Source organism: Marisediminicola sp. LYQ134 (assembly GCF_046599635.1).
In the GTDB taxonomy this organism is placed as follows: Bacteria; Actinomycetota; Actinomycetes; order Actinomycetales; family Microbacteriaceae; genus Marisediminicola.
This window is the reverse complement of sequence record NZ_JBKIWP010000001.1, coordinates 225,108-451,725: the sequence shown is the minus strand read 5'-3', so window position 1 is coordinate 451,725 and position 226,618 is coordinate 225,108. Positions and strand designations below refer to the sequence as shown.

The following is a 226,618-nucleotide window of genomic DNA, read 5'->3' as shown; positions in this document are numbered from 1 at the left end:
ACGGTGAGGATCGAGGGATGCGCGCTCAATTGCGCCATGACGTTGGCTTCGGCCTTGAACATGTCCCGCACGTGGTCGTCGACCACTTCGCTCAGCATGACCTTCACCGCGACCTGACGCCTCGGCATGTTCTGCTCGTAGAGGAACACGTCGGCGAACCCTCCCGAACCGAGGAGGTGCACGTGTGTGAAGCCCGGGAGGACCGGGGGCGTCGACGGCAGACGTCTGGCCATTACGCCCCTCCGCCTCGTGTTGCGTCGGCGCACCACGACGATCGTCGCGAGCACATCGACAGGTCCCTCATTCTACCGACGGTGCGGTTGTGCGACCCCGGTGGAGGGCCGGCGCGACCCGCGCGCCGACCCCCAGAACGGGGGTCGCGACATCCGCGTCCGCTCAGTCCGACGGAGTCTGCTTCGGTAGCGTGTTCTCGAGTTCGAACTCCCCCGTCGAGACGCTCGACACGATGTCGACGACGACGCTCGTGATGTTGTCGCGGCCACCCGACTCGAGGGCGGCGGCCACGAGGGCCTCGGCGGCGTCTTGCGGATCGGGGCCCTCGGCGAGGAGGTCGGCGATCTCGTCGTCATCGACCTCGCGCGTGAGTCCGTCCGAGCACACGAGCAAACGGAGGCCGGCGCGCACGGGGATCATCCACAGGTCGGCGACGGGGAGCGCGTTGAATCCCACGGCGCGCGTGATGACGTTGCTGTCGGGGTGGAACTCGGCATCCTCTTTCGAGATGAGGCCCGCATCGACGAGCTCCTGCACGACCGAGTGGTCGACGGTCACTTGTTTGAGCTCGCCGTTCTCGAACTGGTAGACCCGGGAGTCGCCGATGTTGAAGACGGCCCAGTAGGCCTCTCCCCCGTGCACCGTGAGCACGGCGCCCGTCGCCGTCGTGCCGACGCCCCGATCGTCGTCGTCCGCGGCGAGCGCGATGTCTTCGGTCGCGAGCTTGAGGGCCGTGAAGATCTCCTCAGGTTCGGCGAAGTCCTTCGAATCGACCTGCGAGAGGCGCGTCACGACCGCGCGGCTCGCGACGTCGCCGGACGAGTGCCCGCCCATGCCGTCGGCGACGACGAAGAACGGCGACTGCGCGAGGTAGCTGTCTTCGTTGAGCTGACGTTTGCGACCGATATCGGTGGCGGATCCCCAGGAGAGCGACAACGAGTCGTCGGCCGTTCCCGGGATGGTCAGGGTGTGTCGCCCTGAGCGGCCGATTTGCGTCAAGGAAAGAGCCTTTCGAGCGGGGGGTCTGAGGGTCGAACTCTCTCCATCGGGAGGATCTCGATGACGTTCTCGTCACCGATGTCGATGAGAGTCCCGGGGACGGCGACGATCGAGTCCCCCGGGCCGAGAGCCACTCGCACAGCTCCCGGAGAGGTCACCAGCGTACCGTTCGTCGACCTCAGGTCGGTGACGACGACGGACGCCCCCTGTCGTTCGAGCCTCACGTGGGTCGACGAGACCAGTTTTCCCGGCGACGTGACGGTCTCGAGCACGGGGACCACGTCGTCGACCACGCGGGGCAGACGCGGTGCCCGTCCCACGAGAACAGGGCGATCGAGTGATCGCGCGGGGCCATCGTTGAGACTCCACCGGTACGCGGCGATCGGGGCTCGCGAGTCGTCGATCCCGCCCCGCGGCACGCGGGTCGCAGACCGCGGAACCGGCACCACGGGCGGGAGCGGAAGCGGGGACGGAACCGGAACCGCGGTGGAAACCGGCGCGACGGCAGGTCGGGTGACGGTGTCCTCGTCGAACTCGGCGGGGGCACCGGTGCCGCGCTCGGTGCCCGGCGCTCGCGGCACGAGAACGGTGTCGTCGTCGAAATCGGCTGGCCGCATCCGATCAGCCTACGGTCGGCCTACTCACCGATGTACGACATCACGTGCTTGACGCGCGTGTAGTCCTCGAATCCGTAGGACGAGAGGTCTTTTCCATACCCCGAGTGCTTGAAGCCACCGTGGGGCATCTCGGCCACGAGGGGGATATGGGTGTTGATCCACACGCACCCGAAATCGAGGCGTTTGGCGAACCGCATCGCGCGACCGTGATCGCGTGTCCAGACCGACGACGCCAACCCGTAGTGCACGTCGTTGGCCCACCGGAGCGCTTGCGCCTCGTCGGTGAATCTCTGCACCGTGATGACCGGGCCGAAGATCTCGTTCTGGATCGCGGCGTCGCTCTGCTCGAGTCCGGTGACGACGGTCGCTTCGAAGAAGTAGCCCCTCTCACCCTGCCTCCGGCCGCCGACGGTCACTTCGGCGTGCGCGGGCAGGTCGTCGATGACCGATCGCACGCGACCGAACTGGTCGGCGTTGTTGAGCGCTCCGAAGAACGCCCGCTCGTCGTCGGGGGCGCCCGTGCGCGCGTTCTCGCCGACCCACGCCGTGAGGGCGTCGACGAAGCGATCGTGCACGCTCTCGTGCACGAGCACTCGCGTCGCCGCCGTGCAGTCCTGGCCGGCGTTGAAGTATCCGGCGATCCCGATCCCCTCGACGGCCCTCTCGATATCCGCGTCGTCGAAGACCACGACGGGCGCCTTGCCTCCGAGTTCGAGGTGAACCCTCTTCAGATCGGATGCCGCGCTCTTCGCGACCTCCATCCCCGCGCGCACCGATCCGGTGATCGAGACCATCTGCGGAGTCGGGTGCTCGATCATCGCCGCCCCCGTCGTGCGATCGCCCGTGACGACGTTGAGCACTCCCGGGGGAAGGAACTCGGCGGCGACCTCGGCCAGGAGGAGCGTGGACTGGGGGGTCGTATCGCTCGGTTTGAGCACCGTCGTGTTTCCGGCCGCGATGGCGGGGGCGAACTTCCAGACGGCCATGTTGAGCGGGTAGTTCCACGGCGTCACTTGACCCACGACGCCGACGGGTTCCCTCCTGATGAAGGAGGTGTGGTCTGCCATGTACTCCGCCGCGGCGCGGCCCTCGAGGTTGCGCGCCGCCCCCGCGAAGAAGCGGATCTGGTCGACCGAGAGCATGATCTCGTCGGCGACGAGGGTGGCTCGCGGCTTGCCGGTGTCGAGCGATTCGAGGTCGGCGAAGTCGTCGGCACGGGCTTCGACGGCATCGGCGATCCGGAAGAGGGCGAGCTGGCGCTCCGCTGGTGTCGACTCGCTCCATCCGTCGAACGCCGAACTCGCCGCCTCGTAGGCCGCGGCGATGTCGTCTCCGCTCGACACGGGCGACACCGCGTATGCGTCTTCGGTCGCCGGGTCGATCACCTCGAAGGACGACGTCGCCCGCGCCTCGACGTACTGCCCACCGACGAAGTTCTTCAGCTCTCGAGTCATGCGATCAACGATAGCCACGCGCCGCACACGACGCCAAGGTGGAACACCACTGATTTCGTCGTCGAATGGTCTGTGTAGTGCGGATCCGCTTGATGAGCGCCCCTTGCACTGACACAATCGGACCATGCCATCATCAAGCCGCCCGCCGGGACCCAAGCCCGCGCAACTCGACGACGTGTCGAAGGGGATCATCGAGCAACTGCAGACCGACGGTCGCCGGTCGTACGCCGAGATCGGCAAGGCCGTCGGGCTCAGCGAGGCGGCCGTGCGGCAACGGGTTCAGAAACTCACCGACTCGGGGGTCATGCAAGTCGTCGCCGTGACCGATCCCATGCAGCTCGGATTCTTCCGCCAGGCGATGATCGGGGTCCGCGTCGCGGGCGATACGACGAAGGTCGCCGAGAAGCTCAGCGAGATCGACGCCGTCGACTACGTCGTCTTGACGGCGGGCAGCTTCGACATCCTCGCCGAGATCGTGTGCGAGAACGACGACGAGCTCATCGAACTCCTCAACAAGCGCATCCGCAGCATCGAGGGCGTGCGCTCGACCGAGACCTTCGTCTATCTGAAACTGCAGAAGCAGTTCTACAACTGGGGAACGCGATAACCATGACGACGACGGAGACTCCCGCACTGCCCGCAGACGGCACGCCGTCGGACGCGGAAGCAACGCTTCAGCAGAAGGCCAAAGACCACCTGTGGATGCACTTCACCCGGCAGTCCGTGATGGAGGATGGCCACGGGGTCCCCGTCATCGTCAAGGGTGAGGGAAATCACATCTGGGACAGCCGGGGCAAGCGATATCTCGACGGCCTCAGTGGACTCTTCGTCGTCAACGCGGGCCACGGTCGCAAGAGACTCGCCGAGGTCGCGGCCAAGCAGGCGGAGGAGCTCGCGTTCTTCCCGCTGTGGTCCTACGCGCACCCGTCGGCGATCGAACTCGCTGATCGTCTCGCGGGCTACGCCCCGGGCGACCTCAATCGCGTGTTCTTCTCGACGGGGGGCGGTGAAGCAGTCGAGACGGCGTTCAAGCTCGCGAAGTACTACTGGAAGCTCCAGGGTCGCCCGACGAAGCACAAGGTCATCTCCCGTGCGGTCGCCTACCACGGCACACCCCAGGGCGCCCTCGCCATCACCGGCATCCCCGCGATGAAGGAGATGTTCGAGCCCGTCACCCCCGGAGGCTTCCGCGTTCCCAACACCAACTTCTACCGCGCGCCCGAGCACGCCGACGACCTCGACGCCTTCGGCCAGTGGGCGGCGAATCGCATCGAGGAGATGATCCTGTTCGAGGGGCCCGAGACGGTGGCCGCGGTCTTCCTCGAACCCGTTCAGAACAGCGGCGGATGTTTTCCGCCCCCGCCCGGATACTTCCAGCGGGTTCGCGAGATCTGCGACACCTACGACGTTCTGCTCGTGAGCGACGAGGTGATCTGCGCTTTCGGTCGCATCGGCGAGTTCTTCGCGTGCGACGCCTACGGCTTCGTCCCCGACATGATCACGTGCGCGAAGGGGATGACGAGCGGTTACTCCCCGATCGGCGCGACGATCGTGAGCGACAGGATCTACGAGCCGTTCAAGCACGGAGACACCGCGTTCTACCACGGCTATACGTTCGGCGGTCATCCGGTGTCGGCGGCCGTGGCCCTCGCCAACCTCGACATCTTCGAGGAGGAGAAACTCAACGAGCGGGTTCGAAAGAACTCGCCGGTCTTCCGATCGACCCTCGAGAAACTCCTCGACCTCCCGATCGTCGGCGACGTGCGCGGAGACGGGTACTTCTTCGGCATCGAGCTCGTGAAAGACAAGGCGACGAAAGAGACTTTCGACGCCGACGAGTCGGAGCGACTCCTGCGGGGCTTCATGTCGAAAGCGCTCTTCGACGCGGGGCTCTACTGCCGTGCCGACGATCGCGGCGACCCTGTCGTGCAACTCGCACCGCCGCTCACGACGGGGCCGGAGCAATTCGACGAGATCGAACAGATCCTGCGGTCGGTGCTCACGGAGGCGTGGGCCAGGCTCTAGCGCAGAGGCACCCCGTGAGGTGATGCGCGCGGCATCCGGGTCACGCGAAGATGCGGGAGATCTCGGCGACGTCGTCCACGGAGGGCGACCACGCCGTCGACGCGGTCGCATTGGCGACGATCTGCTCGGGGCTCGTCGCTCCCGCGATCACGCTCGTGAGGCCCGGCTGGGCGAGCAACCACGCGAATGTCGCCTCGAGCATCGTCACGCCGCGATCCGCGCAGAACACCGCGTAGGCGTCGAGGACATCCCACGGCGCGTTCTCGAGGATGTGCGGCCGGGTGTGCATGATCCGGCTGTCGGCCGGCCCGCCCGAGCGTGAGAACTTACCCGTGAAGAGGCCGTTGTAGAGCGGGAAGTACGGGAGGAAGCCGAGGCCGTATGCCCGGACCGCGGGGAGCACGTCGCGCTCCACCGATCGCTCGAGCAGGCTGTATTCGTTCTGAGCCGAGACGAACGGTGTCGCCCCGCTCTGTCTGGCCACGAATTCGGCTTCCGCGATCTGCCAGCCCGCGAGGTTCGAGTGGCCGAGATAGCGGATCTTGCCCTCGCGCACGAGATCGTCGAGGACCGAGAGGGTCTCGTCGATCGGGGTGATCGGATCGGGCGTGTGCAGCTGGTAGAGGTCGATCCACTCGGTCTGCAGGCGGCGCAGCGATGCCTCGACGGCGATGCGCACGTAGCGACGCGACGCCCGCGCACCCCAGTCCGGCCCGTTCGCCCCCTGCATGTCGAGGCCGAACTTGCTCGCGAGCACGATGTCATCGCGGCGACCCGCGAGGGCCTTGCCCATGAGTGTCTCGCTCAGGCCGCGCTCCCCGCCGTAGATGTCCGCGGTGTCGAAGAGGGTGACCCCCGCGTCGATCGCCGCGTGCACGACCGCGTTCGTGCCCTCCTGGGTCTCGGTGCGCGTCTTCGGGCGTCCGAAGTTGTTGCATCCGATCCCGATCGTCGACACGACGAGGCCGGAGCGACCGAGCGGGCGGTAGTCGATTTCTGGCATGGCTCCAGCGTAGATCGCGCGGGGTCGGTGGGGCAGTGCCGGTGGGGACGTGCCGGTGGAGACGTGCTTCTTCTCCTCCCCGGTCGCCCTCCGCGGTGCACGACTCGCGATGTCCGATTCCCGCGATCCGCTGGTGTCGGGCGCGGCTACAGTCGTGCACATGACGACCACGATCTCCGCTCCCGAAAGCGGCTCCGCTCCCACCACAGGTTCTCCCGGCGAGTTCTTCGTCGCCCGCATGTCGAGCCCCCTCGGCCGCATCGAGGTCACGAGCGATGGTGAGGCTGTGACGGCTCTCGCGATCGAGAGCGGCGGCGCACTCCCCCACGACGGTGTCGACGACATCCCATGCGCGGTGCTCGATTCCGCGATCGCGCAAATCACCGAGTACTTCGCGGGCGAACGCACCACCTTCGATGTGCCCGTGGCGCTCGAGGGCACCCCGTTCCGTCGGGCCGTGTGGGAGCGACTGCAGGCCATCCCCTTCGGGGAGGTCGAGTCCTACGGGAGCATCGGCCGCGCGACGGGCCGTCCGACGGCGGGGAGAGCGGTCGGCGGCGCCATCGGAGCCAACCCGGTGCCGATCATCGTCGGGTGCCATCGCGTTCTCGCGACGAACAAGAAGATCACGGGGTACAGCGCCGGCGACGGCGTGCCCACCAAGGTCTGGCTCCTCGACCACGAGGGCATCGCCCACCGTTAGCGGCGCGCGGTCACCGAGCCGACCCTGCCACCGTGTTCGCGACCGCGAGATTCAGTTCACCCGGGCGGTCACCGAACTCGAGGTCGATTTCCGAGGCTGCCGCCCACGCGAGCAGCGAGTCCGTGTTCGCGTGGTCGATGCCGGCCTCGAGGATGCGCCGCACGAACTGGCCCTTCCCTTTCTTGTTGAAGTGGTTGAGGGCCCGGCCGACCCCGTCCTCCCCGCGAGCGACGACCCTCACGAACCACCGATCGGCGCCGCTTGCGAGCGGACCCATCGAGGAATACGACTCCGACCTCAGGTCGAGCACGAGCCCCGACGTCTGATCGAGGATGTGGGCGAGAGGCTCCCGCCACACCGACGCGAGAGACGAACCGGGCAAGCGCGAGTCGTGCGATAGACGATAGGCCGGAATGGGGTCGAGAGCACCGACGAATCCGAAGAGCGCCGAGTGGATGACGACGGCCTCTCCCGCGAGAGAACGCGCCTCGCTCGAGAGGGATGCCGAGTCGAGCGCGTCGTAGAGAACACCCGTGTAGCGGTCCACTGCGGCCATCGTGGCGCTCGACCCGAGGGCACGATTGCGATCGACCTCGACACGCTGCCCCGCGCTGAGCTTGAGAGCGGTGAGACCGCCCGAAATCGTGCGCGACACCGCGCGCAGACGCGCGATGGTCGCGCGCCGCACCGGCGTCAACTCGCGGTAGCTCAAGGCGTCGAGCGCGAGCCGCCGGTCGACATCGCCACCGTCGCGCTTCGTCTCCGACGGAGGCAACAGAATGAGCATCGTCGTGCGGCGGATATTCGAGAAAGCGACGGCTCAGTCGGTGAGGAAGGCGAGAGCCGCCTCGGCGTTCGCCTGCACCGGCGCAGAGGTGTCGAGCGTGATGCGCTTGACCGCGGCGCTCGCACCCGTCCACTCGTCGTACTCGTCGAGGCTCTGCTCGACCGCGTGCCAATTGGGCTCGCCGGCGTGCGGCAGATTGCGATTGCGCGCGAGCAGTCGCGTGCGATGGAGTTCGCTGTCGGAACACGTCACCTCGACGAAGCGGAGCTCCGTGCCGTGCTTGCGGGCGAGGTCGACCCACTGCTCCCGAGCGGGCGCGACGGCGTTGACCGCGTCGACGACGATGCTCTGACCCGCGCCGAGCACAGACTCGGCGATCGTCTCGGCGACGAGATAGGCGGCGAGACCGGTCGGTTGGTCCTGCGCGATGCCCGCCTCGAGGATCGCGGCTTCGATCGGATCGACCGACACGACGGCGGCGCGCAATTGCGAGCCGATGAGCCCCGCCATCGTGCTCTTCCCCGTGCCGGGGAGTCCCGCCATCGCGATGAGCATGGACTATGCCCGAACGAGTGCCGCGTTGCGCGCGACGATCGTGACGACATCCTGGGCCACCGAGAGGAAGCCGTCTTCCGCATTAGCGGTGATCGTGCTCCCGCCGACATCCGACACCCGCACCTCACCGGCCGCGAGGATCGCGAGGAGCGGCTCGTGACCCGGAAGGATCCCGATCTCACCCTCGGTCGTGCGTGCGACGACCATCGTCGCGCGGCCGGTCCAGATCTCCTGGTCGGCCGCGACGACGCTGACAGTCAGTCCGCCGCGAGCGGAGACGTCTGCCATGACTAGTCGTTCTCTTTCTGGATCTGAGCCCACTTCTCTTCGACGTCGGAGATCGATCCGACGTTGAAGAACGCCTGCTCGGCGACGCTGTCGAAGTCGCCCTTGACGATCGCGTCGAACGACTCGATCGTGTCTTTGAGCGGAACGGTCGATCCCTCGACACCGGTGAACTTCTTCGCCATGTAGGTGTTCTGCGAGAGGAACTGCTGGATGCGGCGTGCGCGCGAGACGGTGATCTTGTCTTCTTCGCTGAGCTCGTCGACACCGAGGATCGCGATGATCTCCTGCAGTTCCTTGTTCTTCTGGAGGATCTGCTTGACGCTCACGGCGACGCGGTAGTGGTCCTCACCCAGGTAGCGGGGGTCGAGGATGCGGCTCGTCGAGGTGAGCGGGTCGACGGCCGGGTAGAGGCCCTTCGACGCGATCTCGCGGCTGAGCTCGGTCGTCGCGTCGAGGTGGGCGAACGTCGTGGCCGGCGCGGGGTCGGTGTAGTCGTCCGCGGGAACGTAGATCGCCTGGAGCGACGTGATCGAGTGACCACGCGTCGAGGTGATGCGCTCCTGCAGGATGCCCATCTCGTCGGCGAGGTTCGGCTGGTATCCCACGGCCGACGGCATACGACCGAGCAGAGTCGACACCTCGGAACCGGCCTGCGTGAAGCGGAAGATGTTGTCGATGAAGAGCAACACGTCTTGCTTCTGCACGTCGCGGAAGTACTCCGCCATCGTCAGCGCCGAGAGGGCCACGCGAAGACGGGTTCCCGGCGGCTCGTCCATCTGGCCGAACACGAGCGCGGTCTTGTCGAAGACGCCCGCCTCTTCCATCTCCATGATGAGGTCGTTGCCCTCACGGGTGCGCTCACCGACACCGGCGAACACCGACACACCACCGTGGTCTTGCGCGACGCGCTGGATCATCTCCTGGATGAGCACGGTCTTGCCGACACCGGCACCACCGAAGAGGCCGATCTTTCCACCCTGAACGTAGGGGGTCAGGAGGTCGATGACCTTGATACCGGTCTCGAAGAGCTCGGTCTTCGACTCGAGCTGGTCGAAGGCCGGGGGCTTGCGGTGGATCGGCCAGCGCTCGGTGATCTCGATCTTCTCACCGTTCATGGTGCCGTCGGCGTCGGCGTTGAGCACCTCGCCGATGACGTTGAAGACCTTGCCCTTGGTGACGTCTCCGACGGGCACCGAGATGGCGGATCCGGTGTCGCGCACCTCCTGGCCACGCACGAGACCGTCGGTCGGCTTGAGCGCGATGGCGCGCACCAGGTCGTCGCCGAGGTGCTGCGCGACCTCGAGCGTGATCTCGGTGGCGTCACCGTCGATCGTGATGGTCGTCTTGAGCGCGTTGTAGATCTCGGGGATCGAGTCGTGGGGGAACTCGATGTCGACGACCGGTCCGGTGACGCGAGCGATGCGTCCGACCCCGGCCGGGGTCTCGGTCGAAACCGGCGCGATTGCGGTGTCAGTCATTGCTACTCATCTCTTCTTCTTAGGTCTCTGTCTACTACTTGGACGAGCTCAGGGCGTCGGCGCCGCCCACGATCTCGGCGATCTGCTGGGTGATCTCGGACTGGCGGGCGTTGTTGCGCAACCGCGTGTAGTCCCGGATCAGGGTGTCGGCGTTGTCCGACGCCGACTTCATGGCCTTCTGACGAGCCGCGTGCTCCGATGCCGCCGATTGCAGCATCGCGTTGAAGATGCGGCTCTCGATGTAGACGGGCAGGAGCGCATCGAGCACGTCTGTCGCGTCGGGTTCGAAGTCGTAGAGCGGAAGCAGCTCGGTGTCGTCGGGTTGCTCGACACCCTCGACGACCTCGAGCGGAAGCAGTCGGACGACCTCGGGAACCTGCGTGACCATGCTCACGAAGCGGTTGTAGACGATGTGGATCTCGTCGACTCCGCCCTCGGACGCCGGCTGGATGAAGCGCGCCACGAGGGCGTCGCCGATCTCCTTGGCGGTCTCGAACTGCGGCTGATCGGTGCTCCCGATCCACTGCTGCTCGGACTCGCGACGACGGAAAGCGAAGTACGCGACCGACTTGCGACCGACGAGGTAGTACACGACCTCTTTGCCCTGGCTGCGCAGGAGAGCCGTGAGCTCTTCGGCTGCCTTGATCGCGTTGGAGCTGAAGGCACCCGCGAGTCCCCGGTCCGACGCGAAGATGACGACCGCGGCGCGCTCGACCTTCTCCGGCTCCGTCGTGAGGATGTGATCGGTGTTGGAGTAGGTCGCGACCGCCGAGACCGCTCGCGTGACGGCACGCGAGTATGGTCCCGACGCGGCGACACGCTGCTGCGCTTTCTGGATGCGCGAGGCGGAGATCAACTCCATCGCCCTCGTGATCTTCTTGGTCGTCTGCGCAGATTTGATCTTCTGCGTGTAGACCCGGAGTTGTGCTCCCATATCAGCGGCGACCCTTGACGATTTTCTCCTGGTTCACGTCTTCTTCGTCGGCAGACTCGAACTCTTCCTTGCCGACCGAGGCGAGGGACTTGCCTTCGCCGGTCTGGAACTCGAGCTTGAACTTGTCGACGCCGTCGCCGAGGGCGGCGACCGTCTCGTCACTCAACACGTTGGTCTCACGGAGCGTCGAGAGCACGTCGGTGTTGCGACCGAGGTAGTCGATGAGCTCGCGTTCGAAGCGCAGGACGTCGGGAACGGGGACCTCGTCGAGCTTGCCGTTGGTTCCGGCCCAGATCGAGACGACCTGTTCCTCGACGGGGTACGGCGAGTACTGCGGCTGGCGCAAGAGTTCGGTGAGTCGAGCACCGCGAGCGAGCTGGCGGCGGCTCGTGGCGTCGAGGTCGGACGCGAACATCGCGAAGGCCTCGAGCGAGCGGTACTGGGCGAGCTCGAGCTTGAGCGTTCCCGAGACCTTTTTGATCGACTTGACCTGAGCGTCACCACCGACTCGCGACACCGAGATCCCGACGTCGACCGCGGGGCGCTGGTTGGCGTTGAAGAGGTCGGACTGCAGGAAGATCTGGCCGTCGGTGATCGAGATCACGTTGGTCGGGATGTAGGCCGAGACGTCGTTGGCCTTGGTCTCGATGATCGGGAGTCCCGTCATCGATCCCGCGCCGAGCTCGTCGGAGAGCTTCGCGCAACGCTCGAGCAGACGCGAGTGCAGGTAGAAGACGTCTCCGGGGTACGCCTCGCGTCCCGGCGGACGACGCAGGAGGAGCGACACGGCGCGGTATGCCTCAGCTTGCTTCGAAAGGTCGTCGAAGATGATGAGAACGTGCTTGCCGTCGTACATCCAGTGCTGGCCGATGGCCGAACCGGTGTAGGGCGCGAGGTATTTGAAGCCCGCGGGGTCCGAAGCGGGGCTCGCGACGATCGTCGTGTACTCCATGGCTCCGGCGTCTTCGAGCGCGCCCTTGATGCCCGCGATCGTCGACCCCTTCTGCCCGATGGCGACGTAGATGCAGCGCACCTGCTTCGAGGGGTCTCCCGACTCCCAGTTGGCCTTCTGGTTGATGATCGTGTCGAGCGCGATGGCCGTCTTACCGGTCTGGCGGTCGCCGATGATGAGCTGACGCTGTCCGCGGCCGATCGGGATCATGGCGTCGATCGCCTTGATGCCCGTCTGCATAGGCTCGTGCACGCTCTTGCGCTGCATGACGCCGGGCGCCTGGAGCTCGAGAGCGCGGCGGCCGGTGGAGGCGACGTCGCCGAGTCCGTCCATGGGGTTTCCGAGAGGATCGACGACGCGACCGAGGTAACCGTCACCGACGGGCACGGAGAGGACCTCGCCCGTGCGGGTGACCTCCATGCCCTCTTCGATCCCGGTGAACTCGCCGAGCACGACGACACCGATCTCGTTCTCGTCGAGGTTCTGGGCGAGGCCCAGGGTGCCGTCGGCGAACTTGATGAGCTCGTTCGCCATGACGCCGGGGAGTCCCTCGACGTGGGCGATGCCGTCCGAGGCATCCGTGACGTAGCCGACCTCGGTCGTCGACGCCTTGCTCGGGTCGTAGGCCTTGACGAAGCCCTTGAGGGCGTCGCGGATCTCGTCTGGGCTGATCGTTACTTCTGCCATCGTTCTTCCTGTCTTATTCACGAGACCTTCGCGGTCTCGAATCCTGTGGGTGTGGACGCCGCAGCGTCCGCGTCAACCTGCGAGCTGGAGCCTGAGGTCGTTGAGTTTCGAGCTCACGCTTCCGTCGATCACGTCGTCGCCGACCTGAACGCGGATCCCGCCGATGACGGCGGGGTCGACTACGGGGTTGAGGCGCAATTGCATCCCGTAGGTCTTCGAGAGTCCCTGCTGCAGTCGCACGAGCTGCTGCTCGCCGATGGGCCTCGCGCTCGTGACCGTCGCGACAGCGAGGCCAGCCTGGTCGGCGACGACGGATGCCGCGTAGCGCACCGCCGCACCGATGCGGCGACCGCGAGGTTGCTGCACGAGCTGGCTGATGATGGCGAGAGTCTGCGGGGAGACTTTGCTCTGCAGGAGCGTCGTCACGAGCTGGACCTTCGATGCCGTGTCGCCGAGCTTGCTTCCGACAGCGAGTTCGAGCTCGGAGTCCGACCGCACCGCCGCGGCGAATGCGAAGAGCTCCGCCTCGATGTGCACCGCGGGGTCTGCCGACACGGCGGCCGCGCGGATGCCGATCTCCTCGATGCCCGCGAGCAGGTCGTCGTCGCTCGACCACCGCTTGCTCGCGGCCGAAGCCAGGAGTCCGAGGGCGGTCGGCACGAGAGACGAGGAGAACACGCGCTCGGCGATCGTGCGCTTGTCAGCGGCCTCGGTCGCCGCATCCGCGAGCAGCGCCCGCAGTTGGAGCGAACCACCGATAGCCCGAGTCGCTGCGAAGAGCTGCTCGGCAGTGGCCAGATCGACGCCGTCGCTGAGCGCGGAGAGTTCCGCTCTCGACGATTCGAGCGCTTGCCTGGTCGCTGACCCCATGACTACCTGCCTGTGTTCTCTGACGCCGTAGCGCTGTCGGATGCTTCGAGTTCGGCGAGGAACCGGTCGACCATCGCCGTCGACTTGGCGTCGTCGGAGAGGTTCTCCCCGATGACACCGGAGGCGAGGTCGATGGCGAGCGAACCGATCTCCGCACGGAGCGAAACGAGGGCGGCTTGACGCTCGGCCTGGATCTGCACGTGCGCGTTCGCCGTGATGCGAGCCGCTTCGTTCGCCGCTTGCTCTTTGAGCTCGGCGAGGATCTGCTGACCCTCGACGCGAGCCTGCTCGCGGATCTTCGCGGCCTCGGCGCGCCCCTCGGCGAGCTGAGTGTTGTACTCATCGAGTGCGGCAGCCGCTTCGGCCTGAACCGACTCGGCTTTCGCGATGCCGCCTTCGATCACGGCGGCACGGTCGTCGAGGATCGTGTTGACGCGCGGGATCACGAACTTCCAGAAGAAGACCATGATGAGCGCGAACGGCACGAGCGACCAGATGATGTCGTAGACCGCGGGGAAGAAGATCGCGATGCCCTCGGGCACCTCGCCTTCTGCGTGACTGGAGATGATCATGGGTCGGATCAGCCGATGAAGAAGAGGGCGACACCGATGAGGCCGAGGAGCTCGGCGAACGCGATACCCAGGAACATCGTGACACGGAGCTGGCCGGCCATCTCGGGCTGGCGCGCCATGGCCTCGACGGTCTTACCTGCGACGATACCGACACCGATTCCGGGGCCGATCGCGGCGAGGCCGTAGCCGATGGTGTTGATGTTTCCGGTGAGCTGGGCGAGGGTGACTGGATCCACTGTGGATTTCCTTTCATAGGGCGAGAAGACCGGTCGGTCTTCTCGTCGGTTCAGTGCTCTTCGGCGACGGACTGCTGGATGTAGACGGCCGTGAGCAGAGTGAAGACGTAGGCCTGCAGGATGGCGATGACGAATTCGAACAGGGTCATGACGACGCCTGCTGCGAGGGTGACGACACCGAACACGCTCAGGATGCCGAGGTCTTCGCCGGTGACGAAGAAGAAGTGGGTGGCGGAGAAGCACAGCACCATGAGGAGGTGACCGACGAGCATGTTGAGCATGAGTCGGAGCGACAGCGACAGCGGCCTAACGATGAACACGTTGATGAGCTCGACCGGGGCGAGGATGAAGTGCATAGGCCACGGCACACCGGGCAGGAAGAGCTGGTTGCGGAAGAACGAGAATCCGCCGTGCTTCTTGATGCCCGCGTAGATGAACGCCACGTAGACAGCGAGGGCGAACGTCAGCGGCATGATGAAGATCGACGTGCTCGCGATGTTGAGCGCCGGGATGATCCCGGTGAGGTTCATCGCGAGGATGCCGAAGAAGGTTCCCGTGAGCAGCGGCATGTAGCGGCGACCCACGTGTTCGCCCAACACGTCGTCGGCGAAGTTCGTCTTGACGAACCCGACGGCGAGCTCGACGAGCCCCTGACGCCGTGTCGGCACGCGACGCGCCTTGCGCAACCCGATGTAGAACAGGAGCAGCAGTACGGCGACGGCGAGGATGCGGACGAGAACGATCCGGTTCATCTCGAAGGGGGTACCGACGAAGAAGATCCCGGCCGGGAAGAACTCTTCGAGCCCCGGAGGATAGAAACCGTCGCCGCCAGCAGCAGAAGCCGCCAGCGCAGTTGATGTCGCGGTCATGAACAGAACCAACGGCAATGTCTCCTGTTGTGGCGGGCGCGGGCCTCGGGAGGCTTCGCGGAAGCTGACGGGGGAATGTAGGCCACCTCGTGAGAGGAATTTTGCGGCCGTGTAGAGCCTATCAATACTTGGGGTTGGTCATCGACCCGCGGGGTCTCCGGAACCCGCCGACTGGTCGACGTAGGGCATGCGCGATTTGAGCACGACGATGACATCCACGGCAAGGGTTCCCGTGACCGCCGCGACGATCGAGAAGAACAGCACGGGGCCGTTGACGAAGGGCTGGTCGCGCAAGAGCGCGAGGATGGCGATGAAGACGATCGCTTTGACGATCCACGCCCCGAGCACGGTCGCGAAGAACATGTTGACGCTCCCGTTCGAGGCGATCGCGATGCTTCCGATCGTGATGGCCGAGAGTGCCACCGTGATGCCGACACCGATCCCGGCGCTGATGAGCCCCGGCATCCCCGCGACGAGGTAGCCGACCCCTCCCCCGACGACGAGGATGGCCGCCGCGATGATGAGCGTGTAGGTCAGGATGCGACGGAATACTGTCGACGAGTTCATGGTGTCTCCGGGGTCGTGGTCGTCATGGTCGGTTCTTGCGCCGCAGGGCGTCGAGCACCGTCGAGGCCTCGGGGTTGTCGCGCACGACGTCGTCGAGCTCCCCCGTGGCATTCGCGGCTTCGTCGAGCGGGTCGAACTGTTCGGCGTGCGCTGCCGCGGTCTCCTCGGCCCCCGACCGCTGCACGGCTGCCTCGATCGCCTTGCGGCGCGTGAGCGGGGCGAGAGTGATGAGGGTGCACACGATGAACCCGACGACGATGAACGTGATCGACAGCCACGGCGGCAGGAACAGGAACGACAGGAAGCCTATGGAGACGACCGTCGTCCACGCGTAGAAGATGAGCACGGCGTGGAAGTGGCTGTGCCCCATGTCGAGCAACCGGTGGTGCAAGTGTTTGCGGTCGGCACTGAACGGTGATTTGCCCGCGCTCACGCGCCTCGAGACGGCGAGGGCGAAGTCGAGGAGCGGCACGACGAGCACGGCGAGGGGCAGCAGGATCGGCAGGAAGGCCGGGAGCAGTTGACGGCCCGACGTGATGATGCCCGTGTCGATCTGCCCCGTGACCGCGACCGCGGAGGCCGCCATCAGGAGCCCTACGAGGAGCGCGCCGGCATCCCCCATGAACATCTTGGCGGGGTGCCAATTGAGCGGCAGGAATCCGACGCATGCGCCGATGAGCACGGCACTGATGAGCGAGGCGAGGTTGAAGTACTCGGATTGCGTCTGGAGCGACGTGTTGAGGATGTAGCTGTAGACGAAGAACACGGCGTTGGCGATGAGCACGACGCCCGCGACGAGACCGTCGAGACCGTCGATGAAGTTGACCGCGTTCATCACGAGCACGACCGCGATGACGGTGAGCCCGAGCCCCAGGAGCGGCGGCACGATGAGCACGCCCTCGATGGGGAGGGTGACGAGCTGCACCCCCTGCGAGACCAGGATGCCCGCGGCCACGAGTTGTCCCGCGAGCTTCGTGAGCCAGTCGAGGTCCCAGACGTCGTCGGCGACGCCGATGAGCACGATCATGAACGCCGCGATGAGGATTGCGATGACGGGGCCGGGGTCGGAGAAGATGAGGTCGAACTGTCTGAGCTGCGACGCGACCCAGAACGCCGTGACGATGCCGAGGAACATCGCGACTCCGCCGAGCCTGGGGGTGGGGCGCGTGTGCACGTCGCGCTCGCGGATCTTCGGGTAGAGCCGGTAGTGCTGGCTCAGCTTGAGGATCGCGATGGCGAGAGTGAAGGTGATGACGGCGGAGATCCCCGCCGCGAGCACGTAGTAGGTGATGCTCACGAGGGCGATTCCGTCGACGGAGCCGAGCGCGCGAGGACCTCGAAGATCTTCTCGTCGGGGATCGCCCCGTGGCGCACGATCGTGACGGTGCCCCCCGGCTCCCCGAGACGCGTCGCGTCGACGATCGTCGACCCCGTCGCCGCGGTGCTCGCGGAGGCATCGCCTCCGTCGCGCGCGGCGGCGCCCGAGACACCGCTTGCGCCGCGCTCGAGGTAGACCGCGACGGAGTCGCCGAGCATCCGCTCGGCTTCGACGGCGGACATCGCCGCGGGCTCACCCGAGATGTTCGCCGACGAGACCGCGAGTGGTCCGGTCTCGGCGAGGAGTTCGAGGGCGAGCGCATCGTCGGGCATGCGCAGCCCCACGGTCCCCCCGGTCTCGCCGAGGTCCCACGCGAGGGAGGAGCGGGCGGGCACGATGACGGTGAGCCCGCCGGGCCAGAAAGCATCGACGAGAGCGCGGACGTCGTCGTGCACTTCCTCTGCGAGAGCATCGAGAGTCGCGACGCTCGGCACGAGCACGGCCACGGGGGCGGCGCGCGTGCGTCCCTTCGCGTCGAGGAGCCGTTGCACGGCCGCGGGCGAGAAGGCGTCGGCAGCGATGCCGTAGACGGTGTCGGTGGGGAACACGACGAGCTCCCCGCGCCCGAGCGCGACTCGTGCGAGGCGCATGCCGGTGAGGAGCTCGGAGTTGTCCGAGCAGTCGAAGATCGTCGCCATGTCGAGTACATCGTAGCCGCCGAGGGACGGACGACCGCGGAGCGCCGCCCCCGCGACCGGTCGACGGCGTGCGCGCGGGTGCCCGGATACACTCGGATCGCGCCGGACATCCCCGATTCGCGCTCGACTGCGAGGTCTCCGTGCTCCTGTTCATCTTCGACATGGACGAAGTGCTCTACCGCTACGACTGGCGCACTCGGATGGCGGCGCTCAGCCGGGAGGTCGGCCTGAGTGTCGACGAGCTCAAGGCCCGGTGGTGGCACGACACCGGGGAGCGCGCGGCCGAAGCGGGAGCCTGGACGACCTCGAGCGACTATCTCGCCGCGTTCGAGGCGGCGATCGGGCGTCAAGTCGACGAGCAGGCGTGGGTCGCCGCGCGCGCGAGCGCCATGGAGCCCATTCCGGCGTCGCTCGACGCCGTGCGTCTCGCCGCGAGGCTCGGACGCGTGACACTTCTGACCAACAACGGTGCTCTCACGGCACACCACCTGCCGACCATCGCTCCGCACCTCGTCGAGCTCTTCGGCGACCACTTGCACACGACGAGCGACTATCGGGCCCGCAAGCCCGATCCCGTCGTCTTCGAGAGGGTGCTCGAGGCGTACGGGGTCGACGCGACCGACGCGTTCTTCGCGGACGACCTCGTTGAGAATGTCGCGGCGGCCGAGTCGGTCGGCATCACGGGGCACGTCTTCACGACCGGCGAGGAGATGTCCACCGCGATCACGGAGTTCGCCCGGGCGAGACCGGGCGACGAACGCGCCTAGCGGATGGCCGTGGTCGCGCGGTCGCGGCCGAGCAGGTCGGTGTGGGTCGCCGCCGCATTCCAGCCGTCGACGGTGAGGAGCTCTCGGATGTCCGCTCCCTGCACTTCGCCGTGCTCGAGCACGAGGGTGCCGCCGGCGCGCAGGAGGCGCCTCGCCGTCGCCGAGACGCTGCGCACGACGTCGAGCCCGTCGGCGCCGCCGTAGAGAGCGTGCTCGGGGTCGAAGAGCCTCACCTCGGGATCGCGGGGAACGGCTCCGAGGGGGATGTACGGCGGATTCGAGACGACGACGTCGACGGCGCCGTCGAGCTCGGGCAGCGCCTGCGCGAGGTCGACGAAGACAGGGGTCGCGTTGTCGGGTGCGATGCGCCGGAAGTTCTGTTTGGTCCACACGAACGCGCGCGCCGAGTTCTCGACCCCGTAGACGCGGGAGTGGCCGACCTCCGTCGCCATGGCGAGAGCGATGGCCCCCGACCCGGTTCCGAGGTCGACCCCGACAGGGTCGGTCGTGGCCGCTGCCGTGAGGGCATCGATCGCGTATTGCGCGACGGTCTCGGTTTCGGGGCGGGGCACGAAGACTCCCGGCCCCACGCGCAGCTCGATGGATCTGAACGGAGCGAGGCCCGTGATGTGCTGGAGGGGTTCGCGCGCGGCGCGCCGCTCGACGGCACTGCGGATGCGCGCACCCTCGGCCTCGGTCACGGCGGCACCCGCGAGTGCCGCCGCTTGCACTCGGCCGCGGCTCGCGTCGAGCACGTGGCCGATGAGCAGCTCGGCGTCGACATCGGGCGTCGCGATGCCCGCGCGCGTGAGGAGGGAGATCGCCGCCGAACGCACCGCAGCGAGCTCGTCGCCGCTCACGCCGGGGAGTCTCCGAGTTCGGCGAGTCGCGATTCCTCGTCGGCGAGGATGCACGACTCGACGACGGGTTCGAGAGCCCCGTTCATGACGGCGTCGAGGTTGTAGGCCTTGTATCCCGTGCGGTGGTCGGCGATCCGGTTCTCCGGGAAGTTGTAGGTGCGGATGCGCTCCGAACGATCCATCGTGCGGATCTGGCTCTTGCGCACAGCGCTCGCCTCGGCATCCAACTCCTCCTGCTGGCGCGCGAGCACGCGGGCTCGAAGCACGCGCATTCCGGCCTCGCGGTTCTGCAGCTGGCTCTTCTCGTTCTGCATCGCGACGACGATGCCCGTCGGAAGGTGGGTGATGCGCACGGCGGAGTCGGTCGTGTTGACGGATTGACCGCCGGGGCCGCTCGAGCGGTAGACGTCGATCTTGAGGTCGTTGGCGCTGATGTCGACCTCTTCGGGCTCATCGACCTCGGGGAAGACGAGAACGCCTGCCGCCGACGTGTGGATGCGGCCCTGCGACTCGGTCGCGGGCACGCGCTGCACGCGATGCACGCCGCCCTCGTACTTCAGGTGCGCCCAGACTCCCTCGGCGGGGTCCGACGACGACCCTTTGATCGCGAGCTGCACGTCTTTGATGCCGCCGAGGTCGCTCGAGGTCTGCTCGATGATCTCGGTCTTCCAACGCTTCGACTCGGCATAGTGCAGGTACATGCGCAAGAGGTCGCCCGCGAAGAGGGCGGATTCGGCTCCCCCCTCCCCCATCTTGATCTCCATGATGACGTCGCGTCCGTCGTTGGGGTCACGCGGGATCAGGAGACGCCTGAGCGTCTCGGACGCGCGCTCGTGCTCGGTCGTGAGCGCGGGGATCTCCTCGGCGAACGAGGCGTCCTCCGCAGCCATCTCCGTCGCGGCGGCGAGATCGTCGCCGAGCTGCTGCCACTGGTGGTAGACCGCGACGATGCGCGCGAGTTCCGCGTATCGCCGATTGACCTTCTTCGACCGAACCGGATCCGAGTGGAGAGCAGGATCAGCGAGCTGCTCCTGGAGCTCGTCGTGCTCGGTCAGCAGGGTCTGCACCGACTCGAACACGACTCAGTCCTTGTCTGTTCCCGGTGCCGCGGGCATCGACTTCTGAACCTGCATGAGGAACTCGACGTTGCTCGCGGTGTCCTTGAGCCTCGTGAGGACGAGCTCGAGGGCCTGCTGGGTCTCGAGTCCGGCAAGCGCGCGGCGCAACTTCCAGTTGATCTTGGTCTCGTCGGCGCCCATGAGCATCTCTTCGCGACGGGTACCTGAGGCGTTGACGTCGACCGCGGGGAAGATGCGCTTGTCGGCGAGCTGGCGCGAGAGGCGCAACTCCATGTTGCCCGTGCCCTTGAACTCCTCGAAGATCACCTCGTCCATCTTGGAGCCCGTCTCGACGAGAGCGGTCGCGAGGATCGTGAGCGAGCCACCGTCTTCGATGTTGCGGGCCGCGCCGAAGAAGCGCTTGGGCGGGTAGAGCGCCGACGAGTCGACACCGCCCGAGAGGATGCGCCCCGACGCGGGAGCCGCGAGGTTGTATGCGCGACCGAGCCGCGTGATCGAGTCGAGCAGCACGACGACATCGTGGCCGAGCTCCACGAGTCGCTTCGCGCGCTCGATCGCGAGCTCGGCGACCGTCGTGTGATCTTCGGCCGGGCGGTCGAAGGTCGAGGCGATGACCTCGCCCTTGACGGTGCGCTGCATGTCGGTGACCTCTTCGGGTCGCTCGTCGACGAGAACGACCATGAGGTGCACCTCGGGGTTGTTCTTGGCGATCGCGTTCGCGATGGCCTGGAGCACGAGGGTCTTGCCCGCCTTGGGCGGCGAGACGATGAGGCCGCGCTGACCCTTGCCGATGGGCGAGACGAGATCGATGATGCGCGTCGTGAGCTTGCCCGACTCGGTCTCGAGGCGCAGTCGCTCCTGCGGGTAGAGCGGGGTCAGGTTGCCGAATTCGACACGCTCAGCCGCTTCGTCGACGGGGAGACCGTTGATCGAGTCGATCTTGACGATCGCGTTGTACTTCTGGCGACCGTTGTTGTCGTTCTCGCGGGGCTGGCGGATCGCGCCGACGACGGCGTCGCCCTTGCGCAAGTGGTACTTCTTCACCTGTCCGAGGGAGACGTAGACGTCGTTGTTGCCCGGCAGGTATCCGCTCGTGCGAACGAACGCGTAGTTGTCGAGCACGTCGAGGATGCCCGCGACGGGGATGAGCACGTCGTCGTCGCTGATCTCGGGCTCGAAATCGTCTCCCGAACCGGGGCCGCGGCGCTTGCGGTCGCGATAGCGTCCGCGGCCTCCACGCTCGTTGTCACCCTCGCCCTGCTGACGGTCACGGTCACGGTCGTTCTGGTTCTGCTGGCGGTCACCGCGATCATTCTGCTGGCGGTCGTCGCGGTTGGAGTCGCGGTCGCCGCGACCGCGGCCACGGCGACGTCCGCCGTCTTCCGGCTGCTCGTCGGTCGCGTCGTTCACGGCGGCATCGTTCTGCTGGCCGTTCTTCTGCTGGCCGGCCTGCTGACCGTTCTTCTGCTGGCCGTTGTTCTGCTGGCCGTCGTTCTGCTGGCGGTCGCCGTTCTGCTGGCGGTCGCCGCGTCCACGGCCACGACCACGACCGTTTCGCTGCGGCTGCTGGTCGTCGGAGTCACCGTTCGACGAGTCCGACGAGGTCGGCCCCTCGGGGAGCTCGACGGGCACCTCGACGTTCGTGGCGCGGCGGCCGCCCTGGCGCGAGCGACGCGGAGGCAGTTCCACCTCGGGGATGGTCGAGCCCGACGCCGAACCCGCGCCCGTCGAGGCGTCCGATCCGGACGTTGCAGCGGAGTCGGACGTCGCCGTCGAGTCGGAGGATGCAGCGGAGACATCCGAGTCGGAGAGGCCGTCGAGGATCGCGGATGCGGCGCCCGCGTCGGCCGAACGGCCGGCATCGGTGCGGTTCACGTGGCCGAGTGCCGGGAGGCGCTCGTCGGACTGGGCGGGAGCGGCACTCGTCGCGGGGGCGACGTCGGCCAACGGCTGCTCGGCGGTCACGATGACTCCCGCCGCGGCACTCGCGCGGCGCGGGGCGCGCTTGCGGGCGGCCGGCGCGGAGACCGCTGCGGCGTCTGCCGCGTCGGTCGTGGCGGGCACGCTGTCGACGCTCACGGGGATCTCGGTGGGCGCCGGGGCGCCCGACCCGGCCTCGGTCGACGACGTGGTCGACGGAGCTGAGCCCGGGTTCTGGTTCTGGATCTCGGTGATCGCGGCGACGAGGTCACCCTTACGGAGTTTGGAGGTTCCGGCGATGCCGAGGCTCGACGCGAGGGCTTGCAGTTCGGGGAGGCGCATGGCGCTCAGAGGGGCACGGTCGTTGACGTCAGACACGGAGTATGGTCCTTTTCTCCCGCACGAGAAGGTGACGGGGGGAAGCTCATCGCGAGCAGCGACTGGGCGTGGTGCACAGTTCTGACTGCGCCGGCGGGATCCGCCGAAAGCGATTGCTGATGGAAAGTGCTCCGGGCGAGGCGGTTGGTCTGATGGACCGACATGGCCGAGCTGCGGGTTAGGGCAGTGCTGTTGGCTAGGCCAACGCCCCCGCCGGGTGCGCATTTACTGTAGCACCTTTGAAGTCGACGGCCAGCATGAGGGACTCCCAGCGAGTCGCCGGATGCGCCGCGACGACCGCCGCCGCCTTGAGCCTCTGGGCGGGGTCGCTGCACAGCACGAGGATCGACGGCCCGGCCCCCGACACGACGGCGGCGAGGCCGTGCGAGCGCAGTTCGGTGATGAGCGAATCGGTGCCGGGCATCGCCGCGGCGCGGTAGCTCTGATGCAATCGGTCCTCCGTCGCCGCGAGCAGCAGTTCCGGACTCTGGATGAGCGCGGCGATGAGGAGCGCGGAGCGGGAGACGTTGAAGATCGCGTCTTCGTGTGGCACCGACGCCGGTCGGAGGCTGCGGGCGAGAGCGGTCGACATCGTGCTCTCCGGCACACAGATGAGCGGCGAGACACCGCGGTGCACCATGAGCTTCTTGTACTGCGGGCCGTCGACACCGGTCCACGCGATCGTCAAACCGCCGAAGAGGGCGGGGGCGACGTTGTCGGGGTGCCCCTCGAGATCGGTCGCGAGGGCGAGCAGGGCGCGGGAGTCGATGTCGACGATCGACTCGAGGAGGCCCTTGGCCGCCATGATGCCCGAAACGATCGCCGCGCCGGACGACCCGAGTCCCCTCCCGTGCGGGATCGCGTTGCGCGCGACGAGATCGAGCCCCGGCGACGGAACCCCGTAGGCGTCGAAGACATGGCGGATGGCCCGAACGACGAGATTGTCGTCATCCGTCGGCACCTCTCCGGCACCGACACCGACGACCGTCACGGTCGACCCCGGCTCGTCACGCACGGTCACCGTGAGCTCGTCGTAGAGGGAGAGCGCGAGGCCGAGGGTGTCGAACCCCGGTCCGAGGTTCGCCGTCGTCGCGGGGACCTTGACGGTCACCGCGAGGCCGCGCGCGAGCGGCGAATCGGTCATGTCAGGCTGACACCTTCTGGAGGCCGAGGAGCCCGGCGATCGCCGCGGTGTCGACGGGGACGCTCGTGGGCGTGACGTCCGACCCGTCGGGCTGGCGCAGTGCCCACTGGGGGTCCTTGAGTCCGTGGCCGGTCACAGTCAGCACGACGCGGGAGCCCTTCGGGATCTCGCCGGCCTCGGATCGCTCGAGGAGACCCGCGACGCTGATCGCCGACGCGGGCTCGACGAAGATGCCGACCTCGGCCGAGAGGATGCGGTGCGCCTCGAGGATGCGCTCGTCGGTGATCGCGCCGAAGTAGCCGTCACTCGTGGCGTGGGCGTCGAGGGCGAGCTCCCACGACGCGGGGTTGCCGATGCGGATGGCCGTGGCGATCGTGTCGGGGTTCTTGACGACCTTGCCGAGCACGAGGGGTGCGCTGCCCGCGGCTTGGAAGCCGAACATGCGCGGGAGCTTGGTCGAGGCGCCGCGAGCGAGGTCTTCGCTGTAGCCGCGGTAGTAGGCCGTGTAGTTGCCGGCGTTGCCGACGGGGACGATGTGGAAGTCGGGTGCGTCACCGAGAACCTCGACGACCTCGAACGCCGCGGTCTTCTGGCCGGCGATGCGGTCGGGGTTGACCGAGTTGACGAGGTGCACGGGGTAGTTGAGGGCGAGGTCGCGGGCGATCTCGAGGCAGTCGTCGAAGTTGCCCTGCACCTGCAGGATCTCGGCGTTGTGCGCGACGGCCTGGCTGAGCTTGCCCATCGCGATGTTGCCCTCGGGAACGAGCACGACGGACGTGATCCCCGCGTGCGTCGCGTAGGCGGCGGCCGACGCGGAGGTGTTGCCCGTCGACGCGCAGATCACGGCTTTCGCCCCGTGCTCGACGGCCTTGGAGATCGCCATCGTCATACCGCGGTCTTTGAACGACCCCGTGGGGTTCATCCCCTCGAACTTGACCCAGACATCCGCTCCCGTGCGCGCCGAGAGTGCCGCCGCGGGAATCAGGGGGGTTCCGCCCTCACCGAGCGTCACGATGGGCGTCGCGTCGGTGATGTCGAGGCGGTCGGCGTACTCGCGGAGCACACCCTTCCACTGGCGGCTGTGCGGTGCGCCCTCGGGCGGCGTGGAGTGCATCACTCGGATCCCTCGACTCGTAGAACGGATGTGACGGAACTGACGACCCCGCTCGCGTCGATCGCGAGCACGGTCGCCGAGAGATCGGCTTCTGACGCCTCGTGGGTTCCGATCACCAGGGTAGCGCCGGGCGCCCCCTCGGTTTCTCCCGTGACGGGGTCGGGGCCGACGACGCTCTGCTCGACGGTCTCGATCGAGACGCTGTGCTCGCTGAAGAGAGTCGCGATCGCCGCGAGCACCCCCGGCTGATCGACGACCCTGAGGCTGATCTGGTAGCGCGTCGTGACGCTCGAGATGGGGAACACCGGGAGGTCGGCGTGGGTCGACTCGGCGACGCCGGGGCCGCCGATGACGTGGCGCCTGGCGGCCGAGACGAGGTCGCCGAGCACGGCCGAGGCCGTCTCGATTCCGCCTGCGCCGGCACCGTAGAACATGAGATCCCCCGCGGCCTCGGCCTCGATGAAGACGGCGTTCTTCGCACCGTGCACGGCGGCGAGAGGGTGCGAGCGGGGCACGAGAGCCGGGTAGACGCGAGCGCTCACGCCCTCCGTGCCACTCTCGCGGTCGGTGACCCTCTCGGCGATCGCGAGGAGTTTGACGACGTAGCCGGCCGCGCGGGCGGCATCGACCTGGGCGGCGGTGACCTTCGTGATGCCCTCGCGGTAGACCCGGTCGATGGGCACGGTCGTGTGGAACGCGAGGCTCGCGAGGATCGCGGCCTTCTGCGCGGCGTCGTAACCCTCGATGTCCGCCGTGGGGTCCGCTTCGGCGTAGCCGAGTTCGGTCGCGGTCGCGAGCGCCGACTCGAGACTGTCGCCCGAGGTGTCCATGCGGTCGAGGATGAAGTTGGTCGTGCCGTTGACGATGCCCATGATGCGTTTGATGCGGTCGCCCGCGAGGCTGTCGCGCAGCGGACGGATGATGGGGATGGCCGCGGCGACCGCAGCCTCGTAGTAGAGCTGAGCTCCGACCTGTTCGGCCGCCTCGAAGAGTTCGGGGCCGTGCGTCGCGAGCAGCGCCTTGTTGGCGGTGATGACGTCGGCTCCCGAACTGAGCGCCTTGAGGATGTAGCTCCGTGCGGGTTCGAGGCCGCCCATGAGCTCGATGACGATGTCGGCTCCGACGATGAGGCCCTCGGCGTCGGTCGTGAGCAGGTCGCGGGGGATGTCGGCGGTGCGGGGGGCGTCGACGTCACGCACGGCGACCCCGACGAGTTCGAGTCCCGCGCCGGAGCGCTGAGCGAGCTCGTCACCGTGCTTCTGCAGGAGCGACGCCACTTGGGCGCCGACCGAACCGGCACCGAGCAGGGCGACGCGGAGGTTGCGGTATTCGATCATTCGGTTCCATTCTTCGCGGCGGTCTCGGTGGCGCGCTCCCCCGACGGGGGCGGCGCGTCGAGACCGGCATCTCGGGAGAGCACATCGGCTTCGGTCTCCCCGCGCACGATCACGCGGGCGGCACCGTCGCGCACGGCGACGACGGCGGGGCGACCGACGAAGTTGTAGTTGCTCGCGAGCGACCAGCAGTAGGCGCCGGTCGCGGGCACGGCGAGGAGGTCACCGGGCGCGACATCGCCCGGGAGGTAGTCGGCGAGCACGACGACGTCACCGCTCTCGCAGTGTTTGCCGACGACGCGCACGAGAGCCGGGTCGGCCGCCGATTCACGGTCCGCGACGCGCACGGAGTAGTCGGCGCCGTAGAGCGCGGTGCGCGCGTTGTCGCTCATACCCCCGTCGACGCTCACATATCGACGCGCCGTCGGAACCGCCTCGGTCTCGGGCGCTGCGGCGGCGCCGGCATCCTCGGATTCGACGGTGACCCCGACGTCTTTGATCGTGCCGACGCTGTAGAGCGTGAACGTCGACGGCCCCACGATCGCGCGACCTGGCTCGATCGCGATGGCCGGAACAGGGATGCCGCGCGCGCGACACTCGGCTCCGACGATGTCGGCGAGTCCCGAGGCGAGCACGTCGAACCCCGGTGCCTCATCGGCGCTCGTGTAGGCGATGCCGAACCCGCCCCCGAGGTTGAGTTCGGGAACGGGGCCGTCGGCGAGCAGCCCCGCGTGGACGTCGAGGAGGCGGCGTGCCGCCTCGGCGAAACCGTCTACCCCGAAGATCTGCGACCCGATGTGGGAGTGCAGCCCGAGGAAGTCGAGCTGGGGGTGCGAGCGGATGCGTGCGACGACCGCGGGGGCATCGGCGAGGGTGATCCCGAACTTCTGGTCTTCGCGCGCCGTCGCGAGGTAGTCGTGGGTCGCCGCGTGCACTCCGCTGTTGACACGAACGCGCACCGATTGAACCCGGCCGGCTCGAGCGGCGGCCGACGCGACGCGCTCGATCTCGAGCAGGCTGTCGATGACGATGACGCCCATGCCCGCATCGACCGCCCGCTCGATCTCGGCGATCGACTTGTTGTTGCCGTGGAACCCGAGGCGCTCGGCGGGGACCCCCGCGGCGAGGGCCACGGCGAGCTCCCCTCCCGTGCACACGTCGATGTTGAGTCCCGCCTCGACGACCCATCTCGCGACCTCGACCGAGAGGAAGGCCTTGGCGGCGTAGTAGACCTTGACGTCGGCACCCCACCGTGCGAACTCCCGCTCGAAGGTCGTGCGCACGCTCGAGGCGCGGTCGCGCACATCCGCCTCGTCGCACACGAAGAGGGGGGTGCCGTAGGTCTCGGCGAGCTCGCGCGCACCGACCCCCGCGACGGTGATCTCGCCGCCGCGGCGCTCGACGTTCGACGACCACACGGCGGGGTCGAGGGCGTTGGCATCGGAGGGGTGGGCGAGCCACGGCGGGGCGAGCGGACTAGCGGCCACGGAGCACCTCACGATGGATCGACGGCGGAACGGAGCCGGCCGCGGTGTCGCGGTCGAGCCCTGGGAAGTGTATCCGCACCCTCATCACTACTCCGGGCATGTGCCGGTCGTCGCGAGGGCGTCTTCGGTGAGAACGACACCGTCGGCGGTGAGCGCGAGGTCGACGACACCGTCGCCCACGGTCACGTCATCGAGCACGACGCTCTCGGGCAGCGACGCCGCGATGCAGAACGAGCGGGTCTCGGTGAGCCCGTCGGCCGCCGCCCCGAACAACTGGCCGACCTCGGCGAGCCCCACGACACCACCGTTGACCGACACGGTCGTGGGGGTGAAGTCGATCGCGCCATCACTCGCCCCCGGAACGAGGCCGAGGCCGAGCGGGATCTCGAGTCCGAAGACGTCGATGGTCGCCGAGACGAGAATCTCGCCGTCACCGATCTCGACCGAATCCACGGGAAGAGTGGTGAGGGTCGCGGTCAGTGCGGCGACGGCCGCCTCATCGGTCGTGATGACCGCGTCGACCGTGTCGACGGGCTGCGACGTGTCGATCGGCACTCCCTCGGCCACGATCCTCGCCGAACCGACGAGACCGCCGAGGTCGACGCGATCGGTCGTCACGACGACGCGCTCGAGGTCGCCGACCGCCAACTGCTGCAGCGCCGAGAAACCCTCGACGTCGGCGTCGATCGCGACCGACTCGTCGACCTCGAGACTCGACCGCACCGACGACTCGATCTGCGACGCGATGAGCGACCTCGCGACGACATCCGCCGCGATGACCGCCGCGACGAGCACGACGACCACCACGAGGAGCGCGATGAGGCCGCGACGACGACGACGACGTCTCGGCGGTGCGGATGCGGCGGGACTCGCGTCGAACTCCCCCACGACTACATCCGCTCCGGGGCGCTGACGCCCAGGAGCGCGAGGCCGTTGCGGAGCACGACTCCCGTCGCGTCGCTGAGCCACAGGCGCGTGCGGTGCACGTCGCCCACGGCCTCGTCGCCGAGCGGGGTCACGCGGCACGCGTCGTACCAGCGGTGGTACGACCCCGCGAGCTCCTCGAGATAACGAGCGACCCGGTGCGGCTCGCGCAGCTCTGCGGACTGCGCGACGATGCGCGGGAACTCGGCGAGCAGGCCGAGCAGCGCGCTCTCGGTCGGGTGCACGAGGAGCGAGGCCTCGAACGCCGACCGGTCGACTCCCGAGGCCGCGGCGTTGCGCGCGACCGAGAAGGTGCGCGCGTGGGCGTACTGCACGTAGAAGACGGGGTTGTCGTTGGTCTTCTTGCGCAGCAGTTCGGGGTCGAGGGTGAGCGGCGAGTCGGCCGGATACCGCCCGAGGGAGTAGCGCAGAGCATCCGTTCCGAGCCAGGCCTGGAGGTCGTCGAGCTCGATGATGTTGCCCGCGCGCTTCGAGAGCCGCGCACCGTTGATGCTCACGAGCTGCCCGATGAGCACCTCGATGTCGCGATCCGGATCGTCACCCGCGGCGCCCGCGAGCGCTTTGAGCCTGTGGACGTAGCCGTGGTGGTCGGCGCCGAGGAGGTAGATCTTGTGCGCGAAGCCGCGATCGCCCTTGTCGAGGTAGTAGGCCGCGTCGGCGGCGAAATAGGTGAAGACGCCGTTTCCGCGGCGGATGACGCGGTCTTTGTCGTCACCGAAATCGGTCGTGCGCACCCACACCGCGTCGCCCTCGTCGAACACGTGCCCCTGGGCACGGAGGCGGTCTATGGCCCGGTCGATCGCGCTGAGGCCCTCGGCGTCGGGCGAGTGCAACTCGCGTTCGCTGAACCACACGTCGAAGTGCACGTTGAACCGCTCGAGGGACTGCTTGATCTCGCCCAGTTGCAATTGATAGCCGAGCTCGCGCGCGTCGGCGAGAGCCTCGGCGTCGTCGAGGTCGAGGAGGTCGGGCTGCACCTCGAGCACGCGCTCGGCGAGAGCGGCGATGTACGGCCCGGGGTAGCCGTCTTCGGGAGTCGGGAGACCGCGTGCCGCCGCGAGGATCGACGCCCCGAAGTTGTCCATCTGGTTGCCCGCGTCGTTGATGTAGAACTCGGTGGCCACCGTGGCTCCGGACGCCGCGAGAACTCGCGCGAGCGAGTCGCCGAGTGCCGCCCACCGCGTGTGGCCGATGTGCAGGGGTCCCGTGGGGTTCGCCGAGACGAACTCGAGGTTGATGCTCTGACCCGCGAGGGACTCGTTGCGGCCGTACTCGGTCGCGGCCTCGACGATCGTCTGGGCGAGCAGCCCGGCGGCGGCCGCGTCGAGCGTGAAGTTGATGAACCCCGGACCGGCGACATCGACGCCCGCGACCCCGTCGATCGCGCGCAGCTCCACCGCGAACTCCTCCGCGAGATCCCGAGGCGATACTCCGAGGGGCCTCGCCAGTTTCATCGCGATGTTCGACGACCAGTCTCCGTGGTCACGATTCTTCGGGCGCTCGAGAGTGACATCGGCGAGGGTCACATCGGGGGTCGTGTCGCTGCGCCTCGCGAGCACCGTCCCGATCGCGGCGAGAACATGGGTCGACAATTCGGCTGGGGTCACGATCGACCATTCTATCGTCGCCCGCCCGCGCGCCCTGCCGAGGGTCGGGGCGCCCCATGGGCGAAGATGAGGCTTCGGCCAACCACCGGAGGACACCATGGATCTCGCTCCCGCTCGCCTCGCGAAGGCGGCCGTCGTCTCGGCCGTCACGCTCGCTCTCGCGTCGTCCCTGAGCGGGTGCGCCTCACCCATCACGATCGTCGGACCCGTCGCGAGTCCGTCCCCGTCACCCTCGGCCTCGGCCTCCCCGACCCCGAGTCCGACCCCCTCGGAGCCGCCCGTCGAGGCGAGCCCCTCACCGACGCCCTCGCCCTCGGCCTCGGCGAGCGCGCCATGGGCTCCCGTCGCGGTCGGATGTCTCGATCTCGTGTCTCTCGACACCATGTACCAGTTCGACCCCAACTTCGCCCTGCAACCCGACGCCTCACCCGCCGGCGGGTCGCCGCAGGCCACCGCTGCCTCGAACGGCGGAGTGTATTGCGGTTGGGTGCAGTCGACGAGTGGCGCCCTCATCGAGATCTCTGCGGCGTCGCCCGATGCGGCAGCCGTTGCCGAGCTCGAGTCGCGCGCCGGCGATCCCGTCGGCGAGGGCACCTACTTCTCGGTCGTCGACGGCGCGGGTGTCGTGCAGGTCTTCACAGGCGGCTCGTGGGCCGTGCTCTCGTCAAGCTACTTCGGCTCGGTCGCCGACGCGCAACCGCTCACCGATTCGGTCGTCGCCGGGCTCGGGTAGAAGCGCCCCGACTCGAAGCGACCCGATCCCGCCGTCGCGTCAGCCGAGCTGCACGAGGGATCGCACGTCGTCGACCGGTAGCTCGTCGGCGACGGCGAGCACCGTCATCTCGGTGAGATAGAGATCGGCCCAGTGGTTGGTGAGGAACGCCGTGTCTGCCGCATCGCGGCCGGTCGAGATGCGCACGAGACTCTGCCTGGGCGCGAGAGCGGTTGCGTCGACGATGTTCCAGCGACCGTCGACGTAGGCCTCGCACACCGCGTGGAAGTCCATCGGGTCGAGACCCGGGGCGTACACCGCGACCATGCGGGCGGGGATGTCGAGCGCGCGCAAGAGGGCGATCACGAGATGGGCGTAGTCGCGGCACACCCCGCGGCGGGCGAGCAGCGTCTGCTCGGCGCCATCCGTCGGGAGGCTCGATCCGGGAACGTAGCGGAGGCGGCTGCCCACCCACGACCCGACGGCGTCGAGCAGCGCGAGCCCCGAGAGGCCGGCGAACTCCGACCTCGCGGTCGGGGTGAGGCTGTCCGACTCGCAATAGCGACTCGGGCGCAAGTAGACGATCTGGTCGAGCTCGCTCTCGTCACTCAGCCCCGACGTTGTCGGATCCGGCGCTCCCGTCGTCTCGGCGCGATAGTCGACCGTCATGGTGCCGGCGTCGGCGACGAGTCGGTGCAGCCTCGTGCCGTGGCGGTCGACGATCTCGGTCGGCTCGACACGGCGACCGTCGAGAACGATGTCGAGGCTCTCGCTCGACAGGGTGTTGGTCTGCGCTACGGCGAGACTGAACACCATGTTGGTGCGCCCGCGGATGTCGAGCTGGAGGTGGGCGGAGACAGAGCGCAACATGGTCCGATAGTGCCACGAGATCGTGTCGGCCTCGTTACGTCGGCGGGAGCCGGACACTCTGTCCGGGCGCGCCGTTACGAGCACCATCGCGCGGGCGGTCGGGCCGCGCGCGGGCTGGTAACCTGTATCTCGCTCCGGGCCCCCATAGCTCAGGGGATAGAGCACTGCCCTCCGGAGGCAGGGGCGGAGGTTCGAATCCTCCTGGGGGCACACTATGCGCACTCGCGCCACGTCAGCCGAGCTGCGGTGAGCACTCCCATCGGCCCTGGTCTGACGCCCGTCAGGCCGTGGACGGTCGGCGCGGGTCGCCGTAACGCGAGCGCCAGGCATCCCGGTGTGCGGTGACAGTCTCGACGACGCGCGTCGGCGGGCCTGCGAACAGCATGGGTGAGAATGTGAGGTCGAAGCCCCCCGACTGTTCTCGCGCCCACGCGAGCTGCGCGGCCATCCCCTCGCTCGCATCGGGAAGCGACCCGAGCGCGCCGGAACCGCGACCGCGCGCGAACGACCGTGACGCGACTCCGAAGAGGCGCGCGCCCGAGGAGAAACGCAGCGCCCGCGTGACCTCGGCCTCGCTGAGCGAATCGATGTAGGCGTCGGGAGAGCTGAGGCGGATGCCGATGACCGTCGTGCCCGCGGTCGAGCCGAGCCCGACGTCGTCGACATCAGACCACGGCACGAATCCTCCCGACACGGGGCGCAGCCCGTCGGGTGTGAGCGTCAGAACGGTTCTCCGCCGCACAGACTGCACGCCGAGTGCGAGCCCGCCGAGCCCGAAGAACACAATCGCGGCGGCTGCGGCGACGATCTCGACGATCCCCGGGTCGGCTCGCAGGATCGCGAATCCGATCAGCACGAACACCCCGCACACGACGAGCATGAGTGCTGTCTTCAGCCACGACCCCCCGAGGGTCACCGTGGGAAGCTCGGCGGAATCACGATCGTCGCGGGCGAAACTCATGATGGAGGTCTCTCACTCTGCCCCTCACGCTGGTCTGCGGGCGGATCATGGGCGTCGGTGACCCACTATGGCATCCCCGCGTGCACCGCTCGGGTCAGCGCGCTTCGATCACGCGAGCCGAGACCACGATGACGACCTCGTCGCGATTCGTGTGCACGAGGGACGCGAGCCGGCCGAGCTCGGCGGCGACCGCCGCGAGCACGGCCGGGGCCGGCGTGAGGATGTCGGTCGCCACGTGCGCGGTGAGGGTGACGGACCCGGGCGCGCGCGCGACGTCGATGAGCCCGGGTGGGCCGGGCGCATCCGTCGTCACCGCATCCACGACGACCGCGAGGGGCGTGCGCGCCGCGAAGACGTCGACGACGCCGGGAACCTCGCGGACGGCCGCCGTCAGTCGCCTCGAGAGGTCGTCGCTCACGATGCCCCTCCCGCGTAGATGTCGTCGATGACGACGTCGATCGACTCGACCGTCAACTCGGTGTGCTCGGCGAGTGCCGCCCCGACGAGACCGCGCAATCGCTCGGCGACCGCGTCGAGATTCGATCCGAACCTCGCCGCCGCCGTCACCGTGACCGCGACCGGGGCCCCGGGTGTCGTGACGTCACCGTCGAACCTCGTCGAACCGAGGATGACACCGTCGGTCGAATCACCCACACGACGGATGAGTCCCTGCACCGCGGCTTCCGTCACCGTCAACCGAACCGTCGCGTCCGGGTGACCGACAGGGATCTCCCGACCACCCGAGACCTCCCCCCTGATCGAGTCGAGCAGCCCCGAGATCCACGTGTCGTCACGATGCGGATCGGCGACGGCATCCCGCTCGAGCGATGCCCACGCCGCCGCGTGGACGCTCTCGAGGGCGTTGAGGGCGAGTCGGCACTCCGGCGAGGCCTCGATCGCCGCATCGCGCGGAGTGCGGCCCCGGAGCAGATAGTCGCTCAGGTCGTCGAGGCTGTAGCCGTCGATCGACTCGTCGGGCTCGGGAGAGACATCGCTCGCGGTCTCGTCGTTCGAGGCCTGGTCGTTCGTGATTCGGTCGTCGGAGGGTGTCATCGCCATGCCTCCATCTCGTGAAGCAGAAACTTGCGCGCTCGAGCGATAGATCCCCGCACCGTCGAGACCGAGAGACCGAGCGCCTCCGCGATCTCGGCGTACGAGTGTCCGCCGGTCTCGCGGAGCAGCCAACACTGTCGCTGCTCGGTGGGGAGCTTGTCCAGTGCGAGCCAGACGGCGTCGAGCTGCAACCTAGCCTCGACCACGCGCTCGGGACCGTGCGCGTGCGACGTCGTCGGAGTCCACGCCCCGATCGAGTCGTGGTCGCGACGGGAGCGCAACCGATCCATGCTCTTGTTGCTCACGATCGTCATGAGCCAGCCGCGCACCTGACCAGGCGACTCCAGATCGCCGAGCCGCCTCCAGGCGGTCAGGAAGGCGTCCTGCACGATGTCGTCTGCTTCGGGATCCCCCGCGAGAAGTCGGGCGGCGTAGGCCCTCATGAGGGGTCCGTGGCGCCGAGCGAGCACCTCGAAGGCGTCGATGTCCCCGTCTCGGGCCCGAGCAACGAGGGTCGCATCGCCCGCGTCGACGAGAGGGTCGGAATGGCTCACGACGACCTCCTCTCGAGACATCGAGGCGGGTCACCTCGGTCTCCCCTGGGTACCACGAGCCGTCGCGGGGGGACGCGGCGCTGGCCGATTGTCGAAGACGCCTCGAGAGGGCGACGGATGCCTCTGGCCCTCGTTTTGGGGGTCGGCCGCGGCCTTCTCCGGCCCAACCCTTCTCACGACGGCGACGAAACAGATACGACGACTGAGGGATTTTGTGACATCCGTGGGGCTCGACTCGTCCTACTAGTGGCGCCCTCGTGTTCTCACCCGAGCGGACAGGGGCGCTGGGAAAGAAGGAAAGCAATGTCACAGCACACACCACAGCCGTCACGAGCGGCCCGATGACCGCCCTGGCCGGACCGAACAGGTCTGCAGACGAGGTCGGCACCGTCGAATCGAACGACGTCGCGTCGGAGATCGCCCGAGCCCGCTACCACCGGTTCGAGTCGACGTCGACCGACTTCGACGAAGCCTGCGCGAGCTACGAGTCGATCTTCACCGGTCGGCACTTCCGAGGGTCACCCGTCGACGGCGCGTTCGCCTTCCGCTACGCCTCGATGGGCGACGCGAACATGACGCTCCGCACGTCGACCTTCCCGGGGCAGCTCCGAGGAGAGATCCCGCACCTCGCCGACTACGTCGTGACGTGGTTCCGCGAGGGACTCAGTCACGTGTCCCACCGGCACGGCGACCACGCGAGCTCGAGATCCGACCCGTTCCTGCTCCCGACGGAGCGGCCGTTCGACTTCGAGTTCTCGCCCCACCGGGTGAATCTCATCCACGTGACGCCGTCGTTCCTCGAAGACACCGCGACCGAGCGCCACGGTGGTCCGTCGCAAGCGATCGTCTTCGATCACACGGTGCATCCGACGGAATCGGCGGTGCAGTCCTGGCGACGAGACCTCGGAGGGGCGATGTCGTCGCTCGCGAGCGCCGCGTCCTCACCGCTCCTGAGACTGTCGGCACAGCTCGCGCTCGTGCGATCGATACTGACCCTCTTCCCCTGGCGCGCGATGGAGATCCCTCAGGCCATCAGAACGTGGCGCACCGCACGCGTGCGTGACGCCGTCGAGTTCATCCACGAGCACGCGCACGAACCGATCAGTCCCGCGGACATCGCCCGCGCGGCTCACGTTCACACGCGCACTCTGCAGATGGCCATGTCGACCCATCTGGGGGTGTCTCCCGCGGCATACGTGAGGCAGGTCCGCCTCGACCGCGTGCGCACCGAACTCGCGGAATCCGCCCCTCGGGACACCTTCGTCTCCGATGTCGCCGCCCGTTGGGGCTTCGGCAACCTCGGCCGTTTCTCGGCGGCATACGTGACGCGATTCGGGGAGTACCCCCGCACGACCCTGGCCCGATGAGGCGCCTGCTGGCTGCTGTCCGTTTAGTGAGCAGACAGATCAGAACAACTGGCAGAAACCTGAATGGCCGTGACAGTTTGACTTCCCGCAGCGTCTCACCTGTGTGACCCGATGCGGGCACCCGGGCCTCTCGGCCCCCCAACCACAAACAAGGAGAATCACATGAGCAACATCGCCAGCACCACCCCCTCGGCCAAGGCCTCGTCCTCCGCGTCGAGCCACGCGACCGGCAAGAACACGATCGCCGACGGCGTCGTCTCGAAGGTCGCCGGCATCGCGGCCCGCGAGGTTCGCGGAGTGCACGACCTCGGAAACGGCGCCGCCCGCGCCATCGGAGCGATCCGCAACGCCATCAACCAGCAGGACCGTGGCCAGGGCGTCTCTGTCGAGGTCGGCGAGAAGCAGGTCGCTGCCGACATCACGATCGTCGCCGAGTACCCCGTCGAGCTGCAGAAGGTCGCCGACGACGTTCGCTCGGCCGTGACCGACGCGATCTCGCAGGTCGTCGGCATGGAGGTCACCGAGGTCAACGTGACCGTCTCCGACGTCTACATCCCGTCGGACGACAACGACGACAACGACGAGAGCCGCGTTCAGTGACCCCGACGACGACAGGAATGGCCATCGGCGCGATCCTCGCGCTCACGGCGGTCGCCTTCGACTTCGGAGCCCTGCTCCTCGTCGCCTTCTTCATCGCTGTCGGCTACGGCATCGGGCGATTCGTCGAAGGAAAGCTCGACGTCCGCGGCCTCGCAGACGCGTTCCGCGGCCGGCGGTCGTCGTGAGCGCGGCGGTGATGGCCGAGCGCACGCTTCACGGCCGCAACACGATCGCTCCGCGCGCAGTGCGTCGCGTCGTGTCGGCCGTCACCGCGGATGCTCTGGAGGTCACGGCGTCCGATGTGTCGGTCGACGTGACCGACGGCTACGGCTCCATCACGGTGGTCGCGAAGACCGCCGTGCGCGTCACGCCGCTCGGCGTCGAGACACGCTCCGCGGGCACGCTCGTCGAGCGCCTCGCCTCCGCTCAGTCCACCATCCGTCAGCGGGTGCTCGACCTCACCGGATCGACCGTCGAACGCGTCGATCTGCGGGTCACGTCCGCTGACATCCGAACCCGAAAGCGAGTGTCATGAGCACACCAGCGCTCTACCGTCGCGTCGTACGGAGGGAGACACACTCCTCCCGATCGACGTCCGCCATCACGCTCGCGGTGGTCCTGATCGTCGTGCTCGCGTGGCTCGGTACCGAGTCGGTGCTCGCCGCGCTCGGCCAGGCCCCACTGCTCGTCGCCCCGAGCGACGCGGCCGCGGCTGTTCTCGGCGCGGCGTCGGCACCCGCGGGGATCCTCACCGCGGGAGCGATCGTCGTGGCGCTCATCGGGCTCGTGCTCGTCATCCTCGCCATCTCTCCCGGGCGACGCGGCCGTCGCAGCGCGTCGATCGACCGCACCGCGGCCGTCATCGACGACCGCGTCATCGCTCGCTCGCTCGCTCGCACGGCGAGCTACGCGGGCGAGGTCGACCCCTCGCAGGTGAGCGTGAGCGTCGGAAAACGACGCGCGGTCGTCGAGATCGCGCCGACATCCGGTCGACGAGGGGATCGCGCCGCGGTCGATGAGGCGGTGCGTCGGGAGCTGGCGTCGTATGACTACTCCCCCGCCCTCCGTCACACCGTCAAAATCGCAGCGAAAGGCAAGGTGAGGTCGTGAACAACACCAATAGAGCACTGAACCGCATCGTGCTCCTGCTCGTCGGGCTCATCTTGCTCGCCGCGGGTGCCGCGGTCGCCGTCGGGGCACTGTGGCCCGGCGTGCTCGAGACCGTGTCTTCGGCCTCGAGCAACGCGGCCGAGCCGGTGTCCGCCGCACTCGGCGGTGACCAACTGTGGATCCTCTGGGTCGTCGCTGTTGCGAGTCTCGTCCTGATCGTGGTGCTCGCGTGGTTCGCCCTGCGTCAGGGCCACGGCTCGACGTCGACGCTGCTGCAGCTCGACGAAGGAAGCGGACAGGGTTCGCCGACCGGTGGCCGTGTGGTCGTCGACGCGAAGGTGGCCGAGCAAGTGCTCGAGGAAGCCCTGTCGCAGAACCCCGGCCTCGCCGCGGTCGACGTGACGGCCTTCGATGTGCGGGGCACCACGGTTCTGCGCATCTCTTCGGACGCTCGTCGTGGGGTGTCTCCCGTCGACATCCGTCGCAGCGTCGACGACACCGTGAAGAAGTGGGACGAACTGCTGGGAACTCAGATCCCCGTCGTCATCGAGATCAACGGGGGCCTTCGCACCCGTCTGGCCTCGCCCACCCGACTGGCCTGATCGACACAGCGACAGCGACAGCAACACCGCGTGGCCCTCGACCTCGACCGAGGCGGGGGCCACGCGTCGTGACGGCGACGCCGCCCCGAATCACCACCTTCTGTTCATCCTGAAAGGACGACCCTCATGACCGACTCACGACACCGCGTCACCCCCATCGACCTCGGCCCTGCCGGCTCAGCCGACAGCGTCTCGCCCCAGCTCGCGCTCGAGCGCGCGATCGCCGTGACCGTGCTCGGCACGACGGGCGTGTACACCCTCGGAACCCCCTTCGCCCGTTTCGCCGGCTCACTCGCCGGTCGCGTCGGGGCTGACACCATCGCGGGAGTGCGCACCTCGACTGACAAGACGGGCACGGTCGTCGACGTCGCGATCGTCGCCGAATATCCCGCGAACGTCACCGAGCTCGCCGACACCGTGCGCACCCAGATCGAGCACACCGTGCGCCAGACCGAGGGCGATCACGTCACCGTCAACGTCGAGGTGACCGACGTGCACGGACCCTTCGACCCCATCGAGACCGATGAAGACCCCGAGGCCGAGGCGGCTGACACGGAAAAGACCGACACGGAGAAGACCGACGCAGACTCGACCTCCGCCGACGAGCAGGATCGCGATTCTGCCGACGAGGCGCAGGATGTCGACTCGCGCGAGGCACCCGCGGAGGACGTCTCGATCACCACGGGAGGGGCAACCGCCACGGATTCCCCTGTCGACGCCGATGCCGTGGTCACGACCGATGCCGACGGCCGGGCGCACATCGACATCGTCGTCGTGACCGATCCCGACTCCACGGCCGACGCCGACGTCGACGCCGATGTGGCTCCCGAGCGCGGGAGAACCGACTGATGGTCGGTAGGCGCACGTCGACCGTCAGCAGACCGAGACCTCGGGCGGTGTGGGCGGCGATCGTCACCTCGACGATCGTGTGCGGCCTCATCGTGCTCGGCGTGCTCCTCCCGATCCTCGGTCTCATCGGCGCCGCCGACGCGGGAACGGCGGGAGCATTCGATGTCCCCGTCGGTCAGATCGCCGGAGCGATCGCCATCGGGTACCTGCTCGCCCTCGTGCTGCTCCTCCTTACCCTGCGAACCCGCAACGGAGCGATCGCGTGGGTGCTCGGGGTCGCCGCCGTGATCTCGACCCTCGTCGTATCGCTCTGGCCCCTCGCCGCCGCCGCGATGTCGGGAACCGAGCAAGTGAGCGGTCTCATCCCCTCGATCCAGAACCTCCTCGAGCAGATCCCCGGCAACTGACCCTGCGCACGCGACATACCGCCGTCAGGACAGGATCCGGCGGCGTCAGCCCGCCCTCGTGCGAACCCAGCGGACTCCGTCCCAGCGGATCGCGCCGCCCGCGGCGAAGGCGTCGATCCACCCTGACATCGGCCACACACCCCATCGCTCGGCGAAGAGGTGACCGTTGCGCAGGATGTCGTCGAGGTGTTGCCACGGGGGCGAGGATGTGGCGTGGTACTGGTGGAGGGCGTGCGCTCCCCCGACCCAGTGCAGCGGGATGCCTGCAGCCCGCGCGCGATATGCGAAATCGGTGTCTTCGCCGCCGTAGCCCTCGAACGCGGCGTCGAAGCCTCCGATGCGCTCCCACGTCGCCACGGTGAGAGCGAACGAGAGCGACCAGAAGAGGTCGTACTCCCGCGCGGTCGCCACCGACAACTCCCCGGAACGCGGGTCGGGCCGCGCAGGGTGGGGAGCGACGAGAGCGGGCATCTCGGCGACCGTGTCGGGCGTCGTCCCCTCGGCGAGATAGCTCACCGGCCCACACAGGAGTCCCGTGGCCGGCTCGCCCGCCGCCTGCTCGTATCGCGTGAACAGGTCGGGAAGCGGGAGACAGTCGGCGTCGAGGAAGACGAGGAGCTCCGCGCCGCGATCGCGCGCGGCATCCGCTCCGGCGTTCCGGGCCGACGCGAGACGGAGTCCGTCGACTCCCGGGGCGTGGTGGATGAGGTGCGCCGACGACGAGAGCTGCGGTCGGGGTGTCGTGTCATCGAGCCAGACGATGATGCGATCCGCTCGAGGGTCGACGATCTCCGCGAACCGCTGCTGACGTTCGACGTGCGCCCGACGGCTCTCCGACGCGAGGGTGACGAGCGCGCGCTTCACGAGGCAACGCCAGTCACGACGTCGGCGGCACGCTGGGCCGCACCCGAGGTGCCCCACTCGCTCCATCGCGGTTCGAGCGCGGAGGCGGCGACGAGGAGCGAGCGCCATTCCGGGCCAGACGGCCACGAGGCGGCGACGACCGCGAGCCCGCGTTTCTCGAGCACCGTCGCCGTGGCGCGCTGCTCGTCGAACGGTCGTTCCTGAGGGATGACGATCGCCGCCGCCCCGGCGGCCGCGATGTCGGCGACGCTGTTCTGCCCCGCCGCGGTGACGACCACCTCCGCACTCCGCAGAAGAGACCACGGGTCGTCGACCTCCGTGCCCGCGACGAAACCGACGCTGCGCCACCGGAGGTGCGGCACCTCGGCTTCGAGCGCAGCCCACTGTTCCGCGGCGGGCAGCGGCGAGGTGAGGCTCCCGAGAACCACGCCACCCGATCTCGACGGGCTCGCCGCGGTGCGGTCACTGTCGGCACGGTCGCCGTATCTGGAGATCCCCCCCACCTCGCGCACCCGGTCTCGAGCAGCCGCGAACGGCGCGAGGTCGTGAGTGCCCGGAGCCCACGGACAGAGGATGACGTCGGCGAGCGAGTAGGCGAGACGGTGCGGCTCGTCGGTGCGCGCGCCGGGCTGAGCGACGACGATCGTGGGGATGCCGAGCAGCCGCACGAGGAGGGCGACCTCGACCGAGACGTCCACGACGAAACGGTCGAGACCGTGGGCCACCGAGTGCTCGACGATCGACGCGAGCCTCCCCGCGTGGCCGGGGTGGGCGACCGGCGCCCAGTGCAGCGCGCCGTTCGCGGTCGGGTTCGCTTCTGCGGGATCGCGAGGCGCGCCCTCCGGGCTCTCGACGACGTCCGAATCGCTCGGCAGCTGGACCCACCGGGTGCGGGGTGGCAGATCGCGCGGGGCGGTGAGCGAACTGAAGACCCACACCTCGTGGTCGAGGTGGGGGCGGATCGCGAGGAACCGCGTGATGTGGCCTCGACCCGCGTGGTGGATGTACCAGCCGAGCCGCGTCATATCGCCGCGTCGATCGGCTCGGCGTCGGCGCTCGACGCGATCGCGCGATGGAAGTGGTGCTCGACGCGCGAGACGTGGTGCACGACCGCGAACCGCCGGGCGGCCTCCGATCGCGTGCGCCGACGATCCCGATACCCGTTGTGGTGGTCGAGAAGGTCTCTCGCGGCCGACGCGAGGGCGTCGAGATCGTTGGGGGGAACGAGACGTGCTCCCGAATTGTTGCCGACGACCTCGCCGACGCCCCCGACGTGGAAAGCCGCCACCGGGGTCCCCGTCGAGAGCGCTTCGGCGATCACGAGGCCGAACGGCTCCTCCCACACGGGCGTGACGAGCGCGCATCCGCTCGATCCGACGAGCTCGGCGAGTTCGCGCATCCGCAGGGGGCCGACGTATCGCGCGTCGTCGTCGAGCAGAGGGGCGACAGAGGTCGCGAAGTAGTCGGAGTCGCCCACCCTGCCGGCGATGACGATGCGGGCACCCGCAGCGCGGGCGGCCAGTATCGCGAGGTGCGGTGCCTTCTCGGGCACGATGCGCCCGAACCACACGATGTCTGTTCCCCCGCGACCGAATCGCCACATCGTCGTGTCGACGGCGTTGTGCAGCAGGTCGGATGCGAGACCCGCACTCTGCCACTCGTGCTGAGTGTGCCGGCTCACCGACACGAAACGACTGCCCGCCGACCGCCCGGCCTCGCGCCACCCGTCGAGCATGCTCGGAAGCGGCGGGGTGTGCAGAGTCGTGAGCATGGGGATGCCGAGGCCTGGGGCACGCGCGAGGGGCGCCCCGTGGAGGTTGTGGTTGTCGATCACGTCGACGACGTCGCGGCGGGCGGCGAACCAGTCGAGCGCGCGGTCGAGGAACTCCACCGCGACCGGGAGATGACCGGGAGGGAAGGTGCTGTCGGAGGCGAGAGCGGGGTCGGCCCAGACCACGGGAGGGAGCGCGAGCTCCGGGTGCGGTGCGGGAACCGAACCCTCGACGGCCGTGAGCACGACACGGTGGCCGCGAGCGCGCAGCATCCGCACCCTGTCGAAGAGCGCGGCTTCGAGCCCTCCCGCGTGCGGTTCGCCGAGCGCGTGGCGGAACGGAGCGATCATGCCGATGGTGAGCGGGCGGGATGCTCTCGCGTCGCGCACCGGCAGGACCGCCGTCACTGCAGACGCCGCTCGGAGGCGGGTCGCGCAGCGACGGCGCGCTCGTAGACGGCACGGTGCTCCCGGGCGATACGCCGCCGTGCCGCGCGGCGCTCGATCCGGCGCGAGTGCACGAGCTCGAGCCGTGCCTGCGACCCCGCCGCGGTGTGCGGAGCAGCGACGGCGACCTCGAGCGCGGCGGCGAGCGACACGGGGTCGTCGAGATCGACGGCGACGAAGTTGTCTGGATGCTGTTCGCTGAGGAAGCCGATGTCTGCTCCCACGACGGGGACCCCGAGGTCGAAGCACAGCTCGACCCAACCGGAGTGGGTGCCGTGACGGTAGGGAAGGAGCGCGACATCCGACTCCGACACCGTCATCTCGAGTTCGGAGTCGTCGAGCCTGTCGCGCTCGCGGAGGATGATGCGCGGCGACGCCTCCGCGATGCGGCGCACCTCGTCGCGAGCGGCCTCGTCGCGTACTCGCGCGTTGAGGTCGACTCGAGCCTCGACGTCGATGCCCCGTCCGGCGAGGATCTCGAGCGCGACGGTGAGAGCACCGACGGTCTCGACCCCGGCGATGTTCGGTCGCAGGTCGCGCAAGTGCACCCCGACGACCGCGGCACGCGAGAGCGACTCCGCCGCGACCCGACTCGAGACCACGGCCTCATCGCGGTCGACCGGCGCGATGTGCGGATGCGCGATCACGGTCGCGGACCGCCCCCACGTCGCGGAGACGTGCGCCGCCGCACCCGCGGTGAGGGTGATGAGCTCGTCGGCCCGCGAGACGACGAGCGCGATCTGCTCGTCGTGGCGACTCTGGTCGTCGAGTTGGGGGTTGATCAGGTCGTGGAGGGTGAAGACGAGGGGTCGCCCCGCCCGCTCGAGGGCGTCGAGGGCCTCGCTGAGTTCGGCTGTCTCGAACGACTCCATTCCGAAGTGCACGTGCAGCACGTCGAACTCCGCAGCGTGCTGCGAGATCCATCCGGCCGTGAGCATCGCGGGGGGCCACCATCGACCCGACGCGCCGCCGACGGGAGGCGGATCGGGCAGGTGCACGACATCGGTCTCCCCAGGGTCGCGAGTGTTCTCGACGTAGGGGTGCGACGCCGGCACGCACGCGATCGTCAGCGCACGGGTGCGTAAGGTGTTTTCGGACACGGATCTCCAACAGGACGTCAACTCGAGAGCCGGGGCAACTCACCGCCAGACGGACTGCGACCCGTCAGGGCGCGACGGGCTGGGAGACACGTCGTCATGCGAATATAACCCCGACGGACGACACCGACGCACGCGAATCCGGGCGCTGCCGGCGACTCACCCCACCGAGAGGAACGACGTGATCGACGAAGCGGCCGACGGCGCTCGTCGGCGACACTACGGATCGTTCTACGGCCTCACCCCGGCGCCCGAGTCCCTCGCGATCGTCATGGGCAATTGCCAAGCCGAATCGCTGCGCATCACCCTCGAGGGAGACGACCTGGCGACCGTGCGCATCCCCGCCGTGCACGAGCTCACGAGCGACGACCTGCCTCACCTCGAGCGCCTGCTCCCCCGCGTGAGCCTCCTCGTGACCCAACCGATCCGCGACGGTTATCACGACCTCCCCCTCGGAGGGGCGGAGATGATCGCCCGCTTGCCGCGAGGTGCCCGCCACGCGATCGTTCCCACCATCAGGCACACCGCCCTCTACCCCGCTCACGTCATCGTGCGTGATCACTCGCGCCCGCTCGCCGACCCCCCGATCGTCGTCTATCACGACCTCCGCGAACTCGCGCGAGCGGCGGGCACCCCCGTGCGCGTGGACACCGAGGCCATCCGCGCGATCGCGGCGCGGTCGAGCGACGAGTTGCGTCGTCGGGAGAGCCTGCACGGGGCGATCCCGGTCTCCGACCTCGTCGACCCTCCGAGATTCGACACCATGCGCACGATCAACCACCCCGGCAATCCCGTCTTCTCGGCGCTCGCCGTGCGCGTGCGGGAGTCGGTCGGCCTCGCCCCGGTCGCCGCAGACCCGGGTCGTCCCCTGCTCGACTCGGTGCACGCCCCGCGCGACCTCGAGGTCATCGAGACGTGGGGGCTCGACGACGCGCCGACGGATCACTGGGTCGTCGACGGCGAGGTCATCCCCCGCGACACGGTCCTGAGCGCGCACCGCGAGTGGTACCGCGAGCACCCCGAGACGGTCTCGTTCGCCGTGCGCCGCCACGCCGAGACACTGCGGATGATGCAGTCATGAATTCTCCGCTCCGGATCGGGCTCATCGTGCACGCCGACCGACAGCACGGCGTCGCACAGTACGCGCGCGCTCTCGCCGACCGAGTGGTGGCGGCGAGCGCGCACGCGGACACCGCGACCGCGACCGTTCTCGAGAGGGGCGGCTCCGAGGCCTCCGACCTCCGCGACGACACCGACCCGACCCCCGTGCACGCGCACTTCACCGACCGGTTGTGGGGCCCGAACCCGGGCGACGCCGCGGCTGCGATCGAGCGGATCGCGCGGCGCACGACGTGCACCGTCACACTCCACGACGTGCCTCAGCCGTCCGACGGCCGATCCCTCGAGGCGCGCATCGCGGGATATCAGCGCGTCGTCGACGCGGCCGCGGGCATCGTCGTCAACAGCGAACACGAGCGACTCCTGCTCGCCGATGTCATCGATCTCGGCGACACGCCCGTGACCGTGATCCCCCTGCCTGTCGAGGTCGCTCACGAATCTGCGGGCGACCCCGCCCCCTCGCTCGCGGACGCAGCGGTGATCGACCCCGCCGTCGCCATCCTCGGCTTCTTCTACCCCGGCAAGGGACACCGCGAAGTCGTCGATGCCGTCGCCGCTGCGCGCGTCGACGCTCCCGTTCGCGCGCTCGGCCGGGTCTCCGACGGCCACGAGGCAGACCTCGCCGAACTCGAGTCGCACGCTCGAGCGCTCGGGGTCGACTTCGCCGTGACGGGCTATCTCGACTCCGATGAACTCGTGCGGCAGTGCCGTCGGGTCGCGGTACCGGTCATCGCGCACACGCACTTCTCGGCGTCCGGCTCGATGGCGACCTGGATCGGCGCCGGACGTCGACCGATCGTCGTCGAGAGCCGATACGCGCGGGAGATGGAGCACTTGCGCCCCGGAACCCTCACGATCGTGAGCGCCGCGGATCTCGGGGCGGCCGTCGCGCGCGCGATCTCCGACCCCGTGTCGACCCGAGTCGCCGCGGATGCCGACACCCGCCCCCACCCCGACGACACCGTCGCCGCCTACCGCGCGTGGTGGGCCGAGGTCGCGTCGTGACCGCGCCCCCCTACGGCGTCTCAGTCGCGGGGAACGCCTGGAACACGCTCGACGGCGAGGGTCGCGACACTCCCGTGACGGTCACGGTCGTCGTCGCGCACTTCGAGCAACCGGTCCAGCTCCGTCGGGTTCTCCTCGCCCTCGACAGGCAGTCGCACCCCGCAGACCACCTCGAGATCATCGTCGTCGACGACGGTTCCGCCGTCGCCCCGACCGTGCCGCCGCACGTCACCCTCGTGCGCCAAGCCGACGAGGGGTTCCGTCTCGCGGCGGCTCGCAATCGCGGCATCGAGGCGGCGACGGGCGACGTGCTGCTCTTCCTCGACGCCGACACCGTGCCCGAACCCGCCTACGTGGAGCGGATGGCGCGGCTCCCCTCGCTCGCCCCCGAAGCGGTCGTCGTCGGCACGCGCCTTCACGCCGACCTCAGCGACGTGCCGATCGACGCGCCCATCGAGGTGCACGCCCCGCGGCACCGCCTGCCCGACCCCGACTGGTTGCGTGACGAATACCGCCGTTCCGACGACCTCCTGCACGCCGACGATCGCTCCTACCGTCACCTGATCGGCGCCGTGCTCGCGTGCAGTCGCTGGTTCGCTCTCGAGGTCGGGGGCTTCGACGAGTCGTTCACGACCTACGGCGGCGAGGACTGGGAGTGGGCGTGGCGGTGCTGGATCGCCGGGGCGATCTTCGCGCACGCGCCCGGCGCCGTGGCATGGCACGACGGCGCCGACTGGAGCGGGCGCGCGAGCGACCCCGACGACAAGTCGCGCGAGACCCACACTCTCGCGCACCTCATCCCGGTGCGAGGTTCACGGCCGCACGGTCTGCTCCTCGGGTCGAGCGACACCCTCGTCGTCGTCGACAGCGGGATGACGGCGTCGCACGCCCTCATCACGGTCGACAGCGTTCTGAGGGCGGCGCCGTTCGCGCACGTTCGAGTGTCCAGGGATCACGAGCGGCTCTTCGCGGCCGACCCGCGGGTCTCGTTCGGTGAGGCGGTCGACCCCTCGCGCGCTGCACTCGAGGGGTATCGCGTGCGAGTCGACATCGCCGTTCCCTGCCGGATCGCGCCTCCCGGAACAGGCGGCTCCACCGCTTTCGGGCGCATCATCGAGACCATCGGCACCGGCACGACCGGACGAGTGACCCTCGCCGACGACGACGGCGCCCTCGTCGTCATCCGGTCGGCGCGTGCCGCCGCGAGAGAAGCGCGGTGGCCGACGCCGTTCTTCGAGCACACCGTCGAATCCGCGGCATCCGTCGTCCGTCGCCTCCGCGGTGACGAGAGCGTCGCGGCCCACTACGGCGATTGGCTCTGACCCGGGCCCGGAACGACGCGCGTGTGACAATGACGGCATGCGCTCCGTGCTGCTCGTCCTGCTCGCCGCAGCTCTCTTCGGAACCACGGGAACGGCGCAGGCGCTCGGCGCACCGGATGCCGACCCGGTCTCGGTCGGTGCGGCACGGTTGCTCCTCGGCGGCACCGCCCTCGCGCTCGTCGCAGTCCTCTCGTCTCGCCGCCGACCGCCCCACACCGCCCCGGGCTCGGCGAGCGGTGTGGGGCACACCACCGTCGTCGTCGTGGGTGCGCTCGCCGTCGTCGCCTATCAGCCGACGTTCTTCGCGGGCGTCGACCGCAACGGTGTCGCGGTCGGCACCCTCATCGCCCTCGGAACCGCTCCGCTCGCGACCGGCGCCCTCAGCTGGGCGACGACCCGCGCCTTCCCCGGCGTTCGCTGGTCCGTCGCGACCCTGCTCTCGGTCGCGGGGCTCGTGTGGCTCACGGGCGCCGGGCCGGGCACTCGAGAGGGCGTGGATGCCGTCGGTCTCGCGGCATCCCTCTCCGCGGGTCTCTCCTACGCCGTGTACGCCGTCTGCTCCAAGCGACTACTCGACGACGGGTGGTCGCCGTCGAAGACGATGGGCACCCTCTTCGGCGCGGGAGCGCTCGGCACGATCCCCCTCGTGCTCTTCTCCGACACCACCTGGATCGTCACGGCCTCGGGCCTCACGACGGTGCTGTGGCTCGGTCTCGCGACAGTGTTGGTCGCCTACCTGCTCTTCGCGAGCGGACTCCGCGGGCTCACAGCACCCGTCGTCGCGACGCTCACCCTCGCCGAACCCCTCGTCGCGAGTGCGCTCGGAATCATCGTGCTCGGCGAGTCTCCGAGCCTCCGCGTCTGGATCGGCGTCGGGGTCATCGTCGCGGGCATGATCGTGCTCGTGGGCGGCTCTTCGCCTAGTAGCAGGTCGCGGCGCGGTCAAGGCCCCGGGGCGAACGAGGCCATCAACACCTATTGATCGCTCCGCTCTCCACAATGTCCTCCTTTTGGTGGACATCGAGAATGTAATTCCTCTAAAGTCCCAATTGGTCAACGAGGACCTCTCTAGTCCACCGATCGCACCCGAATAGATCGGTGAACTCGCCGGTCACTTTCCCGTTCCCCCCAGCGGGGAGGTGACCGGCACTCCTCACTCCCGCGAGCGACGATCCCGAACCGCGCGGCCCACCCGTCACGTGTCTTCTACTATCGAACTCGTGACCTCGCTCAACGATTCGTTCGCCCTCGTCTTCGAGGTCCTCACGTGGGTCGGACTCGGCGCGGGGGTCACGCTCCTGCTCATCGGCTACGGCATCCGCCTGTTCGCGGGGAGATTCGTCGAGACGTGGGGCGTCGTCATCGTCTCGCCGACCGAGCCCTCCGCTCTGTCGTTCCGATGGATGGACCTCGACCGCATTCTGCACTCCTCCCGCGTGCCCCCCGATGCGCCGGGTGAACCGCGCCTCGGAGACGAGGTCACGGTGCACTTCGACAAGCGGGACCCCGCGATCGCTCGACTCGACGACCCGCGCCTCGACGGACGCGGCGTGCGGATCGCGGGATGGCTTCTCGTCGCCATCGGCATCGTCAGTACGATCGTGCAGGTCGTCGCCGTGCTGCTCGAATAGCGATCGAGGCGCGCCCCCCAACCTTTCGTCGATCACACTCGTTCTAGTCGGTGAGGAGAGGGGTGCACGAGTGACGTCGTCGTGGGAAGGCGTCGCGACAACGCTCGTCGAGCGTCGCGGCACAGCGCTACTGCGCTACGCCCGTTTCGTGACGGGCGACGCCGAGAACGCAGGCGACCTCGTGCACGACGCCCTCGTCAAGACCTTCGGCCGGCTCTCCAACGGCTTCACGATCGAGGGCGCCGAAGCCTACGTGCGCCGAGCCATCCTGACCGCGCACATCGACGCCACGCGACGCCGCTCGAGGTGGCGGCGGATCGCGCACCTCACGATCGAGCCCGCGGTGGTCGATTCGAGCGACGCGGCGACCGGGTCGCGCCTCGATCTGTGGGCGCAGTTGCGCCGCCTGTCGCCGCGCGAGCGGGCCTGCCTCGTGCTGCGCTACTACGACGACTTGACCGTCGCCGCGATCGCCCGCGAGCTCGAGATCAGCGAGGGAACGGTCAAGAGATACCTGAGCGACGGCCTCGCGAAGCTCGCCGCGGCCCTGGGGGCCGACGACCCGACGTCGGCGTCACCGGTGTCGTCGCCATCACCGTCGGCACCGCCCGAACGAACCGAGGAGCACCATGGTCGATGAGATCCCGTCCGAGCGCGCACGAGACGTGCTCGACCGGCTCGGTTCCGAGGCGGACACCGATTCCGGCGGTAACGCCCGGTCACTCGACGGCGCGTCGATCGTGCGGGCGGCCCGGCGTCGACGGCGACCCAAGATCGCGGTGATCGCCGTCGCGTCGACAGCCGCCGCCGTCGGACTCGGCGTCGTCGCGGTGACGGGCATCGATTCCCTCCTCCCCGTGACCTCGAGTGACAGCGCCGTCTCGGGTCTCTCCGACGGCGCCGATGGGCCGGCCTTCGACGGGCCGGGCGTCGACGGGGAGGAATCGAACGAGGGCGAGTCGACTGGCGGCCGCGGACTGCCGTCGTGCGGCGAACCGATCGTCAGTCGAGCGCCGAGCCCGTCGGGACTCGTCGCGACCCCCGACTTCGTCGAGAGCGTCGATCTCTCGACCGACGCCCGAGACGGGGGTGTGCGCACCATCGACGGCGCAATCACTCTCGAGAACACCGGGTCGTCCCGCGTGTCGGGAGCAGTGTCCGCTCCCCCCGTCGTCACCCTCTCGCGCGACGGCATCGTGATCGCGCAGACCGACTCGGGCCAGGCGGTCGGGGTCGTCGAGTTTGACCTCTCCCCGGGTGAGACGATCTCCCTCGACGCCGCGCTCGGACTCACGGAGTGCGACGGGGATGGCGACACGCTCGGTGCCGGAAACGACGAGCTCGCCCCGATCCCACCCGGGCGCTACGACATCTCCGCGACGGTCGACATCGTCGCCGTCGCCGCCACCGAGGTCGGCGGGGTCGGCGACGGCGAGCTCGGCCAGGGTGCCGACGGATTCGTCGAAGGGCCGACCGTTCCGATCGTGCTCGACTGACAGTTCGGCGTCGCCACCCGGTGTTTCCCTGATGCGGATCACTAGAATCCGTTGCGGGCCGGTTCTCCCCCGCACTCTCGTGGCCCGCGACATCGAAAGGCACACCATGACCAAGCAGTCGATCTTCGGGCGCATCGCCCAACTCGCGAAGGCGAACATCAATGCCGTGCTCGACCAGGCCGAAGACCCCGCCCTCATGCTCGACCAGATGGTGCGCGACTACACGCGGAGCATCGCCGATGCCGAGGGTGCGATCGCGCAGACCATCGGCAACCTGCGCCTGCTCGAGCAGGATCACGCCGAGGATGTCTCCGCCGCCGCCGACTGGGGAACCAAGGCTCTCGCGGCGAGCCGCAAGGCCGACGAGTTGCGCTCGGGCGGCAAGACGGCCGACGCCGACAAGTTCGACAACCTCGCGAAGGTCGCGTTGAGCCGCCAGCTCGCCTCGGAGAAGGAGGCCCGCGACGCCGAACCTCAGATCGCCTCGCAGACGGCTGTCGTCGACCAGCTCAAGTCGGGGCTCGACGCGATGCGCGGCAAGCTCTCGCAGCTCACGTCGAAGCGCGACGAACTCATTGCGCGATCGAAGACCGTCGAAGCGCAGCGCCAGGTGCACGACGCCGTGAAGAGCATCGACCTTCTCGACCCGACGAGCGAGATCAGTCGGTTCGAAGACAAGATCCGTCGTGAGGAGGCCCGCATGCTCGGCGCTCAGGAGCTCAGCGCCTCGAGCCTCGACTCGCAATTCGAAGCTCTGGCGGCATCCGACGAGCAGATCGAGCTCGACGCGCGCCTCGCCGCCCTCAAGGCCGGCTCGCCGGCTCCCCGCGCCCTCGGCGCAGGCGAGTAGGGCACCCCATCGCCCGCGAGCTCACGGCGCAGACGAGCAGGATCGTCGGCGTCGACGTCGCGCGCGGCATCGCGGTGCTCGGCATGTTCGTCGCGCACGCGATTCCCCGTCCGACCGACGTCGAGCTGCTCGCCGACGGCCGTTCGTCGGTGCTGTTCGCGACGCTCGCGGGAGTCTCGCTCGGGATCATGACGGGGTCGGCGAGTCCGACCGAGCCCGAGGCTCGGCGCTCGCGGCGCGGGAGCATCGTCATCCGCGCACTCGTGCTGTTTCTGCTCGGTGTTCTGCTCACGACGCTCAACAGCGGCATCGCGATCATCCTCGACTACTACGCCATCGCCTTTCTCCTCATGGTGCCGCTGCTGTTTCTTTCACGCCCCGTGCTCATCGCGATAGCCGTCGTCGCCGCATTCGTCTCGCCCCTCGTCGCGGCTGCCCTTCCCGACGCCGACCCCGTCACGTCGCCGTTGCGCTACGTCGCGCAGGAGTACTTGCTCACGGGGTACTACCCCGTGCTCATCTGGCTCGCCTACCTGCTGTTCGGCCTCGTGTGCGCCCGATCCGACCTGCGCCGCGAGGGCACACAGCTCGTCATGATCGTCGCGGGTTCTGCGGGCGCCATCCTCGGCTACGGCGCCGCGACCTTCCTCCCCGGCGTGACCGCCGAGGCGCACTCCGACTCCACGGCGGAGGTGTTCGGCTCGGGAGGTCTCGCGATCGCCGTCACCGGTCTGCTGCTGTGGGTCACGTCGCCCGAGCGACGCGGCTTCGCACGGATCGTCCGCGCGATCACGTGGCCGCTCGCCGCGACCGGGTCGATGGCGCTCACGGTCTACACGCTGCAGATCATCACCCTCGCGATCTTCGTCGTCTTGCGCACGCAGAGCGACGGGGCGGTGGAGTACCCGGGGTGGCCTCTCCTCATCGGGCTCATCGTCGCGTCCCTCGCATTCGCGAGTGCCTGGCGGCTGTGGCTCGGGCGCGGGCCGCTCGAGCGTGCTCTCGCCGCCGTCGCGCGCCCGGCAGAGGCCAGCCCCGCACCGCGCCCCTGACTCGCTGTCCGGGAATCATCACGACCGCGGCGCGGTTGCACTCCCCCATGACGACAATCGGATTCATCGGAGCAGGACACATCGGCAGTCAGGTCGCCCGCACGGCGATCGAGGCGGGCCACGACGTCGTGATGAGCAATTCGCGTGGCCCCGAGACCCTCGCGGCGCTCATCGCCGACCTCGGCCCGCGCGCTCGTGCCGCGACGGCGACCGAGGCCGCGACAGAGGGCGACATCGTCGTCGTGACGGTGCCCCTCAAGGCCTATCGCGACGTGCCCGTCGAGCCGCTCGCGGGCAAGATCGTCATCGACACCAACAACTACTACCGCGAGCGCGACGGCGACATCGCCGTGCTCGACGCCGAAGAGCAAACGGTGTCGGGTCTCCTGCAGCAGCACCTCCCCGAGAGCCGCGTCGTCAAAGCCTTCAACCACATCACCGCGAGCGACATCACGTCGGACCGGTCTCCCGCGGGCACCGACGACCGGCGGGCCCTCGCGATCGCAGGAGACGACGACGACGCGCGACGGGCGGTCGCAGACCTCCTGGACTCCTTCGGTTTCGACGCTGTCGATGTGGGTCAGCTCTCGGAGAGCTGGCGGGTCGAGCGCGATCAGCCGGCGTACGGTGCGCGCGAGAACGCGCGAGAGCTCCGGGCGAGCATCCTCCTCGCCGAGCGCAACAAGAACTCGCGGTGACGCGGCCGCGACGACCGCGGCCGCCCCGCGTGGCACACTGAACCCTGTGAGCGCCTCATTCATCGTCGTCCCCCAGTGGCAAGGCTCAGGCTCGTCGCGAGCGATGCGTCTCATCGAGGGGGCCGAGGCCATCGGCGGCGACCTGCCGTTCTCTGCGACCACTCGAGTCGACGTGCCCTCGGGTGCCGGCTCGAGCATGGACACGGGCGTGCAGAGACTCAGTTCGGTCGCTCGCGTGCGCGACGAGCTCGCCGCCGTCCTGCGGGAGACCGCGTCGCCCGCGGTCGTGATCGGCGGCGATTGCGGTGTCGAGCTCGCCGCGATCGACCACGCGATGCAGCAGGGGGATGTCGCGGTCGTCTGGCTCGACGCGCACGCCGATCTCAACACCCCGGTGTCATCGCCGAGCGGTGCGTTCCACGGCATGGTCTTGCGCACCCTCCTCGGTGACGGAGCCGACGAACTCGTTCCGACCACTCCCGTGCCCGCTCATCGCGTGATCCTCGCCGGCACCCGAGCTCTCGACGAGGCCGAGAACGATTTCGTCGAGGCGGCGGGCATCACGATGCTCCCGCCCGACGCACTCACCGCCGATTCGCTCGCCGAGGCGGTGCGCGAGACGGGAGCGTCGCGCGTCTACATCCACGTCGATCTCGACGTGCTCGACCCCGCGGAGTTCGGGTGCGTGAGCTATCCGGAGCCGTTCGGCATCACCCTCGCCGACCTCCTCGCGCTCATCGGCGCGGTGCGGGACGTCGCGCCGCTCGTCGGCGCGGGCATCACCGAGTTCGCTCCCGCCTCGATCGATTCCGCGGTGGACGATCTGCCGAGCATCCTCCGCATCGTGGGTGCACTCACGCGATCGTGACGACGGCGTGGCCGCGAGGCACCTATCCGAGGAGCGGGCGGAGCCCGACGGTCGTAGGCTCTCTGTCATGACCGTGCCTGCCCGTCGTCGCGTCACCGTCGACCGCGACGACCGTGTTCTCCTCATCGGCCTCGATCGCGCCGACAAGCGCAACGCCGCCGACCACGCGATGCTCAGCGAACTCGCCCTCGCCTACGGCGAGCTCGATCGTGACCCGGAGCTCAGGGTCGGCCTCGTCTACGCCCACGGCGACCATTTCACCGCCGGTCTCGACCTCGCCGACATCGGCCCCCGCATCGGCCCCGACGGCGTCGACATCGTGCCGGAGGGGGGCATCAACCCGTGGCAGGTCGACGGCACGTCCGTGTCGAAACCCGTCGTCGTGGCGGTGCAGGGAACGTGCCTCACGCTCGGTATCGAGCTCATCCTCGCGAGCGACATCACGATCGCCGCGGAGTCGACCGTGTTCGGCCAGATCGAGGTGAGCCGGGGCATCCTCCCCTTCGGTGGGGCGACCGTGCGACTGCCGCGCGCCGTCGGGTGGGGCAATGCCATGCGGTGGATGCTCACGGGCGATCGGTTCGACGCGCCGGAGGCCCTGCGCCTCGGGCTCGTTCAGGAGGTCGTACCCGACGGCACGGCCTTCGATCGGGCGCGGGAACTGGCGCGGCGCATCGCGGCTCAGGCCCCTCTCGCCGTGCAGGCGACGCTCGCGAACGCCCGTGTGGCCGTGCGCGACGGAGACGCCGCAGCCGAGTCCGCTCTGCAGCCCGAGCTCGTGCGACTCGCGGCCACCGAAGACGCCCGCATCGGCATGGAGGCGTTCCTCTCGCGCACCGATCCCGAATTCGTCGGGAGGTAGCGCCGTGGGCAGAAACCTCGAATCGCAGCGCGCGATGAACTCCGAACAGCTTGCCCAGCGCATCAAGATGGGCGACCACCTCGACGTCGAACGCCAGGTCGAGCACTTCGCCGTCTTCGCCGTGCGAGCGAACGCGGTCGCCGCGAAGGTTGCACTCACGGCGGCCGGGTTCGACGCCTCGATCGTGCGTCGCGGCTGGAGCAAGTTCGAGGTGCGGGCCAGGCAGACGACGAGTCTCGACACGTCGACCGTCGACGGCTTCGTCTGCCAGGTGTTCTCGATCGTGGAGACCTACCGTGGGGCCTACGACGGATGGAGCGGCTCGTTCGCCGTGTCACCTCGCGAACAGGAGTGAGTGCACATGAGTGAGACCGAGTGGGATGTCATCGTCATCGGGGCGGGTGCGGTCGGAGAGAACGTCGCGGGTCGTGCGGCCGAGCGGGGTCTCAGCGTCGTCATCGTCGAGAACGAGCTCATCGGCGGGGAGTGCTCGTACTGGGCGTGCATGCCCTCGAAGGCGCTCTTGCGCAGTTCGAGCGCGCTGCGAGCCGCTCGCGCGGTTCCGGGGGCTCGCGAGGCCGTCACGGGCGAGGTCGACGTCGCCGCGGTCTTCGCTCGGCGCGATTCGTTCACGAGCGGATGGGACGACTCCTCCCAGGTGGAGTGGCTCCAGTCCGCGGGGATCGACCTCGTTCGCGGGCACGCCCGTCTCGCCGGGGAACGCGTCGTGCACGTGACCTCAGACGACGGCGCGGGACGCGAGCTCACCGCTCGCCACGCTGTCGTCGTGAGCACCGGGTCAACGGCCGCGATGCCCGACATCCCCGGCCTCGCCGAGGCGACGCCGTGGACGAGTCGCGAGGCGACGAGCGCGACGAGCGCCCCCGCGAGTCTCGCCATCATCGGTGGCGGTGTCGTCGCGGCAGAGATGGCGACGGCCTACACGGGCCTCGGGAGCACCGTGACCCTCATCGCGAGAAGCGGTCTCCTCGGTTCGTCTGAGCCGTTCGCGGGCGAGCTCGTGGGGTCCGCCCTCACGGATGCCGGCGCGACCGTCCTGATCGGCCGCTCGCCCGTCGCGGTGCGCCGTCTCTCCGACGAGTCGGTCGAGATCGACCTCGACGACGGCTCGACGGTGTCGGCCGCCGAAGTGCTCGTCGCAACGGGACGTAGCGCGCACACCGCGGATGTCGGTCTCGAGACGGTGGGTCTCACTCCGGGCGACTGGCTCCCGGTCGACGACACGATGCTCGTCGAGGGGTTCGACTGGCTCTACGCGACGGGCGATGTCAATCACCGCGCCCTCCTGACCCACCAGGGCAAGTACCAGGCGCGCGCGGCCGGCGACGTCATCGCCGCACGTGCTCTCGGGTCGGAGCTGTCGACGGAAGCGTGGGGCACCCACGTCGCGACGGCCGACCATGCGGCGGTTCCGCAAGTCACGTTCACCGACCCCGAAGTGGCCTCCGTCGGCCTCACCGCCGCCGCAGCCGAAGAGGCGGGTCTCGACATCCGCGTCGTCGACTACGACCTCGGTGCCGTCGCGGGGTCGAGCCTCCACGCCGAGGGCTACTCGGGTCGAGCCCGCATGGTCGTCGACGAGGCGCGGTCGGTCGTCGTCGGCGCGACGTTCGTGGGCCCGGATGTCGCGGAGCTCGTGCACGCCGCGACGATCGCGGTCGTCGGCGAGGTGCCCCTCTCCCGCCTGTGGCACGCCGTGCCCGCATACCCGACCATCAACGAGGTGTGGTTGCGGCTCCTCGAGACCTACGGTCGGCCCGCGCAGTAGCGACTCAGAGGCCCGCGACGCCCGCGTAGACACCGAGCGTCGCGGCGGCCGTCGACGCCCACGTGAACCCTTCGGCGTGGTCTCGGGCTCCTCGCGCGAGGGCCTCGAGCCCGTCGCGGTCGTCGAGGAGCGCCGATACGACCCTGGCCCACTCGCGGGGTTCCCGGCTGTCGACGAGCACCCCCGAGACCCCGTCGTCGACCGACTCGACGAGACCGGTGCTCCGGAATCCGACGACGGGGGTTCCGCTCGCGGCAGACTCGAGCGCCACGAGCCCGAAGGTCTCCGAGTGCGAGGGCACGAGGGTGAGGGTCGCCTCGGCGAGGAGCCTCGCGAGGTAGTCGCGGTCGACCGACCCGATGAAACGGATGTCGTCGGCGACACCGAGCTCGTCGGCGAGCGTGCGCAAGGACCGCGCGTACCCCTCGTCACCCGGGGTCGATTCCCCCGCGATGACGAGCACGGGCGATGGCCCGCTTCCGCGCGTCATGTCGGCGAGTAGCCGCACCCCGAGGTCTTGGGCCTTGAGGGGTTGCACGCGGCCGACGATGACGATGAGGGGGCGGCCAGCCGCGACGTCGAGCCGGGCCCGCACGACGGGGTCGGCGCGCCGCGGCCGGAAGTGGTCGACATCCACTCCCGGCGGGATGACCCAGACTCGATCGGCGGGGGCGCGCACGTCGTCGATGAGTGTCGTCACCTCGGCGGCCGACGACGCGATGACCGCACTCGCCTGGTCGGCGAGGAACATCTCGCTCCGCACCCGCCTCTCGCTCTCCGGCTCGGCTCCGGGCGCCAGGCGACGGTTCTTCATCGCCGCGAGAGTGTGGAAGCTCTGCACGAGGGGGATGCGGTGCTCGATCGCCACGGGGAGGGCGGATATGCCGCTCAGCCAGTAGTGGGCGTGGATGACGTCGAACCCGCCGGGAACACTCGCGTGGAGTTTCGCGATCCCCTCGCCGAACTCGTCGCTCACGCGGGAGAGGTCGTTCTTGCGCAGCTCGCCGCGGGGGCCCGCCTCGAGCTCGTGGAGCGTTACCCCGGGCGAGAGGTCGACGACGCGCGGCTCGGCGACGGCGCGCGTGAGCACGTCGACGGCGAGTCCGCGGGCCCCGAGCGCCGTGGCGACCTCGCGCACGAGGATGTTCATGCCCCCCGCATCGCCTCGGCCCGGTTGAGCGGCGGGCGACGTGTGCATCGAGATCATCGCGACACGGCGGATCGGGGAGAGCATCCAGCCACTGTATTGCGCCGCCCCTGGCCGTCCGAGCCGTGTGCTACCACTGAAGACATGACACCGGAGGCAACACCCGCGCTCGAGATTCTCGAGGCAGCAGCCCGAAGCGTGTGCTCGATCGGTGCCGCATCACCCGTGGTGCGCAGGATCGCCCTCGACCACCGCGTCGTCGCGGTCGGTTACGCTATCGCGACCGCGGGGGCGCTCGTGTGGGGCGCTGCGCTCAGCACCGGGCCTCTCGAGCGCGAGCACGGTCTCGTCGTCGCGCGCGGGTGCCCGCGGTGGGCGTTCGGGCGCGGCGGAACGACGATCGGCGGCGTGTATCTCACCCGCGATTCGACCTCGCCGACCGTGATCGAGCACGAGGCGGTGCATCGGGAGCAGTGGCGGCGCTACGGTCTCGCCTTCATCCCGCTCTACGTCGCTGCGGGACCGGATGCCCGTTCGAACCGCTTCGAGAGGGAGGCCGGTCTCGAGAGGGGCGGCTACGCGTGAGCAACGGGCACGCCGCGTGGCGACAGCGCGCTACTGCCCTCGCGCTGACCTCGCGAGCGGCACCACGAGGGGTGTTCCGGTCTCAGGGTCGTCGATGACGCGGCACTCGAGGCCGAACTCCCGCCCCACGAGGTCGGCGGTGAGCACGTCTCCCGGTGGGCCCTCGGCCACGATGCGTCCGTGATTGAGCACGACGAGATGGGTGGCGTACCGGGCAGCCTGGTTGAGGTCGTGGAGGACGACCACGAGGGTCTTGCCTCGCGCGTGGAGCGCCGCGCACAAGTCGAGCACGTCGTACTGGTGGGCGATGTCGAGAAACGTCGTCGGCTCGTCGAGCAGAAGCAGATCGGTCGCTTGCGCGAGAACCATAGCCATCCACACGCGCTGACGCTGCCCGCCTGAGAGTTCGGTCACGACGCGGTCCGCGAGGGCCGTCGTCTCGGTCGCCTCGAGCACCTCCGCCACGACGGCCTCGTCGGTCGCGCTCCACTGCCTCAGGAGGCTCTGGTGGGGATACCTGCCGCGCGCCACGAGGTCGCGCACCCGCACGCCGTCGGGTGCGATGGGGTTCTGCGGCAGGAGTGCGAGCCGTCGAGCCACCTCCTTGGTGCGGTACGACCCGATGGCCGCGTCGTCGAGCACGACCTCGCCCGATGCGGGGGCGATGGTGCGTGCGAGGGCTTTGAGCAGGGTGGACTTGCCGCTCGCGTTCGGCCCGACGATGACGGTGAAGCCGCCGTCGGGGATGTCGACGCTCAGCGCCTCGACGACGACACGGCCGTCGTACGCGAGAGTCACGTCGCGCGTTCTCAGTCGAACGGTCATCAGATCGTGCCTTTCTTGAACTCGCGAACGAGCAGGAAACCGAGGTAGAGCCCGCCGATCGCTCCCGTGAGCACTCCGACGGGCAATTGCACCTCGAAGGGGGAATTCTGCACCGCGAGATCGGCCGCGACGATGAGGAGCGCCCCCGTGATGGCCGAGATGGCGACGTTCGCTCCCCCGACCCGCGTGAGCCGCTTCGCGACCTGGGGGGCGATGAGCGCGATGAACGCCACGGGGCCCGCGACGCTCACGGCGGCCGCCGCGGCGGCGACGGCGACGACGATCGACACGGCGCGCGTGGTGCTCGCATTCGCTCCGAGAGAGTCGGCGATCTCGTCGCCCATCTCGATGAGCGACAGGCGCCGGCCGAGCAGCATCGCCGACGGTACGATCACGAGCAGCGACGCCCAGATGATCGCGGCGTCGTCCCAACTCCGCGAGGCGAGGGTGCCGTTGATGTAGGCGGCGAGCACGGTCGCCTCCTCGCGACCGGCGCGAGCGATGAGCAGGTTGGTGACGGCGACCCCCATGGCCGACACCCCGATGCCGACGATGATCACGCGCGACGGCGACGAGAATCCTCGACCGGTTCCCGCCCACACGACGAGCATCGCGACGGTCGCGCCGACGAGGGCACCCACGGGCACGGGAACGACGCCCGGCCACACGAGGGCGGATGCCGCGGCACCCGCCGAAGCCCCGACGCCGAGTCCGATGACATCCGGGCTCCCGAGCGGATTGCGGGTCACGGTCTGGAACAGCGCACCCGCGATGCCGAGGGCCGCGCCTGTTCCGATCGCCGTCACGAGTCGAGGTCCGCGGAGTCGTGTGAGCACGAATCCCTCGGAACCGGTGGGCGCGATGACCTGGGCGGGGAGCGAGAGGATCGGGATCCCGAGCGATCCGAGGGTGAGCGTGAGGAGCCCGGCGACGAGGAGGAGCACGGCGAGCACGGCGCCCACACCGAGGGCACGCCGACTGAGCGGGATGCTCACCGCCGTTCCGATGCGCACGGTCGTCGTGGTCACGCGAAGCCCCGGCCGCGGCGAACCGCGTAGAGCAACACGGGGGCACCGATGAAGGCCGTCACGACACCGACCATGAGTTCGGCGGGGCTCACGATCACGCGGGCGATGACGTCGGCGAGAAGCACGAGCGCCGGCCCGAGGATGGCGCTGTAGAGCATGACCCAGCGGTGGTCCGATCCCGTGAAGCTGCGCACGATGTGGGGCACCGCGAGACCGACGAAGCCGATGGGGCCCACGGCGGCCGTCGATGCCGCACACAGGAGGGTCGTCGCGACCGCGCCGAGCACGCGCGTGCGGCCCGTGCTCGCACCGAGGGCCGTCGCGGTGTCGTCGCCGAGCGCGAGGGTGTTGAGGGCAGGCGCGATGAGAAACGCGAACGCGAGGCCCACGAGGATGAACGGCAGGATCTCGCCCACGACCGCGGGCTCCCGGCCGGCGAGCGACCCCACGACCCAGTAGCGGTAGCTGTCGAAGACGTCGGGGCGGCTGAGACTCAGGGCCTGGATGTACGCGGCGATGACGGCCGACACGACGGCTCCGGCGAGAACGAGCCTCACGGGGCTCGCGGCGCGCCGACCCGACCCGAGCGCGTAGACGATGACGACGGTCACGAACGCGCCGGGGAGGGCGACCCACACGGATGCCGCCGCCGAGCCGGTACCGAAGAACCACGCGGCGGTCACGATGGCCGCGGCAGCGCCCACGTTGACACCGAGGAGACCGGGATCCCCGAGGGGGTTGCGGGTCACGCCCTGCATGACGACGCCGGACACCGCGAGTGCCGAACCGACGAGCACCGCGAGGAGGGTGCGAGGAATCCGGCTCGCGACGACGGTGTCGTCGAAGGTGCCGGTCGGCGCGACGAGAGCGGTCCAGACATCCGCGAGCGCGATCGCTCTCGTGCCGACGGCGAGGCTCAGCGCGACGCAGCCGAGGGTCACGACGATCGCGACGACGAGGCCGAGCAGGAGGGGTGACAGAGCGCGACGGCGCCCGGCCGGCGCCACCGCCGTCGTCGACGGGGCCGGGAGCTCGGCTCCCGACCGCGTCGACGACGGCATCATCGGCGGTTACTCCTGTGTCGCGGCGACGGCGTCGTCGATGAGCGGGATGTACTCGTCGATCGCCCACGGCACGCTGTACGGCGTGATCATGCTCATCGCCATCCCGAGGGGGCGGTCGATGTTGACGACGGCGGAACCCCGTTCGACCGCGGGGATCTGGGAGTAGAGCGGCTGGGCCTCGATGTCGGCCGCGCTCGCCTCGTCGTTCGCCCACGAGAAGAGCACGTCGACGTCGTCGAGCACGTCGGCGCGCTCGAGACCGATCGTCGAGGTGAACGTGCCGTCCGAGACGGGGAGGGCGGCGACCTCGTCGACCTCCACGAGTCCGAGGCCCGAGATGATGTCGACGCGAGGGTCACCCGCCTGGTAGACGGCGAGGCTGCCCGGGTCGCCCGCGTAGATGTAGGCGAACGATACGCCCGCGAAGTCGGGGTTCTCGGCCGCGGCATCCGCGATCTGCGTCTCGAGGTCGGTCACGAGCCCGGCCGCCTCGTCGCTCTTGCCGAGGGCCTGCCCGATGATCTCGATCTGGTCGTCCCAATCGGTGCGCCACGCCGTCTCCGGGTAGGCGACGGTCGGCGCGAGATCGTTGAGGATGTCGAAGTCGTCTTGGCTCAGGCCGGATTGCGGCGCGAGGATGAGGTCGGGCTCGAGCTCGATGATCGCGTCGATGTCGACCTCCGGGTACACCGCGAAGGTCTCGGGGAGCTCGTCGCCGCGCTCCTCGATGGCCGCTCGGGTCCACGGCTGGTAGCCGTCTTCGTCGCCGCTCCAGGCGTCGACCTCGACCCCGACCGGCGTCGTGCCGAGCGCGACCGCGGTGTCGGCCGAGCCCCACCCGATGGTCACGACGCGCTCCGGCTCGGCCGGAATGACGGCGTCACCGAGGGCGGAGCTGATCGTCACGGGGAACGCTCCGTCGCTCGACGCGCCCTCCGGCTCGGCCGCGGTGCCGCTCGCGCACCCCGCGAGGGCGATGAGGGCCGTCGTCGCGAGAGCCGCGGTCGCCACTCGGGTGAACATTCTGGTCATGGTCGGTCCTTTCGAGGCGCACCGGTCGGTGCGCGCGAGTGGCGCTCGGGCTCGTGGTCGAGTCGAGGCGGATGGCGGCGCCCCGGGTGGGGCGCGTCGAGCGGGAGCGCAGCGAGACGGCGAGGCCGGAAGCCCCGTGTCAGTCGCTCCGTGTCGGCGAGGGTCAGTTCTCGGAGCGACCGCGGCGCCAGTAGCCCATGAAGGCCACGTCGTCGCGGTGCATGCCCGACTCCTGCACGAGGAAGCGGCGCAGGAGCTTGATGCACCCGGCCTCGCCCGCGATCCACGCGTAGAGGTCGTGCTGCACCTCACCCCGAGCGGGAGCGGCGGGAACGTCCCAGAGGATCTCGCGATCGACGTCGATGTCGGTGATGTCGTCGGCGACGTCGCTCTCGGGGCGCACGATCATCTCGCTCACCCACGTGCGCACGGCACGGTTGAGAGCGACTCCGTGCTCGGTTCCGCGGGTGTCCCGCGCGAGCCACGTGACGGTCATCCGGCCGGGCGCCGCGACGGGGAGAACATCTTTCTCGCTCGCGACCTCGATGAAGACCTGTCCCCGGGTGTCGCGCGGAAGGGTCTCGAGGATGCGGCAGATGGCCGGGGCGGCGGTCTCGTCACCCGCGAGGAGCACGCGCTTGGCCGTTCCGGGCTTGAACTCGATTCCGCCGATCGGATCGATCCCCTGCACGAGGGTGCGGGCGTCCGGTCCGACGACGAGCAGTTCGTCACCCTCGCGAGCGCGGTTGACCCAGCGCGTCGCGGGCCCGGTGTCACCGTGCACGACGAAGTCGATGTCGAGTTCGCGCTCCGCCTCGCGGTGTGCGCGCACCGTGTAGGTGCGGAGCGGGCACTGCTCGTTCGCGGGCAGGGAGCGCCACGCGGTGTACCACGACGTTCCGGCCGACGCGGGAAAGGTCGTGAGTCCCGTCTCGGCGAGGGGAAGCACGAGCTTCACGCGCTGGTCGTCGCCCGGGGCGAGGAAGTGTTCGAGGGCGTCGCCCGTGAAGGTGACTCTCACGAAGTTCTCTCCGAGGCGAGCGAGGCGTTTGACGGTGACGGGGAAGACCGCGAAATCGACGGTGGTCGCGATGGTCGAGGTCGTCTCGCTGCGCGTCATGCTCATGCCTGAAGTATGGCATGCCTTACCTAAGGAAGGTAACCCTCTCCTGCGTTCGTGTCACAAACGGTCGGGATCGCAGCTCGATCACCACTGCGGTGGGTGCCGACGCTGCCACAGGATGCGCCTCTCGAGCTGAGCGCCGATCGAGAGCAAGACGTCTTCTCCTCCCGGCCGACCGATGAGCTGGACTCCCATCGGCACACCCTCGGCCGTGACCGACACCGGGAGCACGATCGCGGGGAGACCCGAGACGTTCACGAAGCTCGTGAACGGCGTGTACTGCACCTGCTGGGCGAAATTGAGCTCGGGATCGGTCTGCGAGTACCACCCGATGGGGCGCGGTGGCAGGGCGAGGGCGGGAGTGAGCACGGCGTCGAACCGGCGGAACTGCCGGATGATCGATCTCTCGAACGCGCTGAGAGTCGCGAGCGCCCCGCCGAGTTCCCGAGCGCCCACACCGCGGCCCCGCTCGACGAGCCACCGCGTGAGCGGTTCGAGCTGGTCGAGATCGGCCCCGTCTGCCGGGATGCCCGCGGCACCCGCCTGCCAGATCGTGCGGAATGCTCCGGCGTAGGCGTCGCTCTCGTCGAGAGCGAAGTCCTCGACGCCGTGGCCGACGGCGTCGAGATGGGAGACGGCCTCGGCGAGCGCCGCCGACGCTTCGGCGGAGACCGTGATGTCGTAGCCGGCGTCCCACGGCGAGGTCGTCGTGAGCCCGACGTGAAACCGGCCTTCGCCGCGAACCGCCGCATTGGAGAGGGCGCCGCCGTCCCACCGAGGAGCCCGCACCGAGAACGGCGGCGGCTCCTCGCCGATCATCACGTCGAGCAGGAGGGCCGCGTCACCCACGGTGCGCGCGAGAGGCCCGGGCACGACGAGCCCGGCGAGCTTGTCGAGCCCCGTACCGCTCGGCACGAGCCCCCGTGTGGGCTTGAGACCCACGAGACCGGTCGCGGCCGCGGGGATGCGCACCGACCCTCCGCCGTCGCTGCCCGGGGCGAACGGCAGCAGTCCGGCGGCGACCGCGACCGCCGCTCCCCCACTCGAGCCACCCGCACCCGTCGCCGTGTCGTAGGGGTTGCGAGCGGGAGGCGCAACGAGCGACTCCGTGTACGACGGGAGGCCGAACTCGGGGGCGTTGGTCTTGCCGAGACTGACGGCACCCGCGCCGTCGAGAACCTCGACGAGCTCGTCGGACGCGTCGGGCACGAATTCGGCGAAGAGTCGGGAACCGTAGGTGGTGCGCACGCCGGCTCGCGCCGAGAGATCCTTATCGCCGAACGGCAGGCCCCACAGGGCGAGGCGCCGATCCGGCGCCGCGCCGAGAGCTCGAGCGCGCTCCCTCGCGCGCTCCGCCGTGACGGTCACGAAGGCACCGAGCCCACCGTCGAGCCTCTCGATGCGGTCGAGGTAGTGGTCGACGAGCTCGAGAGGCGTAATCTCGCCCCGATCGAGCCAATCCCACTGTTCGCGAGCGGTCAGGTGGTGGAGTTCGAACATCCGTCGAGCCTAGGCCGGTCGGCTGATCACTCGAGTTCGAGGCGGATGCTGCGCACGAGTGTGTGGAACGCGAGCGGCGTGTCGGCTGCCGTGCGAGCACCCGCGATGAGCGCCGCGCGTTCGCCGAGCTGCGCGACGCTGACGAGCTCGTGGTCGATCGTCGACCCGCGTTCCCCCGCGACGACGCGGTATTCGGCGCGATACCACCACGAGCCCTGCACGATGATCGTGCCGCTCCCGGCGTCGGCGAGGTATCGCAGGGGCGCTCCCGAACCGGGCCGGGCGTCGGGACGAGGGGCGAGACGAGAGTCGAGCGCCGCGAAGACTTCGGCCGGGCCGGCGGCGATGGTCGCGGCGAGCACGTGGAGCACGTGGTGCTTCGCGGGGCGTTCGAGGGGCGCAGCCGGCATGGTCCGACCCTAACCCGCGCACCTCGGCGTGGAATCTCGTACGTTTGTCGCACTATCAGGGAGACACACCATGGGTTATCTGTTCCTCGCACTCGCGATCGTCGGAGAGGTCGTGGCGACGACCTTCCTCAAATTCACGTCGGGTGAGCGCACCGCGTGGTGGGCGTACGCCGTCGTCATCGGCGGCTACGTCTTCGCCTTCGGCATGCTCTCGCAATCGCTCTCGCGCGGGGTTCCCCTGGGCATCGCCTACGGCATCTGGGCGGGAGTCGGGGTCGTCCTCGTCGCGATCGTGAGCTACCTCGTCTTCCATGAGCCACTCACGTGGGTGCAGCTCGTCGGCATGGCTCTCGTCGTCGGCGGAGTCATTCTGCTCGAGGTCGGCGGCGAGCACACCGCGTGATCACCGTCGAGGGCCGAGTCGACGAGGTCGACGCGGCGCTCAGCGACATCGTCGCTACTTGAGGCTCTTCTGCATGAGGACGGTGCCGAGCCACCGCTCGAATTTGAACCCGACCTTGCCCATGTGACCGATCTGCTTGAACCCGAAAGCCTCGTGGAGTCGGATGGACGCGTCGGCTCCGCGGTCGGCGATGACCGCGACGATCTCCTTGAGACCCGCGGCCTTCGACCTCGCGATGAGTTCGGCCATGAGCGCCTTGCCGAGCCCCTTGCCCGTGGCGGCGGGGCCGAGGTAGATCGAGTTCTCGACGGTGAACCGGTACGCCGCTTTCGTCTTCCACGGAAAAACGTAGGCGTAGCCGAGCACGTGCCCCGTCGGGCTCACCGCCACGATGAATGGCAAGCCGAGTTTGCCGAGCTGGGCGTACTTGAGCTTGAGTTCGCGAAGCGTCATCGGCGTCTCGTCGAAGGTCACCGTGGAGTTCGCGACGTAGTGGTTGTAGATCGCGCGGATGTCGGGGAGATCCGCGGGGGTCACCTCGCGGATGTCGTACGTGAAGGGCACCTCGAGGGGCGGCTGATTGCGGTGCGCCCCGAACGGCCGATGCCCGGACTGGTACTCCTCTTCGAGCATCGGTTCTCCTGGTCTCTCCGGCGTCACCGTGCGCCGACACTGCGATCTTAGGTGAGACTCCAGTCGACAGCCGGTGCACCGAGACTCTCGAGAATCGCGTTGGCTCTGCTGAACGGGCGCGACCCGAAGAACCCGCGTGAGGCGGAGAGCGGCGAGGGGTGCGGCGACGTGATGACCGGGGTGTCGCCGAGCAGGGGGGTGAGCGACGCCGCGTCCTTTCCCCACAGGATGGCGACGAGGGGAGCATCTCTCGCGACGAGGGCGCGGATGGCCGTATCGGTGACGTGCTCCCACCCCTGTCCGCGATGACTTCCCGCGACTCCCGGGGTCACGGTGAGCACCCTGTTGAGCAGGAGGACTCCCTGATCCGCCCACGCGGAGAGGTCGCCGTGCGACGGGGCGGGGATGCCGAGATCGACGGTGAGTTCGCGGTAGATGTTGGCGAGACTGCGCGGAACGGGCCGCACCGCTCGATCGACCGAGAAGGAGAGCCCCACGGCGTGGCCCGGGGTCGGGTAGGGGTCTTGGCCGACGATGAGCACCCGCACGTCGGCGAGGGGGCGCTCGAATGCCCGCAGCACCGAGGCTCCGTGAGGCAGGTAACCCCGCCCCTGCGCCGTCTCCTCGCGCAGGAAATCGCCGAGCTGAGCGATCCGCCGCGCCTCGGGTTCGAGCGCGCGCGCCCACCCGGCGTCGACGAGGTCGACGAGAGGCGCGACGGTCACACGACCACCGGGGGCTGCGAACTCCACGGGAAGTCGATCCACTTGCTCGTCGAGCGCCACGCGAAGTCGGGCTCGAGCACGGTTCCCGGCTTGCTGTAGAGGCACACGGAGCGCACATCCGCCCCCGTCCGCCCGAGGAGGTCGACGACCATCGCGAGGGTGCGACCCGAGTCGGAGACGTCGTCGACGATGAGCACGCGCTTTCCGGCGAGCGAATCCTGGTCGAGGTGAGGGGCGAGCACGACGGGCTCGGGCAGTCTCGCGTCGACCCCGGTGTAGAACTCCACGTTGAGCGCGCCGCAGCTCTTCACGTCGAGCGCGTAGGCGACGGCGCCCGCGAGCAGCAGACCCCCGCGCGCGATCGCGACGACCACGTCGGGGCGGAACCCTGTGCGCAGGATGTCTGCAGAGAGCTCCCTCGCCGCCTCTCCGAACTCGACCCAGCCCAGGACCTCACGCGCGTCGTCTGTCATGGCTTCACGCTAGCGCTGTCTCGGCCCCCACGCGCTCGCGTCACTCGGTCCGCCGCGCGACCTTGTGCGGTGCGGCTTGGGCGACGGGTTTGATCGTCACGAGGTCGAGGTTGACGTGGGCGGGCAACAGCACCGACGACACGATCGTGTCCGCGACGTCGTCGGCAGACAGCGGATGATCGACGCCCGCGTAGACGGCGTCAGCGCGCTCCTGATCGCCGCCGAACCTCACGAGACTGAACTCCTCGGTCTTGACCATCCCCGGGGCGATCTCGATGACGCGCAACGGCTCGCCCGCGAGCTCGAGGCGCAAGACGCTCATGAGGGCGTGAGCGGCGAACTTGGCGGCGTTGTATCCCCCGCCGCCCTCGTAGGCCACGTGGCCGGCGATCGACGTCACGGTGACGATGTCTCCCGAACCCGACCTGGCCGCCGCGGCGCGGAGGTGCGGGAGGAGCGCGCTCGTGACGCGCTTGACGGCGACGACGTTGACGTCGAACATCCTCGACCAGTCGTCGGGGTCGCTCTCCTCGACCGACGCCATTCCGAACGCGCCGCCCGCGTTGTTGACGAGAGCGTCGACCCCACCCGTCGCGGCGACGTGCGCGGCGAGCGCGTCGACGTCGGGCTGACTCGTCACGTCGGCGACGAAGACGGTCGCGCCCGTCTCGGCCGCGAGCGCCTCGAGCCTCTCGGCGCGGCGAGCGACGCCCACGACATCCCATCCCGCCCCGCGGAAGGCCCGCACGGTCGCTGCGCCGATCCCCGAACTCGCACCTGTGACGACAACTCGTTTCGTGTTCACAACTCTCCTCAGATCAGGGGCGGGGGCCGCTCCGGCCTCCGCCGACGCGGAAGCCTGCTTCACCGTACCCGGGCCGACGGGTCACCTAGGCTTGCGAGAAATGACGCACACGGCCTCCTCCCCCAGCTCGGCACCGGCGCGAGCGGCGACCTCGCCAGCCCGGCCGCGCGTGCCCGTGTGGGACAACGCCCGATTCGTGTGCGTCACGCTCGTCGTCATCGGGCACGGCATCCAGAGGCTCACCGCCGAATCCGACAACGCGCTCATCGTCTACCTCTTCATCTACGCGTTCCACATGCCCGCGTTCGCGATCATCAGTGGGTACTTCTCGAAGCCCGGGGCACCCAACGCGAAGCAGCTCAAGAAGGTCGTCACCGACATCCTGCTGCCGTACTTCATCATGGAGACCATCTGGACGGTCGTGAAGTTCGCCGTCGAGGGCCAGACCGAGTTCAACCCGTCGCAACCGAGCTGGACCCTGTGGTTCCTTCTCGCGCTCGGCATCTTCCGGCTCATCCTCCCCTACCTGTCGCTCCTGCGGTGGCCGCTGTTCTGGTCGCTCGTCTTCTCGGTCGGAGTCGGATACCTCGCCAACGTCGACAGCACCTTCTCGCTCTCTCGAGCGATCGGCATCCTCCCGTTCTTCGTGCTCGGCTGGAAGCTCAACGAGTGGGGTCTCGTCGACCGCTGGCGCCTCGTCGAAACCCGCGCCTGGAGCATCCGGGTCGCGGCGATCGCCGTCTTCGCCGGATGGCTCGCGGTGCTCGTCGTCTTCATCCCCACCTGGCGCGCGATCGATCTGCGCTTCTGGTTCTTCTACGACGACTCCTACCTCGTGCTCGGCGGCGACATGTGGTGGGCGGGATTCGTGAGGCTCGGCCTCATCGCCCTCGCCGTCGTGTTGAGCGCCGCCCTCTTCGTGCTCATCCCGCGATCGGAGACCTGGTTCACCGACCTCGGCCAGGCCACGATGTACGTCTACCTCCTGCACAGCTTCGTGCTCTATCCGATCCGCGAGGCGGGCGTCATCAGCGGCGAGCGCACCTCGGCGATGTGGCTGCTCTCGATGATCTTCGCGGGGGTCGCGATCTCGATCGTGCTCGCGAGCCCGTGGGTGCGTCGCGCCTTCCGCCCCCTCATCGAGCCGAAACCGCGCTGGCTCTTCCTCGACCCCTCCCCGAGCGACGGTGGCTCGCGCGTCGACCCCACCGGGTCACGCCGCCGCTGACGGTTGCGCCTCGACCCGTCGGCGCACGAGGTTACGCCGTGTGTCACCGTCGTTGACCGCCGAAAGCGACCTTCTTAGGCTCGGTGCTCCGAGCAGTCGCCGACCGACGACACGTTCGTCGGCCTCGAGGAGGCTCCGGCGGACCCGAAGACAGGAGTGACCGATGACCGAGACATCAGACTGGAAATTCGAGACCAAGCAGATCCACGCGGGTGCGGCTCCCGACCCCGTGACCAACGCGCGAGCGACGCCGATCTACCAGACCACGTCGTACGTGTTCAACGACGCCGACCACGCCAAGAACCTCTTCGCCCTCGCCGAGTTCGGCAACATCTACACGCGCATCCAGAACCCCACGCAGGCCGTCGTCGAAGAGCGCGTCGCCGCGCTCGAAGGCGGGTCGGCGGCACTGCTGCTCGCCTCGGGGCAATCGGCGACGACCTTCGCGGTGCTCAACATCGCGGGCGCCGGTGACCACATCGTGTCGTCGTCGTCGATCTACGGGGGCACATACAACCTCTTCAAGTACACGCTCGCGAAACTCGGTATCGAGACGACCTTCGTCGAGAACCAGGACGACCCCGACGAGTGGGCGCGCGCGGTGCGCCCCAACACCAAGCTCTTCTTCGCCGAGACGATCGGCAACCCCCGCATCAACATCCTCGACATCGCGAGTGTGTCGGCGACGGCCCACGAGGCCGGAGTGCCGCTCATCGTCGACAACACGATCGCCACTCCCTATCTCATCAGGCCGTTCGAGCACGGTGCCGACATCGTCGTCCACTCCGCCACCAAGTTCTTGGGCGGGCACGGCACGGTCATCGGCGGGATCATCGTCGACGGCGGCCGCTTCGCGTGGTCGAAGAACGTCGAGCGGTTCCCCGGTCTCACCGAGCCCGACCCGAGTTACCACGGCGCGAGCTACACGGGGGTGCTCGGCGACGCCATCGCCTACATCATCAAGGCCCGCGTGCAGTTGCTGCGCGACCTCGGCGCATCCATCGCTCCCGCGAGCGCCTGGCAGCTCATCCAGGGCATCGAGACCCTCAGCCTCCGCATCGAACGTCACGTGCAGAACGCGCAAGCGGTGGCCGAGTGGCTCGACGCACACGACGATGTCGCGGACGTGTATTACGCGGGTCTGCCCACGAGCCCGTCCTACGCCGCTGCGAACCGCTACGCGCCGAAGGGGGTCGGGGCAGTGCTGTCGTTCGAGCTCAAGGGCGGCGTCGACGCGGGGCGAGCCCTCGTCAACAACGCGGGTCTCTTCAGCCACCTCGCGAACATCGGTGATGTGCGCAGCCTCATCATCCACCCGGCCTCGACGACCCACGCACAGCTCACCCCCGAGCAGCAGTTGACGGCGGGAGTCACCCCCGGGCTCGTGCGTCTCTCCGTCGGACTCGAGAACATCGACGACATCCTCGCCGACCTCTCGACCGGCCTCGAGGCGGCCCGGGCGACCGCGGTGAGCAACGCCGCGGCCTGACCCGCTCTCGCCGAGCGCCCCGCGACGTAACAAACCGCGGGGCGCTCAGCAGTTGGCCCGATACTGGTCACACAATGGATTGGCAGACGCCCGAAGACACGGTTCCCTCGTTCTTCATCACCGAGGCGAACACGCGGTCGATGGTCGGCGGCCCGCCCGCGACGGGCGCGTGGCGCGAGGGTGATCACCCGGGCGACCGCAGCTTCCTCTCTCTGGGGCCCCTCGAACTCGAGAGCGGCGAGACCCTCCCCCACGTGCGGATGGCGTTCGAGACCTGGGGTGAGCTCGCGGCCGATCGCAACAACGCGGTTCTCGTGCTGCACGCGCTCACGGGAGACAGCCACATCACGGGTGATCCCGTGCGCGGCCACCCGACCGCCGGATGGTGGAGCGAGATGGTGGGCCCCGGGCTCGCGATCGACACCGACGAGTTCTACGTCGTCGCCCCCAACATGCTCGGGGGCTGCCAGGGGACGACCGGCCCCGCGTCTCTCGCACCAGACGGCGCCGAGTGGGGCGCACGATTCCCCTACCTGACCATCCGCGACCAGGTCGCCGCGGGAGCGCGATTCTCCGACGCGCTCGGCATCGAGAGGTGGGCCGCGGTCGTCGGCGGCTCGATGGGCGGGATGCAAGCCCTCGAGTGGGCGGTCGGACACCCCGACCGCGTCGCGCGAGTCGCGGTGCTCGCGGCGCCGCCCTCGAGCAGCGCCGACCAGATCGCCCTCAACTCGGTGCAACTCGAGGCGATCCGCATGGACCCCGCCTTCGCGAACGGCTCCTACTACGACGCCCCCGACGGGGAGGGGCCCTATCGCGGACTCGCTCTCGCGCGGCGCATGGCGCTTCTCAACTACCGATCGCCGACCGAGCTCAACGACCGCTTCGAGCGCAGCTGGCAGAGCAGCATCAGTCCCCTCGGCCACGACGGCAAGTTCGCCGTCGAGAGCTACCTCGACTTCCACGGCAACAAGTTCTCCCGGCGATTCGACACCAACAGCTACGTGACGCTCGTGGGCGCCATGAACTCGCACGACATCGGCCGTGACCGCGGGGGTGTCGCCGCAGCCCTCGCGAGAGTGACGGCCACAGCCCTCGTGCTCGGCATAGACAGCGACCGGCTCTTTCCGCTCGACGACCAGCGGTCTCTCGCGCGCGGCATCCGTGCCTGCCTCACGGGCACCGAGCCCGCCGTGGTCGAGTCGCCGTTCGGTCACGACGGGTTCCTCATCGAGCACGCTCAGGTCGGCGGCTGGGTGCGTCGACTGCTCGACGCCGAGGCATAGCCCGCAGGCTAAACCTGTCACCCTGACGGGGGCGTGGTCGCCTCGGGCGCGCGTGGCTAGTCTCGGAGGCGCACCGACCTCCCGTGCGGAGATCCGGGTGCGATCTCGAGCGGCCCGGGGGGAGGCTCCGTGAGCGAACACACCTCTCGGCCGCGCCTCGCCGTCGTCGACGACCACCGCCTCGTGCTCGACGGGATCGTCTCCCACCTCACCCTCACGGGAGTCGAGGTCGAGGTCGTCATCGCCGCGACCTCGTGGTCCGAGTTGCTCGACCACGACTCCTACCCCGTCGACGTCGTGGCCCTCGACCTCAACCTCGGGGACAACATCCCCGTGACCCTCAAGATCAGGGCCCTCCGCGACGCCGGAGTGCGCACGGTCGTGATGAGTGGTCACGCCGACCGCAGTTCGGTGCACGCCGTGCTCGGCGCGGGAGCGCACGCCTTCGTGCCCAAGACCGATCCCGCGGAGGAACTCGTGGCGGCCGTCATCTCGGCCGCTCACGACCTCCCGCACCGACCACCGGAGGCGTTGCCGCCCCGCGAGACGGCCGTCGACCCGGGGCTCGGCCCGCAGGAGCACCGCGCCCTCGTGCTCTACGCCGCGGGTCGGTCGATCAAGGAGGTCGCCGAGGTCATGATGACGACGGACGAGACGGTCAAGTCGTATATCAAGCGTGGTCGACGCAAATACCGCGAGGTCGGTGTCGACGTCGGCACGAAGGTGCTCTTGCGTCGCCGGGGAATCTCCGAGGGGTGGTTGACCCCCGAATAGCGCGACGATCGTGCCGACGAGGCCGGTCATGACAGCGCCGAGCGGGAGCGCTGTACCCCGTTCGAGCGGGACGTGTGCAAATATTGCGGTGTTGCGCGGGAGCGCGGCTCCCCAGACCCAGCGTGCCCGACAGGATCAACTCCGTGGATCAATTCGCGAAAGAACGAGACCGCTTGCTCGAGCGCACCGCTCGGCTCGTCGGTCTCGTGGGCATCGGCGTCACCGCGATCTGCTTGAGCCTCCCGGGAGTCTCCTCGCCCGACATCCTCATCGTCACGCTCGTTCTGTGCGGTCTCACCGCGGGGGCGCTCTGGAAGATCGGAACATCCCGCTCGCTCGTGTGGGTCGTTCCCGGCGCGCTCACGGGTCTCGGCGCCCTGGTCGTGGCTCAGATCCCCTCGAGCGACGCCACGGCCGAAGCGGTCGCGACCTCGCTCGTGCCGCTCGCGGGCGCGGGAATCGCGGCATTCGCGCTCGTGCTCACGAACTCGCTCGCGCGACTCGGCGTCGCGGGGCTCCTGCTCGTCGCGAGCGCGATCCTCACCGAGACCGCGGTACCGGGAGACCAACCGCTGTCGTCGCAGACCGCGACGGTGCTCCTCGGGTGGGCGCTCATCGTGACGCTCGCCTACTGGCTCAATGCGAGCGTGCCGAAGGCCGCGCGCAAGATCTTCAGCATCGGACGCGCGCATCGAGCAGAGAGGCTCGCGAGCGAGACCGAAGCTCAGCGGCGGCAATCGGCGAGACTCCTGCACGACACCGTGCTCGCGACCCTCACCCTTCTCGCGCACTCGGGCGTCGGGGTGTCTCCCGACGCCCTCCGCCACCAGGCCGGCGACGACGCGCGGTTGCTCCGGCAGCTCCGCCTCGGAGGAGCCCCCGTTCCGCAGTCATCCGAGCACTACAACCTCGAGCCCGTCGAAGAGAGCGCCCTCGGCCACACCCTCGAATCGGTCAAGCAACGATTCGGTCGCATGGGCCTCGAAGTGAGCTGGCACGGCACGGGTCAGGTGCTGCTGCCGAGCGACGTGCTCGACGCTTTCCTGCTCGCCCTCGCCGAGTGCCTCGAGAACGTCCGACGGCACTCGGGCGTGACCGACGCGCACGTCACGATCACCGACGACGACACGACGGTGCGCGCGATGGTCACCGACGCGGGCGTCGGATTCAACCTCGACGACATCGACTCCGCTCGCCTCGGCTTCAAAGACTCCGTGGTGGGTCGACTCCACGAGGTCGGCGGGCGAGCACGCCTGTTCTCGTCGCCCGGGAGCGGCACGACGGTCGTGCTCGAGGTGCCACGGTGACCGGCTGGTCGACCCCCGAGGAGAACACCCTCGGCGTCATCTTCAGCCGGCGCAACCGCGGTGTTCCGCGCGCGTCGGTCGCCGCGGCAGCCGTCAGACAAGCGAACGCCCGCTGGTCGAGTCTCGGCACCGGATATCTCGGGGTGGGCGCCGCGGCGCTGTGTGCCGTCGAGGCGGTCTACGGGCTCGCGTCCTTCGCCACCCATCTCACGGCCTACCCGTCGCTCATTCCGGCGATCGCCGCGTGGGTCGTGTTCATCGCGGCATTCGCGGCGATGAGCATGTCTCTCGCGACGCGCGGGGAACGCCTTCCCGGGTGGGCTTTCGGTCTCTACTACCTCGCTCTCGCGGTCGTCGCCGCCCTCGACCTCGTCGCGATCTGGCCGCTCGGCGACGTCGGGGCGTATGCGACGGCCTCGGTGACCGCGGGGTTCGGCCTCCTCATCGTCGCGGTGCACCGGCCCGCCCGCGAGCTCGCCATCGGCACGACCGTGCTCGTCGCCGCTCTCGTCACCACGATCATCCTGACGACGGAGATGACCCCCGAGATCGCGCCCGAACAGGTTCTCATCGCGGTGCTCGCCGGGTTCCCCGCGTTCCTCGCGGTCTCGATCGTGCGCAACTTCCGCACCATGGTGCAGCTCGAGCTCGATCGGGTGCTCGTGCAGAGCACCGTCTCCGCGCCGCGATTCGCGGTCGGGATGCTCGCATCCGAAGAACTCGCGCGACTCGACCTCGCCGCGGAGGAGCTGCTCGATTCGGTCGCGAGCGGACGCACGGCTCTGCCGCTGCGCCCCAAGACGGCCTCGACCGCCGCCTCCCTCGCGACCGAGTTGCGTCTGCACCTCATCGAGGGGCGCCGCGAGACCTGGCTGTACCACGCGGTGAGCGAGTCGGAGCTGCTGGGGCGCGCGGTGACGCTCGTCGACCCGAGCAGCCTCGCGGGACTCCTCACGCCCGCTCAGCGCGACGGCTTGCTCTCGGCCGTCTGGGTCATCGTCGCCGACCACAAGAAGACGGGGGCCACCGCGACGATCACGCTCGGACCGGTCCTCCCGAGAACGGCGGCGTCGCCCGCGCGGTCGATCGCCATCCCCATCGCGATCTCGACGACGAGTGTCGCGCGCAACAGGGTGGACTCTTCGACCTGGGCCGCCCTCGGTCGGGTCGGCGCCTACACCCACTCCGTCAAGGATTCGAGCCTGCGTGTCAAGATCGAATGCCACGTGCCCAACCCCGCCGACCAATGACCGTGCCAGCCGGCGCGGGCTCATCCCGCCTCCCCCGCCACACCCGATTCCCCGCCCCGAAGCCCCACCAGACGCCGCAGCGCGTCTCGGCCGCACCGAGATATCGAAGGACGCCATGACCCCGACCGACACACCTCTCCGCCTCGCACTCGTCGACGACCACAAAATGTTGCTCGGCGCCCTCACCGAGTGGATCCGCGGCGCCGCGAGCGACATCTCGGTGGTCGCGGCCGTGACGTCGTGGCCCGACCTGCTCTCCCACCCCGAATTCCCCGTCGACGTCGTGCTGCTCGACCTCGACCTCAAAGACAACCTTCCGATCTCGCTCAAGATCTCCACGCTCAAGACCGCCGGAGTCAAGACCGTGCTCATGAGCACCTACTCCGAACCCAACGTCGTGCGCGAGGCGCTCGCCGCCGGAGCCCTCGGGTACCTCGTCAAGAGCGAGGCCGCCGAGATGATCGTCGAAGCGATCCGGCTCGCTCGTCGCGGGGAGTCCTACATCTCCGCCGAACTCGACCTCGCCCTCAACGCGAGCGACGTCGGCGGGTCGCCTAAGCTGAGCGCTCAGGAGCGTCGCGTCATGGCTCTCTACGGGGGCGGCGAGCCCGTCAAGGCGGTCGCGTACCAGCTCGAGATCTCCGAGGAGACGGCGAAGTCCTACCTCAAGCGCATCCGGGAGAAGTATCGCGTCGCGGGGATCGACGTGGGCACGAAGGTCGCGCTTCGCCGTCGAGCCATCCACGACGGCATCCTGCTGCAGACCGACTGACGCCGGCGGCAGATCGGATCAGCCGAGCTCCTCGATGGCCGACTCCAGTCGGTCGAGCTTGCCCGTGAGCTCCCCCGTGTACCCCGGGCGGATGTCTGCCTTGAGCACGAGCGAAACCCGGGAGCCGAACCGGCCGACCGCCTCGGTCGCCCGCTTGACGACGTCGAACACCTCGTCCCACTCCCCCTCGATCGTCGTGAACATCGTGTCGGTGCGATGCGGCAGCCCCGATTCCCGCACGATCGCGACGGCGGCGGCCACGGCGTCGTGCACCGAGTCGCTCGGCGCTGCGGGAGCCTGGGCCGGGACCGACACCGGATCGTCGGAGACGCTCTGCTGGGGGACGCCGCTCGGGGCGACGGAGAAGGCGACGAGCATGGGGACTCCTTGTTGTTTCAGGGCTGTGGATGACTCGGCTGTAGAGATGACTGAGCTGCACGGATGACTGGGGTGTGCGGATGACTCAGAGGTGCGCCGTGTCGACCACTGTGGCACGGGCGTGCCCGTCGGTGTGGCGCTCGGCGTCGGCCTCACTCCGCGAACTCCCGACCGTCGACCCGCCGGGCACCGCCGCCTCGGGTCGCAGTCTCGCGAGACACACGACGGCCCAGGCGAGGAGCGCGACGAGCAGGGCGTTGCGGACCGTCAGAACGACGAGCATCTCGGGCCACAGCCCGAGGAGGTACCCGTAGAGGTAGGGGTAGAGCGCGTGAGTGAGTGCGGCGATGACCGTCACGAGAACGACGCTGACGTGGATGCCGAGCCTCGAGCCTGCGGCTCGCACGCCGGCATCGGCGGGAGCGCGGACACCGCGGCTGTGCTGACCGACGAGGCCCAGGATCACGGGCACGGCGAGCCACGAGATGAACTGGGGCGAGCCGACCTTCTGAAACACGATGAGGCTCGTGACGAGACTCAGCGCGAGCGGCGGTAGCACGACGGAGGCGTCGACCCCGCGCCGGACCACGAGCGCGCCGAGCCCGCACACGAGACCGACGACCACGATGAGGAGCGGCGTCATGACGGCGCTCACGAGCTCGGAGCCGGGGCCGTCGACCTGCCACGTGAGGATGTCGGTGTCGTAGTCGACCTCGGTCGTCGACGGGTCGAGGATGGCGCCCCACATCCAGAACGTCGACACCGGGGCTTCGACCTGGAGTCCGCGCCCGGTCTGCTGCCCGACGAAACTCGCGACGTTCGCGCCGCTCCCCGCCGCGAGGGCGATGATCGCCACGACCGCGCTCGTCGCGAGAGCGATCCCGAGCACCCTGCCTCGCTCGCGCAGCGTGACCACGAGCGCCACGACGAGCACTCCCGGCCACACCTTGATCCACGCGGCGGCCGTGAGCAGAACGGTTGCGAGGAGGGGGCGTGACGCGACGACCACGACCCCCGCGACCGCGAGAGCGACCGTGACCGCGTCGATGCGCGCGAGCGCGATGGGCCCGAGCGCGACGAGGAACAGCGACCACCACCATCCGGCGATGCGACGACGGCGCGATCGGCCGCGACCGACGAGCGCGGCGAACGCGACGACGTCGAGAACGACGATGAGCGCGAGCCACGTGACCGAGTAGAGCGACGCGTCGAGCGTGAGCGGAACGAGCGCGGGGATGCTCGCCGCGACCGGGTAGAGCGCATAGGAACCGAGGATGGGCACGAGGGCGAGCACGGGGTAGACCCACGGCGCGTCGATCCCGACCCAGTAGTCGGCGCCGAAGGCCTGATTGGTCCAGAACCAGTACACGCTCGTGACGTCGCCGAGAGGAAACCCGGGGGCGGTGAGGTTGAGCGCGACGAGCGCGACGTGCGCCGCGAGAAAGGCGATCCAGACGCTCACCGAGCGCAACGGGGCGCTCGCAACCGACATGCCCGCCATCCTACGGCTGCCCGGCACGGCACGGCCCGGGCCGGCCTGAGCTGCCGTGGCCTGGCCGAAGCGTCGTCGCAGACTCGCGCTACAACGCGGCGAGCATGTCGGCGATCACGCGCGGCACCGCGTACGCGAGGTCGAGCACCGTGAGCGGGCCCCCGGCACTCGCCTCGGCGGCGGCGGCACCGTGGATGCTCGCGGCCGTCGCCGCGAGTCGCGCGAGTGTGCGCTCGTCACGCTCGATCTGCGCGGAGTGCGTGGCGACGAGAGCACCGAGGATGCCCCCGAGGGCGTCCCCTGCTCCCGCGGTTGCGAGCCACGAGGTCGGGGTCGTGACGACGAGCCGAGACCCGTGCGCGTCGGCGACGAACGTCGACGACCCTTTGAGGAGCACCGTGACCCCGAAATCGACCGACGCGCGTTCCGCCCACAGGGCAGGCTCGTCGGCGACGCGCGAACGGTCGACGCCGAGCATCCTCCCGAGCTCGCCGTAGTGCGGCGTGATGACCGACGCACCGGCGACCTCCCCGACGAGGTCGAGAGCGCCGGCGTCGAGCACGGTCGGAACGCCCTGCGCGATCGCGTCGCGGAGGCGCCCCGACGCACGGTCGTCCCGCGTCTCGGCGTCGATCCCCGACCCGAGCAGCCACGCTTGCACTCGACCGTCGGCCGTCACGACCTCGGGCCGCCGCTGGAGAACGAGATCGGTCGGCCGCGAGTCACCGAGGTAGCGCAGCATCCCGACCCCCGTGTGCAGGGCGGCCTCGACGCCGAGGACCGCCGCACCCGGATACATCGTCGACCCCGTGACGACCCCGAGAACACCGCGGGAGTACTTGTCGTCGCTCGACTGGGGCACCGCGATGTGGCGAGCGGAGTCGGCGGGGGTCCAGGTGCGAAACGTCACAGTCCGACGATACGCGCGCGGGCATATTCGCGCCCGACGCGGTGTTGCAGACCGAGATGACTACTTCTGCGCTCTTCACTCCCCACACGATCCGCTCGACCTCGTTCCGCAACCGCATCTGGGTGAGTCCGCTCTGCCAGTACTCGGTCGACGAACGTGACGGCGTTCCCACCGACTGGCACCTCGTGCACCTCGGCTCGTTCGCGCGCGGCGGCGCGGGGCTCGTCATGACGGAGGCGACCGCGGTCACCCCCGTCGGCCGCATCTCCCCCGAAGACACCGGGATCTGGGATGACGACCAGCAGGCGGCGTGGGCGCGCATCGTCGACTTCATCCACTCGCAGGGCGCGGCGGCGGGCGTGCAACTCGCCCACGCCGGCCGCAAAGCGTCGACGTGGAAAGAGTGGGGTCCCGAGTCGGGCACCCAGCCCGAGGCCGACGGCGGCTGGACCATGGTCGCGCCGTCCGCAATCCCCTTCACGGGTTACGGCACCCCGCACTCCCTCACCGTCGAAGAGATCGCCGAGACCGTCGCCGACTTCGCCCGCGCCGCTCGCCGGTCGATCGACGCGGGCTTCGACGTGCTCGAGATCCACGCGGCGCACGGGTACCTCGTGCACCAGTTCCTCTCGCCCCTCTCCAACGAGAGAACGGATGCCTACGGCGGCAGTCTCGAGAACCGCGCGCGCGTGCTCGTCGAGATCATCCGCGCCGTGCGCGACGAGGTGGGCGACGACGTGCCGCTCTTCGTGCGCTTCTCGGCCACCGACTACGCCGAGGGAGGCTGGGACCGCGAACAGACCGCGACCGTCGCCGCGTGGAGCCGTGACGCCGGCGCCGACCTCTTCGACATCTCGACGGGGGGTCTCGTGCGCGACGTGACCATACCGCTCTCCCCCGGCTACCAGGTGCCGTTCGCCGACTTCGTCAAGCGCGAATCCGACGTCGAGGTGAACGCCGTCGGGCTCATCACCGAGGCGGCCCAAGCCGAAGAGATCGTCGCGAGCGGTCAGGCCGACGCCGTCATGATGGGGCGCGAGATCATGCGTGACCCGCACTTCCCGCTCCGCGCCGCCCACGAACTCGGCGTCGAGATCGACTACTTCCCGATCCAGTACCACCGCGCCCGCTGGCGCCGCGGCTAGGAGCTACCGACGACGCGTCGCGCCGACCCGCTAACGACGACGCGTCGCGTCTTGCACCTCTCCGACGAGCTCCTCGATGATGTCCTCGAGAAAGAGCACGCCTCGCGTGTCGCCGCTCTCGTCGAACACCCGCGCGATGTGCGTTCCCGAGCGGCGCATCGAGGCGAGGGCGTCTTCGAGGTCGGTCTCGAGGTAGATCGAGATGAGCTGGCGGATGCGCTTCGGCGGAACCGGGTGCTCGAACTCCCCGATCGCCTCGAGGTCGATGACGTCTTTGAGGTGCAGATATCCCGTGGGGTCGCCCGCCTCGTTGACGAGCACGTATCGCGAGAACCCGTGCCGCGCCACGGCCTTCTCGACGTCTTTCGGCGAGGCCGCCTCCGAGAGGGCCACGAGGTCCGACATGCTCACGGCGATGTCGCGCACCTTCTTCTCGGTGAACTCGAACGCGGCCATGAGCGCTCCGCTGCTGTCGGTCAGGAGTCCCTCGCGCTGTGACGTCGCCACGATCGTCGCGACCTCGTCGACCGTGTACGCGCTCGTCGCCTCGTTCTTCGGCTCGACCCTGAAGAGCCGCAGCACACCGTTCGCCGTCGCGTTGAGCGTGACGATGATGGGGCTGAAGATGCGCGAGACGAGAACGAGCGGCGGCGCGAGGATGAGAACCGCGCGATCGGGGATCGAGAACGAGAGGTTCTTGGGAACCATCTCGCCGAGCACGACGTGCAGATACGACACGAGCACGAGAGCGATGATGAACGCGACCGTGCCGATCACCTCGGGCGGGAGTCCCGTGAGCTCGAGGGGGATCTCGAGGAGGTGATGGATGGCGGGTTCCGAGACGTTCAGGATGAGCAGCGAGCACACCGTGATCCCGAGCTGACTCGTCGCGAGCATGAGCGTCGCGTGCTCTATCGCCCACAGCGCGGTCTTCGCCGCCCTGCTCCCCGCCTCGGCCCGAGGTTCGATCTGCGAGCGCCTCGCCGAGATGACGGCGAACTCGGCGCCGACGAAGAAGGCGTTGACGGCCAAGAGGATGAAGAGCCACCCGATGCCCCACCAGTCGCTCATCGCGTGCGTCCCGTCTGCTTAGAGGTGGCGATCGGCCCCGTGGGCCGGCCCGCGGGGGTCACGTCGACGCGCTCGGCGGCGTCTTCGGTCTCGATCGCGAGCGGGGTGAAGCGCATCCTGTCGATGCGACGCCCGTCGAGCCGTTCGACGCGGAAGGTTCCGGCGTCGACCGTGACGGTGTCGCCGACGACGGGCAGTCGCCCGAGTTCGCTCATGATGAAGCCGCCGACGGTTTCGTACGGCCCGTCGTCGGGCACGACGACATCCGCGCGCTCCTGCAGTTCGTCTGGCCGGAGGCTCCCGGGAAAGGTGAGCCAGTCGCGGGATCGCACGACGCCCGCGCGAGCACGGTCGTGTTCGTCGGCGACCTCGCCGACGAGTTCCTCCACGAGGTCTTCGAGGGTCGCGACGCCCGCCGTGCCCCCGTATTCGTCGACGACGACCGCCATCTGGTAGCCCTGCTGGCGTAGTTCGCCGAGGAGGGTGTCGAGTTTCATGGTCTCGGGCACCCGGAGCGCGTCGCTCTGGAGCGCGGAGACCGGAACGACGGACCGCTTCTTGCGCGGCACGGCGACGGCCTGCTTGACGTGCACGAACCCGACGACGTCGTCGATGCTGTCGTCGATCACGGGGAAACGCGAGAGACCCGTCGAGCGCGCGAGGGAGATGACGTCGTCGGCCGATGCCGACCTGTCGATGCTCGAGACGCGCGGACGCGGGGTCATGACGTCGGACGCGATGTGCTCGCTGAATGCGAGTGTGCGCTCGAGCAGCGTCGCCGTGTCGCGATCGAGGATGCCCTCGAGAGCCGAGCGTCGCAAGAGCGACGTGAGCTCGTCGGCTGTCCTCGCCGAAGAGAGCTCCTCTTTCGGCTCGATGCCGACCGACCTCAGGATGCCGTTCGCCGAGTTGTTGAGCACCGAGATGAAGGGCTTAAAGACGAACGTGAAGCCGACCTGGAACGGGGCGACGAGCTTGGCGGTCTGCCGCGGGAGCGCGAGGGCGAAGTTCTTCGGCACGAGTTCGCCGATGATCATCGAGAGGAGCGTCGCGATGAAGATCGCGACGATCGTCGCGACGACCGAGATCGCCGGATCGGGGATGCCGACCGAGCCGAGGAGCGGGGCGAGGAACCGGCTGAATGCGGGCTCGAGGGTGTACCCGGTGAGGAGGGTCGTGAGGGTGATGCCGAGTTGCGCGCTCGAGAGGTGCGTCGAGGTGATCTTGAGTGCCCCGATGGTCACCCCGAGGTTCTTCTCCCCGCGCGCCTGGCGCGCCTCGAGATCGGATCGATCGAGGTTGACGAGAGCGAATTCCGAAGCCACGAACAGTCCCGTGCCGACGGTGAGGAGGAGCCCGATCGCGACGAGGATCAGGTCGTACACGGGAACCGCGGAGCGAAATGTCGAGAAGGGGGGTCATCCATGGTGATCTCGATGGTATCCGAGCGGTGGGGCACTCGGTCTACCAGCTGACCGGGAGGGCTTTGCCCTCTTCGTACCCCGCGGCGCTCTGGATGCCGACGAGAGCCCGGTCCGCGAACTCCGCGAGGGTCGACGCGCCCGCGTAGGTGAGCGACGAGCGCACGCCCGACGTGATCATGTCGAGCAGGTCCTCGATCGACGGCCGCAGCGGATCGAGGTAGATGCGCGACGACGAGATGCCCTCCGCGAAGAGGGTCTTGCGAGCGAGCTCGTACGCCCCGAGCCGGTCGAACCTGTCGTGCACGGCCTTCGTCGAGGCCATGCCCCAGCTCTCCTTGTAGAGGCGACCCTCGTCGTCGGTCTCGAGGGTACCGGGGGCCTCGATCGTGCCCGCGAACCACGATCCGATCATCACGGATGCCGCTCCCGCCGCGAGGGCGAGCGCGACGTCGCGCGGGTAACGCACTCCCCCGTCGGCCCACACCGTGGCGCCCAGCTCGCTCGCAGCCGCCGCCGTTTCGAGCACGGCGGAGAACTGGGGTCGCCCGACGGCGGTCATCATGCGCGTCGTGCACATGGCGCCGGGGCCCACGCCGACCTTGACGATGTCGGCCCCCGCCCCGACGAGTTCGCGCACGCCGTCGGCTGTCACGACGTTGCCCGCGACGAGCGGAATGCCGAGGTCGAGCTTCGCGACCGCCGAGATCGCCTCGATCATTCCGCTCTGGTGCCCGTGTGCCGTGTCGATCACGAGCACGTCGACGCCAGCAGACGCGAGAGCCTTGGCCTTGCGGGTGACGTCGCCGTTGATGCCGATCGCCGCGGCGACTCTCAAACGACCCTCGGAGTCGAGGGCGGGCGTGTAGATGGTCGACCGCAGAGCGCTCGTGCGACTCACGGTGCCGATGACGTTGCCGTGCCGGAGCACGGGCGCGAACTGAAGATCGGCGGCGACGAGGAGGTCGAATGCCTCTCGCGCGGTCGTCACGTCGTCGGCGTCGATCGAGGTCAGGCGCCCGTGCAGCAGATCGCCGAGGGTGGCGTCGGGGAGGGCGGCCCCGAGGCGACTCGCCGAGATGCACCCGAGGTAGGTGCCGCTCCGGTCGTGCAAGACGATGCCGTGTCCCTCCACCGGTGGCAAGCGTCGCAGGGCGTCGGCGACGGTCTCGTCGGGGCGGAGGGAGACCGGAGAGTCGAAGGCCACGGGTTGGGCCTTCACCCAGCGGATCGCGGCATCTAGATCCTGGAGGTGCATGTCTTGCGGCAGGACACCGAGGCCACCTCGCCTCGCGAGAGTCGCCGACAGCCGTGCGCCCGTGACCGAGCTCATGTTGGCCGCGACGATCGGAATGGTCGCGCCCGTGCCGTCGGTCGGCGCGATGGACACGTCGAGGCGGCTTTTGACATCCGAGCGGCTCGGCACGAGGAACACGTCGGAGTAGGTCAGATCGTGCCGGGGAGTGGTCTCGTAGAACCTCATCCCCTCACGTTAAACCCTCCGGGCCCGGTCGAAGCAGGTCGACGAAAGTGATTAAGCTTGACGGGTGTGCGACCAGCGACGGCCGCGCGTGCGACGTAGTCGGTGACAACCAGCACGGTGACAACGGAAAGTGGGCGGTCGGCAGTGTCTAGCCAAGTGACCGGAATAGCTCCAGAAGACGGTTCGTCGGGAGAGTTCGGGGCCAACGAATGGCTCGTAGACGAGATGTACGAGAGGTACATCGACGACAAGAACTCGGTAGACCCGTCGTGGTGGCCGATTCTCGAGAACTATCGCCCCTCCGAGTCGTCGGAGGCCGACGCCGAGTCCACGGGAGAGCGCGCTGAAGCGTCTGCCGAGGCGACGACAGCCGAGCCGCAGATCCCCACCGAACTGACGACCGAGCCCGAGGCCGCGGCACCGACTCCCGCCCCCGAACCGACTCCGTCGAAGGAGTCGACCCCGACCGGCACGCAGCCGGTCGCGCGCACGACCTCGATTCAGGCGCGGCCGCAGCCCATCCCCGCCGACGCCCCCTCCGCTCCGAAGGCGCCGAAGAAGAAGCCGGCCGAACCCGAGGCCGCCCCGGCGGACGAGAACGTCGTGCAGGCCCTCAAGGGCATGGCCAAGAGCCTCGCCTCCAACATGGACGCGAGCCTGAGCGTTCCGACCGCGACGAGCGTGCGCACGATCCCCGCGAAGCTCATGATCGACAACCGCATCGTCATCAACAACCACCTCAAGCGAGCGCGCGGCGGCAAGATCTCGTTCACTCACCTCATCGGCTGGGCGATCGTGCAGACGATCAAAGAGTTCCCGAGCCAGAACGTCTACTACGACGAGGTCGACAGCAAGCCCTCGGTCGTGACTCCCGCCCACGTCAACCTCGGGCTCGCGATCGACATGCCCAAGCCCGACGGTTCGCGCGCGCTCCTCGTGCCGGGCATCAAGAACACCGAGACCATGAGCTTCGGAGATTTCATCTCCGAATACGAAGCCCTCGTGCGCAAAGCTCGGGGCAACAAGCTCACGGCGGGCGACTTCGCGGGAACCACGATCTCCCTCACCAACCCCGGCGGAATCGGAACCGAGCACTCGGTCCCGAGGCTCATGAAGGGCCAGGGCTGCATCGTCGGTGCGGGCGCGCTCGAGTACCCCGCGGAGTTCCAGGGGATGTCGCAGACGACCCTCGCCGATCTCGGTGTCGGCAAGACCATCACCCTCACCTCGACCTACGATCACCGCGTCATCCAGGGTGCGGGCTCGGGCGAGTTCCTCAAGCGCGTGCACGAGCTGCTCATCGGGCAGCGCGGGTTCTACGAGGCGATCTTCTCCGACCTGCGGATCCCCTACGACCCCATCCACTGGGCCTCCGACATCCACGTCGACCTCGCGAATCAGGTGAGCAAGACGGCTCGCGTTCAGGAGCTCATCAACTCGTTTCGCGTGCGCGGCCACCTCATGGCCGACATCGACCCCCTCGAGTACCGCCAGCGATCGCACCCCGACCTCGACATCTCGAGCCACGGCCTGACCTTCTGGGACCTCGACCGCGAGTTCGTCACGGGCGGGTTCGGCGGCAAGCGCTCCGCGCTCCTGCGCGACATCCTCGGGGTGCTCCGCGACGCCTACTGCCGCACCATCGGCATCGAGTACATGCACATCCAAGACCCTGTGCAGCGCAAGTGGATCCAGGACCACATCGAGACGCCGTACTCGAAACCGACCCACGACGCGCAGATGCGGGTTCTCGGCAAACTCAACGAGGCCGAGGCCTTCGAGACCTTCCTGCAGACGAAGTACGTCGGCCAGAAGCGGTTCAGCCTCGAGGGCGGCGAGTCGACGATCGCCCTGCTCGACGCCATCCTCCAGGGGGCGGCCGAGACGGGTCTCGACGAGGTCGCCATCGGGATGGCCCACCGCGGTCGCTTGAACGTGCTCACGAACATCGCGGGCAAGACCTACGCCCAGATCTTCCGCGAGTTCGAGGGGACTCAAGACCCCCGCACCGTGCAGGGCTCCGGCGACGTCAAGTACCACCTCGGCACCGAGGGCACCTTCACGGGCGCCACGGGCGATCAGATCCCGGTGTACCTCGCCGCGAACCCCTCGCACCTCGAAGCGGTCGACGGCGTGCTCGAGGGCATCGTGCGGGCGAAGCAGGACCGCGGACCCGTCGGCTCGTTCGGAACTCTTCCGATCATGGTGCACGGAGACGCCGCCATGGCGGGCCAGGGCATCGTCGTCGAGATCCTGCAGATGTCGCAGCTCCGCGGCTACCGCACCGGGGGAACGATCCACCTCGTCGTCAACAACCAGGTCGGATTCACGACCCCTCCCGGAGAAGCGCGCACCTCCATCTACTCGACGGATGTCGCCAAGACGATCCAGGCCCCGATCTTCCACGTGAACGGCGACGACCCCGAGGCCGTCGTGCGCGTCGCCGAACTCGCGTTCGCCTACCGTCAGGAGTTCCACCGCGACGTCGTCATCGACCTCGTCTGCTACCGCCGCCGCGGACACAACGAGGGTGACGACCCCTCGATGACCCAGCCGCTCATGTACAGCCTCATCGAGGCGAAGCGCTCGGTGCGGACCCTCTACGCCGAGGCTCTCGTCGGTCGCGGCGACATCACCCAGGAGGAGTACGAGGGGGCCCACGCCGACTTCCAAGACCGGCTCGAGCGGGCTTTCGCCGAAACCCACGCGGCCCAGACCGGGTCGATGCCGATCCCCGTGCAAGACCCCGACGCGGTCGCGGACCTCGAGCGCCCCGAGTCCCAGAAAGACGAGCAGCACGACAATTCGGGAGAGCCGGCGACGACAGCGGTCGACGAATCCGTCATCTCCCTCATCGGTGACGCGTTCGACAACCCGCCCGAGGGCTTCACGGTGCACCCGAAGATCCAGGCGCTGCTCAAGAAGCGCGTCGACATGAGCCGCAACGGCGGTGTCGACTGGGGGTTCGGTGAACTCCTCGCTCTCGGGTCTCTGCTCGTCGAGGGCACCCCCGTGCGCATGGCGGGTCAAGACACCCGGCGCGGCACCTTCGTGCAGCGTCACGCGGTCTTGCACGACCGCCAGAACGGCCAGGAGTGGCTGCCGCTCGCGAACCTCAGCGAGAACCAGGCTCGATTCTGGATCTACGACTCGCTCTTGAGCGAGTACGCCGCGATGGGGTTCGAGTACGGCTACTCGGTCGAGCGCGCAGACGCTCTCGTGCTGTGGGAGGCGCAGTTCGGCGACTTCGGAAACGGAGCCCAGACGGTCATCGACGAGTTCATCTCGAGCGCCGAGCAGAAGTGGGGTCAGCGCTCGAGCGTCGTGCTCTTGCTGCCGCACGGCTACGAGGGCCAGGGGCCCGACCACTCGTCGGCCCGCATCGAGCGCTATCTGCAGTTGTGCGCCGAGAACAACATGACCGTCGCTCGGCCGTCGACCCCCGCGTCGTACTTCCACCTGTTGCGCCGCCAGGCGTACGCGCGCCCGAGGCGCCCCCTCGTCGTGTTCACCCCGAAGGCGATGCTGCGGCTCCGCGGAGCGACGAGCGCGGTCTCCGACTTCACGACGGGCAGATTCGAGCCCGTGATCGACGACCCGCGTCCGATCGACAAGGCGGCCGTCAAGCGCGTCGTGCTCCACTCGGGGAAGATCCACTACGACCTCCTCGCCGAGGCCGACAAGCGGGGCATCGACGACATCGCGCTCGTGAGGGTCGAGCAGTACTACCCGCTTCCCCTCCGCGAGCTCTCGACGGTTCTCGCGAAGTACTCGGGCGCCGAACTGCTGTGGGCGCAAGAGGAGCCGGAGAATCAGGGTGCGTGGCCGTTCGTGAGCCTCGAGCTCGCGCGTCGCCTCAAGTCGACGTCGATGAAGGTCGCGTCGCGCCCGGCATCCGCCTCACCCGCGACGGGTTCCACGAAGCGGAGTGCGGCAGAGCAGGCCGACCTCATCGACCGCGCCCTCACGCTCGACTAGCGACAAACGAAAGACGAGCCGGTCCCCTCGGGGACCGGCTCGTCGTCGTTGTCAGTGATCGTCGTTGTCAGTGATCGTCGTTGTCAGTGATCGTCGCTGTCAGAGATCGTCGTTGTGGGCGCTCGGCGCTTACGCCGTCAGTGCGACTGCATCTCCCGCAGACGGGCGAGAACTTGATCGCGGAGCACTTCGGGTGCGGTCTCCTTGCACGCGCGCTGCACCGCTTGCGTGAGAACGAGACCCACGCGGCGCTCGTCGTCGCAGTCGACACAGCTCGCGAGGTGCTCGGCGATGTCGGCAGCCTCGTCGGACTTCAGCTCGTTGTGCAGATATTCTTCGAGCTCTGATTTGGCTTTGTCGCAGCCGCAGTCAGTCATGTCGTCGATCCTTTCGCAGAAGCTTCGGCCCGCGCCTTAGTGCGCTTGCCCGCCGAGGGCGCGGGCACGGTCATGCCCCGCTCGTCGGCGTAATCGGTGAGGAGACCGCGGAGCAAGCGCCTGCCTCGGTGCAGGCGGCTCATGACGGTCCCGACGGGGGTCTTCATGATGTCGGCGATCTCCTGGTAGGAGAAGCCTTCGACGTCGGCGAAATACACCGCGAGACGGAAATCCTCGGGGATCGACTGGAGCGCGTCTTTGACCGCGCTGTCGGGCAAGTGGTCGATCGCTTCAGCTTCGGCCGAACGCGCCGCCCTCCCCTGCGTCATCGACTCGGCGCTCCCGATCTGCCAGTCCTCGAGCTCGTCGAGGGTGCCCTGGTAGGGGTCGCGCTGCTTCTTGCGGTAGGTGTTGATGAACGTGTTCGTGAGGATGCGGTAGAGCCACGCCTTGAGGTTCGTGCCCTGCTGATACTGGCCGAAGGCCGCGAACGCCTTGACGAAGGTCTCCTGCACCAGATCGGATGCGTCGGCGGGGTTGCGGGTCATCCGGAGGGCGGCACCGTAGAGCTGATCCATATACGGGATGGCCTGGCTCTCGAAGAGATCGCGTTTCTCGCTCGCGGCCGCCGCCTCACTCGCCGCGTCGACGGCGTCGGGTCCGGCAGGGGTGCTCTCAGGAGTGCTCATCGACACCGAGTCTAGTTCGCGGCTCGACGGGCAGCGGCGGGCTCGCACCGGTCGTGCGGGGGTGAGGAGGGTCACGCGTGCTCCGATCCGTTCGTCGTTTCTCGATACCCTGTAACCGATGCAGGTATTCAGGTATTCCGGGCCGGAGTTCAGCCCCTACGACGATGCGAGCGAGTCGAGCGATCACGAGCCCGGGCCCTGGCCCGCGCCCGAGGCGACGCGCCCGCTCTCCGCGACGATCTCGCTCCCCGGTTCGAAGTCGCTGACCAACCGCGAACTCGTGCTCTCGGCTCTCGCCGACGCGCCGTCGACGCTCCTCTCCCCGCTGCGGTCGCGCGATTCCGCCCTCATGATCTCGGCGCTGCGGTCGCTCGGAACCTCGATCACCGAGGTCGGTGAGGGCGAGTACGGCCCCGACCTCGAGATCGTGCCCGGCGAGCTCGCCGGGGGAACCTCGATCGATTGCGGTCTCGCGGGAACGGTCATGAGGTTCATCCCCCCGCTCGCGACCCTCGCTCTCGGACCGGTGTCGTTCGACGGCGACGAGGCGGCGAGGCGGCGCCCGATGCGGGCGACGGTCGACTCGCTGCGCGCACTCGGAGTGGATGTCTCGGACGACGGCCGCGGTTCCCTCCCGTTCAGCCTCTACGGCACGGGCGAAGTCGAGGGCGGGGAGCTGAGCATCGACGCGTCGGCGTCGAGCCAGTTCGTCTCGGGACTGCTCCTGAGCGCTCCGCGATTCCGACGAGGGCTCACGCTCACCCACACGGGAGACGTTCTCCCGAGCCTCCCCCACATCGACATGACCATCGCCGCTCTGCGGGCTCGCGGTGTCGCGGCGCACTCGCCCCAACCGGGAACCTGGGTCGTCGAACCCGGACCGATCTCGGGGCTCGAGCGGCGCATCGAACCCGACCTCTCGAACGCGGCCCCGTTCCTGATCTCCGCGATCGTCGCCGGCGGAAGCGTGACGATCACCGATTGGCCCACCGAGACGACCCAGGTCGGCGCCGAACTCGAGAGACTGCTGCCGCTGTGGGGCGCGACGGTGTCCCGCGGGGACTCGGCGGGAACGAGCTCCTCGCTGCGTGTCGATGGTGGCGTCGGGGTCGTCGGCGGCGCGACCCTGCCCGGTGTCGACCTCGATCTGAGCATCGGCGGCGAGCTCGCTCCCGCGATCGTGGCGCTGTGTGCGCTCGCATCCGGCCCGAGTCGCATCACGGGAATCGCCCACCTCCGCGGGCACGAGACCGACAGGCTCGCGGCTCTCGCGAGCGAGATCGGCGCCCTCGGCGGCTCGGTCACCGAACTGCCCGACGGCCTCGCGATCGTTCCGGCCCCCCTCGTCGGCGCTCCGTGGCGCGCGTGGGATGACCATCGGATGGCGCACGCCGGCGCCGTGCTCGGACTCGCGGTTCCCGGCATCCTCATCGACGACATCCACTCGACCTCGAAGACGATGCCCGAGTTCGCCGACCTCTGGATGCGCGTCGTCACGGGTATCGAGACCGTGACGGCCGACCCGATCCTGCTGTTCTGATCCCGACGAGTAGACCCCGCAGATGAGCTGGCTTCCCCCCGACGACGAGAGCGACGACGAGCCCTACGCCGACTACGAGGCGCGGGCGCGCCCCAACCCCAAGGGCAACAGGGCGCGCACGAAGATCCGCCCCGAGCACAAAGACGCGGTCACGGGCCGCGTGCTCACGGTCGACCGCGGTCGGTACAGCGTGCTCGTGGGCGAGGGGACCGACGACGAACACGAGGCGATCGCGTCGCGCGCGAGCGAGCTGCGCAAGAACGCCGTCGTCACGGGCGACCGTGTCGACCTCGTGGGCGACACGAGCGGCGTCGACGGGAGCCTCTCGCGCATCGTGCGCATCCAGGAGCGCTCGACCCTCTTGCGTCGCAGTGCCGACGACTCCGACGAGGTCGAGCGCATCATCGTGGCGAACGCCGACCAGATGCTCATCGTCGTCGCCGCGGCGAACCCCGAACCGCGCCCGCGACTCGTCGACCGCTACCTCGTGGCGGCGTTCGACGCGGGGATCACGCCCATCCTGTGCATTACGAAGACCGACCTGCGCGACCCGACAGACTTCCTCGCGAACTTCGTGGGTCTCGACATCATCGTCGTGCAGAGCGCTGAGAACCAGTGGCCGCTCGAGGTGCTCCGTGGGCTCCTGAGCGGGCACTCCACGGTCGCGGTCGGGCACTCCGGTGTCGGCAAGTCGACGCTCGTCAATGCGCTCGTTCCCGACGCCCACCGCGCCATCGGTCGCGTCAACACGGTCACCGGGCGCGGCCGGCACACGTCGTCGTCGACGATCTCGCTGCGTGTCGGCGACGGGTGGATCATCGACACCCCGGGGGTGCGCAGTTTCGGCCTCGGGCACATCAACCCCGACAACATCCTCGGGTCGTTCACCGATCTCGCGACCGTCGCGCTGCAGTGCCCCCGCGGATGCACGCACCTACCCGGTTCGCCCGATTGCGCGATCATCGAGGCTGCCGAAGCCGGCGAACTCGGCGACATCGGTCGCTTGCGGCTCGACTCCCTGCAACGACTTCTCGGCACCCTCGCCTAGGGGATCCGTCGGCACCGCGACCGGACCGGGTCGCATCGGCGGGGCGATAGCCTGAACGAGTGACCGAGCCCTCCCTGAGATCCGACCTCCAGCTCGCCCGCGAACTCGCCGACATGGCCGACTCGATCTCTTCGGAGAGGTTTCGCGCCAACGACCTGCTCGTGACGATGAAGCCAGACATGACCCACGTGACCGACGCCGACAAGGCCGTCGAAGCGGCCATCCGCGGTGGTCTCGCCGACTCTCGGCCCACCGACGGCATCCTCGGTGAGGAGTTCGGTGTCGAAGCCGGGACCGGCTCGGGCGTCAAGCGGGAGTGGATCATCGACCCGATCGACGGCACCGCCAACTACGTTCGCGGAGTGCCGGTGTGGGCCACCCTGATCTCCCTCGCGATCGATGATGTCCCCGTCGTCGGTGTGGTGAGCGCTCCCGCTCTCGGACAGCGCTGGTGGGCGGCGCGCGGGCACGGAGCCTGGACGAGCGAGAAGGTCTCCGTGAGCGAGACGCGCGAACGACGCATCTTCGTCTCCGGCGTGACCGAGCTCGCGGACGCCTCGCTGACCTACAACAGCCTCAAGGGCTGGGACGAGCACGGCCGCTTGAGCTCGCTCGTCACCCTCTCTCGCGAGGTGTGGCGCACGCGGGCCTACGGCGACATGTGGTCGTACATGATGGTCGCGGAGGGTCTCGTCGACATCGCGGGAGAGTTCGACCTCCAGCCCTACGACATGGCCGCGCTCATCCCCATCGTCGAGGAGGCGGGCGGTGCCTTCACGTCGGCGACGGGCTCGCCCGGCCCCTGGCACGGTTCTGCTCTCGCAACGAACGGTGTGCTGCACGACGCCGTGCTCGAGGTGCTCGCGCGCGACTAGGCCGCGGCGGGGTCGGAGTCCGGGGCGCCTGGCGTGGCCTGCGTCTCGGCGCTCTCGAGCCGTCTCTTGCGCAAGTCGAGCAGGGCGAACACGAGGGCTACGACGACGAGCCCGAGCGACACGAGAAGCCCGTTGCGGAAGCCGTCGTGATAGACCTCGATCGCGGCGAGCTGGCCGGTCTCCCGGTAGAGGGTCGCGAAGAAGGTGGATGACGCCGCGGCGACCCCGACGGCGGTACCGACGCGCTGCCCCACTTGGGCCATCGATCCCGCCACTCCCCCCTCGGCCACGGGAACACGCGCGAGCGTGAGCGTCTGGTTGGGCGAGATGACAAAGCCACCCCCCGCCCCCGCGACCGTCATCGCGGCCGCCATGTACCAGGGCGAGAGCTCGGGCGGCAGATAGACGGCGGCCACCCCGACGAGGGCGAAACCGATGATGACGCTCACGAGGCCCGCGACCACGAGCAATCGGCCGTACTTCTCGACGAGCCGCCCGCCGAGCCACGAGGTCACGGCGGATGCCAGGGCGAACGTGATGCTCACCATGCCGGCGTAGACCGGCTCGAGCCCGAGCCCCTGCTGCAGGTAGAGCGTCGAGAGCAGGAACAGGGCGGGGAGAGCACCGAAGTAGGCGGTCGCCACGAGCAGACCGTTGCGATAGGAGCTGTCGCGGAAGAGCGAGAACCGCACGACGGGCGACTTGCCGTTGCGCTGGTAGCGGCGTTCCCACCACACGAAGGCCGCGAGGGCGACGACGAACAGCGCGAGGAAGGCCCAGCGCCGCGGGTCGTCGTCGGGGCCGCCGGTCGTGAGCACGAAGGGGAGCATGAGGCTCAGGGTCGCGATGCCGAGGAGCACGATGCCGACGAGGTCGAGTTCGGTGCGCGCATCCGCAGATCTGACGTGCTTGGGCAAGAGCCGGATGGCGAAGAAGAGGGCGATGACGCCGAGGGGTACGTTCATCCAGAACAGCAGGCGCCAGCCGTCTGTCGGCCCCCCGATCGCGATGAGCAACCCGCCGAGGGTCGGCCCGAGCGCGGTCGAGATGCCGATCGTCGCGCCGAAGACGCCGAAGGCGCGGCCGCGCTCCGCCCCCTGGAACATCTGCTGCAGGAGCCCGAGCACCTGGGGCATCTGGATGCCCGCGGCGACGCCCTGGAGCACGCGCGCGATGAGCAGGAAGGTGATGTTCGGTGCGAGCGCGCAGAGGATGCTCGAGACGGTGAAGAGGGTGAGCCCGATGACGAACATGACCTTGCGGGAGTGGATGTCGCCGAGCCGCCCCGCGGGCACGAGCGCGAGCCCGAATGCGAGGGCGTAGCCCGCGACGATGATCTGCAGCTCGCTCGGCCCCGCGCCGAGGGACTCCTCGATCGACGGCAATCCGACGTTGACCTTCGAGAGGTCGAGGATCGTGAGGGCCGCGACACCGACGCACACGGCGAAAACCTGCCAGCGGGTGCGGTCGGACATGGGCGCAGGGGAAGAGGGAGAAGTATTCATGGGGAGTGATTCAGTTATATACCCGCGGGAAGAGAGCGGGCTCCGCCCTAGCCGTCGGTGGCGGGGAGGTCGAGCGGCAGCTCGCGCGACGCATCCCACGGTTCGGTCCAGCCGAGCCGGTCGAAGATGCCGTCGAGGAGCATCGCGGTGAAGCCCCAGACGAGATGCTCCCCCGTGCCGCCCGCGGCGTCGTCGACGAGGAATCCGGGGTCGCGTCTCTCCGTGCCGAACCGGCGCACGACCGTGACACCCCGATGGGCGGGGTCGAGGAGGTCGGCGACGGGAGCGCGGAACACCGCGGCCGACTCCCTCTCGTCGACCGCGCGAACGGGAGCGGGGTGACTCCACCACGCGAGCACGGGCGTCACGAGGTGATTCGAGAATGCGAGCGGCACGGTCGAGAGGGTTCCGAGCACGTCGACCCCGTCGGGGTCGAGACCCGTCTCCTCGCGCGCCTCCCGGAGCGCCGCATCGACGGGTCCCGCGTCTCCGGGGTCGATGCGCCCGCCGGGAAAGGCCACCTGGCCCGGGTGTGCGCGCAGGGTCGACGCTCGCGCGAGCAACAGCACGTCGAGGTCGCGCGACACGGCGCGGTCCCGCGCGCGGCGATCGCTCGGGAGTGAATCGAGCACCCCGAACAGTATGAGCACCGCGGCAGCACGCGACCCGTCTGCGACGGGTGCGTCCGACAGGCCGGCGAACTCCGTGGCACGGGAGGCGTCGCGCTCGAGAACGGCTCGCAGTTCGGCGCGCGCGTCGAGGGGAGCGTCGGCGGCAGACATCCGTTCAGGCTACGCCTCTCGTGTGCGACGCCGGCGCGGATCAGATGGTGAGCGTGATGCCCGAGAGCACGAAGCACAGCGCGACGAGCCCGAGGGCGATCGAGGCGACCCACACCGGCGCACCGCGGGCGCCCGACCGCAGCGCGAGAACGAGGGCCGTGATGGCCGAAGCGACCCACAACACGGCCGTGACCGCGAAGACCATGAGCGGTCCGAGCAGACCGATGCGATTGCCCCCCTCGAGGGTCACGAGCCCCGTGAGCCACCACGCCGTGATGAGCGCGAGAGGCACGAGGGCGACGACCCCGAATACGAGCGACGTGAATCGGCGAGACGTGGCGGCAGAGTCAGGGGTGGTCACTCCGATGACGCTACCAAAGTCGAGAGAGTCTCGACGGTGGGAGAGACTCGCACAGCGCGTGATGCCGACCGATGGTGGAGATGGGGGGAATTGAACCCCCGTCCACTGCTGTGGTCATGTGCCTTCTACGGGTGTAGCCGGTGAAGACGTTCTACTCGGCTCCGGGATTTACCACAGGCAGTTACCCCGACGAGCCCAGCCCCAGTGCAAGTCCCGCTGTGCCCGGAGGCGCAACACAGCAGCAATCTCTCTAGATAGCGCCGGAACCCGGGTAGAGAGCATTCCCGGACCGACGGACTTCTTAGTGCGCTCGCTTAGGCAGCGAGGGCGAAGTCAGTGCGCTTTGAATTGGCACTTATTTTTTGCAAGGGACATTAACGAGTTGACCTTGCATTCTCGACCCGCTTCTCACAGTTGCGCAGGCAATGTCGAAACCGATCATCCCCATGGCGACTTCCCACCCCGACTGTCGTCGGTGCGGAGGAAGTGGTGGCATCACGCGCTGTGGAGTTGTCAATCGATACTGCACTCGAGGTGCAGCCCTCTATCTTACGACGGATGCCCGGCACCCGCCAGCCTGCACGGCTCGGTCGCTAGTCGCCGAGCTCCCGCCGCGTGCCCATGGCCCGGTCGGCCTCGCGCTTGTCTTGACGCTCGCGGAGCGTCTGCCTCTTGTCGTATTCGCGCTTGCCCTTCGCGACCGCGATCTCGACCTTGGCCCGACCGTCGAGAAAGTAGATCGAGAGCGGCACGAGCGTGTAGCCACCCTCTTTGACCTTGTTGTGGATCTTGAGGATCTGCTGCTTGTGCAGCAGCAGCTTGCGTTTGCGCCGCGGCGGGTGGTTGTTCCACGTTCCCTGGTTGTATTCGGGGATGTGCACGGCGTCGAGCCACGCTTCGCCGAACTCCACGTAGGCGTAGCCGTCGACGAGCGACGCCCGGCCCGCGCGCAACGACTTGACCTCGGTTCCCGTGAGCACGAGGCCCGCTTCGTAGGTGTCTTCGATGGCGTAGTCGTGTCGCGCCTTGCGGTTGGTAGCCACGACCTTCTGGCCACGTTCCTTGGGCATAACGCTCTCCTCGATCGCCGTCGTGACCGGTGTCGGCCCCGTGCTCGCCCGCGCGCATCGCAGACAGCCCACCAGTCTAGCCGGTGGGGGCTCCGATCAGACCTTGAGGTAGCGACTGATGGCGACGTTGGCCGACACCGCGGCGAGCAGGATGCCCGCGCCGAGCAGCACGGGCGCCACGAGAGCAGCCTCGTCCATGCCGACGAGCGCCGTCGTCGCCCCGACGGTCGACCCCAGGTAGTCCTGCACGAAGAAGCGCACGAGGGCGAAGACGGCTCCGGCGGCGAGGACCGACCCGATGAGCGCAGCGATGACACCCTCGAGGATGAACGGGGTCTGGATGAACCGGTTCGATGCCCCGACGAGCCTCATGATGCCGAGCTCCCGCCGCCTCGAGAACGCCGACAACCGGATGGTCGTCGCGATGAGCAACACCGCCGCGACGAGCATGAGGGCCGCGATGCCGATGGCCGTGAAGCTCGCGACGTTGAGCGCTGAGAAAATCGGGTCGAGGTAGGCCCGTTGGTCTTGCACCTCCTCCACTCCCGCGAAGCCGGAGAGGCTGTCGATGAGAACGTCGGATTGCGTCGGATCGTCGAGGTTGACCCAGAACGCCTCGTTCAAGAACTCGGGCGTCACGAAGTCGGCGAACTCGTTGTCGGCGAACTGCTCCTGGTAGCGCTCGAACGCCTGCTCGTGCGACTCGAACTCGTAGCGGTCGACGAGGGGCGCGAGGGTCGGCGAAGTGAGCTGCTCCTCGACGAGAGCCTTCTGGTCGTCGGTCGCTTCGGCGAGGCTGCAGTTGCCGATCTCGGATGACGACGTGCAGAAGTAGATGGCCACTTGGGCCCGGTCGTACCAGTAGCCCTTCATCTGACCGATCTGCGACTGCAGCAGGATGGCCGCGCCCACGAACGTGAGCGAGATGAAGGTCACGAGGATGACCGAGACGACCATCGAGATGTTGCGTCGGAGACCGTTCGCCACTTCCGACGCGATGAGACCGAGCCTCATGAGAGGGGGCCCCGCGTCACGATTGGTTGCGCGCTCGTGCGCGCGAGACCGTCGGTCGTGCCCCGCGCGGCCATCTGCGTGGGGATCGCCTGGGTCTGGTATCCACCGCCGCGTTCGTCACGCACGACCTGGCCAGACATGAGCTCGATCACACGGCGCTGCATCTGGTCGACGATGCCGGCCTCGTGGGTCGCCATGAGCACGGTCGTGCCACTCGTCGAGATGCGCTGCAGAAGCGCCATGATGCCCTGGCTCGTGGCGGGGTCGAGGTTTCCGGTCGGCTCGTCGGCGAGGAGGATCGCGGGCTTGTTGACGATCGCGCGGGCGATCGCGACGCGCTGCTGCTCACCACCGGAGAGCTCGTGCGGGAGCCTCGAGGCCTTGCCCGCGAGACCCACCATTTTGAGCACATCCGGAACAGCCTCCTGGATGAAGCCCTTGCTCTTGCCGATGACCTGCAGCGAGAACGCCACGTTGGCGAACACGGTCTTCTGCGGCAGCAGCCGGAAGTCTTGGAACACGACGCCGAGATTGCGCCGGAAGTAGGGCACCTTGCGGCTCGGCAGCCGCCCGAGCTCCTGCCCGAGCACGTGGATGCGCCCCTTGGTGGGGTTCTCCTCTTTGAGCACGAGGCGCAGGAAACTCGACTTGCCGGAGCCCGAGGCGCCCACGAGGAAGACGAATTCCCCCTTGAGGATCTCGAGGGTCACCGAGTTGAGGGCGGGCCTGGTTGTTCCCGCGTAGGACTTTGTTACCTGATCGAACCGAATCATGTCGCGTCGACTCTAGGTACGGTCACGCGATTCGGCGCGAGCGACAGGCCGTGTCGGCGCACTCCCGGTTTCGACCGGCCGCGAGCCCCGATCGTGGGGCGGGCTAGTCGACGTCGCGCTTGCGCCAGCGGATGCCGGCGTTGATGAAGCCGTCGAGGTCGCCGTCGAACACGTTCGAGGGGTTGTTGACCTCGTACTCCGTGCGCAGGTCTTTGACCATCTGGTAGGGCGCGAGCACGTAGGAGCGCATCTGGTCACCCCAGCTCGCGGTGATGTTTCCGGCGAGCTCCTTCTTCGCGGCGGCCTCCTGCTCGCGCTGCAGGATGAGCAGTCGGCTCTGCAGCACGCGCATCGCGGCGGCGCGGTTCTGGATCTGGCTCTTCTCGTTCTGCATTGACACGACGAGTCCGGTCGGGAGGTGGGTGAGGCGCACTGCGGAGTCGGTCGTGTTGACGGACTGACCGCCGGGGCCGCTCGAGCGGAACACGTCGACACGGATGTCGCTGTCGGGCACCTCGATCGCGCCCGCCTCCTCGATGAGCGGGATGACCTCGACGGCGGCGAAACTCGTCTGGCGCTTGCCGGCGGAGTTGAACGGGCTCATGCGCACGAGACGGTGGGTTCCGGCCTCGACGCTCAGGGTTCCGAAGGCGTATGGACCGTCGATCTCGAACGTCGTCGACTTGATGCCCGCCTCCTCGGCGTAGCTCGTGTCCATGACGGTCGTGGAGTAGTCGTGCTGTTCGGCCCAGCGGAGGTACATGCGCTGGAGCATCTCGGCGAAGTCGGCGGCATCCACTCCCCCGGCGCCCGCGCGGATGGTGACGACCGCGGGGTGGGCGTCCCACTCGCCGTTGAGGAGGGTCTGCACCTCAAGCTCCCCGAGCACGCGCTGGATGCTCGCGAGCTCGTCGGTCGCCTCCTTCTGGCTCTCGTCGTCTCCGGCCTCATTGGCCATCTCGACGAGCACCTCGAGGTCGTCGAGGCGCGACTCGATGCTGCGTATGCGTGCGAGGTCGGACTGCTTGTGGCTGAGCGCGCTCGTGACCTTCTGCGCCTTGTCGGTGTCGTCCCACAGGTCGGGGGCGCCGGCCGCGTCGCTCAGTTCGGAGATGTCGGCTTCGAGCCTCTCGATGTCGACGACGGCCTGGATCTCGACGAAGGTCGACCGCAGGGCCTGGATCTGGTCTGAAATATCGAGCTCGCTCATATCCAGGCCAGCCTACCCGCCGGCCGGAGCGGCCCCGCCGGTCCCTGACCTGTCGATGGGGCCCTCTCGCTCAGGCGTAGCATCGACAGGTCATGTCGAGCTCCGAGCACCCTTTCCGCTGGCGCTCCCTCGCACTCCCCGCCCTCCTCCCCACCCTGCTGTTCTCGATCGGCGAAGGCGCGATCCTGCCGATCATCCCGATCGTCGCCGACCGCCTCGGCGCCGACCTCGCGACCGCGGGGCTCGTCGCCTCGATGATCATGGTCGGGCACCTCATCGGCGACATCCCGAGCGGATGGCTCATCAGCAAGACCGGCGAGAGGCCCGCGATGATCGGGGCGGCGTTCGTGGCCGCGGTAGGACTCGGGCTCGCGATCGCGTCGACGTCGCCCTTCATGCTGGGCGCGAGCATCCTCGTGATCGGCATCGCCTCGGCCGTGTTCGCTCTCGCCCGCCACGCCTTCCTGACGAGCTTCGTGCCCCAGTCGTATCGGGCCAGAGCACTCTCGACGCTCGGCGGCACCTTCAGGCTCGGATACTTCGTGGGGCCGTTCCTCGCGGCCGGGGTCATCGCGATCACGGGGTCGACGACCGCCGTCTTCGGCCTGCACATCGTCGGGTGCGTCGCGGCTGCCGTGGTGCTCCTGCTGTTGCGCGACCCCGCGGCGAGTTTCGGCGCGAGCGCGGCGTCACGGTCGGCGCACGGCCCGAGCACGCCGGAGGGCGGGCAGCTCGTGGCGCAGGAAACGATCGGCCTCTTCCGCACGATGTGGGCCAGCCGTCGCATCCTCACGACTCTCGGGGTGGGCGCCGCGCTCATTGGCGCCATCCGGGCGAGCCGCGCCGTCATCCTGCCCCTGTGGGCGGTGAGCATCGGCATCGGCGACGCCAACACGGCGCTCATCATCGGCATCGCGGGCGCGATCGACTTCGCCCTCTTCTATGCGAGCGGCCAGATCATGGACCGCTTCGGCCGGCTCGCGAGCGCCCTCCCCTCGATGATCGGCCTCGGCCTCGGGCACCTCGCGCTGTCGTTCAGCCACGACCTGCCCGGCAACGTCGTGTGGTTCATCTCGGTCGCGATGTTCCTGTCGGTCGCGAACGGCATCGGCAGCGGCATTCTCATGACCCTCGGCGCCGACCTCGCCGACCCGCGCAACCCCGCGCCGTTCCTCGGCGCCTGGCGGTTCACGGCCGACCTCGGGGGCGCCGGCGCCCCCCTCCTCATCTCCGGTGTCACGGCGGCCGTGTCTCTCTCGCTCGCGACCGGGGTCATGGGCGTGCTCGCGCTCGCGGGCGCCGGCATCCTGCTGCGCTACATCCCCAAGTACGTGCCCCGCTCGAAGCTGTAGCGGTCGCGACGTTCCCGCGGTGCTGCCTCGAGTCAGCGGAACACCGACCGTCCGACCGCCGTCACGTCGATGCGCACGCCGTCGGGAACGAAGAGCGTCACAATGGGTGGCCGCCAGCGCGACGAGAGGGTCACGGTCGCGCTCAGCCCGTCCGGCGTGCCGGCGCGGTCGATGCGCAGGTTCTCGAATCGTGGAGACGGCGCGTCGCGCACGAACTCGGCGGCGGCTCGCGCGACTCCGTCGGAAGTCAGTCGCGGTCGGATTCCCGCCTCGGTGACGGCGACGTCATCGAGGGCGAACGATTCGGCTCCGGCGAGCGCCGCGCCGTCGGCGAGGGTGAAGAGGCGCTTCCGCTCGACGTAGAGGGATGTCGCGGCGACCACGACGAGGGTGAGCACGAGAGCCATCACGCCGTAGAAGATCGTGAGCAGGAGTGTCGAGCCGGTGTCGTCATCCGCACGCAGCCGCCTCGTGCGGCGGGAGGGTGTGCCGCCGAGTGTCGTCACGGTGCCGCAGCCCAGAATCGCGAGACGGTGTGGGTCGCGCTCGCGGCGAGGGGCACGCGCAGCGGCGCACGCACGTCGAGGGCGGCGGGCACGAGCGGCAGGGGCACGACGACGGTCACCTCGACGGTTACGGCGCTCTCCCGTGACAGACACGCGGACGGGTCGGGTTCGCAGCGCACGACGACGGTCGATCCCGCTGGGTCGACACCGTGGTCGGCGAGAGCGAACTCGACGGCACGACGCGCCGCCGATTGCGCGTCGTCTTCGTCTTGCGCGAGCACGAAGACGCGCGCCGCGTGCCGGGCGGCACCTTCGACGGCGAGCGCGCCGCCCTGGATCGACGCCATCGCGACGATGAGGTAGACGATCGGGAGGAGCAGGATCATCCCCGCGGTGATGAACTCGAGCGATGCCGACCCGGAGTCGTCGGACCACGGCGCGCGCCGGTCGGATCTCCCGTGCGACGCCACGGCCTCAGCCCTCGATCGCTTCGAGCGCCGCATGCCCGCTCACCTCCAGTGAGCCGGGTAGTCCGATGAGTCCGATCACGGGAAGCGACGCGGTCACGTCGACGACGACGGCGGGATGCCCGAGGTAGTCCCCTCGGGCCGCCGTCACGTCGACGGGGTAGTCGCCACCGAGCGCCCCCGCGATGAGGTCTTCGGTTCGCGTCGCCCCTTCGTCGAGGCCGCTGTCGGCGAGCGCCGCGAACCGGGCGCCCTCGGATGCCGCGTCGAGCACGGTGTTGCGCACGTGCAGAGCCAGGGCGAACTGCAGTACGGAGAGCGTGACGAGGGTGAGCAGGGCTCCGACGAGAACGAATTCGACGACCGCCGACCCGTCGTCGTTCGGCGGTCGCTGCGCCGTGTCACCCCGCCCGGGCACGTCAGAATCCGGTGACCCGCGAGATCGCCTGCTCGAACACCCCGCTGAGCGCCGGGCCCGCGAGCGCCCAGATGACGATCACGAGGCCCGCGGTCATGAGTGTGATGAGCACCCACCCGGGCACGTCGCCTCGATCGTCGCGAACGAGCGCGAGGCGCCGCCGCCGAGCCACGACGGGCACGGGGCGGGACGGAGTGGCAGTCGAGGAATGCACAGGGTGAAGCGTGTGGGTCATGGCGAAACCGTCCTTGTCTAGAAGCCGAGTTGGAGCACGAAGATGCCGGGAAAGATCGCGAACACGATCGTCGTCGGGAGGATGAGGAACACGAGAGGCACGAGCATCGCCACCTCTTTCTTTCCCGCCGTCTCGAGAAGGCGGCGTTTGGCGTCGTCGCGCGCATCCTGTGCTTGCGCGCGCAGCACTTCGGCGAGGGGCGTTCCGCGATCGAGAGCACCGAGGATCTGTTCGACCGCGCGAGACAGCGCCGGCAACCGCACCGTGTCGGCGAGACGCGCGAGAGACTCGCCGAACGGAACACCCGTGTTGGCGTCGGCGACGGTCGTGGCGAGTTCGACGGAGAGTTCGCCTCGACTGATCCGGGAGACCCTTCGGATGGCATCGAGGATGCCCTCCCCCGCCGAGAGACTCAGGGTGAGGAACTCGAGAACTGTCGGCAGTTCGTTCGTCATGCGGTCGAGTCGTGCGCGGGCGGTGCGCTGGAGCCGGTAGTCGAGAGCGACGACCGCGGTGACGCCCGCGGCGACCGTCACCCCCACGAGAGCACCGGGTGGCGGGGTGGTGACAGCGCCGATGACGGCCGACGCCGCCACGCCCCCGATGAGGCCGAGGATGCCGGAGCTCAGTTGCCGCGCACGAAATTGCTCGGCGCTCAGCGTCGACCCCGCTTGCCGCAGTCGCACCCTCAGTTCGACCGACCCGCCGAACACGCTGTCGATGGTGCGACGCGCGCGCGTCGTGAGAGGGGTGAGCACGGTGCCGAGCACGGGCAGAGGGTCGACGGCCCGTCGACTGAGCAGTTCACGTGCCGCCGGCGAGATGTCGACGACGTAGGGGGCGACGCGATGCAGCAACCGCGGTCGGTCGAGCAGCGGGATGAGGCTCACGAGCGACCACGCGCCGAACCCGAAAGTCAACCCGAAGAGCACGGCCCACGCCGTCGTCGGGCTCACGCGAACCACCGGCGCTCTTCGGGCAGCCTGCCGATGGCGACCATGATGCGGTACGCCACGATGCTGACGGCGAGCCCCCCGATGATTATCGCGGCGCCCGGCGGCGTGTTGTAGGCCATGGCGGCCTCGGGGCGGGTGGCGAGTAGACCGAGCACGATCCACGGGGCCGCAACGCCGAGTCGCGCGGCGTTGACGACCCACGACTGTCGCGCCTCGACCTCCGCTCGGATCGCGGCCTCCTGGCGCAGGTAGGACGCGAGGCTGCGGAGCACGGTCGTCAGTTCACTCCCGCCGACCTCGCGCGACATCCGCAGCGTCTCCAGCACGCGATCCGCGACGGGGTCGGCGAGGCGGGCTTTCACCTCGTCGACGCTCGTCGCGAAGTTGCCGGTCGTCCGGTAGCTGCTCTCGAAGACGCCGAAAGCCGCGCGTGATTCGGCGGGGCCCGTGCGGGCGAGGGTGGAGACGCTGTCGGGGAGGGCGAGCCCCGAGCGCACGGCAGACACGAGGTGGTCGACGAGGTCGGGCCACACGGTGCGATTGGCCACCCGACGCTGCCGCGCCCGCACACTGACGACGAGCCACGGCACGAGCGCCGCCGAGAGCGCCGCGGCTGTGCCGAGCGGCACGACGGGAGCGACGGCGAACACGACAGTGCCCACGGCGAGACCGACGACGATCGACACCACGACGAACGCCGGGATGCCGACCGAGTGCAGCCCGCCGGCGGTCAGGCGGTCGCGCACGACCCTCACGAGTCGGGAGGGAGCGGATGCCGCCCGCTCGCGACGGGGCCACAGAAACGGCGACGCGGCGAGCAGCGCTCCGAGCCCGAGCGCGAGACCGAGGGCGAGAGCGAGCGCGACGATCGGGGTGGTCACGATCGCCGCCCGCTGATGACGGCGGAGACATCGAACCCGGCCGCCTCGAAACCGTGACGCTTGCCCGGGTAGTTGCCGGTCGCTTCGAGCACGCCGTGGTCGAGGGCGAAGATCGTGCTCGCCTCGATGACCGTGCCTTCGACGACACCGCTCGGTGCCACGATCTCGCGCACACGGCGCTGGCCGGTCTTGCGCAATTCGCAGTGCACGACGATGTCGATGACGGTCGCGACAGTCGGCACGACGAATCCCGAGTCGATGTTGCGCCCCGCGAGAAGCGGAAGGGTCGACAGTTTGCTGAGGGCGTCCCTGGCGCCGTTCGCGTGGATGGAACACATCCCGGGCAACCCCGAGTTGAGCGCGATGAGGAGGTCGAGCGACTCGGCCTCGCGCACTTCGCCGACCACGAGACGGTCGGGGCGCATCCGCAGCGCTTCTTTGATGAGCCTGCGCAAGCTGATCTCCCCGGTGCCCTCGAGACTCGGCTGCCGACACTGCATCGCGACGCTGTCGGGGGCCTCGAAGTCGAGCTCGAAGGTCTCCTCGACCGTGACGATGCGGTCACTCGGCCGCGCTGCCGACAACAGGGCGTTGAGGAGTGTCGTCTTGCCGCTCTGCGTCGCACCCGACACGAGGATGTTCTGGCCAGACAGCACACACATGCGCAAGAATTCGGCCGACTGCCGGGTGAGAGACCCGAGCGCGACGAGACGGTGCAGGTCGCGGATGCGCTGCGAGAACTTGCGGATGTTGACGGCCCAGTGTTTGTGGGTCACATCGGGGATGACGACGTGCAGCCGCGAACCGTCGGGCAGGGAGGCGTCGACGAAGGGCGAGCTCAGGTCCACGCGCCGACCGGTGGACTGCAGCATCCGCTCGACGAGGTCGCGCACCTCGGTCGGCGCGAGCTCGATGTCGGTGAGCTCGGCCACTCCCCCGCGAGCGACGAAGACGCGATCGGGCCCGTTGATCCAGATCTCCTCGACGCTCGGATCGTCGAAGAACGGCTGCAGCGCGCCGTATCCCGTGATGGTCGCGACGATCTGCTGCGCCGCCGTCGCCTCGTCGGCGAGCAGCGGCAGCGACCCGCCGAGCGCTCGCTCGCTGTAGCGCTGCACCGCATCGTCGACATAGCGCTTCGCGAGGTCGCGGTCGCTGCCGAGGTCGACGCCGTCGAGTCGCACCCGCTCGCGCACACTCTGGGTGATGAGCGCGAGCGGGGACGACATGGCCCCATCGTGGGCGAGACCGCGAAACCCGCTCGCGAGTTATCCACAGTGACCTCGCCCCACACCCCTCGATCATCGTGACGGGCCGACCGCGCGACCGGTCTCGGGAGCGTCTGATCGCCCCTCCGGAGCGGATCCTGACCTCTGCTCACCGTGTAATGTTCCGGTAACAGTCCGGGCCTATGGTCCTATGTCACCGTCGATATCGGGAGCCGAGAGTGTCTGCCGTGTCGCGAAATCCTGCATTCCCCTGCGTCACATAATTCGGAGGATCACAGCAATGACACCCACCGCGCGATATTCCCGGGCCCTCGGAGGGCTCGCCGCGCTCGCCGCCGGAGCCCTCGTGCTCACCGGCTGCGTGCAGAGCGAGCGTGACGACGCCGGCACCGACGGCGACGTCGACGGCACGTTCGTCTTCGCCGCATCCGGCGACCCGGTCAGCCTCGACCCGGCCTTCGCGAGCGACGGCGAATCGTTCCGCGTCGCCCGCCAGATGTTCGAAGGCCTCGTCGGCGTCGAACCCGGTGGCGCCGACCCCGCCCCGCTGCTCGCCGAGTCGTGGGAGTCGTCGGACGACGGCCTCTCCTACACCTTCCAGCTGCGCGAGGGAGTGACCTTCCACGACGGCACCGAGTTCAACGGCGAAGCCGTGTGCTCCAACTTCGACCGCTGGTTCAACTTCGAGGGCCCCGCCCAGAGCCCCGCCGCGGCCTACTACTACGGCAGCCTGTTCCGCGGATTCGCGGGCGACGACGCCGCGCTCTACGAGAGCTGCGAGGCGACCGGCGACACCGAAGCCGTCGTCAACCTCACCACTCCGTTCGCCGGTTTCATCGCCTCCCTCTCGCTGCCCGCCTTCTCGATGCAGAGTCCGAGCGCTCTCGACGAGTTCGGCGCCGACGAGGTCACCGGAAGCGACGACGCGCCCGTCATGTCGGAGTACGCCAACGGCCACCCCACCGGAACCGGGCCGTTCCAGTTCGAGTCGTGGGATGTCGGATCCCAGGTCGAACTGAGCGCCTACCCCGACTACTGGGGCGACCAGGGTGACGTCACCGAGATCATCTTCCGCGTGATCGACGACCCCAACGCGCGTCGCCAGGCTCTCGAGGCCGGCAGCATCGACGGCTACGACCTCGTGTCGCCCGCCGACACCGTCGCACTCGAAGAAGACGGCTTCCAGATCGTGCCGCGCGACCCGTTCACGATCCTCTACCTGGGCTTGAACCAGGAGGTCGAGGAGCTCGCGGATGTGCGCGTGCGCCAGGCGATCACCCAGGCGATCGACAAGGAGCAGCTCATCACCCAGACGCTCCCCGAGGGCACGCAACTGGCCACCCAGTTCATCCCCCCGGTCGTCGCGGGCTACAACGACGACGTCACGACGTATGACTACGACCCCGACGCCGCTCGCGACCTCCTCGCCGAGGCCGGATACCCCGACGGGTTCGAGATCGACTTCAACTACCCGACGAACATCTCGCGTCCGTACATGCCCACCCCCGAGCAGGTGTTCACCAACCTGAGCACCCAGCTCGAAGAGGTCGGCATCACCGTCAACGCGCAGCCGAACGAGTGGGGCGAGTACCTCGACCGCATCCAGGCGAGCGACGACCACGGTCTGCACCTCCTCGGCTGGACGGGTGACTACAACGACACCGACAACTTCGTCGGCGTGTTCTTCGGTGACGAGAAGCCGGAGTTCGGCTTCGACAACCCCGAGCTCTTCGCCGCTCTCGACGAGGCACGTGGCATCGCGAGCCTCGACGAGCAGATCCCGCTCTACGAAGACATCAACGAGCAGATCGCCGAGTTCATCCCGGCCGTTCCGCTCGCCCACCCGGCGCCCTCCCTCGCGTTCGCCGAGCGCGTCGAGAGCTACCCGGTGAGCCCGGTCAACGACGAGGTCTACAACCTCGTCGAGCTCAGCGACTAACTCGCCCCAGCAGCGGGGGCAGAACCTCACGGTTCCGCCCCCGCTTTTCCTGTGACCGGAAGGACCCCGTGCTGCGTCTCATCGCCAAGCGGGTCGGCTTGCTCGTGCCGACCCTCCTCGGTCTCTCGATTCTGTTGTTCCTCTGGGTGCGCTCCCTCCCGGGAGGCCCCGCATCCGCTCTCCTCGGCGAACGGGCCACCCCCGACCGCATCGCGGAGATCAACGCGGCCTACGGCTTCGACCGCCCCGTGCTCGAGCAGTACTTCACCTACCTCGGCCGGCTCATCTCCGGCGACTTCGGGTCGTCGATCCAGACCGGGCGCCCCGTGCTCGAAGAGTTCGCCAACCGTTTTCCGGCCACGATCGAACTGACGGTCGTCGCGCTCATCTTCGCGATCGGCATCGGCATCCCGCTCGGCTACCTCTCGGCCAAGTACTACGGCAAGGCCCCCGACCACGTCGCCGTCGTCGTGAGCCTCATCGGGGTCACGGTTCCGGTGTTCTTCCTCGCCTTCATCCTCAAATACTTCTTTGCCGTACAGCTCGGCTGGTTCCCGCCCGACGGTCGGCTCGACCCGCGCATCGACGCCACGAGCGTCACCGGTTTCGCCGTGCTCGACGGCCTCCTCACGGGAGAACTCGATGCCTCGGCCGACGCCCTCATGCACCTCGTGCTGCCCGGCATCGCGCTCGGAACCATCCCGCTCGCCATCATCGCCCGCATCACGCGAGCATCGGTGCTCGAGGTCGCGGGAGCCGACTATGTGCGCACCGCTCGCGCGAAGGGGCTCGCCTCGAACCTCATCCGCGACCGCTTCGTCTTGCGCAACGCGCTGCTCCCCGTCGTCACGACCATCGGCCTCCAGCTCGGGCTCCTCATCTCCGGAGCGGTGCTCACCGAGACCGTGTTCGCCTTCGCGGGCGTCGGCAGTTTTCTCGCCGACGCGATCTTCCGTCGCGACTTCCCCGTGCTGCAGGGGTTCATCCTCTTCATCGCGATCCTCTACGCCGTGATCAACCTGATCGTCGACATCAGCTACAGCATCATCGACCCCAGGGTGCGTGTTCAATGACCAACGACATTCCCCCCGCCCCCGGCGGCGGACCGCTCAAGCCGGGCCCCGCGGGCTCCTCGGCCGAGCTCGACGGCTCGAGCCTGTGGCGCGACGCGTGGCGACGCTTGCGACGCAACCCGCAAGCGATTGCGGGCGCGATCGTCGTGCTCGTCTTCGTGCTCATCGCCGTGCTCGCCCCGCTCCTCGCGCCCTACCCCGGCACGGCGCTGCCCGGTCAGCGCGAGGTGACACCGACGAACCTGCCCGGTATCGGCGAGAACCCGCTGTTCCCGCTCGGCATCGACCGCTTCGGTGGCGACGTTCTGAGCAAGCTCATCTGGGGCGCCCAAGCGTCGCTCCTCATCGGGCTCATCTCCACGGCTCTCGGTCTCGCCGGGGGCATGCTCATCGGCTGGGTCGCGGGAACCTTCGGCGGCTGGGTCGACAACGTCATCATGAGGTTCGTCGACATCCTGCTCTCGGTGCCCAACCTCCTGCTCGCCGTGAGCATCGCGGCGATCCTCGGGCAGAACCCCGCCGCCATCATGATCGCGATCGGTGTCTCGCAAGTGCCGATCTTCGCGCGCTTGCTGCGCTCGTCGATGCTCGCTCAGCAGAACAAGGAATACGTGCTCGCTGCGCGCACCCTCGGCCTCGGCAAGAGCGCCATCAGCCTCACCCACGTGCTCCCCAACAGTCTCGGCCCCGTCATCGTGCAGGGCACGCTGAGCCTCGCGACCGCCGTGATCGAGGCGGCGGCACTCTCGTTCCTGGGCCTCGGCGGCGGTCGCCCCGAGACCGCGGAGTGGGGCCGCATGCTCACCTACGCGCAGAACGAGCTCGCGATCGCCCCGCACCTCGCGTTCCTGCCGGGCCTCTGCATCGCGATCACGGCCCTCGGGTTCACGCTGCTCGGCGAATCGCTCCGCGAAGCCCTCGACCCCACGGCGGGCACGAGATAACCGCCCCCAGCCGACGGGATGTCGGCGGGCGTACCCTGACGCCATGACCCTCGCCGACATCCCGCTCACCCGCCTCGACGGAACCCCCGAGACCTTCGGCCGCTACAGCGGGTCGATCGTGCTCGTCGTCAACGTCGCCTCGCGATGCGGGCTCGCGCCGCAATACGAGAAGCTCGAGGCGCTGCAGCGCCGCTACGGCGACCGGGGCTTCACGGTGCTCGGGTTTCCGAGCAACCAGTTCGCGCAAGAGCTGCGCGACTCCGACGCGATCGGCGAATACTGCTCGGCCACGTGGGGTGTCACGTTTCCGATGTTCGAGAAGACGAAGGTCAACGGTCGCAGCAAACATCCGCTCTACAGCGAGTTGAAGAAGACCAAGGACTCGCACGGTCTCGCGGGCCCCGTGCTGTGGAACTTTGAGAAGTTCGTCGTGATGCCCGACGGTGCCGTTCACCGCTTTCGCAGCACCGTCGAGCCCGACGACCCCGCGATCGTCGCGCTCATCGAGGGCGCGCTCGCCTGACGCCGCGCAGTGGCGGTCAGGCGACGTCGAGCGCCGCACCCGGAATGGATGCGAGCAACTGCTGCGTGTAGGGGTGCTGTGCGCTCTCGAAGATCTGCTCGCTCGGAGCAGCCTCGACGATCGACCCGTTCTGCATGACGCACACGGTGTCGCTGATGAGACGCACGACGGCGAGGTCGTGGCTGATGAAGAGGTAGCTCAAACCGAGCTCCCTCTGCAGGTCGGCGAGGAGGTCGAGGATCTGCGCCTGCACGAGCACGTCGAGAGCCGACACGGGCTCGTCGCACACGATGAGTCGCGGTTTGAGCGCGAGAGCGCGCGCGATCGCGACCCTCTGGCGCTGCCCGCCACTCAATTGCGAGGGGTAGCGGCCGGCTGTGCTCGTCGGGAGGGACACCTGGTCGAGCAGCTCGAGCACACGCGCGCGACGCTCCTTGGCCGACCCGCGCCCGTAGACCGAGAGCGGCTCCTCGATGATGCGCTGCACTGAGAACGACGGATTGAGCGACGAGTACGGGTCTTGGAACACGGGCTGCACGTTCTCGCGGAACGACCGCAGCGCCGCGGAATCCATCGCCGAGACGTCGTCGCCGTCGAACAGGATGCTCCCGCTCGTCGGCTCGATGGCCCGCAGGATCATGCGGGCGGTCGTGGTCTTGCCCGACCCCGACTCCCCCACGATCGCCACGGTCTTGCCGCGCGGGATGTCGAGGCTCACGCTGTCCACGGCCACGAAGTCGCTGCGGCCGCCGCGGCGCTTGTAGATCTTGGTGAGGTCGCGCACCTCCACGATGTTGTCCACGGGGGTATTCGCGGCTGCCGTGCCGCCTGTCGCGGGGGCCGCACCGCGGTCCTCGACCACGACATCGCGGTGCACCGGCACCGCGCGCGCGATCGCGATACTCGGCGCCGCGGCCACGAGCCTCCGGGTGTACTCGTGCTGCGGGCGGGAGAGGATGTCTGCGGCCGCACCGGTCTCCACCACCTCGCCCTTGTTCATCACGACGACGCGGCTCGCGCGCTCGGCCGCGAGACCGAGGTCGTGGGTGATGAGAACGACGCTCGTGCCGAACTCGCTCGTCATGCGCTCGATCTGGTCGAGGATGGTGCGCTGCACCGTCACGTCGAGGGCGCTCGTCGGCTCGTCGGCGATGAGCAGCCGCGGCCGGCACGCGAGTCCGATGGCGATGAGGGCGCGCTGGCGCATCCCCCCCGAGAGCTCGTGGGGGTATTGCTTCGCGGTCGCCGCGGGGTCGGGCAGTCCGGCGGCGGCGAGCGCGGCGATGACGCCGGCCTCGAGGCCCGAGCTCGTGACCATGTTGTGGGCTTTCAGGGTTTCGGCCACTTGAGTGCCGACCTTCGACACGGGGTTGAGGTTCGACATCGGGTCTTGGGGAACGAGGCCGATCGACGCGCCGCGCACGGACCGCATCTTCGACTCGGGCAGACCGACGAGCTCGGTGCCGTCGAACTGGATGCTCCCGCGCGTCACGTCGCCGTTGCCGGCGAGGAGTCCGATGATCGCCATCGCCGTCGTCGACTTGCCCGATCCCGATTCTCCGACGATCGCCACGGTCTCGCCCTCGGCGACATCGAGGTCGACTCCCTTGACCGCTTCGACGAGGCCCCCGGGCGTCCGGAAGCCGATCGTCAGATCGCGCACGTGCAGGAGTGGTTTCGGCGTCGTGACCATCCGTCCATTCTGTCGGCTCGGACGCCGCGCGGGTGACCATTCCCGCACTCGTTACGCAGCGTTAACGGCACGGGGTCCGCGGTCTCGACCGCGGGGTCTTGGTATCATTCACGATCACCCCTCGCCGGTCCGAAAGGCCTCATGAGTTCGTCACGCCCCACCCCCGCTTCGACTGTCTCGACCGATTCGGGCGGCACCGGTTCGAGCCGTGTCGTCCGCGTGCTGTTCGATGCCATCCGCGGCGCCCTCATCGGTGCCGCCGAGATCGTTCCGGGCGTGAGCGGGGGAACGATCGCGCTCATCGTCGGCGTCTACGAGGCCCTCATCGACGGCGCGGGTCACCTCGCCCGCGGTGTCGCCCTCCTCGTGGCCGACGGCGTGCGCGGCCGTGGCCTGTCTCGCGCGTCAGCGCACTTCCGTTCGGTGCGCTGGTCGGTCGTGCTCCCCATCGGTGTCGGGATGCTCGCGGCGATCGTCGTGGGTGCGAGCCTTCTCGCTCCCCTCCTCGAGTCGAATCCCGTGCAGACCAAAGCCGTCTTCGCCGGCCTCATCGCGGCGTCGCTCATCGTGCCCATCCGCATGGTCGGAGGGTTCTGGCACATCCGCGAGATCCTCATCGCGACCGTCGCGGCCGTCGCGACCTTCTTCCTCACGGGCATCCCGCCGGCCGCCGAGGCCGACCCCTCCCTCATCGTCGTCGCCATCGCGGCAGCGTTCGCCGTGTGCGCCCTCGTGCTCCCGGGAGTGTCCGGATCGTTCCTGCTGCTCACCGTCGGCATGTACGCCCCGACCCTCGCGGCCGTCAACGATCGCGACTTCGTCTACCTCGGCGTGTTCGTCGTCGGCGCGGCCCTCGGTCTCGGGGTCTTCGTCTCGGGCCTGCAGTGGTTGCTCGCCCACCGGCATCGCATCACCCTCGTGATCATGACCGGACTCATGGTCGGTTCGCTCCGTGCCCTGTGGCCGTGGCAGTCGGAGGAGAACGAGTTGCAGGCCCCCGGTGACGACGTCACCACAGCCGTGCTGCTCTTCCTCGTCGGCATAGCCGTCGTCGCCGTGCTCATCGTCATCGAGAACACCCTCGTGAAGCGGCGCCTCGCGTCGGCCGACAGCGTGACCGACCCCGAGCCGGATGCCGACGCCCAGCCGGTCGACGACGGCACCGTCGGCCCGTCCGACGAGCGCGGCCGCCGTTAGGCTTGAACCGCTCGCGGGAGTGGTGAAATTGGTATACACGCAGGATTTAGGTTCCTGTGCCGCAAGGCGTGAGGGTTCAAGTCCCTTCTCCCGCACCCACCGTCACTGACCACACCGCCACGGAGTCGCCTCGTGGCCGTGTCGACCCGCTGTGCCGCGGGTCAGCCGGCCGGCGCGAACGCCGAGTCGGGGAGGTCTTTCTCCCCGTCGGCGATCGCGCGGACGACGCGTTCCGCGACGGCGTCGGGGTCGTATCCGGTCGGAAAGGCGGGAGCGGTGCCTTCGATGGGCCGCGTCGCGAGACCCGTCTCGGTGTGCCCCGGTCGCGCGTCGACGAGTCGCACACCCTGGCGCCGGAACTCCCGGGATGCCGCGGTGGTGAAGGCCGCGAGCGCGGCTTTCGAGGCCGAGTAGGCCGCGAGGCCCGCCGTGGGGGTGTCAGCGACGATGCCGCTGAGCGTGAGCACGAACGGCTCGCGCCCCTCGGCCGCGGATGCGGCGAGCGCGGGCATGGCGTCTCGGATGAGTCTCATCGGCCCGAGAGCATTCGTCTCGAAGAGTTCGTCGATCGTCGCGTCCTCGAGGTCGGCAGCCGGGCCGAAGGCCACCACTCCCGCCGCGACGACGAGACCGTCGAGTCGTCCGTGGCGCTCAAGCGTCGCGGCGACGAGCGCCGCGGGCGCGCCGGGGGCCCGCAGGTCGGCGGTCATCGCGTCGTCGCCCGTGAGGCTCGCCGGGCGTCGTGCGGCGCGGACGACGGTGGCGCCGGCATCCGTCAGTCTTGTGGAGACGCGGGAGCCGAGTCCGCCCGTCGCTCCGGTCACGAGAATCACGGCACCATCGAGTCGAGTCATGCCGCCAGCCTAGAAGCGCACTCGCGGTGGCTCGTCGAGAAGGCGAGCGTTCACAGCGGATACTCGATCGCCTGACAGCGAACTGTCTGCGGTCAGCCGCCGAGGCGAGCGCGCATCGATCGCGACGCCGCTCCGGCACGCTTGCGCACCTCGAGGTCGGCGTCTTTCACGAGAGCGTGCACGGCGTCGAGGTCGGCGCTGCCCCCGGTCGCGGCGAGAGCTTCGGCTGCCACGGCACGGACTCGCGCGACATCGTCGGTGAGGAGAGCGCGGAGGTGATCCGGCGCCTCGACACCGCGCTCGGCGGCGACTCGAGCGCACATCTCGCGCACACGCCAGGCCTCGTTCGTGAGTCCGGCGATGACGGCGTCCACGGCCGTGTCGTTCCACACGTAGAGCAGGGCGCGAGCTCCCCACACCTCGGGCCAGTAGAGCGGCGGTGCGCCCTCGAGCACGCCCTTCGCGTGCTTGCCTCCCGCGTAGAGCAAGAAGTCCTCTCCCGCATTCGCCCCCGCGAGAAGGGCGAGGGCTCGCTCCACGACGGCGTCGGGGCCGATGACGGCGGCGACCTTGGTGAATCGCGTTCCGATCGGGTCGTCGAGGATCGCGAGGGGGTCGGGGAGGGTGTCGGAGGTCATGGCCGTCAACGCTACCGCGTCACGCGCGCCCGTCGACCGCGACCCAGCACGACGCCGTGGCCTCGGCGCCCAGATCGATCACGGTTTCCGGACCACCCCCGGCGGGGGTCACCCTCACGACGAGCGCTCCCCCGAACGGTCTTCTCTGCTCGACCGTGACCCGCGCGTCGACGCTCACCCCCTCGGCCGCGAGATAGCGCAGCAGCTCGGGGTCACGGTCGCGGATGCGCACGACGACCCCGGAACTCCCGTCGGCGAGATCGCCGAGCGACACGGCGTCGGGGATGACGATCTCCCCCGAGCGAGTCGGGATCGGGTCGCCGTGGGGGTCGCGCACGGGGTCGCCGAGCTGCTGCGCGATCGCGTCGAGCAACCGGTCGCTCACGGCGTGTTCGAGAACGTCTGCCTCGTCGTGCACTTCGTCCCACGTGTAGCCGAACGACTCGACGAGCCAGGTCTCGATGAGACGGTGCCGACGCGTCATCGCGAGCGCGAGCGCCGACCCCTCGGGAGTGAGCGACACGGCGCCGTACCGCACGTGGGTCACGAGACCCGCCGCGGCGAGCTTCTTGACCATCTCCGTGGCTGTCGATGGGGCGAGCGACAGGCTCGCGGCGAGACTCGTGGTCGTGATCGGCACGCTCTGCCACTCGGTGTGGGCGTGGATGGCCTTGAGGTAGTCCTCGGCGGCGTGGCCGAGACCGCGGCGGGGTGCGCCCGCGGGCGGAGTGCGGTCGGTCACCTCGTCACACCCCTGTGACGGTCAGCACGATGAGTGCCACGTTGAGAGTCACGACGAGGGCGACGACGATTCCGAGCGCCGCCTTCACCGCCGGCGGGTTGGCCTGCTCCCCCATGAGCCGGCGATCGTTCGTGAGCCGCCACAGGGGCACGAGCGCGAAGGGGATGCCGAAGCTCAGCACCACCTGGCTGAGCACGAGGGCCGTCGTCGGGTCGAACCCGATCGCGAGGATGAGCAGCGCCGGGAGCATCGTGAGGCCGCGCCGCAGCAGCAGCGGCACGCGCTTGAGGAAGAGCCCCTCCATGATCGTTGCCCCCGCATAGCTCCCGACCGCCGTCGACGCGAGTCCGGATGCGAGCAGCCCGATCGCGAAGACGAGGGCGATCCCCGCACCGAGAGCGTCGTCGATCGCGGCGTGCGCTCCCTCGATCGAGTCGGTGCCCTCGACCCCCTGCAGGTTGGCGGCGGCGAGAAGGAGCATGCCGAGGTTCACGATTCCGGCGATCGCGAGGGCGATGCCGACATCCCACTTCGTCGCTCGGAGCAGACTCGTGCGCTCGAGCGTCGTCGTGGCGTGACCGTGACGGTCCCGCGCGAGTGCCGAGTGCACGTAGATCGCGTGGGGCATGACGGTGGCGCCGAGCATGCTCGCGGCGAGCAGAACGGACCCGGTGCCCTCGAAGCGCGGCACGAGTCCGCCGACGATGCTCCCGCCGTCCGGCGGGTTGATGACGAGCCCGGAGAGGAACCCCACGGCGATGATCGCGAGGAACGCGATGATGACCGACTCGAAGGTGCGTTGGCCGAGCCGGTTCTGGCTCGACAGGATGACCATCGAGACGACCCCCACGATCACCCCGCCTACGACGAGGGGGATGTCGAACAGGAGGTACAGGGCGATCGCGCCGCCGATGACCTCCGCGACGTCGGTCGCGATCGCGATGAGTTCGGCTTGCGCCCAGAACGCGCGGCGCGATTTCGTGCCGAGCCTCGCGCCGAGCAGCTGGGGCATCGATTTGCCCGTGACGATGCCGAGCTTGGCCGACTGGTACTGCACGAGGGCGGCCATGAGGTTCGCGACGACGAGCACCCACACGAGAAGGTATCCGTAGCGGGCGCCTCCCGTCAGATTGGCGGCGACGTTGCCGGGATCGACGTAGGCCACCGCGGCGACGAGAGCGGGCCCGAGCAGCACGGCGCGGCGCACCGAATTTCGGCGTTTGACGACATCCGTTTTCGGCATGCCGAAAGACTACGCGGAGGCGCGCTCGCGAACCACCGGCATGAGAGCGGAGAACGCGAGCCACCGATGACTCACGGCGTTCTTCTCGTCTCTCGTGAGCTCGGCCGCCGACCCGGCCGAGCCGACCGGCGCGAAGATCGGGTCGTAGCCGAAACCGCCGGCGCCCCTCGCCTCGAGCAACACCGCACCGGGCCATTCCCCGACCTCGACGTGCTCGAATCCCGAGGGCGTCACGAGAGCGGCGGCGCACACGAATCGGGCGGCGCGGTCGCTGACCCCCTCGAGCCGCTCGAGCAGCAGGGCGCGGTTGTCGGCGTCGTCTCGCGTTCCCGCGAAGCGGGCCGAGTGGATGCCCGGAGCACCGTCGAGCGCGTCGACGCTGATGCCGGAGTCGTCGGCGAGAGCCGGAAGCCCCGTGTGGACGGCGGCGGCTCGCGCTTTGATGAGGGCGTTCTCGGCGAAGGTCACCCCGTCTTCGACGGGCTCGGGGCCGTCGTATCCGACGAGCTCGATGCCCGCGAGAGCGTCTCCGAGGATCGCGCGGAGTTCGTCGACCTTGTGCGCGTTGTGCGTCGCGAGAACGACCCGGGTCACGCGAGCGACTCGGTCTGCAGGCGCGTGAGATCGGCCGTGCCACCGAGGGCGAGATCGAGGAGGGCGTCGAGTTCGCGGCGATCGAACGGTGCCCCCTCGGCGGTGCCCTGCACCTCGACGAAGAGACCGCGCCCGGTCGCGACGACGTTCATGTCGGTCTCGGCGCGCACATCCTCGGTGTAGGCGAGATCGAGCATGGGCTCTCCCCCGACGATGCCGACCGACACGGCCGCGACGCTGTCGATGAGAGGCTTCGCGTTCTGCCCGATGAACTTCTTCGAGCGCCCCCACTCGAGCGCTTCCGCGAGAGCGACATAGGCCCCCGTGATGGCTGCGGTGCGGGTTCCCCCGTCGGCTTGCAACACGTCGCAGTCGATGACGATGGTGTTCTCGCCGAGCGACTTCATGTCGACGACGGCACGCAGCGAACGACCGATGAGGCGCGAGATCTCGTGTGTGCGCCCCCCGATCTTTCCCTTGACCGACTCGCGGTCCATGCGGTCGTTCGTTGAGCGCGGAAGCATCGAGTACTCGGCCGTGACCCACCCCTTGCCTTTGCCGGACATCCACCGCGGAACCCCGTTGGTGAACGACGCGGTGCACAGCACCTTGGTGCGGCCGAACGAGATGAGCGCGGAGCCTTCCGCTTGGTCGCTCCAGCCGCGCTCGATCGTGACGGGGCGCAACTGGTCGAGAGTGCGACCATCGATTCTCTGGGTGTCGGTCATGTGTGTCTCTCTGGTAGCGGGATGGTTCCGGTCTCGACGAGTTCGACCGTCGACACCTCGGGGCCGAGAAAACGGCGGGCGAGCCGTGTGAACTCGATCTTGCTCTTGCCCGTCGCGTCGAACTCGTAGGTCGGTGGGGCGGGGTCGGTGCGCTCGATCCCGTGCTGCACGAGGGTGCGGTAGACATCCGCCGCCGTCTCGTCGGCGCTCGACACGAGCGTGACTCCCGGCCCCATGACGTAGCGGATGGCCCCCGCGAGCAGCGGATAGTGCGTGCACCCGAGAACGAGTGTGTCGATCCCCTCGGCTTTGAGGGGCGCGAGGTACTCCTCGGCGACATCGAAGAGTTCGGGGCCGCTCGTGATCCCCGCTTCGACGAACTCGACGAATCGCGGGCACGCGCGCGAGTGCACGGAGAGGTGGGGGGCAGCGGCGAACGCGTCGTCGTAGGCGCGACTCATGATCGTGCCCGTCGTGCCGATGACGCCGATGCGACCGACGCGCGATTGCACGACGGCAGCGCGCACGGCGGGTTGGATGACCTCGACGACGGGGATGCCGAGCTGCTGCGTGTAGCGCTCGCGCGCGTCGCGGAGGGTGGCGGCAGACGCCGTGTTGCACGCGATCACGATCATCTTGACGCCGCGTTCGACGAGGTCGTCGAGCACGGCGAGGGTGTACTCCCTCACGAGCGCAATGGGCTTGGGGCCGTACGGCGAATGCGCGGTGTCGCCCACATACAGAACGGACTCGCCAGGCAACTGGTCGATGATGGCCCGCGCGACAGTGAGACCGCCGACCCCCGAATCGAAGATGCCTATCGGTGCGTCGCTCACGAGGGTCGAGTTTAGTCGTCTACCGTTCCGAAACCGACGCGGCGCCGCTCCTGCTCCACGACCGCTTCGCGATCGCTCAGACGGCGGAGTCCCGCGAGCGGTTGAGCCATCCTGTGGTTGCCCTGCAATCGCGACTCGGTGCGATCCAGAAAAGCCCAGTAGCCCGCGGTGAACGGGCACGCGGTCGGCCCCAGTCGCACCTTGGGGTCGAAGCGACAGCCTCCGCAGTAGTCGCTCATCTTCGAGATGTACGCCCCGCCCGAGGCGTAGGGCTTGGTCGCGACGATGCCGCCGTCGGCGTGCTGCGACATCCCCACGACGTTGGCCGGCATCACCCACGGCGTGCCGTCGACGAACATCCTGATAAACCAGTCGTTGAGCTGAGCGGGGTCGTACCCCCTCTGCAGCGACCAGTTGCCGATGACCATGAGCCGCTGGATGTGGTGCGCCCACCCGTGCCGCCGCACACCGTCGATCGACTCACTGAGACATCGCGCTTCGATCGCCGCGGCGTCGAGCTCGAGTATCTCCTGCGGGATGGGAGTCGTGGCTGCGAGAGCGTTGTTGGAGGTGACGTAGTCGGGTCCGAGCCGCCAGTAGAGGTGCCACACCCAGTCTCGCCAGCCCATGATCTGGCGCACGACCCCCTCGACACTCGCGATGGGCGCACGCCCCGCGGCGTGCTCGGCTTCGACAGCGTCGATGACCTCGCGCGGGCTCAGAACACCGAGATTCATGGGCACGCTCAGCAGCGAGTGCGCCATCGTCCAGTCGCCCGCGAGCATGGCGTCTTCGAACGGGCCGAAGTCGCCCAGGCGCGACTCGATGAAGTCGGCGAGGGCAGCCCGAGCTTCGGTGGGCGTGACGGCGAAACGCCGGGGGCCGTCGTCTCCGACGAGCGTGACATCCCCTGCAGCAGCCCACCGGTCGAGATCGGCACGCACCTCGGCGTCGATGTCGTCTTCTTCGGGCCACCACGGTTCGGGCAAACCGAGGCTCACGGCGCCCTTCGGAGGAGAGGCGCGGTTGTCGTGGTCGTAGTTCCACTTTCCGCCGATGGGCGTGTCGCCCTCCATGAGGATCCCGGTGCGCTCTCGAGCGACCCGGTAGTAGTCCTCCATGAGCAGCCTCTTGCCCCCGCGGGAATCCGCCCACTCGGTGAAGTCGGTTTCGCTCGTGATGAAGCCCCGGCTCGGAAGCACCGCGATGCCGTGCCGTCGCACGAAGCGACGAGCGCCGTGCGAGGTCGGGTCGATGACCTCGAGGTCGTCTCGACCCTCGACGATCTCGCGATACGTGTCGACCTGGTGGAACTCGGCCCGATCGCCGAGCTCCCGCGCGCGATGACGGATGGCGGAGAGGATGAGGTGCGCTTTCGCCCGGTGGAGGGGCGCCCGGCGCATCACCGACCTCGCCTCGATGAGCAGAACCCGCCCCCCGTCGTCGAACTCCTCGCCGAGTTGCCCGGAGAAGATCCAGCGTGTGCGCTCCATGAGCCGAAGGCTAGCCCGTGCCCCTGTCATCGACTCTGCAGATAGCCGCTTGCCGCGGACATCCTGTGCACGCTCGCTAATCCGGCCAACTACTGATATGAATCAGGGGACGAGGTCGACGGCCCGCTCGCTGAGCGACGCGCACACCCCTCCGCATAAGCAGGGGGAAACTGTGTTTGCACAAACGACCGAAAAAACAAATAAACGGAGCACGTCTCGCAGGATCGCCACTATCGGCGCTGCAGGAATCCTCGGGGTGGCTCTCGCGCTGGGGACGGCGAGTTCCGCGTCCGCGGCTGTCATTCTTTTGGGTCCGATCGATCTCGGCGGAGCCGAAGATTTCGGTGTTCTCGCGAGTTCCGAGATCACCAACACCGGGCCCACCGTCGTCGCCGGCGACGTCGGCGTCGCTCCCGGGACATCCATCACCGGATTCGAGGGGGCTCCCGCGGGATCGACCTCCGCGGGTGGAGTCATCCAGCCGACCGGTGAGATCACGACCACCGCTCAGACCAACCTCGACGCGGCCATCACCGACGCCGAAAGCCTCACCCCGACCGCGGACATCGGTCCCAACATCTCCGGACTGTCGCTGACACCCGGCGTCTACGACGGCGGCGGCGGCGGCGAGTTGCTCATCGACGCCGGCGCGGCGGTCACACTCGCCGGCACCGCGGAGTCGATCTGGGTCTTCCGTTCGTCGAGCAGCCTCACCGTGGGAGCCGGAGCGGAGATCATCCTCACCGGGGGCGCATCGGCGTGCAACGTCTTCTGGCAGGTCGACAGCGCCGCGACCTTCGGCGAGGGCGTCGACTTCACCGGAACGGTCATGGCCCGCGCCGAGATCACCCTCGGAGACGACACCTCGGTCGAGGGCCGGTTGCTCTCGGCCGACGCCGCCGTGACACTCATCAACAACGACATCACCGTTCCCGAGGGATGCGCGGAGGGAACCTCCCCCGTCATCACGACAGCGCCGGTCTTCACCGACGCGACGCCTCCGCCCGCGACCGAGGGCACGCCGTACAGCTACACCTTCGACACGACGAGCACGCCCGACGCGACCTACTCGGTCATCGACGGCGAGCTCCCCGCCGGGCTGGAACTCGACGAGACGACCGGCGAGCTCTCCGGCACCCCGACGACCCCGGGCACCGTGGAGTTCACGGTCGAAGCCGACAACGGTTTTGACACACCCACGACCGTCGATGTGACCATCGTCACGGCCGAGGCACCCGAGGACGGCGACGGCACCGGCGGTGGCGGCGACGGAGACGGCACCGGCGGAGGCGGCGACGGCACCGACGGAGGCGGCGACGGCACCGACGGAGGAGATGCCGGAACCGGTGGAGGTACCGACGAGGTTCCCGGCACGGTGACCGGCCCGAACGGCGCCCTCTTGGCCAACACCGGAGCCGACACGCAGCTCGGCGTCATCGGCGCCGGAGTGCTTCTGATGGGAGCGATGCTGACCGTCGCCTCCGTCATCGCTCGACGACGCGGCCTGGCGGACTAGACACGGCGGTCGGCGTTCCGCGGCTGATTAGGCTCGACCCATGACGAGCGCGCTTCTCACCGACCGCTACGAGCTCACGATGATCGATGCGGCCATCCTCGGGGGCACGCACGACAGGCCGTGCGTATTCGAGGTGTTCGCCCGACGGTTGCCCGACGGGCGCCGCTACGGCATCGTCGCGGGCACCGGGAGACTGCTCGACCTCATCGAGCGGTTCCGCTTCACCGATGCCGAGCTGTCGTGGCTGCGCGATGAGCAGGTCGTGGCGCCGGCCACCCTCGACTGGCTCGCCGACTACCGATTCGGCGGCTCCATCCGGGGGTACCGCGAGGGCGAGGTCTACTTCCCCGGCTCGCCTCTCCTCATCATCGAGGGGGGCTTCGCCGAAGCGGTGATCCTCGAGACCCTCGTGCTGAGCGTGCTCAACTACGACACCGCCGTCGCGAGCGCCGCCGCGCGCATGGTCGGCGCGGCACACAGCCGCCCGCTCGCCGAGATGGGTTCGCGGCGCGCGACCGAGCAGGGGGGTGTCGCTGCCGCTCGCGCGGCCTACATCGCCGGGTTCGGGGCCACGAGCAACCTCGAGGCGGGGCGCTCGTGGGGGGTGCCGACCATGGGAACGGCGGCGCACTCTTTCACCCTCCTCCACGAGACCGAGGAGCAGGCCTTCCGGGCACAGGTGGCGGCGCTCGGGCCGGGAACGACACTCCTCGTCGACACCTACGACGTCACGCGGGCCGTCGACCTCGCCGTGGATGTCGCGGGCCCCGAGTTGGGCGCCGTGCGCATCGACAGCGGCGATCTGCCGGGTCAGGTCGCCGCCGTACGTCGCCAACTCGACGCTCGCGGTGCGACGTCGACGAAGATCACCGTCACCAACGACCTCGACGAATACGCAATCGCCGCTCTCGGCGCGTCTCCCGTCGACTCGTTCGGAGTCGGAACCGCGGTGGTCACCGGATCGGGTCACCCCGCTGCCGGCCTCGTCTACAAGCTCGTGGCCCGGCTCGACGCCGACGGCGACTGGGTGTCGGTCGCGAAGAAGTCCGCCGCGAAAGCCAGTGTCGGAGGGCGGAAGTGGCCCGTGCGATCACTCCACGACGGCGTTGCGACGAGCGAGACGATCCGAGTCGGCGCCGACGACCCGCATCAGGTGTCGACGGGGCTCGAGCGATCCCTGATCGTTCCCCTCATCGAGAACGGTGTCATCGACTCCCGCTACCGGGGCGCCGACGGAACCGCTCTCGCTCGACAGCACCGTGCATCCGCCATCGCCGAGCTGCCGGCAGACGCGCTGAGACTGAGTCGAGGCGAGCCAGCCCTACCGACGGTCTACGTCACTTCTTGAGCTTCTCGTAGATCTCTTTGCACGTGGGGCACACGGGGAACTTCTGCGGGTCGCGCCCCGGAAGCCACACTTTGCCGCACAGCGCGATCACGGGCTTGCCGCTCATCGCCGACTTGAGGATCTTGTCTTTCTGCACGTAGTGCGAGAAGCGTTCGTGGTCGCCGTCTTCGAGCTGTTCCTGGTTGAGGAGCTCTTCGAGTTCGCGATCGAGGGTGTCGGTTCCGCCACCTGCGGGGTTGTCACTGGCCATGGTCCGATCGTACCGACCGAACATCAGTTGCGCTCGGTGAACGTGAGCAGCTCGGGACCCCGGCTGTCGAACACTCGCGCCCCGATCGCCGTTCCGACGACGAAGACGACGAGCCCCGCCGTGACGCCCGCGAAGAGTGCCGTGAGCGGCAACGAGCCGTGCTCGTCGAGTCCGTAGAGCCCCCACACGATCGCGGGCGCCGAGATGGCGATCGTGAGGAAGAACGCGATCGACTGGGAGAACAGCGCGGCGCCGCCACCGTCTTGGGGCTGTGAGAAGGGGCTGTCTCCCGGGCGCACCGCGGGGTAGGCACGCACGACCGACAGCACACTCGCGATACCGAGGCCACCGAACAGGATGCTCACGCACACCCCGATCATCGAGGGCAGCGCTGTCGGGTCTCCGTAGAGCCACACCGACACGGGCGCACCGACCGCGATGAGCGGCACTCCCACGAGCAGCACGGGGATGACGCGGCCGAGCCGGTCGACGAGGCCCGACGTGTTCGAGGCGACGTGCAACCACACGGCGGTGTTGTCGTGCGCGATGTCGTTGTGCACGCACCACGACAGGAAGAGGCACATGACCGGGAGTGGGAGCAGGGCGAGGTTCTGCCAGTAGACGCCCCCGATGAGAAGCACCGGGATCATGAGCATCGGCACGATCGGCACGATAACGAGCTGCACGCGATAGCGCGGGTCCCGAATCCAGTAGGTGAGGCTTCGCGCGACGACGACCGCGAGCGGTGTCGCGGGCAGGCGCCCGAACCATCCCAGTCCGCGCTCACGCGACGGGTCGCTCTCGCGGTGGGTCGTCGTGAGCATCGCTCCGACGAGGAGCCTCCAGAGGATCGCGAGCACGACGACGGTGCCGATCGCGATAGCGAGCCGCGAGGTCGCCTCGCCAGTGTCGCCCGCCGCAGCGGCAGCGGGCGCGGCCCACGCGGCGGCGAGCGGGGTCGACGCCAGACGGTCGGTCACGGTCGTGACGACCTCGAGCCCCGCGGAATCCCAGTCGACGGTCGCGAGGAGGGCGATCGCGGGCGCGGCCGCGACGAGCACGATGATGGTGGCGAGCCCGAGCACCTCCCGCGAGCGCCGCGACGAGAACAAAAACGATCCGAGCGCTGTCGTGATGCGTGCCAGGAGGATGCACGTGGCGATGATGAGCGCCGCGGAGACGAGAGCGACGATGGTCGATCCCGGCGACCGCGACCACGTGACGACTTGCGCTGCGGCGACTCCGATGATCGCGAGACCCGGGAGTCCGACGAGCGAAGCGACGAGCACGATGCCCGAGAGCCGCGTCGTCCGCACGCCGAAGAGGGCGAAGCGCCGAGGGTCGAGAACGTCGTCGACGCCGAAAGCGAGCGGTGCGAGAACGGACGCCACGACGACGACGACGCCGAGAGCGAGAACGAGGGGCTCCGCTGCGGCGATCTCGGTGTCGCGCAGGGACGCGAGCCCGGTCATCGCGACGATCGTCGCGGCGACGGCGAACGCCGATGCGAGCAGAACACCGAGCACTTGGCCGGGCGGCCGACGGAACGAGTTGAGCAGGAGACTGACCCTCAGTCCGAGAAGTTGTGCAACCACTCCATGCCTTCCGCCGCCTTGCGCCCACCGGCGAGAGCGATGAAGCGCTCCTCGAGCGACAGTCCTCCTCGCACCTCGTTCATGGGGCCGCTCGCGAGCATCTCTCCCCGCACGACGATGGCGACCGCGTCGCAGATGCGCTCGATGAGGTCCATCCCGTGACTCGACATCACGACGGTGCCGCCGGCCGCGGCGTACTTCTGCAGGATCTCGACGATGTTCGCCGCCGACACGGGGTCGATGGTCTCGAACGGCTCGTCGAGGATGAGGATCTTGGGTGCATGGATCATCGCGCTCGCGAGGGCGATCTTCTTGGTCATGCCCGCCGAGTAGTCGGAGACGAGCCGCGGAAGCGCCTCCTCCAGACCGAACGCTTGAGCGAGGTCGGCCGAGCGCGCGGAGACCGTTGCGCGCTTGAGCCCGCGCAGTGTGCCCGCGTAGTGCAGGAGCTGGGCCCCGGTCAGTCGATCGAAGAGCCTCAGGCGGTCGGGCAGCACGCCCATCGAGCGCTTGGCAGCAGCGGGGTCCGCCCAGACATCCGCCCCGTCGACGCTGATCGAACCGCGATCGGGGCGAAGCAGCCCCGTGATCATCGACAGGGTCGTGGTCTTGCCCGCGCCGTTCGGCCCGACGAGCCCGAAGATCGTTCCCGGCCGGATCTCGAGGTCGACGCCCGTGATGGCCACGGTGTCACCGAAGCGCTTCTCGAGTCCGCGGATCTCGAGCACGACGCGCGACGCGTCGTGGTGCGTTTCGTCGTCGGAGCCGCTGTGTCGATCGACCTCGACGTCGACGCGGGCGTCAGCGCCGGCATCGGAAGCGAGGGCGGGCACTGTGGCGGCCGACTGTTCGGCGGCGGAGCGGGCCTCGGCGCGGCGCTCCCGCGCTGCAGCGGCCGCTTGGGTCGCGTCATTGGCGATCGCCCGCAAGCGCGCGCTCGTCGACTTCCACCCGCTCTCGGTCGTCGGCGTCTCGGCCCGGAGGGTGCCCGCCGCGTCGGCCTCCACCTCGGGCAGGTCAGGGGCATCCGTTTCGTCAACGGACGGTTCTTCGATGACGGTGTGATCGGCGGCGGTTTCGTCGGTTGCCGACTCGTCGGTAGTCGATTCGTCGGTAGTCGATTCGTCGGTCACCGATTCGTCGATGACCGCTTCCTCGGTGACCGATTGGTCGATGGCCGATTGGTCGATGGCCGATTCGTGGGTGGCCGCGTCGGGTCGGCGACCGGCGCTCGACGCCGGGCGGGCTCGCGGGGTGCGCTCCCGGGGCGGGCGCGGTGCGGCGATCGTGGAATCGGCGACGACTGCCGCCGCTTTCGACGGAGCACCGCTCGAGCTCGCGCCGGGGGCGCCGGAGGCAGCCTCCGCGGGTTCCGCCGAGTCGACGGACTCGTCGCGTGCGGGAACGCTCTCGGCGGACTGAAGAGTCTCGATCGACGGGTCGCTCTCGATCGTCGACTCGGTCACGATCGACGACTCGGTCACGTCGGCGACAGCGTCGACTGAGGCTGGCTCTGCCGCCGTGACCGCAGGCTTCGACGAGGCGGGCTTCCCGGAGGCGGGCTTCGGCGACGCGGGTTTGCGGGGCGCGGGCGTGCGAGCGGCGGGCTTGCGCGCCGCGGGCGTTCGAGCGGAAGGCGCGCGCGTCGACGACCCCGCGGTGCCCTTCGGCGCCGACGGGCGCGGTGACCGGGGTGTGGCGGCTCTCGCGGGCGTCTCGGGCAGGTCAGCGTCCGCTCTCTCGCTCGCACCTCGTGCTCCGGACGCGTCTGTCGACGTCGGGTCGACACGGCGAGCTGCGGTCGGCCGCGCGTTCGCGGCCGACTTGGGCGCGGCGCGCGTCGGAGCCGTCTTCTTCGCGGGAGCACCGCGGGAGCCACCCGACGACGCCGACGTCGTGCGCGCTCCGGACGCGGATCCCGATGTGCGCGAACGAGCAGAGGCGGCAGTCGAACGGGGCTTCGCGGCCGGCCGAGTCGCGGGCTCCGATGGGGATTCGCCAGCCGGTTCGTCGGTGCGACGGGATCCGGATTCGGCAGCGTCGGCACCGACTTTTCCGGTCGCCGCGGAGTCGGTTTCCGACCGCTCGACGGGGCCGGACACCGTTGCCTCGTCTGCGTCGGAATCCACGTGTCAACCGTACCGAAAGAGTATGGACGAATCAGACGCTACCCGTATTGCGTCACAAAACAGACACATAAGCGCGTGGATGTCTGCCATAATTCGGCGCCCGCACCTAGACTGGGCTGAAGCACGACGATGTGTCTCAACAGGAGCGTAGAGATGAACGCCAGGTGAATCGATTTCCCGGCCCTCTTCGCTCGGCGACAGCCATCAGAGGAGAGAATTCGTGACCACCCAGATCGTCATCCTGGCCGCAGGCATGGGAAGCCGCCTCGGTCGGTCCCTGCCCAAACCCCTCACCGAGCTCAGCGACGGACGCACGATCATGCGTCAGCAGTTCGACAACATCGCTCACGCTTTCGGCGACGACGCCGCCGTGACGATCGTCGTGGGCTACAAGCTCGAGCACATCATCGAGGCGTTCCCGGCGGCATCATTCGTCTACAACGAGCAGTACGACCAGACCAACACCTCCAAGAGCCTCATGCGTGCTCTCAAGGCCTCGGCCTCGGGCGGCGTCCTGTGGATGAACGGCGACGTCGTCTTCGACCCCGAAGCCCTCGTGCGAGCCGCGAAGATGGTCGCACAGAACCAGTCGTTCGTTTCGGTCAACACCGCGAAGGTCTCGGACGAAGAGGTCAAGTACACGACCGACGCCGAGGGATACATCCGCGAGCTCTCGAAGACCGTCAAGAACGGTCTCGGTGAGGCCGTGGGGATCAACTACGTCGCCGCCCACGACAAGGCGGCCCTCGTGCGCCAGCTCGGCCGCGTCGCCGACCAGGACTACTTCGAGCGCGGCATCGAGCTGGCGATCGAACAAGACAAGCTACGATTTGAGCCGATCGACATCTCCGACCTCTACGCCGTAGAGATCGACTTCGCCGAGGACCTCGAGAGGGCCAACCTCTTCGTCTGAGCTCCAGTCTCGGGATGTCCCCGGTAATTAGAGGATCCCGATCACGTGACAACCGCGCAGCCTGACAGTCGCTCGTGGTCGTCGTTCGGGCGATATCGGCACTCGCTCTGGTTGCTCACCCGACGCGATCTCCGCGTGCGCTACTCGACGTCGGCGCTCGGATACTTCTGGTCGATCCTCGACCCGCTCGTCATGGCGGGCATCTACTGGTTCGTCTTCACCCAGGTGTTCCAGCGCACCGTGGGCGAAGAGCCCTACATCGTCTTCCTCCTGTGCGCCCTGCTCCCGTGGATGTGGTTCAACGGAACCGTCTCCGACTTCACGCGCGCGTTCCTGCGCGAAGCCAAACTGATCCGCTCGACCAAGATCCCCCGCACCATCTGGGTCAATCGCCTCGTGCTCTCGAAGGGGATCGAGTTCGTCGCGAGCATCCCCGTGATCGCCGTCTTCGCGTTCGGCACGACGGCGACGCTCCACTGGGAAGCCGTGTATGTGCTGCTCGCCGTCGTCATGCAGGCTGTTCTACTCGTCGGGATCGGGCTCATCGTCGCCCCCCTCGTGGTCTTCTTCCGCGACCTCGAGCGTGCTGTCAAGCTCGTGCTGAGGTTTCTCTTCTACGCCTCCCCCATCATCTACAGCTTGCGCGACCTCCCCGAGAACCTCCACGTGCTCGCCTCGTTCAACCCCCTCGCGGGGATCTTCTCGCTCTACCGCGGGGCATTCTTCCCCGAGCAGATCGACTGGGTGGCCGTCGGCATCGGCGCGGGCGTCTCCGTGGCCCTCCTCCTCGTGGGGAGCGTCGTCTTCTCTCGGGTCGAGCGCGCCGTGCTGAAGGAGATCTGATGACCGCCGACACACTCGACACCGTCGACACCACCACCTCGACACCCGTGATCCGGGTGGATGGTGCGGGCATCCGTTTCCGTCGCAACCGGCGGTCCCGCCGCAGCTTCAAAGACCTCTTCTCGCGCCGGCGTCGCCGCATGCGCTCCGACGACTTCTGGCCGCTGCGCGACGTGAGCTTCACCGTGCAACAAGGTGAGGCGATCGGTGTCGTCGGCCGCAACGGGCAGGGCAAGTCGACCCTGCTCAAACTCGTGGCCGAAGTCATCCTGCCCGACGAGGGGACCGTCGAGGTCGGTGCCGGTGTCGCCCCTCTCATCGAGATCACGGGCGGTTTCGTCGACGACCTGTCGGTGCGCGACAACGTGTTTCTCACGGCGGGCCTCCACGGCATGAAGCGAGCCGAGATCGAGGCGCGATTCGCGGAGATCATCGACTTCGCCGAGATCGGCGACTTTCTCGACACGCCATACAAGCACTTGTCGAGCGGCATGCGCGTGCGCATCGCGTTCGCTGTGATCAGCCGCCTCGAGGAACCCGTGATCCTCGTCGACGAGGTTCTCGCCGTCGGCGATAAGGCGTTCCGCGAAAAGTGCTACGTGCGCATCGAGGAACTCCTCGCGGGAGGACGTACGCTGTTTTTCGTATCCCACAACGAGAAAGATCTGCGCCGCTTCTGCACGCGTGGGCTCTACCTCGATAAGGGCGCTCTGGTGGTCGACGGTCCGATCGGCGATGTGCTCGACCGCTACAACCGCGAATACGGAGTCAAGAAGTGACTGGATCCCCCACCGACAGTTCCACGCCCGCCGAGGTGGAACGCGGAATCGAACGGCTGCTCTCGGTGCAGCGTCCCCTCGTCGTGGCTCACGTGCGCAGCATCCGCAAGCACCACCCCGACGCCTCACCCGCTCGAGTGATCCAGATTCTCGAGCGGCGCTACCTCACCGCGGTGACGGGCGGAGGTGCCGCCGTCGGCGCGAGCGCCGTCATCCCTGGCGTCGGCGTCGGCGTTTCGCTCGCCCTCTCGGGCGTCGAGACCGCGGGATTCCTCGAGGCGAGCGCGCTCTTCGCTCAGTCGGTCACCGAGGTGCACGGCATCGCCGTGAGCGACCCCGAACGTGCCCGCACCCTCGTGATGGCGATGATGCTCGGCACGGGAGGCTCGGACCTCGTGCGCCAGCTCGCGGCCCAGGTCACCGGCGCCGGACCGAGCCGCTCCGGGTTCTGGGGCGAGATGGTCACCAAGAACCTGCCGAAAGCGGCCGTCGGTCAGATCGGGGATCGCATCAAGCGGTCGTTCGTGCGCCGATTCGCGACCTCACAGGGCACCTCGGTGCTCGGCCGCACGATTCCCTTCGGAATCGGCGCCGTCATCGGCGGAACCGGAAACCACATGCTCGGTCGTCGGGTGATCACGAGCTCCCGCGAGGCGTTCGGTCCACCCCCGATCGACTTTCCCGTCGAGCTCGAGCCGCGCGCGAGCACCGACACCCCGAGGCCGGCACTGCGAGCGCTGCGGGGCCGCATGAAGATCCGGGGTCGCCGCGATTCCGCGATCGAGTCCGGCGAGGTCACACCCGGCGGATGATCGTCTCGTCATCGTCGTCAGCCGGCGTGATGGTGTTCGCGACCGGGAGGTCGGAGAGCGCGTGATCGCCCGCGTCGTCTGAGGTGGCGGGGTGCAGCGCCGCGTGGGTCTCCCACTCCCCCATGAGGTGCTCGATGGCCGCGCGGAATCGCTGGGTGGCCGCACCCGCCGTGGTGTCCCCGAAGTGGTGCCGCACCCAGCTCTGCAGGCGCTCTTGCGACTCGGTGCTCACGAGCACGCGCGTGACGACGTCGACGACGCTCGTCGCCTCCGCGGCGTCGAGCCAATCCGCGTCGCCGAGAAAACCGTCGAGGTCGACGAGAGCGTCGTCGTGCACGGGGCGCGTGACGATGATGGGCCTGCCGGTCGCGAGGCGGTCGTAGACCATGGCCGAGATGTCGGTGATCGCGACATCCGCCACCCGCAGTTGCCACCCGAGCTCGGCGCCCGTGTCGACGACGTGATGGGCTGACGGATCGCGCAGGTTCTCGGCCGTGAGCATCCGCATGATCTCGTCGTTCGCGGCCTTGTAGTCGGCGTCGACGACGCCGCTGCGCGGGTGCGGACGGTAGATCACGCGGTGACGCCCCGTCGCGACGAGCGCGCGCACGGCGGCGAGGCCGTGCGAGACGATCGACCCGTAGGAGGCGGCGGCGCGGTCGCCCTCCCACGTGGGCGCGTAGAGCACGACGACGCGGTCGTCGGCGGGGAACGGCGGAACTCCCTCGAGATGGTCGGTCTGAGGGCGTCCGATCGGGATCGCGCGCTTCTCGAGGTCGTAGTCCCAGAGCTTGCGACGGAGACGGTCGAGGGCCGCTTGGCCCGCGACGAGGCTGTAGTCGTAGGCCTTGAACTGGTTGGTCGTCATGTACATCTTGTCGCTCTCGCCGTGATTGATGAACACGTGCCACATGCGGCTGTAGCGCATCATCTGGAAGTTGCGGGAGTTCTGGTTGACGTAGAGCACGACGCGCAGATCCTGATCGGCGATGAACTGCTCGAGATCGGCCACTTGGCGCGCGTAGACGACCGGCACGGGCGACTCGTCGAACAGGGTCAGGGCGGCTGCGGGTGATCGCGAGATGATCGTGACGGGCCACGTCGTCGCGAGGTCGGCGAGCGGGCCGTACCACTGACGGATCTGATAGAGATTGACTTCGGCGTCGGCGAAGTAGACGGCGATCTGCACGGTGCCCGGTGCCGGTCTCGACATCGTCGGGGTGATGCGTGCGAGGCGTCGGCGGGTGATGCGGGAGCGCCACAGCGACCTCGCGAGTCGGAGTCCGGTGCTCACATCGTCACGCAGCGGCATCGGGCGAACTCCAGTTGCTAGGGGGACAAACGTGGTCCGGTGGGGGACACTCCATTAGATCAGGGGCGGTCGACCGGCCCTCGCCATGCGCCACACCGTTACCCACCTGATACGGCGACGCTCCCCCGCCGGTTCGCGCCAGCCGGCCATCCATCCGGCCCACCACGACCGCAGCCCCATCGGGTTGCGCACGGAGCGCAGAAGCTGCACTCCGGTCCACGACGCGACGTAGAACGGGATGAGCACGACGGGCAGGTTGCGTCGCGCGAGAAAGACGCGATTGCGGGCGTTGAGCCGGTAATAGTAGGAGTGCCGGGTGGGGGTGATCGCCGGATGATGGGCCACGAGGTCGCCCGCGTACCACGTGCGCAACCCCTGATCCCACACGCGCCACGCGAGCTCGATGCCCTCGTGTGCGTAGAAGAACGGTTCAGCCCACCCACCCGTGCGATCGAAGACGCGGCGCGGCATCACGACGGCACCCTCCCACACCGAGAAGACGTCGCCGGACTCGGTCGCCTCCCCCTTGCGGATGCGCGGCACCCAGCGCCGTGGATTCGTAGCCCCACTCGGATCGACGACGCGCGGCTGCACGAGCCCGATCGTCGACCCCGGGCCGAGCAGGGCGATCGCGTCGGCGAGAAAGGTTTCGCTCGGCACGCTCGCGTCGTCGTCGAGAAAGAAGAGGTACTCCCCCTCGACGAGCGGCACGCCCCGATTGCGACCGGCGGGGATGCCGAGATTCTCGTCGAGCGCGAGAGCGCGCACCCCGGCGGGCAAGCCCTGCGGGCTCCATCCGTTGCCGACGACGACGACGTCGACGTCGACGTGCTGCTGCCGCAGGATGCTCTCTAGTGCCCGCTCGAGATCGACTGGCCGCGTGCCCTGCGTGAGGAGAACGGCGCCGACGGTGGGTCGGCCGCTCACCCGCGCACGCGTTTCGACGCCATGATGGCGACGAAGTGCCCGACGAGGGCGAGGAGGGCGAGCGGCAGGAGGGCACCCACGAGGATGCGGTCGACGAGCGGAAAGCCGACGGCGAGTCCGATGAGGGCCGCGACGAACGTGATCATCGTGAGTTCGACCGAGTGGTAGAGGCGGTGGAACGGCACGAATCGGGCGGCGCGACGCAAGCGCGCGATCATCCTGGCGCTCGGTTCCGCTTCGCCCTTGCGGTCGGCGAGCTTGGGAAGACCGGCGCCCGCGCGCGCGACGTGCACCATGTCGTTGAGCGCCTTGTTGAGCACGATGACGAGGGCAAGGGCGAAACCGATCGTCGTCCAGGCGAAATCGGCTGGGACATCGAACGGATAACCGGCCGCGCGGATGCCGAGGGCGATCGGGATGAGGGCCTCGGTCGAGTAGTGGCCCACCTTGTCGAGGAACACGCCGGCGGGCGACCGCGTGTTGCGCCAGCGGGCGACCTCCCCGTCGCAGCAATCGACGAGCATCTGCAGTTGACCGAGCACGAGGGCGAGGGCCGCTCCGCCGACGCCGGGGATGAGCAGGGCCGCCGCGGTCGACCACCCGACGAGGATCATCATGCCCGTGACCCCGTTGGCCGAGATCGAGGTCTTGAGGAGCCACCAGGTCAGATAGGGCGACAGGTCGCGGAGGTAGAGCGAGGCCGTCCAGTGTTCGGCGTTGGCACGCTCGCGCACCTCGGGAGGTTGGGTGATCTCGCGCAATTCGGCGATCGACGACGGGCGCCGCTCGGAGACAGGTGAGGTCACGCGTCACCTTCCTGTGTGTGCCGTGATGTTCTTCGTGAGTTTGAGGAAACCGAGGACGAAACCCGACCCCCATGCGAAATGGATGCACGGCAAGACTATGAGATACCAGAGCGCGCTGCGGACGCCCTGCGCCCGCACGACCGGCACCGTCGCGGCGGCCACGAACAGCACGTAGACGCCGGGAACGACGAGAGCGAACGCAAGCCAACCCGCTCCGGAACCGAGCAGCGCGAGGCCCGCGATCCCCACGACGAGGCCGAGGGTGACACCGATGACCATGAGCGGTGGAACGAAGTAGCGGAGCGAGTTCGCTCGGAAGAAGCGCCGCGCGAGCTCCCCCCGCCAGAGACCCGTCGCAACGAACTGGCGGATGAGCGCGCGGAGGTTCGACCGCGGACGGTAGGTGACCACGAGGTGAGGGGTGAACCACACCGTGCCTCCGGTGGAACGCAACCGCCGGTTGAGCTCCCAGTCCTGCCCGCGCTTGATGTTCTCGTCGAACAAGCCGACCTCGAGCAAGCGGTGACGCTGGAAGACCCCGAGGTAGGCGGTCTCCGACGGACCCTCGACACCCCCGACGTGGTGGGGGGTGCCCCCGAGACCGGCGCGGGCGCCGTAGGCCGTCGCCACCGCGCGTTCGAACGGGGTCGTGCCTTCGGCGCGCATGATGCCGCCGACGTTGTCGGCCCCCGTGCGCACGAGGGTCTCGACGGCGATGCGCGTGTAGTCGCGTGGGAGCACCGAGTGCGCGTCGACGCGCACGACGATCGGGTGGGTCGACGCCCTGATGGCCGCGTTGAGCCCGCCGGGGGTCGATCCGAGTTCGTTCTCGATGCGCACGATGCGCGGGTCTGCCCGCACGAGTTCGTCGATGACGGCGTTGGTGCCGTCGACGCTCGGCCCGAGGGCGAGAACGACCTCGATGTCACCCGGATAGTCCTGATCGGTGAGGCTCAGAACGGCCGCTTCGATGTGATCGACCTCGTTGAGCACGGGCATGATGTACGAGACCCCGGGTTGCGGCGTATCAGTTGGGCTCACGTGCTATCCAGTCGCGGCCGGATCGGGTCTCTTCGCTTACGACGGCCGTTGCCGGAAGCTCCATCGAGCCTAACAGCCGACACGACGACGCCCGCGGGGCACCGGAGTGCGCCGCGGGCATCTGTCGTCGTCTGCGGTCGGGCCGCGACCAGTCGCTACTCGAGCGACCCGAGGGTCACATCGACTTCGGCCGGCGTGCCGTCTCGCACGTAGCTGATCTCGGCGTCTGCTCCGGCAGCGAGGGCCCGGATCTGCGCGGTCAGGTCGGTCGCGCTCGTCACGGGGATGCCGTTGACCGAGGTCACGATGTCGCCCGCTTGCAATCCGGCTTCTGCCGCGGCACCGTCGGCCACGACGTCTTGGATGAGCGCTCCGACGACGGTCGCCGTGTCGGCGGAGACCTCGGAGACGTTCGCCCCGAGGAGCCCGTGGGTTCCGGTTCCGCCCGAGATGATCTCGTCGGCGATGCGCTCGGCGAAGTTCGACGGGATGGCGAACCCGACACCGATGCTTCCCGCGGTGCCCTCGGATGATCCGGCGCTCGCGATCGCGACGTTGATGCCGATGACTCGGCCCTCGGAGTCGAGCAACGCTCCACCCGAGTTGCCGGGGTTGATCGCGGCATCCGTCTGGATCACCGAGAGCGCGATCGTCGACGACGCGGTCGGCTGCTGACCCTCACCCTCGTTCTCGGGGGTGTCGAAGCGCCAGAAGTCGAACGGTCCCTCGTCGGGGTCGGTCTCGTCGAGGTTCTGGTCGTCGGGGGTCTGCGGCGCCGCCGACGAGGCGACCGTGATGCTGCGGTTGAGTGAGCTCACGATGCCGTTGGTCACCGTGTTGGCGAGACCGAGCGGCGCGCCGATCGCGATAGCGGTATCACCGACGTTGAGTTCGCTCGAGTCGGCGAACTCGGCGGCCTGGAGGTTGGTCGCGTCGACCTTGATCACGGCGAGGTCGGAGATCGGGTCGGTGCCCACGAGCTCGGCGGGCAGGAGCCGACCGTCGTAGGTCTGCACCGATACCGAGGTCGGTGCCGCACCGTCGATCGACACGACGTGCGCGTTCGTGAGGATGTAACCGTCGTCGCTCAGGATGACGCCGGAGCCGGTGCCCCCGGTGTTCGAGTTCTCGACGGAGATCGTGACGACGGACGGTCCGGCGGATGCCGCGACCGCCGTGATGGCGGTCGCGTCGTCGGCGTCGTTGACCGTGATGTTCGCGGGGCCCGAGACGACGCTCGACCCTCCGGAGTTCTGCATGGCCGTGATGGCGAAAGCGGTGACACCCGCTCCCGACACACCGCCGACGAGCGCGCCGACCGCGATCGCCGCGATGAGCCCGACTCCGGCGCCGCGCTTCTGCTTCGGCGCGGTCGAAGACGAACCGGCGGCGGCAGGCTGGCCGAACGCGCCGGTCTGGCCGTGCGCGCCGTTCGGACCCTGCGCGCCGTTCGGACCTTGTGCGCCGTTCTGGCCGTAGAGGCCTCCCTGTGCCGCCGCTGCGCCGTAGAGCGGCGCCGTCGGCTGCTGCCCGGGAACGGGAGGCGGGGTGGGCGCGGAGTACGCGGACGCCTGGGGTCCGGGTGCGTGAGGAGTCGACGCGTAGGGGTTCGATCGCGTGTCGGCCGCGGGCTGCCCGGCCGGCGGGGTGAAGGCGGCGGGAGCGCTCAGGGCAGGCGTCGACGGCGCGGGCGTCTCAGCCGCAGTCGCGGCGGGCGTCGACGGGGTGCTGGGCGCCGAGGGGGTGCTCTCGGTCGGCTGCGCGGGAGGCGGCGTGGGGGCGGCGCTCTGCGGTGCGTTCACGTCGTCTCTCGCCTCGCCTGTGTCGGGACGATCGTTGTTGTCGGTCATGGTGCTCCTTTCAAGCGCTGCCAGCATCCGGCGACAACCTGGACATTGTATTTGTCGCTGCTGTGAGGCGGTGATGACTCGATCGAGCGATCATCGACCCCCTCTCTTCGGAGCGCGGAGGGCATTCGCTTGTTCCTGCGGAGCTGGTCGGCGCCGGCGCTGTCGGGCCGATGCGGACGAACCGCTTGCGTCAGCAGCCGGGACCGCGGGGCCCCGCCGCGCAATCGCGGTCGACGAGCACGGTGTCTGCGGTGCCGACCCGCACCGTGAGGGGGGCGGCCGCGACGGTCACGGTGCCGTCGATCGACACCCACGGGCCCCCGTCGCTGTAGCGGTATTCGGCGCGGTAGTCGGTGCTCGCCGACACCGTGTGGGTCGCCGCCCGCGAGTAGGCGTGACTCGTGGGGGTCGCCGTGAACTCGTTGCTTCGACCGGCCGCCCACGGCGCTCCTCCCGTCGTGCGCACGACCGTCGTGCCGTCGCCGTAGTCCCAGCGGTAGGCGACCGGAGTGAAGCGCACCGACGCGGGTTCGCCGAGCAGGCTGCCCTGCCGCACGTGGGTTCGAGCATCGACGAAGAAGTTGGTTTCGAGCCCGATGATCGACCACCCGTTCGGCTGCATCCCGTGCGTGCCGCTCGACGCGTCGAACCCCGCGATGTCGCTCAGCGTGATCGCGCGCTGAGCCTCCTCCTCGGGCTCATCCGACGGCCCCGTGACGGTGTAGCCGTCTCGACACACCTCGACGGCGGGGTCGCACTGCGGCTCCTCGACCACGGGCACCGCCCCGCCGGGTGCGCCCGCGCCGGGCCCGACCTGTGCGCCGGGTGCCGGCGGCCGACCGGGCGTCGTGACCGACCCCCCGAGCTCGACCCCGTCGGGCGTGACGGATGCGGAGGGTGGTGGCGCAGCGCACTCTTGCGCGCTCGCACCCCAGGCGGTGCACCCCGCGTTACTCGCGACGGCTGTAACTGCAGTCACCGCGAGCATTGTCAAAAAGCCCGCGCACCAGGATCGAGTCAACAAAAGTTCTCCCCAGACCAGGACCGAGACTGCGAAACGACTAGCTTGCCGTCCGGGGCAGTCTCAAATTGCACCTCAAGTGGGTAGCGCTCGATCCGATCCGGAGGTGAAACGGGTTGCAGATTCGAATCGAGCAAATCAGTTCCGCTGATGTCGAGACACAGGTACGCGGTGACGGATCCGTCCGCGTCATGGTTTTGAAGCGTGAATGAATCGAATTCTTGTTGCCCCGTTCCCGTTTGATCCCTTTCGCGCATTCCCGCGAAGGTCTGTCGTTCTTGATCCAGGGCGGCCCCAGTGGTCACCGCGGCCATCCGCTCAGCGTTTTCACCACCGTCGGATGCCACTTCCGCTCCTAACGCGAGGTACTCCGCGTACGCCTCCTCGGCCGCGGCGAGCGCTTCCTCTTCGGTGGCGAAGACCGGGTCGCTTTGCGGCGAAGCTGACGGCGCGGGTGTCGGCGCGGCCGTCGCGCATCCGGCGAGAATCACCGTGAGAATCGCCGCAGCACCGAACGCACCGACGCGCGCGGGGCGGAGGGGCGAGCTCATGCGATGACGCTAGAACACGCGTGGTGGCGGGCGCCAGCGTTCTCCACAACACCGCCGTTCAGCGGCTCGGCGTTAGGTTGGTTACTCCTCGACGAAGTGCTGGTGACGAATTGACTATTCCCGGAGCGTGGGCGCGCACGGCCCGCTCGGCGATGCTTCTCGGAGACGACGGCGAGCTGCGCCCGACAGTCTTCGCCGAGATGACCGCCCTCGCCGCGACGACGGGGGCGATCAACCTCGGTCAGGGGTTTCCCGACGAAGACGGCCCGCGCGAAGTGCTCGACGCTGCTCGAGAGGCGATCGCCGCTGGTGTGAACCAGTATCCGCCGGGGCTCGGCACGCTCGAGCTCCGCACCGCGATCGCCGAGCACCAGAGTCGCTTCTACGCTCTCGACGTCGACCCCGAGACCGAGGTTCTCGTGACCGCCGGTGCGACCGAGGCGATCATGGCCACTGTGCTCGCGCTCGTCGAGGCGGGCGACGAGATCGTCACCTTCGAGCCGTTCTACGACGAATACGCGGCCGCCATCGGGTTGAGCGGGGCTGTTCACCGCACGGTGCCGCTGCCCGCGCCGCACTTCCAACCCGACCACGACGACATCCGAGCCGCGATCACCGACCGCACGCGGCTCATCATCGTCAACAACCCCCACAACCCCACGGGCACCGTGCTCGACCGTGCGGCGCTCGAGGTGATCGTCGAGGCGGCACACGCCCACGACGCTCTCATCGTCACCGACGAGGTCTACGAGCACTTGCTCTTCGACCTCCCCCACATTCCGATCGCGACGCTCCCGGGGGCACGGGAACGCACCATCACCATCTCGAGTGCGGGCAAGACGTTCAGCACCACCGGGTGGAAGGTCGGCTGGCTCACCGCGCCGCGCGAACTCGTGCGGGTCATCCTCGCGATCAAGCAGTTTCTCACCTACGCGAACGGCGCTCCCTTCCAGCCGGCGATCGCCGTGGGCCTCCGCTTGCCCGACGAGTTCTTCCGCGGGCTCGCGGCCGACCTCAAGCGCAAACGGGATGTGCTCTCGGCGGGTCTCACGGCAGCCGGCTTCAGCATCACCACTCCCGAGGGTGGCTACTTCGTCATCGCGGATGCCGCCGCCCTCGGCTTCGACGACTCGGGCGAGTTCTGCCGTGCCCTGCCCTCGCTCGCGGGGGTCGTGGGCGTGCCAGTGAGCGCCTTCGTGCGCGAAGAGCACCGCGCGGACTACCGCTCGCTCGTGCGTTTCGCGTTCTGCAAGCGCTTCGACGTGCTCGACGAGGCGTCGAATCGCCTCGCGGGACTGTCGACCCGCTGAGGCGGCCCGCTCAGGCTGCGCACCTAGTCGCGGGGAACGACCGTGAACCGCCGCAATCGGAGGGCCGGATTGGTGTCACGGACGGACGCGATGCGCGCCGACGATGCCCAGGCGACCGCGACATCCGTGTCGTCGCCGACGGTCGCCAGTTCGACTCCCATGGGGTCGACGATCATGCTGTTGCCCGCGCCGATCGGCGGGGCGTGGTCGGCCGCGGCGACGTACACGGTGTTCTCGATCGCGCGTGCCGTCACGAGGGTGCGCCAGTGGTGCTCCTTGAGGGGGCCGCGCACCCACTCCGCGGGAACGGCCACGACGTCGGCTCCTGCGTCGACGACGGTGCGGGTGACCTCCGGAAAGCGGATGTCGTAACACGTCTGCAGCCCGACCGTCAGGTCGCCGACGACGAACGTCTCCGGCTCGGCGATGGACCCCGCGAGAACGAAATCGCTCTCACGCTGGCCGAACGCGTCGTAGAGGTGCTGCTTGCGGTACGTCGCGACGACGGCACCGGCGGGGTCGACGGCGACGAGAGTGTTTGAGAACCGTCGTGGATCGTCGGTCGCTTCGAGCATTCCCGCGACGACATGAACACCCGTGCGCTCAGCGAGGGCGGCGAGCCCCCGCACGAATTCGCCGTCGAGGCCCTCGGCCGCCGCGAGGGATGCCTCGCCGATCTGCGGCTCGAAGAACGCCGAATACTCGGGGAACACCAGGAGCGACGCGCCCCGAGCGACGGCCGTGTCGGCGAGCGAGGCCATGTCGCGGAGGTTCTTCGCCGCGTCGGTGGTGGGGGCGAACTGCGCGACGGCGAGAGCGACGGAGTCCGGGGTCGGCAGCATGCTCCCAGCTTAGATCGGGCGACCCCGGCTGAGCCGTGTCGCCCGACGCATAGCGTGTCGAGGCATCCTCAGTCCAGCCCCCAATCGTGATCGCGCGGAAAGGTAGGCTCGACCCAGAAACTAGGCCGGGGGGTTTGTCTGTGGCAGTCACGCGAGCGGATGTCGCACGTCGAGCAGGCGTGTCGCCGGCGGTCGTCAGCTATGTGCTCAACCCGGGATCCCGACCCGTTTCGGCGGCCGCGCGATCCCGCATCGAAGACGCGATCCGCGAGCTCGGGTATCGACCCAATGCGATCGCGCAGGCCCTGCGACGGTCGTCGACGATGTCGCTCGGCCTTCTCGTTCCCGACCTCGCCAACCCCGTGGTCGCGAGCCTCGTTCGTGCGGTCGAAGACATCGCCTACGACCTGGGCTACGTGCTCTTCATCGGCACGATCGGTCACGATCTCACTCGCGAGAAGAAATACATCTCGACCTACGTCGATCGTCAGGTCGATGCCCTCATCCTGCTCGGTGCCCACGCCCCCGACCTGCTCGCGACGATCGCGCGGCGGGGCACGCCCGTTATCGTGCTCGACCGCGTGGAACACGGACGCGGCATCTCGACGATCACGACCGAGTCGGTGGAGAGTTCTGCTGCGGGAGTCACCCACCTGATCGAACAGCACGGCCACAAGCGCATCGCGTGCATCACGGGGCCGTCGGCAGCTGCAGCGGGGATCGCCGAGGACCGCGTGAACGGCTGGCGGCTCGCCATGGAGCGCGCCGGGCTCGAGGCGGGAGACAACCTCCTCTATCGGGCTGCCGACTTCACCCGATCCTCCGGACACACGGCGGCGCTCCACCTCCTCGAATCGACCGACCTCACGGCATTCTTCGTCGTCTCCGACGTGCAAGCGGTCGGGGCGATCGGGGCCATCCGCGAGCGCGACCTCTTCGTGCCGAGCGACATCGCGGTCGTCTCCTACGACGGCACCGAAACCGCCGCGCGAGCGTTTCCGCGCCTCACGACCGTCGACGTCGACATCGACAACGTCGCCGAGTGGACCATGAAGCGCCTCATCGAGAAGCTCAAGAAATCCGACACGAGCGAGACGCACGACGTGCTGCCCGCGGAGCTCATCATCCGCCGGAGTTGCGGATGCGACGCCGCCGTCTGACGAGACTCGACGGCGCGACACGACACTCGACCAGCGCAAAGAAAAAGGGCCCGGAAGCCGAAGCTTCCGGGCCCTGCTTGTTGCGGGGACAGGATTTGAACCTGCGACCTCTGGGTTATGAGCCCAGCGAGCTACCGAACTGCTCCACCCCGCGGCACAAGAGACAACACTACCAGACGGATCGCGTGCTCGTGACGCTCCCGCTCTGCCGAACGTGCGAACGGCGCCCGGCCTGAGCCGGACGCCGTTCACACGATGGCCGCGCTAGCGGTCAACCGTGGGAGATCACTCGGCCGCGAGGGCCCGTTCGATTGCGGACTGCAGCGCTTCGTCGGCTTCCGCCGCACCCACGAGGTCGTTCGAGGCGTATGCCTCTTCACGGTCCTGCAGCGCCTGCTGCGCGTCAGCGAGGGCCGCCTGCAGCTCAGGGCTGTCGCCAGCGCCGGGCGTCGTCGGCTCCGGATCCGAGGTGTCGGGCTCCGGGTCGGGCTCGGCCGGCTCTGTCGGCGTCTCGAGGTCGGCGTCGGGGTCGATGATGTCGTCGGGATCGACGATCACGTCACCGTCACCCGCATCGGCTCCCGAGTCGCCTCCGAACAGCGAGTCCAGTGCGGCGTCGAGGGTGTCCTCGAAGGCGATCTGGTTGCCGAACGACACGAGCACCTTCCGCAGGATGGGGTAGCTCGTCTCCGCCGTCGACTGCACGTAGACGGGCTGGACGTAGAGCAGACCGCCACCGACCGGGAGGGTCAACAGGTTGCCTCGCTCGATCGTCGTGTCACCACGGGTGAGCAGTGCGAGCTGGTTCGCCACCTCGGTGTCGGTGTTGAAGTCGTTCTGCACCTGACCGGGGCCGGGGACCGTCGTCTGACGCGGCAGGGTGAGCAAGGTGAACTCCCCGTAGGTGTCGGAAACCTCACCATCGGCCGACCCGGCGTTCGCGTTCACGGCCAGGTAGCCCGTGAGAACGTTTCGCGTTCCCTCTCCCGAGGCCTGGGGAATGTAGGTCGAGTAGAGCGAGTAGTCGGGCTCGTCAGCACCGGGCACCTGCATCGAGAGGTAGTACGGCGGCTGGAACGCTGCCGTCGCCGCCGACTCGGTCGGGTCGTTCGGCGTGATCCAGGCGTCGTCGTTCGAGTAGAACGAGTCGCTCTCGGTCACGTGGTAGGTGCTGAGAATCGCTCGCTGCACCTTGAACAGGTCGGCCGGGTAGCGCACGTGCGACAGGAGCTCACCCGACATCTCCTCCATGGGCTGCACGGAGGTCGGGAAGATCTTCTGCCAGGTCTCGAGCACCGGGTCCTCGGCATCCCACGCGTAGAGCGTGACCGAGCCGTCGTACGCGTCCACAGTGGCCTTCACCGAGTTGCGGATGTAGTTGATGTTGTCGATCGCGTAGGCCGGTTGCGGCGTGTTCGTGTCGACGATCGCGTTGCTCAACTGCTGGCGGTCGGAGTAGGGGTAGTTGTTGCTCGTCGTGTATCCGTCGACGATCCACACGACCCGGTTGTCGACGACCGACGGGTAGGCGTCGCTATCGAGGGTCAGGTAGGGCGCGACCTTCTGCACGCGCTCGCGCGGATCACGGTCGTAGAGGATCTGCGACTCGTCGTTCACGGCGTCGGAGAGGAAGATCTGCTCCGACTGGAACTTGATCGCGTAGAGCAGCTTCTTGAAGACGTTGTCGAGCGTCGGTCCACCGTCGCCCGCGAAGGTCGTGGTGGCGTTGTCGGCCTCTTCGTCTTCACCCGACGGGTAGTCGAGCTCGACGTCGCGCGCACCCTCGGGCGCACCGACGATAGAGAAGTCGGGCGAGGACTCACCGAAGTAGATGCGCGGCTCGAAGTCGGAGCCGAGGATTCCATCGTTCGGGATTCCCGACTGCAGGAACACCGGCAGACCCTCGGGCGAGCGCTGGTTGCCGTAGGCGGCGACGAGACCGTAACCGTGGGTGTAGACGAAGGTGCGGTTGTAGAAGGTGTTCGCCGAGCCGAGGCCCTCGAGATCGAGTTCACGCGTCGCGATGACGGTGTCTTGCACTTCGCCGTCGATCTCGTAGCGGTCGACGTCGAGCTCGGGCGGGAACTGGTAGTACTGACGGAACTGCTCGAGCTGCGCGAACGTGCGCGTGACGAGGGCGGGATCGATGATGCGGATGTTGGCAGTGGTTGCAGCGTCGTTACGGAGCGCACCCTCCTCCGTCTCGGTCTCGGGGTCGAACGGCTGCTCGACGACATCCGCGACACCGTAGGCATCGCGCGTCGCGTTGATGTTGCGCTCGATGTAGGGCGCCTCGACGGTCCGCGCGCTCGGGTCGGCCTGGAAGCGCTGCACGATGAACGGGTAGAGCGAACCGATGAGCAGGCTCGAGACGATGAGCAGCGCGGTTCCGACGATCGGGAAGCGCCAGCGGCCGATGACGGCGGTCAGCACGAAGAGGAGTGCGACGAACGCGGCGATACCCGCGAGGATCGCGCGACCCGGGATCATGGCTTCGGCGTCGGCGTACGACGCACCGACGAGGAGTCCGCCGCTGCTGAGACTCGTGAGCGTCGCGTACTGGTCGAGCCAGATGCTCACGGCCTGAAGGGCGATGTAGATCGCACCCATGGTCGCGAGCTGGATGCGTGCGGCGCGCGAGATGCGCACCTCGCGGCCGTTGAGGCGCAGGGCCCCATAGAGGTAGCTCGTCGCGAGGGCGGCGATCGCCGAGATGAGCACGATGGCCGAGGCGAACGCGGCGGCCGCCTGGTAGAGGGGCAGCTCGAAGAGATAGAACGAGATGTCGAGGCCGAACTGCGGGTCGGTATCGCCCGTGGGGGTACGGTTCCACCACTGCAACACGAGCGGCCACTGCGACGACGTCGCGACACCGGCGAAGACACCGAGCACCGCGGGGATGCCGATCATTGCGAGTCGACGCAACGGCTCGATGACCTGCTGGTAGCGGTCGAGCTGCGCGTTGAGCTTGGCGTACACGGGGCGCGACCGGAAGGCGATCGAGATGCTCGCGAACACCGGCACAGCCATCGCCACGAATCCGACCAGGAACATTCCGGCGGCGGCGAGCCACTGCGTCGTGATGACCCCGCCGAATCCGAGCTGGTCGAACCACAGCCAGTCCGTGTAGAGACCCGAGAAGATGAAGAACAAGATGACGAGACCGGCGATGACCGCTGCCGATATCGCCAGGGTGGTCCGCGTGCGAGACGCCGGACGGGCTTCCGTAGAAGTCAAGAGAGTGCTCCTGGCTGTTGATGGCTGTGTCCGACCATCTTAACCGGGGGGTTCTGCGAATACGCCGACGAGTGTTCGCGGCGTGAGCAGAGGCGCGCTACGCGACGAGCGTCACGAGGCGGCGCACGTGGGCAGGTCCGTGGCATCCTCTCCGTTCGCCACGGTCTCGAGCGCCTCGAGCGAGTCGTCGAGAGTCTCGACGGCGACGACCGTGAGCCCGTCGGGAACGTGGCCGACGACCTCGTCGCAATTGGCCGTCGGAGCGAGGAAGAGCGTGGCGCCGTCATCCGCCGCGCCGTACATCTTCTGTCGGATCCCCCCGATCCCACCGACGAGCCCGTCCGCCGTGATCGTGCCGGTTCCCGCGACGTTGGTTCCCCCCGTGAGCGACCCCGGGGTGAGTTTGTCGATGATCCCGAGCGCGAACATCATGCCGGCGCTCGGTCCGCCGATGCGCTCGAGCTGGATCTCGACGTCGAACGGGAAGTCGTATTCGGTCGCGACCGAGATTCCGACGACGGGCTGATCGCTGCCCTCGAGCATCACGGGCGTGACATCGAGCGGGGTCTCGCGGCCGTCGCGCAGCACCTCGATGTCCACGGGCGACCCCGTGCCGTTGTCGGCGATGATCGACCGGAGCTCGGTCACGTCGACGGGTGCGCGGCCGTTCACCGAGACGATCTCGTCTCCCTCGACGAACACTCCGTCGGCGGGCGAATCGGGCGCGGACGCCGCGACGGTCAAGGTGCTGTCGAAGTCGTATCCCAGCTCGGTGAGGGATGCCGCGACGGCGTCCTTCTGGGAGTTCTCCATGTCGACCGCGCTCTGCTCGTTCGATTGCTCGACCGTCTGCCCCTCCGGGTAGATGGCGTCGACGGGCACGACCGCGCGACTCGGGTCGGCCCACGACGTCACGACCTCGAACCACGTGGGCTGCTGCTCCCGGTTGCCGACGACGTTGACCGTGAGGAGGCTCAGGCGCCCCTCGGTCGGGAAAGTCTCCTCCCCGGGGATCGAGATGAGGGGCACCGACTCCTCGGCCACGGTGACGTCGCCGAGGGTGTCGATGACGGGCCCCGGCTGCTCGATCACGTAGGGCGAGGGCAGCAGCGAGAGAACGAGGGTGCCGACGGCGGCCGCAGCCACGAGCCCCCAGCCGACGCGTCGGGAGCGCGGGGCCCGCTCGCCCGTGCCGGCGTCGGAGCGGGTCGTGTCGTCGGCGAAGAGTGTCACCGGTGTCCTTTCACGAGAGACTCGAGGGTCGTCGTGACCGACAACGAGGGTGTTCGCCACGGGCGCACGGCCCGGCGGGTCCGCGCCGCCGGAATCCAGGTTCCGCGGGCGAGCCAGCAGCTAGCGTAGTTGGCATGGCTGATGATGCGGGGCACGAGCCCGACGACGATTTCCGCGAGATGCTCCGACAGTTCCTGTCGGGCAATTCCGACATCGATCCCGCCAAGCTCGCCGGTGCTGCGGGCTTGCCCGACGACCCCGCGATGGTCGCCCAGCTCATGAGCCAGCTGCAGGCCGCGATGCAGCACCAGGGTGACGGCGTCAATTGGGATGTCGCCCTGCAGCAGGCGACCGCGATCGCCTCGGCCGAGTCAACGGCTGTCACGCCGACCGGAGCAGCAGCACTCGACCAGGCCGTGGCCATCGCCTCACTGTGGCTCTCGGAGGCCACCGAGATCAGCGACCTCACCGCTCCCCCGCGCCAGTTGAGCCGCATCGAGTGGGTCAACGCCACGATGCCCGTGTGGACGGAACTCGCCGAGCCCGTCGCTCTGAGTATCGCCAACTCGCTCACCGAGGTGCTGCGCCAGCAGGCACCGGAGGAGATGTCGAGCATGATCGACGGCGCGAGCAAACTGATGCGAAACGTCGGTGGCACCCTCTTCGCGATGCAGCTCGGCCAGGTCGTCGGGCAGCTCTCGGCGGAGGTCGTCTCCGGTGGCGACATCGGCATCCCTCTTCTCGATGCCTCGAGCGAGTCCGGGCTGCAATCGGCGGTCGTACCCCAGAACGTCGACGCGTTCGGCGACGGACTCGACATCCCCCTCGACCAAGTGCAGCTCTACCTCGTCGTGCGCGAGCTCGCGCACGCGCGCCTCTTCCGCCACGCGAAGTGGCTGCGACTGCAGCTCATGACCTCGATCACGGAGTTCGCGCGGGGAATCCGGATCGACACGGGCCGGCTCGAAGAACTCGCCGCCGATTTCGACCCCTCCAACCCCGAGGAACTGCGTCAGGCGATGGTGAGCGGGGCCCTCATCCCGCCGAAGTCCGACGCCCAGCTCGCGGCGCTCGAACGCCTCGAGACGATGCTCGCCCTCATCGAGGGCTGGGTCGATGTCGTCACGGCCGCGGCGACGACGCGCCTGCCGAGCTCGGCCGCCGTCGCCGAGACCGTGCGTCGGCGCCGCGCCGCGGGTGGTCCCGCCGAGTCGGCCTTCTCGACCCTCGTGGGCCTCGAGCTGCGCCCGCGTCGCTTGCGCGAGGCGGCGGCCATGTGGCAGCAGGTGACGGATGCCGTCGGAGCCGAGCGGCGCGACGCACTCTGGTCGCACCCCGACGTCGTGCCCACGACGGCCGACATCGACGACCCCGCCGCCTTCATCGCGCGACTGAACGCGCCCGCTCCCGAGCCCGACGACATCGACCGGGCGATCGAGGATCTGCTCAACGACGACTCCGACGACCGTCCCCACGAGGGCGACCCCGCGGGAGACTCGCCGAGCGACCCGTCGGGTGACGATTCCCCCGGCTCGACGCCGGGAGACCCCGAACCGAAGTAGTCGAGCGCGGCGCTCGTCAGGTGGCTGCGCAGCCTGTGGATGCGCGGCGACGCGAGACGAGAGCCGGTGGCATCCTGACGGAATGGTGCTGCGACTCGACCCCCGGTTGCCTCTCGTGTGGCGTGACCCCACGAGCCTCCAGATCGGCGTCGACGTCGCCGTCGTGAGACTCGACGACGTCTCGAACGCGCACGAGCGATTGCTCGCCGCCCTCGCGGCCGGGATCAGCCCCTCCGGATTCGAGATGCTCGGGCGGAGCGTCGGGTGCGACGCCGACGACCTGGCACGGTTTCTCTCGCTCGTCGCTCCGGCACTCGATGATCGTTCTCCCGCACGCGCACGCCTCCGAGTGTCGATCACCGGTAAGGGAACGACCGTCGACAGGCTGCTCGACGCGCTCCGGCACGGCGGCGTGGATGCGCGAGCGATCGGAAACGACGTCGACTCGGCGTCGTACGCCGACGATGACGCGACTCCGCCCGACGCGGTCGTCATCGTCGCCCACTACGTCGTCGACCCGGAGCTGCGCACCCGGTGGTTGCGCCGCGACATCCCGCACCTCCCCGTCGTCTTCTCCGATCGCTCGGTGAGTGTCGGACCGTTCGTCGAACCGGGCTCGGGCCCGTGCCTCTACTGTCTCGAGCGCCACCGGACCGACGCCGACCCGGCGTGGCCCGCCATCGCCACCCAGGTGTGGCACCGCACGAGCGCGCTCGACCGCGGGGTGCTCGCGATCGAAGCTGCCGCGACCGCAGCGCGTCGCGTCGGCGACCGCCTCGACGGGAATCGGAGCGATCGCGCCTCGACCGCGCGAACGGGGATCGACGCGCTCAGCGGCGAGCGGACGGAGACGACGTGGCGTCCGCACCCGGAGTGCGGCTGCGGAGCTCTTCGAGGAACCGAGACGGTTGGCGCGCCGCCGATCGCTGCGGAGCCGTCTCGGCCCACGACAGCGAGAGGCGCTTCCGCGCTCGCGTGACACCCACGTAGAGCAGGCGGCGCTCTTCGTCGATCGCGGCGAGCGACTTCGCATAGCTGATGGGCAGAAGCCCCTCGTTGAGGCCGACGACGAAGACCGTGTCCCACTCGAGCCCCTTCGCCGAGTGCAGGGTCGCGAGAGTCACGGCCGCCATCGTCGGTTCGTGTTGACCCGCGGAGCGCTCGTAGAGTTCGTCGGCGAACTGGCGCAGTGTCGTGGCCGACGGCGCGCTCTCGGCGAGACCGATGATCGCGTTGAGCGACTCCCAGCGGTCCCGCACGGCACCGCGGGACTCGGGGGCGTCCTGGGTCCAGCCGAGAGAGCGCAGCACGTCGCTCACGGTTTTGAAGAGCGGCTCGACGGTTCCCGCGACCGCGGCGCCCTTGATCATCATGAGCGCTTGCTTGACCTCGGGGAGGTCGAAGAACCGCGTTCCCCCGCGCACCTGGTAGCTCACGCCCACATCGGTGAGTGCCGCTTCGAACGCCGCGCTCTGCGAATTGATGCGGTAGAGGATCGCGATGTCTTGCGGTGGCGTGCCCGCGGCGACCTGATCGGCGATGAGCCCGGCGATCGCTCGCGCCTCAGAGCGGTCGTCCCGATATCCCGTGACCGACGGTGCCGGTCCCACGGTCGCACCCGCACCGCGGCTGCGCGGCGCCGACGCCGCCGACCCCTCGAGCGCGGCGGCGGACCGCAGGGTGAGTGCGCCCGCGCGATCCCGCATGAGGCGGTTCGCCGTGTCGACGATCGCGGGTGTCGACCGGTAGTTGCGTTCGAGACGCACGACGGTCGATTGCGGGTAGCGCGACGGGAACGACACGAGGTTGTCGCTCGACGCCCCCGCGAACGAGTAGATGGTCTGGCTCGCGTCACCGACGACGCAGACATCCTGACGCTCTCCGAGCCACAGCTCGAGGAGGTTCTGCTGCAGCGGCGAGACGTCTTGATACTCGTCGACGACGAAGAAGCGATATTGCTCGCGCACCTGCTGCGCGACCCACGGCTCGGTCTCGAGCATGCCCGCGGCGGCGAGCAGCACGTCTTCGAAATCGAGTTGGCGGCGCTCGTCTTTGATCGCCTCGTACGCGCGATGCAGGGCGACCGTCGTGTCGGGCGTGAGACCAGCCGGAACCGCGCGGGAGGAACGGATGGCGCTCGCATACTGGTCGATCGTGAGGCTCGACACTTTGCGCCACTCGATCTCGGCGGCGACGTCGCGCAGCGTCGGGGTGTCGAGCTTGAGCCTGAGCGACTCCGCGGCCGCCGCGATGACCCTGCCCTTGGACTCGAGGATGCGGGGCATCGAGCCCCCGACCACTTGCGGCCAGAAGAACGAGAGCTGCGCGAGGGCCGACGCGTGGAACGTGCGAGCCGAGACACCGCCGGCCCCGAGCGACCGCAACCGACCGCGGAGCTCGGCGGCGGCACGCGAGGTGAAGGTGAGGGCCATGACTCGACCGGGAGGGTAGACGCCCGTCGCGACTCCGTACGCGATGCGATGGGTGATCGCCCGCGTCTTGCCCGTTCCCGCCCCGGCGAGGAGACACACGGGGCCGAGGAGGGCTTCGGCGGCGACCCGCTGCTCGTCATCGAGACCCGTGAGAAGTGACTCGGCGGTCATACAGCCGCTCGGTCGTCGATCGGTCCCCCGAACCAGTCCTCGAGGATCGCGCGAGCGATCGACGTCGGCCCCGGGAGGGTCACCTCGCCGAGCGCGGCGACGAGTTCGTCGCGACTGAACCAGCGGAGATCGAGGATCTCGTCGCCGTCGGGCACGACCTGCTGGCCCGGTTCGACCGTCGCCCGGAAGCCGAGCATGAGCGAGGCCGGAAAGGGCCAGGGCTGCGAACCGAGGTAGACGGGGTCGACGACGCGGATACCCGCCTCCTCGAAGACCTCGCGCACGACGGCGTGTTCGAGCGACTCACCGGGCTCGACGAAACCGGCGAGGAGCGAATAGCGGCCGGCGGGCCAGAGCGCGTTGGCTCCGAGGAGCATGCGGTCATCGGCATCCGTGACCCCCACGATGATCGCGGCGTCGGTGCGCGGAAAGACGTCGCGAGAGCCGGCGGGGTCGTCGTCGGCCGCGCGCCTGACCCACCCCCCGAGGGCGGGCTGGGTCGGCTCGCCGGTGCGCGGCGAGAACGCGTGCGAGGTGTGCCAGTTGGCGAGGGCGAGCGCCTCGGTGAAGAGTCCGGCGTCGAGGGCGTCGAGCGAGCCCCCGACGGTGCGGAGTTCGACCCACTCGGCGTCGTCACCGAGAGTGGCCGCTGCGGATTCGGAGAGCACCGCGGCGACGAACGGCGTGGCCGCGGCGTCGCTCGACCGCCCGAGATAGAGGAGCAGGTCGGCCGTCGGCACCTCGCGCGGCTCGAGGTAGGCGAGTCGAGCGCCACGAGCGAGCGCCGATCCGTCATGGAGCGCGATGACGCGGGTCTCCGGAGCCGCCCACAGGCCCTCGAAGAGATCGGGGCGCGCTCGCGCGAGGTAGTCGCGATCGATCGCCTGGCGCGCGAGGGGCAGCTGCGCGGCGAACTCTGAAGACATGGCGGAACCTCTCGCTTCGACGGGGGGATACTGCGTGGCGAGGGGAGGGCGTCCCTGCGAGTGACCTACCCTGTCGGTATGGCCAGATCCCCCCTCACTCTAGCCGCGCTCGCCACCTCAGCAGTCGACGAACTCGACGTCACTGCGGCACACCGCCTCGGCACCGGCGAGCTCGAAAGCTACGAGCAAGCCGTGCTCGACACGCGCGACGGCGCGCGCGCGATCATCCGCGTTCCCCGCACCCAGACCGCGGAGTCCCGCGCCTCGGCCGACCTCGTCGCGCTGCGCGCGCTCACGGCGGGCGTGCGGGGCCGCTTGCCGTTCGCCGTCAACACGATTCTCGGTCAGACCGCCGTCGGCTCGACCCGCGCGGTCGTCTACGACTTCCTCCCGGGTGAGCCCGTGCACCTCGCGACCCTCGAGGCGGGCAGCGCCACGAGCGCGTCGATCGGATCGGCCATCGCCGCGGTGCACGCGCTGCCCACGAGCGTCGTGACCGACGCCGGCCTCGCGGTGGCACGCCCTCTCGACACGCACGCGACGACCATCGCCCTCATGGAGCAGGCCATCGCGACGGGGCTCGTTCCTGCGGCTCTCGTCGAGCGCTGGGAACGCGCGAGCGAAGACGCCGGGCTCTGGCAGTATGCCCCGACCGTCATCCACGGCAGTCTCTCGGGCGACGTCATCCTCGCCGATTCGTCGCGCGTGACCGGGATCGTGGATTGGCACGCCCTCAGTGTCGGCGACCCCGCTCTCGACCTGTTCTGGACCCTCGGCACGTCTGTCTCCGACGTCGCCGACTCCATCATCGACTCGTACACCCACTCCCGCGGCACGGCCGATCGTCAGATCAGAAAGCGCGCGACGCTCTACTCCGAACTCGAGATCGCGAAGTGGCTGCTGCACGGCACGCGCGAACGGAGCACCGACATCGTCGACGACGCGGTGCGGATGCTGCACACGCTCGTCGATGCCGTGCAGAACGACCTCGAGCGGTCGATCGGCACCGACACGGCTCCCGTCATGACCGTCGCCGAGGTCGAGGACATGCTCGACCGCGCGAAGCGCCAGTAGCCCCGGTCCGGTCGAGCCCGACGAGGACTGGGCGGAGCGGCTAGCGCCGCGAGTCCCGCACGCGCGGGTCGCTCTCGTGTGAGCCGTTTTCCCGTTGCCCGGTCTCGCGTGGCCCGGTCTCGCGCGCCCCGCGGCCGCGGGGGCCGCGACCTCGCCTAGGCCGCGCGTCGGCGGGGCGACGACGCACGGCGCGCTTCACGATCGAGATGGGCGGTCCCGCCGACCACAGGTCGACCCGCAACTTCAGTTGTCCCGACCGCGCGAGGATGACCGCGATGACGATGCCCGCGATCGTGGGCACGATGCCCGCGACGGCGAAGCCGGTCTGCGCCCCCCAGGTCTCGGCGATCCAGCCCATGACGGGCCCGCCGATGGCCTGACCGCCGAGCAGAACCATGATGTAGAGCGACATGACCCGCCCACGGATGCCGACGTTCGACGACAGCTGCGTCATCGACTCCGCCGACGTCGCGAAGAGCAGACGCGTGAGGCCGATGCCCACGAGGGCGACGAAGAACACGCCGACCGAGGGCGCGAACCCCGCGACGGTCGTGACGAGACCGAAGACGATTGCCCCGAGCACGATCCCGCGCAAGCGCAGTGTCGTGCGTCGTGTCGAGAGCACGGCTCCCGTGAGGGCGCCGACAGCCGCGAGCGAGTTGTAGAGCCCGTAGCCGGTCGCGCCGGTCTCGTAGACGTCGTTGGCCATGCCCGTGAGCAGCACGGGGAGCGACATCCCGAACGTCGAGACGAACGAGAGGGTCACGAGAGACCACAGGATGGGCGGTTTCGACGCCGCGTAGCGCAGTGCCTGCCGAATCTGTCCGCCGCTCCGCCTGCTGCGGGGTGCCGGTCGCAGCTCCGACGCCCGCATCGCCGCGAGGGCGCACACGACCATGACGGTGGCGACCGCGTTGATGCCGATCGACCAGCCCGAGCCGACGGCGACGATGAGCAAACCGCTCAGGGCCGGCCCGACGAGACCTCCGAGGTGGAAGATCGACGCGTTGACACTGATGGCGTTGCGCACGTGCGCGTTGCCGACCATCTCGGTGACGAACGCGGCCCGGGCCGGGCCGTCGACGGCCGACGCCATTCCGAGCACGAACGCGATGACGAAGACGTGCCAGACCGACACTACCCCCGTGATCGTCAGGGCGGCGAGGGCGGCGCAGAGAACGGCGACGATCGACTGCACCGTGATGAGCAGCCGTCGCTTCGAGTACCGGTCGGCGATGACTCCGCCCCACGCACCGAAGAACAGGATGGGGCTGAACTGGAGGGCGACGACGACCCCGACGAGGGCGACGTTGCCGGTGAGCTCGAGGACGAGCCAGTCGATCGCGATGCGCTGCATCCAGACGGTCGTGTTGGAGACGACCTGGGAGAACACGTAGAGGCGGTAGTTGCGGATGGCGAGCGAACTGAAGGTGTCGCGCCATCGCGGCCGCGTCGAGATGGTCGGGATGGGTTCGGTGGCGGGAAACTCGGAGTCGATGATCGTGGCCACTGATCAACAGTAGGCAGAGCGGCCTCGATAAGCCGAACGAATTGCAACTATAAGTGCCATTGCGAACCGCAATGATACGTTATCGGGGTGTTCGATCCCACGCTGCTCAAGACCTTCCTCGCCGTCTCGACGACGCTCAACTTCACGCGAGCGGGCGAGCAGCTCGGCCTGAGCCAACCGACCGTCTCGCAACACGTGTCCAAGCTCGAGAGGGCGGCCGGTCGACTGCTCATCTCGCGCGATACGCGAGACGTGCGCCTCACCGACAACGGCGACGCCATGGTCGGATTCGCGCGCACCATCCTCGCGGCTCACGACGAGGCGAGTGCATACTTCACGGGATCGGCGATGCGAGGGAGACTGCGCTTCGGCTCGGCCGACGACCTCGCCCTCACCCAGCTCCCCCAGATCCTCCGCGACTTCCGCCAGCTCTATCCGCAGATCAACCTCGAGCTCACGGTCAACCAGAGCGGAGTGCTGTCGCGACGGCTCGCCTCGGGACAACTCGACCTGGTGTTCGTCAAGCAGGAACCTGGCGCATCCGACGGTCGCGTCGTGCGGCGCGAGCGACTCGCGTGGGTCGCCCACAAGTCGCTCACGCTCGCGACCGGGGCGCCCGTGCCGATGATCGCGTACCAGGCCCCGAGCATCAGTCGCACGGCAGCCATCACGGCCCTCGAGTCGGCGGGTCGAACGTGGCGCATCACGTGCAACACCCGCGAGGTCAACGGCGTCATCGCCGCGGCTCGCGCGGGCATCGGCATCGCGGTGTTCCCTCAGACGATGGTGCCGCCCGACCTCATCGACGTCACGACGCTCTTCGATCTCCCCTCGCTCGGAGAACTCGAGTTCGCCCTCCTCGCCAACCCCGCGTCGTCACGCGAGCCCGTCGACGCCCTCATCTCGGCGATCCTCGGGCGGCCGGGATCGGTCTCCGCCGCTCGCCCCGCGTGAGGGTATTCCGGCTGTCGGTGCGGCGGCCGGGGTGAGCGCAGCACGCCATCTCGCGACGAGCTCCGACTCGCTGAAGAGGCGATCGGGCCTGACGATGCGGTCGTCGGCGACGAAATAGAACACGGCGTCGATGCGCTCGGGATCGATCCCCCGCCACCGCGCGTAGGCGAGCCGGTAGAGCGCGAGCTGCATCTGCTTCTGCTCGAGATCGTCGGCGTCTCGCGGGGCCTTACCCGTCTTCCAGTCGACGACCTGAAAGCGGTCCCCCTCGGCGTAGACCGCATCGATCTTGCACACGACGATGCGCCCGTCGAAAGGAAGGTGGATCTCCCTCTCGACGTCGACGGGAGCCCGATCAGCCCAGGGGGACGATTCGAAGATCCTCTGCAGCTCGCCGAGCCTGTCGGCATCGACGGCGTCACCGTCATCGTCGAGTTCGACATCGAGAGCGTCGAGAGTCTCGACCGCTCCTCCCACTCCGTAGCGCTGTTCGACCCACGAGTGGAAGAGCGTGCCGAGCCTCGTCGCCCGGTAGGGACGCTCGGGCATCGGGCGACGCAGAGCGGTGGTGACCGTCTCGGGTTCGGTGACGAAGTCCTTGAATCGCGACGCCGGAACGCGCACGGGGATGTCGATCGCGGCGTGCGGGTCGAGTCGGCGGCGCCTCTCTTCGAGGAGCAGAGCAAGGTCGGCACCCCACACCCCCTCGGCACGAGGCTCGGCCGCACGGACTCGCGCCGCAGCACGCTCGACCGCGGGCCGACGGTGGCCGAGGGGATCGAGCGGCCACGAGAACGTTCCCGGGTCGCCCCCGAGCGGGTTCTCCGACCCCTCCTCGAACTCGGGCAGCGGCGCGATCACCCCGCGAGCGGCGAGCTCCGTGAGAAACGGACTCGCGGCGCGCGGGAGCTTCTGGCTCGCCCAGAACGACCCCGTGAGAAGCAAGTGGTGTCGAGCGCGCGTGACCGCGACGTAGGCGAGCCTGCGCTCCTCCGCGACGTGACGCTCCCGCACCGCGTCGGCGAAATCCGACCGATTCTCGAGCAGGTGCTTGCGCGACTCCGCCGCCTCCCACTCGAACCGGGGGAGGTCGGCGGCATCCCCTCGAAAGGGCCACGGCAGTGCGCCGGGAGCGAGCCACCCGGATGTACCGTCGACCGCTTTCGACGGGAGGTCGCCGTCGACGAGCCTCGGCACCACGACGATGTCGCGTTCGAGCCCCTTCGACCCGTGGATGGTCATGAGTTGCACCGTGCCGGGTTCGGGCTCCTCGGGGCGGGGAGCGAGGCCGTCTCTCCACTCCGCTTCGCGGAGCCAGGAGAGGAACCCCCCGAGCGACGCGGATTCGTCGACCGCGAGATAGCCGTCGAGCGCGTCGGTGAACGCGTCCATCGGCGCCCTTCCCGCCCCGCGGCTCTCGTTGGCGGCGACCTCGATGTCGAGCCGCAGCTCGTGTTCGACGATCGTGACGAGGTCGACGAGGTCGAGACCCCCGCGGGATCGCAAGCGCGCGAAGACCCGACCGGCATCCCGCACCCTCTCGAGCCCCTCGGGCGAGAAACCCTCGAGCACCGAGTGGTCGGGTTTCGCGGTCGCGACGAAATCGACGGCGTCGACGATCGACCCGCCGTCGACGTCGGCGACGGAATCACGCAGAGCCTCGCGCACGTCGTCGGCGATGCGCCTCTGGGCGTAGTCGCGGGAGGCGAGCCACCGCGAGACGTCGCGCAGCGCGAGGAGATCGCGCGGCCCCACGCGCCACCGCGACCCCGCGAGGAGCCTCACGAGCTCCGAACCGGCCGTCGGGTCGTGGAGCACGCGCAGGGCGCTCACGAGGTCGGCGATCTCCGGTTCGTCGAGGAGGCCGCCGACCCCGAGAACGTGGAAGGGCACCCCGTGTCGGCGCAGCGCCTCGATGAACACCCCTCGGGTCGCGCGCGCCCGGAAGAGCATCGCGGCACTGCGAGGCTGCTCGCCCGGAAGCGGACGCAAGCGCGTCGCGAGCCAACGCGCCGCGGCATCCGCCTCCTCCAGGATGTCGCCGGCGAAGACGACGCTCACGGGCGCGTCGCTCGCGTGCGGCCCCGGCAGCAGCTCGTCGACCTCGACCTTGCCCCCGGTCGCCAGAGGTTCGACGATGGCGTTCGCGACCCTGAGGATGTCGCTCCCGTTGCGCCAGCTCGTCGAGAGCGAGAATCGGCGCGCCCCGGCCGTGCCACCGAACTGCTGCGAGAACCCGCCGAGGTTGGCCGAACTCGCCCCGCGCCACCCGTAGATCGACTGGTTCGGGTCGCCGACCGCCATCACCGGATGCTCGGCGAACAGTCGCGCGAGCAACCAGGTCTGCACGACGCTCGTGTCTTGGTATTCATCGAGTAGCACGACCCGGTATCGGTCGCGATGGTCGGAGACGACCGCGGGCACCGTGTCGACGATCTCGAGCGCGAGGGCGACCTGATCGGAGTACTCGACAAACCCCCGCCGCAGTTTCTCGTCGTCGTAGCGCGCCGCGAGGTCGATGAGCACGGGAAGCGCGCCCACCCTCGACGCGAGCTTGTCGACCTCGGCGTACGCCCCCCGACCGCCGGCGGGCAGATCGACGATCGACCCGAAGCGATCGGCGAACTCGGCGAGGCTGCCGCGATCGACGACGTTCTCGGTCATCGCGCGACTGAGAGAGAGCACGTCTTTCGTGATCTGGTCGACGCTGCGCTCGAGCGCGGGCACGCGGGGATCGGTGCTCGCGACGACGACCCGTCTCGCGAGTTGCCACGACGAGGCCTCGCCGAGCACGGCACCCTCGCTGTCGCGCCCGAGGAGCATCGCGTTGTCGCGGAAGATGCGGTTCGAGAAGGCGTTGTAGGTCGAGACGGTGGGCGGATCGAACGAGTCGTAATCGCCGGACACGAGACCGTGGGATGCGAGTTCGGTGATGCGCTCGCGGATGCGCACGCCGAGTTCGCCCGCCGCCTTGCGCGTGAAGGTGAGGCCGAGCACCTGGTCGGCCGACACGAGACCGTTGGCGAGCAACCACAGCACTCTCGAGGCCATCGTCTCGGTCTTGCCGCTCCCGGCGCCGGCGACGACGAGCGCGGGGGCGAGGTCGGCCTCGATGACCGCTTGCTGCTGGGGCGTCGGGCGCGGACGCTCGAGGGCGTCGGCGATGTCGAGCGCGCTAATCACTCGACACCGCCCTCACCCGGTGGAGCTTCGACACGGAGCCGCTGCCACCCCAACCGGTGACCTCGACGGTTCCCCGGAACTCGGCCGCGGCCATGAGGGTCGCCGCGGTCTCGATGCGCGCGCGGAACCCGGCGAGCTCCTCGTCGCTCAGCGGGGCCTGCACCGCTTCGCGGTAGAGCTTGCCCCGCACCCCCTCTTTCACGAAGAGGAGCTTGGCCCCTCCCCCGCGATGCTCGCCGAGACTCGCGAGAGCATCGTCGAGCCGCCCCTCCGCGTAGGCGAGCTGATAGGCCTGTAGTTGCGCGTGGTCGGCGATCACCTCGGCTTTCGTCACGGGCCTTCCCGTCTTGAGGTCAACGATCACGACGGCGCCGTCGCTCGTGCGCTCGACGCGGTCGATCGACCCGCTGACGAGCGCGCGACCGACCTCGAGGGTGAATCTGCTCTCGGCGTCGACGAGAGCGCCGCCCGCCCTGCGGAAGTCGCTCAGATATTCGGCGACCCCCGCGGCGAGACGCCGCGCCACGACCCTCTGATGGGCCGAGACCCAGGGCGACTCGAAGACGAGCTCCCCCCACCGACTCTCGATCGCCGCGAAGAGCCCGTCGACGCTCTCGTCGGTCGCCGTCTCCATCGCCCAGTGCACGATCGTGCCCATCCCCATCGTGGGCGACGTCGTCGACCCGGCCACGCGCTCGACGAACCAGTCGAGCGGAGAGGCTTCGACCGACTCGAGTTGCGAGGGCGACACGGGCACCGTCTCGTCGTCGACGTAGATCGGTGTCGTCGTCGAGACGCCGAGCAGTCCGTGCCACTCGTCGGGGGCCGCTCCCGAGACACCCTCGCGGGCGAGCAGGGCGAGGGCGGATGCCGCGTGCCCGAGCTCGCTCTCGGGGCGGCGCTCGAGCGCGAGCTCCCGCCGCAACCGCCCGGTGAGACCGCGGAGCGAGAGGGGCGCGAGGGTCGAACCGTCGGTCACGGGGAGGTCGGGCGGGAGCAGTGAGAAGAACACGCTCGGCCCTTCGTCGTCACTCGCGACGGCCGCGAGGACAACCTGGCTGCGGGCTCGCGAGACGGCGAGGGCGAACATCCGCAGCTCGTCGGAGAGCACTTGCTTGCGCGGTTCGACGATCGAGGAGTCGACACCCGTCACGAGGTCGACGAGCTCGCCCGTGTGCAGAAGCGAGCCCCGCAAGCGCAGGTTGGGCCAGACGCCGTCGTGCAGGGAGGCGATGACGACGACCTCGAACTCGAGGCCGACGAGGGCGGACGGGGTGACGACGAGAACCGCGTCGCCGAGAGCTTGCGGCGAGAGCGTGTCTTCGGGCACCGCGGCGTTGAGCACGGCGTCGAGAAAACCTCCGGGCGGGCTCGACGGCTCCCGTTCGACGAATCGCTTGGCCGCGGTGAAGAGCGAGACGACACCGTCGAGGTCGCGATTGGCTTCGGCCGCCGAGATTCCAGCGCCGAGGGCGAGCCTCCTCCACTCGTCGGCGAGACCGCTGCGCTCCCACACGAGCCACAGCAGCTCTTCGATCGTCGACCCCGCCGTCGCCGCGGCGGAGACGGCCGCGAGGGTCGCGCTCATCCGCTCCGCACGTCGCGCGACCCGGTGATCGATGGTCGCGAATCGGCCGGGGTTGCCGAGCGCGTCGACGAGCAACTCGCCTCCGAGTCGCGAACCGCCGCCCGCGATCTCCTCCGCCCGCAGAGCGAGTCGGAGTCGGCGGAGGCCGAGCGCGTCGAGGCCGCCGAACGGGGAGAGCAGGAGCGACTCTGCCCTGTCGACCGTGAGCGGCGTGCGGCGGAGCCCCACGTCGACGACCGCGAGGAGGCTGCGGGCGGCGCGGTCGTCGCGGAGCGCTCGCCCCCCGACACTCGTGCGCGTGGGGACTTCGGCGAGCGCGAGCGCTCGGGCGAGGGCGGGCACGTGAGACCCCGACCTCGCGACGACGACCATGTCGTTGAACGGCACCCCGCCCACGAGGTGGTGCTCGCGGAGCACGCGCGCGATGGCCGCGAGATGTCGCGACGCCGTCGGGGCCTCGATGCGCACCACCGGCGTCTGTGCAGAACTCCCGCCCGCGACGGCCGCGCGCTGGCGCCCCGCAGCCGCCGTGCCGATGCGCGAGACGATCGCGCTCGTGAACGCGCGCAATTCGGTTCCCTGCCGGTGCGCGGTCGAGAGGGTGAGGGTCTCGAGGGCGGGGAGGCCGAGAACCGTCGAGAGCAGCCCGAGAGATCTGGGCTCGCCTCCGCGGAACGAGTTGGCCGCGACATCCGGGTCGCCGAAAGCGATCACCGCCACGCCGCGGGCCGCGAGCGCCCGAAGGAGGGTGAAGACCGACTCCGTCGCCTCCTGCAGGTCGTCGACGACGACGAGGCGCACGGCGCCGAGCCTCGCGCTCAGGGCGTCGTCGTCGATGAGTTGGGCCGCCCTCCGCATGAGGTCGGCGGCATCGATCTGCCCCGGTCGGGAGAGACTCACGACGTCGTCGTATTCGGCGAAGAAGTCTGCGGAGGCGACCCACTCGGCTCTGTCGGTCGCACGCCCGAGCTCGCGCAGTCTGGCCGGACCGACACCGAACTCGGTCGACCTCATGTAGAGCTCGCGGAGTTCGGTGCGGAACCCCGTGGTCTGTCGAACGCGCGGGGAGATGTGCTCGGGCCAGGTCGGACCGAGAGCGTGGGGATCAGCGGCGGGCGACCCCGCCCGCTCGTCCACGTGGCCCGCGAGCAGCCCGGCGAAGTCGCTGTCTTGCTCACCGCCCGTGACGAGACGGAGCGGCTCCGCGCCGTCCCGCTCGGCCGCGGCAGACACGATCTCGAAAGCGAGCGACGTCGCCGACCGCGCGAGAGGTCCGTCGGTCGGCACCGCCAGTCGCGCGGCGAGGCGATCGCGGAGTCGAGTCGCCGTGAGGCGACTCGTCGTGAGGGCCAGAACGCGGTCGGCACCCCACCCGCGGTCGAGAACCCTCTGAGCGACGACCTCGACGAGGGTCGTGGTCTTTCCCGAACCGGGAGCGCCGAGCACCGCGGCCGAGACGTCGTCACCGAGATCGACGACGGCGCGCTGCGACTCGTCGAGGTCGACGGGAGCGCTGCTCGCGGCGCGCTGCAGCTCGGACGGGATGCTCACGCCCCCACGCTAACGGGCGGTGCCGACATCATCGGCCCGTCGTTCCGCTCACAACGAACGCTCCTCGAGCGACCCTCGCGATGTCGTAATCTGTCGACGTGGACATCAGAATCGGAATCGCCAACTCGCCCCGTGAGATCAACTTCGAGTCGTCGCAGACCGCGGCGGAGATCGAGCAGACCGTCGGCGCGGCTCTCGAGGCGAAGTCGACCCACTTCACTCTCAAAGACGACAAGGGCAAGCTCTACGTCGTTCCGACAGTCGCCCTCGCGTACGTCGAGATCGGGTCGGACACGTCGCGTCGCGTCGGTTTCGTCGCCTGACCATGGAACTGCTGTTCGTCGCCGTCGGCGCGGCGATCATCGGAACGATCGTGCGCTACACCGTTCCGGGTCGGGACAGCCACGGCACAGCTCTCATCCCGGCGGTCGCCGTCGTGACCGCGTCGATCCTGTGGTCGGCCTTCACGTGGGCCGGATGGGCTTTCGACGGGGGCTGGATCTGGACGATCACTCTCACCGCGACGGTCGCCGTGACGCTCGCGGTGGCCTTTCTTCTGCCTCGGCGCCGGGGCGCGGCCGACGCGCGTGAGCTCGACAGGCTCAGCCGCACCGCCTAGCCGCCCGCTAGGCCGTGAGCCCGAGCGCATCCATTCGTCTGGTGTGGGCGGCGATGAGTTCCGTGAAGACGGGCTCGAGTCGAGCCTCGTCGGGGGTCGTGTCGACGGGCGCCGACAGAGCGGACCTCGCCACGAGCAGGGTGTCGCCGACGAGGCGTCTGCCCCACATCGCGAGTCGCGAGGCGAGGCGGGGGTTGGCGGCGATCGCGACGCGCAACTGCTCGACGATGAGATCGGTTCCCCCATCGGGGGCGAGGAGAACGGCGATGCGTCGCTGCTGGTCGTCTGACAAACCCCCCGCGAGTCTCACGAGGAAGTCGTCGAGCAGACCCGCGGTCACGTAGCTCGTCACGAGGGTCTCGTACCAGTCCGACCCGAGGGTCACACGGTGGAATTCGTCGATGCTGCGGCGGAACGGCTCCATGGCCTCGGCCGGCTCGCGGTGCGCGCGACCGAGCTCGGCGACGAGGCCGTGATAGCGCGCGAGAGTCAAGCGCGAGACTTCGGCGAGGGCGTGCTTGCCCGCGGTCGTGGGGGCGGCCATCGCGGCTTTCGACGCGGTTTCGAAGAGAGCGAGCTGAACGTATGCGGCACGGCCGAGGTAGGAGACCGGATCGGGTGTGAGTTCGGCGAGGTCGACACGATTGACGACGACGGGCTTCTTGCGCTGAGAGCGCGGCCTCGGGGTGTCGGGGTTTTTCGCACGCCGACGGAGGAAGGAAGCCACGACCGACAGCTTAGACCGACGCCCGCGGCGCACCTCGACGAGGCCGCGCGACGCGCGGATCCCGTCTCTCAGGGGGCGGCGCGCTAAACTGACGGCAAGTCCTCTTCTGACGGGGACATCTGCGCCCCATGCACAAGCGGGCGTACTCGCTTCCATGACGGGCTATTCTCAGTGACTTTCTCAGATCTCAATATCGACCAGGACATGGTCGACGCTCTCGCCTCCAAGGGCATCGTCGAGCCGTTCCCCATTCAGACGCAGACCATTCCGATGGGCCTCAACCGCCAGGACATCATCGGCCAGGCGAAGACCGGAACGGGCAAGACCCTCGGTTTCGGACTCCCCCTCCTGCAGTCCCTCGGCACCGACCCTGAACCCGGCGTGAAGGCACTCGTCGTCGTCCCGACGCGCGAACTGTGCGTGCAGGTCGCCGAAGACCTCGTGCTCGCGGCATCCAACCGCTCGACGAAGATCGCGGCGATCTACGGAGGCAAGGCCTACGAGGGCCAGGTCGAGCAGCTCAAGGCGGGCGCGCAAGTGGTCGTCGGCACGCCGGGTCGTCTGCTCGACCTCGCGAGCCAGCGCATGCTGAGCCTCAAAGACGTCAAGGTCATGGTGCTCGACGAGGCAGACAAGATGCTCGACCTCGGGTTCCTCTCCGACATCGAGAAGCTCTTCGCGCAGACCTCCCCCACGCGTCACACGATGCTCTTCTCGGCGACGATGCCCGGCCCGATCGTGGCCCTCGCGCGCCGCTTCATGAACAAGCCCATCCACATCCGGGCGACCGACCCCAACGAGGGGCTCACCCAGGCGAACATCAAGCACCTCGTCTACCGCGCCCACAACATGGATAAAGACGAGGTCGTCGCCCGCATCCTGCAGGCCGAGGGTCGAGGCAAGACCGTGGTCTTCACACGCACGAAGCGCGCTGCCGCCAAGCTCGTCGAAGAGCTCAACGACCGCGGGTTCAACGCCGCAGCCGTGCACGGGGACCTCAACCAGGAGCAGCGGGAACGCGCGATGGCCGCGTTCAAGGCCGGCAAGAAAGACATCCTCATCGCCACGGATGTCGCGGCGCGAGGCATCGACGTCAACGACGTCACCCACGTGATCAACCACACGATCCCCGACGACGAAGACACCTACCTGCACCGCGCCGGCCGCACGGGCCGCGCGGGCAAGACCGGTATCGCCGTGACCTTCGTCGACTGGGACGACCTGCACAAGTGGGCGCTCATCAACAAGGCCCTCGACTTCGGTCAGCCGGAGCCGACCGAGACCTACTCGTCGTCACCCCACCTCTACAGCGACCTCGGCATCCCCACCGAAGCGCGCGGGCGGCTCGCCCACGCGGGCCCGCCCAAGGCCCGCGAGCCGAAGTCCAACGACCGCGGTGGTGACCGTGGCGGCCGCGGTGGAGACCGTTCCGGCGGACGCTCGAGTGACCGCGCGGCAGACCGAGGCCGGCCCACCGAGGGCGGCTCGAGGTCGCGCGGCGGCCGATCGCGTTCCGGCGCGGGCTCGTCCGACTCGGGGGCATCGAATTCAGGGGCATCGAATTCGGGAGCATCGACGACCGCGTCGACAGTGTCTTCGGACGGTGCGGCAGGCACCGACGAGGGCTCGCGCGCACCCCGCACGCGCCAGCGCACCCGTCGCCGCAATCCGGGCGCGACACCTCCCGCGGGCAACTGACCCGAACGGCACGCGTCACGCTGAGAGTGGCGCCGACCCGGTTCCGCGTTCGATGATCCGTTCGAGCACGCGCGGGTCGGTGTGATTCTCCCCGAGCCTGTTGGGCTTTCCGGCGCCGTGATAGTCGCTCGAGCCCGTCGTCGCGAGACCGAACGTCGTCGCGAGCTCGCGGAGCCGTTGCTTTCCGCTCGCCGTGTTGTCTCGGTGCTCGATCTCGAGCCCGAACAGGCCCGCCCCGACGAGAGCTTTGAGCTTGCTCTCGGGGATGACCTCCGAAGCGCCCCGCGTGCCGGGGTGTGCGAGCACGGGAACACCTCCGGCCGCGACGACGAGCTTGACGGCCGTGAGGGGGTCGGGAGCGTAGTGCGGCTCGAAGTACCCGCTTCTCGGGTGCAGGATGCTCTCGAACGCGGCACTGCGGTTCGCCACGAGCCCGCGCGCCACGAGCGCGTCGGCGATGTGCGGGCGACCGACGGTCGCGCCGCGCGACGTCTGCTCGAGAACGTCGCTCCAGCTGAGGTCGTAGTCGGCGCTGATGCGCGACACGATGTTCTCCGCTCGGCGCAAGCGCGAGTCGCGGATGCGTGCCGTCTCGGCGACGATTCCGGCATCCGACGGGTCGAAGAGGTAGGCGAGCAAGTGCACGCTCTTCCATCCGAACATCGTGCTGAACTCCATGCCGGGGATGACCGTGAGCGCAGACCCTCGCGCGGCGTCGGCGGCTTCCGTCCATCCCGCCGTCGAGTCGTGATCGGTCAGGGCCACGGCGGCGAGACCACTCTCGATCGCCGAGGCGACGAGTCGCACGGGCGTCTCCGTGCCGTCCGACACGCTGCTGTGCGTGTGGAGGTCGATAACCCGGGACATCCTTCAAGCGTAGGCCGAGCACCTGAGCGCGGCCCTGTATGCGGTGCGCGCGCCGCCGACCAGGGAGGGTCGTCGCACCCGGCCGCGCTAGGGTGAATGCGCCATGACCCGCCGACTGATCGTTTCGACCGTCGTCGTGGTCTCGGCTCTCGTGCTCCTCGTCTTCGCCTGGCCCCAACTCGTCGGGCTGCAGTTCGCTCCGCTCGTCGCGCAAGCGGTGTCGCTTCGCGCGGCGGCGGCGCTGTGCGGCCTCGGCCTCGCGCTCGTCGTGCTGCTCGTCACTCTCGCGTCGCGCCCCTTCCGGCGTGTGGGAAGCGCGCTCGTCGTTCTCCTGCTCGTCTTCGTCGCGGCCAACGGGGCCATCCTCGCGTCTCGCGGCTTCGACGAGAGCGGCGCCTCGGCGACGAAGCCCGAGGGCGCCGTGACCGTTCTCGCGTGGAACACGCTCGGCGACTCCCCGGGCGCGCAAGCCATCGCCGACCTCGTGCTCGAGACCGACGCCGACATCGTCTCCCTCCCCGAGACGACCCAGATCACCGCGACCGAAGTGGCCGTCATCCTGCGCGACGCGGGCAGACCGATGTGGGTGCACTCCGTCGCCTTCGACCTCGTGTCGAAGGCCCGCTCGACGTCTCTGCTCACGAGCGTCGACCTCGGCACGTACACGGTCGATTCGACGCGGGGCAACACCTCGGTCGTGCCCTCGGTCGTCGTGACCTCCGACGACGGCAGCGGGCCGACGATCGTCGCGGCCCACCCCGTCGCCCCCATCCCGGGGTTCCTCGATGATTGGCGCAGCGACCTCGAGTGGGTGGGCGACGCGTGCACGGGCTCCGACATCATCCTCGCGGGCGACCTCAACTCGACGGTCGACCACTACGGGTCGCTCGCGAACGGCGACGCCGCGATCGGCGATTGTTTCGACTCCGCCGTCGAGGCGGGAGCAGGGGCGATCGGCACGTGGCCGACGGGCGTGCCCGCGACACTCGGGGCCCCCATCGACCACGTCATGGCGACGGCGGAATGGGATGTCGTCTCCGCCCACGTGATCGACGACCGCGACGACTTCGGGAGCGACCACCGCCCCATCACGGCGACGCTCCTCCGCGAGACCGACTGAGCCGCCCCACCCCACCCTCACCCCCGACCCAACCCCGGAACGAATCGGTGCCGGTGGCAGAATGGAGGAATGGCAGACCGCACCGCTCCCCCGCCCCGCGCGACATCGAACCGCTCGACGACCCCCGTGTCGCACGCGTTCACCGACTACATCGGCAGCGGGTGGGCCGACAGACCCGACATCCTCCCCTCGGCCAGGCCGCAAGCATCCTTCGCTGCCGCACGCCGGCAGAGCCTGTCCGCGGCATTCCCCGGGGTCACGGTCGTGGTGCCGGCGGGAGCCGCGAAGGTGCGCTCCAACGACACCGACTACCCGTACCGCGCGCACTCGGCGTTCGCCCACCTCACGGCGTGGGGAGCGGACACCGTTCCGGGCAGCGTGCTCGTGCTCACCCCGACCGCAGACGGCCCCGATTCCGGCGGGCACACGGCCACCCTCTTTTTCCGTGAGGCGGCGGGGCGCGACTCCGACGAGTTCTATGCGAACCCCGAGATCGGCGAATTCTGGACGGGACCTCGCCCCTCACTCACCCAGGTCGGAGTCGACCTCGGTCTCGACACGGCATCGCTGACCGCGCTCCCCGCCGCGATCGAAAGCGCCGCCGCCGAGACGGTGACCATTCGGGGCATCGACGCGACGGTCGACAGCATGATCGATGCGCACCTCGACGCACGCCTCGACCTCGTCTCGACCTCGACCACTCCGCACGTCGACGGATCGTTCCCGGCGAGCGAGACGACGGGCCCGACCGATGCCGACCTCGAGCGCGAGGCGAGCGAATCCCGACTCGTGAAAGACGACTTCGAGATCGAGCAGATGCGGCTCGCCGTCGACGCGACCGCCCGCGGATTCGACGATGTCATCGGCGACCTCGACGCGATCGTCGCCCACCCCCGCGGGGAACGCCTCATCGAGGGCACCTTCAACCGCCGCGCGCGGGCCGACGGCAACACCGTGGGCTACGACACGATCGCGGCGTCGGGTCCGCACGCGTGCATCCTGCACTGGACACGCAACGACGGTCCGGTTCTTCCGGGAGACCTCATTCTGCTCGACGCGGGGATCGAACTCGAGAGCTACTACACCGCCGACATCACGCGCACGCTCCCCGTCGACGGCACCTTCACCGCGGTGCAGAGGCGCGTGTACGACGCCGTGCTTGAGGCTGCCGACGCGGCATTCGCGATCGTGCGACCGGGCATCCGATTCCGCGAGATCCACCAGGCCGCGATGACCGTGATCGCCGAGCGCACCGCCGAGTGGGGGCTCCTCCCCGTCGACGCCGCGGAATCACTCGAGCCCGACAAGCAATACCACCGCCGCTACATGGTGCACGGCACGAGCCACCACCTCGGGATCGACGTGCACGACTGCGCCAAGGCCCGCCGCGAGCTCTACCTCGACGGCGTGCTCGAAGAGGGCATGGTCTTCACGATCGAACCCGGCCTCTACTTCCAGCCCGACGACCTTACGGTGCCCGAAGAATATCGGGGCATCGGCGTGCGCATCGAAGACGACATCCTCGTGACGGCGTCGGGCGCCGAGAACCTCTCGAGCGGGATCCCCCGCACCGCCGACGAGGTCGAGGCGTGGATGCGGCGCTGACGGCGCCGCGCCCGTCCGGGCCCGCGGAGGGGCGTCAGCGACACGCCTCGAACACGTGATCGGGCGAATCGGGAGTGGTGAGATCGCGGTCGCGCCGGATCGTCGACGACACCCGATCGGGGTCGGCGCACGCATCCGCGAAGGCCGAGGCGTCGGAGTATTCGACGTCGACGACCGCGTCGCCGTAGGTCGCGGCGACGACGGCGCACTCGTCGAACTCGTGGCACTGCTCGACGACGGCGAAGTCGAACCCCGCCTCGGCGCGTGCCCGTTCGGCGAACTCGACGGCGTTCTTTTGCGCCGCCGCGAGACCGGACTCGTGCGCGAGGTCGACGATGAGTCTCGCGAAATCCATGGCCGCGTCGACCGAGAGCGCCCCGCCCGACCGCGAGAACGAGTCGAGATTGTCGAATTCGACGGCGGAGAAGCCCGCAGACGCGCACGAGCGTATGTCGCGATCGACGAACTCGGCGAGGCGCGCCCGATTGGTCGCCGTCGAGGTGTCGAGGAGGAGTTCGTCCGGCCATCCGGGATCGACCACGGGTTCGCCGCCCTCGCCCGTGAGCACGAGCTCGGGCCTCTCGTCGAGCCACTCCTCCCGGTCTCCCGGTTGAGACTGGAACGCGTTGACGTAGCAGATCGAATACAGCCCGGGCTCGGGCACATCGGTCGAATCACGCACGACCCCCTCGACGCCCGGTGCGGGCGCATACCCGCCCCCGAGCTGATAGTCGACGAGGATGCCCTCGGGGAGCGACTCGATCGCGCGGACCGCACCGGTCGGAGCCGCGCCGCCCGGAGACGTGCTCGCGGGGTCCTCCGCGAGCGGGGCACAGCCCGCGAGCGCGGCGACGACCGCGAGCCCCGCGAGAGCGCGATGCCGGATGGCCGGCCTCACGACGGCGTGAGCCTCGCGAGGAGTTCTTGCGCCTTGATGGTCAGCTCCGGGTCGACGATGACCTCGTAGCGGCTCGCGAGAACCTGGTTGATCGAGGTGAAGTCGCGGCGGCGTCGCGTGAGCGTGTAGTTCACGAGCCCGAAGATCATGCCGAAGCCCGCGCCGATGAGGGTCGCTGCGCCGACGTAGACGAGGGAGCTCGACGTCGGGGTGAAGACGAACAGCACGAGCCCGAAGAACAGCCCGAGCCACGCGCCGCTCGCGGCGCCCATCGCGGCCGCGCGAGCATTGGTGAGCTTGCCGGTGACGCGCTCCACCGACTTGAGGTCGCTCCCGACGATCGCCACTTGCGCGACCGGGAACTCGGCTTTCGAGAGCCTGTCGACCACGGCTTGCGCCTCGGCGTAGGTGCCGTAGGTGCCGAGCACGTCGCCCCGCGGAAGGGTCGGGAGTGGCGGGCGTCGGCGGCTGAACGGGGTCGGGGTGCTCACCCCGGTATTGTCCCACCCAGCGGGTAGGGTTCTACCGTGAGTGCCGCGAGAGTCTTCGTCGCCCGGCTGGGCGGGTGCCTCGTTTTCGACCCCGCGGGCGACCGCGTAGGACGGGTTCGCGACGTCATCGTCGTCTACCGCGCCTCCCGTGCGCCGCGCGTCGTCGGTCTCGTCGTCGAGGTTCCGGGCAAGCGTCGCGTCTTCCTCTCGATCGGGCGCGTCACGAGCATCGGGTCTGGCCAGATCATCACGACGGGCCTCATCAACCTGCGCCGCTTCGAGCAGCGCGGCGGCGAAGTGCGCGTGATCGCCGAGATCCTCGGTCGCGAGATGGCGTTCGTCGACGGCACCGGCTCGGCGAAGATCGAAGACGTCGCGATCGAAGAGCTCAACCCTGGCGAGTGGGAGGTCGGTGAAGTCTTTCTCCGTCGTCCGAAGCCGAGCGGCTCGCCGTTCGCGAAAGGCCAGACCGCGTTCGCCTCGTGGACCGAACTCCGCGACCTCTCGACGACCGACTCGCCGCAATCGGCGACCCAGTTGCTCGCGACATTCGAAGACCTCCTCCCCGCCGACCTCGCCAACGCCCTCCTCGACCTGCCGGATCAGCGGATGATCGAGGTCGCCGAGGAGCTCTCCGACGCCCGCCTCGCCGACGTGCTCGAGGAGATGCCCGAGACCGACCAGGTCGGCATCCTCAACAGGCTCGGCGACGATCGCGCCGCCGACGTGCTCGATCAGATGCAGCCCGACGACGCGGCAGACCTCATCGCGCAGCTGAGCGACGAGCGCGGTGAGACGCTGCTCGACCTCATGCAGCCCGACGAGGCCGACGACGTGCGCATGCTCCTCGCCTACGAGCCCGACACGGCGGGCGGCCTCATGACGACCGACCCGATCATCGTGAGCGCCGACGCGACGGTGGCCGAGGGCCTCGCGCTCATCCGCCGACACGAGCTCGCTCCCGCGCTCGGCGCGGCCGTGTGCGTGACGCTCCCGCCCTACGAGCCTCCGACCGGTCGCCTGCTCGGCATCGTGCACTTCCAGCGGATGCTGCGCTACCCGCCGAGCGAGCGCCTCGGCACGCTACTCGACCTCCGCCTCGAACCCGTGCGCGCCGACGCCTCGGCCGCCGAGGTCTCGCGCATGCTCGCGAGCTACAACCTCGTGTCGGTGCCCGTCGTCGACGACAACCATCGACTGGTCGGGGTGGTGACAATTGACGACGTTCTCGACCACGTTCTGCCCGACGACTGGCGCAGTTCCGATGGCGACGAGCCGCGACTGCCACCCCGAGCACGGGCACGACAGCAAGCGACACTCGATACCACCCCACTGAAGACCATCTCGAGGAGGTCGACGAATGGCACGGTCTAGCCGCAGCGACAGCCGCCTCGACTCCCCGAAGGGGCAGCGCTCCCCCTTCCGGTCTCGCCGGGGAGGTCGACCGAGCCGCGACCGCTTCGGTCGTTTCACCGAGTGGATCGCGCGCGCGATGGGCACCCCGTGGTTCCTCTTCGGGCTCACCATCTTCGCCGCAGCCTGGCTCGTCTACAACGTGACCGCGCCGCTAGAGTTCCGGTTCGACTCCGCCGCCAACGGCTTCACGGCGCTCACGCTCATCCTGTCGTTGCAAGCGTCGTACGCCGCTCCCCTCATCCTGCTCGCGCAGAACCGGCAGGACGACCGCGACCGCGTGCAGATCGAGCAGGACCGTCAGCGCGCCGAGCGCAACCTCAACGACACCGAGTACCTCGCGCGGGAGGTCGTGGCACTGCGCCTCGCGATGAAGGATGTCGCGAGCAAAGACTTCATCCGCGCCGAGATCCGCTCGCTCGTCGAGGAACTCGAGCGCGACCGCGCCGACCGGGCCGACGAGGGCTCGCGTGGAGCCTGACGGCCCCGCGGCGGATTCGGCGCTCGTCGCAGACATCCGCGCCTCCCTCGCTCGGGTGATAGATCCTGAGATCCGCAAACCGATCACCGAGCTCGGCATGGTCGGTGATGTCTCCGCGACCGACGGTCACGCGAACGTGACCGTCAAGCTCACGATCGTCGGGTGCCCGGCGGCCGACACGATCGAGCGCGACGTGCGGGCGGCGACGCTCGCCGTGGCGGGGATCGGCTCGAGCGACATCCACGTGACGGTCATGAGCCGTGACGAGCGCGCGGCCCTCACCGAGCGTCTGCGCGCGGGGCGACCCAAGTCGGCCCAGTTCTCGGCAGACTCCCTCACGCGCGTCATCGCGATAACGAGTGGCAAGGGCGGGGTCGGCAAATCGACCCTCACGGCGAACCTCGCCGTTTCGCTCGCCGCCCGTGGTCTCGCGGTCGGCCTCGTCGACGCCGACGTCTTCGGCTTCTCGATCCCGGGCATCCTCGGCATCGCGGGCGTCAAACCTACGCAGATCGACGGGATGATCCTCCCTCCCGTCGCGCACGGTGTGAAGGTCATCTCGATCGGCATGTTCGTCGACGGAAACGCCGCGGTGTCGTGGCGCGGCCCCATGCTTCACCGCACGATGCAGCAGTTTCTCACCGACGTCTATTTCGGCGATCTCGACGTGCTGCTCATCGACCTGCCCCCGGGCACGGGAGACGTCGCCATCTCGCTCGGGCAATTGCTCCCCCACGCCGAGGTCGTCGTCGTGACGACGCCGCAGGTGGCCGCGGCCGACGTCGCGGAGCGGTCGGGAACCGTCGCGCGCCAGACCGGTCAGCGCGTCGTCGGGGTCATCGAGAACATGGCCGGGTTCGATCGGGGCGACGGCACCGTCGTCGATCTGTTCGGCGCGGGCGGCGGCCGGCTCGTCGCCGAACGACTGAGCCTCGAGGGCGAAGACCCGGTTCGCGTGCTCGCCTCCGTTCCTCTCAGCGTCGCGCTCCGCGAGGGCGGCGACTCCGGCCTGCCCCTCGTGCTCTCGAATCCGCGCGACCCTGCGGCTGTCGCGATAACGACAGCGGCCGACGAGCTCGCACGTCGTGGACGCGGTCTCGTCGGCCGGAAGCTCGGGGTCAGCGTTCGCTGACCGTTGTTACGCGCGCCAGGTGGGAATCTGGCGGTAACCGTCGCGCGCGGCGAGGTTGACGGTGCCCGCTGTCACCGAGATGACGATGGCGGAGATGATGACGAGGGTGGTGACGACGAACATGGTGACCTTTCTGACTCCGGGCGACAGGAACGCTGCGGTCGGGAGTTGCTGACTGTTGTTCCTCTATTCGACCTCACCCTGCCCTGAAGCACAATCGAACCTTTGTGGAGTGACTGTGTAGATTGACTACATGGACGTGCGCCGACTCGAGTTGCTCCGCGAGCTCGCCGAACGCGGCAGCGTCACCGCCGTCGCGGCCGCGACCAACCGCACCGTCTCCGCCGTCTCGCAGCAGCTCAAGGTGCTCGAACGCGAGGCGGGGATCCCGCTCACCGAGCGGTCGGGGCGCGGCGTGATCCTCACCGGGGCGGGGCTCGCGCTCGCCCGCACGGCCACCGATGTCGCCGTCGCCCTCGAGCGCGCCGAGGCACTGTGGGAGGACTTCAAGCAGGCCCCCCAGGGTGTCGTGACCCTCACCACGTTCCCCTCGGCGGGCCAGATGCTCCTTCCCGGACTCCTCACCGCGGTGCAGGATGTTCCGGGCCTCACCGTGCGGTGCAGCGACCAGGATCCGCTGCTGCCGGACTTCGCCGACCTCACGCCCGACTTCGACGTCGTGATCAGCGAGTCTCCCGGCACCCTCCCCTCGTGGAAGGAGCGTGGTCTCGCGGTCGTGCCCCTCATGCAGGAACCTCTCGACGTCGGGATGCCCGAGAGCCACCGTCTCGCAGGAAAGACCACCCTCCTCGCGAGCGACCTCGTCGACGAGGAGTGGATCGGGGTTCCCGACGGCTTCCCCTACGACCGCGTGCTGCGCGAGATCGAGGTCGCGAACGGGTCGCCCGCGCGCATCGGCCAGCGATTTCTCGACAACGCGATCGTCGAGGCCGTGGTCGCGGCCGGCCACGGTATTGCCGTGCTCCCGCGCTACACGACGCGGGCGCACGAGAACGGCCTCATCACGAAGCCTCTCAGCGGCATCCGCGCCACGAGACAGATCTCCGCACTCCTGCGCCCGGACCGCGCCGAGCGCCCCTCGGTGCGACGCGTCGTGCGCGAGCTCCAAGCGGAGGCCCAGCGCTACCAGGCCGCTCGGGAGGGCGTGGCCTGATCCCGGGTGCTCCGACCGCTCAGGTGGCCTCGGCGTCGAACGGTGCGACCTCGGCCTCGGCGAGCAACCGGCGGCGACGCGCGTACGCCGACTCGCGCGGGGGGCGCACGACCGCCGTCGCGACGGGAGCCGCACTCGGTGTCGTGGCCGGGTCGTCGACGAGGGCCTCGCGGATGATGCGGCGCGGGTCGTACTGACGCGGGTCGAGCTTCTTCCAGTCGACCTCGTCGAACTCGGGGCCCATCTCGTCGCGCATGCGCTCTTTCGCGCCATCCGCCATCGCGCGCAGCGACTTCACGAGCCGTGCGAGCTGCGCCGCGTAGTGCGGCAAGCGGTCGGGGCCGAGGAGGAAGACGGCGACGACTCCGAGCAGGAGGAGTTTGTCGATCGTCAACCCGAACATGCGTTCAGACTAACGCTCGAGACCTCGGGGCTGCCTCTACGCTGGTCAAGACCCAAGGAGCATGAGTGTCTGACACGGAATCCAATCGTCGGTTCGCCGAGGAGTTCATCGTCGAGAGCGAGCACATCGCCGCCGCGCGACAGCACTCGATCGAACTCGGAATCGACCCGATCGCACCGTCTGTCGGCGCGCAGATTGCGATCGTGGCGGCCGCGACATCGGCGTCGAGCATCATCGAGATCGGCACGGGAGTGGGCCTGAGCGGCCTGTGGTTGCTCTCCGGTGCACCTGGCGCCACGCTCACGACGATCGACGTCGAGGCCGAGCACCAGCAGGAGGCGCGCAAGCACTTCCTCGACGCCGGCATCCCGAGCAACCGGGTGAGACTCATCACGGGTCGCGCCGCCGACGTGCTCCCCCGGATGAACGAGAGCTCCTACGACATCGTGCTCGTGGATGCCGACCCCGGGAGAGTCATCGACTACGTCGAGCACGCGCTCCGGCTCGTGAAGAGCAGCGGAACCGTGCTCGTGACGCACGCCTTGTGGCGCGGACGCGTCGCCGATCCGGCGAAGCGAGACGACATCACCGTGGGGTACCGCACCCTCCTCAAAGAGGTTGCGGCATCCGACGCTGTCATCAGCGCGCTCACGCCGGTCGGCGACGGGCTGTTGCAGCTGACCAGACGCGGGGACTAGCCCGCGCGTCGGTTAGGAGGCTGCCGCGACGACTCCAGCGAGTGCGTCGTGCAGTTCTTTCGCCTCGGCATCGTTGACCGACACCACCAGGCGTCCCCCACCCTCGAGCGGAACACGCACGATGATGAGGCGACCCTCCTTCACAGCCTCCATTGGTCCGTCTCCGGTCCTCGGCTTCATGGCTGCCATGATGGATCCCCTTTCGTGGAATACCTGACCATTATCCCGTATCGGCGGCGTAACCCGAAAACGGCGCAGTACTACTCGAGTTGCGCTCGGGTTCGGCGAGACGCCGGCGTCACACTCCGGAGAGCCAGCTGCGCAGTCCGCGCTCGCACTCGGTGATCTGATCGATGGCGACCCTCTCGTCGTCGGCGTGAGCCTTCAGCGGGTCGCCCGGGCCGTAGTTGACGGCGGGGATGCCGAGGGCGGAGAACCTCGCGACATCGGTCCAGCCGTACTTGGGTTTGGGCTCGCCCCCGACGGCGTCGACGAATTCGCGCGCGAGAGGATCGGTGAGCCCCGGGCGGGCACCCTCGGCGAGGTCGACGATGCGCACATCGAACGCCGAGAAGAGGTCGCGGATGTGCGCGACGGCCTCGTCGCCCGACCGGCTCGGGGCGAAGCGGTAGTTCACGTGCACCATGCACTCGTCGGGGATGACGTTGCCCGCGATGCCGCCCGAGATGCCCACGGCGTTGAGTCCCTCGCGGTACACGAGACCGTCGACCTCGACCTCGCGCGGGGTGTAGTCGGCGAGAGTGGCGAGGATGGGCGCGGCGTCGTGGATCGCGTTGTGTCCCACCCACGCGCGAGCGGAGTGGGCACGCAGACCGAACGTGCGCACCTCGGCCCGGAGATTGCCGTTGCAGCCGCCCTCGATCGCCGAGTTGCTCGGCTCGCCGAGGATCGCGAAATCCCCCGCGAGCAGGTCGGGCCGCTCCCGAGCGAGCCTGCCGAGGCCGTTGAGCGCTTCGGAGACCTCCTCGTGGTCGTACCAGATCCAGGTGACGTCGACATCCGGGGCCGTGAGCTCGGCAGCGAGCTTGAGCTGCACGGCCACGCCCGCCTTCATGTCGACGGTTCCGCGCCCCCAGAGGTAGTCGACGCCGTCGATCGTCTCGAAGCGCGTGGGGAGGTTGTCGTTGAGCGGCACCGTGTCGATGTGTCCGGCGATGACGACTCGGCGACTCCGACCGAGGTTCGTGCGGGCGACGATCGCGTCGCCGTCGCGGATGATCTCGAGGTGGTCGCTCGCAGCGAGGCTCGCGACGATGGCGTCGGCGATCGTCGCCTCGTTGCCCGACACCGACTCGATGTCGCACAGGGCTCTCGTGAGGTCGACGGATGACGCGGCGAGATCGAGAGCGGGAATGGTCGGGTCGACTGTCGGCATCCGTCGAGCCTACCGACGCGAGCTCGAGGGCGCTCGCGGCTCGGTAGCCTGGACTCATGACTGAGAGAGCAGCCTGGGGCTATGGATTGTCGACCGTCACGACCTCGGGGGTCGTGCTCGACACGTGGTTTCCGAGCCCGACGTTCGGGTCGATCCCCGCGACTCGCGACCGCCACATCGTTCCGAGTCGCCTCGAGCCACTTCTCGGCGCCGACCTGCGCCGCGGTGTCACCGTCGACTACGTCACTCTCGAGATCGACCTCGACGCGGCACCCGGGTCGACCGCCGACGCCTACCTGCGGTTGCACCTCTTGAGCCACCTCCTCGTGGCCCCGAACTCGATCAACCTCGACGGGATCTTCTCCCACCTCCCCGTCGTCGCGTGGACGACCGCCGGGCCCATGCACCCCGACGACTTCAGCGCACAGCGCCCCGAACTGCAACGAGCCGGGATCTCCATAACGGGGCTCGACCGCTTTCCGCGGTTGCTCGACTACGTCGTGCCCGAGCGCGTGCGCATCGCCGACGCATCGCGCGTGCGCCTCGGCGCCCACCTCGCACCGGGCACGACCGTCATGCACGAGGGGTTCGTCAACTTCAACGCGGGCACGCTCGGCACGTCGATGATCGAGGGGCGCGTCTCGCAGGGCGTCGTCATCGGCGACGGTTCGGATGTCGGCGGCGGCGCGTCGATCATGGGAACCCTCAGCGGCGGCGGCACGCACCTCGTCTCGGTCGGCGAACGCGCCCTTCTGGGCGCGAACTCCGGCATCGGCATCTCGATCGGTGACGACAGCGTCGTCGAGGCGGGGCTCTACGTGACCGCGGGCACCAAGGTCTCGATCCTCTCGACCGACGGGGCACCCGCCCGGGCGGCGAAAGCCGCCGAGCTCACCGGGCAGCCAGGGCTGCTCTTCCGCCGCAACTCCACGACGGGCGCCGTCGAGGTGTTGTCGCGGAGCGGCCGTGGAATCGAGCTCAACGCCGCGCTGCACGCCTGACCCGGCGCGACACTCCCCCTCCGCTCAGGGCGCGGGGGTAGGGTCCGGGCATGGGCCGGCGTGGGCGACAGACCGAGGTGCGCCAGATCGCCGCTGCTGCCGCGGCGGCGGGCGCCGTCATCCTCTCGTGCTGTCTCGCCGTGACGACGATCGCATCGGCGTTGGGCACCGAGGTCACCGACGGCGCGAGCATACGGCCCGCGGTGAGCGAGTACGCCGGCTTCGCCTCCCCCGTGCAGCAGATGCAGTTCGACCTCGACGGTGCGGGCTCGGTGAAGTTCGTCGTGGTCCCCGAGAGCGTGCGGCAGGGCGTCAACTCACCTCGCGACCCTCTCGTGCTCGCGAGCATGGAGCTCGAGAACGGGCTCTACGAACTCGGCTTCGAGCTTCCCCTCACGCACGACCGCGCTTTCTCGACCGACGGCAGCCTCGAGTGCCAGTTCGTGGAGGCGACGAGCGGCGTTCCACTGCTCCCCCAAGACCCCGTGGTCGTCGCGGAGTCGCGGGAGGACATCACGGTGCAGTCGTCCGTCACGCTCGCGCTCCCCGCGATGACCGTCGAGTTGCGGTGCGCACCCGAGGTTGCCGCTCTGTCCCGCACCGAGGTCGGCGACGTGACGCTCTACGCCATCGCGTTCGAGTGAGCGCGCGCCGATAGGCGCAGCGAAGGTCGGCGCAGCGAAGGTCGGCGCAGCGCTGCGCAGGTCAGCGCTGCGCGGGCCACTCGCGCGAGGGCTCGCCGATGTAGAGCTGCTGCGGGCGACCGATCTTCGTCTGCGGGTCGTCGTTCATCTCGCGCCAGTGCGCGATCCACCCGGGGAGTCGCCCGATTGCGAACAGCACCGTGAACATGCGCGGCGGGAACCCCATCGCCTTGTAGATCACGCCCGTGTAGAAGTCCACGTTGGGATAGAGCTTGCGCTCGATGAAGTAGTCGTCGGCGAGGGCGACCTCCTCGAGCTCCTTCGCGATGTCGAGCAGCGGGTCCTGCACACCGAGAGCCGCGAGCACCTCATCCGCACTCTCTTTGACGAGTTTGGCGCGGGGGTCGAAGTTCTTGTAGACACGGTGCCCGAAGCCCATGAGCTTGACACCCTCCTCCTTGTTCTTCACCCGCTCCACGAAAGTCGACACGCTCTCGCCCGACTCGCGGATCTCGCCGAGCATCTTCAGAACGGCCTCGTTCGCCCCGCCGTGAAGCGGTCCGTAGAGCGCGTTGATGCCCGCGGAGACGGAGGAGAAGATGTTGGCTTGCGTCGAACCGACGAGGCGAACCGTCGACGTCGACGCGTTCTGCTCGTGGTCTTCGTGCAGGATGAGCAAGCGGTCGAGGGCCTTCGAGAGCACCGGGTCGACCTCGTACGGCTCCGCCATCGTGCCGAAGTTGAGCTTCAGGAAGTTGTCGACGAAGCTCAGCGAGTTGTCGGGGTAGAGGAACGCCTGCCCGAGGCTCTTCTTGTGCGCGTATGCGGCGATCACGGGGAGCTTGGCGAGCAGGCGGATGGTCGAGATCTCGACCTGCTCCTTGTCGTGCACGCTCGAGGAGTTCTCGTAGTAGGTCGAGAGAGCGGAGACCGCACTCGAGAGCACCGACATGGGGTGTGCCGTCGACGGCAGCGCGTCGAAGAACCGGCGGAGGTCTTCGTGGAGGAGCGTGTGACGGCGGATGCGCTCGTCGAACTCGCCGAGCTCGTCAGCGGTCGGCAGGTTGCCGTAGATGAGGAGGTAGGCGGTTTCGAGGTAGGTGGAGTTTCTCGCGACATCCTCGATCGCGTACCCGCGGTACCGCAGGATGCCTTTGTCGCCGTCGATGTAGGTGATCGCGCTCTTCGTCGACGAGGTGTTGACGAAACCCTGGTCGATGGTCGTGTACCCGGTCTGCTTCATGAAGGTCGAGATGTCGATGCTCGAGGCACCGTCGACCCCCCGCACGATGGGGAACTCGGCGGACCCGCCGGGAAAATGGAGGGTGGCCTTCTCGGCGTTGTTCGTGGCAGCGTCGTTCACGCGTACAGCCTAATCGGCACCAGGGGGTACCGTCACATCCGCCAAGGACACCCGGAATCAGTTGGAGGAAGCGTCCAAGCGCTCCGCGGCGCGCGCGATGTCGTCATCGGTCGCCGTCAACGCGATGCGGGTGTGCTCGCGGCCCGCGTCGCCATAGAACGACCCCGGGGCGGTGAGGATGCCGAGCTCGGCGAGGCGCGACACGGATGCCGCGGCATCCTCGCCCCGGGTCGCCCACAGGTAGAGACCCGCCTCGCTCCCGTCGATGCGGAACCCCGCGGCGACGACGGCGCGTTCGAGGCGGGCGCGACGCGTGCGATAGAGCTCCCGCTGCGCAGACACGTGGCCGTCGTCGCCGAGGGCCGCGATCATCGCGCGCTGCACGGGCGCGGGCGGAATGAGTCCGAGGTGCTTGCGGATGCCGAGCAGTCCGTCGACGACGGCGGGGTCTCCCGCGACGAAACCGGCGCGATACCCCGCGAGGTTCGATTGCTTGCTGAGCGAGTAGACCGCGAGAACGGAGGTGTGGTCGTCACCCACCACGTCGGGGTCGAGGATGCTCGGGGTCGCCGCTCCTCGCCAGCGCTCGCTCCAGCCGAGCTCGGCGTAGCACTCGTCGCTCACGATCACCGCGCCGAGCTCGCGGGCGCGCTCGACGGCCCCCCGCAACTCGTCGACCGAGAGCACGCGGCCGTCGGGGTTGCCCGGGCTGTTGACCCACACGAGTTTCGTCGACTCGGGCCACTCGCGCGGGTCATCGCCCGCGTGCACGAGCGACCCCGTCAGGGCGGCGCCGATCGCGTACGTCGGGTAGGCGACGAGCGGGTGCACGACGGTGTCACCCGACCCGAGCCCGAGCCACAGCGGCAACTGCGCGACGAACTCCTTCGACCCGATCGTCGGAAGAACCGCGTCGGGCTGCAGGGCCTCGACCCCGCGCCGGCGCGCGAACCACGCCACGATCGCGGACCTCAGCGCAGCCGTGCCCGCGGTCAGCGGATAGGCGTGAGCGTCGGTCGCATCCGCCGCCGCTTCCCTGATGAGGGCCGGCGTCGCGTCGACGGGCGAACCGACCGAGAGATCGATCATGCCGTCGGGGTGTGCCCTGGCCCGTTCGGCGAACGGAACGAGGGAATCCCACGGAAAGTCGGGCAGCGCGATCACGCGGCGACGACCTGCAGACGGATCACCCGGCAGCCCGCGCGAACGTCACTCGGCGCCGACGGCCTGCGGAGGCAGCGCCGCGACAAGCGCGTGATCGTGATGGATGACACCGACCTTCGAGGCGCCACCGGGAGACCCGACCTCCTCGAAGAACTCGACGTTGGCCTTGTAGTAGTCGGCCCACTTGTCTGGCACGTCGTCTTCGTAGTAGATCGCCTCGACCGGGCACACGGGCTCGCACGCACCGCAGTCGACACACTCGTCGGGGTGGATGTAGAGCATGCGGTCGCCCTCATAGATGCAGTCGACGGGGCACTCGTCGATGCACGCCCGATCCTTGAGATCGACACACGGCAGAGCGATGACATAGGTCACGAGATGAGGGGTCCTTTCGGATGCGGAGTACTGGACGATCCTACCCGCGTCGCCTGGGGCAACCTGGGCCACGCGAGCACGACGGCGACGATCGCGACCGGCCCGTAGACCCACCACAGCGAGAGGTCGGTCGCGGGGATGAGCACGGACCCCCCGGCGCTCTCGAGCGACAGGATCGCGACGACACCGAGGATGCCTGCGGCCGCGACACCGGCGACGACGCGCGTCTCGAACACGATGCGCAGACCCGCCACGAGGGCGGCGACCACGAGGAGCCCCGCCACGAGACCGACCGGAACGGCCACACCGGCGACCGTGGGAGAGAACTGGTGCACGACCGTCGCGAGCGACCCGATCACGACCCCCGCGACGAGAGCCGCGAGACTCAGGAGGATGCGCCCGCGCAGCGCGAACTCGCTCCAGCGCGACGGGAACGCACTGCGCGGCACGTCGCGCCGAAACGACTCGACCGACGTGATCGGCACGGGCTGCCCGCCAGAGAGAGTCAACTCACCGACACCGACCGTGAGTTGGGAACGGTGGGCACGCAGCGCCGCGACCTTGCGATCGAGGGCGGCGGAGACATCCACCTCGACGACGCCCGCTCGACCCGGCAGCGCGTCCGCGGGCTCGATCGCGTAGAACGGCACGCTCATGACCTCGGCAGCACGCTTCGCGGCGACGTGGGCCATCACGTGGTCGGGGTGGCCGTAGCCGCCGTTCGCGTCGTAGCTCACGACCGCGCGTGCGCCCGTCGTGGCGATGACCGTGGCGATGTCGGCGGCGACCTCCCCGACGGGAGCGATGCTCAGGGCGTCGGGATGCACGTCTGCGGGAGGCTCGGGACCGTCGGCACCCCACACCATGCCCGAATCGCGGTAGCGGCGGGGTGCGGCACCGATCGTGCGCGCGTTCGCCGACCCGAGCCAGCGGTGGTCGGTGAGCCCGAGAGCGCGCATCGCGTTCGCGAGCTCGCCCTCGCGATGCCGCGCGAGAGCCTCCGGGTCACGCAGCAGAAACTGGATGTCGTCGGGGATGACCTCGCCGTTCTCCCCGCGCGTGCACGTGAGCACGGTCACGACCGCCCCGCGATCGAGGAGGGTCGCGATGGTCCCTCCCGTCGTGATCGACTCGTCGTCGGGGTGCGCGTGCACGAAGAGCACGCGCTCGGTGGGGGTCGCTGCTTCGGCGTCTGCGGGCGAAAACTGCATGCGAAGCGCCTAACCGGTGGTCGTGGAGAGTGTGTCGTCGTGCCTTCCGGCGCTTCCGCCAGCGTATCCCGAGAGCAGCGCGGGCTCGGTGTGAGCGTGCTGCGGGTCGCGGGCGCGTGCACGGGCACGGGCACGGGGGTCGCCCGGCATGCCGAAAACCCCGCCGCGCGGTCGCACATGGCTGTGTCGACCCGCCCGATTCGCCATCTGCGACCGCGATGGGCGTCGACCCGGCACCTCTGCTCCTCCCCGCGGGAGGTCGTGCGCGATTCCTCCAGCCACCGCGCGTAGAGGGCGTGACCCGACGCCTACGGCGGCACCCTGGTCGGATGCCTCGTCCGAGCGCTCTGCCCCCGCCGTTCTCCCAGACGGCCTTCGACGTCAGTACCGCGTATGCGGCGGGACTCACCCGGGGCCGGTTGCGGTCATCTGACTTGGATGCCCCCTTCCACGGCGTCAGGCGCGTGTGCCGCACGGAGGAGGACACACTCCACGACGATGTCGCCCGTGCTCTCGCACCGTGCCGGGATTACCAGCCTCTGCTGAGGCCCGGCGCATTCTTCAGTCACACCACGGCCGCTCACCTCTGGGGATGTCCGCTCCCCCGCGGACTCGACGGACTGCATGTCGCCGTCGCTCGGCCGGGCAGAGCCCCCCGATCGAGAGGCGTGCAGGGACACTCCCTCATCGCCCCCGTGATCGTCGACCGTCAGGGAATGCCCACCGCCGATCCGGCCACCACCTGGATCACGCTGGCATCCATGCTTTCTGTCACCGACCTCGTGGTCGCGGCGGACCACCTCATCTTGACGCCGCCTTTCGGTGGCACCGGCCGCCCGTTCACCACGCGGGAACGACTGCAGGCCGCAGTAGAGGCGCATCCCGTCGCGGGAATGCCTCGCGCTCGGACGGCGCTCGACTTGGTTCGGCCGGGCGCTGAATCGCGGACCGAGACGCTCTTGCGACTGCTGCTCCGCGACCACGGATTGCCCGAGCCGACCGTCAACCCGACTGTCGAAGTCCGAACCCTCGACGGGCGTTTCCGGATCGTGCGACTCGACCTCGCCTTCTGTCGGTGGAAGGTCGCCGTCGAATACGACGGCGACCACCACCGGACTGACGCACGCCAATACGAACTCGATATAGCCCGGTACGACGACATCACTGCCGACGGATGGATCGACATCCGCGTGCGAAGCTACGGCCTCTTCGTGGAACCACTCGTCACCCTCGCACGCGTTCACCGTGCGCTGAGATCTCGTGGCTGGCGGCCGTCTCACCGCACCCGTGCGCGGTGAACCCACGCGCTCAACCCGTGCTTCGAGCCCCCGGAAGCCGGACCGCACGCGGATTGCCGTGATCGCGGTCGCGAATGGCACGGAGTGTCTCGCTCGACAGCCGTATGCGACCGCGATCGAGCGGTTCGGGGCGCGCGCGGCGCGGGGTGCTCGGAGGCGCGGCTACGCGCGCGTGACCGCGTAGGTCGCCGTCACAACGCCGTCGGAGCCTGTCGCGACCGCGAGAACCACCGTGTGAGCGCCCGAGGTGAAGGTGCCGAAGCCCGCCTCCTCGTCGCTGCTGACCGCGGATGATTCGAACCCGGCGCCCTCGAGTGTCGCCTGCACCTCGGCGAACGCGGCGATGTCGGCGAGCCTCGTTTGCACGACCCAGCCGCTCGATTGCGGTCCTGCGCCACCCCCGACGATGTCGCCCGTGAGCGGAACGTCGTCGACGGGGAAGCCCGACGGCAATTCTCCGTCGGTGGAGATGCCCGCGCCCCCGAGTGCTTCGGAGACGGCATCGTCCACGCTAGCCCGGGCCTCCGAGATCGCGCCGTTGAGCGCGTTCTCGGCGACACCGCAGCCGGAGAGCGTGAGGGATGCCGCGACCGCGAGTGTCGCCACGATCGCGAGCCGCGACATCCGCATTACGCGTCTTGCTTCTTGAGCCGTGACGTCGAGCGTGCGCGGGCGTTGGCGTCGAGCTCGACCTTGCGGATGCGGATCGCGGTCGGCGTGACCTCGACGCACTCGTCTTCGCGACAGAACTCGAGGCACTCCTCGAGGGTGAGCTGGCGCGACGGCGTCATCGACTCGAACGTGTCGGAGGTCGACTGACGCATGTTGGTCAGCTTCTTCTCCTTGGTGATGTTGACGTCCATGTCGTCGGCGCGCGAGTTCTCGCCGATGACCATGCCCTCGTAGACCTCTTCGGTCGGCTGCACGAAGAACGACATGCGCTCCTGCAGGTTGATGATCGCGAACGGGGTGACGACACCGGCACGGTCGGCGACGATCGAGCCGTTGCTTCGCGTGACGATGTTGCCGGCCCACGGCTCGTAGCCGTGCGAGATCGCGTTGGCGATTCCGGTGCCGCGTGTGGTCGTGAGGAACTCGGTGCGGAAACCGATGAGTCCGCGCGACGGGATGATGAACTCCATGCGCACCCAGCCGGTGCCGTGGTTCGTCATGTTCTCCATGCGGCCCTTGCGCGTGGCCATGAGCTGCGTGATCGCGCCGAGGTACTCCTCGGGCGAGTCGATCGTGAGGTGCTCGAACGGCTCGTGCAGTTTGCCGTCGATCTGGCGCACGACCACTTGCGGCTTGCCGACGGTGAGCTCGTAGCCTTCGCGACGCATCTGCTCGACGAGGATCGCGAGGGCGAGCTCGCCACGGCCCTGGATCTCCCAGGCATCCGGGCGTCCGATGTCGACGAGCTTGATCGAGACGTTACCGATGAGCTCGCGGTCGAGACGGTCTTTGACCATGCGCGCGGTGAGCTTGTGGCCCTTGACCTTGCCCACGAGGGGCGAGGTGTTGGTTCCGATGGTCATCGAGATCGCGGGGTCGTCGACCGTGATGGTCGGCAGCGGGCGCACGTCGTCGGGGTCGGCGAGCGTCTCACCGATGGTGATGTCTTCGAAACCGGCGACGGCGACGATGTCACCGGGGCCCGCCGACTCGGTCGGGAAGCGGCTGAGCGCCTTAGTGATGAGCAGCTCGGTCACGCGCACGTTCGCGACGCTGCCGTCGTGCTTGACCCACGCGACGGTCTGGCCCTTGCGGATGGTGCCGTTGAAGACACGCAGGAGGGCGAGACGGCCGAGGAACGGCGAGGCGTCGAGGTTGGTGACGTGAGCCTGGAGGGGGTGCTCGTCGTCGTAGCTCGGCGCGGGCACGTGCTTGAGGATCGCCTCGAAGAGCGGCTCGAGGTCGTCGTTGTCGGGCAGGGTGCCGTTCTCGGGCTTGTTGTCGCTCGCGGCGCCGTTGCGGCCCGAGGCGTAGACGACGGGAACGTCGAGGATCGCGTCGAGGTCGAGGTCGGGCACATCGTCGGCCATGTCGCTCGCGAGGCCGAGGAGGAGGTCCTGGCTCTCGGCGACGACCTCGTCGATGCGCGCATCCGGACGGTCGGTCTTGTTGACGAGCAGGATGACGGGGAGCTTCGACTCGAGGGCCTTGCGGAGCACGAAGCGGGTCTGCGGGAGCGGGCCCTCGCTCGCGTCGACGAGGAGCACGACGCCGTCGACCATGGAGAGGCCGCGCTCGACCTCACCACCGAAGTCGGCGTGACCCGGGGTGTCGATGACGTTGATGACGATGGGGCCGCCCGCGCCGTGCTCGGCGGCGTGCGTGCCGTTGTAGAGGATCGACGTGTTCTTCGCGAGGATGGTGATGCCCTTCTCGCGCTCGAGGTCGTTCGAGTCCATCATCCGGTCTTCACCCTCGAAGTGGGCGTCGAACGAGTTGGTCTGCTTGAGCATCGCGTCGACGAGGGTGGTCTTGCCGTGGTCGACGTGGGCGACAATGGCGACATTGCGCAGATCGTTGCGAGTGGCGATGGCCATGCGGGAATCCTTGACTGGTGAGGCGGCGTGCTGCGTGCCGCGATCGGAGTGGTTCGCGATCAGGCTGTCGCAGCGCCCAGCGGGCGCTGGCGGAGGCCGGTGAAAGTGGTTGTGGAGGGTGCCGGGTCACAACTGACGGTGCCCTGCACGCCCTAGTCTACCGTGCCCGGCCGCATCGGCGAGTTCGTCGGCCGCGTGCCGCGAGCACACGGCTAGCCCGCGGGGCGCCATCCGGTGACTCCGCCGAGGCCGTTCGGCGAGAACGGCATCGGCTCCGCCCCCGTCACGCGATCGGATGTCGCGAGCACGGCCGCGCGCTGGTAGAGCGGCATGCCCGCCGCGGCGTTCCACACCGCCTGATCGATTCGCGTGAGGATCTCCCGCACGCCGGCGTCTTCCGCCTCCCCCGTCGCGCCGAGCTCCTCGAGTTCGGCGAGGTCGTCGTCGACGGCGTCGTTCGCGAAGAAGTTGGTGTTGTTGACTCCCCCGCTCGACGCGAACGACGCCGCCACGGCGCTCGTCGCGAGGGTCGTCGACCGCAGCGCGTAGATGGCCGCGTCGTATCGGCGCGGAACACCGAGGAGGTTCTGCCAGTCTCCTCGACCGCAATCGGTGACCTCGAATCCGGCGCGAGCCGCGGAGTCGCGGATGAGTTCGAATTCGGCGACACGCACGCTGTCCCGCGCGTCGTAGAGGACGCACACTTCGGGCTCGTCGACGTCGGCCCGGCGCAAGAGGGCTCGCGCGGCAGCGAGGTCGGGCTCGGCGTAGGCGGCCGAGTCGTTCTCGCCGACGGCATCGTCGTAGGCGTCGCTGCCGGGGATGAAGACGTGGGAGTCCCGCGGGAGCGGGTCGTCGACGACGGCTCCGAGGGCGGTCTCGGCGATCTCCGCCCGCGGCACCGTGTGGAGGAAGGCGCGACGCACGAGCGGGTCGTCGAACACCCCGGAGAGCCCGCGGTCGACCATGAGGTCGAGCCGTTCGTAGCTTCCGTCGGGCGCGGCCGTCACCGTGACCCCGTCGGCGGCGAGGAGTCGTTCGAGCGCACCGCCCGACCCGTCGCCCGACCCGCCACCGCCCGCCTCGGGCGCGATGACGTCGACCTCGCCCTCGAGCAACGCGGTGGCTGCGGCATCCGCGTCGGCCACGACCGAGATCGTCACCCTCTCGAACGCGGGGGTGCGCTCCCCCGTGTAGGTCTCGCTCGCGGTGAGCTCGACTCCGCCGTCGGTCACCGCCGTGACCGTGTACGGACCGCTCCCGACGAAGAGCGATGCGTCGACGGGTCCGCGGTCGATCGCGAAGCCGGAGTTCCAGAACCGCGAGAGCGGAGCGAGGGCGCGGCGATCGTCGTCGACGATGGCGTCGCGCACCGCACTCTTCGCCTCGCTCGGGTCGTCGATGTCGAGCGCGTTCATCGCGACGACGTGCGCGGGCACCCCGATGTCGAACGCGAGCCTCCAGTCGACGAAGTAGTGGTCGTATTCGAGAGTGATCGCCCGACCGTCGTCGGACACCTCGGGCACGGTGGTCACGAGGTCGAGACCGCCCGCGGCCGAACCGTCGAAGAAGACGACGTCTCGAGGGAAGTCGTCGGTGTACCCCGCGGCATCCTCGTCGAAGTAGGGGGTGTCGTCGAAGTCGTCGTCGTCGAGCGCGCCCGAGTTCGCGGCCCACGAGAGCAAGAGGTCGGTCGCGTCGATGGGCACGCCGTCGGACCACTCCGCCCCGTCGTCGAGGGTGTACGACACGCGAAGCGGGTCGTCGGATTCGAGCTCGATGGTCACGAACGAGTCGTCGTCGACGAGCTCGGGGGTGTCGTCGTACGAGACGAACCGCTCGTTCGTCGCGGCGACGATCTCGGCGTTGAGCGACGACGCGCCACCCGCCGACGTCTCGCGGTTGTACGACGTGAAGGGGTTCGTGACCGCGACGTCGACCTCGGAGCCGTCGACCACCGAGGTCGTGCACCCCGCAGCGAGAACGGCGACGACGACCGAGAGGGCGATCGGGATGCCCGACCGCCCTCTGCGCTCAGACCCGCTACCCGCCGAACGTGAAGTGCGCACCCGGGATGGCTTCGAGCAATTGCTGCGTGTAGGGGTTGCGCGGGTTGTCGAAGACCTCGTCGGTCGTCGCCGCCTCGACGATCTTGCCGCCCTGCATGACGCACACGTCGTCGGCGACGAGCCTCACGACAGCGAGGTCGTGCGTGATGAACAGGTAGGTGAGGCCGAGTTCGGCCTGCAGGTCGGTGAGCAGGTTCAGGATCTGCCCCTGCACGAGCACGTCGAGCGCCGACACCGCCTCGTCGAGCACGATGATGTCGGGCTTGAGGGCGAGCGCGCGCGCCACGGCGATGCGTTGGCGCTGCCCACCCGAGAGCTCGTTCGGGTAGCGGTTGACGGTGGATGCCGGCAGCGCGACCTGATCGAGAAGCTCGCGCACGCGCGCCTGACGTGATTTCTTGTCGCCGACGCCGTGCGCGAGCAGGGGCTCCGCGATCGTGTTGCCGACGCTGTAGACGGGGTCGAGCGATCCGTAGGGATCCTGGAACACGGGCTGCACCTTGCGCCGGAACCCGAGCAGCTGCGAACCGGTGAGCGACGCGACATCCTGCCCGTCGACCTCGATCGAGCCCGACGTGATGTCTTCGAGCTTGAGCACGAGCTTCGCGACGGTCGACTTGCCCGAGCCCGATTCGCCGACGAGCGCGGTCGTCGTGCCCTTGGCGATCGAGAAAGACACTCCGTCGACGGCTTTGAGCTCGGTCGACTTGAGACCACCCTGACGGATCTTGTAGATCTTCGACACGTCGTTGACCTTGATGACGGGCGCCGCCGGGGTGCGCTCGCGAGCGTCGGCACGCGCGATGAGCGTGTCGTCGAGCGAGGCGACGTCGGAGATGTCGAGCTGATCGGAGCTCTCGGGTCGACGCGCCGACTGGATGCGCCTCGACGCGAGGCTCGGCGCGGCACCGACGAGCTTCTGCGTGTAGGGGTGCAGCGGGTTGGCGAGGATCTCCTTCGAGCTCCCGGACTCCACGACCTTGCCCTTGTACATCACGACGAGCTGCTCGGCGCGCTCGACCGCGAGACCGAGGTCGTGGGTGATGAACAACACCGAGGTGCCGTAGTCGCGCGTGAGTGTCTCGAGGTGGTCGAGGATCTTGCGCTGCACCGTCACGTCGAGCGCCGAGGTCGGCTCGTCGGCGATGAGCAGCTGGGGGCGCGACGAGAGACCGATTCCGATGAGAACGCGCTGACGCATTCCGCCCGAGAACTGGTGAGGGTACTGCTTGAGGCGCGACTCGGCGTCGCCGAGGCCCGCCTCCTGGAGAACCTCGATCGTGCGGGCGCGCGCCGCCTTGCCCTGGGCGACACCGTTGGCCTTGATGGCCTCCTCCACCTGAAACCCGATGTTCCACACCGGGTTGAGGTTCGACATCGGGTCTTGGGGCACGTAGCCGATCTGGCGTCCGCGCACATCCTGGATCTGCTTCGGCGAAAGCTTCGTGAGGTCGCGGCCGTTGAAGAGGATCTCTCCGCCGGTCACCTTTCCTGCGCCCGGGAGCAGGTCGATGATGGCTTGCGCCGTCGTCGACTTTCCCGAGCCCGACTCGCCCACGATGGCGAGGGTCTGCCCGGCGTGGAGCGTGAGGTCGACGCCGCGCACGGCGGGGATGAACCCGCGCTGCGTCTTGAATCCGACCTCGAGGCCCTTGATCTCGAGCAGGGGGGCCGTCGACAGGGTCGCCGATCCGGCGGCGGACGGGCGATCGGATGTCTCGAACTGGGTCATCGGCGTGCCCGCGCTTTCGGGTCGAGGGCGTCACGAACCACGTCGCCCAGCATGAGGAAGGAGAGCACGGTCAGCGAGAGCGCGGCGGCCGGGTAGAGCAGCACCATGGGTGCCGTCTGCACGGAGACCTGCGCCTGACCGATGTCGTTGCCCCACGACATGACGCCGCTCGGGAGACCGATTCCGAGGAACGACAGGGTCGCCTCGGCGACGATGAAGGTTCCGAGGGAGGTCGTGGCGACGACGATCACGGGGGCGATCGCGTTCGGTACGACATGCCGCAAGAGGATCTTGAATCTCGAGACCCCGAGCGCCGTCGACGCCATCACGTAGTCGGCGCTCCGGGCGGAGAGCACGGCACCGCGCATGATCCTCGCGATCTGGGGCCACGCGAAGATCGACAGCACGAGCGCGATGACGAGCGGGGTGCGGTCGGGGAGCACCGAGATGAGCACGATGGCGCCGAGCACGGTCGGGATCGCGAAGAAGATGTCGGCGACGCGCGAGAGCACGGAGTCGAAGAATCCGCCGTAGTACCCGGCGAGAGCACCGACGGTCGCTCCGAAGAGCGACACGATGAGGGTCGCGAGAAGGCCGACGACGATCGACGCCTGAGCGCCGAAGATCACACGTGCGTAGACATCGCAGCCCTGGCGCGTGAACCCGAACGGGTGGCCGGGCTCGGGCCCTCCGTTGCTGTCGGGAAGAGCGCACCCGCGGTTCGGGTCCACTTGCGAGAACCACGACGGGAACGCGGCGACGGTGAGGATGATCGCGATGAGAACGATCGACACCCAGAACATCGGGCGCACGCGCATCGAGTCCCACGCGTCGGACCACGTGCTCCGGGCCTTCTGCGACTCGTCGATGCTGTCGACTTCGGCGACCGGGGTCGACGCGCTGTCGGCGACGAAGTGCCCCTGGTCGGATGCGCGATTACTTGACATAGCGGATCCTCGGATCGAGCGCTGCGTAGAGCAGGTCTACGAGCAGATTGGCGAGCATGTAGATGATGACCATCACGGCGACGAAGGACACGACCGTGGGGCCTTCACCGAGGCGGATCGCGTTGAACACGGTTCCGCCGACGCCGGGGATGTTGAAGATGCCCTCGGTGACGATCGCGCCGACCATGAGCGAGCCGATGTCGACACCGAGGAAGGTGACGACGGGGATGAGCGAGTTGCGCAGGATGTGCACGGTCACGACGCGGGGGCGCGAGAGCCCCTTGGCCGTCGCGGTGCGCACGAAGTCGGCCCCGATGTTGTCGGACACGCTCGCGCGTGTCAATCGCACGATGTAGGCGAACGACACCGAGGCGAGAACGAGCGCCGGGAGGATGAGGTCCTCGATCGGTGCGCCGGGGCCCACGGTCGTGCGGAACAGGCCGAGCTGGATCGCGAAGACGTATTGGAGGATGAAGCCGAGCACGAAGGTCGGCACCGAGATGAGCAGGAGGCTCACGACGAGGGCGCTCGCGTCGAAGAGTTTGCCCTTGCGAAGACCGGCGACGAGCCCGACGACGATGCCGGCGATGGCCTCGAACGCGAGGGCGAGCATCGCCAAGCGGAAGGTCACGGGGAAGGCCGACGCGAGGAGGTCGGCGACCGGACGACCGGAGTAGGTCGTGCCGAGGTCGCCCGAGAGGATGCCCGTGACGTAGTACCAGTACTGCACGATCAGCGGATCGTTGAGGTGGTACTGCTCGCGGATCGCCTGGATCACGCTCTCGGGCGGGGGCCGCTCACCGAAGAGGGCCGCGATGGGGTCTCCGGGCAGGGAGAAGACCATGAAGTAGATGAGGAACGTCGCCCCGAAGAAGACGGGGATGAGTTGCAGCAGCCGGCGGCCGATGTACCAGAGCATCAGTCGTCCGAAGAATCGAGGGAGAACATGGGAGTCACAATCTTCGCAGTGTCATCAGAACACTGCGATGTCCGGGATGCAATCAGCATCCCGGACATCGCAGGGAGATCTAGTCAGCGTAAGCCGTCGACTAGTCCTTCGTGATCTGGTAGTACAGCGGCACCGAGTCCCAGCCGAACACGACGTTGTCGACGGTGTCAGCAGACACGCCTACGACGTTCGAGTACCACAGCGGGATCGACGGCAGGTCGCGGAGCAGGACTTCCTGCGCTTCCTGGTAGATCGCGGTTGCGTCTTCGACCGAGTCGGCGGTGGAGCCTTCCTCGAGGAGCGAGTCGAACTCTTCGCTGCTGTAGTCCTCGTAGTTCGATCCTGCACCGGTCTGGTAGAGCGGGGCGAGGAAGTTGTACTGCGAGGGGTAGTCCGCCTGCCATCCGGCGCGAGTCGCACCGGTGAGGGCGTCGTCGGCACGGTCACCGAGGGCCTCGGCGAAGGTCGGGTAGGCCTTGCCTTCAGCGGTGATGCCGAGCGTGTTGCTGATGCTCTGCGTCGCGGCGTCGACCCAGGCCTGGTGGCCTCCGTCGGCGTTGTAGGCAATGTCGAACGTCTTGTCGCCGTAGGGGTTGATCTCGTCGGCCTCGGCCCAGAGACGCTGCGCCTCTTCCTCGTTGTACTCGAGAACCTCGGAACCCTCGAGCGAGTCGGAGTATCCGGCGATCACGGGTGAGGTGAAGTCGGTCGCGGGGGTGCGGGTTCCCTGGAAGATGATCTCGGTGATCTCGTCGCGGTTGATGGCCATCGAGATGGCTGCGCGACGGAGGAGTCCCTCTTCGCCCTGGAACTCAGGGAGGTAGTAGGGGAGGTTGATCGCCTGGAAGATCGCGGCGGGCTGGTTGACCGCGCGGTCGCCGAAGGTGTCTTCGTAGGTCTCGAACGCGCTGTCGGGCACGGCGTCGAGCACGTCGAGGTTGCCGCCCTGGACGTCGGCGTATGCCGCATCCTGGCTCGCGTAGAAGACGATGCGGAGGCCGCCGTTGACGGGCGTGCGAACGCCGTCGTAGTCGGGGTTGGTCACGAGGTCGATCGCGACGTCGTTCTCCCACGCGTCTTCACCGTCGAGCATGTACGGACCGTTGCCGATGGGGCTCTGGCCGAACGCCTCGATGTCTTCGAAGGCGACCTCGGGCAGCGGCATGTACGCCGTGTAGCCCAAGCGGAGGGGCCAGTCGGCCTCGGGCGACGAGAGCTCGACCTCGAAGGTCAGCTCGTCGATCTCGGTGAGGCCACTCATGGTCTCGGCTGCGGGAGCCTCGACCTCGTTGCCCTCTTCGTCGTACTCGCCCTGCACGTCGTCGTAGCCGGCGATGTTGTCGAAGAAGTACGAGGCGCTCTGGGCGTTGGTGCCGAGGGCTCCGTAGTTCCAGGCGTCGATGAACGACGACGAGGTGACGGGGGTGCCGTCGGTGAACTCCCAGCCGTCTTCGAGGGTGACCGTCCAGACGGTCGAGTCGTCGGACTCGATCGACTCGGCGACCTCGTTCTCGATCTCGCCCTCGGCGGTGTACGACACGAGACCGGCGAAGATCGACGTCGCGATCTTTCCGCCACCGACCTCAGAGGTGTTGGTCGGGACGAGCGGGTTCTGGGGCTCGTTTCCGTTGGTGGTGATGATGCCGCCGCCGGTCGTGCCGCCGGTCTCTTCGTTGTCGCCGCTCGCGCAACCGCTGAGCAGCAGCGCCGCGACTCCAACACCGGCGATTGTGGCGCCGAATTTGATCGATCTCAAGAAATTCCTCCTGTTACGCGGGAGGCCGGACAGCACAAAATCATGCCCCCGACCCGAATACCAAGAACCCTAGGGAGGCGATCGGCCGTCGCAAAACTGAGAGCGAAAATGTTACACACTGTTGACACGATCGTGGCCGACGATTCACCTCGCCGCCGCGCTCCCCGCGTAGCCCACAGCGAGGCCCCTCGGGCGTCGTCATACGATTCAGCCACCGAAATCGAAGGAGCGTCGATGCAACAGAGTGCTCGAGAACCGCGGGGGCGCCGAGCCCTCGTAGCCGAGATCCTCATCGTGCTCGCTTTGTCGTTCGGGGCGTCGGCCATCTACGCGATCATCGCGATCATCGACCGCTCGACGCGAGACGAGCCGATCTCGTCGCAGACCGCCCGACTCAACCCCGTGCTCAACCAGCGGGAGCTCTTCGACCTCGTCTACCAGGTGCTCGGTATCGCCGTCGACCTCGTTCCCGTAGCCCTCGTGGTCTACCTGCTGTGGTCGACCGCGAGACCGCACCTGGGTCGCCTCGGCATCGACTTCTCGCGGCCGGGCCGAGACACGGCATCCGCTGTCGCGCTCGTGGCCATCGTGGGTATCCCCGGTCTCGGAGTCTTCTTCGCCGGCCGCGCGCTCGGCCTCACGGTCGCGATCGACCCCGGTGGCACCTACGAGTACTGGTGGACCGTGCCCGTGCTCATCCTGTCCGCCGCCCGCGCGGGCATCACCGAGGAGGTCATCATGGTCGGCTACCTCTTCGCCCGGTTGCGCGACGTCGGCTGGGGAACGTGGTCGATCATCCTGTCGACGGCGGTGCTGCGCGGGGCGTACCACCTCTACCAGGGCGTGCCCGGCTTCGTCGGCAACGTCGCCATGGGCATCCTGTTCGGATGGCTCTACTCGAAATACGGCCGGGTTCTGCCACTCGTGATCGCCCACACGCTCATCGACGTTCTCGTGTTCGTCGGCTACCCGTGGGCGTTCGCGACCTTCCCCGCCCTCTTCGCGGCCGGCTGACCCCTTACTCGAACGCCTCGGGCGGCGGGCACGCGCACACGAGGTTGCGGTCACCCCACGCGTTGTCGATGCGCCTGACGGGCGGCCAGTACTTGCCGCGGATGAGGCTGCGCACCGGATACACGGCCTGCTCGCGTGAGTAGGCGTGGGTCCACTCCCCCTCGATGACCGACTGTGCCGTGTGCGGCGCCCCGCGCAGCGGGTTGTCGTCGGCGGGGAACTCCCCCGCCCTGACGGCGTCGGCCTCGAGCCGGATCGCGATCATCGCGTCGATGAAGCGATCGATCTCGGCGAGGTCCTCGCTCTCGGTCGGCTCGACCATGAGGGTGCCCGCGACGGGGAACGACATCGTCGGCGCGTGGAAACCGAAGTCGATGAGCCGTTTCGCGACGTCGTCGACCGTCACGCCGGTGTCGGCCGTGAGCGGGCGGATGTCGAGAATGCACTCGTGGGCGATGAGACCGTTGTCGCCCGAATAGAGCACGGGGTAGTGGTCGCGCAGACGGGCTGCGACGTAGTTGGCCGCGAGAACCGCGGCACCCGTCGCTTGCTTGAGACCCGCGGAACCCATCATCCGGATGTACGCCCAACTGATGGGCAGGATGCTCGGGCTCCCGTAGGGGGCCGCCGAGACCGGTCCGCCGACGTGGAACTCGCGCTGCGCCATCGGGTGGCCAGGCAGGAAGGGCGCGAGGTGCGCCTTCGCGGCGACCGGGCCGACTCCGGGGCCTCCCCCGCCGTGGGGGATGCAGAAGGTCTTGTGCAGGTTGAGGTGCGAGACGTCGCCGCCGAAGTCGCCGAAGCGCGCGAACCCGAGGAGGGCGTTGAGGTTGGCGCCGTCGACGTAGACCTGGCCGCCGGCCGCGTGCACCTCGGCGCAGATCGTGCCGACCTCGTGCTCGTAGACGCCGTGCGTCGAGGGGTAGGTGATCATGAGCGCGGCGATCGTGTCGGCGTGCTCGGCGATCTTCTCGCGCAGGTCGGCGAGGTCGACGTTGCCGAGGTCGTCGCACCTGATGACGACGACGCGCATGCCCGCGAGCACGGCGCTCGCGGCGTTGGTGCCGTGGGCGCTCTGCGGGATGAGACACACGGTGCGCTGGGTGTCGCCGTTGGCGAGGTGGTAGCCGCGGATGGCGAGGAGCCCCGCGAGCTCACCCTGGCTGCCCGCGTTGGGCTGCAACGACACCGAGTCGTAGCCCGTGACGTCGGCGAGCCATCCCTGCAGGTGCTCGATGAGGTCGAGGTAGCCCGTGACGTCGGCTTCGGGAGCGAACGGATGCAGCGCCGCGAACTCCGGCCACGACACGGCCTCCATCTCGGTCGCCGCGTTGAGCTTCATCGTGCACGACCCGAGCGGGATCATGCCGCGGTCGAGCGCGTAGTCGGCGTCGGCGAGGTGCTTGAGGTAGCGCATCATCGACGTCTCGGAGCGGTGCGTGTTGAAGACCGCGTGCGTGAGGTAGTCGCTCGTGCGGGCGAGCGCGTCGGGGATGCCCGGCGTCTGGCCGGCGACGAACGCGTAGTCGCGGGCATCCGGCCCACCGAAGGCCTTCACGACCGTGTGGAGGTCGTCGAGGGTCGTGGTCTCGTCGACCGCGACGCTCACGTGGTTGTCGTCGACGCCCCACACGTTGACGCCGAGGTCATGGGCACGCTCGACGATGGCGTTCGAGCTGCCTGCCGTGCGCACGAGGAGCGTGTCGAAGTAGTTCTCGTGCACCGTCTCGAGCCCGGCGTCGGTCAGCCAGCTGCGCAGAAGAGCCGCGCGCGAAGCGACGCCCGTCGCGATGCGCTTGAGCCCCTCGGGGCCGTGGTAGACGGCGTACATCGATGCCATGACCGCGAGCAGCACCTGTGCCGTGCAGATGTTCGACGTCGCCTTGTCGCGACGGATGTGCTGCTCGCGCACCTGGAGCGAGAGGCGGTAGGCGGGGTGGCCGGTCGCGTCTTGCGAGACACCGACGAGGCGCCCGGGCAGCTGGCGCTCGAGGCCCTTGCGCACGGCCATGTAGCCGGCGTGCGGACCCCCGAAGCCCATCGGCACGCCGAAGCGCTGGCTCGACCCGACGACGACGTCGGCCCCGAGCTCGCCCGGCGAGGTGACGAGGGTCGCGGCGAGAAGGTCGGCGGCGACCACGGCGATCGCGCCGGACTCCTTGGCGGTGGCGATGACGTCGGCGGGGTTCCAGATCCGTCCGGACGCTCCGGGGTACTGCACGAAGACACCGAAGGACTCGGGCACGTCGGCAGACTCGGAGGCCGCGGCGAGGTCCCGCTCGACGAGCTCGATGCCCACGGCCTCGGCGCGGTGACGCAGCAGCGCCTTCGTCTGCGGCAGTGCGTCGGAGTCGACGACGAAGACGTTCGACGCGCTCTTCGACGCGCGGCGGGCGAGGAGCATGCCCTCCACGACCGCGGTGCCCTCGTCGAGCATCGACGCGTTCGCCGTGACCATGCCCGTGAGATCGGAGATCATGGTCTGGAAGTTGATGAGCGCCTCGAGACGGCCCTGCGAGATCTCGGGCTGGTATGGCGTGTACGCCGTGTACCAGCTCGGGTTCTCGAGCACGTTGCGCTTGATGACCGCGGGCGTGATGGTGTCGTAGTACCCGAGACCGATCATCGACCTGTTGACGGTGTTGCGGCGCGCGAACCCGCGCAGCTCGGCGAGGGCGTCGCGTTCCGTCGCGGCCGGAGGCAGCACCGAGTCCCCGTCTTCGCGGAAGGCGTCGACGTGGATGGATTCGGGAACCGCCGCGTCGACGAGGGCCTCGACGGTGTCGTAGCCGACCGCGGCGAGCATGACGTCTTGGGCGGCGGCATCCGTTCCGATGTGACGCGACGCGAACGACGAGAGGTCGGGCTGCCGCATCACTCGCCCACCAGCGCGGTGTACTCGTCGAGGGTCAGAAGGTCGGGCAGCTCGGCGAACTGCACCCTCATGAGCCAGCCCTCACCGAACGGGTCGCCGTTGACGAGCTCGGGGGCGTCGACGACGGCGTCGTTGATCTCGGTCACGGTGCCGTTCACCGGTGCGAAGAGCTCGCCGACCGACTTGGTCGACTCGATCTCTCCGACGACGGCACCGGTCGCGACGGTCGACCCCGTCGCGGGGAGGTCGACGAAGACGACGTCGCCGAGCTTGTCGGCCGCGTAGGCGGTGATACCGACGGTCGCGATGTCGCCGTCGACGAGAACCCACTCGTGCTCGCTCGTGTACTGGAGGTCGGTCTGTTCAGCCATGGTCAGGCCTTTCGTGAGTAGAACGGGAGGGGGACGACGGTCGCGGGCACACGCGTGCCTCGCACGTCGACGGTGACGTCGGTGCCGGGTTCGGCGAGGTCGGGCCGAACGAACGCCATCGCGATCGGGTGTCCGAGGGTCGGCGAGAGGGCCCCGCTCGTGATGACGCCTGCGGCGGCATCGTCGGGGCCGGCATCGTCGGCGTACACCGCGTAGTCGGCGCGGCCGGCGCGCTTGCCCGCGGTCGCGATGCCGACGAGCACGCGGGCATCCGCTTCGGGTCCGCGTTCGATCGCGGCACGCCCGACGAAGTCGCCGGGCTTCGCGAGCGACACCACGCGGCCGAGACCCGCCTGCACCGGAAGGATGTCGCGGCCGAGCTCGTGGCCGTAGAGCGGCATGCCCGCCTCGAGCCTCAGAGTGTCGCGGCTCGCGAGGCCGGCGGGAACGAGCCCGTGGTCGCGCCCGGCGTCGACGAGCGCGAACCAGAGGGCCGCGGCGTCCGCCGTGTCGACGTAGATCTCGAAGCCGTCTTCGCCCGTGTAGCCGGTGCGCGCGACGAGAACGGATGCCCCCGCGAACGTCATTCCGAGGCACGCGTAGTACTTGAGGGTCTCGAGCGACGCGTCGCCCGAGCCGGGGGTGAGCTCGAGTCCCACGGTTTCTTCGAGGATGCGGCGCGCTGCCGGACCCTGCACGGCGATGAGGGCGACCGCGTCGGTGTCATCGCGCACGATCACGTCGAATCCGGCGGAACGCTCGGCGAGAGCGGCGACGACGGGCTCGCGATTGCCGGCGTTGGCGACGACGAGGTACTCGCCGTCGGTCACGTGGTAGACGATGAGGTCGTCGACGATGCCGCCGTCGTGGTCGAGCACGAGCGAGTACTTCGCCCGGCTCACGGCGACAGCCGAGATCATTCCGGCGAGCGCGAAGTCGAGGAATGCTGCGGCATCGGGGCCCGTCACGGCGATCTCGGCCATGTGCGAGATGTCGAAGATGCCCGCGGCGGTGCGCACGGCGTGGTGCTCGGCGAGGTCGCTCGAGTAGCGCACGGGCATCTGCCAGCCCGCGAAGTCGGTGAAACTCGCCCTCGCGGCGAGATGGATGTCGTGCAGCGGAGAGAAGCGAGCGGCGTGCGGTTCGACATCGACGACACTCTCGTCGAGCTTCTGAACGGCGACGTTGTCGGAATCGGGGGGTGGTGAGATGGTCACGAGTTCTCCAGGACGTCTCGATCCGGCTCGCGCCGGCACGGATGCTGCTGTGAACTCCCCCTCTGTCATGGGCCTGAGAGTTTCACGTCGGAGTCGACGCTTTCACCGTGGGCGAGATCCGTGCGAGCGGAATCTACTTTTCAGAGTGGCCTGTTCGATGCGGTACACGTACCTGAGAGATTGCTGGGGAGAATTGCTCCTTCGGTGCCGATCGGTGACGTGACGTGCACGCATCCGTTCGGCTCTCCCGCATCGCGTTGTGGGCCCGGTATTCGGTTGTCGCGTCAGCCTAGCGCGGAGGCGTAGTCGAGCGGCAGCAGGTCAGCGCGATTCGTCGGGATCGCGCTCGGGCCCGCGACTGTCGTTGCCCGGGTCGTCGCTCGGGTTGTCGCGGAAGTATCGCCGCGCCTGCATGATCGCGACGACGAGGGTCACGAGCAGGATGACGCCGAAGACGATCGGCGACCACGCGGGCAGGGTCGCCCCCATGTCGCTCGCGACGTAGCGTGGGGCGATGACCGAGAACAGTGACGACATGGTTGTCCGAGCTTATCCAGCGCACGGTGCCGACACCCTCGGAGAGCTCGAGCAGCGCGTGCTGACCGCCATGCTCGCGATGCAGAGGCGTTCGTGGGAGCAGGGCGTCGCGAGCCACGCCATCCTCGACTGGGGTCTCGACCCGCTTGCTCGCGTGATCGCGCGCGACGCGGTGATGCGGCAAGACAGCGAAGGCAAGCTCGCCGAGATCGACAACCAGAGCGTGGTCAACTCGGGGGCCGTCGTCGAGGTGGTTCGGTGGGCGGCGGATCTCGACGCCGATGACTCGCTGCAGCACGCGGCCGATCGCCAGATCGACTTCCTCCTCACGACCGATCGCCGCGCAGACGACGGCACGCTCTTCCACATGGAGGGCTCTCGCGAGGTCTGGATCGACACGGCGTACATGGTGATTCCCGCTCTCGTTCTCGCCGGCGAGCTGTCCGAAGCGCGGAAGCAGTTCCGCGGTCACCGCGATCGACTGTTCGACGCCGAGGCGGGTCTCTATGGAGCGCGGTGGAGCGAAGACGACCGGGTCGTGCATCACCCCGAGCACTGGGGGTCGGGCACCGGGTGGATGCTCGCGGCGATCGCGCGCAGCATCCGCCTTCTGGGCGATCGAGATCCCGACTTCGCCGTCGAACTCTCGAGCCACGCGCGCATCCTCATCGACGCGTGCCTCGCACTGCGCCACCCCGACGGCACGTTCCGCAACGTGCTCGACGATCCCGACAGCTTCGAGGAGGGCACCGTCGGCGAGATGCTCGCGTTCTCGATCGCGAGCGGAATCCTCCACGGGTGGGTGCCCGCCACCTACCGGGCACACGTCGACTCCCTCGTGCAGAGCGCGCGATCGCTCGTCGACGCGGACGGCTACGTGAGCCGCGTGTGCGGTGCACCGATGTTCGAGAGCCAGGGGGTCTCGGTCGAGGGCCAAGCGTTCTTCCTGCTCGCGTCGGCAGCACACCGGCGCCTCGGGGCGGAGCCGAGCGCCTCACCTACACTGTGAGCACCCGTCGTTCCGGCGCACCGCCCGAAAGGCTCGCATGAATCCCCCAGTGCAATGAACCCCATCGTGCTCCGACACTTCGTCGCCGCCGCAGAACACCTGCACTTCGCCCACGCCGCCAAGGCCGAGGGGGTGCCGCGGTCCACACTCATCGCCTCGGTTCGCGAGCTCGAACGGATGCTCGGCACCGCGCTCTTCGACACCGACGCGGCGACCACGACCCTCACGCCCGCGGGCGCCGACTACCTCGTCGAGGCCCGTCGTCAGCTCGACGCATCCGCCGCCGCCGCGCGCGCCTCCCGCCCCGCCCCCGGAGGCAAGGCCAAAGCCTCGAAGGGCAAGGGGCGCGCCCCCGCCGTCAAAGGCCAGCCGCGCGTGGGCAAGCGGCGCCAGTCGCGCTGACCCGCCGCCCCACGCTGACCCGCCGCCTCGCTGCCCCTGGCTCGTTGGCCCTTTTCGGCTGAGGGAGGGTCTCGGTCGAGGGTCGTGCGCCTAAGCTATGCCGGTGCGTCTCCTGTGATGCGCCCCCACACTCGCGACATCTCCGCTCCGCCTCACCGAAAGTCTTCCGATGGACGTCTCACCCCTCGTCTGGTCATTCACGATCGCCTTCATCCTCGGGCTCCTCGCGTTCGACTTCTTCTTCCACGTGCGGAAGGCGCACATCCCGACACTCAAAGAGGCGGCCATCTGGTCGTCGATCTACGTCGGCATCGCGATTCTCTTCGGCCTCGGCATCCTGCTCTTCGGTGGACCGACGCCCGGGTCCGAGTACTTCGCCGGATACATCACCGAGAAGGCTCTTTCGGTCGACAACCTCTTCGTGTTCCTCATCATCATGGCGAGCTTCAAGGTGCCGCGAGAAGACCAGCAGAAGGTGCTGCTCTTCGGAATCGTCTTCGCCCTCATCGCCCGCACCGGGTTCATCTTCTTGGGCGCCGCGCTCATCAACAGCTTCGCGTGGATCTTCTACCTCTTCGGCCTCATCCTCATCCTCACGGCGGGCAACATGCTCAAGCCCGAGAGCAGTGAAGACAAGTCGGCCGACAACCTCATCATCCGTCTCGCCCGCAAGGTGTTCCACACCACCGACTACTACGACGGCGACAAGATGTTCACGATGCACAACGGTCGCCGTGCCCTCACGCCGATGCTGCTCGTCATGGTCGCCATCGGTGGCACCGACATCCTCTTCGCCCTCGACTCGATCCCCGCGATCTTCGGCCTCACGACCGACGTCTTCATCGTGTTCACGGCGACCGCGTTCTCGCTGCTCGGACTGCGCCAGCTCTACTTCCTCATCGACGGACTGCTCGACCGGCTCATCTACCTGTCCTACGGTCTCGCGACGATCCTCGCCTTCATCGGCGTCAAGCTCATCCTGCACGCGCTCCACGAGAACAACGTGTTCTTCATCAACGACGGCCAGCCCATCCCGGTCTTCGAGATCGAGACGGGACTCTCGCTCACCGTCATCATCGGTGTGCTCATCGTCACGGTGATCGCCTCCCTCGTGAGCCCCCGCGGTCGCGCGCAGACGGCGATCTCGGGCGCCAAGCGCCACGCGAGCCTCTACCTCGACCTCGACTCGACCGCGAAAGACGAGGAGCGCACGCGCCTCTACGATCTCGTCGTCGACGACGAGAAGAAGATCTCCGAGCTCGAACCGAAGCAGCGTAAGCACTACGAGGAGGATCGCAAGATCGTCGAACTCGTGGCGCGCGTGCACGCCGAGCACGACACCGCGCGCCGCTGACCGTGCGGAGCAGCGTGCTCACCGCGCTGCGCGACACCGTTCACGGCGAGACGGCGGCCCGGGAGCTCGACGGGTGGGTCGACCCCGAGGTGGCGTTTCTCGCCCTGTGCTCCGAGGCGGAGCACGCGTTCTGGCTCGACGCCGGAATCGATGCGCTACACGGGTCGACGCACATCGGCACGCTCGGCCCGCGCGGAGCGGCTCTCATCGGCCACCCGGACGCCGGAGTCGTCGATGTCGTCTCGGCCGACCGGTCTGCGGGTGCCTCGTCGCGGATCGACGGGTCGATGCTCGACGTGCTCGAGGTGCTTCTTCGGGCAAAGGGCGCGAGGACGGGTGCGGCGGCGTCGGTCGCTGCGGCGTCGGTCGCTGCGGCGTCGGTCGCGGCGGCGTCGGTCGCTGCCCTCGAGCGCGGGGTGGTGGGCTGGCTCGGATACGAGACGGGGGCCGCCGCTCTCGGGGTGCCGCGAGCATCCGGCCCCGCGGACTCGGTGATGCTCGTCGTCGACCGCGTGATCGGCTTCGACCACGAGAACCGCACGGTGCGCGTGACCGCCGGGGTCGGGGACGACGCGTGGATGCTCGAGGCGATCGCTCGACTCCGCGAGCTCGTCGACGCGCCCGCCCCTCCCCCGCCGCCCGCCCCGCGATCGTCGGCCCCGGCCCGCGCGCGGCACTCCTCGGCGGAGTACCGGGAGCTCATCGACCGCTGCCGCGCAGCGATCACCGACGGCGACGCCTACCAGCTGTGCCTCACGAACCGGTTCGATGTCGACACGACCGAAGTGCCGATCGACGTCTTCCGGCGTTTGCGCCGCTCGAACCCGACCACACACGGGGCGCTCGTGGTGTCGGGTGAGCGCGCTATCGCGAGTTCGAGCCCCGAGACGTTTCTGCGGGCATCCGTCGACGGTCGTCTCGAGACGCGACCCATCAAGGGCACGCGACCGCGCGGTGCCGACGCTGCGGACGACGCGCGGTTGCGCGCCGAACTCGTCGAGAGCGACAAGGAGCGCGCCGAGAACGTGATGATCGTCGACCTCATGCGCAACGACCTCGGCAGGGTCGCGGTGACCGGAAGCGTCGACGTGCCCGAACTCTTCCGCGTGGAGGACTACCGCACCGTCTTCCAGCTCGTGAGCACGGTGACCGCTCAGCTCGCTCCGGGGCTTTCGACGATGGATGGGATCCGCAGCGCGTTTCCGGCCGGGTCGATGACGGGCGCTCCGAAAGCGAGCGCGATGCGCATCCTCGCCGACCTCGAGGGCGGTGCGCGCGGAGCGTATGCGGGGGCGTTCGGGTTCGTGTCGGCCCGGGGGGCGGCAGACCTGTCGATGACGATCCGCACGATCGTGATGACCGGCGGCCGCGCGAGCATCGGCACGGGTGGTGGCATCACCGCGCTCTCCGACCCCGCCCTCGAATACGAGGAGATGCTCCTCAAGGCGGCGGCCCCGCTCGCGGCCCTCGGCGCGACCCTCGGCAGTCCGTAATTTCCGCGAGCGAACGTCGGATCCGACGTTCGCTCGCGGAAACGGCATACTCTCGAGGGGTCGCGGGCCGCCGGTCTTGGCTGGCCCGAAAAGCGGGAGGACGGCATGGCAGAGACGACGGTCGACACGGTTCTGGCCGACCTCGCCGCGCTCGACGACCCGCGCATGCGCGAGGTGAACGCGAGTCGCGGAGACGACCACGGCGTCAACCTCACGAAGCTGCGCGGCCTCGCGAAGGCGATCAAGACCGACCACGATCTCGCGACCGCGCTGTGGGCCACCGGCGACACCGCCGCGCGACTCGTGGCCATCCTCGTGAGCCGCCCGAAAGCGTTCACCGCCGATGAACTCGACGCGATGGTGCGCCAGTCGCGATCACCGAAAGTGCACGACTGGCTTGTCAGCTACGTCGTCAAGAAGAGTCCGCACACGGAATCGCTGCGCGTCGCCTGGTTCGACGATGACGACCCGACCGCCGCGAGTGCTGCGTGGTCGCTCACGAGCGACGCCGTGGTCACGAGACCGGAGACCGTCGACATCCGCGCACTCCTCGACACGATCGAGAACGAGATGAGGGATGCCCCCGACCGCGTGCAGTGGGCGATGAACACGACTCTCGCGATGATCGGCATCCACCACCCCGAGCACCGTGCTCGCGCGCTCGACATCGGCGAGAGGCTCGGGGTGCTCAGGGACTACCCGACGCCGCCGAACTGCACGTCGCCGTTCGCCCCGCTCTGGATCGGCGAGATGGTGCGGCGGCAGAACACCTGACCCACCCCGAAGTACGCAGTTTCCGCGAGCGTTCGTCGGATCCGACGTACGCTCGCGGAAACTGCGCACTCTCGAGGGCCCGTTTGCGCGCTACCGCGTCAAGCGCGCGTGCAGGTCGGCGACGCGGCGGCGGATGTCGTCGCGCACGAGTCGCATCCGCTCCATCCCCTCGATGCCGCGCTCCGACGGCTCGTCGGTGTCCCACACCTCCAGCTCGGTGCCCTCCGGTGCGGTGATCTGAGCCTCGCGCCCGAGCACCACGACGACATCCGCCGCGGTGAGGGCGTCATCGGTCACGGCCTTCGGGTGCTCGTGCGTGATGTCGATGCCGAGCTCGGCGAGAGACTCGACCGACTGCGCGTTCAGGGCCGTGCCTGGCTTGGTGCCCGCGGATGACACGTGCACCCTGTCGCCCGCCAGGTGCGACATGAGGCCGGCCGCCATCTGCGACTTTCCGCCGTTCTTGGCACAAATGAAGAGGACGCGGGGCGTGGTGGTCATGACAGTCCGTTCGGTGTGTGGAGGGTCGGTGGGGAGGGTCGGTGGGGTCAACCGCGAAGAATCATCAGCCACCCCGCGAGAGCCGCGAGGGTGATGAGGAGCACGGGGATGGTGAGCACGATGCCGGTGCGGAAGTACTTGCCCCACCCGATTGTGATCCCTTTGCGTTCGAGAACGTGCAGCCAGAGCAGGGTGGCGAGGCTCCCGATCGGCGTGATCTTGGGGCCGAGGTCGGCTCCGATGATGTTCGCGTAGATCATCGTCTCCTGGGTCAGCCCGGTCGCACCGGTGGCGGCGATCGCGAGGGCGCCGATGAGCACGGTCGGCATGTTGTTCATGAGTGAGGCGAGAACGGCGACCATGGTGCCGACGCCGAGCGCGGTCATGAGCACACCTTCGTCGCCGAAGATGCTGAACACTCCGGCGAGCTCGTCGGTCAGACCTTGATTGCGCAGGCCGTAGACCACGAGGTACATCCCGATGCTGAACAGCACGATCTGCCAGGGCGCACCCTTCACGACGGTCACGACATCGATCGTGCGGTCGCCTCTGCCCGTGATCGGGCGCGACGACCCGCGGCCGTCGACATCCGCTTCCCCGGCGACATCCGCTGCCCCGGCGACATCCGCTGCCCCGGCGACTCCCGCGACGACCTCGACGGGTGTGCCGACCGCGGCCCCACTGTCCGTCGTTTCCGCGAGCGGATGCGGGATCCGACGTTCGCTCGCGGAAACTGCGTACTCTCGGGGCGCGGGACGGTGCGCGCGACGGAAGAGGAACACGGGCCGGCGGCTCGCGACGACGAGCAGGGCGAGTGCGCCGATGCCGGCGACGACCGAGAGCGGCACATGCAGCGGCTCCGACGCGAAGTACCCCACGAGCAGCAGAGCGAGCACGACCCACCCGGCCTTGAACGTGAGCCTGTCGGTCACGGCATCGGCGGGCGCCCCGAGCATCGCGAGGTCGTAGCGCTTCGGAATGGTTTTGCGGAAATAGAGGAACAACACACCGAGTGAGGCGAGCGTCGCGACGGCTCCGACCGGAACCATGACGATCGCGTATTCCGCGAACCCGATGTCGAAGAAGTCGGCCGACACGATGTTGACGAGGTTCGACACGACGAGGGGCAGGCTGCCGGCGTCGGCGATGAACCCCGTCGCCATGACGAAACCGAGGGCGGCGACGGGCGGGAACTTGAGCGCGAAGAGCATCTGGATGACGATCGGGGTGAGGATGAGTGCGGCCCCGTCGTTGGCGAAGACCGCGGCGATCGCCGACCCGAGCAGCACGATGAGCACGAACAGAAGCCGCCCGTTGCCCCGCCCCCACCGGGCCACGTGCAGGGCCGCCCACTCGAAGAAGCCGCTCTCGTCGAGCACGAGCGAGATGATGACGACGGCGATGAAGGCGAGGGTCGCGTTCCAGACGATGGCCCACACGGTGGGGATGTCGGAGAGGCTCACGACCATGGTCGCGAGGGCGAGCACCGCTCCCCCGAGCGCACTCCAGCCGATGCCGAGGCCCCGGGGCTGCCAGATGACGAGGGTCAGGGTGACGACGAAGATCGCGATGGCGACCACGGTCATGATCATGGGGCTCCAGGGGTGGGGGCGGGCACGGCGGTTCGAGGTGGATGTTCGGGGCGGAGCGGACCTGGCGGAGCCAGCGCGGGCGCGTTATGCGCAGCAGCCGCCCGCGACATCCGTCGAGCAGACGCCCGTTTCGGGCAGGTCGAGTTGGACGAGTCGGGCGGCGACGCGATCGCCGGCGAGCTCGTCGGCGAGGGAGCGCACTTGCTCGTAGCCGGTGAGCAGCAGGAAGGTCGGCGCGCGACCGTAGCTCTTCATGCCGGCGATGAACAGTCCGGGTTCGGGGTGACTGAGCTCGTCGACGCCGTGGGGTGCGACCGATCCGCAGCTGTGCTCGTTGGGGTCGATGAGCGGCGCGAGAGCGCGCGGGGCCTCGACGATCTCGTCGAGAGACAGCCGCACTTCGCGGAGGATGCCGAGGTCGGGCCGGAAGCCCGTGGCATTCACGACGGCGTCGGCGGTCAGCTCGAAGCCCTGACCCGCTCGGCGGCCGACGATCGTGACCGCTCCGGACTCATCGTCTGCTGAGCGGAGCGCATCGATCTCGAAGCCGTCCACCAACGCGACGCGACCGGCGCGCACGCGCTCGCGCAGCGCACCCCCGAGGGCGCCCCGGCCCTCGAGCTCGTCGGCGCCGGCACCCCACAGTCGGGCGGGCGCGGCCGAGCGGATGACCCACGTCACCGTCGTGCCCGGTTCGTCTTTCGCGAGGTCGACGAGCCGCAGAATCGTGTTGGCGGCGGAGTGCCCCGCACCGACCACGACCGTGTGCCTGCCCGCGAAACGCTCGCGCTCGGTGCCGAGCACGTCGGGCAGCGCGCCGAGCACGCGATCACGCACGGGGTCGAGCCCGAGCGGATCGAGACCGTTCGAGGCGAGACCGTTCGCGGTCGACCAGGTGCCCGACGCGTCGATCAGGGCTCGGGCCTCGTGGTCGACGACCACCCCGTCGGTCTCGACACGGACGACGAGGGGTGCCGATGACCGCCCGGCGGTGCGGGTGCGGTCCATGCCGCGGCGGGTCACGCCGGTCACCCGGCTGCGATAGCGGATGTCCGCGGCGAGCAGCTCGGCGAGGGGTGCGAGATACTCGTCGACGAGTTCGGTGCCGTAGGGAGCGCGATCGGGGTTGCTCAGCGTCCAGCCCGTGGCCGCGAGCATCCGCTCGGCCGCGGGGGCGACGAGGTAGCGCCACGGGGAGAAGAGGCGTGTGTGCCCCCACTGCCGCACGGCGGTGGCCGAGTGCTCGCCCGCTTCGAAGACGACCGTGGGCACACCGCGTTCCGACAGTTCTGCTGCGGCGGCGAGCCCGACAGGCCCGGCGCCGATGACGGCGACGGGCAGGTGCGCGAGGGCGTCGCGCACCGGAAGAGCGGGCATCGCGAGGTCGGTGACCGTCACGAGGTCGCGGTTGCGGCCGTGCCCGCGAGCGGCTCGACACCCATCTCTTCGAGCAGCCCACGCACGAGCACCTCGATGTCGTCGCGCACGACGCGCACTCCGTCGAGCGGAAGCCCGGCGGGGTCGGTGAGCGACCAGTCGAGGTAGCGCTTGCCGGGATAGACGGGGCACGCGTCTCCGCAGCCCATCGTGATGACCACGTCGGCGGCCTGCACGACGTCGTCGGTGAGCGGCTTCGGAAAGGCCTGCTCGATGTCGAGACCGATCTCGGTCATGACCTCGACCACTTCGGCGTGCAGAGAGCTCGCGGGCATCGACCCGGCCGAGCGCACGACGACCTGGCCACCCGACAGGTGTTCCGCGAGAACGGCGGCCATCTGCGAGCGACCGGCGTTCTGCTCGCACACGAAGAGCACCTGCGGGCGGTCTTTCGGCGTCGCTCCCGTCGCGGTGGCGAGCGCCTCGAGGCGATCGGCCGCGAACCGCTTCGTGTTGGCGATCAGGTGGGCCTTGACGGTCGAGGTGCGCAGGAGGGCCGTGTACGACTCGAGCACGTAGCGCTCGACGGTCTCGGCGGCGAAGACACCCCGATAGCGTTCGGCGAGCGCGAGGGCCTCACGCTTGAGGGAGTCTTCGGGGTAGACGAGCCCCGGCAGACCGGGCAGGTCGCTGAACTCGCTCACGGCTGGGCGACCGGAACGTTCAGTTCGGCGAGGAGCGCCTCGATGCGGCGCTTGATGTCGTCGCGGATGGGACGGACCGCCTCGATGCCCTGCCCGGCGGGGTCTTCGAGCTCCCAGTCTTCGTAGCGCTTGCCCGGGAAGATCGGGCACGTGTCGCCGCACCCCATGGTGATGACGACATCCGAGTCTTTGACGGCCTCGGTCGTGAGGATCTTGGGCGTGTTGCCCTCGATGTCGATGCCCTCTTCGCGCATCGCCTCGACGGCGACCGGGTTGATCTGGTCTTTGGGCTCGGACCCGGCGGACAGCACCTCGACCTGTCCCCCCGAGAGTGCCGCCATGTATCCGGCGGCCATCTGCGAGCGCCCGGCGTTGTGCACGCAGACGAAAAGGACGGTGGGGCGTTCGGTCATCACAGTGCTGTCTGTCATCGCAGTGCTTTCGTTCGGGGCGGTCGGCGCGGGTCGCGTGGTCGATCAGCGGTGTGGTCGATCAGCTGCGGGGCCGTTCACGGGTCATCGATGGATGTCGATGCCCTCAGTATGCTCGCATCCATCGATGTTTGTCGATCCCGTGCGATCATGTTCAGATGACGTTCATCGACCTTCTCCCCGTGCGCGATGTGACCGCGGGGTGCACGCCGCTCACGGCCGAGCCGATGAGCGCGGAGAGCGCCGAGAAGCTCGCGCGCACGCTCAAGGCGGTCGCCGACCCCTCGCGCTTGCGCATCATCTCGATGGTCGCCGCGGGCGACGGAGCCGAAGCGTGCGTGTGCGACCTCACCGAACCCCTCGGGCTCGGGCAGCCGACCGTCTCGCACCACCTCAAGATCCTCGTCGACGCCGGTCTCGTCACGCGCGAGAAGCGCGGCACGTGGGCGTACTACCGCATCGTGCCGGGCGCCCTCGAGTCGATCGCGCAGTTGCTCGTCTCGCGCTAGCGCGGCTGCTCGTCTCGCGCTAGCGCGGCTGCTCGTCTCGCGCTAGCGCGGCTGGCCCCGAGTTTCGACAGACCCTCGCGCGAGCTAGTCGCGGTCTTTGGGCGGCGTGCGTGGCCTCGGCGGAACGGTGTCAGTGAGCCGGATCATCCGGCGGAATGTGTAGACCGAGCCAACGATGGCGGCGATCGGCGATGCGAAGAGCATCCACGCGTGGTCCCAGGCGAACACGAGATTGAATACATGCAGCGCGAACGCCACGACGATCACGCCGAAGACGACCCAGAACGACACGGGCTGCTGACGGAGACGAGACACCCGGCAATCTTGGCCCGATCCGGCTCCCAGCGCGACCCCGGCGGCGATCGCGGTTGTCTGCGCGCCGATTCTTCTAGCGCGCCGATTCTTCTAGGCTCGAGGCACACCCGACGCGAACAGGATGACTCCCCCCATGACGACTTGGCTTATCACCGGCTCTTCGACGGGCCTCGGCCACGCTCTCGCCTCGGCCGTTCTCGCGAGCGGCGACAATGCCGTCATCACCGCGCGCGACGTGTCGAAGCTCGACGACCTCGCGGCGCAGTACCCGTCGACCGCTCTCGCGTTGACGCTCGACGTCACCGACCCCGTGCAGGTGTGGGCGGCCGTCGACGAGGGAACCGACCACTTCGGCGCCATCGACGTGCTCGTCAACAACGCCGGATACGGCTACCGCGCGGCGGTCGAAGAGGGGGCCGACGCCGACGTCGACGCGCTCTTCGCGACCCACTTCGCCGGAACCGTCTCGACGATCAAGGCCGTGCTGCCCCAGATGCGCGAGCGTCGTTCGGGCACGATCGTCAACCTGTCGTCGATCGGCGCCCACATCAACCCTGCGGGCTCGGGCTATTACGCCGCCGTGAAGGCCGCCATCGAGAGCCTCACCGGGTCGCTGCGCAAAGAGCTCGAGCCTCTCGGCATCACCGCGATGACGGTGGCGCCCGGCGGTTTCCGCACCGACTTCAGCGGTCGCTCGCTCACCCAGGCTGAAACCCCCATCGCCGACTACGCCGACACCGCCGGCAAGCGCCGCAAAGAGAACGACCCGACCCACGGCACCCAGCCCGGCGACCCCGACAAGGCTGCGGCGGCGATCATCGCCGCGGTGGCTGCACCGGATGCCCCCGAGCTGCTGATGCTCGGATCAGACGCGGTCGGCACCCTGCGCGACATCCTCGAGGCACAGCTCGCGTCGCTCGCGAAGTGGGAGCACCTGAGCGTCAGCACCGACTTCGACTCGTGAGCAGAGACCGCCGATGACCGTCGACGAGAAGCCCCCGGGCCGCATCGCCCACCTGCGCGACCGATTCCTCGAGGAAAACCGGGTCGAGCCGGTGGAGGTGCGGCGGCGCCTCTACGTCATCTCGGCGACGCTCATAGCGGTCGGACTCGTCGCCTTCGTCTACATCCTGATCGATGTGCTCACGGGCGACCGACTCGTCGGAATCGACCGCCCGGTCGAGCAGTGGGTGCGGGCACGTCGCTCCGATGAGGCGACCACCGTGATGACCATGCTCTCACTCATCTTCGGGCCGCTCATCTTTCCGTTCGCCGCGCCGATCATCGTCGTGGTGTGGTGCATCAGCACGAGGCACCTATGGCGTCCGCTGCTGCTCACCGTGGGAACCGCGGCGGGAATCGTCGGCGTCCGCCTCATCGCCGAAACCGTCGGGCGTGATCGTCCCCCCGTCGATCGCATGCTGCTGAGCCCCGACATGTCGGAGTCGTTTCCGTCGGGTCACGTGATCGGTTCGGCGACATTCATCCTGCTCATCGCCTACCTGGTGTTCTCACGGCGCAAGAGCCCGCGAAGCGCGGTGCTGTCGTTCACTCTTGCGTCGCTGCTGGTCGCGGCGACCGCGGTCAGCCGCATCTACCTCGGCTATCACTGGGCGACGGACACGATGGGGTCGGTCGCCCTCGCGCTTGTGATCCTCGGTGTCGTCATCGCGGTGGACACGAAGCGCACGGTCGTGACGCCCGCAGAGGTGGATGCGCGCGGCTAGCGTCGCTCGACGACGCCCCGAACGAACGCGGCCTGCCCCGCGTGCTGGAGGTCGTCGGAGATCACGCTGACCAGTCGCATCGAGAGGGTCACGGGTGGACTCCAGTTCGTGTCGACGACGCGAGCGAGATCGTCGTCGGCGAGGGTGCCGACGTAGTCGATCGTGCGGTCGCAGACCGCGTCGTGGTAGGCGATCAGTTGCTCGGCGGAGATACCAGCCACGGCTGCGACCTCTGCCTCCGACTGTCCGTAGCCGATGTCTGATGCGTCGAAGGGCAGACCGAAATCGTCGGCGAAGCCCTGCGACGTCCACAGCTGGTCCGCACCCATGACGTCAGCCACGTGGTCGTCTTGCACGCGAGTGAGGTGCCAGATGAGCCAGGCGATCGTGTTCGCTTCGTCGTCGACGCGGTAGGTCAGTCGATCGGCGGTGAGGCCGTCGGTCACCGCGTGCACGGTGTCGCGGACGCGTTCGAAAGCGTCGGTGAGGATGATGTTCGCGGATGTCATGGGTCCACCCTCCACCCGTTGATCGGCAATCGCCAATCGCGCTCTCGACGGCGTCGCCCACTTCGCGAGTGGCGCACCCGCGAGAGTGCATCAGTCCCAGTCGAGGTACTCCTCGATGATCATCGCCGTCTCGATGGGATGCGACATCGGGAACAGGTGATCTGCACCGTCGAGGGTCGTGACGCTCGTGCGCTCGGGGGCCGCGGAGCGCAGCACCTCTCCGTTCGACGGCGGCGTACTCTCATCCGCAGCACCTTGAACGATGAGCACGGGCATCACCGGGGGCAGCTCGATCGGGTGCTCTTCGACCCGGAGCAGAACCAATCCGTTCACGCGGTCGGCGTGCTGTGCGGCGACGATTCTCGCCACGGTGCCGCCGGACCCGTATCCGCCGACCCACGTGTGATCGAGGCCGAGGTGATCGATCACGGCGAGCGCGTCGTGCGCTCGCTCGTCGAGCGTCACATCAGAGGAGGCTCCATCGCGGGGTCCGATCCTCACGACGCGGAAGCCGGCCTCGGCCTCCAGGTAGTGGGTGACGGCGCCCAAACCGTCTGAGCTGAGCGGAAGACTCGACACCAGCACGAGTGCGATGGGGCCATCACCCTCCTCGATGAAGGGAACGGCTCGGCCGTCCGGCTCGAAAATCTGCTGCTGCGTCACTGTCTCTGCTCCCGTGTCGTCGGTCGTGGGCGAATGCCTAGTTGTTGAAGCGGAACTCCACCACGTCGCCATCCTGCATGACGTACTCCTTGCCCTCGATGCGGGCCTTGCCCGCGGAGCGCGCCTCGGCGATCGAACCGGTCTCGACGAGGTCATCGAAGCCGATGATCTCCGCCTTGATGAAGCCCTTCTCGAAGTCGGTGTGGATGACGCCGGCGGCCTGCGGGGCTTTCGCGCCCTTCGGGATCGTCCAGGCTCGGGTCTCCTTCGGCCCTGCCGTGAGGTAGGTCTGAAGGCCGAGCGTGTCGAAACCGATGCGCGCGAGCTGACTCAGACCGCTCTCGGTCTGACCGGTGCTCTCGAGCAGCTCCGCGGCATCCGCCTCATCGAGGTCGATGAGCTCGGACTCGAGTTTGGCGTCGAGGAAGATCGCGTGCGCGGGCACCACGAGGGCGGCGAGCGCGTCGAGTTTGCTCTGGTCGCCGAGCACCGCCTCGTCGACGTTGAAGACGTAGATGAACGGCTTGACCGTGAGGAGGCCGAGTTCGCGGATCGGCTCGAGGTCGATCGTCGACGACGAGAGCGGCTTGCCGTCGTTGAGCCACGCGACAGCGGCCGCCGCGGTGTCGACCGTGGCCTGCGTGATCTTCTTACCGCGCAGGTCGCGGTCGTAGCGCGACTGCGCGTTCTCGAGGGTCTGCAGGTCGGCGAGGATCAGCTCGGTGTTGATCGTCTCCATGTCGCTCGCGGCATCCACGCGGCCGTCGACGTGGATGACGTCGGGGTCGTCGAACCCGCGCACCACCTGGGCGATGGCGTCGGCCTCGCGGATGTTGGCGAGGAACTTGTTGCCGAGCCCCTCCCCCTCGCTCGCGCCCTTCACGATGCCCGCGATGTCGACGAACGACACCGGCGCGGGCAGGATGCGCTCCGACGAGAAGATCTCGGCGAGCTTATTCAGGCGCGGGTCGGGGAGGTTCACCACGCCGACGTTCGGCTCGATCGTGGCGAACGGGTAGTTCGCCGCGAGAACCGCGTTCTTGGTCAGAGCGTTGAAGAGGGTGGACTTGCCCACATTGGGGAGTCCGACGATTGCGATAGTGAGAGCCACGGGAGTCAAGGGTACCGGGCGGCGGTCGGGCGGCGTCACGGTGCGGCGCGCGGGATGCGGGCTCCGCGCCGACTTGCCCCTACCGCCGCCCGAGAGTGCGCGGTTTCCGCGAGCGAATGTCGGATCCGACGTTCGCTCGCGGAAACCGCGCACAGTCGGGGGGGGTGGGCACGTCGGATAGCGTGGCGGCATGCTCAGGGAACAGTGGCTCGACCTCCTCAAGCGCCGCGGGTGGATCCTCTACACCGCCGTCGCCCTCGTGTGCCTCGTCAACTGCTTCGTGCTCGTGCGCGCTCTCAGCGAGGGCGCGGCGTCGGGCGTCACCATCCCCGCCCTCGTGTTCTCGGCGATCGCGGGCGTGTGCGCCGCGGCCGTCGGCATCGTGCTGTTCCGCGGGCGGCCGACCGACTGACCTCGTCTCGGGCGCCGGTCACCGCTGGCCGCTAGCCGCTGACCGCTGAGCCGAGCCCTCCGCTACACCCCGAGCCGCGCCCGCCAGCACACCGTGCGGTACGGCATCTCGAAGACCTCACGCCCCGCGAGATCCGGATGCGTGGCGAGCAGCCCTTCGACGCGGGACGTGACCGCAGCTCGTTGCTCGGGTTCCGCCGCGATGAACGTGCTGCGCGAGGCGACGAGGGCGAGCAGTGCGGCGCGGTCGAGCTCGTGCGTCCAGTCGACGACGACGTGGTCGGCCGGCTCGAAAGGCGGCGCGGGTCGCGGTGGTGTGTCGAGGAGACCGTTGGATCCGCCCTCCCCGATGATGCCGAGTAGCTCGGCGACCCAGCCGACGCGGTCGTCCCGCACGTTCCACACGAGCGCGAGGCTGCCGCCCGGGCGCAGCACGCGCGCGACCTCGGGCTCCGCTCGAACGGGGTCGACCCAGTGCCACGCTTGCGCGACGACGACGAGGTCGACGCTCGCATGCGCGAGGGGGATGCTCTCCGCCGACCCGGCGATCGCCCGCACCTCGGGCAGCGCGGCGGTCAGTTGCGCGAGCATGTTCGGTGCCGGATCGACGGCCACGACGTGCAGACCCCGCGAGACGAGTGCCCGGGTGAGTTTGCCTGTTCCGGCACCGAGGTCGAGGGCGTCGACCGTGTCTGCGGGTACGAGCCAGTCGACGACGGCATCCGGATACGACGGACGCGCCCGCTCGTAGACCTCGGCGGCGCGGTCGAACGATGTCGCGAGGGCGGGGTCGATCGGCGAATCGGTCACGCGGCCACTCTCGCACGCCGCCCGATGCGCGCCCCCACGTACGCAGTTTCCGCGAGGGTGTGCGGGATCCGGCGCACCCTCGCGGAAACTGCGTTCAGTGGGGGCGGGGTCGGCGGGGCGGTTTCTCGGCGGGGTCGGTGGGGCGTGAGAGGGTTCGGGGGTGCCACTGGATTTCACCGCGATCGACTTCGAGACCGCCAACAGCTCGCGAGCGTCGGCGTGCGCGGTCGGGCTCGTCAAGGTGCGCGGCGGCGTCGTGGTCGACAGGGCGGCCTGGTTCATCCGCCCTCCCGCGGGGCACGACAGCTTCAGCGAGTGGAACACGCGCGTTCACGGCATCGTCGAAGCGGATGTCGCCACCGCGCCCACCTGGGCCGAACAACTGCCCGACCTCATCGCGTTCGCTGCCGGCGACACCCTCGCGGCCCACAACGCGCGATTCGACATGGGCGTGATCGCGGGGGCGTGCCTCGCCACGTTCGAGAGGGTGCCCGAACTCGACTACCTGTGCAGCCTGCATGTAGCGCGCCGCACCTACAGCCTCGAGAGCTACCGGCTGCCGGTCGCCGCTCGCGCCGCCGGGTTCACGGGCTTCCGCCACCACGACGCCCTCGCCGACTCGGAGGCGTGCGCCGCGATCGTGATCCACGCGGCGTCGCGCCACGGTGCCGAGAGTCTCGACGACCTCGCCCGTGCGACCGGCACACGCCTCACGCCGCTCGTGCGGTCGGCAGCTACGCTGACTCGTCCGGCGCAGTCGGCGTAGCGCCACCGACACCCGGCTCGGCAGCCCGACCGGCGTCCGGCCCGACACCGCCACCGGCACCCGGCTCCACCAGATCCGCCTTGAACAACGCGTCCCGCCGCTGCGGCACCTGAACGCGGCGCACCTCTGCCGCCGCCGGGCGATCGCCGCTCACGCGGTAGAGCATCACGCGTCGGGCGCCGTGCGGGTCGGTCGCGTCGTCCCACGAGAGTCCGCGCGGGCTCACTGCGACCGCGAAGCGTTCCGCGAGCGCTTCGTCGTCGAAGCGCACCACCACGAGGTCGCCGTCACGTCGAGTGGGGCGCGGCGAGGTCATCCGCCCTTCGAACAGTTCGCCGTCGGGCGCGCGCACGATCGTCACGGCCCGAGAGAAGTCGAGCCCCGCGATCGTGCGACGCAGAGGCACGTCAGTTTTGCGGAAAACCGAGGTTGATCCCGCCGTGCGACGGGTCGAGCCAGCGACTCGTGATCGCCTTCTGCCGCGTGAAGAAGTGGATGGCGTCGGGACCGTAGGCCTTCGTGTCGCCGAACAGGGAGTCTTTCCAGCCGCCGAACGAGAAGTAGCCGACCGGCACGGGGATCGGCACGTTGATGCCGATCATTCCGACGTTGACCTCCCGCTGGAACCGCCGCGCGGCCCCGCCGTCGTTGGTGAAGATCGCGGTGCCGTTGCCGTAGCGGGAGGAGTTGATGAGAGCCACGCCCTCCTCGTATGTCGAAACCCGCACGACCGAGAGCACGGGGCCGAAGATCTCGTCGGTGTAGACCGCCGAGTCGGTCGGAACGCGGTCGATGAGGGTCGGTCCGAGCCAGAATCCGTCGTCGGCGCCGTCGACCTCGATGCCGCGCCCGTCGACGACGATCTCCGCGCCGTCGGTCTCGGCGACCTCGAGATATCCGGCGACCTTGTCGCGGTGCTCGCGGGTGATGAGGGGGCCCATGTCGCACCCGCGGGTGCCGTCGCCGACCGTGAGCGTCGACATCCGGCTCGCGATCTTCTCGACGAGGTCGTCGGCCACGGGTTCGACGGCCACGACGACGCTGATCGCCATGCACCTCTCCCCCGCCGACCCGAACCCGGCGTTCACCGCAGAGTCGGCCACGAGGTCGAGGTCGGCGTCGGGCAGCACGAGCATGTGGTTCTTCGCGCCGCCGAGAGCCTGCACCCGCTTGCCGTGCTTCGCCGCGGTCTCGTAGATGTACTTCGCGATCGGTGTCGACCCCACGAAGCTGATGGATGCCACGTCCGGGTGTTCGAGCAGCGCATCGACGGCCACCTTGTCGCCGTGCACGACGTTGAACACGCCGTCGGGAAGGCCCGCCTCTTTCCACAGCTCGGCCATCCAGATCGCGGCCGACGGGTCTTTCTCGCTCGGCTTGAGCACGACGGTGTTTCCCGCGGCGATCGCGATGGGGAAGAACCACAGCGGGACCATCGCCGGAAAGTTGAAGGGACTGATGATGCCGACGACACCGAGCGGCTGGCGGGTCGAGTAGACGTCGACGCCCGTCGACACGTTCTCGCTGTACTCGCCCTTGGCGAGGTGCGGGATGCCCGTCGCGAACTCGACGACCTCGAGGCCGCGGGCGATCTCGCCGAGGGCGTCGGCCGTGACCTTGCCGTGCTCGTTGGTGAGGATCGCGGCGACCTCGTCTTTGCGCGCGTTGAGCAGCTCGCGGAAGGCGAAGAGCACCTGCTGTCGTTTGGCCCACGACGCCCCCGACCATTCGGCGAAAGCGGCGGTCGCGGCGGCGACGGCCGCATCCACGTCGCCCGACGTCGCGAGGCGCACGTCGCGAGACACGGCGCCCGTCGCGGGATTGAAAACCGGACTCGTGCGAGACGACTCGCCCGTGAACGCGCGGCCGGCTACCCAGTGATCGACAGTGTTCATGGCGCAATGCTATTGCGCCGAGCCGCCGATGGGCGGTGATCCGCGTCGACCCGCGCGGTGTCGCGAGCGTGTCGGAGGCCGCTGCGACACTGACGCCATGGATGTTCTCATTCCCCTGCTCCTCGGCACGCTCCTCGGTCTCGCGAGCGGGGTCGTTCTCGGCACCTGGTTCGCGGCCCGACGCGGCCGCACGTCGGCGCCCCTCGTGGACGCCGCGGTCGCGGAGGCCAGGCACGACGCCGAGCTCGCGCGGGTGCAGGCGCACGCCGACGCCGAGAGGTTGGAGATCGCCGCCCGGCTCGCGGGCGCCGAAGCCACCGTCGTCGCTCTGCGCGAGCAGGTCGGGGAGCACGCGGACCGCTACCGCGACCTCGTCGACGCCCACGAGGCCGAGCGCCTCGCCGCGGAGGCGCGTCGCCGCGACGAGAGCACCGTGCTGCAAGCGCTCACACCCGTGCAGGAGACGCTCCGCGCGATGCAGTTGAAGGTCGCCGACCTCGAAACCCAGCGCAGCGCGCAACACGGCGAACTCAGCGAGCGCCTGCGCACGGCGGCCGCCGCCGAAGAGCGCTTGCGGTCGACGACCGACTCGCTCGCCTCCGCCCTGCGCAACAACAGCGTGCGCGGAGTGTGGGGCGAAACCCAGTTGCGCAGCGTCGTCGAATCCGCGGGTCTGCTCGAACGCGTCGACTTCGACGTGCAATCGAGCATCAGCTCGGATGCCGGCGCCGGGCGCCCCGACATGGTCGTTCGCCTCCCCGGGGGCAAGAGCATCGCCGTCGACGCCAAGGTGCCGTTCACCGCCTACCTCGAGGCGAGCGCCATCGCTCCGACGGCTCCCCCGGCCGAGCTCGCGCGGCGCGACGCGCTGCTCAAGCAGCACGTGAAGGCCGTGCGCGACCACATCACGACCCTCGGCAGCCGGGCCTATTGGCAAGGGCTCGATGCGAGCCCCGAGATGGTGATCGCATTCATCCCCAACGAGTCGCTCGTGTCGTCGGCGCTCGAAGCCGACCCGACGATCATGGAGTTCGCCTTCAGCAAGCGCGTGGCGCTGTCGTCACCCGTGACCCTGTGGTCTGTGCTCAAGACCGTGGCGTTCAGCTGGCAGCAAGACCTCGTGACCCGGGAGGCGAAGGAGTTCTTCGACGTGAGCCGCGAGCTCTACGGTCGCCTCGCGACGATGGCGGGGCACCTCGACAAGCTCGGGCGATCGCTCACGTCGTCGGTGACCGACTACAACAAGTTCGTCGGATCGCTCGAGCGGCAGGTTCTGCCGTCGGCGCGGAGGCTCTCGAGCCTCGACGAGTCGAAGATCGTGAGGGCTCCGAGCGAGATCGAGGTCGCCCCGCGAGCCCTCGCGGCGTTCGAGCTCACCGCCGAGCTCGACGAGATCGACGATCCGCGAGCCGACCGTCCGGACGCGGTCGAGGTCACCCCTGCGGACGGTTCACGTTCCGCGTAGGTCGGCTCGCCGTTGTGCAGGAGTTCCTGTCGAGCCAGCAGCTGCAGCAGGAATTCTTGCGGGTCTCGAACGCAGAACTCCTGCGCGTTCAGCGGTCGGCGCCGTCGAGCCACTTCTCGGCGAGGTGGTCGGCGACAACGCGGCGCACCGTTCCCGAGCGCCCGCGCAACACAATGCTCTCGGTGCGGATGATCGGACCCTTGCGCCGCACGCCGTCGACGAGCCCGCCGTCGGTGACTCCCGTCGCGACGAAATAGGTGTTGTCGCTGCTGACGAGCTCGTCGGCCTCGTAGACGTAGTCGAACTTGAGTCCGGCGTCGAGCCCGCGCTGCCGCTCGTCGTCGGTGGACGGCAGCAGTCGCCCCTGGATGAGCCCGCCGAGCGCTTTGATGGCGCACGCGCTCGCCACCCCCTCGGGGCTTCCCCCCACGCCGACGCACATGTCGATGCGCGTCTCGTAGCGGGCCGCGTTGATTCCCCCCGCGACATCTCCGTCGAGCATGAGTCTCGTGCCCGCGCCCGCCTCGCGGATGTCGTCGATGAGCTGCGCGTGCCGCGGACGGTCGAGCACCGCCACCTGCATCTCCTCGATCGCTTTGCCCTTCGCTTTGGCGAGCGCCCGCAGATTCTCGCCGATGGGCTTGCGGATGTCGACGACCCCGACCGCTTCGGGGCCCGCCACGATCTTGTCCATGTAGAAGACCGTGGATGCGTCGAGCATGCTGCCGCGGTCGGCGACGGCGATCATCGAGATCGCGTTCTGTCGGCCCGCCGCGGTGAGCGACGTGCCGTCGATCGGATCGACGGCGATGTCGCACGCGGGGCCCCGCCCGTTGCCGACGTGCTCGCCGTTGTAGAGCATGGGCGCCTCGTCTTTCTCGCCCTCGCCGATGACGACGACGCCGTCGAAGTTGACGGTGCCGAGGAATTTGCGCATCGCGTCGACGGCGGCTTTGTCTGCGGCGTTCTTGTCACCGCGCCCGATGAAGGGAACGGCACGGATCGCGGCGGCCTCCGTCGCTCGCACGAGCTCCATCGCGAGGTTGCGGTCGGGGTGCAGATAGAGGGTTCCGGTGTGGGCATCCATGCGAGCCTCCAGGGCGTCTGACGATCGGGGGTGCGTCGGCCGACCGGCGCGCTGACCGTGAGGCCAGCCTACCGACGCCCGGTCGCGGGGTTGAGGGGTCGTACTGATTCACGGTCGTGCGGACCCGGCGATTCGGCGATCGGGGTTCGGTGGTCGGGGGCTCAGGCGCTCGGGGCGATCACGCGGATGACCGCGGAATCGTCTTCGGCGGCGAGTCCCGCCGCCTGCCCCACGAGGAAGAGCTGCTCGGCGGCCGCGGCGACGGGGGTCGCGAGGCCGGCGGCACGAGCGGCGGTCGTGACGATGCCGAGGTCTTTCACGAAGATGTCGAGCCTGCTGAGCACCTCGGCACCGTCGTCGTCGTAGGCCTCGAGCATGCGCGGCCCGCGATTGGCGAGCATGAACGAGCCCGCGGCGCCCGCCGAGAGGGTCGCGAGGGTGCTTTCGGGGTCGAGGCCGAGCGATCGCGCGAGCGCGAGCGCTTCGGCTCCCGCGGCGATGTGCACACCGCAGAGCAACTGGTTGACCGTCTTGAACGCCTGGCCGTCGCCCGGTTTGTCGCCGATCACGCTGAGCGTCGACGCGAGGAGCTCGAGCACCGGCGCGGCCTTCTCCCGCGCGGCGGGCTCCGCCCCCACGACGATGAGCAGGTCGCCGTCGCCCGCGCGCACCGGGCCGCCGCTGAGCGGCGCGTCGACGAGCGCGACACCGTGGTCGGAGAGCCGCGCCGCGGCGGAGGTGACGTCGGCGATACCGACGGTGCTCGTCATGATGACGACCGATCCTGCTGTGAGAGACGCGGCGATGCCGCTGTCTCCGAAGAGCACGTCGTCGAGCTGCGCGCCGTTGCGCACCGCGAGGAGCACGGCGTCGACACCCGTCACGGCGTCTCTCGCCGAGGTGAACGGCACGATGCCCGCCGAGGTCGCGAGCGTCACGCGAGCGGGGTCGATGTCGAACCCGTTGACGGTGAGGGAGGTGCGCAGCCGGGTGGCCATCGGGAGCCCCATGGCCCCGAGGCCGAGCACCGCGACCGAATAGTCGGGCGTGACGGCAGAGGATGCGATGGGGTCTGCGGAGGGGGTGGGAGTCGTCATCGTTCTCTTCTTTCGGAGGATGGGTGGCTGAGGTGTCTAGGCCGTCACGGGGTGCGCGAGGGTCTCGACGACGCGCGCGAGGGAGTCGTCGTCGCCGACGTTGCCGGCGAACACGATGTAGGGGATGCCCGCCGCCGGACCGTCGACCGGCTGCCAGAGCGACACGATCCCCGGGAGCATCGGCCCGCGCACGATCGCGTGCCGGATGCCGAGGCCGTGCGCGGCGACGTCACTCGAGGTGATGCCGCCCTTCGCGATCACGAAGCGGGGTGGGTGGGCGCGGAGCACGAGTTGCACGACGCGCACGACCGCAGCGGAGACACGGCGCGAGATGTCGAGGCTCGCGGCCGCGTCATCGGCCGTCTGCAGCAGTCGGCTCGTGTGGATGACGACGTCTCCCGTCGCGAGAGCGTCGATCGCGGCCGCGGCGACGTCGGCGACGTGGCCGTCGGACCGCGCGGTGTCGAGGATGTCGGCGATGTCGAGTTCGAGGGTCGCCGCGAGGGTGCGCTCACGCGTGAGCGCCGCGAGCTGCCTCGTCGTGACACCGACGTGGGATCCCACGACGATGAGCCCACCCCGCGCCTCCGAACCGTCGGTGCCGTACACCTCGCGAGCGGTGAGCGGCGCGTGCTCGTCGGCTCCGATGCGCGCCCGCACGAACGGCGGTCCGACGCGGTAGAGGAAGGTCTTGCCCGTGGCCTCGGCGGCGGCGAGCCCGAGTGCCAGGGCCCGCAGGTCGTTCTCGTCGACCGCGTCAGCCACGATCGGGGTCGCTCCCGTGACGCCCGAGAGCGCGTCGACGATCGCCGTCGTGCCGCCGCGGATGACACCGAGGTCGAGGGTCACGACCGACGACGCCGGCACCCGTCCGCCCGTCTTCTCTTCGACGTAGCGGCGCAGATCGGAGTTCGCGAAGCCGAAGGTCGCGTCGCGCGCGAACTCGGTGTCGGCGACCGGCGTGAGCTCGGCTCCCGTGCGCATGTAGTGCACTCCGCCGATCGTGACGCGCCCGGCATCCGGAAACGCCGGCACGATCACGACGCCGTCGACGGGTTGTCGCCCCGCCGCTTCGAGGGTTTCGGCGATGACGTCGGTTTCGAGGGGGAAGTGGCCGCGCAGGGTCGAGTCGCTCCGACTGACGAAGGCGAGGGTCACCCCGACCTCGCTCGCCGCGGCGAGGGCGTTCTGCACGACCTCACGGTTGCGCTCGGCGGCGGTGTGCGGGTCGAGGCTGCGCGTGTTCGTGAGCACGTAGACGGCGCGGGAGCCCTGTTCGAGCCCCCAGCGGAGGTCGGTCTGCTCCCAGGAGGTGAGCACGGGGAGGTCGGACACCGATTGGGTTCCGGTCGGGTCGTCGTCGAGCACGATGAGCACGGGTGTGGCTGCATTGACGGTGCTCGCGACGTCTGCCGCCGAGACGGGTGTCGCGTCGGGGTAGTCGCTGAGGAGGGCGTGAGCGTCGATGCGAATACTCCTTCGTAATCAGATGTCAGACATCATACGTCTGGCTCCTCTTCGAGGGTAGCCCCGCATCGACGAGCCGGCCCGTCGGTCAGATCTCGCCGAGCACGAACCTCTCGAGGTCGTTCGCCGTCTGCGTCATGTGCGAGTCCATCGCGAGCCTGCTGCGCTCGGCGTCGCCCGACCGGACGGCGTCGACGATCGCCGCGTGCTCGGCGATGGCGTTGACCCGGATCTGCTCCACCGCCGACGTCTGCTCACGCTTCGCCCGCATGACCCGGCCGAGGGGCTCGAAGAGCACGCCGACGAAGACGTTGCCCGCGGCGTGGAGGATCACGTCGTGGAACGCGATGTCCGCTTCGACGAACTCGTCGAGGTCGGCCGAGTCGTGGGCGGATCGCATGCGGTCGAGCTGGCTCTCGAGCGACGCGACATCCGCCTCGGTGCGTCTCGTGGCCGCGAGGGCGGCAGCACCCGTCTCGATCATCCGGCGCACCTCCACGAGTTGCAGGGAGGATGCCGCGGCGTCCGCCCCCTGCGTCGTCGCCCGCAGCACGGGGCCGAGATCCGTCCACGCTGTCACCGGGTTCACGAAGGTGCCGCGCCCGGGCAGCACGCGTACGACGTTCTGGGCCTGCAGGGTCTTGAGGGCTTCGCGCACCGTCACGCGGCTGACGTCGTACTGCTCGCCGATCTCGGCTTCGCTCGGCAGGGCCAGCCCCGCCGCGAACTCCCCCGCGACGACCGCGTCGAGGATGCCGTCGGCGACCGTGCTCGCGAGAGACTTGCGCGCCATCGTCGACTCCTTCTGCCACTCCGAGCCGACCGGCCCCGTCGTCAGCTTATGCGGCGTCGCTAGACTCTCTCCGACGTCCGCCCGCATAAGGAGAGAACATGCCAGTCGCAACCCCCGAGCAGTACGCCGAGATGCTCGACAAGGCAAAGACCGGTGGTTTTGCCTACCCCGCCATCAACGTGTCGTCGTCGTCGACCATCAACTCCGTGCTCCAGGGGCTCACCGAGGCCGGATCCGACGGCATCATCCAGGTCACGACCGGTGGCGCCGACTACTTCGCGGGCCAGAGCGTGAAGAACCGCGCATCCGGCGCTCTCGCCTTCGCGGCGTTCGCGACCGAGGTCGCCAAGAACTACCCGGTCACCGTCGCCCTGCACACCGACCACTGCCCGAAAGACGCCCTCGACGGCTTCGTCCTGCCCCTCATCGAGGCCTCCGAGGCCGAGGTGCGCGCCGGCCGCAACCCGATCTTCCAGTCGCACATGTGGGACGGCTCGGCTGTTCCGCTCGACGAGAACCTCGAGATCGCGAAGACCCTCCTCCCCCGCATGAAGGCGATCAACGCCGTGCTCGAGGTTGAGATCGGTGTCGTCGGCGGCGAAGAAGACGGCGTCAGCCACGACATCAACGACTCGCTCTACACGACCCTCGACGACGTCATCGCGACCGTCGAAGCGCTCGGTCTCGGCGACGAGGGCCGCTACATCGCCGCCCTCACCTTCGGCAACGTTCACGGCGTCTACAAGCCGGGCAACGTCAAGCTGCGCCCCGAACTGCTCGGCGAGATCCAGGCGGGCATCGCCGAGAAGTACGGCACGGGCGTCAAGCCGCTCGATCTCGTCTTCCACGGCGGTTCGGGCTCGACCGACGAGGAGATCGCCACGGCGGTCGCCAACGGTGTCATCAAGATGAACATCGACACCGACACGCAATACGCCTACAGCCGGTCGATCGCCGACACCGTGCTCAAGAACTACGAGGGCTTCCTCAAGGTCGACGGCGAAGTGGGGAACAAGAAGATCTACGACCCGCGCTCGTGGGGCAAGATCGCCGAGACGGCCATGGCCGCTCGCGTCGTCGACGCCACGCGCCAGCTCGGCTCGGCCGGTCACTCGAACGGCTGATCACGTGACGACGAAGCCCCCGCAGCGATCGCTGCGGGGGCTTCGTCGTCGTGTCGTGCGTCGGGGCGGGGCGGTGCCGTCGCGGCTCCGTGCCTACGTGCCCTGAGTGCCGGCGTATTCGGCGAAGGCCGGGTCGCCGAGGAGCACGGACGCGAGCACGATGAACGCGATGACCCCCGCGATCACTCCGGCCGTGAGCGGCACGTAGAACGCGATCCGGCGAGCACGCAGGAGGGTGATGGTGATCGTCGCGGTGATGGCGAAGAGCACGATGTTGATGATCGAGAGCGTTCGCCCGGCCGTCGTGGCTGCGGCATCCGCGGTGAAGTCCCCCATGCCCTGCATCTCGAAGACGTCGTCGAACACGGCGGGGAGATTGGCGTTCTGGATCATCCCGCTCACGACGGTCCACAGTCCGAGCGAGAGCAGCACGACGCTCAGCACGAGATCCCACCGTCGCCGCGGCCGGGTTCCGTCGAGTGCGGCGCCGTCACGATCGGACGGCGACGATGCCGGAGTGCGCGGCTCCGGTGTCTGCCGAGCCCGCGGCTCGACGGGCGCCGTCGGGGCGACAGCGGCCTGCTGTTCGGGAGCCGGATGCTCGGGAGCTCGATGCTCGGCCGCGGGGGTGGCGCCGTGCGGCGCGAGGGCCGGGGACACGGGCGGGTGCGACCCCGCGATCGCGTGAGCCTGGTCTTGCGGAGTCGCGTATTCGCCGTACTGCGGGCGAGGACGTTCGTCGGTCATGAGCGCTGCCAATCCAGTTTTCGGGTGCGTCCACCGAGGCCGCGCGCATCGGGTTCGCCCGACGCGTCTTTGCGCAGTTCCTTGGGGAGCGAGAACATGAGGTCTTCCTCCGCCGTGACCACTTGACTCACGTCACCGTAGCCCGCGTCGGCGAGGTCGTCGAGAACCTCCTGCACGAGAACCTCGGGAACGGATGCCCCCGACGTCACGCCGATCGTCGACACGCCGTCGAGCCACTCCTGGCGGATCTCGCTCGCGTAGTCCACCCGGTAGGCGGCTTTCGCGCCGTTCTCGAGCGCGACATCCACGAGCCGCACGGTGTTCGAGCTGTTCGACGACCCGACGACGATCACGAGCTCGGCCTCCTCGGCGACCTTCTTGATCGCCACCTGCCGGTTCTGCGTGGCGTAGCAGATGTCGTCGCTCGGCGGGTTGTGCAGGTTGGGAAAGCGCTCGCGGAGCAAGCGCACCGTCTCCATCGTCTCGTCGACGCTGAGCGTGGTCTGGCTGAGCCAGACGAGGTTGTCGGGGTCGCGCACCTCGAGGGTCGCGACATCCTCGGGGCTGTTGATGAGTGTCGTGCGGTCGGGAGCGTGACCCATCGTTCCCTCGACCTCCTCGTGGCCCTCGTGGCCGATCAGGAGGATGTCGAAGTCGTCTCGCGCGAATCGCACGGCCTCGCGGTGCACCTTGGTCACGAGCGGGCACGTCGCGTCGATCGCGTCGAGCCGGCGATCGGCGGCCCCCTGCACGACGGCCGGTGAGACGCCGTGGGCCGAGAAGACGATGTGCGACCCCTCGGGAACCTCGCCGACCTCGTCGACGAAGATCGCGCCCTTCTTCTCGAGGGTCGACACGACGTGGATGTTGTGCACGATCTGCTTGCGCACGTAGACGGGAGCGCCGAACCGGTCGAGCGCTTTCTCGACCGCGATGACGGCGCGATCCACCCCTGCACAGTAGCCACGGGGGGCCGCGAGCACGACCCGCTTGGGAGCGGGGGCGGGGTTATCCTTTAGCCTGTTGCGAGCTGCGGGAACGCGCGGCATCCCGATCTCGATCGGCGGGGCGGTCAGAGCGCCGTTGGTGATGTTTGACACGGTTCGATTCTACGCGGGGGTCGCTGCGCGCTCGCGGAGAGCGAACCGCGACCGGGCATCACACACCCTCCGCACCCAAGGAGCACCATGACGATCGACCCCGGACCCGCCTCGGTCGACGCGCCGTGGCCCGTCGCGGTGCTGTCGACCAAGATCAAGGGGTGGATCGATCGCCTCGGGTCGGTGTGGGTCGAGGGCGAGATCACGCAGTGGGGCGGTTCGGGCGGCAACGTCTACGGCAAGCTCAAAGACCTCGACGTCGACGCGACCGTGGGGTTCACGATCTGGTCGTCGGTCAAAGCCAAGCTCCCCGCCGACCTCAAGCAGGGCGACCGCGTCGTCGCCCTCGTTAAACCCAACTACTGGGTCAAGGGCGGCACGCTCACGATGCAGGTCTTCGAGATGCGCCACGTGGGCCTCGGCGACCTGCTCGAGCGCCTCGAACGATTGCGTCAGACCCTCGCCTCCGAGGGTCTCTTCGACCCTCGACGCAAGAAACCGCTCCCCTTTCTTCCTGGCCGCATCGGTCTCGTGACCGGCAAGGACTCCGATGCCGAGAAAGATGTCGTCCGCAACGCCCAGTTGCGCTGGCCGTCGGTCGAGTTCCGCGTCGTGCACTCCGCGGTGCAGGGTGAGCGCGCCGCATCCGAGGTCACCGCGGCCATCCGCACTCTCGACGCCGACGAGACGGTCGACGTCATCATCGTCGCGCGCGGGGGCGGGGACTTCCAGAACCTCCTCGTGTTCAGCGACGAGACCCTCGTGCGCACGGCCGCCGCGTGCACGACCCCGCTCGTGAGTGCGATCGGTCACGAGGCCGACCGCCCTCTGCTCGACGAGGTCGCCGACCTGCGCGCCTCGACACCGACGGATGCCGCGAAACGCGTGGTTCCCGACGTCGCCGACGAGGCCAACCGGGTGCAGCAGTTGCGCGCGCGCATCGGGATGCGCATGACGAGCATGATCGGTCGTGAGATCGACAGGGTAGAGCAGGTGCGATCGCGCCCCGTCATGGCGAACCCCGTGTGGCTCGTCGACTCGCGAGCCGAAGAACTCTCGCGCTACGTCGGTCGCAGCACCGAGCTCGTCGAGCAGCGCATCGCCCGCGCTCTCGACGGTGTCTCCGCTCTCACCGCGCACCTGCGATCGCTCTCCCCGCAGCGCACCCTCGACCGCGGCTACTCGATCGCCCTCACGGGGGCGGGG

General features: G+C 68.8%; 222 protein-coding genes, 3 tRNA genes, 1 other RNA gene, 1 pseudogene and 1 riboswitch (2 of these 228 only partly in view). Of the genes and pseudogenes, 88 read left to right on the top strand and 139 right to left on the bottom strand.

Annotation, left to right across the window (positions count from 1 at the left end; all coding sequences use genetic code 11):
* From ACLHIH_RS02220 to ACLHIH_RS02205, 4 genes are all read right to left on the bottom strand, one after another.
* Window positions 1-233: the 5' end (the start) of a serine/threonine-protein kinase gene (locus tag ACLHIH_RS02220; protein WP_411315082.1), read on the bottom strand. It extends 1,195 nt beyond the left edge of the window; 233 of the gene's 1,428 nt are visible here — the first part of the coding sequence; it begins with the start codon at window positions 231-233; its stop codon lies beyond the left edge, outside the window.
* 163 nt (window positions 234-396) lie between these two features.
* Complete coding sequence (locus tag ACLHIH_RS02215) at window positions 397-1,233, bottom strand: PP2C family protein-serine/threonine phosphatase (RefSeq protein ID WP_411315081.1); 837 nt, start codon at window positions 1,231-1,233, stop codon at window positions 397-399.
* Window positions 1,230-1,850: an FHA domain-containing protein gene (locus tag ACLHIH_RS02210; RefSeq protein ID WP_411315080.1), complete on the bottom strand. Its 621-nt coding sequence runs from the start codon at window positions 1,848-1,850 to the stop codon at window positions 1,230-1,232. The genes ACLHIH_RS02215 and ACLHIH_RS02210 overlap by 4 nt, the downstream gene beginning before the upstream one ends.
* Window positions 1,851-1,870: 20 nt before the next feature.
* Entirely contained in the window at window positions 1,871-3,304 is a 1,434-nt protein-coding gene (locus ACLHIH_RS02205) for a gamma-aminobutyraldehyde dehydrogenase (RefSeq protein ID WP_411315079.1), read from the bottom strand.
* Window positions 3,305-3,428: 124 nt separating this feature from the next.
* Between ACLHIH_RS02205 and ACLHIH_RS02200 the strand changes: the two genes are divergently transcribed.
* Together ACLHIH_RS02200 and ACLHIH_RS02195 are read left to right on the top strand one after the other, a co-directional pair.
* The gene (locus ACLHIH_RS02200; protein ID WP_411315078.1) at window positions 3,429-3,911 is read left to right on the top strand and encodes an Lrp/AsnC family transcriptional regulator; all 483 of its coding nucleotides are present in this window, start codon (window positions 3,429-3,431) and stop codon (window positions 3,909-3,911) included.
* A 2-nt stretch (window positions 3,912-3,913) separates the two neighbouring features.
* Complete coding sequence (locus ACLHIH_RS02195) at window positions 3,914-5,329, top strand: aspartate aminotransferase family protein (protein WP_411315077.1); 1,416 nt, start codon at window positions 3,914-3,916, stop codon at window positions 5,327-5,329.
* Window positions 5,330-5,369: 40 nt separating this feature from the next.
* Here ACLHIH_RS02195 and ACLHIH_RS02190 read toward each other — a convergent pair whose 3' ends face one another.
* Window positions 5,370-6,332, bottom strand: a complete 963-nt coding sequence (locus tag ACLHIH_RS02190; RefSeq protein ID WP_411315076.1) for an aldo/keto reductase — start codon at window positions 6,330-6,332, stop codon at window positions 5,370-5,372.
* A 160-nt stretch (window positions 6,333-6,492) separates the two neighbouring features.
* Between ACLHIH_RS02190 and ACLHIH_RS02185 the strand changes: the two genes are divergently transcribed.
* Window positions 6,493-7,035, top strand: coding sequence for a methylated-DNA--[protein]-cysteine S-methyltransferase (locus tag ACLHIH_RS02185; protein ID WP_411315075.1), 543 nt, complete (start codon window positions 6,493-6,495; stop codon window positions 7,033-7,035).
* A gap of 10 nt (window positions 7,036-7,045) precedes the next feature.
* On the opposite strand, the gene ACLHIH_RS02180 is transcribed toward ACLHIH_RS02185, so the two are convergent.
* From ACLHIH_RS02180 to ACLHIH_RS02120, 13 genes are all read right to left on the bottom strand, one after another.
* The gene (locus ACLHIH_RS02180; protein ID WP_411315074.1) at window positions 7,046-7,822 is read right to left on the bottom strand and encodes a YaaA family protein; all 777 of its coding nucleotides are present in this window, start codon (window positions 7,820-7,822) and stop codon (window positions 7,046-7,048) included.
* 33 nt (window positions 7,823-7,855) lie between these two features.
* Window positions 7,856-8,377, bottom strand: coding sequence for an AAA family ATPase (locus ACLHIH_RS02175; protein ID WP_411315073.1), 522 nt, complete (start codon window positions 8,375-8,377; stop codon window positions 7,856-7,858).
* Window positions 8,378-8,380: 3 nt separating this feature from the next.
* The gene (locus ACLHIH_RS02170) at window positions 8,381-8,665 is read right to left on the bottom strand and encodes a F0F1 ATP synthase subunit epsilon (RefSeq protein WP_411315072.1); all 285 of its coding nucleotides are present in this window, start codon (window positions 8,663-8,665) and stop codon (window positions 8,381-8,383) included.
* 2 nt (window positions 8,666-8,667) lie between these two features.
* Window positions 8,668-10,143 carry a F0F1 ATP synthase subunit beta gene (gene atpD, locus ACLHIH_RS02165; RefSeq protein ID WP_411315071.1) on the bottom strand — a complete coding sequence of 492 codons (1,476 nt, stop codon included), beginning with the start codon at window positions 10,141-10,143 and terminating at the stop codon, window positions 8,668-8,670.
* A 34-nt stretch (window positions 10,144-10,177) separates the two neighbouring features.
* Window positions 10,178-11,077: a F0F1 ATP synthase subunit gamma gene (locus ACLHIH_RS02160; protein ID WP_411315070.1), complete on the bottom strand. Its 900-nt coding sequence runs from the start codon at window positions 11,075-11,077 to the stop codon at window positions 10,178-10,180.
* Window position 11,078: 1 nt separating this feature from the next.
* Entirely contained in the window at window positions 11,079-12,716 is a 1,638-nt protein-coding gene (atpA, locus tag ACLHIH_RS02155; protein WP_411315069.1) for a F0F1 ATP synthase subunit alpha, read from the bottom strand.
* Window positions 12,717-12,788: 72 nt separating this feature from the next.
* Window positions 12,789-13,586 carry a F0F1 ATP synthase subunit delta gene (locus tag ACLHIH_RS02150; protein WP_411315068.1) on the bottom strand — a complete coding sequence of 266 codons (798 nt, stop codon included), beginning with the start codon at window positions 13,584-13,586 and terminating at the stop codon, window positions 12,789-12,791.
* Between the two features lie 2 nt (window positions 13,587-13,588).
* Complete coding sequence (locus ACLHIH_RS02145; RefSeq protein ID WP_411315067.1) at window positions 13,589-14,158, bottom strand: F0F1 ATP synthase subunit B; 570 nt, start codon at window positions 14,156-14,158, stop codon at window positions 13,589-13,591.
* An 8-nt stretch (window positions 14,159-14,166) separates the two neighbouring features.
* On the bottom strand, window positions 14,167-14,394 hold the full coding sequence (atpE, locus tag ACLHIH_RS02140) for an ATP synthase F0 subunit C (RefSeq protein ID WP_411315066.1): 228 nt from the start codon (window positions 14,392-14,394) through the stop codon (window positions 14,167-14,169).
* Between the two features lie 50 nt (window positions 14,395-14,444).
* Window positions 14,445-15,263, bottom strand: coding sequence for a F0F1 ATP synthase subunit A (gene atpB / locus ACLHIH_RS02135; protein WP_411315065.1), 819 nt, complete (start codon window positions 15,261-15,263; stop codon window positions 14,445-14,447).
* A 138-nt stretch (window positions 15,264-15,401) separates the two neighbouring features.
* The gene (locus ACLHIH_RS02130) at window positions 15,402-15,830 is read right to left on the bottom strand and encodes a hypothetical protein (protein ID WP_411315064.1); all 429 of its coding nucleotides are present in this window, start codon (window positions 15,828-15,830) and stop codon (window positions 15,402-15,404) included.
* A gap of 22 nt (window positions 15,831-15,852) precedes the next feature.
* Window positions 15,853-17,121 carry an MraY family glycosyltransferase gene (locus ACLHIH_RS02125; protein ID WP_411316288.1) on the bottom strand — a complete coding sequence of 423 codons (1,269 nt, stop codon included), beginning with the start codon at window positions 17,119-17,121 and terminating at the stop codon, window positions 15,853-15,855.
* Between the two features lie 2 nt (window positions 17,122-17,123).
* On the bottom strand, window positions 17,124-17,846 hold the full coding sequence (locus ACLHIH_RS02120) for an L-threonylcarbamoyladenylate synthase (RefSeq protein ID WP_411315063.1): 723 nt from the start codon (window positions 17,844-17,846) through the stop codon (window positions 17,124-17,126).
* Window positions 17,847-17,986: 140 nt separating this feature from the next.
* On the opposite strand from ACLHIH_RS02120, the gene ACLHIH_RS02115 reads away from it, so the two are divergent.
* Entirely contained in the window at window positions 17,987-18,613 is a 627-nt protein-coding gene (locus tag ACLHIH_RS02115) for an HAD-IA family hydrolase (protein WP_411315062.1), read from the top strand.
* On the opposite strand, the gene prmC is transcribed toward ACLHIH_RS02115, so the two are convergent.
* The 9 genes from prmC to ACLHIH_RS02070 all read right to left on the bottom strand — a co-directional run bounded on the left by prmC (window position 18,610) and on the right by ACLHIH_RS02070 (window position 30,481).
* Window positions 18,610-19,473 carry a peptide chain release factor N(5)-glutamine methyltransferase gene (gene prmC, locus ACLHIH_RS02110; protein WP_411315061.1) on the bottom strand — a complete coding sequence of 288 codons (864 nt, stop codon included), beginning with the start codon at window positions 19,471-19,473 and terminating at the stop codon, window positions 18,610-18,612. The two genes, ACLHIH_RS02115 and prmC, sit on opposite strands and share 4 nt — an antisense overlap.
* Window positions 19,470-20,552 carry a peptide chain release factor 1 gene (gene prfA / locus ACLHIH_RS02105; protein ID WP_411315060.1) on the bottom strand — a complete coding sequence of 361 codons (1,083 nt, stop codon included), beginning with the start codon at window positions 20,550-20,552 and terminating at the stop codon, window positions 19,470-19,472. Before prfA ends, prmC begins: the two co-directional genes overlap by 4 nt.
* A gap of 3 nt (window positions 20,553-20,555) precedes the next feature.
* A complete protein-coding gene (rho, locus tag ACLHIH_RS02100; protein WP_411316287.1) occupies window positions 20,556-22,814 on the bottom strand; it encodes a transcription termination factor Rho in 2,259 nt (752 codons plus the stop codon).
* Between the two features lie 232 nt (window positions 22,815-23,046).
* Window positions 23,047-23,994, bottom strand: coding sequence for a homoserine kinase (thrB, locus tag ACLHIH_RS02095; RefSeq protein ID WP_411315059.1), 948 nt, complete (start codon window positions 23,992-23,994; stop codon window positions 23,047-23,049).
* A 1-nt stretch (window position 23,995) separates the two neighbouring features.
* A complete protein-coding gene (thrC, locus tag ACLHIH_RS02090) occupies window positions 23,996-25,108 on the bottom strand; it encodes a threonine synthase (RefSeq protein ID WP_411315058.1) in 1,113 nt (370 codons plus the stop codon).
* On the bottom strand, window positions 25,108-26,445 hold the full coding sequence (locus ACLHIH_RS02085) for a homoserine dehydrogenase (RefSeq protein ID WP_411315057.1): 1,338 nt from the start codon (window positions 26,443-26,445) through the stop codon (window positions 25,108-25,110). Before ACLHIH_RS02085 ends, thrC begins: the two co-directional genes overlap by 1 nt.
* Entirely contained in the window at window positions 26,442-27,929 is a 1,488-nt protein-coding gene (gene lysA, locus ACLHIH_RS02080) for a diaminopimelate decarboxylase (RefSeq protein ID WP_411315056.1), read from the bottom strand. The genes ACLHIH_RS02085 and lysA overlap by 4 nt, the downstream gene beginning before the upstream one ends.
* A gap of 87 nt (window positions 27,930-28,016) precedes the next feature.
* Window positions 28,017-28,817, bottom strand: a complete 801-nt coding sequence (locus tag ACLHIH_RS02075; RefSeq protein WP_411315055.1) for an LmeA family phospholipid-binding protein — start codon at window positions 28,815-28,817, stop codon at window positions 28,017-28,019.
* A 2-nt stretch (window positions 28,818-28,819) separates the two neighbouring features.
* Window positions 28,820-30,481: an arginine--tRNA ligase gene (locus ACLHIH_RS02070; protein WP_411315054.1), complete on the bottom strand. Its 1,662-nt coding sequence runs from the start codon at window positions 30,479-30,481 to the stop codon at window positions 28,820-28,822.
* A gap of 97 nt (window positions 30,482-30,578) precedes the next feature.
* Here ACLHIH_RS02070 and ACLHIH_RS02065 point away from each other — a divergent pair, with 97 nt between their 5' ends.
* Window positions 30,579-31,214, top strand: a complete 636-nt coding sequence (locus tag ACLHIH_RS02065; RefSeq protein ID WP_411315053.1) for an arginyl-tRNA synthetase — start codon at window positions 30,579-30,581, stop codon at window positions 31,212-31,214.
* Between the two features lie 39 nt (window positions 31,215-31,253).
* Here the strand turns inward: ACLHIH_RS02065 and ACLHIH_RS02060 are convergent, their stop codons facing one another.
* Window positions 31,254-32,063, bottom strand: coding sequence for a transglutaminase-like domain-containing protein (locus ACLHIH_RS02060; protein ID WP_411315052.1), 810 nt, complete (start codon window positions 32,061-32,063; stop codon window positions 31,254-31,256).
* 138 nt (window positions 32,064-32,201) lie between these two features.
* On the opposite strand from ACLHIH_RS02060, the gene ACLHIH_RS02055 reads away from it, so the two are divergent.
* Window positions 32,202-32,273: transfer RNA gene (locus ACLHIH_RS02055), tRNA-Arg, on the top strand.
* A gap of 70 nt (window positions 32,274-32,343) precedes the next feature.
* Here the strand turns inward: ACLHIH_RS02055 and ACLHIH_RS02050 are convergent.
* The 4 genes from ACLHIH_RS02050 to ACLHIH_RS02035 all read right to left on the bottom strand — a co-directional run bounded on the left by ACLHIH_RS02050 (window position 32,344) and on the right by ACLHIH_RS02035 (window position 34,631).
* The gene (locus ACLHIH_RS02050; RefSeq protein WP_411315051.1) at window positions 32,344-33,024 is read right to left on the bottom strand and encodes an STM3941 family protein; all 681 of its coding nucleotides are present in this window, start codon (window positions 33,022-33,024) and stop codon (window positions 32,344-32,346) included.
* Between the two features lie 94 nt (window positions 33,025-33,118).
* Window positions 33,119-33,442 carry a hypothetical protein gene (locus tag ACLHIH_RS02045; RefSeq protein WP_411315050.1) on the bottom strand — a complete coding sequence of 108 codons (324 nt, stop codon included), beginning with the start codon at window positions 33,440-33,442 and terminating at the stop codon, window positions 33,119-33,121.
* Window positions 33,439-34,083 carry a hypothetical protein gene (locus tag ACLHIH_RS02040; RefSeq protein ID WP_411315049.1) on the bottom strand — a complete coding sequence of 215 codons (645 nt, stop codon included), beginning with the start codon at window positions 34,081-34,083 and terminating at the stop codon, window positions 33,439-33,441. Before ACLHIH_RS02040 ends, ACLHIH_RS02045 begins: the two co-directional genes overlap by 4 nt.
* Window positions 34,074-34,631 (bottom strand): RNA polymerase sigma factor, encoded by a 558-nt coding sequence (locus tag ACLHIH_RS02035; RefSeq protein WP_411315048.1) that lies wholly within the window; start codon window positions 34,629-34,631, stop codon window positions 34,074-34,076. Before ACLHIH_RS02035 ends, ACLHIH_RS02040 begins: the two co-directional genes overlap by 10 nt.
* A 341-nt stretch (window positions 34,632-34,972) precedes the next feature.
* Between ACLHIH_RS02035 and ACLHIH_RS02030 the strand changes: the two genes are divergently transcribed.
* The 8 genes from ACLHIH_RS02030 (at window position 34,973) to ACLHIH_RS01995 (ending at window position 39,566) form a co-directional block, all read left to right on the top strand.
* A complete protein-coding gene (locus tag ACLHIH_RS02030; protein WP_411315047.1) occupies window positions 34,973-35,998 on the top strand; it encodes a helix-turn-helix domain-containing protein in 1,026 nt (341 codons plus the stop codon).
* Between the two features lie 162 nt (window positions 35,999-36,160).
* A complete protein-coding gene (locus tag ACLHIH_RS02025; protein WP_411315046.1) occupies window positions 36,161-36,598 on the top strand; it encodes an Asp23/Gls24 family envelope stress response protein in 438 nt (145 codons plus the stop codon).
* Window positions 36,595-36,783, top strand: coding sequence for a hypothetical protein (locus ACLHIH_RS02020; protein WP_411315045.1), 189 nt, complete (start codon window positions 36,595-36,597; stop codon window positions 36,781-36,783). Before ACLHIH_RS02025 ends, ACLHIH_RS02020 begins: the two co-directional genes overlap by 4 nt.
* The gene (locus ACLHIH_RS02015; protein WP_411315044.1) at window positions 36,780-37,133 is read left to right on the top strand and encodes a hypothetical protein; all 354 of its coding nucleotides are present in this window, start codon (window positions 36,780-36,782) and stop codon (window positions 37,131-37,133) included. Before ACLHIH_RS02020 ends, ACLHIH_RS02015 begins: the two co-directional genes overlap by 4 nt.
* Window positions 37,130-37,708 carry a DUF6286 domain-containing protein gene (locus ACLHIH_RS02010; protein WP_411315043.1) on the top strand — a complete coding sequence of 193 codons (579 nt, stop codon included), beginning with the start codon at window positions 37,130-37,132 and terminating at the stop codon, window positions 37,706-37,708. The genes ACLHIH_RS02015 and ACLHIH_RS02010 overlap by 4 nt, the downstream gene beginning before the upstream one ends.
* The gene (locus tag ACLHIH_RS02005) at window positions 37,705-38,310 is read left to right on the top strand and encodes a hypothetical protein (protein ID WP_411315042.1); all 606 of its coding nucleotides are present in this window, start codon (window positions 37,705-37,707) and stop codon (window positions 38,308-38,310) included. Before ACLHIH_RS02010 ends, ACLHIH_RS02005 begins: the two co-directional genes overlap by 4 nt.
* Window positions 38,311-38,436: 126 nt before the next feature.
* Entirely contained in the window at window positions 38,437-39,159 is a 723-nt protein-coding gene (locus tag ACLHIH_RS02000; protein WP_411315041.1) for an Asp23/Gls24 family envelope stress response protein, read from the top strand.
* A complete protein-coding gene (locus tag ACLHIH_RS01995; RefSeq protein WP_411315040.1) occupies window positions 39,159-39,566 on the top strand; it encodes a hypothetical protein in 408 nt (135 codons plus the stop codon). Before ACLHIH_RS02000 ends, ACLHIH_RS01995 begins: the two co-directional genes overlap by 1 nt.
* 45 nt (window positions 39,567-39,611) lie before the next feature.
* Here ACLHIH_RS01995 and ACLHIH_RS01990 read toward each other — a convergent pair whose 3' ends face one another.
* Genes ACLHIH_RS01990 through ACLHIH_RS01975 form a run of 4 tightly spaced genes read right to left on the bottom strand, consistent with a single transcriptional unit; the run spans window position 39,612 to window position 43,748 of the window.
* Window positions 39,612-40,430, bottom strand: coding sequence for a glycosyltransferase family 2 protein (locus tag ACLHIH_RS01990; protein ID WP_411315039.1), 819 nt, complete (start codon window positions 40,428-40,430; stop codon window positions 39,612-39,614).
* Window positions 40,427-41,455 (bottom strand): glycosyltransferase, encoded by a 1,029-nt coding sequence (locus ACLHIH_RS01985; RefSeq protein ID WP_411315038.1) that lies wholly within the window; start codon window positions 41,453-41,455, stop codon window positions 40,427-40,429. The genes ACLHIH_RS01990 and ACLHIH_RS01985 overlap by 4 nt, the downstream gene beginning before the upstream one ends.
* Window positions 41,452-42,609 (bottom strand): glycosyltransferase, encoded by a 1,158-nt coding sequence (locus tag ACLHIH_RS01980; protein WP_411315037.1) that lies wholly within the window; start codon window positions 42,607-42,609, stop codon window positions 41,452-41,454. The genes ACLHIH_RS01985 and ACLHIH_RS01980 overlap by 4 nt, the downstream gene beginning before the upstream one ends.
* Complete coding sequence (locus tag ACLHIH_RS01975; RefSeq protein ID WP_411315036.1) at window positions 42,606-43,748, bottom strand: hypothetical protein; 1,143 nt, start codon at window positions 43,746-43,748, stop codon at window positions 42,606-42,608. Before ACLHIH_RS01975 ends, ACLHIH_RS01980 begins: the two co-directional genes overlap by 4 nt.
* A 178-nt stretch (window positions 43,749-43,926) precedes the next feature.
* Between ACLHIH_RS01975 and ACLHIH_RS01970 the strand changes: the two genes are divergently transcribed.
* The 14 genes from ACLHIH_RS01970 (at window position 43,927) to ACLHIH_RS01905 (ending at window position 56,437) form a co-directional block, all read left to right on the top strand.
* Window positions 43,927-44,826 (top strand): WcbI family polysaccharide biosynthesis putative acetyltransferase, encoded by a 900-nt coding sequence (locus ACLHIH_RS01970; RefSeq protein ID WP_411315035.1) that lies wholly within the window; start codon window positions 43,927-43,929, stop codon window positions 44,824-44,826.
* Entirely contained in the window at window positions 44,823-45,869 is a 1,047-nt protein-coding gene (locus ACLHIH_RS01965; protein ID WP_411315034.1) for a hypothetical protein, read from the top strand. The genes ACLHIH_RS01970 and ACLHIH_RS01965 overlap by 4 nt, the downstream gene beginning before the upstream one ends.
* Window positions 45,866-47,191, top strand: coding sequence for a glycosyltransferase family 2 protein (locus ACLHIH_RS01960; protein ID WP_411315033.1), 1,326 nt, complete (start codon window positions 45,866-45,868; stop codon window positions 47,189-47,191). Before ACLHIH_RS01965 ends, ACLHIH_RS01960 begins: the two co-directional genes overlap by 4 nt.
* Before the next feature lie 37 nt (window positions 47,192-47,228).
* Window positions 47,229-48,173 (top strand): DMT family transporter, encoded by a 945-nt coding sequence (locus tag ACLHIH_RS01955; RefSeq protein ID WP_411315032.1) that lies wholly within the window; start codon window positions 47,229-47,231, stop codon window positions 48,171-48,173.
* Window positions 48,174-48,411: 238 nt separating this feature from the next.
* Window positions 48,412-48,822: a hypothetical protein gene (locus ACLHIH_RS01950; RefSeq protein ID WP_411315031.1), complete on the top strand. Its 411-nt coding sequence runs from the start codon at window positions 48,412-48,414 to the stop codon at window positions 48,820-48,822.
* Between the two features lie 70 nt (window positions 48,823-48,892).
* Entirely contained in the window at window positions 48,893-49,462 is a 570-nt protein-coding gene (locus tag ACLHIH_RS01945) for a sigma-70 family RNA polymerase sigma factor (protein ID WP_411315030.1), read from the top strand.
* Complete coding sequence (locus ACLHIH_RS01940; RefSeq protein ID WP_411315029.1) at window positions 49,452-50,318, top strand: hypothetical protein; 867 nt, start codon at window positions 49,452-49,454, stop codon at window positions 50,316-50,318. Before ACLHIH_RS01945 ends, ACLHIH_RS01940 begins: the two co-directional genes overlap by 11 nt.
* 106 nt (window positions 50,319-50,424) lie before the next feature.
* Window positions 50,425-51,168: a PspA/IM30 family protein gene (locus tag ACLHIH_RS01935; RefSeq protein ID WP_411315028.1), complete on the top strand. Its 744-nt coding sequence runs from the start codon at window positions 50,425-50,427 to the stop codon at window positions 51,166-51,168.
* Window positions 51,063-52,220, top strand: coding sequence for a heparan-alpha-glucosaminide N-acetyltransferase domain-containing protein (locus ACLHIH_RS01930; protein ID WP_411316286.1), 1,158 nt, complete (start codon window positions 51,063-51,065; stop codon window positions 52,218-52,220). Before ACLHIH_RS01935 ends, ACLHIH_RS01930 begins: the two co-directional genes overlap by 106 nt.
* 47 nt (window positions 52,221-52,267) lie before the next feature.
* Window positions 52,268-52,918 (top strand): NADPH-dependent F420 reductase, encoded by a 651-nt coding sequence (locus ACLHIH_RS01925; protein ID WP_411315027.1) that lies wholly within the window; start codon window positions 52,268-52,270, stop codon window positions 52,916-52,918.
* A gap of 46 nt (window positions 52,919-52,964) precedes the next feature.
* A complete protein-coding gene (locus ACLHIH_RS01920) occupies window positions 52,965-53,786 on the top strand; it encodes an arginase family protein (protein WP_411315026.1) in 822 nt (273 codons plus the stop codon).
* Window positions 53,787-53,853: 67 nt separating this feature from the next.
* Entirely contained in the window at window positions 53,854-54,648 is a 795-nt protein-coding gene (locus tag ACLHIH_RS01915; RefSeq protein ID WP_411315025.1) for a crotonase/enoyl-CoA hydratase family protein, read from the top strand.
* A gap of 4 nt (window positions 54,649-54,652) precedes the next feature.
* Complete coding sequence (locus ACLHIH_RS01910; RefSeq protein WP_411315024.1) at window positions 54,653-55,003, top strand: ribonuclease E inhibitor RraB; 351 nt, start codon at window positions 54,653-54,655, stop codon at window positions 55,001-55,003.
* A 6-nt stretch (window positions 55,004-55,009) separates the two neighbouring features.
* Window positions 55,010-56,437: a dihydrolipoyl dehydrogenase family protein gene (locus ACLHIH_RS01905; RefSeq protein WP_411315023.1), complete on the top strand. Its 1,428-nt coding sequence runs from the start codon at window positions 55,010-55,012 to the stop codon at window positions 56,435-56,437.
* Between the two features lie 4 nt (window positions 56,438-56,441).
* Here the strand turns inward: ACLHIH_RS01905 and ACLHIH_RS01900 are convergent, their stop codons facing one another.
* The gene (locus ACLHIH_RS01900; protein WP_411315022.1) at window positions 56,442-57,671 is read right to left on the bottom strand and encodes a glycosyltransferase; all 1,230 of its coding nucleotides are present in this window, start codon (window positions 57,669-57,671) and stop codon (window positions 56,442-56,444) included.
* A 57-nt stretch (window positions 57,672-57,728) separates the two neighbouring features.
* On the opposite strand from ACLHIH_RS01900, the gene ACLHIH_RS01895 reads away from it, so the two are divergent.
* Window positions 57,729-58,169 carry a Fe-S oxidoreductase gene (locus tag ACLHIH_RS01895; RefSeq protein WP_411315021.1) on the top strand — a complete coding sequence of 147 codons (441 nt, stop codon included), beginning with the start codon at window positions 57,729-57,731 and terminating at the stop codon, window positions 58,167-58,169.
* A 30-nt stretch (window positions 58,170-58,199) separates the two neighbouring features.
* Here the strand turns inward: ACLHIH_RS01895 and ACLHIH_RS01890 are convergent, their stop codons facing one another.
* From ACLHIH_RS01890 to ACLHIH_RS01860, 7 genes are all read right to left on the bottom strand, one after another.
* Entirely contained in the window at window positions 58,200-58,994 is a 795-nt protein-coding gene (locus ACLHIH_RS01890; RefSeq protein WP_411315020.1) for an ABC transporter ATP-binding protein, read from the bottom strand.
* Window positions 58,994-60,022 (bottom strand): FecCD family ABC transporter permease, encoded by a 1,029-nt coding sequence (locus ACLHIH_RS01885; protein ID WP_411315019.1) that lies wholly within the window; start codon window positions 60,020-60,022, stop codon window positions 58,994-58,996. Before ACLHIH_RS01885 ends, ACLHIH_RS01890 begins: the two co-directional genes overlap by 1 nt.
* Entirely contained in the window at window positions 60,019-61,086 is a 1,068-nt protein-coding gene (locus ACLHIH_RS01880; protein ID WP_411315018.1) for a FecCD family ABC transporter permease, read from the bottom strand. The genes ACLHIH_RS01885 and ACLHIH_RS01880 overlap by 4 nt, the downstream gene beginning before the upstream one ends.
* Before the next feature lie 6 nt (window positions 61,087-61,092).
* Window positions 61,093-62,118 (bottom strand): iron-siderophore ABC transporter substrate-binding protein, encoded by a 1,026-nt coding sequence (locus tag ACLHIH_RS01875; protein ID WP_411315017.1) that lies wholly within the window; start codon window positions 62,116-62,118, stop codon window positions 61,093-61,095.
* Window positions 62,119-62,281: 163 nt separating this feature from the next.
* Window positions 62,282-63,244 carry a siderophore-interacting protein gene (locus tag ACLHIH_RS01870; protein ID WP_411315016.1) on the bottom strand — a complete coding sequence of 321 codons (963 nt, stop codon included), beginning with the start codon at window positions 63,242-63,244 and terminating at the stop codon, window positions 62,282-62,284.
* A gap of 81 nt (window positions 63,245-63,325) precedes the next feature.
* Window positions 63,326-64,741, bottom strand: coding sequence for an amidase (locus ACLHIH_RS01865; RefSeq protein ID WP_411315015.1), 1,416 nt, complete (start codon window positions 64,739-64,741; stop codon window positions 63,326-63,328).
* 26 nt (window positions 64,742-64,767) lie between these two features.
* Window positions 64,768-65,151 carry a hypothetical protein gene (locus ACLHIH_RS01860; protein ID WP_411315014.1) on the bottom strand — a complete coding sequence of 128 codons (384 nt, stop codon included), beginning with the start codon at window positions 65,149-65,151 and terminating at the stop codon, window positions 64,768-64,770.
* A 70-nt stretch (window positions 65,152-65,221) separates the two neighbouring features.
* Between ACLHIH_RS01860 and ACLHIH_RS01855 the strand changes: the two genes are divergently transcribed.
* Entirely contained in the window at window positions 65,222-65,554 is a 333-nt protein-coding gene (locus tag ACLHIH_RS01855; RefSeq protein ID WP_411315013.1) for a DMT family transporter, read from the top strand.
* Between the two features lie 54 nt (window positions 65,555-65,608).
* Here ACLHIH_RS01855 and ACLHIH_RS01850 read toward each other — a convergent pair whose 3' ends face one another.
* From ACLHIH_RS01850 to ACLHIH_RS01835, 4 genes are read right to left on the bottom strand one after another with little or no spacing between them, the layout of a single operon-like run.
* Window positions 65,609-66,187, bottom strand: a complete 579-nt coding sequence (locus ACLHIH_RS01850; RefSeq protein WP_411315012.1) for a GNAT family N-acetyltransferase — start codon at window positions 66,185-66,187, stop codon at window positions 65,609-65,611.
* 47 nt (window positions 66,188-66,234) lie between these two features.
* Window positions 66,235-66,939 carry a uracil-DNA glycosylase gene (locus ACLHIH_RS01845; protein WP_411315011.1) on the bottom strand — a complete coding sequence of 235 codons (705 nt, stop codon included), beginning with the start codon at window positions 66,937-66,939 and terminating at the stop codon, window positions 66,235-66,237.
* The gene (locus ACLHIH_RS01840; RefSeq protein WP_411315010.1) at window positions 66,909-67,385 is read right to left on the bottom strand and encodes a phosphoribosyltransferase; all 477 of its coding nucleotides are present in this window, start codon (window positions 67,383-67,385) and stop codon (window positions 66,909-66,911) included. The genes ACLHIH_RS01845 and ACLHIH_RS01840 overlap by 31 nt, the downstream gene beginning before the upstream one ends.
* Before the next feature lie 40 nt (window positions 67,386-67,425).
* Entirely contained in the window at window positions 67,426-68,190 is a 765-nt protein-coding gene (locus ACLHIH_RS01835; RefSeq protein WP_411315009.1) for an SDR family NAD(P)-dependent oxidoreductase, read from the bottom strand.
* A gap of 100 nt (window positions 68,191-68,290) precedes the next feature.
* Here ACLHIH_RS01835 and ACLHIH_RS01830 point away from each other — a divergent pair, with 100 nt between their 5' ends.
* The 7 genes from ACLHIH_RS01830 (at window position 68,291) to ACLHIH_RS01800 (ending at window position 76,296) form a co-directional block, all read left to right on the top strand.
* Window positions 68,291-69,418, top strand: a complete 1,128-nt coding sequence (locus ACLHIH_RS01830; RefSeq protein ID WP_411315008.1) for an acyltransferase family protein — start codon at window positions 68,291-68,293, stop codon at window positions 69,416-69,418.
* Between the two features lie 163 nt (window positions 69,419-69,581).
* Entirely contained in the window at window positions 69,582-70,907 is a 1,326-nt protein-coding gene (locus ACLHIH_RS01825; protein WP_411315007.1) for a bifunctional o-acetylhomoserine/o-acetylserine sulfhydrylase, read from the top strand.
* A 74-nt stretch (window positions 70,908-70,981) separates the two neighbouring features.
* Entirely contained in the window at window positions 70,982-72,193 is a 1,212-nt protein-coding gene (locus ACLHIH_RS01820) for a homoserine O-acetyltransferase (protein WP_411315006.1), read from the top strand.
* Window positions 72,194-72,322: 129 nt separating this feature from the next.
* Window positions 72,323-72,967: a response regulator gene (locus tag ACLHIH_RS01815; RefSeq protein WP_411315005.1), complete on the top strand. Its 645-nt coding sequence runs from the start codon at window positions 72,323-72,325 to the stop codon at window positions 72,965-72,967.
* A gap of 143 nt (window positions 72,968-73,110) precedes the next feature.
* Window positions 73,111-74,274 carry a sensor histidine kinase gene (locus ACLHIH_RS01810; RefSeq protein ID WP_411315004.1) on the top strand — a complete coding sequence of 388 codons (1,164 nt, stop codon included), beginning with the start codon at window positions 73,111-73,113 and terminating at the stop codon, window positions 74,272-74,274.
* Window positions 74,271-75,524 (top strand): hypothetical protein, encoded by a 1,254-nt coding sequence (locus ACLHIH_RS01805; RefSeq protein WP_411315003.1) that lies wholly within the window; start codon window positions 74,271-74,273, stop codon window positions 75,522-75,524. Before ACLHIH_RS01810 ends, ACLHIH_RS01805 begins: the two co-directional genes overlap by 4 nt.
* A gap of 115 nt (window positions 75,525-75,639) precedes the next feature.
* On the top strand, window positions 75,640-76,296 hold the full coding sequence (locus tag ACLHIH_RS01800; protein WP_411315002.1) for a response regulator: 657 nt from the start codon (window positions 75,640-75,642) through the stop codon (window positions 76,294-76,296).
* A gap of 18 nt (window positions 76,297-76,314) precedes the next feature.
* Here the strand turns inward: ACLHIH_RS01800 and ACLHIH_RS01795 are convergent, their stop codons facing one another.
* From ACLHIH_RS01795 to ACLHIH_RS01785, 3 genes are all read right to left on the bottom strand, one after another.
* Entirely contained in the window at window positions 76,315-76,674 is a 360-nt protein-coding gene (locus ACLHIH_RS01795; RefSeq protein ID WP_411315001.1) for an MTH1187 family thiamine-binding protein, read from the bottom strand.
* Between the two features lie 85 nt (window positions 76,675-76,759).
* Window positions 76,760-78,166 (bottom strand): hypothetical protein, encoded by a 1,407-nt coding sequence (locus tag ACLHIH_RS01790; RefSeq protein ID WP_411315000.1) that lies wholly within the window; start codon window positions 78,164-78,166, stop codon window positions 76,760-76,762.
* A gap of 88 nt (window positions 78,167-78,254) precedes the next feature.
* Window positions 78,255-79,076 (bottom strand): NAD(P)H-hydrate dehydratase, encoded by an 822-nt coding sequence (locus ACLHIH_RS01785; protein WP_411314999.1) that lies wholly within the window; start codon window positions 79,074-79,076, stop codon window positions 78,255-78,257.
* A 56-nt stretch (window positions 79,077-79,132) separates the two neighbouring features.
* Between ACLHIH_RS01785 and ACLHIH_RS01780 the strand changes: the two genes are divergently transcribed.
* A complete protein-coding gene (locus ACLHIH_RS01780) occupies window positions 79,133-80,221 on the top strand; it encodes an NADH:flavin oxidoreductase/NADH oxidase (RefSeq protein WP_411314998.1) in 1,089 nt (362 codons plus the stop codon).
* A gap of 30 nt (window positions 80,222-80,251) precedes the next feature.
* On the opposite strand, the gene ACLHIH_RS01775 is transcribed toward ACLHIH_RS01780, so the two are convergent.
* The 3 genes from ACLHIH_RS01775 to ACLHIH_RS01765 form a co-directional block, all read right to left on the bottom strand.
* Entirely contained in the window at window positions 80,252-81,292 is a 1,041-nt protein-coding gene (locus tag ACLHIH_RS01775) for a hemolysin family protein (protein ID WP_411314997.1), read from the bottom strand.
* Entirely contained in the window at window positions 81,289-82,677 is a 1,389-nt protein-coding gene (locus ACLHIH_RS01770; RefSeq protein ID WP_411314996.1) for a hemolysin family protein, read from the bottom strand. Before ACLHIH_RS01770 ends, ACLHIH_RS01775 begins: the two co-directional genes overlap by 4 nt.
* A gap of 79 nt (window positions 82,678-82,756) precedes the next feature.
* Window positions 82,757-84,196, bottom strand: coding sequence for a GuaB1 family IMP dehydrogenase-related protein (locus tag ACLHIH_RS01765; protein WP_411314995.1), 1,440 nt, complete (start codon window positions 84,194-84,196; stop codon window positions 82,757-82,759).
* Window positions 84,197-84,340: 144 nt separating this feature from the next.
* On the opposite strand from ACLHIH_RS01765, the gene ACLHIH_RS01760 reads away from it, so the two are divergent.
* Complete coding sequence (locus ACLHIH_RS01760) at window positions 84,341-88,174, top strand: multifunctional oxoglutarate decarboxylase/oxoglutarate dehydrogenase thiamine pyrophosphate-binding subunit/dihydrolipoyllysine-residue succinyltransferase subunit (RefSeq protein ID WP_411314994.1); 3,834 nt, start codon at window positions 84,341-84,343, stop codon at window positions 88,172-88,174.
* A 137-nt stretch (window positions 88,175-88,311) separates the two neighbouring features.
* Here the strand turns inward: ACLHIH_RS01760 and ACLHIH_RS01755 are convergent, their stop codons facing one another.
* On the bottom strand, window positions 88,312-88,551 hold the full coding sequence (locus tag ACLHIH_RS01755) for a zf-HC2 domain-containing protein (RefSeq protein WP_411314993.1): 240 nt from the start codon (window positions 88,549-88,551) through the stop codon (window positions 88,312-88,314).
* A complete protein-coding gene (locus ACLHIH_RS01750) occupies window positions 88,548-89,240 on the bottom strand; it encodes a sigma-70 family RNA polymerase sigma factor (protein ID WP_411314992.1) in 693 nt (230 codons plus the stop codon). Before ACLHIH_RS01750 ends, ACLHIH_RS01755 begins: the two co-directional genes overlap by 4 nt.
* A 118-nt stretch (window positions 89,241-89,358) precedes the next feature.
* Between ACLHIH_RS01750 and aroA the strand changes: the two genes are divergently transcribed.
* The 3 genes from aroA to ACLHIH_RS01735 are packed head-to-tail and all read left to right on the top strand — an operon-like array spanning window position 89,359 to window position 92,703.
* The gene (gene aroA / locus ACLHIH_RS01745; protein ID WP_411314991.1) at window positions 89,359-90,780 is read left to right on the top strand and encodes a 3-phosphoshikimate 1-carboxyvinyltransferase; all 1,422 of its coding nucleotides are present in this window, start codon (window positions 89,359-89,361) and stop codon (window positions 90,778-90,780) included.
* A 22-nt stretch (window positions 90,781-90,802) separates the two neighbouring features.
* Window positions 90,803-91,828, top strand: coding sequence for a ribosome small subunit-dependent GTPase A (gene rsgA, locus ACLHIH_RS01740; RefSeq protein WP_411314990.1), 1,026 nt, complete (start codon window positions 90,803-90,805; stop codon window positions 91,826-91,828).
* A 59-nt stretch (window positions 91,829-91,887) separates the two neighbouring features.
* Window positions 91,888-92,703, top strand: coding sequence for an inositol monophosphatase family protein (locus ACLHIH_RS01735; RefSeq protein WP_411314989.1), 816 nt, complete (start codon window positions 91,888-91,890; stop codon window positions 92,701-92,703).
* Here the strand turns inward: ACLHIH_RS01735 and ACLHIH_RS01730 are convergent.
* The 8 genes from ACLHIH_RS01730 to prfB form a co-directional block, all read right to left on the bottom strand.
* The gene (locus tag ACLHIH_RS01730; protein ID WP_411314988.1) at window positions 92,700-94,178 is read right to left on the bottom strand and encodes an MFS transporter; all 1,479 of its coding nucleotides are present in this window, start codon (window positions 94,176-94,178) and stop codon (window positions 92,700-92,702) included. The genes ACLHIH_RS01735 and ACLHIH_RS01730 overlap by 4 nt on opposite strands.
* A gap of 77 nt (window positions 94,179-94,255) precedes the next feature.
* Window positions 94,256-94,990 (bottom strand): NUDIX hydrolase, encoded by a 735-nt coding sequence (locus ACLHIH_RS01725; RefSeq protein WP_411314987.1) that lies wholly within the window; start codon window positions 94,988-94,990, stop codon window positions 94,256-94,258.
* A gap of 40 nt (window positions 94,991-95,030) precedes the next feature.
* A complete protein-coding gene (locus tag ACLHIH_RS01720) occupies window positions 95,031-95,351 on the bottom strand; it encodes a hypothetical protein (RefSeq protein ID WP_411314986.1) in 321 nt (106 codons plus the stop codon).
* A 72-nt stretch (window positions 95,352-95,423) separates the two neighbouring features.
* Window positions 95,424-95,797: a transfer-messenger RNA gene (gene ssrA, locus ACLHIH_RS01715) on the bottom strand.
* A 147-nt stretch (window positions 95,798-95,944) separates the two neighbouring features.
* Complete coding sequence (smpB, locus tag ACLHIH_RS01710; protein ID WP_411314985.1) at window positions 95,945-96,421, bottom strand: SsrA-binding protein SmpB; 477 nt, start codon at window positions 96,419-96,421, stop codon at window positions 95,945-95,947.
* A 96-nt stretch (window positions 96,422-96,517) separates the two neighbouring features.
* The gene (gene ftsX / locus ACLHIH_RS01705) at window positions 96,518-97,435 is read right to left on the bottom strand and encodes a permease-like cell division protein FtsX (protein WP_411314984.1); all 918 of its coding nucleotides are present in this window, start codon (window positions 97,433-97,435) and stop codon (window positions 96,518-96,520) included.
* Window positions 97,432-98,208 carry a cell division ATP-binding protein FtsE gene (gene ftsE, locus ACLHIH_RS01700; RefSeq protein ID WP_411314983.1) on the bottom strand — a complete coding sequence of 259 codons (777 nt, stop codon included), beginning with the start codon at window positions 98,206-98,208 and terminating at the stop codon, window positions 97,432-97,434. The genes ftsX and ftsE overlap by 4 nt, the downstream gene beginning before the upstream one ends.
* Before the next feature lie 103 nt (window positions 98,209-98,311).
* A complete protein-coding gene (prfB, locus tag ACLHIH_RS01695; RefSeq protein ID WP_411314982.1) occupies window positions 98,312-99,418 on the bottom strand; it encodes a peptide chain release factor 2 in 1,107 nt (368 codons plus the stop codon).
* 92 nt (window positions 99,419-99,510) lie between these two features.
* Here prfB and ACLHIH_RS01690 point away from each other — a divergent pair, with 92 nt between their 5' ends.
* Window positions 99,511-100,770: an MFS transporter gene (locus ACLHIH_RS01690; protein ID WP_411314981.1), complete on the top strand. Its 1,260-nt coding sequence runs from the start codon at window positions 99,511-99,513 to the stop codon at window positions 100,768-100,770.
* Between the two features lie 32 nt (window positions 100,771-100,802).
* On the opposite strand, the gene ACLHIH_RS01685 is transcribed toward ACLHIH_RS01690, so the two are convergent.
* The 7 genes from ACLHIH_RS01685 to ACLHIH_RS01655 all read right to left on the bottom strand — a co-directional run bounded on the left by ACLHIH_RS01685 (window position 100,803) and on the right by ACLHIH_RS01655 (window position 105,462).
* Window positions 100,803-101,276 (bottom strand): pilus assembly protein TadG-related protein, encoded by a 474-nt coding sequence (locus ACLHIH_RS01685; RefSeq protein ID WP_411314980.1) that lies wholly within the window; start codon window positions 101,274-101,276, stop codon window positions 100,803-100,805.
* Window positions 101,273-101,746 (bottom strand): hypothetical protein, encoded by a 474-nt coding sequence (locus ACLHIH_RS01680; protein ID WP_411314979.1) that lies wholly within the window; start codon window positions 101,744-101,746, stop codon window positions 101,273-101,275. Before ACLHIH_RS01680 ends, ACLHIH_RS01685 begins: the two co-directional genes overlap by 4 nt.
* A gap of 4 nt (window positions 101,747-101,750) precedes the next feature.
* Window positions 101,751-102,161 carry a TadE family protein gene (locus ACLHIH_RS01675; protein ID WP_411314978.1) on the bottom strand — a complete coding sequence of 137 codons (411 nt, stop codon included), beginning with the start codon at window positions 102,159-102,161 and terminating at the stop codon, window positions 101,751-101,753.
* A 1-nt stretch (window position 102,162) separates the two neighbouring features.
* A complete protein-coding gene (locus tag ACLHIH_RS01670) occupies window positions 102,163-102,342 on the bottom strand; it encodes a hypothetical protein (protein ID WP_411316285.1) in 180 nt (59 codons plus the stop codon).
* 71 nt (window positions 102,343-102,413) lie between these two features.
* Window positions 102,414-103,352, bottom strand: a complete 939-nt coding sequence (locus ACLHIH_RS01665) for a type II secretion system F family protein (RefSeq protein ID WP_411314977.1) — start codon at window positions 103,350-103,352, stop codon at window positions 102,414-102,416.
* Entirely contained in the window at window positions 103,349-104,233 is an 885-nt protein-coding gene (locus ACLHIH_RS01660; protein WP_411314976.1) for a type II secretion system F family protein, read from the bottom strand. Before ACLHIH_RS01660 ends, ACLHIH_RS01665 begins: the two co-directional genes overlap by 4 nt.
* Complete coding sequence (locus ACLHIH_RS01655; protein ID WP_411314975.1) at window positions 104,230-105,462, bottom strand: CpaF family protein; 1,233 nt, start codon at window positions 105,460-105,462, stop codon at window positions 104,230-104,232. Before ACLHIH_RS01655 ends, ACLHIH_RS01660 begins: the two co-directional genes overlap by 4 nt.
* A gap of 280 nt (window positions 105,463-105,742) precedes the next feature.
* On the opposite strand from ACLHIH_RS01655, the gene ACLHIH_RS01650 reads away from it, so the two are divergent.
* The 4 genes from ACLHIH_RS01650 to ACLHIH_RS01635 all read left to right on the top strand — a co-directional run bounded on the left by ACLHIH_RS01650 (window position 105,743) and on the right by ACLHIH_RS01635 (window position 109,941).
* Window positions 105,743-107,401, top strand: a complete 1,659-nt coding sequence (locus ACLHIH_RS01650) for an ABC transporter substrate-binding protein (protein WP_411314974.1) — start codon at window positions 105,743-105,745, stop codon at window positions 107,399-107,401.
* A gap of 68 nt (window positions 107,402-107,469) precedes the next feature.
* The gene (locus ACLHIH_RS01645) at window positions 107,470-108,474 is read left to right on the top strand and encodes an ABC transporter permease (protein ID WP_411314973.1); all 1,005 of its coding nucleotides are present in this window, start codon (window positions 107,470-107,472) and stop codon (window positions 108,472-108,474) included.
* Complete coding sequence (locus ACLHIH_RS01640; protein WP_411314972.1) at window positions 108,471-109,418, top strand: ABC transporter permease; 948 nt, start codon at window positions 108,471-108,473, stop codon at window positions 109,416-109,418. Before ACLHIH_RS01645 ends, ACLHIH_RS01640 begins: the two co-directional genes overlap by 4 nt.
* Window positions 109,419-109,461: 43 nt before the next feature.
* Window positions 109,462-109,941 carry a glutathione peroxidase gene (locus tag ACLHIH_RS01635; protein ID WP_411314971.1) on the top strand — a complete coding sequence of 160 codons (480 nt, stop codon included), beginning with the start codon at window positions 109,462-109,464 and terminating at the stop codon, window positions 109,939-109,941.
* Window positions 109,942-109,957: 16 nt separating this feature from the next.
* Here the strand turns inward: ACLHIH_RS01635 and ACLHIH_RS01630 are convergent, their stop codons facing one another.
* Entirely contained in the window at window positions 109,958-111,634 is a 1,677-nt protein-coding gene (locus ACLHIH_RS01630) for a dipeptide ABC transporter ATP-binding protein (protein WP_411314970.1), read from the bottom strand.
* 141 nt (window positions 111,635-111,775) lie between these two features.
* Here ACLHIH_RS01630 and ACLHIH_RS01625 point away from each other — a divergent pair, with 141 nt between their 5' ends.
* Window positions 111,776-112,831 (top strand): DUF368 domain-containing protein, encoded by a 1,056-nt coding sequence (locus tag ACLHIH_RS01625; protein WP_411314969.1) that lies wholly within the window; start codon window positions 111,776-111,778, stop codon window positions 112,829-112,831.
* Between the two features lie 13 nt (window positions 112,832-112,844).
* Window positions 112,845-112,926 (top strand) — tRNA-Leu (locus ACLHIH_RS01620).
* Between the two features lie 66 nt (window positions 112,927-112,992).
* On the opposite strand, the gene ACLHIH_RS01615 is transcribed toward ACLHIH_RS01620, so the two are convergent.
* From ACLHIH_RS01615 to ACLHIH_RS01580, 8 genes are all read right to left on the bottom strand, one after another.
* Window positions 112,993-113,685 (bottom strand): SDR family NAD(P)-dependent oxidoreductase, encoded by a 693-nt coding sequence (locus ACLHIH_RS01615; RefSeq protein WP_411314968.1) that lies wholly within the window; start codon window positions 113,683-113,685, stop codon window positions 112,993-112,995.
* 92 nt (window positions 113,686-113,777) lie between these two features.
* Window positions 113,778-114,323: a HEAT repeat domain-containing protein gene (locus tag ACLHIH_RS01610; RefSeq protein ID WP_411314967.1), complete on the bottom strand. Its 546-nt coding sequence runs from the start codon at window positions 114,321-114,323 to the stop codon at window positions 113,778-113,780.
* A 19-nt stretch (window positions 114,324-114,342) separates the two neighbouring features.
* Window positions 114,343-115,065 (bottom strand): metal-dependent transcriptional regulator, encoded by a 723-nt coding sequence (locus ACLHIH_RS01605; RefSeq protein WP_411314966.1) that lies wholly within the window; start codon window positions 115,063-115,065, stop codon window positions 114,343-114,345.
* Window positions 115,066-115,069: 4 nt separating this feature from the next.
* Window positions 115,070-116,308, bottom strand: a complete 1,239-nt coding sequence (locus ACLHIH_RS01600; protein WP_411314965.1) for an Nramp family divalent metal transporter — start codon at window positions 116,306-116,308, stop codon at window positions 115,070-115,072.
* A gap of 9 nt (window positions 116,309-116,317) precedes the next feature.
* Entirely contained in the window at window positions 116,318-116,902 is a 585-nt protein-coding gene (rdgB, locus tag ACLHIH_RS01595; RefSeq protein WP_411314964.1) for an RdgB/HAM1 family non-canonical purine NTP pyrophosphatase, read from the bottom strand.
* Entirely contained in the window at window positions 116,899-117,630 is a 732-nt protein-coding gene (rph, locus tag ACLHIH_RS01590) for a ribonuclease PH (protein ID WP_411314963.1), read from the bottom strand. The genes rdgB and rph overlap by 4 nt, the downstream gene beginning before the upstream one ends.
* A complete protein-coding gene (gene murI, locus ACLHIH_RS01585) occupies window positions 117,627-118,466 on the bottom strand; it encodes a glutamate racemase (RefSeq protein ID WP_411314962.1) in 840 nt (279 codons plus the stop codon). Before murI ends, rph begins: the two co-directional genes overlap by 4 nt.
* A gap of 11 nt (window positions 118,467-118,477) precedes the next feature.
* Window positions 118,478-119,959 carry a cryptochrome/photolyase family protein gene (locus tag ACLHIH_RS01580; RefSeq protein WP_411314961.1) on the bottom strand — a complete coding sequence of 494 codons (1,482 nt, stop codon included), beginning with the start codon at window positions 119,957-119,959 and terminating at the stop codon, window positions 118,478-118,480.
* Window positions 119,960-120,215: 256 nt separating this feature from the next.
* Here ACLHIH_RS01580 and ACLHIH_RS01575 point away from each other — a divergent pair, with 256 nt between their 5' ends.
* Together ACLHIH_RS01575 and ACLHIH_RS01570 are read left to right on the top strand one after the other, a co-directional pair.
* Complete coding sequence (locus ACLHIH_RS01575) at window positions 120,216-121,475, top strand: ice-binding family protein (RefSeq protein ID WP_411314960.1); 1,260 nt, start codon at window positions 120,216-120,218, stop codon at window positions 121,473-121,475.
* 40 nt (window positions 121,476-121,515) lie between these two features.
* Window positions 121,516-122,823 (top strand): nicotinate phosphoribosyltransferase, encoded by a 1,308-nt coding sequence (locus ACLHIH_RS01570; protein WP_411314959.1) that lies wholly within the window; start codon window positions 121,516-121,518, stop codon window positions 122,821-122,823.
* Here ACLHIH_RS01570 and ACLHIH_RS01565 read toward each other — a convergent pair.
* From ACLHIH_RS01565 to ACLHIH_RS01555, 3 genes are read right to left on the bottom strand one after another with little or no spacing between them, the layout of a single operon-like run.
* A complete protein-coding gene (locus ACLHIH_RS01565; RefSeq protein WP_411314958.1) occupies window positions 122,813-123,073 on the bottom strand; it encodes a DUF3039 domain-containing protein in 261 nt (86 codons plus the stop codon). The genes ACLHIH_RS01570 and ACLHIH_RS01565 overlap by 11 nt on opposite strands.
* A 23-nt stretch (window positions 123,074-123,096) precedes the next feature.
* The gene (locus ACLHIH_RS01560; RefSeq protein WP_411314957.1) at window positions 123,097-124,668 is read right to left on the bottom strand and encodes an ABC transporter permease; all 1,572 of its coding nucleotides are present in this window, start codon (window positions 124,666-124,668) and stop codon (window positions 123,097-123,099) included.
* Entirely contained in the window at window positions 124,644-126,797 is a 2,154-nt protein-coding gene (locus ACLHIH_RS01555; RefSeq protein ID WP_411314956.1) for an ATP-binding cassette domain-containing protein, read from the bottom strand. Before ACLHIH_RS01555 ends, ACLHIH_RS01560 begins: the two co-directional genes overlap by 25 nt.
* A 220-nt stretch (window positions 126,798-127,017) precedes the next feature.
* Here ACLHIH_RS01555 and ACLHIH_RS01550 point away from each other — a divergent pair, with 220 nt between their 5' ends.
* Genes ACLHIH_RS01550 through ACLHIH_RS01535 form a run of 4 tightly spaced genes read left to right on the top strand, consistent with a single transcriptional unit; the run spans window position 127,018 to window position 130,144 of the window.
* Complete coding sequence (locus ACLHIH_RS01550) at window positions 127,018-127,710, top strand: NTP transferase domain-containing protein (protein WP_411314955.1); 693 nt, start codon at window positions 127,018-127,020, stop codon at window positions 127,708-127,710.
* 45 nt (window positions 127,711-127,755) lie between these two features.
* On the top strand, window positions 127,756-128,553 hold the full coding sequence (locus ACLHIH_RS01545) for an ABC transporter permease (RefSeq protein ID WP_411314954.1): 798 nt from the start codon (window positions 127,756-127,758) through the stop codon (window positions 128,551-128,553).
* Window positions 128,553-129,332 carry an ABC transporter ATP-binding protein gene (locus ACLHIH_RS01540; protein ID WP_411314953.1) on the top strand — a complete coding sequence of 260 codons (780 nt, stop codon included), beginning with the start codon at window positions 128,553-128,555 and terminating at the stop codon, window positions 129,330-129,332. The genes ACLHIH_RS01545 and ACLHIH_RS01540 overlap by 1 nt, the downstream gene beginning before the upstream one ends.
* Window positions 129,329-130,144, top strand: coding sequence for a hypothetical protein (locus tag ACLHIH_RS01535; protein ID WP_411314952.1), 816 nt, complete (start codon window positions 129,329-129,331; stop codon window positions 130,142-130,144). The genes ACLHIH_RS01540 and ACLHIH_RS01535 overlap by 4 nt, the downstream gene beginning before the upstream one ends.
* Here the strand turns inward: ACLHIH_RS01535 and ACLHIH_RS01530 are convergent.
* The 7 genes from ACLHIH_RS01530 to ACLHIH_RS01500 form a co-directional block, all read right to left on the bottom strand.
* Window positions 130,128-131,456 (bottom strand): CDP-glycerol glycerophosphotransferase family protein, encoded by a 1,329-nt coding sequence (locus ACLHIH_RS01530; protein ID WP_411314951.1) that lies wholly within the window; start codon window positions 131,454-131,456, stop codon window positions 130,128-130,130. The genes ACLHIH_RS01535 and ACLHIH_RS01530 overlap by 17 nt on opposite strands.
* 54 nt (window positions 131,457-131,510) lie before the next feature.
* Window positions 131,511-132,383, bottom strand: coding sequence for a glycosyltransferase family 2 protein (locus ACLHIH_RS01525; protein WP_411314950.1), 873 nt, complete (start codon window positions 132,381-132,383; stop codon window positions 131,511-131,513).
* Window positions 132,380-133,189: a CDP-alcohol phosphatidyltransferase family protein gene (locus ACLHIH_RS01520; RefSeq protein WP_411314949.1), complete on the bottom strand. Its 810-nt coding sequence runs from the start codon at window positions 133,187-133,189 to the stop codon at window positions 132,380-132,382. Before ACLHIH_RS01520 ends, ACLHIH_RS01525 begins: the two co-directional genes overlap by 4 nt.
* Window positions 133,190-133,192: 3 nt before the next feature.
* Window positions 133,193-134,230 (bottom strand): glycosyltransferase family 2 protein, encoded by a 1,038-nt coding sequence (locus tag ACLHIH_RS01515; RefSeq protein WP_411314948.1) that lies wholly within the window; start codon window positions 134,228-134,230, stop codon window positions 133,193-133,195.
* Window positions 134,231-134,385: 155 nt separating this feature from the next.
* Window positions 134,386-136,080, bottom strand: coding sequence for a trypsin-like peptidase domain-containing protein (locus ACLHIH_RS01510; RefSeq protein ID WP_411314947.1), 1,695 nt, complete (start codon window positions 136,078-136,080; stop codon window positions 134,386-134,388).
* Between the two features lie 190 nt (window positions 136,081-136,270).
* On the bottom strand, window positions 136,271-137,059 hold the full coding sequence (locus ACLHIH_RS01505; protein WP_411314946.1) for a hypothetical protein: 789 nt from the start codon (window positions 137,057-137,059) through the stop codon (window positions 136,271-136,273).
* Between the two features lie 38 nt (window positions 137,060-137,097).
* A complete protein-coding gene (locus tag ACLHIH_RS01500) occupies window positions 137,098-137,652 on the bottom strand; it encodes a hypothetical protein (RefSeq protein WP_411314945.1) in 555 nt (184 codons plus the stop codon).
* A gap of 110 nt (window positions 137,653-137,762) precedes the next feature.
* Here ACLHIH_RS01500 and ACLHIH_RS01495 point away from each other — a divergent pair, with 110 nt between their 5' ends.
* Window positions 137,763-138,962, top strand: coding sequence for an aminotransferase class I/II-fold pyridoxal phosphate-dependent enzyme (locus ACLHIH_RS01495; protein WP_411314944.1), 1,200 nt, complete (start codon window positions 137,763-137,765; stop codon window positions 138,960-138,962).
* Window positions 138,963-138,985: 23 nt separating this feature from the next.
* Here the strand turns inward: ACLHIH_RS01495 and ACLHIH_RS01490 are convergent, their stop codons facing one another.
* Window positions 138,986-139,804, bottom strand: a complete 819-nt coding sequence (locus ACLHIH_RS01490; RefSeq protein WP_411314943.1) for a carbon-nitrogen hydrolase family protein — start codon at window positions 139,802-139,804, stop codon at window positions 138,986-138,988.
* Window positions 139,805-139,944: 140 nt separating this feature from the next.
* Between ACLHIH_RS01490 and ACLHIH_RS01485 the strand changes: the two genes are divergently transcribed.
* Window positions 139,945-140,964, top strand: a complete 1,020-nt coding sequence (locus ACLHIH_RS01485) for a LacI family DNA-binding transcriptional regulator (RefSeq protein WP_411314942.1) — start codon at window positions 139,945-139,947, stop codon at window positions 140,962-140,964.
* An 80-nt stretch (window positions 140,965-141,044) separates the two neighbouring features.
* Here the strand turns inward: ACLHIH_RS01485 and ACLHIH_RS01480 are convergent.
* From ACLHIH_RS01480 to ACLHIH_RS01470, 3 genes are all read right to left on the bottom strand, one after another.
* Window positions 141,045-141,118 (bottom strand) — tRNA-Met (locus ACLHIH_RS01480).
* A gap of 131 nt (window positions 141,119-141,249) precedes the next feature.
* Window positions 141,250-144,201 carry a UPF0182 family protein gene (locus ACLHIH_RS01475; protein ID WP_411314941.1) on the bottom strand — a complete coding sequence of 984 codons (2,952 nt, stop codon included), beginning with the start codon at window positions 144,199-144,201 and terminating at the stop codon, window positions 141,250-141,252.
* A gap of 111 nt (window positions 144,202-144,312) precedes the next feature.
* Entirely contained in the window at window positions 144,313-145,434 is a 1,122-nt protein-coding gene (locus ACLHIH_RS01470) for a PDZ domain-containing protein (protein WP_411314940.1), read from the bottom strand.
* Between the two features lie 134 nt (window positions 145,435-145,568).
* Here ACLHIH_RS01470 and ACLHIH_RS01465 point away from each other — a divergent pair, with 134 nt between their 5' ends.
* Together ACLHIH_RS01465 and ACLHIH_RS01460 are read left to right on the top strand one after the other, a co-directional pair.
* Window positions 145,569-146,996: a zinc-dependent metalloprotease gene (locus ACLHIH_RS01465; RefSeq protein ID WP_411314939.1), complete on the top strand. Its 1,428-nt coding sequence runs from the start codon at window positions 145,569-145,571 to the stop codon at window positions 146,994-146,996.
* An 82-nt stretch (window positions 146,997-147,078) separates the two neighbouring features.
* Window positions 147,079-147,888: pseudogene (locus ACLHIH_RS01460) on the top strand (hypothetical protein); the annotation flags it as partial.
* Here ACLHIH_RS01460 and ACLHIH_RS01455 read toward each other — a convergent pair.
* Both ACLHIH_RS01455 and nudC read right to left on the bottom strand, forming a co-directional pair.
* Window positions 147,827-149,599: an ATP-dependent helicase gene (locus ACLHIH_RS01455; RefSeq protein ID WP_411314938.1), complete on the bottom strand. Its 1,773-nt coding sequence runs from the start codon at window positions 149,597-149,599 to the stop codon at window positions 147,827-147,829. The pseudogene ACLHIH_RS01460 and the gene ACLHIH_RS01455 sit on opposite strands and share 62 nt — an antisense overlap.
* The gene (gene nudC, locus ACLHIH_RS01450; RefSeq protein WP_411314937.1) at window positions 149,596-150,525 is read right to left on the bottom strand and encodes an NAD(+) diphosphatase; all 930 of its coding nucleotides are present in this window, start codon (window positions 150,523-150,525) and stop codon (window positions 149,596-149,598) included. Before nudC ends, ACLHIH_RS01455 begins: the two co-directional genes overlap by 4 nt.
* Window positions 150,526-150,603: 78 nt before the next feature.
* Between nudC and ACLHIH_RS01445 the strand changes: the two genes are divergently transcribed.
* Complete coding sequence (locus tag ACLHIH_RS01445; RefSeq protein ID WP_411314936.1) at window positions 150,604-151,599, top strand: phosphotransferase; 996 nt, start codon at window positions 150,604-150,606, stop codon at window positions 151,597-151,599.
* A 40-nt stretch (window positions 151,600-151,639) separates the two neighbouring features.
* Here ACLHIH_RS01445 and ACLHIH_RS01440 read toward each other — a convergent pair whose 3' ends face one another.
* Window positions 151,640-153,109: an MFS transporter gene (locus ACLHIH_RS01440; RefSeq protein WP_411314935.1), complete on the bottom strand. Its 1,470-nt coding sequence runs from the start codon at window positions 153,107-153,109 to the stop codon at window positions 151,640-151,642.
* 87 nt (window positions 153,110-153,196) lie between these two features.
* Here ACLHIH_RS01440 and ACLHIH_RS01435 point away from each other — a divergent pair, with 87 nt between their 5' ends.
* A complete protein-coding gene (locus tag ACLHIH_RS01435; protein WP_411314934.1) occupies window positions 153,197-154,063 on the top strand; it encodes a LysR family transcriptional regulator in 867 nt (288 codons plus the stop codon).
* Here ACLHIH_RS01435 and ACLHIH_RS01430 read toward each other — a convergent pair.
* Both ACLHIH_RS01430 and ACLHIH_RS01425 read right to left on the bottom strand, forming a co-directional pair.
* Window positions 153,986-157,246, bottom strand: a complete 3,261-nt coding sequence (locus ACLHIH_RS01430; protein WP_411314933.1) for an ATP-dependent DNA helicase — start codon at window positions 157,244-157,246, stop codon at window positions 153,986-153,988. The genes ACLHIH_RS01435 and ACLHIH_RS01430 overlap by 78 nt on opposite strands.
* The gene (locus ACLHIH_RS01425; RefSeq protein WP_411314932.1) at window positions 157,239-160,385 is read right to left on the bottom strand and encodes a PD-(D/E)XK nuclease family protein; all 3,147 of its coding nucleotides are present in this window, start codon (window positions 160,383-160,385) and stop codon (window positions 157,239-157,241) included. The genes ACLHIH_RS01430 and ACLHIH_RS01425 overlap by 8 nt, the downstream gene beginning before the upstream one ends.
* 98 nt (window positions 160,386-160,483) lie before the next feature.
* Here ACLHIH_RS01425 and ACLHIH_RS01420 point away from each other — a divergent pair, with 98 nt between their 5' ends.
* Both ACLHIH_RS01420 and ACLHIH_RS01415 read left to right on the top strand, forming a co-directional pair.
* Entirely contained in the window at window positions 160,484-160,708 is a 225-nt protein-coding gene (locus ACLHIH_RS01420) for a DUF3107 domain-containing protein (RefSeq protein ID WP_411314931.1), read from the top strand.
* Between the two features lie 2 nt (window positions 160,709-160,710).
* Window positions 160,711-161,004 (top strand): hypothetical protein, encoded by a 294-nt coding sequence (locus tag ACLHIH_RS01415; protein WP_411314930.1) that lies wholly within the window; start codon window positions 160,711-160,713, stop codon window positions 161,002-161,004.
* A gap of 7 nt (window positions 161,005-161,011) precedes the next feature.
* Here ACLHIH_RS01415 and ACLHIH_RS01410 read toward each other — a convergent pair whose 3' ends face one another.
* The gene (locus ACLHIH_RS01410) at window positions 161,012-161,731 is read right to left on the bottom strand and encodes a ferritin-like fold-containing protein (RefSeq protein WP_411314929.1); all 720 of its coding nucleotides are present in this window, start codon (window positions 161,729-161,731) and stop codon (window positions 161,012-161,014) included.
* Between the two features lie 171 nt (window positions 161,732-161,902).
* On the opposite strand from ACLHIH_RS01410, the gene ACLHIH_RS01405 reads away from it, so the two are divergent.
* Window positions 161,903-163,429 (top strand): DEAD/DEAH box helicase, encoded by a 1,527-nt coding sequence (locus tag ACLHIH_RS01405; protein WP_411314928.1) that lies wholly within the window; start codon window positions 161,903-161,905, stop codon window positions 163,427-163,429.
* A 15-nt stretch (window positions 163,430-163,444) separates the two neighbouring features.
* On the opposite strand, the gene ACLHIH_RS01400 is transcribed toward ACLHIH_RS01405, so the two are convergent.
* The gene (locus ACLHIH_RS01400) at window positions 163,445-164,296 is read right to left on the bottom strand and encodes a PHP domain-containing protein (RefSeq protein WP_411314927.1); all 852 of its coding nucleotides are present in this window, start codon (window positions 164,294-164,296) and stop codon (window positions 163,445-163,447) included.
* 103 nt (window positions 164,297-164,399) lie between these two features.
* On the opposite strand from ACLHIH_RS01400, the gene ACLHIH_RS01395 reads away from it, so the two are divergent.
* Window positions 164,400-165,416, top strand: coding sequence for an endonuclease/exonuclease/phosphatase family protein (locus ACLHIH_RS01395; RefSeq protein ID WP_411314926.1), 1,017 nt, complete (start codon window positions 164,400-164,402; stop codon window positions 165,414-165,416).
* A 69-nt stretch (window positions 165,417-165,485) separates the two neighbouring features.
* The gene (locus tag ACLHIH_RS01390; RefSeq protein WP_411314925.1) at window positions 165,486-167,021 is read left to right on the top strand and encodes an aminopeptidase P family protein; all 1,536 of its coding nucleotides are present in this window, start codon (window positions 165,486-165,488) and stop codon (window positions 167,019-167,021) included.
* A gap of 34 nt (window positions 167,022-167,055) precedes the next feature.
* Here ACLHIH_RS01390 and ACLHIH_RS01385 read toward each other — a convergent pair whose 3' ends face one another.
* Both ACLHIH_RS01385 and ACLHIH_RS01380 read right to left on the bottom strand, forming a co-directional pair.
* Window positions 167,056-167,919, bottom strand: a complete 864-nt coding sequence (locus ACLHIH_RS01385; protein ID WP_411314924.1) for an endo alpha-1,4 polygalactosaminidase — start codon at window positions 167,917-167,919, stop codon at window positions 167,056-167,058.
* The gene (locus ACLHIH_RS01380) at window positions 167,916-168,410 is read right to left on the bottom strand and encodes a general stress protein (RefSeq protein ID WP_411314923.1); all 495 of its coding nucleotides are present in this window, start codon (window positions 168,408-168,410) and stop codon (window positions 167,916-167,918) included. The genes ACLHIH_RS01385 and ACLHIH_RS01380 overlap by 4 nt, the downstream gene beginning before the upstream one ends.
* A 36-nt stretch (window positions 168,411-168,446) precedes the next feature.
* On the opposite strand from ACLHIH_RS01380, the gene ACLHIH_RS01375 reads away from it, so the two are divergent.
* The 4 genes from ACLHIH_RS01375 (at window position 168,447) to ACLHIH_RS01360 (ending at window position 172,610) form a co-directional block, all read left to right on the top strand.
* Window positions 168,447-169,784 carry a magnesium transporter MgtE N-terminal domain-containing protein gene (locus ACLHIH_RS01375; RefSeq protein ID WP_411314922.1) on the top strand — a complete coding sequence of 446 codons (1,338 nt, stop codon included), beginning with the start codon at window positions 168,447-168,449 and terminating at the stop codon, window positions 169,782-169,784.
* Window positions 169,771-170,304, top strand: a complete 534-nt coding sequence (locus ACLHIH_RS01370; protein ID WP_411314921.1) for a DUF1003 domain-containing protein — start codon at window positions 169,771-169,773, stop codon at window positions 170,302-170,304. Before ACLHIH_RS01375 ends, ACLHIH_RS01370 begins: the two co-directional genes overlap by 14 nt.
* Window positions 170,294-171,436 carry an Mrp/NBP35 family ATP-binding protein gene (locus ACLHIH_RS01365; protein ID WP_411314920.1) on the top strand — a complete coding sequence of 381 codons (1,143 nt, stop codon included), beginning with the start codon at window positions 170,294-170,296 and terminating at the stop codon, window positions 171,434-171,436. Before ACLHIH_RS01370 ends, ACLHIH_RS01365 begins: the two co-directional genes overlap by 11 nt.
* Window positions 171,437-171,689: 253 nt before the next feature.
* Entirely contained in the window at window positions 171,690-172,610 is a 921-nt protein-coding gene (locus tag ACLHIH_RS01360) for a LysR family transcriptional regulator (protein ID WP_411314919.1), read from the top strand.
* 19 nt (window positions 172,611-172,629) lie between these two features.
* On the opposite strand, the gene ACLHIH_RS01355 is transcribed toward ACLHIH_RS01360, so the two are convergent.
* Window positions 172,630-173,013 (bottom strand): Sec-independent protein translocase TatB, encoded by a 384-nt coding sequence (locus tag ACLHIH_RS01355; protein WP_411314918.1) that lies wholly within the window; start codon window positions 173,011-173,013, stop codon window positions 172,630-172,632.
* 65 nt (window positions 173,014-173,078) lie between these two features.
* Between ACLHIH_RS01355 and ACLHIH_RS01350 the strand changes: the two genes are divergently transcribed.
* Complete coding sequence (locus tag ACLHIH_RS01350) at window positions 173,079-173,711, top strand: O-methyltransferase (protein WP_411314917.1); 633 nt, start codon at window positions 173,079-173,081, stop codon at window positions 173,709-173,711.
* A 12-nt stretch (window positions 173,712-173,723) separates the two neighbouring features.
* Here ACLHIH_RS01350 and ACLHIH_RS01345 read toward each other — a convergent pair whose 3' ends face one another.
* Together ACLHIH_RS01345 and dapE are read right to left on the bottom strand one after the other, a co-directional pair.
* On the bottom strand, window positions 173,724-173,900 hold the full coding sequence (locus ACLHIH_RS01345) for a DUF3117 domain-containing protein (protein ID WP_165063777.1): 177 nt from the start codon (window positions 173,898-173,900) through the stop codon (window positions 173,724-173,726).
* Between the two features lie 109 nt (window positions 173,901-174,009).
* Window positions 174,010-175,107 carry a succinyl-diaminopimelate desuccinylase gene (dapE, locus tag ACLHIH_RS01340; RefSeq protein WP_411314916.1) on the bottom strand — a complete coding sequence of 366 codons (1,098 nt, stop codon included), beginning with the start codon at window positions 175,105-175,107 and terminating at the stop codon, window positions 174,010-174,012.
* 56 nt (window positions 175,108-175,163) lie between these two features.
* Here dapE and dapD point away from each other — a divergent pair, with 56 nt between their 5' ends.
* Both dapD and ACLHIH_RS01330 read left to right on the top strand, forming a co-directional pair.
* A complete protein-coding gene (gene dapD / locus ACLHIH_RS01335; RefSeq protein WP_411314915.1) occupies window positions 175,164-176,108 on the top strand; it encodes a 2,3,4,5-tetrahydropyridine-2,6-dicarboxylate N-succinyltransferase in 945 nt (314 codons plus the stop codon).
* 50 nt (window positions 176,109-176,158) lie between these two features.
* The gene (locus tag ACLHIH_RS01330) at window positions 176,159-176,752 is read left to right on the top strand and encodes a hypothetical protein (RefSeq protein ID WP_411314914.1); all 594 of its coding nucleotides are present in this window, start codon (window positions 176,159-176,161) and stop codon (window positions 176,750-176,752) included.
* Between the two features lie 61 nt (window positions 176,753-176,813).
* Here ACLHIH_RS01330 and ACLHIH_RS01325 read toward each other — a convergent pair whose 3' ends face one another.
* Genes ACLHIH_RS01325 through ACLHIH_RS01310 form a run of 4 tightly spaced genes read right to left on the bottom strand, consistent with a single transcriptional unit; the run spans window position 176,814 to window position 180,865 of the window.
* Window positions 176,814-178,115 (bottom strand): citrate synthase, encoded by a 1,302-nt coding sequence (locus tag ACLHIH_RS01325; RefSeq protein ID WP_411314913.1) that lies wholly within the window; start codon window positions 178,113-178,115, stop codon window positions 176,814-176,816.
* Between the two features lie 57 nt (window positions 178,116-178,172).
* Window positions 178,173-179,279 (bottom strand): succinyldiaminopimelate transaminase, encoded by a 1,107-nt coding sequence (gene dapC, locus ACLHIH_RS01320; RefSeq protein ID WP_411314912.1) that lies wholly within the window; start codon window positions 179,277-179,279, stop codon window positions 178,173-178,175.
* A gap of 45 nt (window positions 179,280-179,324) precedes the next feature.
* Window positions 179,325-179,654: a ferredoxin gene (gene fdxA / locus ACLHIH_RS01315; protein ID WP_411314911.1), complete on the bottom strand. Its 330-nt coding sequence runs from the start codon at window positions 179,652-179,654 to the stop codon at window positions 179,325-179,327.
* A complete protein-coding gene (locus ACLHIH_RS01310; protein ID WP_411314910.1) occupies window positions 179,651-180,865 on the bottom strand; it encodes a PIG-L family deacetylase in 1,215 nt (404 codons plus the stop codon). Before ACLHIH_RS01310 ends, fdxA begins: the two co-directional genes overlap by 4 nt.
* Before the next feature lie 668 nt (window positions 180,866-181,533).
* On the opposite strand from ACLHIH_RS01310, the gene ACLHIH_RS01305 reads away from it, so the two are divergent.
* Window positions 181,534-182,163, top strand: coding sequence for a hypothetical protein (locus tag ACLHIH_RS01305; protein WP_411314909.1), 630 nt, complete (start codon window positions 181,534-181,536; stop codon window positions 182,161-182,163).
* Between the two features lie 162 nt (window positions 182,164-182,325).
* On the opposite strand, the gene ACLHIH_RS01300 is transcribed toward ACLHIH_RS01305, so the two are convergent.
* The 7 genes from ACLHIH_RS01300 to ACLHIH_RS01270 all read right to left on the bottom strand — a co-directional run bounded on the left by ACLHIH_RS01300 (window position 182,326) and on the right by ACLHIH_RS01270 (window position 192,165).
* Window positions 182,326-182,793 carry a hypothetical protein gene (locus ACLHIH_RS01300; protein WP_411314908.1) on the bottom strand — a complete coding sequence of 156 codons (468 nt, stop codon included), beginning with the start codon at window positions 182,791-182,793 and terminating at the stop codon, window positions 182,326-182,328.
* Window positions 182,793-184,712 (bottom strand): translational GTPase TypA, encoded by a 1,920-nt coding sequence (gene typA, locus ACLHIH_RS01295; RefSeq protein WP_411314907.1) that lies wholly within the window; start codon window positions 184,710-184,712, stop codon window positions 182,793-182,795. Before typA ends, ACLHIH_RS01300 begins: the two co-directional genes overlap by 1 nt.
* 212 nt (window positions 184,713-184,924) lie before the next feature.
* Complete coding sequence (locus ACLHIH_RS01290; protein WP_411314906.1) at window positions 184,925-186,781, bottom strand: ABC transporter substrate-binding protein; 1,857 nt, start codon at window positions 186,779-186,781, stop codon at window positions 184,925-184,927.
* Entirely contained in the window at window positions 186,756-188,513 is a 1,758-nt protein-coding gene (locus tag ACLHIH_RS01285; RefSeq protein ID WP_411314905.1) for a dipeptide ABC transporter ATP-binding protein, read from the bottom strand. Before ACLHIH_RS01285 ends, ACLHIH_RS01290 begins: the two co-directional genes overlap by 26 nt.
* A complete protein-coding gene (locus tag ACLHIH_RS01280; protein WP_411314904.1) occupies window positions 188,510-189,460 on the bottom strand; it encodes an ABC transporter permease in 951 nt (316 codons plus the stop codon). Before ACLHIH_RS01280 ends, ACLHIH_RS01285 begins: the two co-directional genes overlap by 4 nt.
* Window positions 189,450-190,379: an ABC transporter permease gene (locus ACLHIH_RS01275; RefSeq protein ID WP_411314903.1), complete on the bottom strand. Its 930-nt coding sequence runs from the start codon at window positions 190,377-190,379 to the stop codon at window positions 189,450-189,452. The genes ACLHIH_RS01280 and ACLHIH_RS01275 overlap by 11 nt, the downstream gene beginning before the upstream one ends.
* Before the next feature lie 130 nt (window positions 190,380-190,509).
* Entirely contained in the window at window positions 190,510-192,165 is a 1,656-nt protein-coding gene (locus tag ACLHIH_RS01270) for an ABC transporter substrate-binding protein (protein ID WP_411314902.1), read from the bottom strand.
* A gap of 234 nt (window positions 192,166-192,399) precedes the next feature.
* Between ACLHIH_RS01270 and ACLHIH_RS01265 the strand changes: the two genes are divergently transcribed.
* Complete coding sequence (locus tag ACLHIH_RS01265) at window positions 192,400-193,179, top strand: CPBP family intramembrane glutamic endopeptidase (RefSeq protein ID WP_411314901.1); 780 nt, start codon at window positions 192,400-192,402, stop codon at window positions 193,177-193,179.
* Window positions 193,180-193,183: 4 nt separating this feature from the next.
* Here the strand turns inward: ACLHIH_RS01265 and gcvP are convergent, their stop codons facing one another.
* The 4 genes from gcvP to ACLHIH_RS01245 all read right to left on the bottom strand — a co-directional run bounded on the left by gcvP (window position 193,184) and on the right by ACLHIH_RS01245 (window position 198,179).
* Window positions 193,184-196,054 (bottom strand): aminomethyl-transferring glycine dehydrogenase, encoded by a 2,871-nt coding sequence (gcvP, locus tag ACLHIH_RS01260; RefSeq protein WP_411316284.1) that lies wholly within the window; start codon window positions 196,052-196,054, stop codon window positions 193,184-193,186.
* Entirely contained in the window at window positions 196,054-196,425 is a 372-nt protein-coding gene (gcvH, locus tag ACLHIH_RS01255; protein ID WP_411314900.1) for a glycine cleavage system protein GcvH, read from the bottom strand. The genes gcvP and gcvH overlap by 1 nt, the downstream gene beginning before the upstream one ends.
* Before the next feature lie 2 nt (window positions 196,426-196,427).
* Complete coding sequence (gcvT, locus tag ACLHIH_RS01250) at window positions 196,428-197,543, bottom strand: glycine cleavage system aminomethyltransferase GcvT (protein WP_411316283.1); 1,116 nt, start codon at window positions 197,541-197,543, stop codon at window positions 196,428-196,430.
* A gap of 249 nt (window positions 197,544-197,792) precedes the next feature.
* Window positions 197,793-197,902: riboswitch (glycine riboswitch) on the bottom strand.
* A gap of 61 nt (window positions 197,903-197,963) precedes the next feature.
* A complete protein-coding gene (locus ACLHIH_RS01245; protein WP_411314899.1) occupies window positions 197,964-198,179 on the bottom strand; it encodes a hypothetical protein in 216 nt (71 codons plus the stop codon).
* Here ACLHIH_RS01245 and ACLHIH_RS01240 point away from each other — a divergent pair.
* From ACLHIH_RS01240 to ACLHIH_RS01220, 5 genes are all read left to right on the top strand, one after another.
* Complete coding sequence (locus ACLHIH_RS01240; RefSeq protein WP_411314898.1) at window positions 198,178-199,188, top strand: glycoside hydrolase family 88 protein; 1,011 nt, start codon at window positions 198,178-198,180, stop codon at window positions 199,186-199,188. The two genes, ACLHIH_RS01245 and ACLHIH_RS01240, sit on opposite strands and share 2 nt — an antisense overlap.
* Before the next feature lie 54 nt (window positions 199,189-199,242).
* Complete coding sequence (locus ACLHIH_RS01235) at window positions 199,243-199,590, top strand: LysR family transcriptional regulator (RefSeq protein ID WP_411314897.1); 348 nt, start codon at window positions 199,243-199,245, stop codon at window positions 199,588-199,590.
* Window positions 199,591-199,759: 169 nt separating this feature from the next.
* The gene (locus tag ACLHIH_RS01230) at window positions 199,760-200,944 is read left to right on the top strand and encodes a TerC family protein (protein ID WP_411314896.1); all 1,185 of its coding nucleotides are present in this window, start codon (window positions 199,760-199,762) and stop codon (window positions 200,942-200,944) included.
* Window positions 200,945-200,958: 14 nt separating this feature from the next.
* Complete coding sequence (gene pabB / locus ACLHIH_RS01225; protein WP_411314895.1) at window positions 200,959-202,437, top strand: aminodeoxychorismate synthase component I; 1,479 nt, start codon at window positions 200,959-200,961, stop codon at window positions 202,435-202,437.
* 105 nt (window positions 202,438-202,542) lie between these two features.
* On the top strand, window positions 202,543-203,211 hold the full coding sequence (locus ACLHIH_RS01220) for a DNA alkylation repair protein (protein WP_411314894.1): 669 nt from the start codon (window positions 202,543-202,545) through the stop codon (window positions 203,209-203,211).
* A gap of 90 nt (window positions 203,212-203,301) precedes the next feature.
* Here ACLHIH_RS01220 and ACLHIH_RS01215 read toward each other — a convergent pair whose 3' ends face one another.
* From ACLHIH_RS01215 to ACLHIH_RS01195, 5 genes are all read right to left on the bottom strand, one after another.
* Window positions 203,302-203,712 (bottom strand): low molecular weight phosphatase family protein, encoded by a 411-nt coding sequence (locus ACLHIH_RS01215; RefSeq protein ID WP_411314893.1) that lies wholly within the window; start codon window positions 203,710-203,712, stop codon window positions 203,302-203,304.
* A 47-nt stretch (window positions 203,713-203,759) separates the two neighbouring features.
* Window positions 203,760-205,298, bottom strand: coding sequence for an arsenic transporter (locus ACLHIH_RS01210; RefSeq protein ID WP_411316282.1), 1,539 nt, complete (start codon window positions 205,296-205,298; stop codon window positions 203,760-203,762).
* A gap of 90 nt (window positions 205,299-205,388) precedes the next feature.
* The gene (locus ACLHIH_RS01205) at window positions 205,389-206,702 is read right to left on the bottom strand and encodes an NAD(P)-binding domain-containing protein (RefSeq protein ID WP_411314892.1); all 1,314 of its coding nucleotides are present in this window, start codon (window positions 206,700-206,702) and stop codon (window positions 205,389-205,391) included.
* Window positions 206,699-207,385 carry an arsenate reductase ArsC gene (locus ACLHIH_RS01200; RefSeq protein ID WP_411314891.1) on the bottom strand — a complete coding sequence of 229 codons (687 nt, stop codon included), beginning with the start codon at window positions 207,383-207,385 and terminating at the stop codon, window positions 206,699-206,701. Before ACLHIH_RS01200 ends, ACLHIH_RS01205 begins: the two co-directional genes overlap by 4 nt.
* Window positions 207,382-207,798, bottom strand: a complete 417-nt coding sequence (locus ACLHIH_RS01195) for an arsenate reductase ArsC (RefSeq protein ID WP_411316281.1) — start codon at window positions 207,796-207,798, stop codon at window positions 207,382-207,384. Before ACLHIH_RS01195 ends, ACLHIH_RS01200 begins: the two co-directional genes overlap by 4 nt.
* A 176-nt stretch (window positions 207,799-207,974) precedes the next feature.
* Between ACLHIH_RS01195 and ACLHIH_RS01190 the strand changes: the two genes are divergently transcribed.
* Window positions 207,975-208,325, top strand: a complete 351-nt coding sequence (locus tag ACLHIH_RS01190; RefSeq protein WP_411314890.1) for an ArsR/SmtB family transcription factor — start codon at window positions 207,975-207,977, stop codon at window positions 208,323-208,325.
* Window positions 208,326-208,409: 84 nt separating this feature from the next.
* Here the strand turns inward: ACLHIH_RS01190 and ACLHIH_RS01185 are convergent, their stop codons facing one another.
* Window positions 208,410-208,640 (bottom strand): hypothetical protein, encoded by a 231-nt coding sequence (locus ACLHIH_RS01185; RefSeq protein WP_411314889.1) that lies wholly within the window; start codon window positions 208,638-208,640, stop codon window positions 208,410-208,412.
* A 133-nt stretch (window positions 208,641-208,773) separates the two neighbouring features.
* On the opposite strand from ACLHIH_RS01185, the gene ACLHIH_RS01180 reads away from it, so the two are divergent.
* Both ACLHIH_RS01180 and ACLHIH_RS01175 read left to right on the top strand, forming a co-directional pair.
* The gene (locus ACLHIH_RS01180; RefSeq protein ID WP_411314888.1) at window positions 208,774-209,604 is read left to right on the top strand and encodes an oxidoreductase; all 831 of its coding nucleotides are present in this window, start codon (window positions 208,774-208,776) and stop codon (window positions 209,602-209,604) included.
* 13 nt (window positions 209,605-209,617) lie between these two features.
* Window positions 209,618-210,367: a phosphatase PAP2 family protein gene (locus ACLHIH_RS01175; protein ID WP_411314887.1), complete on the top strand. Its 750-nt coding sequence runs from the start codon at window positions 209,618-209,620 to the stop codon at window positions 210,365-210,367.
* Here the strand turns inward: ACLHIH_RS01175 and ACLHIH_RS01170 are convergent.
* From ACLHIH_RS01170 to ychF, 3 genes are all read right to left on the bottom strand, one after another.
* Window positions 210,364-210,876, bottom strand: coding sequence for a mycothiol transferase (locus ACLHIH_RS01170; RefSeq protein ID WP_411314886.1), 513 nt, complete (start codon window positions 210,874-210,876; stop codon window positions 210,364-210,366). The two genes, ACLHIH_RS01175 and ACLHIH_RS01170, sit on opposite strands and share 4 nt — an antisense overlap.
* Before the next feature lie 90 nt (window positions 210,877-210,966).
* Window positions 210,967-211,539, bottom strand: coding sequence for an alpha/beta fold hydrolase (locus ACLHIH_RS01165; protein ID WP_411314885.1), 573 nt, complete (start codon window positions 211,537-211,539; stop codon window positions 210,967-210,969).
* 37 nt (window positions 211,540-211,576) lie between these two features.
* Window positions 211,577-212,650: a redox-regulated ATPase YchF gene (gene ychF / locus ACLHIH_RS01160; RefSeq protein WP_411314884.1), complete on the bottom strand. Its 1,074-nt coding sequence runs from the start codon at window positions 212,648-212,650 to the stop codon at window positions 211,577-211,579.
* Window positions 212,651-212,840: 190 nt separating this feature from the next.
* Here ychF and ACLHIH_RS01155 point away from each other — a divergent pair, with 190 nt between their 5' ends.
* Window positions 212,841-213,062 (top strand): hypothetical protein, encoded by a 222-nt coding sequence (locus tag ACLHIH_RS01155; RefSeq protein ID WP_411314883.1) that lies wholly within the window; start codon window positions 212,841-212,843, stop codon window positions 213,060-213,062.
* 62 nt (window positions 213,063-213,124) lie between these two features.
* Here the strand turns inward: ACLHIH_RS01155 and ACLHIH_RS01150 are convergent, their stop codons facing one another.
* Entirely contained in the window at window positions 213,125-213,871 is a 747-nt protein-coding gene (locus ACLHIH_RS01150) for a class I SAM-dependent methyltransferase (RefSeq protein ID WP_411314882.1), read from the bottom strand.
* Window positions 213,872-214,031: 160 nt separating this feature from the next.
* Here ACLHIH_RS01150 and ACLHIH_RS01145 point away from each other — a divergent pair, with 160 nt between their 5' ends.
* On the top strand, window positions 214,032-214,637 hold the full coding sequence (locus tag ACLHIH_RS01145; RefSeq protein WP_411314881.1) for a 3'-5' exonuclease: 606 nt from the start codon (window positions 214,032-214,034) through the stop codon (window positions 214,635-214,637).
* Here ACLHIH_RS01145 and ACLHIH_RS01140 read toward each other — a convergent pair.
* Together ACLHIH_RS01140 and ACLHIH_RS01135 are read right to left on the bottom strand one after the other, a co-directional pair.
* On the bottom strand, window positions 214,606-214,998 hold the full coding sequence (locus tag ACLHIH_RS01140; protein ID WP_411314880.1) for a hypothetical protein: 393 nt from the start codon (window positions 214,996-214,998) through the stop codon (window positions 214,606-214,608). The genes ACLHIH_RS01145 and ACLHIH_RS01140 overlap by 32 nt on opposite strands.
* Before the next feature lie 46 nt (window positions 214,999-215,044).
* Complete coding sequence (locus ACLHIH_RS01135; RefSeq protein ID WP_411314879.1) at window positions 215,045-216,532, bottom strand: CoA-acylating methylmalonate-semialdehyde dehydrogenase; 1,488 nt, start codon at window positions 216,530-216,532, stop codon at window positions 215,045-215,047.
* Between the two features lie 97 nt (window positions 216,533-216,629).
* Here ACLHIH_RS01135 and rmuC point away from each other — a divergent pair, with 97 nt between their 5' ends.
* Window positions 216,630-217,997, top strand: coding sequence for a DNA recombination protein RmuC (gene rmuC / locus ACLHIH_RS01130; RefSeq protein WP_411314878.1), 1,368 nt, complete (start codon window positions 216,630-216,632; stop codon window positions 217,995-217,997).
* Window positions 217,998-218,085: 88 nt separating this feature from the next.
* On the opposite strand, the gene glpX is transcribed toward rmuC, so the two are convergent.
* From glpX to ACLHIH_RS01110, 4 genes are all read right to left on the bottom strand, one after another.
* Window positions 218,086-219,084, bottom strand: coding sequence for a class II fructose-bisphosphatase (gene glpX / locus ACLHIH_RS01125; protein WP_411314877.1), 999 nt, complete (start codon window positions 219,082-219,084; stop codon window positions 218,086-218,088).
* 161 nt (window positions 219,085-219,245) lie between these two features.
* On the bottom strand, window positions 219,246-220,181 hold the full coding sequence (locus ACLHIH_RS01120; RefSeq protein WP_411314876.1) for an NAD(P)-dependent oxidoreductase: 936 nt from the start codon (window positions 220,179-220,181) through the stop codon (window positions 219,246-219,248).
* 36 nt (window positions 220,182-220,217) lie between these two features.
* Entirely contained in the window at window positions 220,218-221,648 is a 1,431-nt protein-coding gene (locus tag ACLHIH_RS01115) for a four-carbon acid sugar kinase family protein (protein WP_411316280.1), read from the bottom strand.
* An 88-nt stretch (window positions 221,649-221,736) separates the two neighbouring features.
* Entirely contained in the window at window positions 221,737-222,441 is a 705-nt protein-coding gene (locus ACLHIH_RS01110) for a FadR/GntR family transcriptional regulator (protein ID WP_411314875.1), read from the bottom strand.
* A gap of 98 nt (window positions 222,442-222,539) precedes the next feature.
* On the opposite strand from ACLHIH_RS01110, the gene fbaA reads away from it, so the two are divergent.
* Complete coding sequence (gene fbaA / locus ACLHIH_RS01105; protein ID WP_411314874.1) at window positions 222,540-223,565, top strand: class II fructose-bisphosphate aldolase; 1,026 nt, start codon at window positions 222,540-222,542, stop codon at window positions 223,563-223,565.
* Between the two features lie 93 nt (window positions 223,566-223,658).
* On the opposite strand, the gene ACLHIH_RS01100 is transcribed toward fbaA, so the two are convergent.
* On the bottom strand, window positions 223,659-224,312 hold the full coding sequence (locus ACLHIH_RS01100; protein WP_411314873.1) for a DUF6264 family protein: 654 nt from the start codon (window positions 224,310-224,312) through the stop codon (window positions 223,659-223,661).
* Entirely contained in the window at window positions 224,309-225,361 is a 1,053-nt protein-coding gene (locus ACLHIH_RS01095; protein ID WP_411316279.1) for a 4-hydroxy-3-methylbut-2-enyl diphosphate reductase, read from the bottom strand. Before ACLHIH_RS01095 ends, ACLHIH_RS01100 begins: the two co-directional genes overlap by 4 nt.
* A 138-nt stretch (window positions 225,362-225,499) precedes the next feature.
* Between ACLHIH_RS01095 and xseA the strand changes: the two genes are divergently transcribed.
* Window positions 225,500-226,618 carry the 5' portion of an exodeoxyribonuclease VII large subunit gene (xseA, locus tag ACLHIH_RS01090; RefSeq protein WP_411314872.1) on the top strand. It continues 120 nt past the right edge of the window, so 1,119 of the gene's 1,239 nt are visible here — the first part of the coding sequence; the start codon lies at window positions 225,500-225,502; the stop codon falls past the right edge of the window.

Bases quoted from the DNA above. Each gene is read 5' to 3' on its own strand.
- ACLHIH_RS02210 (WP_411315080.1), bottom strand. From the start codon at position 1,850: ATGCGGCCAGCCGATTTCGACGACGACACCGTTCTCGTGCCGCGAGCG.
- ACLHIH_RS02205 (WP_411315079.1), bottom strand. From the start codon at position 3,304: ATGACTCGAGAGCTGAAGAACTTCGTCGGTGGGCAGTACGTCGAGGCG.
- ACLHIH_RS02200 (WP_411315078.1), top strand. From the start codon at position 3,429: ATGCCATCATCAAGCCGCCCGCCGGGACCCAAGCCCGCGCAACTCGAC.
- ACLHIH_RS02195 (WP_411315077.1), top strand. From the start codon at position 3,914: ATGACGACGACGGAGACTCCCGCACTGCCCGCAGACGGCACGCCGTCG.
- ACLHIH_RS02190 (WP_411315076.1), bottom strand. From the start codon at position 6,332: ATGCCAGAAATCGACTACCGCCCGCTCGGTCGCTCCGGCCTCGTCGTG.
- ACLHIH_RS02185 (WP_411315075.1), top strand. From the start codon at position 6,493: ATGACGACCACGATCTCCGCTCCCGAAAGCGGCTCCGCTCCCACCACA.
- ACLHIH_RS02180 (WP_411315074.1), bottom strand. From the start codon at position 7,822: ATGCTCATTCTGTTGCCTCCGTCGGAGACGAAGCGCGACGGTGGCGAT.
- ACLHIH_RS02175 (WP_411315073.1), bottom strand. From the start codon at position 8,377: ATGCTCATCGCGATGGCGGGACTCCCCGGCACGGGGAAGAGCACGATG.
- ACLHIH_RS02170 (WP_411315072.1), bottom strand. From the start codon at position 8,665: ATGGCAGACGTCTCCGCTCGCGGCGGACTGACTGTCAGCGTCGTCGCG.
- atpD (WP_411315071.1), bottom strand. From the start codon at position 10,143: ATGACTGACACCGCAATCGCGCCGGTTTCGACCGAGACCCCGGCCGGG.
- ACLHIH_RS02160 (WP_411315070.1), bottom strand. From the start codon at position 11,077: ATGGGAGCACAACTCCGGGTCTACACGCAGAAGATCAAATCTGCGCAG.
- atpA (WP_411315069.1), bottom strand. From the start codon at position 12,716: ATGGCAGAAGTAACGATCAGCCCAGACGAGATCCGCGACGCCCTCAAG.
- ACLHIH_RS02150 (WP_411315068.1), bottom strand. From the start codon at position 13,586: ATGGGGTCAGCGACCAGGCAAGCGCTCGAATCGTCGAGAGCGGAACTC.
- ACLHIH_RS02145 (WP_411315067.1), bottom strand. From the start codon at position 14,158: ATGATCATCTCCAGTCACGCAGAAGGCGAGGTGCCCGAGGGCATCGCG.
- atpB (WP_411315065.1), bottom strand. From the start codon at position 15,263: ATGACCGCGACATCAACTGCGCTGGCGGCTTCTGCTGCTGGCGGCGAC.
- ACLHIH_RS02130 (WP_411315064.1), bottom strand. From the start codon at position 15,830: ATGAACTCGTCGACAGTATTCCGTCGCATCCTGACCTACACGCTCATC.
- ACLHIH_RS02120 (WP_411315063.1), bottom strand. From the start codon at position 17,846: ATGGCGACGATCTTCGACTGCTCGGACAACTCCGAGCTCCTCACCGGC.
- rho (WP_411316287.1), bottom strand. From the start codon at position 22,814: ATGCGCCTCCCCGAACTGCAAGCCCTCGCGTCGAGCCTCGGCATCGCC.
- thrB (WP_411315059.1), bottom strand. From the start codon at position 23,994: ATGACCGATTCGCCGCTCGCGCGCGGCCTCGCGGTGACCGTCAAGGTC.
- thrC (WP_411315058.1), bottom strand. From the start codon at position 25,108: ATGCACTCCACGCCGCCCGAGGGCGCACCGCACAGCCGCCAGTGGAAG.
- ACLHIH_RS02085 (WP_411315057.1), bottom strand. From the start codon at position 26,445: ATGATCGAATACCGCAACCTCCGCGTCGCCCTGCTCGGTGCCGGTTCG.
- ACLHIH_RS02065 (WP_411315053.1), top strand. From the start codon at position 30,579: ATGGATCTCGCTCCCGCTCGCCTCGCGAAGGCGGCCGTCGTCTCGGCC.
- ACLHIH_RS02060 (WP_411315052.1), bottom strand. From the start codon at position 32,063: ATGTTGCGCTCTGTCTCCGCCCACCTCCAGCTCGACATCCGCGGGCGC.
- ACLHIH_RS02050 (WP_411315051.1), bottom strand. From the start codon at position 33,024: ATGAGTTTCGCCCGCGACGATCGTGATTCCGCCGAGCTTCCCACGGTG.
- ACLHIH_RS02040 (WP_411315049.1), bottom strand. From the start codon at position 34,083: ATGGCGATGACACCCTCCGACGACCGAATCACGAACGACCAGGCCTCG.
- ACLHIH_RS02030 (WP_411315047.1), top strand. From the start codon at position 34,973: ATGACCGCCCTGGCCGGACCGAACAGGTCTGCAGACGAGGTCGGCACC.
- ACLHIH_RS02025 (WP_411315046.1), top strand. From the start codon at position 36,161: ATGAGCAACATCGCCAGCACCACCCCCTCGGCCAAGGCCTCGTCCTCC.
- ACLHIH_RS02010 (WP_411315043.1), top strand. From the start codon at position 37,130: ATGAGCACACCAGCGCTCTACCGTCGCGTCGTACGGAGGGAGACACAC.
- ACLHIH_RS02000 (WP_411315041.1), top strand. From the start codon at position 38,437: ATGACCGACTCACGACACCGCGTCACCCCCATCGACCTCGGCCCTGCC.
- ACLHIH_RS01995 (WP_411315040.1), top strand. From the start codon at position 39,159: ATGGTCGGTAGGCGCACGTCGACCGTCAGCAGACCGAGACCTCGGGCG.
- ACLHIH_RS01985 (WP_411315038.1), bottom strand. From the start codon at position 41,455: ATGACGCGGCTCGGCTGGTACATCCACCACGCGGGTCGAGGCCACATC.
- ACLHIH_RS01965 (WP_411315034.1), top strand. From the start codon at position 44,823: ATGAATTCTCCGCTCCGGATCGGGCTCATCGTGCACGCCGACCGACAG.
- ACLHIH_RS01955 (WP_411315032.1), top strand. From the start codon at position 47,229: ATGCGCTCCGTGCTGCTCGTCCTGCTCGCCGCAGCTCTCTTCGGAACC.
- ACLHIH_RS01940 (WP_411315029.1), top strand. From the start codon at position 49,452: ATGGTCGATGAGATCCCGTCCGAGCGCGCACGAGACGTGCTCGACCGG.
- ACLHIH_RS01935 (WP_411315028.1), top strand. From the start codon at position 50,425: ATGACCAAGCAGTCGATCTTCGGGCGCATCGCCCAACTCGCGAAGGCG.
- ACLHIH_RS01925 (WP_411315027.1), top strand. From the start codon at position 52,268: ATGACGACAATCGGATTCATCGGAGCAGGACACATCGGCAGTCAGGTC.
- ACLHIH_RS01915 (WP_411315025.1), top strand. From the start codon at position 53,854: ATGACCGTGCCTGCCCGTCGTCGCGTCACCGTCGACCGCGACGACCGT.
- ACLHIH_RS01905 (WP_411315023.1), top strand. From the start codon at position 55,010: ATGAGTGAGACCGAGTGGGATGTCATCGTCATCGGGGCGGGTGCGGTC.
- ACLHIH_RS01900 (WP_411315022.1), bottom strand. From the start codon at position 57,671: ATGCTCTCCCCGATCCGCCGTGTCGCGATGATCTCGATGCACACGTCG.
- ACLHIH_RS01895 (WP_411315021.1), top strand. From the start codon at position 57,729: ATGACACCGGAGGCAACACCCGCGCTCGAGATTCTCGAGGCAGCAGCC.
- ACLHIH_RS01890 (WP_411315020.1), bottom strand. From the start codon at position 58,994: ATGACCGTTCGACTGAGAACGCGCGACGTGACTCTCGCGTACGACGGC.
- ACLHIH_RS01880 (WP_411315018.1), bottom strand. From the start codon at position 61,086: ATGATGCCGTCGTCGACGCGGTCGGGAGCCGAGCTCCCGGCCCCGTCG.
- ACLHIH_RS01875 (WP_411315017.1), bottom strand. From the start codon at position 62,118: ATGACCAGAATGTTCACCCGAGTGGCGACCGCGGCTCTCGCGACGACG.
- ACLHIH_RS01870 (WP_411315016.1), bottom strand. From the start codon at position 63,244: ATGAGCATGACGCGCAGCGAGACGACCTCGACCATCGCGACCACCGTC.
- ACLHIH_RS01865 (WP_411315015.1), bottom strand. From the start codon at position 64,741: ATGTTCGAACTCCACCACCTGACCGCTCGCGAACAGTGGGATTGGCTC.
- ACLHIH_RS01860 (WP_411315014.1), bottom strand. From the start codon at position 65,151: ATGCCGGCTGCGCCCCTCGAACGCCCCGCGAAGCACCACGTGCTCCAC.
- ACLHIH_RS01855 (WP_411315013.1), top strand. From the start codon at position 65,222: ATGGGTTATCTGTTCCTCGCACTCGCGATCGTCGGAGAGGTCGTGGCG.
- ACLHIH_RS01850 (WP_411315012.1), bottom strand. From the start codon at position 66,187: ATGCTCGAAGAGGAGTACCAGTCCGGGCATCGGCCGTTCGGGGCGCAC.
- ACLHIH_RS01840 (WP_411315010.1), bottom strand. From the start codon at position 67,385: ATGACAGACGACGCGCGTGAGGTCCTGGGCTGGGTCGAGTTCGGAGAG.
- ACLHIH_RS01830 (WP_411315008.1), top strand. From the start codon at position 68,291: ATGACGCACACGGCCTCCTCCCCCAGCTCGGCACCGGCGCGAGCGGCG.
- ACLHIH_RS01825 (WP_411315007.1), top strand. From the start codon at position 69,582: ATGACCGAGACATCAGACTGGAAATTCGAGACCAAGCAGATCCACGCG.
- ACLHIH_RS01820 (WP_411315006.1), top strand. From the start codon at position 70,982: ATGGATTGGCAGACGCCCGAAGACACGGTTCCCTCGTTCTTCATCACC.
- ACLHIH_RS01800 (WP_411315002.1), top strand. From the start codon at position 75,640: ATGACCCCGACCGACACACCTCTCCGCCTCGCACTCGTCGACGACCAC.
- ACLHIH_RS01795 (WP_411315001.1), bottom strand. From the start codon at position 76,674: ATGCTCGTCGCCTTCTCCGTCGCCCCGAGCGGCGTCCCCCAGCAGAGC.
- ACLHIH_RS01790 (WP_411315000.1), bottom strand. From the start codon at position 78,166: ATGTCGGTTGCGAGCGCCCCGTTGCGCTCGGTGAGCGTCTGGATCGCC.
- ACLHIH_RS01780 (WP_411314998.1), top strand. From the start codon at position 79,133: ATGACTACTTCTGCGCTCTTCACTCCCCACACGATCCGCTCGACCTCG.
- ACLHIH_RS01775 (WP_411314997.1), bottom strand. From the start codon at position 81,292: ATGAGCGACTGGTGGGGCATCGGGTGGCTCTTCATCCTCTTGGCCGTC.
- ACLHIH_RS01765 (WP_411314995.1), bottom strand. From the start codon at position 84,196: ATGAGGTTCTACGAGACCACTCCCCGGCACGATCTGACCTACTCCGAC.
- ACLHIH_RS01755 (WP_411314993.1), bottom strand. From the start codon at position 88,551: ATGACTGACTGCGGCTGCGACAAAGCCAAATCAGAGCTCGAAGAATAT.
- ACLHIH_RS01750 (WP_411314992.1), bottom strand. From the start codon at position 89,240: ATGAGCACTCCTGAGAGCACCCCTGCCGGACCCGACGCCGTCGACGCG.
- aroA (WP_411314991.1), top strand. From the start codon at position 89,359: ATGCAGGTATTCAGGTATTCCGGGCCGGAGTTCAGCCCCTACGACGAT.
- rsgA (WP_411314990.1), top strand. From the start codon at position 90,803: ATGAGCTGGCTTCCCCCCGACGACGAGAGCGACGACGAGCCCTACGCC.
- ACLHIH_RS01730 (WP_411314988.1), bottom strand. From the start codon at position 94,178: ATGTCCGACCGCACCCGCTGGCAGGTTTTCGCCGTGTGCGTCGGTGTC.
- ACLHIH_RS01725 (WP_411314987.1), bottom strand. From the start codon at position 94,990: ATGTCTGCCGCCGACGCTCCCCTCGACGCGCGCGCCGAACTGCGAGCC.
- smpB (WP_411314985.1), bottom strand. From the start codon at position 96,421: ATGCCCAAGGAACGTGGCCAGAAGGTCGTGGCTACCAACCGCAAGGCG.
- ftsX (WP_411314984.1), bottom strand. From the start codon at position 97,435: ATGAGGCTCGGTCTCATCGCGTCGGAAGTGGCGAACGGTCTCCGACGC.
- ftsE (WP_411314983.1), bottom strand. From the start codon at position 98,208: ATGATTCGGTTCGATCAGGTAACAAAGTCCTACGCGGGAACAACCAGG.
- prfB (WP_411314982.1), bottom strand. From the start codon at position 99,418: ATGAGCGAGCTCGATATTTCAGACCAGATCCAGGCCCTGCGGTCGACC.
- ACLHIH_RS01690 (WP_411314981.1), top strand. From the start codon at position 99,511: ATGTCGAGCTCCGAGCACCCTTTCCGCTGGCGCTCCCTCGCACTCCCC.
- ACLHIH_RS01655 (WP_411314975.1), bottom strand. From the start codon at position 105,462: ATGTCGTCCCCGCTCGCGCTCATCACCCAGAGTGTGCGCGAGCGGGTG.
- ACLHIH_RS01650 (WP_411314974.1), top strand. From the start codon at position 105,743: ATGACACCCACCGCGCGATATTCCCGGGCCCTCGGAGGGCTCGCCGCG.
- ACLHIH_RS01640 (WP_411314972.1), top strand. From the start codon at position 108,471: ATGACCAACGACATTCCCCCCGCCCCCGGCGGCGGACCGCTCAAGCCG.
- ACLHIH_RS01635 (WP_411314971.1), top strand. From the start codon at position 109,462: ATGACCCTCGCCGACATCCCGCTCACCCGCCTCGACGGAACCCCCGAG.
- ACLHIH_RS01630 (WP_411314970.1), bottom strand. From the start codon at position 111,634: ATGGTCACGACGCCGAAACCACTCCTGCACGTGCGCGATCTGACGATC.
- ACLHIH_RS01625 (WP_411314969.1), top strand. From the start codon at position 111,776: ATGAGTTCGTCACGCCCCACCCCCGCTTCGACTGTCTCGACCGATTCG.
- ACLHIH_RS01615 (WP_411314968.1), bottom strand. From the start codon at position 113,685: ATGACTCGACTCGATGGTGCCGTGATTCTCGTGACCGGAGCGACGGGC.
- ACLHIH_RS01610 (WP_411314967.1), bottom strand. From the start codon at position 114,323: ATGACCTCCGACACCCTCCCCGACCCCCTCGCGATCCTCGACGACCCG.
- ACLHIH_RS01600 (WP_411314965.1), bottom strand. From the start codon at position 116,308: ATGCCGAAAACGGATGTCGTCAAACGCCGAAATTCGGTGCGCCGCGCC.
- rph (WP_411314963.1), bottom strand. From the start codon at position 117,630: ATGACCGACACCCAGAGAATCGATGGTCGCACTCTCGACCAGTTGCGC.
- ACLHIH_RS01580 (WP_411314961.1), bottom strand. From the start codon at position 119,959: ATGGAGCGCACACGCTGGATCTTCTCCGGGCAACTCGGCGAGGAGTTC.
- ACLHIH_RS01570 (WP_411314959.1), top strand. From the start codon at position 121,516: ATGACGAGCGCGCTTCTCACCGACCGCTACGAGCTCACGATGATCGAT.
- ACLHIH_RS01565 (WP_411314958.1), bottom strand. From the start codon at position 123,073: ATGGCCAGTGACAACCCCGCAGGTGGCGGAACCGACACCCTCGATCGC.
- ACLHIH_RS01540 (WP_411314953.1), top strand. From the start codon at position 128,553: ATGACCGCCGACACACTCGACACCGTCGACACCACCACCTCGACACCC.
- ACLHIH_RS01530 (WP_411314951.1), bottom strand. From the start codon at position 131,456: ATGCCGCTGCGTGACGATGTGAGCACCGGACTCCGACTCGCGAGGTCG.
- ACLHIH_RS01510 (WP_411314947.1), bottom strand. From the start codon at position 136,080: ATGACCGACAACAACGATCGTCCCGACACAGGCGAGGCGAGAGACGAC.
- ACLHIH_RS01500 (WP_411314945.1), bottom strand. From the start codon at position 137,652: ATGAGCTCGCCCCTCCGCCCCGCGCGCGTCGGTGCGTTCGGTGCTGCG.
- ACLHIH_RS01490 (WP_411314943.1), bottom strand. From the start codon at position 139,804: ATGCTGCCGACCCCGGACTCCGTCGCTCTCGCCGTCGCGCAGTTCGCC.
- ACLHIH_RS01465 (WP_411314939.1), top strand. From the start codon at position 145,569: ATGGCTGATGATGCGGGGCACGAGCCCGACGACGATTTCCGCGAGATG.
- ACLHIH_RS01455 (WP_411314938.1), bottom strand. From the start codon at position 149,599: ATGACCGCCGAGTCACTTCTCACGGGTCTCGATGACGAGCAGCGGGTC.
- nudC (WP_411314937.1), bottom strand. From the start codon at position 150,525: ATGTCTTCAGAGTTCGCCGCGCAGCTGCCCCTCGCGCGCCAGGCGATC.
- ACLHIH_RS01445 (WP_411314936.1), top strand. From the start codon at position 150,604: ATGGCCAGATCCCCCCTCACTCTAGCCGCGCTCGCCACCTCAGCAGTC.
- ACLHIH_RS01415 (WP_411314930.1), top strand. From the start codon at position 160,711: ATGGAACTGCTGTTCGTCGCCGTCGGCGCGGCGATCATCGGAACGATC.
- ACLHIH_RS01400 (WP_411314927.1), bottom strand. From the start codon at position 164,296: ATGTCCCGGGTTATCGACCTCCACACGCACAGCAGCGTGTCGGACGGC.
- ACLHIH_RS01395 (WP_411314926.1), top strand. From the start codon at position 164,400: ATGACCCGCCGACTGATCGTTTCGACCGTCGTCGTGGTCTCGGCTCTC.
- ACLHIH_RS01390 (WP_411314925.1), top strand. From the start codon at position 165,486: ATGGCAGACCGCACCGCTCCCCCGCCCCGCGCGACATCGAACCGCTCG.
- ACLHIH_RS01370 (WP_411314921.1), top strand. From the start codon at position 169,771: ATGGCACGGTCTAGCCGCAGCGACAGCCGCCTCGACTCCCCGAAGGGG.
- ACLHIH_RS01360 (WP_411314919.1), top strand. From the start codon at position 171,690: ATGGACGTGCGCCGACTCGAGTTGCTCCGCGAGCTCGCCGAACGCGGC.
- ACLHIH_RS01355 (WP_411314918.1), bottom strand. From the start codon at position 173,013: ATGTTCGGGTTGACGATCGACAAACTCCTCCTGCTCGGAGTCGTCGCC.
- ACLHIH_RS01345 (WP_165063777.1), bottom strand. From the start codon at position 173,900: ATGGCAGCCATGAAGCCGAGGACCGGAGACGGACCAATGGAGGCTGTG.
- dapE (WP_411314916.1), bottom strand. From the start codon at position 175,107: ATGCCGACAGTCGACCCGACCATTCCCGCTCTCGATCTCGCCGCGTCA.
- dapD (WP_411314915.1), top strand. From the start codon at position 175,164: ATGACTGAGAGAGCAGCCTGGGGCTATGGATTGTCGACCGTCACGACC.
- ACLHIH_RS01330 (WP_411314914.1), top strand. From the start codon at position 176,159: ATGGGCCGGCGTGGGCGACAGACCGAGGTGCGCCAGATCGCCGCTGCT.
- ACLHIH_RS01310 (WP_411314910.1), bottom strand. From the start codon at position 180,865: ATGCAGTTTTCGCCCGCAGACGCCGAAGCAGCGACCCCCACCGAGCGC.
- ACLHIH_RS01300 (WP_411314908.1), bottom strand. From the start codon at position 182,793: ATGCGGATGTCGCGGCTCGCGATCGTGGCGACACTCGCGGTCGCGGCA.
- typA (WP_411314907.1), bottom strand. From the start codon at position 184,712: ATGGCCATCGCCACTCGCAACGATCTGCGCAATGTCGCCATTGTCGCC.
- ACLHIH_RS01285 (WP_411314905.1), bottom strand. From the start codon at position 188,513: ATGACCCAGTTCGAGACATCCGATCGCCCGTCCGCCGCCGGATCGGCG.
- ACLHIH_RS01280 (WP_411314904.1), bottom strand. From the start codon at position 189,460: ATGTCAAGTAATCGCGCATCCGACCAGGGGCACTTCGTCGCCGACAGC.
- ACLHIH_RS01275 (WP_411314903.1), bottom strand. From the start codon at position 190,379: ATGCTCTGGTACATCGGCCGCCGGCTGCTGCAACTCATCCCCGTCTTC.
- ACLHIH_RS01265 (WP_411314901.1), top strand. From the start codon at position 192,400: ATGCAACAGAGTGCTCGAGAACCGCGGGGGCGCCGAGCCCTCGTAGCC.
- gcvP (WP_411316284.1), bottom strand. From the start codon at position 196,054: ATGCGGCAGCCCGACCTCTCGTCGTTCGCGTCGCGTCACATCGGAACG.
- gcvH (WP_411314900.1), bottom strand. From the start codon at position 196,425: ATGGCTGAACAGACCGACCTCCAGTACACGAGCGAGCACGAGTGGGTT.
- ACLHIH_RS01240 (WP_411314898.1), top strand. From the start codon at position 198,178: ATGGTTGTCCGAGCTTATCCAGCGCACGGTGCCGACACCCTCGGAGAG.
- ACLHIH_RS01245 (WP_411314899.1), bottom strand. From the start codon at position 198,179: ATGTCGTCACTGTTCTCGGTCATCGCCCCACGCTACGTCGCGAGCGAC.
- ACLHIH_RS01235 (WP_411314897.1), top strand. From the start codon at position 199,243: ATGAACCCCATCGTGCTCCGACACTTCGTCGCCGCCGCAGAACACCTG.
- ACLHIH_RS01230 (WP_411314896.1), top strand. From the start codon at position 199,760: ATGGACGTCTCACCCCTCGTCTGGTCATTCACGATCGCCTTCATCCTC.
- ACLHIH_RS01220 (WP_411314894.1), top strand. From the start codon at position 202,543: ATGGCAGAGACGACGGTCGACACGGTTCTGGCCGACCTCGCCGCGCTC.
- ACLHIH_RS01215 (WP_411314893.1), bottom strand. From the start codon at position 203,712: ATGACCACCACGCCCCGCGTCCTCTTCATTTGTGCCAAGAACGGCGGA.
- ACLHIH_RS01210 (WP_411316282.1), bottom strand. From the start codon at position 205,298: ATGACCGTGGTCGCCATCGCGATCTTCGTCGTCACCCTGACCCTCGTC.
- ACLHIH_RS01195 (WP_411316281.1), bottom strand. From the start codon at position 207,798: ATGACCGAACGCCCCACCGTCCTTTTCGTCTGCGTGCACAACGCCGGG.
- ACLHIH_RS01190 (WP_411314890.1), top strand. From the start codon at position 207,975: ATGACGTTCATCGACCTTCTCCCCGTGCGCGATGTGACCGCGGGGTGC.
- ACLHIH_RS01180 (WP_411314888.1), top strand. From the start codon at position 208,774: ATGACGACTTGGCTTATCACCGGCTCTTCGACGGGCCTCGGCCACGCT.
- ACLHIH_RS01175 (WP_411314887.1), top strand. From the start codon at position 209,618: ATGACCGTCGACGAGAAGCCCCCGGGCCGCATCGCCCACCTGCGCGAC.
- ACLHIH_RS01170 (WP_411314886.1), bottom strand. From the start codon at position 210,876: ATGACATCCGCGAACATCATCCTCACCGACGCTTTCGAACGCGTCCGC.
- ACLHIH_RS01155 (WP_411314883.1), top strand. From the start codon at position 212,841: ATGCTCAGGGAACAGTGGCTCGACCTCCTCAAGCGCCGCGGGTGGATC.
- ACLHIH_RS01135 (WP_411314879.1), bottom strand. From the start codon at position 216,532: ATGAACACTGTCGATCACTGGGTAGCCGGCCGCGCGTTCACGGGCGAG.
- rmuC (WP_411314878.1), top strand. From the start codon at position 216,630: ATGGATGTTCTCATTCCCCTGCTCCTCGGCACGCTCCTCGGTCTCGCG.
- glpX (WP_411314877.1), bottom strand. From the start codon at position 219,084: ATGGATGCCCACACCGGAACCCTCTATCTGCACCCCGACCGCAACCTC.
- ACLHIH_RS01120 (WP_411314876.1), bottom strand. From the start codon at position 220,181: ATGACGACTCCCACCCCCTCCGCAGACCCCATCGCATCCTCTGCCGTC.
- ACLHIH_RS01110 (WP_411314875.1), bottom strand. From the start codon at position 222,441: ATGGCGCGCAAGTCTCTCGCGAGCACGGTCGCCGACGGCATCCTCGAC.
- fbaA (WP_411314874.1), top strand. From the start codon at position 222,540: ATGCCAGTCGCAACCCCCGAGCAGTACGCCGAGATGCTCGACAAGGCA.
- ACLHIH_RS01100 (WP_411314873.1), bottom strand. From the start codon at position 224,312: ATGACCGACGAACGTCCTCGCCCGCAGTACGGCGAATACGCGACTCCG.
- ACLHIH_RS01095 (WP_411316279.1), bottom strand. From the start codon at position 225,361: ATGCCGCGCGTTCCCGCAGCTCGCAACAGGCTAAAGGATAACCCCGCC.